This window comes from Herbaspirillum sp. GW822-FHT03A08, from assembly GCF_058801885.1.
Genome location: NZ_JBXANR010000005.1, coordinates 227713 through 453798 on the forward strand (window position 1 = coordinate 227713; position 226086 = coordinate 453798).

General features: G+C 59.1%; 225 protein-coding genes and 1 riboswitch (2 of these 226 cut by a window edge). Of the genes, 143 read left to right on the plus strand and 82 right to left on the minus strand.

Annotated features, from left to right (window positions below; translation table 11 throughout):
• Window positions 1-426 carry the 5' portion of an HlyD family secretion protein gene (locus AC1RN6_RS17145; protein WP_493006648.1) on the minus strand. Its footprint begins 777 nt before the window's first position, so only the first 426 of its 1203 coding nucleotides appear in the window; it begins with the start codon at window positions 424-426; its stop codon lies off the left edge, out of view.
• Window positions 427-536: 110 nt separating this feature from the next.
• Complete coding sequence (locus tag AC1RN6_RS17150; RefSeq protein ID WP_493006649.1) at window positions 537-2045, minus strand: efflux transporter outer membrane subunit; 1509 nt, start codon at window positions 2043-2045, stop codon at window positions 537-539.
• Between the two features lie 219 nt (window positions 2046-2264).
• On the opposite strand from AC1RN6_RS17150, the gene AC1RN6_RS17155 reads away from it, so the two are divergent.
• From AC1RN6_RS17155 to AC1RN6_RS17190, 8 genes are all read left to right on the plus strand, one after another.
• The gene (locus tag AC1RN6_RS17155; protein ID WP_493006650.1) at window positions 2265-2891 is read left to right on the plus strand and encodes a TetR/AcrR family transcriptional regulator; all 627 of its coding nucleotides are present in this window, start codon (window positions 2265-2267) and stop codon (window positions 2889-2891) included.
• Window positions 2892-3013: 122 nt separating this feature from the next.
• On the plus strand, window positions 3014-3631 hold the full coding sequence (locus tag AC1RN6_RS17160; protein WP_493006651.1) for a methylamine utilization protein: 618 nt from the start codon (window positions 3014-3016) through the stop codon (window positions 3629-3631).
• 39 nt (window positions 3632-3670) lie between these two features.
• Window positions 3671-6055 carry a putative bifunctional diguanylate cyclase/phosphodiesterase gene (locus tag AC1RN6_RS17165; protein WP_493006652.1) on the plus strand — a complete coding sequence of 795 codons (2385 nt, stop codon included), beginning with the start codon at window positions 3671-3673 and terminating at the stop codon, window positions 6053-6055.
• A 112-nt stretch (window positions 6056-6167) separates the two neighbouring features.
• Window positions 6168-7022 carry a DUF3034 family protein gene (locus AC1RN6_RS17170; RefSeq protein ID WP_493006930.1) on the plus strand — a complete coding sequence of 285 codons (855 nt, stop codon included), beginning with the start codon at window positions 6168-6170 and terminating at the stop codon, window positions 7020-7022.
• Window positions 7022-7465, plus strand: a complete 444-nt coding sequence (locus AC1RN6_RS17175; protein ID WP_493006653.1) for a group I truncated hemoglobin — start codon at window positions 7022-7024, stop codon at window positions 7463-7465. The genes AC1RN6_RS17170 and AC1RN6_RS17175 overlap by 1 nt, the downstream gene beginning before the upstream one ends.
• Window positions 7466-7576: 111 nt before the next feature.
• Window positions 7577-7945, plus strand: coding sequence for a COG4315 family predicted lipoprotein (locus tag AC1RN6_RS17180; protein ID WP_493006654.1), 369 nt, complete (start codon window positions 7577-7579; stop codon window positions 7943-7945).
• A 33-nt stretch (window positions 7946-7978) separates the two neighbouring features.
• Window positions 7979-8479, plus strand: a complete 501-nt coding sequence (locus tag AC1RN6_RS17185; RefSeq protein WP_493006655.1) for an RNA polymerase sigma factor — start codon at window positions 7979-7981, stop codon at window positions 8477-8479.
• Window positions 8476-9282: an anti-sigma factor family protein gene (locus AC1RN6_RS17190; protein WP_493006656.1), complete on the plus strand. Its 807-nt coding sequence runs from the start codon at window positions 8476-8478 to the stop codon at window positions 9280-9282. Before AC1RN6_RS17185 ends, AC1RN6_RS17190 begins: the two co-directional genes overlap by 4 nt.
• 18 nt (window positions 9283-9300) lie before the next feature.
• On the opposite strand, the gene AC1RN6_RS17195 is transcribed toward AC1RN6_RS17190, so the two are convergent.
• Window positions 9301-11346, minus strand: coding sequence for a site-specific recombinase (locus AC1RN6_RS17195; RefSeq protein ID WP_493006657.1), 2046 nt, complete (start codon window positions 11344-11346; stop codon window positions 9301-9303).
• A gap of 476 nt (window positions 11347-11822) precedes the next feature.
• Between AC1RN6_RS17195 and AC1RN6_RS17200 the strand changes: the two genes are divergently transcribed.
• The 5 genes from AC1RN6_RS17200 (at window position 11823) to AC1RN6_RS17220 (ending at window position 15115) form a co-directional block, all read left to right on the plus strand.
• Window positions 11823-12005 (plus strand): hypothetical protein, encoded by a 183-nt coding sequence (locus AC1RN6_RS17200; RefSeq protein ID WP_493006658.1) that lies wholly within the window; start codon window positions 11823-11825, stop codon window positions 12003-12005.
• Between the two features lie 129 nt (window positions 12006-12134).
• Window positions 12135-12389, plus strand: a complete 255-nt coding sequence (locus tag AC1RN6_RS17205) for a YjfB family protein (protein WP_493006659.1) — start codon at window positions 12135-12137, stop codon at window positions 12387-12389.
• A gap of 208 nt (window positions 12390-12597) precedes the next feature.
• Window positions 12598-12888 carry a helix-turn-helix transcriptional regulator gene (locus AC1RN6_RS17210; RefSeq protein ID WP_493006660.1) on the plus strand — a complete coding sequence of 97 codons (291 nt, stop codon included), beginning with the start codon at window positions 12598-12600 and terminating at the stop codon, window positions 12886-12888.
• Window positions 12885-14210 (plus strand): type II toxin-antitoxin system HipA family toxin, encoded by a 1326-nt coding sequence (locus AC1RN6_RS17215; RefSeq protein WP_493006661.1) that lies wholly within the window; start codon window positions 12885-12887, stop codon window positions 14208-14210. Before AC1RN6_RS17210 ends, AC1RN6_RS17215 begins: the two co-directional genes overlap by 4 nt.
• Complete coding sequence (locus AC1RN6_RS17220) at window positions 14207-15115, plus strand: pseudouridine synthase (protein WP_493006662.1); 909 nt, start codon at window positions 14207-14209, stop codon at window positions 15113-15115. The genes AC1RN6_RS17215 and AC1RN6_RS17220 overlap by 4 nt, the downstream gene beginning before the upstream one ends.
• 25 nt (window positions 15116-15140) lie before the next feature.
• Here the strand turns inward: AC1RN6_RS17220 and AC1RN6_RS17225 are convergent, their stop codons facing one another.
• Together AC1RN6_RS17225 and AC1RN6_RS17230 are read right to left on the minus strand one after the other, a co-directional pair.
• Window positions 15141-16202, minus strand: coding sequence for a M29 family metallopeptidase (locus AC1RN6_RS17225; RefSeq protein ID WP_493006663.1), 1062 nt, complete (start codon window positions 16200-16202; stop codon window positions 15141-15143).
• Between the two features lie 180 nt (window positions 16203-16382).
• The gene (locus tag AC1RN6_RS17230; protein WP_493006664.1) at window positions 16383-17180 is read right to left on the minus strand and encodes an SDR family NAD(P)-dependent oxidoreductase; all 798 of its coding nucleotides are present in this window, start codon (window positions 17178-17180) and stop codon (window positions 16383-16385) included.
• A 144-nt stretch (window positions 17181-17324) separates the two neighbouring features.
• Between AC1RN6_RS17230 and AC1RN6_RS17235 the strand changes: the two genes are divergently transcribed.
• Window positions 17325-17819, plus strand: a complete 495-nt coding sequence (locus tag AC1RN6_RS17235) for a MarR family winged helix-turn-helix transcriptional regulator (protein ID WP_493006665.1) — start codon at window positions 17325-17327, stop codon at window positions 17817-17819.
• 90 nt (window positions 17820-17909) lie between these two features.
• On the plus strand, window positions 17910-18812 hold the full coding sequence (locus AC1RN6_RS17240) for a cupin-like domain-containing protein (protein WP_493006931.1): 903 nt from the start codon (window positions 17910-17912) through the stop codon (window positions 18810-18812).
• A 20-nt stretch (window positions 18813-18832) separates the two neighbouring features.
• Here AC1RN6_RS17240 and AC1RN6_RS17245 read toward each other — a convergent pair whose 3' ends face one another.
• Complete coding sequence (locus AC1RN6_RS17245; RefSeq protein ID WP_493006666.1) at window positions 18833-19522, minus strand: GNAT family N-acetyltransferase; 690 nt, start codon at window positions 19520-19522, stop codon at window positions 18833-18835.
• A gap of 264 nt (window positions 19523-19786) precedes the next feature.
• Between AC1RN6_RS17245 and AC1RN6_RS17250 the strand changes: the two genes are divergently transcribed.
• From AC1RN6_RS17250 to AC1RN6_RS17260, 3 genes are all read left to right on the plus strand, one after another.
• On the plus strand, window positions 19787-20974 hold the full coding sequence (locus tag AC1RN6_RS17250) for a glycerophosphodiester phosphodiesterase family protein (RefSeq protein ID WP_493006667.1): 1188 nt from the start codon (window positions 19787-19789) through the stop codon (window positions 20972-20974).
• Window positions 20975-21139: 165 nt separating this feature from the next.
• Window positions 21140-21484 carry an ArsR/SmtB family transcription factor gene (locus AC1RN6_RS17255; RefSeq protein WP_493006668.1) on the plus strand — a complete coding sequence of 115 codons (345 nt, stop codon included), beginning with the start codon at window positions 21140-21142 and terminating at the stop codon, window positions 21482-21484.
• Window positions 21474-21974, plus strand: coding sequence for an SRPBCC family protein (locus AC1RN6_RS17260; RefSeq protein WP_493006669.1), 501 nt, complete (start codon window positions 21474-21476; stop codon window positions 21972-21974). The genes AC1RN6_RS17255 and AC1RN6_RS17260 overlap by 11 nt, the downstream gene beginning before the upstream one ends.
• A gap of 32 nt (window positions 21975-22006) precedes the next feature.
• Here AC1RN6_RS17260 and map read toward each other — a convergent pair whose 3' ends face one another.
• From map to argC, 3 genes are all read right to left on the minus strand, one after another.
• Window positions 22007-22804 carry a type I methionyl aminopeptidase gene (map, locus tag AC1RN6_RS17265; protein WP_493006670.1) on the minus strand — a complete coding sequence of 266 codons (798 nt, stop codon included), beginning with the start codon at window positions 22802-22804 and terminating at the stop codon, window positions 22007-22009.
• Between the two features lie 5 nt (window positions 22805-22809).
• Entirely contained in the window at window positions 22810-23037 is a 228-nt protein-coding gene (locus AC1RN6_RS17270; RefSeq protein WP_493006671.1) for a ParD-like family protein, read from the minus strand.
• Window positions 23038-23191: 154 nt separating this feature from the next.
• A complete protein-coding gene (gene argC / locus AC1RN6_RS17275) occupies window positions 23192-24121 on the minus strand; it encodes an N-acetyl-gamma-glutamyl-phosphate reductase (RefSeq protein WP_493006672.1) in 930 nt (309 codons plus the stop codon).
• Between the two features lie 155 nt (window positions 24122-24276).
• On the opposite strand from argC, the gene AC1RN6_RS17280 reads away from it, so the two are divergent.
• The gene (locus AC1RN6_RS17280) at window positions 24277-25161 is read left to right on the plus strand and encodes a LysR family transcriptional regulator (RefSeq protein ID WP_493006673.1); all 885 of its coding nucleotides are present in this window, start codon (window positions 24277-24279) and stop codon (window positions 25159-25161) included.
• Window positions 25162-25175: 14 nt separating this feature from the next.
• Here AC1RN6_RS17280 and AC1RN6_RS17285 read toward each other — a convergent pair whose 3' ends face one another.
• Complete coding sequence (locus AC1RN6_RS17285) at window positions 25176-25880, minus strand: GntR family transcriptional regulator (RefSeq protein ID WP_493006674.1); 705 nt, start codon at window positions 25878-25880, stop codon at window positions 25176-25178.
• A 287-nt stretch (window positions 25881-26167) separates the two neighbouring features.
• Here AC1RN6_RS17285 and dctP point away from each other — a divergent pair, with 287 nt between their 5' ends.
• The 14 genes from dctP (at window position 26168) to AC1RN6_RS17355 (ending at window position 40204) form a co-directional block, all read left to right on the plus strand.
• Window positions 26168-27190, plus strand: a complete 1023-nt coding sequence (gene dctP, locus AC1RN6_RS17290; protein ID WP_493006675.1) for a TRAP transporter substrate-binding protein DctP — start codon at window positions 26168-26170, stop codon at window positions 27188-27190.
• Window positions 27187-27762, plus strand: a complete 576-nt coding sequence (locus tag AC1RN6_RS17295; protein WP_493006676.1) for a TRAP transporter small permease — start codon at window positions 27187-27189, stop codon at window positions 27760-27762. Before dctP ends, AC1RN6_RS17295 begins: the two co-directional genes overlap by 4 nt.
• Window positions 27759-29108 (plus strand): TRAP transporter large permease, encoded by a 1350-nt coding sequence (locus tag AC1RN6_RS17300; RefSeq protein ID WP_493006677.1) that lies wholly within the window; start codon window positions 27759-27761, stop codon window positions 29106-29108. The genes AC1RN6_RS17295 and AC1RN6_RS17300 overlap by 4 nt, the downstream gene beginning before the upstream one ends.
• On the plus strand, window positions 29109-30785 hold the full coding sequence (gene mdcA, locus AC1RN6_RS17305; protein ID WP_493006678.1) for a malonate decarboxylase subunit alpha: 1677 nt from the start codon (window positions 29109-29111) through the stop codon (window positions 30783-30785).
• 1 nt (window position 30786) lies between these two features.
• The gene (gene mdcC, locus AC1RN6_RS17310) at window positions 30787-31098 is read left to right on the plus strand and encodes a malonate decarboxylase acyl carrier protein (RefSeq protein WP_493006679.1); all 312 of its coding nucleotides are present in this window, start codon (window positions 30787-30789) and stop codon (window positions 31096-31098) included.
• Window positions 31095-32015 (plus strand): biotin-independent malonate decarboxylase subunit beta, encoded by a 921-nt coding sequence (locus tag AC1RN6_RS17315; protein WP_493006681.1) that lies wholly within the window; start codon window positions 31095-31097, stop codon window positions 32013-32015. Before mdcC ends, AC1RN6_RS17315 begins: the two co-directional genes overlap by 4 nt.
• A complete protein-coding gene (gene mdcE, locus AC1RN6_RS17320; RefSeq protein WP_493006682.1) occupies window positions 32012-32728 on the plus strand; it encodes a biotin-independent malonate decarboxylase subunit gamma in 717 nt (238 codons plus the stop codon). The genes AC1RN6_RS17315 and mdcE overlap by 4 nt, the downstream gene beginning before the upstream one ends.
• Entirely contained in the window at window positions 32712-33413 is a 702-nt protein-coding gene (gene mdcG, locus AC1RN6_RS17325; protein ID WP_493006684.1) for a malonate decarboxylase holo-[acyl-carrier-protein] synthase, read from the plus strand. The genes mdcE and mdcG overlap by 17 nt, the downstream gene beginning before the upstream one ends.
• Window positions 33401-34360 (plus strand): triphosphoribosyl-dephospho-CoA synthase MdcB, encoded by a 960-nt coding sequence (gene mdcB / locus AC1RN6_RS17330; RefSeq protein ID WP_493006685.1) that lies wholly within the window; start codon window positions 33401-33403, stop codon window positions 34358-34360. The genes mdcG and mdcB overlap by 13 nt, the downstream gene beginning before the upstream one ends.
• Window positions 34357-35289, plus strand: a complete 933-nt coding sequence (locus AC1RN6_RS17335; protein WP_493006686.1) for an ACP S-malonyltransferase — start codon at window positions 34357-34359, stop codon at window positions 35287-35289. Before mdcB ends, AC1RN6_RS17335 begins: the two co-directional genes overlap by 4 nt.
• A 323-nt stretch (window positions 35290-35612) precedes the next feature.
• Window positions 35613-36941, plus strand: a complete 1329-nt coding sequence (locus AC1RN6_RS17340; protein WP_493006687.1) for a sensor histidine kinase — start codon at window positions 35613-35615, stop codon at window positions 36939-36941.
• 16 nt (window positions 36942-36957) lie between these two features.
• Window positions 36958-37404 (plus strand): response regulator, encoded by a 447-nt coding sequence (locus tag AC1RN6_RS17345; RefSeq protein ID WP_493006688.1) that lies wholly within the window; start codon window positions 36958-36960, stop codon window positions 37402-37404.
• Between the two features lie 15 nt (window positions 37405-37419).
• Window positions 37420-39522 (plus strand): putative bifunctional diguanylate cyclase/phosphodiesterase, encoded by a 2103-nt coding sequence (locus AC1RN6_RS17350; RefSeq protein ID WP_493006689.1) that lies wholly within the window; start codon window positions 37420-37422, stop codon window positions 39520-39522.
• 64 nt (window positions 39523-39586) lie between these two features.
• Window positions 39587-40204, plus strand: a complete 618-nt coding sequence (locus AC1RN6_RS17355) for a nucleotidyltransferase family protein (RefSeq protein WP_493006690.1) — start codon at window positions 39587-39589, stop codon at window positions 40202-40204.
• Window positions 40205-40222: 18 nt separating this feature from the next.
• On the opposite strand, the gene AC1RN6_RS17360 is transcribed toward AC1RN6_RS17355, so the two are convergent.
• The 4 genes from AC1RN6_RS17360 to AC1RN6_RS17375 all read right to left on the minus strand — a co-directional run bounded on the left by AC1RN6_RS17360 (window position 40223) and on the right by AC1RN6_RS17375 (window position 45195).
• Window positions 40223-41251, minus strand: a complete 1029-nt coding sequence (locus tag AC1RN6_RS17360; protein ID WP_493006691.1) for an XdhC family protein — start codon at window positions 41249-41251, stop codon at window positions 40223-40225.
• A gap of 63 nt (window positions 41252-41314) precedes the next feature.
• A complete protein-coding gene (locus tag AC1RN6_RS17365) occupies window positions 41315-43624 on the minus strand; it encodes a xanthine dehydrogenase family protein molybdopterin-binding subunit (RefSeq protein ID WP_493006692.1) in 2310 nt (769 codons plus the stop codon).
• An 8-nt stretch (window positions 43625-43632) separates the two neighbouring features.
• The gene (locus tag AC1RN6_RS17370) at window positions 43633-44100 is read right to left on the minus strand and encodes a (2Fe-2S)-binding protein (RefSeq protein WP_493006693.1); all 468 of its coding nucleotides are present in this window, start codon (window positions 44098-44100) and stop codon (window positions 43633-43635) included.
• Between the two features lie 171 nt (window positions 44101-44271).
• Window positions 44272-45195 carry a LysR family transcriptional regulator gene (locus AC1RN6_RS17375; protein WP_493006932.1) on the minus strand — a complete coding sequence of 308 codons (924 nt, stop codon included), beginning with the start codon at window positions 45193-45195 and terminating at the stop codon, window positions 44272-44274.
• 329 nt (window positions 45196-45524) lie between these two features.
• On the opposite strand from AC1RN6_RS17375, the gene AC1RN6_RS17380 reads away from it, so the two are divergent.
• Together AC1RN6_RS17380 and AC1RN6_RS17385 are read left to right on the plus strand one after the other, a co-directional pair.
• Window positions 45525-45779 carry a DUF6139 family protein gene (locus AC1RN6_RS17380; protein WP_493006694.1) on the plus strand — a complete coding sequence of 85 codons (255 nt, stop codon included), beginning with the start codon at window positions 45525-45527 and terminating at the stop codon, window positions 45777-45779.
• Between the two features lie 113 nt (window positions 45780-45892).
• Window positions 45893-46126 (plus strand): hypothetical protein, encoded by a 234-nt coding sequence (locus AC1RN6_RS17385; RefSeq protein ID WP_493006695.1) that lies wholly within the window; start codon window positions 45893-45895, stop codon window positions 46124-46126.
• A gap of 36 nt (window positions 46127-46162) precedes the next feature.
• Here AC1RN6_RS17385 and AC1RN6_RS17390 read toward each other — a convergent pair whose 3' ends face one another.
• From AC1RN6_RS17390 to AC1RN6_RS17400, 3 genes are all read right to left on the minus strand, one after another.
• Entirely contained in the window at window positions 46163-47728 is a 1566-nt protein-coding gene (locus tag AC1RN6_RS17390) for a sensor domain-containing diguanylate cyclase (protein ID WP_493006696.1), read from the minus strand.
• Window positions 47729-47992: 264 nt separating this feature from the next.
• A complete protein-coding gene (locus tag AC1RN6_RS17395; RefSeq protein WP_493006697.1) occupies window positions 47993-48349 on the minus strand; it encodes a hypothetical protein in 357 nt (118 codons plus the stop codon).
• Between the two features lie 116 nt (window positions 48350-48465).
• A complete protein-coding gene (locus AC1RN6_RS17400) occupies window positions 48466-49170 on the minus strand; it encodes an MgtC/SapB family protein (protein WP_493006698.1) in 705 nt (234 codons plus the stop codon).
• 442 nt (window positions 49171-49612) lie between these two features.
• On the opposite strand from AC1RN6_RS17400, the gene AC1RN6_RS17405 reads away from it, so the two are divergent.
• The 4 genes from AC1RN6_RS17405 (at window position 49613) to AC1RN6_RS17420 (ending at window position 52413) form a co-directional block, all read left to right on the plus strand.
• Window positions 49613-50530, plus strand: a complete 918-nt coding sequence (locus tag AC1RN6_RS17405; RefSeq protein WP_493006699.1) for a 2-hydroxyacid dehydrogenase — start codon at window positions 49613-49615, stop codon at window positions 50528-50530.
• A 234-nt stretch (window positions 50531-50764) separates the two neighbouring features.
• A complete protein-coding gene (locus tag AC1RN6_RS17410; protein WP_094564019.1) occupies window positions 50765-51244 on the plus strand; it encodes an acyl-CoA thioesterase in 480 nt (159 codons plus the stop codon).
• Window positions 51245-51272: 28 nt separating this feature from the next.
• Window positions 51273-51680, plus strand: a complete 408-nt coding sequence (locus AC1RN6_RS17415; RefSeq protein ID WP_493006700.1) for a CidA/LrgA family protein — start codon at window positions 51273-51275, stop codon at window positions 51678-51680.
• Window positions 51673-52413 (plus strand): LrgB family protein, encoded by a 741-nt coding sequence (locus tag AC1RN6_RS17420; protein WP_493006701.1) that lies wholly within the window; start codon window positions 51673-51675, stop codon window positions 52411-52413. The genes AC1RN6_RS17415 and AC1RN6_RS17420 overlap by 8 nt, the downstream gene beginning before the upstream one ends.
• On the opposite strand, the gene AC1RN6_RS17425 is transcribed toward AC1RN6_RS17420, so the two are convergent.
• Together AC1RN6_RS17425 and pdxR (AC1RN6_RS17430) are read right to left on the minus strand one after the other, a co-directional pair.
• Window positions 52410-53156: a sulfite exporter TauE/SafE family protein gene (locus tag AC1RN6_RS17425; RefSeq protein WP_493006702.1), complete on the minus strand. Its 747-nt coding sequence runs from the start codon at window positions 53154-53156 to the stop codon at window positions 52410-52412. The genes AC1RN6_RS17420 and AC1RN6_RS17425 overlap by 4 nt on opposite strands.
• A 48-nt stretch (window positions 53157-53204) precedes the next feature.
• The gene (gene pdxR / locus AC1RN6_RS17430; RefSeq protein WP_493006703.1) at window positions 53205-54698 is read right to left on the minus strand and encodes a MocR-like pyridoxine biosynthesis transcription factor PdxR; all 1494 of its coding nucleotides are present in this window, start codon (window positions 54696-54698) and stop codon (window positions 53205-53207) included.
• A 140-nt stretch (window positions 54699-54838) separates the two neighbouring features.
• Here pdxR (AC1RN6_RS17430) and AC1RN6_RS17435 point away from each other — a divergent pair, with 140 nt between their 5' ends.
• The gene (locus AC1RN6_RS17435; RefSeq protein ID WP_493006704.1) at window positions 54839-55603 is read left to right on the plus strand and encodes a GNAT family N-acetyltransferase; all 765 of its coding nucleotides are present in this window, start codon (window positions 54839-54841) and stop codon (window positions 55601-55603) included.
• A gap of 41 nt (window positions 55604-55644) precedes the next feature.
• Window positions 55645-56556: a DMT family transporter gene (locus AC1RN6_RS17440; protein WP_493006705.1), complete on the plus strand. Its 912-nt coding sequence runs from the start codon at window positions 55645-55647 to the stop codon at window positions 56554-56556.
• Here AC1RN6_RS17440 and AC1RN6_RS17445 read toward each other — a convergent pair.
• Complete coding sequence (locus AC1RN6_RS17445; RefSeq protein WP_493006706.1) at window positions 56553-57557, minus strand: alpha/beta hydrolase family protein; 1005 nt, start codon at window positions 57555-57557, stop codon at window positions 56553-56555. The genes AC1RN6_RS17440 and AC1RN6_RS17445 overlap by 4 nt on opposite strands.
• Before the next feature lie 62 nt (window positions 57558-57619).
• Here AC1RN6_RS17445 and AC1RN6_RS17450 point away from each other — a divergent pair, with 62 nt between their 5' ends.
• On the plus strand, window positions 57620-58540 hold the full coding sequence (locus AC1RN6_RS17450) for a LysR family transcriptional regulator (protein ID WP_493006707.1): 921 nt from the start codon (window positions 57620-57622) through the stop codon (window positions 58538-58540).
• A gap of 152 nt (window positions 58541-58692) precedes the next feature.
• Window positions 58693-59979 (plus strand): alanine transaminase, encoded by a 1287-nt coding sequence (gene alaC, locus AC1RN6_RS17455; protein WP_493006708.1) that lies wholly within the window; start codon window positions 58693-58695, stop codon window positions 59977-59979.
• Here alaC and AC1RN6_RS17460 read toward each other — a convergent pair.
• Complete coding sequence (locus AC1RN6_RS17460) at window positions 59942-60391, minus strand: CopD family protein (RefSeq protein ID WP_493006933.1); 450 nt, start codon at window positions 60389-60391, stop codon at window positions 59942-59944. The two genes, alaC and AC1RN6_RS17460, sit on opposite strands and share 38 nt — an antisense overlap.
• Before the next feature lie 234 nt (window positions 60392-60625).
• Between AC1RN6_RS17460 and AC1RN6_RS17465 the strand changes: the two genes are divergently transcribed.
• The 3 genes from AC1RN6_RS17465 to AC1RN6_RS17475 all read left to right on the plus strand — a co-directional run bounded on the left by AC1RN6_RS17465 (window position 60626) and on the right by AC1RN6_RS17475 (window position 63227).
• Complete coding sequence (locus AC1RN6_RS17465) at window positions 60626-61483, plus strand: MOSC domain-containing protein (RefSeq protein ID WP_493006709.1); 858 nt, start codon at window positions 60626-60628, stop codon at window positions 61481-61483.
• 204 nt (window positions 61484-61687) lie between these two features.
• A complete protein-coding gene (locus AC1RN6_RS17470; protein ID WP_493006710.1) occupies window positions 61688-62833 on the plus strand; it encodes a branched-chain amino acid ABC transporter substrate-binding protein in 1146 nt (381 codons plus the stop codon).
• A gap of 82 nt (window positions 62834-62915) precedes the next feature.
• Window positions 62916-63227: a hypothetical protein gene (locus AC1RN6_RS17475; RefSeq protein ID WP_493006711.1), complete on the plus strand. Its 312-nt coding sequence runs from the start codon at window positions 62916-62918 to the stop codon at window positions 63225-63227.
• Window positions 63228-63477: 250 nt separating this feature from the next.
• Here AC1RN6_RS17475 and AC1RN6_RS17480 read toward each other — a convergent pair whose 3' ends face one another.
• From AC1RN6_RS17480 to AC1RN6_RS17500, 5 genes are all read right to left on the minus strand, one after another.
• Window positions 63478-63987, minus strand: a complete 510-nt coding sequence (locus AC1RN6_RS17480; protein WP_493006712.1) for a hypothetical protein — start codon at window positions 63985-63987, stop codon at window positions 63478-63480.
• Window positions 63988-64142: 155 nt separating this feature from the next.
• Window positions 64143-64904 carry an alpha/beta fold hydrolase gene (locus tag AC1RN6_RS17485; RefSeq protein ID WP_493006713.1) on the minus strand — a complete coding sequence of 254 codons (762 nt, stop codon included), beginning with the start codon at window positions 64902-64904 and terminating at the stop codon, window positions 64143-64145.
• The gene (locus tag AC1RN6_RS17490) at window positions 64901-65896 is read right to left on the minus strand and encodes a M14 family zinc carboxypeptidase (RefSeq protein ID WP_493006714.1); all 996 of its coding nucleotides are present in this window, start codon (window positions 65894-65896) and stop codon (window positions 64901-64903) included. The genes AC1RN6_RS17485 and AC1RN6_RS17490 overlap by 4 nt, the downstream gene beginning before the upstream one ends.
• Before the next feature lie 337 nt (window positions 65897-66233).
• Window positions 66234-67181, minus strand: a complete 948-nt coding sequence (gene galU, locus AC1RN6_RS17495; protein WP_493006715.1) for a UTP--glucose-1-phosphate uridylyltransferase GalU — start codon at window positions 67179-67181, stop codon at window positions 66234-66236.
• A 107-nt stretch (window positions 67182-67288) separates the two neighbouring features.
• Window positions 67289-67489, minus strand: a complete 201-nt coding sequence (locus AC1RN6_RS17500; RefSeq protein ID WP_493006716.1) for a hypothetical protein — start codon at window positions 67487-67489, stop codon at window positions 67289-67291.
• A 257-nt stretch (window positions 67490-67746) separates the two neighbouring features.
• On the opposite strand from AC1RN6_RS17500, the gene AC1RN6_RS17505 reads away from it, so the two are divergent.
• From AC1RN6_RS17505 to AC1RN6_RS17645, 29 genes are all read left to right on the plus strand, one after another.
• On the plus strand, window positions 67747-67998 hold the full coding sequence (locus AC1RN6_RS17505) for a GlsB/YeaQ/YmgE family stress response membrane protein (protein WP_493006717.1): 252 nt from the start codon (window positions 67747-67749) through the stop codon (window positions 67996-67998).
• Between the two features lie 27 nt (window positions 67999-68025).
• Window positions 68026-68589 (plus strand): hypothetical protein, encoded by a 564-nt coding sequence (locus AC1RN6_RS17510; protein WP_493006719.1) that lies wholly within the window; start codon window positions 68026-68028, stop codon window positions 68587-68589.
• 199 nt (window positions 68590-68788) lie between these two features.
• Window positions 68789-70444, plus strand: a complete 1656-nt coding sequence (gene pgm / locus AC1RN6_RS17515; RefSeq protein WP_493006720.1) for a phosphoglucomutase (alpha-D-glucose-1,6-bisphosphate-dependent) — start codon at window positions 68789-68791, stop codon at window positions 70442-70444.
• A 188-nt stretch (window positions 70445-70632) separates the two neighbouring features.
• Window positions 70633-70809: a hypothetical protein gene (locus AC1RN6_RS17520; RefSeq protein ID WP_493006722.1), complete on the plus strand. Its 177-nt coding sequence runs from the start codon at window positions 70633-70635 to the stop codon at window positions 70807-70809.
• Window positions 70810-70837: 28 nt separating this feature from the next.
• Window positions 70838-71452, plus strand: coding sequence for a hypothetical protein (locus AC1RN6_RS17525; protein ID WP_493006723.1), 615 nt, complete (start codon window positions 70838-70840; stop codon window positions 71450-71452).
• Window positions 71453-71530: 78 nt separating this feature from the next.
• The gene (locus tag AC1RN6_RS17530; protein WP_493006724.1) at window positions 71531-72961 is read left to right on the plus strand and encodes a cation:proton antiporter; all 1431 of its coding nucleotides are present in this window, start codon (window positions 71531-71533) and stop codon (window positions 72959-72961) included.
• 217 nt (window positions 72962-73178) lie between these two features.
• A complete protein-coding gene (locus tag AC1RN6_RS17535; protein WP_493006725.1) occupies window positions 73179-74849 on the plus strand; it encodes a methyl-accepting chemotaxis protein in 1671 nt (556 codons plus the stop codon).
• A gap of 316 nt (window positions 74850-75165) precedes the next feature.
• Window positions 75166-75327, plus strand: a complete 162-nt coding sequence (locus AC1RN6_RS17540) for a hypothetical protein (RefSeq protein WP_493006726.1) — start codon at window positions 75166-75168, stop codon at window positions 75325-75327.
• A 64-nt stretch (window positions 75328-75391) separates the two neighbouring features.
• A complete protein-coding gene (locus AC1RN6_RS17545) occupies window positions 75392-75829 on the plus strand; it encodes a hypothetical protein (protein WP_493006727.1) in 438 nt (145 codons plus the stop codon).
• A gap of 200 nt (window positions 75830-76029) precedes the next feature.
• Window positions 76030-76296: riboswitch (cobalamin riboswitch) on the plus strand.
• A gap of 176 nt (window positions 76297-76472) precedes the next feature.
• Window positions 76473-76682, plus strand: a complete 210-nt coding sequence (locus tag AC1RN6_RS17550) for a CbtB domain-containing protein (protein ID WP_493006728.1) — start codon at window positions 76473-76475, stop codon at window positions 76680-76682.
• Window positions 76683-76710: 28 nt separating this feature from the next.
• On the plus strand, window positions 76711-77451 hold the full coding sequence (locus AC1RN6_RS17555) for a CbtA family protein (protein WP_493006934.1): 741 nt from the start codon (window positions 76711-76713) through the stop codon (window positions 77449-77451).
• Window positions 77452-77526: 75 nt separating this feature from the next.
• On the plus strand, window positions 77527-77865 hold the full coding sequence (locus AC1RN6_RS17560) for a (2Fe-2S) ferredoxin domain-containing protein (RefSeq protein WP_493006729.1): 339 nt from the start codon (window positions 77527-77529) through the stop codon (window positions 77863-77865).
• The gene (locus AC1RN6_RS17565) at window positions 77858-82027 is read left to right on the plus strand and encodes a cobaltochelatase subunit CobN (protein WP_493006730.1); all 4170 of its coding nucleotides are present in this window, start codon (window positions 77858-77860) and stop codon (window positions 82025-82027) included. Before AC1RN6_RS17560 ends, AC1RN6_RS17565 begins: the two co-directional genes overlap by 8 nt.
• Window position 82028: 1 nt before the next feature.
• Window positions 82029-83975 (plus strand): putative cobaltochelatase, encoded by a 1947-nt coding sequence (locus AC1RN6_RS17570; protein WP_493006731.1) that lies wholly within the window; start codon window positions 82029-82031, stop codon window positions 83973-83975.
• 30 nt (window positions 83976-84005) lie between these two features.
• The gene (locus AC1RN6_RS17575; RefSeq protein WP_493006732.1) at window positions 84006-84722 is read left to right on the plus strand and encodes a cobalt-precorrin-7 (C(5))-methyltransferase; all 717 of its coding nucleotides are present in this window, start codon (window positions 84006-84008) and stop codon (window positions 84720-84722) included.
• On the plus strand, window positions 84719-86362 hold the full coding sequence (locus AC1RN6_RS17580) for a precorrin-8X methylmutase (RefSeq protein ID WP_493006733.1): 1644 nt from the start codon (window positions 84719-84721) through the stop codon (window positions 86360-86362). The genes AC1RN6_RS17575 and AC1RN6_RS17580 overlap by 4 nt, the downstream gene beginning before the upstream one ends.
• On the plus strand, window positions 86349-87539 hold the full coding sequence (gene cbiD / locus AC1RN6_RS17585) for a cobalt-precorrin-5B (C(1))-methyltransferase CbiD (RefSeq protein WP_493006734.1): 1191 nt from the start codon (window positions 86349-86351) through the stop codon (window positions 87537-87539). Before AC1RN6_RS17580 ends, cbiD begins: the two co-directional genes overlap by 14 nt.
• Entirely contained in the window at window positions 87536-88282 is a 747-nt protein-coding gene (cobI, locus tag AC1RN6_RS17590; protein WP_493006735.1) for a precorrin-2 C(20)-methyltransferase, read from the plus strand. The genes cbiD and cobI overlap by 4 nt, the downstream gene beginning before the upstream one ends.
• Before the next feature lie 10 nt (window positions 88283-88292).
• Window positions 88293-89114 (plus strand): precorrin-4 C(11)-methyltransferase, encoded by an 822-nt coding sequence (gene cobM, locus AC1RN6_RS17595; protein WP_493006736.1) that lies wholly within the window; start codon window positions 88293-88295, stop codon window positions 89112-89114.
• 2 nt (window positions 89115-89116) lie between these two features.
• Window positions 89117-89926: a cobalamin biosynthesis protein gene (locus tag AC1RN6_RS17600; protein ID WP_493006737.1), complete on the plus strand. Its 810-nt coding sequence runs from the start codon at window positions 89117-89119 to the stop codon at window positions 89924-89926.
• Between the two features lie 73 nt (window positions 89927-89999).
• A complete protein-coding gene (gene cobJ, locus AC1RN6_RS17605) occupies window positions 90000-91577 on the plus strand; it encodes a precorrin-3B C(17)-methyltransferase (RefSeq protein WP_493006738.1) in 1578 nt (525 codons plus the stop codon).
• The gene (locus tag AC1RN6_RS17610; RefSeq protein WP_493006739.1) at window positions 91574-92713 is read left to right on the plus strand and encodes a CobW family GTP-binding protein; all 1140 of its coding nucleotides are present in this window, start codon (window positions 91574-91576) and stop codon (window positions 92711-92713) included. The genes cobJ and AC1RN6_RS17610 overlap by 4 nt, the downstream gene beginning before the upstream one ends.
• Before the next feature lie 20 nt (window positions 92714-92733).
• Window positions 92734-93336 carry a cob(I)yrinic acid a,c-diamide adenosyltransferase gene (gene cobO / locus AC1RN6_RS17615; protein WP_493006740.1) on the plus strand — a complete coding sequence of 201 codons (603 nt, stop codon included), beginning with the start codon at window positions 92734-92736 and terminating at the stop codon, window positions 93334-93336.
• A 2-nt stretch (window positions 93337-93338) separates the two neighbouring features.
• A complete protein-coding gene (locus AC1RN6_RS17620; RefSeq protein ID WP_493006741.1) occupies window positions 93339-94703 on the plus strand; it encodes a cobyrinic acid a,c-diamide synthase CobB in 1365 nt (454 codons plus the stop codon).
• Complete coding sequence (gene bluB, locus AC1RN6_RS17625) at window positions 94700-95353, plus strand: 5,6-dimethylbenzimidazole synthase (protein WP_493006742.1); 654 nt, start codon at window positions 94700-94702, stop codon at window positions 95351-95353. Before AC1RN6_RS17620 ends, bluB begins: the two co-directional genes overlap by 4 nt.
• Window positions 95353-95922 carry a bifunctional adenosylcobinamide kinase/adenosylcobinamide-phosphate guanylyltransferase gene (gene cobU / locus AC1RN6_RS17630; protein ID WP_493006743.1) on the plus strand — a complete coding sequence of 190 codons (570 nt, stop codon included), beginning with the start codon at window positions 95353-95355 and terminating at the stop codon, window positions 95920-95922. The genes bluB and cobU overlap by 1 nt, the downstream gene beginning before the upstream one ends.
• Window positions 95919-96905, plus strand: coding sequence for an adenosylcobinamide-phosphate synthase CbiB (gene cbiB / locus AC1RN6_RS17635; RefSeq protein ID WP_493006744.1), 987 nt, complete (start codon window positions 95919-95921; stop codon window positions 96903-96905). The genes cobU and cbiB overlap by 4 nt, the downstream gene beginning before the upstream one ends.
• Window positions 96898-97920 (plus strand): threonine-phosphate decarboxylase CobD, encoded by a 1023-nt coding sequence (gene cobD / locus AC1RN6_RS17640; protein ID WP_493006745.1) that lies wholly within the window; start codon window positions 96898-96900, stop codon window positions 97918-97920. Before cbiB ends, cobD begins: the two co-directional genes overlap by 8 nt.
• Entirely contained in the window at window positions 97917-99386 is a 1470-nt protein-coding gene (locus tag AC1RN6_RS17645) for a cobyric acid synthase (protein ID WP_493006746.1), read from the plus strand. The genes cobD and AC1RN6_RS17645 overlap by 4 nt, the downstream gene beginning before the upstream one ends.
• Here the strand turns inward: AC1RN6_RS17645 and AC1RN6_RS17650 are convergent.
• The 7 genes from AC1RN6_RS17650 to phnD all read right to left on the minus strand — a co-directional run bounded on the left by AC1RN6_RS17650 (window position 99383) and on the right by phnD (window position 104925).
• On the minus strand, window positions 99383-99772 hold the full coding sequence (locus AC1RN6_RS17650) for a hypothetical protein (RefSeq protein ID WP_493006747.1): 390 nt from the start codon (window positions 99770-99772) through the stop codon (window positions 99383-99385). The genes AC1RN6_RS17645 and AC1RN6_RS17650 overlap by 4 nt on opposite strands.
• Window positions 99773-99939: 167 nt before the next feature.
• A complete protein-coding gene (locus AC1RN6_RS17655; RefSeq protein ID WP_493006936.1) occupies window positions 99940-100140 on the minus strand; it encodes a hypothetical protein in 201 nt (66 codons plus the stop codon).
• 108 nt (window positions 100141-100248) lie between these two features.
• Window positions 100249-101076, minus strand: coding sequence for a phosphonoacetaldehyde hydrolase (phnX, locus tag AC1RN6_RS17660; RefSeq protein WP_493006748.1), 828 nt, complete (start codon window positions 101074-101076; stop codon window positions 100249-100251).
• 148 nt (window positions 101077-101224) lie between these two features.
• Complete coding sequence (gene psrA / locus AC1RN6_RS17665; protein ID WP_493006750.1) at window positions 101225-102337, minus strand: iron-containing alcohol dehydrogenase PsrA; 1113 nt, start codon at window positions 102335-102337, stop codon at window positions 101225-101227.
• A gap of 49 nt (window positions 102338-102386) precedes the next feature.
• Window positions 102387-103238: a phosphonate ABC transporter, permease protein PhnE gene (phnE, locus tag AC1RN6_RS17670; RefSeq protein WP_493006751.1), complete on the minus strand. Its 852-nt coding sequence runs from the start codon at window positions 103236-103238 to the stop codon at window positions 102387-102389.
• Window positions 103235-104056: a phosphonate ABC transporter ATP-binding protein gene (phnC, locus tag AC1RN6_RS17675; RefSeq protein ID WP_493006752.1), complete on the minus strand. Its 822-nt coding sequence runs from the start codon at window positions 104054-104056 to the stop codon at window positions 103235-103237. The genes phnE and phnC overlap by 4 nt, the downstream gene beginning before the upstream one ends.
• Window positions 104053-104925: a phosphonate ABC transporter substrate-binding protein gene (gene phnD / locus AC1RN6_RS17680; RefSeq protein ID WP_493006753.1), complete on the minus strand. Its 873-nt coding sequence runs from the start codon at window positions 104923-104925 to the stop codon at window positions 104053-104055. The genes phnC and phnD overlap by 4 nt, the downstream gene beginning before the upstream one ends.
• 155 nt (window positions 104926-105080) lie before the next feature.
• On the opposite strand from phnD, the gene AC1RN6_RS17685 reads away from it, so the two are divergent.
• The gene (locus AC1RN6_RS17685) at window positions 105081-105953 is read left to right on the plus strand and encodes a LysR substrate-binding domain-containing protein (protein ID WP_493006754.1); all 873 of its coding nucleotides are present in this window, start codon (window positions 105081-105083) and stop codon (window positions 105951-105953) included.
• On the opposite strand, the gene AC1RN6_RS17690 is transcribed toward AC1RN6_RS17685, so the two are convergent.
• The gene (locus tag AC1RN6_RS17690; RefSeq protein WP_493006755.1) at window positions 105934-106713 is read right to left on the minus strand and encodes an alpha/beta fold hydrolase; all 780 of its coding nucleotides are present in this window, start codon (window positions 106711-106713) and stop codon (window positions 105934-105936) included. The two genes, AC1RN6_RS17685 and AC1RN6_RS17690, sit on opposite strands and share 20 nt — an antisense overlap.
• Before the next feature lie 167 nt (window positions 106714-106880).
• Here AC1RN6_RS17690 and AC1RN6_RS17695 point away from each other — a divergent pair, with 167 nt between their 5' ends.
• Complete coding sequence (locus AC1RN6_RS17695) at window positions 106881-107087, plus strand: hypothetical protein (protein WP_050478113.1); 207 nt, start codon at window positions 106881-106883, stop codon at window positions 107085-107087.
• Window positions 107088-107183: 96 nt separating this feature from the next.
• On the opposite strand, the gene AC1RN6_RS17700 is transcribed toward AC1RN6_RS17695, so the two are convergent.
• A complete protein-coding gene (locus AC1RN6_RS17700; RefSeq protein ID WP_493006756.1) occupies window positions 107184-107717 on the minus strand; it encodes a hypothetical protein in 534 nt (177 codons plus the stop codon).
• A gap of 172 nt (window positions 107718-107889) precedes the next feature.
• On the opposite strand from AC1RN6_RS17700, the gene AC1RN6_RS17705 reads away from it, so the two are divergent.
• Together AC1RN6_RS17705 and AC1RN6_RS17710 are read left to right on the plus strand one after the other, a co-directional pair.
• Window positions 107890-108528, plus strand: coding sequence for a CYTH domain-containing protein (locus tag AC1RN6_RS17705; protein ID WP_493006757.1), 639 nt, complete (start codon window positions 107890-107892; stop codon window positions 108526-108528).
• A gap of 147 nt (window positions 108529-108675) precedes the next feature.
• Window positions 108676-110007: an MFS transporter gene (locus tag AC1RN6_RS17710; RefSeq protein WP_493006758.1), complete on the plus strand. Its 1332-nt coding sequence runs from the start codon at window positions 108676-108678 to the stop codon at window positions 110005-110007.
• Window positions 110008-110135: 128 nt separating this feature from the next.
• On the opposite strand, the gene AC1RN6_RS17715 is transcribed toward AC1RN6_RS17710, so the two are convergent.
• The 3 genes from AC1RN6_RS17715 to AC1RN6_RS17725 form a co-directional block, all read right to left on the minus strand.
• Window positions 110136-112997, minus strand: coding sequence for a DNA translocase FtsK (locus AC1RN6_RS17715; protein WP_493006759.1), 2862 nt, complete (start codon window positions 112995-112997; stop codon window positions 110136-110138).
• Between the two features lie 153 nt (window positions 112998-113150).
• Window positions 113151-113582 carry a cupin domain-containing protein gene (locus tag AC1RN6_RS17720; RefSeq protein ID WP_493006760.1) on the minus strand — a complete coding sequence of 144 codons (432 nt, stop codon included), beginning with the start codon at window positions 113580-113582 and terminating at the stop codon, window positions 113151-113153.
• 25 nt (window positions 113583-113607) lie between these two features.
• Window positions 113608-114048 carry a carboxymuconolactone decarboxylase family protein gene (locus tag AC1RN6_RS17725; RefSeq protein ID WP_493006761.1) on the minus strand — a complete coding sequence of 147 codons (441 nt, stop codon included), beginning with the start codon at window positions 114046-114048 and terminating at the stop codon, window positions 113608-113610.
• 222 nt (window positions 114049-114270) lie between these two features.
• Between AC1RN6_RS17725 and pdxR (AC1RN6_RS17730) the strand changes: the two genes are divergently transcribed.
• Window positions 114271-115719: a MocR-like pyridoxine biosynthesis transcription factor PdxR gene (pdxR, locus tag AC1RN6_RS17730; protein WP_493006762.1), complete on the plus strand. Its 1449-nt coding sequence runs from the start codon at window positions 114271-114273 to the stop codon at window positions 115717-115719.
• 31 nt (window positions 115720-115750) lie between these two features.
• Here the strand turns inward: pdxR (AC1RN6_RS17730) and AC1RN6_RS17735 are convergent, their stop codons facing one another.
• Window positions 115751-116161, minus strand: a complete 411-nt coding sequence (locus AC1RN6_RS17735) for a hemerythrin domain-containing protein (protein ID WP_493006763.1) — start codon at window positions 116159-116161, stop codon at window positions 115751-115753.
• Between the two features lie 151 nt (window positions 116162-116312).
• Window positions 116313-117494, minus strand: a complete 1182-nt coding sequence (gene hmpA, locus AC1RN6_RS17740; RefSeq protein ID WP_493006764.1) for an NO-inducible flavohemoprotein — start codon at window positions 117492-117494, stop codon at window positions 116313-116315.
• Window positions 117495-117683: 189 nt separating this feature from the next.
• On the opposite strand from hmpA, the gene norR reads away from it, so the two are divergent.
• Entirely contained in the window at window positions 117684-119243 is a 1560-nt protein-coding gene (norR, locus tag AC1RN6_RS17745; protein ID WP_493006765.1) for a nitric oxide reductase transcriptional regulator NorR, read from the plus strand.
• A 114-nt stretch (window positions 119244-119357) separates the two neighbouring features.
• Here norR and AC1RN6_RS17750 read toward each other — a convergent pair whose 3' ends face one another.
• The gene (locus AC1RN6_RS17750; RefSeq protein WP_493006766.1) at window positions 119358-121091 is read right to left on the minus strand and encodes a methyl-accepting chemotaxis protein; all 1734 of its coding nucleotides are present in this window, start codon (window positions 121089-121091) and stop codon (window positions 119358-119360) included.
• 224 nt (window positions 121092-121315) lie between these two features.
• Between AC1RN6_RS17750 and AC1RN6_RS17755 the strand changes: the two genes are divergently transcribed.
• Window positions 121316-121831 carry a nucleoside deaminase gene (locus AC1RN6_RS17755; protein WP_493006767.1) on the plus strand — a complete coding sequence of 172 codons (516 nt, stop codon included), beginning with the start codon at window positions 121316-121318 and terminating at the stop codon, window positions 121829-121831.
• A 16-nt stretch (window positions 121832-121847) separates the two neighbouring features.
• On the opposite strand, the gene AC1RN6_RS17760 is transcribed toward AC1RN6_RS17755, so the two are convergent.
• Window positions 121848-122603 carry a DeoR/GlpR family DNA-binding transcription regulator gene (locus AC1RN6_RS17760; protein WP_493006768.1) on the minus strand — a complete coding sequence of 252 codons (756 nt, stop codon included), beginning with the start codon at window positions 122601-122603 and terminating at the stop codon, window positions 121848-121850.
• 231 nt (window positions 122604-122834) lie between these two features.
• On the opposite strand from AC1RN6_RS17760, the gene AC1RN6_RS17765 reads away from it, so the two are divergent.
• Window positions 122835-123425: an NUDIX domain-containing protein gene (locus tag AC1RN6_RS17765; protein WP_493006769.1), complete on the plus strand. Its 591-nt coding sequence runs from the start codon at window positions 122835-122837 to the stop codon at window positions 123423-123425.
• An 11-nt stretch (window positions 123426-123436) separates the two neighbouring features.
• Here AC1RN6_RS17765 and AC1RN6_RS17770 read toward each other — a convergent pair whose 3' ends face one another.
• Window positions 123437-123613 carry a hypothetical protein gene (locus AC1RN6_RS17770; RefSeq protein ID WP_493006771.1) on the minus strand — a complete coding sequence of 59 codons (177 nt, stop codon included), beginning with the start codon at window positions 123611-123613 and terminating at the stop codon, window positions 123437-123439.
• On the minus strand, window positions 123610-124767 hold the full coding sequence (locus AC1RN6_RS17775) for a PepSY-associated TM helix domain-containing protein (protein ID WP_493006772.1): 1158 nt from the start codon (window positions 124765-124767) through the stop codon (window positions 123610-123612). The genes AC1RN6_RS17770 and AC1RN6_RS17775 overlap by 4 nt, the downstream gene beginning before the upstream one ends.
• Window positions 124768-125241: 474 nt before the next feature.
• Between AC1RN6_RS17775 and AC1RN6_RS17780 the strand changes: the two genes are divergently transcribed.
• Both AC1RN6_RS17780 and AC1RN6_RS17785 read left to right on the plus strand, forming a co-directional pair.
• Window positions 125242-125724, plus strand: coding sequence for a sigma-70 family RNA polymerase sigma factor (locus tag AC1RN6_RS17780; RefSeq protein ID WP_493006773.1), 483 nt, complete (start codon window positions 125242-125244; stop codon window positions 125722-125724).
• Complete coding sequence (locus tag AC1RN6_RS17785) at window positions 125721-126878, plus strand: FecR family protein (protein ID WP_493006774.1); 1158 nt, start codon at window positions 125721-125723, stop codon at window positions 126876-126878. Before AC1RN6_RS17780 ends, AC1RN6_RS17785 begins: the two co-directional genes overlap by 4 nt.
• A 71-nt stretch (window positions 126879-126949) precedes the next feature.
• On the opposite strand, the gene AC1RN6_RS17790 is transcribed toward AC1RN6_RS17785, so the two are convergent.
• Window positions 126950-127138, minus strand: a complete 189-nt coding sequence (locus tag AC1RN6_RS17790) for a hypothetical protein (RefSeq protein WP_493006775.1) — start codon at window positions 127136-127138, stop codon at window positions 126950-126952.
• Here AC1RN6_RS17790 and AC1RN6_RS17795 point away from each other — a divergent pair.
• Together AC1RN6_RS17795 and AC1RN6_RS17800 are read left to right on the plus strand one after the other, a co-directional pair.
• Window positions 127128-129443 carry a TonB-dependent siderophore receptor gene (locus tag AC1RN6_RS17795; RefSeq protein ID WP_493006777.1) on the plus strand — a complete coding sequence of 772 codons (2316 nt, stop codon included), beginning with the start codon at window positions 127128-127130 and terminating at the stop codon, window positions 129441-129443. The genes AC1RN6_RS17790 and AC1RN6_RS17795 overlap by 11 nt on opposite strands.
• Window positions 129444-129567: 124 nt before the next feature.
• Window positions 129568-130884 (plus strand): PepSY-associated TM helix domain-containing protein, encoded by a 1317-nt coding sequence (locus tag AC1RN6_RS17800; protein ID WP_493006778.1) that lies wholly within the window; start codon window positions 129568-129570, stop codon window positions 130882-130884.
• A 92-nt stretch (window positions 130885-130976) separates the two neighbouring features.
• On the opposite strand, the gene AC1RN6_RS17805 is transcribed toward AC1RN6_RS17800, so the two are convergent.
• From AC1RN6_RS17805 to AC1RN6_RS17820, 4 genes are all read right to left on the minus strand, one after another.
• Window positions 130977-131405: a response regulator gene (locus tag AC1RN6_RS17805; protein ID WP_493006779.1), complete on the minus strand. Its 429-nt coding sequence runs from the start codon at window positions 131403-131405 to the stop codon at window positions 130977-130979.
• Between the two features lie 213 nt (window positions 131406-131618).
• Window positions 131619-132425 (minus strand): transglutaminase-like domain-containing protein, encoded by an 807-nt coding sequence (locus AC1RN6_RS17810; RefSeq protein WP_493006780.1) that lies wholly within the window; start codon window positions 132423-132425, stop codon window positions 131619-131621.
• A 103-nt stretch (window positions 132426-132528) separates the two neighbouring features.
• Entirely contained in the window at window positions 132529-133236 is a 708-nt protein-coding gene (locus tag AC1RN6_RS17815; protein ID WP_493006937.1) for an N-formylglutamate amidohydrolase, read from the minus strand.
• Between the two features lie 220 nt (window positions 133237-133456).
• Window positions 133457-134317, minus strand: a complete 861-nt coding sequence (locus AC1RN6_RS17820) for an HDOD domain-containing protein (protein ID WP_493006781.1) — start codon at window positions 134315-134317, stop codon at window positions 133457-133459.
• 187 nt (window positions 134318-134504) lie between these two features.
• Between AC1RN6_RS17820 and AC1RN6_RS17825 the strand changes: the two genes are divergently transcribed.
• Entirely contained in the window at window positions 134505-136940 is a 2436-nt protein-coding gene (locus AC1RN6_RS17825) for a DUF3141 domain-containing protein (protein WP_493006782.1), read from the plus strand.
• Between the two features lie 43 nt (window positions 136941-136983).
• Here the strand turns inward: AC1RN6_RS17825 and AC1RN6_RS17830 are convergent, their stop codons facing one another.
• Together AC1RN6_RS17830 and AC1RN6_RS17835 are read right to left on the minus strand one after the other, a co-directional pair.
• A complete protein-coding gene (locus AC1RN6_RS17830; RefSeq protein ID WP_493006783.1) occupies window positions 136984-138039 on the minus strand; it encodes a fatty acid desaturase in 1056 nt (351 codons plus the stop codon).
• 312 nt (window positions 138040-138351) lie between these two features.
• Complete coding sequence (locus AC1RN6_RS17835) at window positions 138352-138966, minus strand: OmpW/AlkL family protein (RefSeq protein ID WP_493006784.1); 615 nt, start codon at window positions 138964-138966, stop codon at window positions 138352-138354.
• A gap of 330 nt (window positions 138967-139296) precedes the next feature.
• Here AC1RN6_RS17835 and hemN point away from each other — a divergent pair, with 330 nt between their 5' ends.
• Window positions 139297-140727 carry an oxygen-independent coproporphyrinogen III oxidase gene (gene hemN / locus AC1RN6_RS17840; protein WP_493006785.1) on the plus strand — a complete coding sequence of 477 codons (1431 nt, stop codon included), beginning with the start codon at window positions 139297-139299 and terminating at the stop codon, window positions 140725-140727.
• A 115-nt stretch (window positions 140728-140842) separates the two neighbouring features.
• Here hemN and fnr read toward each other — a convergent pair whose 3' ends face one another.
• A complete protein-coding gene (gene fnr / locus AC1RN6_RS17845; RefSeq protein ID WP_493006786.1) occupies window positions 140843-141601 on the minus strand; it encodes a fumarate/nitrate reduction transcriptional regulator Fnr in 759 nt (252 codons plus the stop codon).
• 277 nt (window positions 141602-141878) lie between these two features.
• Between fnr and AC1RN6_RS17850 the strand changes: the two genes are divergently transcribed.
• The gene (locus AC1RN6_RS17850; RefSeq protein WP_493006787.1) at window positions 141879-143471 is read left to right on the plus strand and encodes a hypothetical protein; all 1593 of its coding nucleotides are present in this window, start codon (window positions 141879-141881) and stop codon (window positions 143469-143471) included.
• Between the two features lie 4 nt (window positions 143472-143475).
• On the opposite strand, the gene AC1RN6_RS17855 is transcribed toward AC1RN6_RS17850, so the two are convergent.
• Window positions 143476-144441, minus strand: coding sequence for an AraC family transcriptional regulator (locus AC1RN6_RS17855; RefSeq protein ID WP_493006788.1), 966 nt, complete (start codon window positions 144439-144441; stop codon window positions 143476-143478).
• A gap of 163 nt (window positions 144442-144604) precedes the next feature.
• Here AC1RN6_RS17855 and AC1RN6_RS17860 point away from each other — a divergent pair, with 163 nt between their 5' ends.
• Window positions 144605-144973: a hypothetical protein gene (locus tag AC1RN6_RS17860; RefSeq protein WP_493006789.1), complete on the plus strand. Its 369-nt coding sequence runs from the start codon at window positions 144605-144607 to the stop codon at window positions 144971-144973.
• 83 nt (window positions 144974-145056) lie between these two features.
• On the opposite strand, the gene AC1RN6_RS17865 is transcribed toward AC1RN6_RS17860, so the two are convergent.
• On the minus strand, window positions 145057-145515 hold the full coding sequence (locus AC1RN6_RS17865; protein WP_493006790.1) for a nuclear transport factor 2 family protein: 459 nt from the start codon (window positions 145513-145515) through the stop codon (window positions 145057-145059).
• A gap of 56 nt (window positions 145516-145571) precedes the next feature.
• Window positions 145572-146483 carry a 5-dehydro-4-deoxyglucarate dehydratase gene (kdgD, locus tag AC1RN6_RS17870; protein ID WP_493006791.1) on the minus strand — a complete coding sequence of 304 codons (912 nt, stop codon included), beginning with the start codon at window positions 146481-146483 and terminating at the stop codon, window positions 145572-145574.
• Window positions 146484-147047: 564 nt separating this feature from the next.
• Between kdgD and AC1RN6_RS17875 the strand changes: the two genes are divergently transcribed.
• From AC1RN6_RS17875 to AC1RN6_RS17900, 6 genes are all read left to right on the plus strand, one after another.
• Window positions 147048-147917: an NAD-dependent epimerase/dehydratase family protein gene (locus tag AC1RN6_RS17875; protein ID WP_493006792.1), complete on the plus strand. Its 870-nt coding sequence runs from the start codon at window positions 147048-147050 to the stop codon at window positions 147915-147917.
• Between the two features lie 467 nt (window positions 147918-148384).
• On the plus strand, window positions 148385-149188 hold the full coding sequence (locus tag AC1RN6_RS17880; protein WP_493006793.1) for an amino acid ABC transporter permease: 804 nt from the start codon (window positions 148385-148387) through the stop codon (window positions 149186-149188).
• Window positions 149185-149838 carry an amino acid ABC transporter permease gene (locus tag AC1RN6_RS17885; RefSeq protein ID WP_050478149.1) on the plus strand — a complete coding sequence of 218 codons (654 nt, stop codon included), beginning with the start codon at window positions 149185-149187 and terminating at the stop codon, window positions 149836-149838. Before AC1RN6_RS17880 ends, AC1RN6_RS17885 begins: the two co-directional genes overlap by 4 nt.
• Window positions 149822-150583 (plus strand): amino acid ABC transporter ATP-binding protein, encoded by a 762-nt coding sequence (locus AC1RN6_RS17890; RefSeq protein WP_408168654.1) that lies wholly within the window; start codon window positions 149822-149824, stop codon window positions 150581-150583. Before AC1RN6_RS17885 ends, AC1RN6_RS17890 begins: the two co-directional genes overlap by 17 nt.
• Window positions 150584-150640: 57 nt before the next feature.
• On the plus strand, window positions 150641-151435 hold the full coding sequence (locus AC1RN6_RS17895) for a transporter substrate-binding domain-containing protein (protein ID WP_493006794.1): 795 nt from the start codon (window positions 150641-150643) through the stop codon (window positions 151433-151435).
• A gap of 71 nt (window positions 151436-151506) precedes the next feature.
• Window positions 151507-151707, plus strand: a complete 201-nt coding sequence (locus tag AC1RN6_RS17900) for a hypothetical protein (RefSeq protein WP_493006795.1) — start codon at window positions 151507-151509, stop codon at window positions 151705-151707.
• A 101-nt stretch (window positions 151708-151808) separates the two neighbouring features.
• Here AC1RN6_RS17900 and AC1RN6_RS17905 read toward each other — a convergent pair whose 3' ends face one another.
• A complete protein-coding gene (locus AC1RN6_RS17905; RefSeq protein WP_493006796.1) occupies window positions 151809-153065 on the minus strand; it encodes an NRAMP family divalent metal transporter in 1257 nt (418 codons plus the stop codon).
• A 222-nt stretch (window positions 153066-153287) separates the two neighbouring features.
• Here AC1RN6_RS17905 and AC1RN6_RS17910 point away from each other — a divergent pair, with 222 nt between their 5' ends.
• The 9 genes from AC1RN6_RS17910 (at window position 153288) to AC1RN6_RS17950 (ending at window position 163406) form a co-directional block, all read left to right on the plus strand.
• The gene (locus AC1RN6_RS17910; protein WP_493006797.1) at window positions 153288-153734 is read left to right on the plus strand and encodes a DUF4186 domain-containing protein; all 447 of its coding nucleotides are present in this window, start codon (window positions 153288-153290) and stop codon (window positions 153732-153734) included.
• A 216-nt stretch (window positions 153735-153950) separates the two neighbouring features.
• Window positions 153951-156365 carry a catalase gene (locus tag AC1RN6_RS17915; protein WP_493006798.1) on the plus strand — a complete coding sequence of 805 codons (2415 nt, stop codon included), beginning with the start codon at window positions 153951-153953 and terminating at the stop codon, window positions 156363-156365.
• On the plus strand, window positions 156365-157420 hold the full coding sequence (locus AC1RN6_RS17920; RefSeq protein WP_493006799.1) for an acyl-CoA dehydrogenase family protein: 1056 nt from the start codon (window positions 156365-156367) through the stop codon (window positions 157418-157420). The genes AC1RN6_RS17915 and AC1RN6_RS17920 overlap by 1 nt, the downstream gene beginning before the upstream one ends.
• Window positions 157408-158199 carry a PIG-L deacetylase family protein gene (locus AC1RN6_RS17925; RefSeq protein ID WP_493006800.1) on the plus strand — a complete coding sequence of 264 codons (792 nt, stop codon included), beginning with the start codon at window positions 157408-157410 and terminating at the stop codon, window positions 158197-158199. The genes AC1RN6_RS17920 and AC1RN6_RS17925 overlap by 13 nt, the downstream gene beginning before the upstream one ends.
• 27 nt (window positions 158200-158226) lie before the next feature.
• Complete coding sequence (locus AC1RN6_RS17930; RefSeq protein WP_493006801.1) at window positions 158227-158892, plus strand: SAM-dependent methyltransferase; 666 nt, start codon at window positions 158227-158229, stop codon at window positions 158890-158892.
• Window positions 158889-159551 (plus strand): glycosyltransferase family 2 protein, encoded by a 663-nt coding sequence (locus AC1RN6_RS17935; RefSeq protein WP_493006802.1) that lies wholly within the window; start codon window positions 158889-158891, stop codon window positions 159549-159551. The genes AC1RN6_RS17930 and AC1RN6_RS17935 overlap by 4 nt, the downstream gene beginning before the upstream one ends.
• Window positions 159552-159670: 119 nt before the next feature.
• A complete protein-coding gene (gene ku / locus AC1RN6_RS17940; RefSeq protein ID WP_493006803.1) occupies window positions 159671-160582 on the plus strand; it encodes a non-homologous end joining protein Ku in 912 nt (303 codons plus the stop codon).
• Window positions 160579-163155 carry a DNA ligase D gene (gene ligD, locus AC1RN6_RS17945; protein WP_493006804.1) on the plus strand — a complete coding sequence of 859 codons (2577 nt, stop codon included), beginning with the start codon at window positions 160579-160581 and terminating at the stop codon, window positions 163153-163155. The genes ku and ligD overlap by 4 nt, the downstream gene beginning before the upstream one ends.
• Window positions 163152-163406 carry a hypothetical protein gene (locus tag AC1RN6_RS17950; protein WP_493006805.1) on the plus strand — a complete coding sequence of 85 codons (255 nt, stop codon included), beginning with the start codon at window positions 163152-163154 and terminating at the stop codon, window positions 163404-163406. Before ligD ends, AC1RN6_RS17950 begins: the two co-directional genes overlap by 4 nt.
• A gap of 3 nt (window positions 163407-163409) precedes the next feature.
• Here AC1RN6_RS17950 and AC1RN6_RS17955 read toward each other — a convergent pair whose 3' ends face one another.
• The gene (locus AC1RN6_RS17955; RefSeq protein WP_493006806.1) at window positions 163410-167300 is read right to left on the minus strand and encodes an ATP-binding protein; all 3891 of its coding nucleotides are present in this window, start codon (window positions 167298-167300) and stop codon (window positions 163410-163412) included.
• Between the two features lie 71 nt (window positions 167301-167371).
• On the opposite strand from AC1RN6_RS17955, the gene AC1RN6_RS17960 reads away from it, so the two are divergent.
• Window positions 167372-167599, plus strand: a complete 228-nt coding sequence (locus AC1RN6_RS17960) for a hypothetical protein (protein WP_493006807.1) — start codon at window positions 167372-167374, stop codon at window positions 167597-167599.
• Window positions 167600-167611: 12 nt separating this feature from the next.
• On the opposite strand, the gene AC1RN6_RS17965 is transcribed toward AC1RN6_RS17960, so the two are convergent.
• Window positions 167612-169774: an EAL domain-containing protein gene (locus AC1RN6_RS17965; protein ID WP_493006808.1), complete on the minus strand. Its 2163-nt coding sequence runs from the start codon at window positions 169772-169774 to the stop codon at window positions 167612-167614.
• A gap of 308 nt (window positions 169775-170082) precedes the next feature.
• On the opposite strand from AC1RN6_RS17965, the gene AC1RN6_RS17970 reads away from it, so the two are divergent.
• The 7 genes from AC1RN6_RS17970 (at window position 170083) to AC1RN6_RS18000 (ending at window position 179228) form a co-directional block, all read left to right on the plus strand.
• Entirely contained in the window at window positions 170083-171048 is a 966-nt protein-coding gene (locus AC1RN6_RS17970; RefSeq protein ID WP_493006809.1) for a threo-3-hydroxy-L-aspartate ammonia-lyase, read from the plus strand.
• Between the two features lie 51 nt (window positions 171049-171099).
• Window positions 171100-172077: a prolyl aminopeptidase gene (pip, locus tag AC1RN6_RS17975; protein ID WP_493006810.1), complete on the plus strand. Its 978-nt coding sequence runs from the start codon at window positions 171100-171102 to the stop codon at window positions 172075-172077.
• Window positions 172078-172084: 7 nt separating this feature from the next.
• Window positions 172085-173002: a serine hydrolase domain-containing protein gene (locus tag AC1RN6_RS17980; protein WP_493006811.1), complete on the plus strand. Its 918-nt coding sequence runs from the start codon at window positions 172085-172087 to the stop codon at window positions 173000-173002.
• 77 nt (window positions 173003-173079) lie between these two features.
• Window positions 173080-173991, plus strand: coding sequence for an NAD-dependent epimerase/dehydratase family protein (locus AC1RN6_RS17985; protein WP_493006812.1), 912 nt, complete (start codon window positions 173080-173082; stop codon window positions 173989-173991).
• 336 nt (window positions 173992-174327) lie between these two features.
• Window positions 174328-176289, plus strand: a complete 1962-nt coding sequence (locus tag AC1RN6_RS17990; RefSeq protein WP_493006813.1) for an autotransporter domain-containing protein — start codon at window positions 174328-174330, stop codon at window positions 176287-176289.
• Window positions 176290-176725: 436 nt separating this feature from the next.
• A complete protein-coding gene (locus AC1RN6_RS17995) occupies window positions 176726-178168 on the plus strand; it encodes a PDZ domain-containing protein (protein WP_493006814.1) in 1443 nt (480 codons plus the stop codon).
• A gap of 37 nt (window positions 178169-178205) precedes the next feature.
• A complete protein-coding gene (locus AC1RN6_RS18000) occupies window positions 178206-179228 on the plus strand; it encodes a S1C family serine protease (protein WP_493006815.1) in 1023 nt (340 codons plus the stop codon).
• A gap of 86 nt (window positions 179229-179314) precedes the next feature.
• Here the strand turns inward: AC1RN6_RS18000 and AC1RN6_RS18005 are convergent, their stop codons facing one another.
• From AC1RN6_RS18005 to AC1RN6_RS18025, 5 genes are all read right to left on the minus strand, one after another.
• Entirely contained in the window at window positions 179315-180100 is a 786-nt protein-coding gene (locus AC1RN6_RS18005) for a molybdate ABC transporter substrate-binding protein (RefSeq protein WP_493006816.1), read from the minus strand.
• A 159-nt stretch (window positions 180101-180259) separates the two neighbouring features.
• Window positions 180260-181171 (minus strand): alpha/beta fold hydrolase, encoded by a 912-nt coding sequence (locus AC1RN6_RS18010; protein WP_493006817.1) that lies wholly within the window; start codon window positions 181169-181171, stop codon window positions 180260-180262.
• A gap of 215 nt (window positions 181172-181386) precedes the next feature.
• On the minus strand, window positions 181387-182178 hold the full coding sequence (locus AC1RN6_RS18015) for an alpha/beta fold hydrolase (protein ID WP_493006818.1): 792 nt from the start codon (window positions 182176-182178) through the stop codon (window positions 181387-181389).
• A 181-nt stretch (window positions 182179-182359) separates the two neighbouring features.
• Window positions 182360-183127 carry an anti-sigma factor family protein gene (locus AC1RN6_RS18020; RefSeq protein ID WP_493006819.1) on the minus strand — a complete coding sequence of 256 codons (768 nt, stop codon included), beginning with the start codon at window positions 183125-183127 and terminating at the stop codon, window positions 182360-182362.
• Entirely contained in the window at window positions 183124-183636 is a 513-nt protein-coding gene (locus tag AC1RN6_RS18025) for a sigma-70 family RNA polymerase sigma factor (RefSeq protein WP_493006820.1), read from the minus strand. The genes AC1RN6_RS18020 and AC1RN6_RS18025 overlap by 4 nt, the downstream gene beginning before the upstream one ends.
• 188 nt (window positions 183637-183824) lie before the next feature.
• Here AC1RN6_RS18025 and AC1RN6_RS18030 point away from each other — a divergent pair, with 188 nt between their 5' ends.
• Together AC1RN6_RS18030 and AC1RN6_RS18035 are read left to right on the plus strand one after the other, a co-directional pair.
• On the plus strand, window positions 183825-184469 hold the full coding sequence (locus AC1RN6_RS18030; protein ID WP_493006821.1) for a DNA-3-methyladenine glycosylase I: 645 nt from the start codon (window positions 183825-183827) through the stop codon (window positions 184467-184469).
• A 66-nt stretch (window positions 184470-184535) separates the two neighbouring features.
• Entirely contained in the window at window positions 184536-184973 is a 438-nt protein-coding gene (locus tag AC1RN6_RS18035; RefSeq protein WP_493006823.1) for a DUF2000 domain-containing protein, read from the plus strand.
• Window positions 184974-184982: 9 nt separating this feature from the next.
• Here the strand turns inward: AC1RN6_RS18035 and AC1RN6_RS18040 are convergent, their stop codons facing one another.
• The gene (locus AC1RN6_RS18040; RefSeq protein WP_493006824.1) at window positions 184983-185819 is read right to left on the minus strand and encodes an AraC family transcriptional regulator; all 837 of its coding nucleotides are present in this window, start codon (window positions 185817-185819) and stop codon (window positions 184983-184985) included.
• A 124-nt stretch (window positions 185820-185943) separates the two neighbouring features.
• The gene (gabD, locus tag AC1RN6_RS18045; protein ID WP_493006825.1) at window positions 185944-187407 is read right to left on the minus strand and encodes an NADP-dependent succinate-semialdehyde dehydrogenase; all 1464 of its coding nucleotides are present in this window, start codon (window positions 187405-187407) and stop codon (window positions 185944-185946) included.
• Between the two features lie 518 nt (window positions 187408-187925).
• On the opposite strand from gabD, the gene aspT reads away from it, so the two are divergent.
• From aspT to AC1RN6_RS18065, 4 genes are all read left to right on the plus strand, one after another.
• The gene (aspT, locus tag AC1RN6_RS18050) at window positions 187926-189614 is read left to right on the plus strand and encodes an aspartate-alanine antiporter (RefSeq protein WP_493006826.1); all 1689 of its coding nucleotides are present in this window, start codon (window positions 187926-187928) and stop codon (window positions 189612-189614) included.
• 88 nt (window positions 189615-189702) lie between these two features.
• Window positions 189703-191349 (plus strand): bifunctional aspartate transaminase/aspartate 4-decarboxylase, encoded by a 1647-nt coding sequence (locus AC1RN6_RS18055; RefSeq protein WP_493006827.1) that lies wholly within the window; start codon window positions 189703-189705, stop codon window positions 191347-191349.
• Between the two features lie 190 nt (window positions 191350-191539).
• Window positions 191540-191731 (plus strand): hypothetical protein, encoded by a 192-nt coding sequence (locus AC1RN6_RS18060; RefSeq protein WP_493006828.1) that lies wholly within the window; start codon window positions 191540-191542, stop codon window positions 191729-191731.
• A 76-nt stretch (window positions 191732-191807) separates the two neighbouring features.
• A complete protein-coding gene (locus AC1RN6_RS18065) occupies window positions 191808-193538 on the plus strand; it encodes an EAL domain-containing protein (protein WP_493006829.1) in 1731 nt (576 codons plus the stop codon).
• A gap of 60 nt (window positions 193539-193598) precedes the next feature.
• On the opposite strand, the gene AC1RN6_RS18070 is transcribed toward AC1RN6_RS18065, so the two are convergent.
• Window positions 193599-194396 (minus strand): VOC family protein, encoded by a 798-nt coding sequence (locus AC1RN6_RS18070; protein ID WP_493006830.1) that lies wholly within the window; start codon window positions 194394-194396, stop codon window positions 193599-193601.
• A gap of 52 nt (window positions 194397-194448) precedes the next feature.
• A complete protein-coding gene (locus AC1RN6_RS18075; RefSeq protein ID WP_493006831.1) occupies window positions 194449-195387 on the minus strand; it encodes a helix-turn-helix transcriptional regulator in 939 nt (312 codons plus the stop codon).
• A 96-nt stretch (window positions 195388-195483) separates the two neighbouring features.
• On the opposite strand from AC1RN6_RS18075, the gene AC1RN6_RS18080 reads away from it, so the two are divergent.
• The gene (locus tag AC1RN6_RS18080; protein ID WP_493006832.1) at window positions 195484-196233 is read left to right on the plus strand and encodes an SDR family oxidoreductase; all 750 of its coding nucleotides are present in this window, start codon (window positions 195484-195486) and stop codon (window positions 196231-196233) included.
• A gap of 185 nt (window positions 196234-196418) precedes the next feature.
• On the opposite strand, the gene AC1RN6_RS18085 is transcribed toward AC1RN6_RS18080, so the two are convergent.
• Together AC1RN6_RS18085 and AC1RN6_RS18090 are read right to left on the minus strand one after the other, a co-directional pair.
• Window positions 196419-197048, minus strand: a complete 630-nt coding sequence (locus tag AC1RN6_RS18085; RefSeq protein WP_493006834.1) for a carbonic anhydrase — start codon at window positions 197046-197048, stop codon at window positions 196419-196421.
• 139 nt (window positions 197049-197187) lie between these two features.
• Complete coding sequence (locus AC1RN6_RS18090; RefSeq protein ID WP_493006835.1) at window positions 197188-197499, minus strand: helix-turn-helix domain-containing protein; 312 nt, start codon at window positions 197497-197499, stop codon at window positions 197188-197190.
• A 240-nt stretch (window positions 197500-197739) separates the two neighbouring features.
• On the opposite strand from AC1RN6_RS18090, the gene AC1RN6_RS18095 reads away from it, so the two are divergent.
• The 19 genes from AC1RN6_RS18095 (at window position 197740) to AC1RN6_RS18185 (ending at window position 207133) form a co-directional block, all read left to right on the plus strand.
• Complete coding sequence (locus AC1RN6_RS18095; protein WP_493006836.1) at window positions 197740-197973, plus strand: hypothetical protein; 234 nt, start codon at window positions 197740-197742, stop codon at window positions 197971-197973.
• A gap of 97 nt (window positions 197974-198070) precedes the next feature.
• Entirely contained in the window at window positions 198071-198289 is a 219-nt protein-coding gene (locus AC1RN6_RS18100; protein WP_493006837.1) for a hypothetical protein, read from the plus strand.
• Window positions 198289-200079, plus strand: a complete 1791-nt coding sequence (locus tag AC1RN6_RS18105) for a replication endonuclease (protein ID WP_493006839.1) — start codon at window positions 198289-198291, stop codon at window positions 200077-200079. The genes AC1RN6_RS18100 and AC1RN6_RS18105 overlap by 1 nt, the downstream gene beginning before the upstream one ends.
• Window positions 200072-200221, plus strand: a complete 150-nt coding sequence (locus AC1RN6_RS18110) for a hypothetical protein (protein ID WP_493006840.1) — start codon at window positions 200072-200074, stop codon at window positions 200219-200221. The genes AC1RN6_RS18105 and AC1RN6_RS18110 overlap by 8 nt, the downstream gene beginning before the upstream one ends.
• Before the next feature lie 4 nt (window positions 200222-200225).
• On the plus strand, window positions 200226-200510 hold the full coding sequence (locus tag AC1RN6_RS18115) for a hypothetical protein (protein ID WP_493006841.1): 285 nt from the start codon (window positions 200226-200228) through the stop codon (window positions 200508-200510).
• Window positions 200511-200601: 91 nt separating this feature from the next.
• The gene (locus AC1RN6_RS18120) at window positions 200602-200973 is read left to right on the plus strand and encodes a hypothetical protein (protein ID WP_493006842.1); all 372 of its coding nucleotides are present in this window, start codon (window positions 200602-200604) and stop codon (window positions 200971-200973) included.
• Window positions 200970-201440, plus strand: coding sequence for a hypothetical protein (locus tag AC1RN6_RS18125; protein WP_493006843.1), 471 nt, complete (start codon window positions 200970-200972; stop codon window positions 201438-201440). Before AC1RN6_RS18120 ends, AC1RN6_RS18125 begins: the two co-directional genes overlap by 4 nt.
• Window positions 201424-202044 (plus strand): P-loop NTPase family protein, encoded by a 621-nt coding sequence (locus AC1RN6_RS18130; protein ID WP_493006844.1) that lies wholly within the window; start codon window positions 201424-201426, stop codon window positions 202042-202044. The genes AC1RN6_RS18125 and AC1RN6_RS18130 overlap by 17 nt, the downstream gene beginning before the upstream one ends.
• Before the next feature lie 575 nt (window positions 202045-202619).
• A complete protein-coding gene (locus AC1RN6_RS18135) occupies window positions 202620-203468 on the plus strand; it encodes a major capsid protein P2 (protein ID WP_493006845.1) in 849 nt (282 codons plus the stop codon).
• Window positions 203469-203477: 9 nt separating this feature from the next.
• Complete coding sequence (locus tag AC1RN6_RS18140; protein ID WP_493006846.1) at window positions 203478-203744, plus strand: hypothetical protein; 267 nt, start codon at window positions 203478-203480, stop codon at window positions 203742-203744.
• Window positions 203745-203747: 3 nt separating this feature from the next.
• Entirely contained in the window at window positions 203748-204017 is a 270-nt protein-coding gene (locus AC1RN6_RS18145) for a hypothetical protein (RefSeq protein WP_493006847.1), read from the plus strand.
• Between the two features lie 35 nt (window positions 204018-204052).
• Window positions 204053-204394 (plus strand): hypothetical protein, encoded by a 342-nt coding sequence (locus tag AC1RN6_RS18150; RefSeq protein WP_493006848.1) that lies wholly within the window; start codon window positions 204053-204055, stop codon window positions 204392-204394.
• Window positions 204385-204867, plus strand: coding sequence for a hypothetical protein (locus AC1RN6_RS18155; protein WP_493006849.1), 483 nt, complete (start codon window positions 204385-204387; stop codon window positions 204865-204867). The genes AC1RN6_RS18150 and AC1RN6_RS18155 overlap by 10 nt, the downstream gene beginning before the upstream one ends.
• Window positions 204864-205604, plus strand: coding sequence for a hypothetical protein (locus AC1RN6_RS18160; RefSeq protein WP_493006850.1), 741 nt, complete (start codon window positions 204864-204866; stop codon window positions 205602-205604). The genes AC1RN6_RS18155 and AC1RN6_RS18160 overlap by 4 nt, the downstream gene beginning before the upstream one ends.
• Entirely contained in the window at window positions 205604-206206 is a 603-nt protein-coding gene (locus tag AC1RN6_RS18165) for a lytic transglycosylase domain-containing protein (RefSeq protein WP_493006851.1), read from the plus strand. The genes AC1RN6_RS18160 and AC1RN6_RS18165 overlap by 1 nt, the downstream gene beginning before the upstream one ends.
• Window positions 206203-206532 carry a hypothetical protein gene (locus tag AC1RN6_RS18170; protein WP_493006852.1) on the plus strand — a complete coding sequence of 110 codons (330 nt, stop codon included), beginning with the start codon at window positions 206203-206205 and terminating at the stop codon, window positions 206530-206532. Before AC1RN6_RS18165 ends, AC1RN6_RS18170 begins: the two co-directional genes overlap by 4 nt.
• Window positions 206525-206812 (plus strand): hypothetical protein, encoded by a 288-nt coding sequence (locus AC1RN6_RS18175; protein ID WP_493006854.1) that lies wholly within the window; start codon window positions 206525-206527, stop codon window positions 206810-206812. The genes AC1RN6_RS18170 and AC1RN6_RS18175 overlap by 8 nt, the downstream gene beginning before the upstream one ends.
• Before the next feature lie 10 nt (window positions 206813-206822).
• Entirely contained in the window at window positions 206823-206990 is a 168-nt protein-coding gene (locus tag AC1RN6_RS18180) for a hypothetical protein (protein ID WP_493006855.1), read from the plus strand.
• A 2-nt stretch (window positions 206991-206992) separates the two neighbouring features.
• A complete protein-coding gene (locus AC1RN6_RS18185; protein ID WP_493006856.1) occupies window positions 206993-207133 on the plus strand; it encodes a hypothetical protein in 141 nt (46 codons plus the stop codon).
• A gap of 552 nt (window positions 207134-207685) precedes the next feature.
• On the opposite strand, the gene AC1RN6_RS18190 is transcribed toward AC1RN6_RS18185, so the two are convergent.
• From AC1RN6_RS18190 to AC1RN6_RS18215, 6 genes are all read right to left on the minus strand, one after another.
• Entirely contained in the window at window positions 207686-208039 is a 354-nt protein-coding gene (locus AC1RN6_RS18190) for a hypothetical protein (protein WP_493006857.1), read from the minus strand.
• Window positions 207972-208211 carry a hypothetical protein gene (locus tag AC1RN6_RS18195; protein WP_493006858.1) on the minus strand — a complete coding sequence of 80 codons (240 nt, stop codon included), beginning with the start codon at window positions 208209-208211 and terminating at the stop codon, window positions 207972-207974. The genes AC1RN6_RS18190 and AC1RN6_RS18195 overlap by 68 nt, the downstream gene beginning before the upstream one ends.
• Window positions 208212-208639: 428 nt before the next feature.
• A complete protein-coding gene (locus tag AC1RN6_RS18200) occupies window positions 208640-209068 on the minus strand; it encodes a DUF6941 family protein (protein WP_493006859.1) in 429 nt (142 codons plus the stop codon).
• 28 nt (window positions 209069-209096) lie between these two features.
• Window positions 209097-209558: a hypothetical protein gene (locus tag AC1RN6_RS18205; protein ID WP_493006860.1), complete on the minus strand. Its 462-nt coding sequence runs from the start codon at window positions 209556-209558 to the stop codon at window positions 209097-209099.
• A 1-nt stretch (window position 209559) separates the two neighbouring features.
• Window positions 209560-209985 (minus strand): hypothetical protein, encoded by a 426-nt coding sequence (locus tag AC1RN6_RS18210; protein WP_493006861.1) that lies wholly within the window; start codon window positions 209983-209985, stop codon window positions 209560-209562.
• A gap of 507 nt (window positions 209986-210492) precedes the next feature.
• The gene (locus AC1RN6_RS18215; protein ID WP_493006862.1) at window positions 210493-211416 is read right to left on the minus strand and encodes a homoserine O-succinyltransferase; all 924 of its coding nucleotides are present in this window, start codon (window positions 211414-211416) and stop codon (window positions 210493-210495) included.
• A gap of 144 nt (window positions 211417-211560) precedes the next feature.
• On the opposite strand from AC1RN6_RS18215, the gene AC1RN6_RS18220 reads away from it, so the two are divergent.
• From AC1RN6_RS18220 to AC1RN6_RS18230, 3 genes are all read left to right on the plus strand, one after another.
• Window positions 211561-212370, plus strand: coding sequence for a 4'-phosphopantetheinyl transferase family protein (locus AC1RN6_RS18220; RefSeq protein ID WP_493006863.1), 810 nt, complete (start codon window positions 211561-211563; stop codon window positions 212368-212370).
• A 223-nt stretch (window positions 212371-212593) separates the two neighbouring features.
• Window positions 212594-212974: a hypothetical protein gene (locus AC1RN6_RS18225; protein ID WP_493006864.1), complete on the plus strand. Its 381-nt coding sequence runs from the start codon at window positions 212594-212596 to the stop codon at window positions 212972-212974.
• Window positions 212971-213423, plus strand: coding sequence for a DUF697 domain-containing protein (locus AC1RN6_RS18230; RefSeq protein WP_493006865.1), 453 nt, complete (start codon window positions 212971-212973; stop codon window positions 213421-213423). The genes AC1RN6_RS18225 and AC1RN6_RS18230 overlap by 4 nt, the downstream gene beginning before the upstream one ends.
• An 18-nt stretch (window positions 213424-213441) precedes the next feature.
• Here AC1RN6_RS18230 and AC1RN6_RS18235 read toward each other — a convergent pair whose 3' ends face one another.
• The 7 genes from AC1RN6_RS18235 to AC1RN6_RS18265 all read right to left on the minus strand — a co-directional run.
• On the minus strand, window positions 213442-214704 hold the full coding sequence (locus tag AC1RN6_RS18235; RefSeq protein ID WP_493006866.1) for a prohibitin family protein: 1263 nt from the start codon (window positions 214702-214704) through the stop codon (window positions 213442-213444).
• The gene (locus AC1RN6_RS18240) at window positions 214701-216356 is read right to left on the minus strand and encodes a cyclic peptide export ABC transporter (RefSeq protein WP_493006867.1); all 1656 of its coding nucleotides are present in this window, start codon (window positions 216354-216356) and stop codon (window positions 214701-214703) included. Before AC1RN6_RS18240 ends, AC1RN6_RS18235 begins: the two co-directional genes overlap by 4 nt.
• Before the next feature lie 4 nt (window positions 216357-216360).
• Entirely contained in the window at window positions 216361-216558 is a 198-nt protein-coding gene (locus tag AC1RN6_RS18245) for a hypothetical protein (RefSeq protein ID WP_493006868.1), read from the minus strand.
• A 14-nt stretch (window positions 216559-216572) separates the two neighbouring features.
• Entirely contained in the window at window positions 216573-217136 is a 564-nt protein-coding gene (locus AC1RN6_RS18250; RefSeq protein WP_493006869.1) for a hypothetical protein, read from the minus strand.
• Window positions 217137-217149: 13 nt separating this feature from the next.
• Window positions 217150-217950 (minus strand): thioesterase II family protein, encoded by an 801-nt coding sequence (locus AC1RN6_RS18255; RefSeq protein ID WP_493006870.1) that lies wholly within the window; start codon window positions 217948-217950, stop codon window positions 217150-217152.
• A 122-nt stretch (window positions 217951-218072) separates the two neighbouring features.
• Complete coding sequence (locus AC1RN6_RS18260; protein WP_493006871.1) at window positions 218073-218621, minus strand: YcjF family protein; 549 nt, start codon at window positions 218619-218621, stop codon at window positions 218073-218075.
• Window positions 218622-218969: 348 nt separating this feature from the next.
• A protein-coding gene (locus AC1RN6_RS18265; RefSeq protein ID WP_493006873.1) for an amino acid adenylation domain-containing protein crosses the window boundary here: on the minus strand, window positions 218970-226086 show its 3' portion. 3491 nt of this gene lie beyond the right edge of the window; 7117 of the gene's 10608 nt are visible here — the last part of the coding sequence; its start codon lies off the right edge, out of view — the gene reads right to left on this strand; the stop codon is at window positions 218970-218972.

Genomic DNA, 226086 nt, shown 5'->3' on the forward strand with positions numbered 1-226086 from the left:
GCGTTGCAGGTCATCACGGGTACGGCCCAGATTGGTTTCTGCCGCGGTGACGTTGGCCGCCAAGGTGTCGTTGTTCAGGAAAGTCTGGCGAGTCTGACGTACGGCCTGCGCCAAGGCTGCCTCGGCTTGTGCCAGTGCAAGTTTGGTGTCGGCGGCGTCAAGCGCGACCAGTTGCTGGCCGGCTTTGACGATCTGGGTGTCGTCCGCCTTGATGGCGGTGACGGTGCCGCCGACCTGGGCGGAAATCTGGATGACGTTGCCGCCGACATAAGCGTCGTCGGTTTCTTCATAGAAGCGGGCGACCAGGAACCAGTACAGGCCGAACGCGATGGCAACCAGAATAATGACCAGCGTCAACAGGAGCAACTGGCGCTTGCGTTTGCCATTACCGTTGCTGTTGCCGTTTTGTGGAAGGGCTTCACTCATGAATTACTCCGTGTATTTCTTGATTTTGTCTGGGAGGAGCAATCGGCTATATCGATCGGTCTCGATCTGAAGGCCGGCTGCTCCACGCTTGGAACAATTTTGTTAATAATTTATTGGGGCTTGACGGCGCCGGCATCCGGCGGTGCGACAGCCAGTCCGGCTTGCTGTGCATTGAATCCGCCGCCGAGCGCCTTGAACAAACCGATCTGCTGGTTGCGGCGACTGGCTTCCAGGTTGATCAATGCCTGTTGCTGGCCGAGCAGGGCGGTTTCCGCATTGAGTACAACCAGTTGCGACGTCAGGCCGATGCGATAGCGTTCCCTGGCGAGGTCGTAAGCGCGCTGCGTCGATGCCAGTGCTTCGCGGCGGATCGGCAACTGCCGGTCGATGGAGCGGATGCCGGTGATCTGCTTGGCGACATCGCCATAAGCATCGTTCAAGGTCTGGTTATACGACGCTACCGCCATGTCGTAGGACGCGTAGGAGCCTTTGAGATTGGCGCGCAATGCGCCGCCTTCAAAGATCGGCAGGCTGATGGCCGGGCCGTAGGCGATGCTCTTGCTGGCCGCCGTGAACGGATTGGCGTTGAGCAGCGAATCGAAACCGATCATTGCCGACAGGTTGATGTCGGGGTAGAAGCGCGCCTTGGCAACATCGACGTCCTTGCTGGCGGCTTCCACTTGCCAGCGTGCAGCGACGATGTCAGGGCGGCGTCCCAGCAGATTCAGCGGCAGGGCCGACGGCAATGCGGGTGTAGTCAGCGTGGTCATGCGCGGTGCGGCGACCTGCAGACCGCGGTCGGGGCCTTTGCCCATCAATACGCCGAGCTGCTGGCGGGTGAGGGTGATCTGGCCTTCGCTTTGCACCAGTTGGGCGCGGGCGTCAGCACTGCTGCCTTGCGACTGGTTACGTTCGATCTGCGTATCGAGACCGGTCTTGACGCGGTCAGCGGTAATTCTTTGCAAAGATTCGCGCTGCGTAACGGTACGCTGCAAAATGTCATGCAGGGCGTACTCGGTGGCGAGCTGGTTGTAAGCTGATGCGATCGAGCTGGTGATGACGAGACGGGTTTCCTGCGCGCTGGCTTCGGCAGCCTTTTTCTGTGAGACGGCCTGTTCAAGCGCGGCGTGGTTCTTGCCCCAGACATCCAGTTCGTAACCCAGGCTCAGGAAAGCCTTCTTTTCGTTGTACCAGCTGCCGCCGTAAGGGGCTGGGTAAATCGTGGTTTCCGGGAACAGGTTGCGGGTGAACGACGCTTCGGCGTCAACCGTCGGCAGCAATGGTGCGCCTTTGCTTTCCGCCAGTGCGCTGGCGGAGGCGATGCGGGCCTGAGCTTGCTGCAGGCTCGGGTTGTTTTCCATGGCCTCGGCAATCAGTGCGGTCAGTTGCGGATCTCCGAATTGATCAACCCAGTTGGCGGCGGGCCATTGTCCTTGGCTCGTCTGGCTTCCCTGGGCGGCCAGGCTGCGCTCGACGGCGTAGTCGCCGGGTTGCGCCATGTGTTTGTCGCTGTTGATACCGCTGAAACTGGCGCAGCCGGACAAGCCCAGCATGCCGATCGTCAGGGTACACAAAGCGATCACCCGCAAACGCAGTGCAGGCGATGAGGCGGATTTCATGTAATTCTCCAAGGTGGTTTTTTTGTTGCAGTATCCGGGTGAGAACAAGTGATGCGTCTGTTGAATTTGTCGCCGACGTCATTGCCGCGCGCCGATGTATTGGGCAGGTCTCTGAAGGCATCTCGCCGAAGCATTTGCGAGCTGGCGAGTAAAAACTCATCTTTTGTATTATACTCGGATATACGAACATTAGCTCATGTTGTAAATTGGAATAAAAAAATGAAACTGCAGCCCAGGAAAGAACCACGCCAGGCACGCTCCAAAGCCATGGTCGACACCATTCTCGACGCTATGGCGCGAGTGCTGGTCGAGCGCGGCTACGCCAAGACCAACACCAACCTTGTGGCGGAAGCCGCGGGCATCAGCGTTGGCTCCTTGTATCAATATTTCCCGAACAAGGATGCGCTCATTTTTGCGCTGCGCGAGCGCCATGTGGCCCGCATGCTGCATCTGTTTGAAGAGGTGGTCGCCACGATGGACGAGTCAGGCAGCCTGGAAAGCGATTTTGAGGCGCTGATCGAGGCACTGGTGACCGCCCATCTGGTCGAACCTGAGCTCAATCGCATTCTGGAAGAAGAATTTCCTTCTTTTCACCTGCCGGTTTCCAACCATGTACGCCAGCGTTTTTTCGAGGCGATCAAGGGTGTGTTGACCAAGCATCGCAAGACCATCACCTCGCCGGATGTTGATGTGGCGGCCTTTGTGGTGCAGCGCATGCTCAAGGCGCTGGTCAATGCGGTCGTGTTGATCGCACCGCCGGGACTCAACGCCGCCCACGTTCGATCGGAAATTGTTCCTGCTGTTGTTGGTTATTTAACTGCGCAAAGATCGAATTTAATTGCATAATGACCCTCGCTCAATGCGGGTTCATCAAAAATCCGGAGTGAGCGGGTCGGCAGAAGCTTCTGCCTAATTTTCGATTCATTCCGATCATGCGTTTATCGTTCGTTCAAAAGCATGCATGCCGCATGCTGAAGGGGACTGTCGTGCTGATGGCATCGGCGGTGGCCATGCATGCTGCGCCTGCGGCAGCGGCGGCCGTCACCGTACAGGTGCTTGATGTGGCTGGTACGCCGGTGCCTAATGCCGTGGTGTATGCCGAGCCGACTGGCGGCCAGACGGTGCCGAAGTCGCTCAAACAAGCTGAAATTGAGCAAAAAGACATCAAATTCTTCCCCTTGGTCAGCGTGGTACAGGTAGGCACACCCGTGCTGTTCCCGAATCACGACAAGGTGCGCCACCACGTTTATTCGTTTTCCCCCGCCAAGACGTTCGAGTTGAAGCTGTATTCCGGCGTTCCGACCAGTCCCATCGTTTTTGATAAAGTTGGTACAGTTGTCCTTGGCTGCAATATCCATGATCAGATGGTGGCCTACCTGCAGGTGGTGAATACACCGTATTTTGCCAAGACCGACATGTCGGGCCACGCCAGGCTGGACGGACTGGCCAACGGTAAATACGCCTTGAAAGCCTGGTATTTCAAGATGGCGCCCAACGAAGCGGCAGCGGAGCAGCCGCTCAACTATCAGGGCGCGGACGTGGCGGCATCGGTAAAGCTGGCCGTCAAGGCCGTGCCGGTACAATAAGCAAGCACAGACACAGAATAACGAGGGGACACATTCAAAGTGCGCTGGCATCGTCTAGAAAACCGCATCGTCGCGCTGTTCATCGTCCTGATCCTGCTGGTGCAACTGGCGGGTTTTGTCGCCATTCGCAAAGCCATCGATGAAAACGCTCGAGCTTCCATCCGAGATGAACTGATCATCGGCGAGCGCGTGTTCCTGCGCCTGCTGCAGCAGAATGCCGATACGCTGACGCAAGGCGCTCGCCTGCTGGCGTCGGATTTCGGCTTCCGCCAAGCAATCGGCACCGATGACCGGGGCACGATCACCTCCGTCCTGGAAAATCACGGCGCCCGCATTGGTTCGACCTTGTCGATGCTGATCGGCACCGACCAGCAAATCAAGGCCTCTACGCAAGCCTATCCCAGCGCCGATCTGCAGCGCAATGCGCTGGAGCTGGTGGCCAAGGCGGCCGAGGCCAACGGCGCATCGGATACGGTGATTGTCGATGACAGCCTGTTCCAGATCGTTGCGGTGCCGGTACGTGCGCCTGTCATTATCGGCTGGGTCGTGATGGGCTTCCCCGTGGATCAAAAACTTATTTCCGACATGCGCGCCTTGTCGTCGCTGCAGGTCAGCGTCATGGTCAGCACGCGTGGCGGCCAATGGCAGCAGGATGTGTCAACTTTGCCGAAAGAAGAGTCCGGCATGCTGATGCATCAGCTGCCGCAGAAACCAGACTCCAGCTCCTTCATCCCGCAGCTCACGATCGGCGACAACGATTACAGCGCGCGCCTGCTGGTGCTGGCCAAAGGATCCTCTAATCAAAGCGCCGTAGCGGTATTGCAGCGGTCGATCAGCGAAGCCGTCGCGCCATACCGGCGCCTGCAACTGATTCTGCTGACCATCAGCGTGATTGGCGTGGTGATGGCGATCTTTGCCAGTGCTTTCGTGGCGCGGCGTATCACCAGTCCCTTGCGTTCGCTGGCCGACATCGCCAAGCGTCTGGGCGCCGGCGACTATCGCGCCCGCATCGACATCAAAGGCGGCGATGAAATCGGCAAGCTTGCCGAAGCCTTTGAGAGCATGCGCACCGGCATCGCCAACCGCGAACTTGAAATCCGGCGCCTGGCGTATTGGGATCCGTTGACGGATCTGCCGAACCGGGTCCAGTTTGCGACCTTGCTCAATGCAGCCATTGAACGCGCCAAGGCCAGCCATGGGCAGTGCCACATCCTGATGATGGACCTGGACCGCTTCCAGCATGTTAATGACGTGCTGGGCCATAGTTTTGGCGACAGCCTGCTGCGTGAAGTCGGCCGTCGCCTCGAGCAGCAGCTGGAGCGTGAAAACGACAAGGTCGCCCGTCTCGGCGGCGACGAGTATGCCATCCTCTTGCCGGCCACCGATGCCACTGAAGCGATCCGCCAGGCCAAGCGCATCCTGCATTCGCTGGAAATGCCGATTTCAATAGGCGATCAGACGGTCGATCTGGGCGCCGGGATCGGCATTTCCGGTTATCCGGAGAACGGCCAGAACAGCGACACGCTGCTCAGCAGCGCCGAAGTGGCGATGTATGTCGCCAAGCGTCGCGGCAGCGGCTTCACGGTCTACGATCCGTCGATCGACAAGAGCAGCCAGGAAAGCCTGAGCCTGCTGAGCGAATTGCGCCGCGCGCTCGACCGCAACGAATTCCTGCTTTATGCGCAGCCCAAAGTCGAGCTGGCCACGGGCAAGGTGGTCGGCGCCGAAGCGCTGGTGCGCTGGGTGCATCCGGAAAAGGGTTTCATCGGTCCGGACAACTTTATTCCCTTTGCTGAAACCACCGGTTTCATTCGCATGCTGACCTCGTGGATGCTGAACAAGACGGCTGTGCTGTGCGCCGAGCTGCAGAAGAAGGGCATCACGCTGAAATTCTCGGTCAATCTGTCGACCCGCGATTTGCTCGATCAGGATTTGCCGACGCATTTCGCCGACATCCTGGCGCGCAATCACTTGCCGCCGTCGTCAATGTGTCTGGAAATCACCGAGAGCGCGATCATGGACGATCCCATACGCGCGCAGCTGACGCTGGAGCGTTTGCACGGCATGGGCGTGGAACTGGCAATTGACGACTTCGGCACCGGTTATTCGTCGCTGGCGTACCTGAAGCGCCTGCCGGTGGATGAACTGAAAATCGACAAGTCCTTTGTCATGAATATGGAGCATGACGCCGACGACGCCAAGATCGTCAAATCTACCATCGACCTCGGCCATAATCTTGGCCTGCGCGTCGTAGCGGAAGGGCTGGAGACGCTCGCGGTCTGGCATCTGCTCAAACAGATGGGCTGCGATCAGGCGCAGGGTTATTACATGAGCAAGCCGATGCCGGGAGATCGCTTGATCGAATGGCTGGAGCAATGGAAAGCTCCGGAAATGCCAAGCCAGTCGGAAAATATGGCAATATGATTTTCCGGATAGCAAGGTCATGCCGCCAGGGGGGAACATGACAGACAAGCAAGCCAATAAAAAATCCATTTCATTCAAACCGCTGATCGCCCTATCGGCGTGTGCACTGACAATGGCTTCGGCCTCGGCAATCGCAGAAACCACAGGCAGCATGACTCCCGACATGGGCAAGCTGATGGCCACGGCCGGCGTGATTCAGGTCGAAGGCGCGGGCGGCGGCGGGCTGGTGCCGTGGGCGACCATCACCGGTTACGGTACGCGCGACAGTTACGGCGCCAATGCGCACTACACCTATGTCGGCACCCAGGATTACACGCTCGCCTCGTATGGCGTTGCTGTCGGCATCGCCGATCGGGTAGAACTGTCGGTCGCCAGGCAGCGTTTTACCGGTAGCCAGGCGCCGCTCAACAATCTGCGCATCGATCAGGACATCTACGGCATCAAGGTCAAGCTGGCCGGCGACATCGTCTACGACCAGGATACCTGGATGCCGCAGATCGCCGCCGGCATGATGGTCAAGCGCAATAACGGCATCGGCGGGCTGGGTGCGGTCAATAACGTCAAGATGCTGGGCGCCAAGGACGATTCCGGCATTGATTATTATCTGGCGGCGACCAAGCTGTTTCTTGATCAAAGCCTGCTGGTCAACGCCACGGTGCGCGCCACCAAGGCCAATCAGATGGGCATCCTCGGTTTTGGCGGCGACAAGGGCGACCGCTATCAGGCCATGCTGGAAGGATCGGTCGCGTATCTGCTCAACCGCAAATGGGTGGTCGGCGCCGAATACCGCATGAAGCCACGCAATCTTGCCGCCGACAACGAAAAGGATTACTACGACGCCTTCGTTGCCTGGTTCCCGAGCAAGAACCTGTCGCTGACCCTGGCCTATGTGTCGCTCGGCGACATCACTATCTATAACCCCAAGCGCCAGGAAGGCGTGTATCTCTCCGTGCAGGCGGGCTTTTGATGAAAACTCCGACAAATAAATTCGGCTGGCTGGCTGCGGTAGTGTTCGTTCTGGTCACGACCTTGCCTGCACAGGCGCAACCGGGCGATGACAGCCTCTATCGCGACCTCGGCGGGCTGGAAGTGCTGACCAGGGTTGTCGACGATACATTGGCGCTGGCGCTGGCCGATGCGCGCATCAAGGACACCTTCAAGGATACTGACATGAAGCGTCTCGCCAAGCTGATCACGGAACAGTTCTGCGAACTCAGCGGCGGCCCGTGCAAATACAGCGGAGACCCGATGAAGGAAGTCCATCAGGGGCTGGCGCTGAACAACATGCAATTCAATGCCCTGGTGGAAGATTTACAGGCGTCGATGGACAAGTCGGATATTCCATCGCGCACGCAAAACAAGCTGCTGGCCTTGCTGGCGCCGATGCAGCGCACGGTGGTCACCAAGTAGCAGGGCAGAGAAAAATATTTTCAGTTGCGTGGAATAAAGCCGTCGTGTGCCACGTATACCGGGTCATGGGTAAGGCAAACCGCGTAACCCTGACTCAAAAGGAATACTGAAATGAAACTGCTCCCACTTTCCCTGCTGACATTGTCCTTGCTGTCCTCCGTAGCTCCTGCTGCCTTTGCCGAAGACATGGCCGTCAAGAAAACGGACGACATTCTGGTCACCACCAGCGGCATGACCGTCTATACCTTCGATAACGACACCGCCGGCAAGAGCGTCTGCAACGGCCCATGTGCGGCCAACTGGCCACCGGTTGCGCCAACCGGCACACCGAGCGCACCGTTTTCCGTGATCAAGCGCGATGATGGCAGCCCGCAACTGGCCGTCAATGGCAAACCGCTGTACACCTTCGCTGCCGACAAGAAAGCAGGCGACCGCAACGGCGACAACTTCAAGAACATCTGGCACGTTATCAAGAACTGATTAGCCAATTCGCCGCGCTCACATCGCAAATCTATGTCCGACGAAAGTCATTTGCTAGCCTGCATTCCACGCCTGCGCCGTTATGCGCGGGCGCTGGTGGGCGATCGCGCCGGTGCGGACGACCTCGTGCAGGATACGATGGAACGCGCCTGGCAAAAGCTGTCGAGCTGGCGCAAGGGTGGCGACATGCGGCCGTGGCTATTCAGCATCATGCACAACCTGCATGTCGATCAGCGCCGCAAGCCGGTAATCCCGACCGTGACGCTGGATGATGAAGATGCGCTGGCAACACCCGCCTACGCGCCGGACCGGCTGGTCGGTTACGACCTGGAGTCGGCTTTGCGTCTGCTGGCCGCAGAGCAAAGAGAGATTTTGTTGTTGGTGGTGCTGGAAGAAATGACGTATGAAGAAGTCGCCGCGACACTGAGTATCCCCATCGGGACCGTCATGTCGCGCCTGTCGCGCGCCCGTGAGCGCTTGCGCACGCTGGTCGAGGGGCGGCCCCAGCATTCGCCGTTGAAGGTGGTCAAATGAAACCGATGCCGATTACCGAAGCCGACTTGCAAGCTTATGTCGACGGCCTGCTGCCCGAAGAACGGCTGGAAGAGGTCGCCGCCTATCTGGAAATCAATCCGGACGAAGCCGAACGCCTGCGCACTTATCGCCATCAGAATCAGGCCCTGCACCTCCTGTTCGATCCAGTGCTGGATGAGCCTGTACCGGCACGGTTGTCGGCGCGTCCCAGCAGCAACTGGGAATTGCTGCAACGTTATGCCGCAATCCTGATCGTGGCCGTATTCGCCGGCGCCGGCGGCTGGTATTTGCATGGTGCGGCGCAATCGTCGTCGGTGACCTGGATTGCCAGTGCCGCCGGATCGGTGACGCGCGTAGATGCGCCGTTGATGATGGCACGCCGCGCCGCTGTGGCGCACGCCGTCTATACGCCGGATCCTCGCCGCCCGGTGGAGGTTGGCGCCGATCAGGAAGAAGCTCTGGTGCGCTGGCTGTCCAAGCGTATCGGTGCGGACGTCCGCGCACCCAAGCTGGCGCCGCTGGGCTATGAACTCATCGGCGGCCGCTTGCTGCCGGGGCAGAGCGGACCGGTGGCGCAATTCATGTACCACGACGGCGCCGGCCAGCGCTTGACCTTGTACGTCTCCACCGACCAGGTTCAGAACAAGGACACCGGTTTCCGTTTTGCACAGGAAGGTACGGTCAATGTGTTCTACTGGATCGACGGCAAGTTCGGCTATGCCTTGTCCGGCAGTATCGACCGCGGCGAACTGGCGCGGATTGCCAATACGGTCTACGAGCAGTTGGACAAACCGGCGAAATAAAACTTCAGGGCGAAAGCTTCAGGACGGCCCGATGCCGTTCTGCTGCGCCGGCAATGGCGCTGGCTTGGGCGGAATGAAGAAGTCCACCGGCTTTTTCAGGAAGCGCCGGCACAGCGACTTCAGCAATGGCCAGCTGTGGCGGAACTTCACCTGGCGCGAACGCAAGGCCACAAACAGCGCCAGCGAAAAACTCACCCACAGGTTGACGGTGCCGATCGCCAGCACGCCGAAGGTCGACACCGCAATTACATGCCAGCTCACAGCGTGGTCGAGCGCGACCAGCGCGATGGCAAAGTTGGTTGCCGAAAAGGTAATGTGACGGATGTCGATCGGCAGGCCGATCATGAAGCCGATAGTGCCGATGGTGCCTAGCAAAATACCAAAGTAAAAATTCCCCATCAGGCCGCCCAGGCCGGTTTCCAGGTAATCACCCAGACGCGCGGTGCGCGCTTTACCAAGCAAACCGTTGAGCCAGCGTGCACGCGCCACGCGTTGCGACATGCGGGTGTAGAGCGCCTTGTTGTCGTAATAACCCGATATCAATCCTGCCAGGAACAGGCAGACGCCGGCGATGGCCGCATGGAACAAGGCAAGGCTGGAGAACGGATCGATGTCGTGCAGCAGATGTTGCGCCTTGTCAGGCGTGACGAAGTGATGCCCGGTCACGAGGAAGTAAATGTAGACCAGCAAATAAGCTACCGGAAAGGCAATCGTCAGGTTGCCCAGCACGGCGACGAACTGGGTACGGATCACCTTGACGATCAGTTCCGTCAGGCTGTCGAGATCGATATTGCGGCCATCGCGGCTATGCAGGCCCGCCGCGATGCGCGAAGCGGTCATGGCAGGTTGTTTGGTCGCCACCGTGAAATGCAGCACATGAATGAACATGAAACCCAGCGAATAGTTCATGCTGAACAAAAAGGCTTCCACCAGCGGCGCCGCGCGTAGATACGAAAACAGGATCTTGATCAGCGACATGAAACCGATGATGAAGCCCGCGCCCGCTGCCGAGCGGTACATGGCGGCGTATTCGCGGCGGTCTTCGGCGATGTAGTGCTCGCCGGTGCGGCTGGCGTTTTCGGTGATGTTGCGCGCCAGCAGGTTGATGTTGGCGGCGAACAGATCGCGCACGGTGTATTTGCGGTTGTGCGCTTCGATCAGTTCCAGGCCCAGTTCCAGGCCGATGCTGCGTTTTCCGGCGGCGACGGCGGCGGACGTGTCGGCGGTGCCGACGTCGACCAGCGACAGCAACTTGTGCAGACGATCCAGATGCTGATCCAGACGCACCAGGCGATACGTGACGGAGATGCTGGTGCCAAGACGCAGGGTGCTGTTGCGGATCTTTTTCACGACGTCCTGGCATTGCTCCAGCATTACGAGGACGTGGCTGGCGTCTTCGACCGGCGTCGGATCGCCATTAAGATGGCGCATATAGCCTTCGAGATAGCGGTGCAGCTCTACGTTTTGCATCAGGAAAGGCGACTCGAAAGCCTTGATGTCGCTGTAGATGCGGATCAGTTCCGGCTCGATGCCGATGGCGCTGATCCGATAGGACAGCACTTGAATGGCCAGCAGGATTTCGGTCAGTGTCTTTTGCTCGTCGATCTGTTCGAGATCCGGCAATTCGATCTCCGCCTTGCTCAGCACGTCAAACAGCGCCGCCCAGTCCGCCTGCGGGACGGCTTGCATCCACAGGTAATCGGTATTGAAGGGGAAAATCTTTTCCAGGCAATCCGGCAGGTAGCGGTCGTCCAGAGCCGGCGGCAGGATGCGGTAAGCGATGCGGCGATGCAACTCCGAAAAGAACCCGTCATTGGAGAGAATGCCGATATCGGTATAGAGACTGGTCTGGCGCCGTACCGACAGCAGATGCAGCAGGTAGTGGCGCAGTGTTGCGGCGTAGTGCGGATGTTGTTGCAGCAAGTGCGTCAGGGTGCGCACATTGGTGATGGCCAGTTCCGGCGCCTCGCTTTTTTTAGGGCGAATAGCTTTTATCAATTCGATCAGAAGATCGAGTTCGGCATTGATGGGGGACGTGCTGATTTTTTCTAATGTATGGAGCATGGGGAAAACGGAGGATGGGGAAAACGGAGGATGGGGAAAACGGAGGATGGGGCTTGAAGCGATCTTAATCGATCGGATAGCGCGAGTGTAAGGCTTGCGTGGCGCGAAATCTTAACCTGTGTAAAACAAAGATAAGGACATGTGTAATTCGTAAAGACTTGTCAGATTGTGTCGCTAACGGGAAGTTGCACTTGAACTCATTTCATCTATAGGCACGGGATGCGTTCTTCCCAGAAAGGGCACTGGCAAGGCGCGTGACGCGTCGCGTGGCGGTGCCACGCGCCGGGAGCGTAACGCGGCCAGCTCCCTTTCTGGGAAGAATCCGGAGGGAGCGATCTGTTTGGGCGAATTGCTGCGTTACGAATCAGGGGCAAGACGCCCGGTCTTGCCCCTGATTCGCGCCTTGCACTTCATCGCAAGCAGGGCAAGCTCGCACTCGTGCCTATAGATGAAATGAGTTCTAGAAAGGAGTCATCATGGAGATCGCATCTCTGGCAACTGGTGTCGCAACCGCTTGGCTGGCGAAAAAAGCCGTAGAAGGAATCGGACTGGATCTGACAAAAGTGGCCAATCATGTTGTTGATGATGTCGTCGCTCTCGTCAGCCCAGCCTTGCCAGCCAATCCAAATATAGGCCGTCTCGTTAACACCAAGGCCTGAGGGGGAAACCCGGCGCATCAGGGTTCATTTTTTGAAATCGCATCCTCGTGATGCGATTTTTTTTGCCTGCATATTTCGCTAACTATTTGTTTTATTGGCAATAATTAGAAAGTATTTTTGTAAAAAATCTTGATTGGCGTAAAGAAATACGGAAATATGTCGTTAAGAAATGCAGTCATTCAAGGAGTCGTCATGGATATTGGAAACATTCCCGCCGTTGCATCGGCATTGTCCGCTGCTGAAACTGCCGATGCAGTCAGCATGACCATGTTGAAAAAAGCATTGGATACGCAAGCTTCTGCGGCTATCGGCGTGTTGCAAGCATTGCCGCCGCCACTGCCGGCCAATCCGAATATTGGCCGCAACGTTAATACTGTGGCCTGATCGACGATCACCACGATATCGGCTGATTGGTTTTACTAAAATCGCTCCTTGTGGGCGATTTTTTGTTTTGTGCCTTCAGGGATTGAAGGAGATTTATTTTGCATAATAAATTAGTCATTTAATATAATTGACTAATTAAATATGTATTTCCTTGATTTTTTCAAAATGCATAATAAAATGGTCTTTAAGATCATCTGTACAATTTATTATGCATTCTATTCAAGGCCTTGGCGCACGCATCCGCGAAGTACGCAAATCTCAGAAGCTCAGTTCGGCCAATCTGGCCGAGCGTAGCGGTATACACCGCAATACGCTGCAAGCGCTGGAAACCGGCAAAGGCAACATCGAACTCAGCAAGCTGCTTTCAATCTGCAGCGAGCTTGGTCTGGAGCTGTTGCTGGTGCCGCAGGAAGTCTCCGCACAACGCGCCGCCGAAGGCGAAGGCGCGCGTACCGAGCTGTCCGAACGCTTGCATCAATTGATGAGGAGCGCGCCATGAGCATGTTGCGTTCACTGCGAATCCGCCTGGGGGTGACCGAAGTCGGTTCCTTGTTTGCCTTGGACGATGGCCGCGTTTATTTCCGTTTCGACGATGCGTATGCGGTCGATGCGCAGCGGCCGGTGCTGTCGCAGTTGTACCGCGCATCGAGCGAAGACCGTACCGTGGCGCAGTTGCTCAATCCCGCTCTGGACGTCAATCGCGGAGACGGCAAGGGCGGTTTGCCGCCGTTCTTCCAGAACCTGCTGCCCGAAGGCCAACTGCGCAAGCATCTGATCGAACGCGCGGGTTTGGCTCCTGATGATGAATTCGGTTTGCTGGCCTTTTGCGGCAAGGATTTGCCTGGCGACGTCTCCGCGCTGTCGGAAAACCTCGACGACGCGCATCTCGGCCGCCTGATCGGGCAGGGCCGCGATAGCTATGAAATGAGTGCAGGGCAGTTGCCGACGCCGGACGGAGAGTCGATTTCCGGCGTGCAGCCCAAGATCGGTCTGGTGCGCGCTTCAGGCGGGCGCTATGTGATGCGCTCCAAGGATGCGCAGGGCGCGCACTTCATCGGCAAGCTGCCGGCGTCCGATTATCCGCACATGCCGGAGGTGGAGTTCTCGTCGCTGGCGCTGGCGCGCGCGGCCGGCGTGCAAGTCTGCGACCACGAGCTGGTGCCGCTGACGGCGATTGCCGACCGCCTGCCGTTCGGCTTGCGCAGCGATGCTGAAAACTTCCTGCTGATCCACAGATTCGACCGCGATGCAGGCACGCCGACCGGGCGTCTGCACATGGAAGACTTCGCCCAGATCACCGGCACGCCGGCAGCAGCCAAATATGCCGGGACGTACGCGGCGCTGGGCGTGGTGTTGCTGGAGCGCAGCGTTAAAGGGGAGGACGATCTTTTTGAACTGCTGCGCCGGATCAAGGTGAACGAGTTGCTCGGTAATTTCGATGCGCACCTGAAGAATTTCAGCATGTTGTACCGCACGTCGCAGGCAGCGGAGCTATCGCCTGCCTACGATATCGTCGCGTATTCCGCCTATCTGGCCGGGCACGGTCACGCACTGGCGTTTGCGCCGGGAGAAAAGGCGCGGCAGCTGCTCACGCCCGCGGTTCTGCGTGAACTGGCCAATATCTGGAGCATCCCGGAACCGAAGCTGCAAATGGTTCTGGTCGACACGGTCGAACGCGCCATGCAAAGCTGGCCCGAACTGCTGCGCACATTGCCGCTCACCGACACCCAGCGCGCGCGCATCAAAGCGCATCTGGACACCAATCCCAGCGTCATCGCATGGCAACGCCGTGCCGCGCGCAAGCTCACCGGCAAGGCATGAAACCGAAAGCACCTCTGCCGTTGAAAGACGGCGTTGCGCCGAGTTATCTGTGGCTGCAGCAAGACCCGGGTTTGTGGGACGGTATCGGCATGCTGGCGTTTTTGCGCGAGCGCTTCCCTGCGATTAGCGAGGAAGCCTGGCGCCAGCGTATGGCGCGTGGCGAAGTCATGAACCAGCGAGGTGAAATTCTCACGCCAATGTCGCCTTACCGGCGCGGCGACTGCATCTTTTATTACCGCGACCTGGACGGCAGCGAAGAGGCGATTCCCTTCGAAGAGGCCATCCTGCATCAGGACGAGCATCTGCTGGTAGTCGACAAACCGCATTTCGTGCCGGTGACCCCGACCGGGCGCTTCCTGCACGAGAGTCTGCTGGTGCGTCTTAAGAAGAAAACCGGACTGGCCGATCTCACGCCAATCCACCGGCTCGATCGCGAGACCGCCGGCGTCATCATCTTTTCGCACAATCCGGACAGCCGCGGCGCGTATCAGTCGATGTTCCAGCAGCGAACTATGGACAAGACTTACGAGGCGCTGGCAGGTCTCCTTGAGGGGCGGGACTTCCCGTTTGTTTATCGCAGCCGTCTGGTTGATGCAGACAAGTTCTTCCTGATGCGCGAAGAGGCCGGCGAACCGAATTCAGAAACCCATATCGATCTGATCGAGCGGCAAGGCGGCCAGGCGCTATACAGGCTCAATCCTGTGACCGGGCGCAAGCATCAGCTGCGCGTGCACATGGCCGCGCTTGGGATTCCCATCCTCAACGACAATTTTTATCCGCATACTGTGCCTGCGGGCGTGGAGGACAATTACGACATGCCGCTGAAACTGCTGGCGCGTTCAATCGCCTTTACCGATCCCTTGAGCGGGGATGTGCGCTATTTTGAGAGTCTGAGAAAACTTTGATGACAATTTTTACCGATTTGAAAGATCAGACCTGCCAGGCCCCATCCCGATACACCAGCTCATCATCAAGGTACACCGCCTCCGTCACTGCAAACACGTCGATGTGATAGCGCGCCGTGGTACGCCTGATATTAGGCTTGCTGTAGACCCCGTGTTTGGCGCCGAGTGACAGATGGATACCGCACATCCGCTCGTAAGTGCCAATGTCGTCGACCATGCGTTCCCGTGAAAATGCGCGGTTCATGCCAAAGCCAAGTTCACGCAGCCATACCTCGCCCTCATCAGCCCGAATCTTCTCCAGCACCTGATCGAAATCCGGCGTGGAGTCGATCACTTCGCTCACGCGGCCTTTGGTAATCACCAATGTGATGGCTTGCTCCGGCTTGTTCACCCGGAATGAGGTGTCGCCAAAAACAAAAATGCGTACGCGTCCGTTCACTGCTTCCAGATCTTGAGATTCAGTAAACACCTCGCCGATGGGGAACTGGCCGCCGACGTTGTTCATCTCGCTGTAGTCGCCGATGTTCAGTTTTGCCGGCTCAAACGGCGCAGCGAAGACCAGACGCTCACCACCGCTGTCAACTATGCCGCCACATGCACGATCAATGCGGGCTTTCAGGGCGTAGCCGACATCACGGTAATACGCCGGGTCGTAGGCCAGCGACGCGATATAGTAGTCGGCTTGCAGGCCGGGCATGCGCGACAAGTGGGGATGTTCGATCACCTTGAGCGAACGTTTGAAGAGTTCGACGCGCAGGCGGAAAGCCTCAAGACGAAAATTGGTGGATTGAATCAGTATCACCAGATCGTCAGGAGCAAGCAGGGCAAAGGCGGCCAGGACTGCGTCAGGTGCAACCGTATCAAAATTGATGAAGCGCGCAGTCGGCAGGCAACGCCGATAGGCTTCGGTCAAAGCGGCGGCGAGATCGCAGCGGGTATCGAATACCACCACTGCGGCATGCGTGAGTCCATGCCCGATCGCAATGCTGAGGATATCGCTCAGATGTTCTTGCGCAGTATCAACCGACTCCCTGGCGATGGCGCCGAAGGAGGGCGTGGCTGATTCTTGGTTGTCTAATGGGAGCATCGTCAATGTATTGCGTCAGGAAGTCAGGGAGAGGTCATTTAAGTGGCGACCTTCACAAGGGCGCACTATTTCCTGCCAGGCCTGCATTTTAATCGACATTGGATGGCGTCTATCACACCGGGACTATAGAGGAGCGGCGCATTTCGCCAAACAAAAGGTGGAAATCGCCGCTCATCCTGACTACGCCTTGTAGCGCGGCGCCGGCGTACCGACCTGGGTGGCGGCGAACAGGGTAGCGCGCGCGGTGTCAAAAGCGGTCCACAAGGAGCCGTCGGCGACTGAAGGCCACGTTACGGGTTCATTCATGTCAAGACCTTTGAGTGCAGCGTCAACGCAATCTTCTGCGCTCATCACACTATCCTGGTTCAGGGCTGAAAGAGGAATGCCGGAGACGCCTTCCGTCCAGATCTCCGTTGCTGTTGATGCAGGCAGCACGACCTGAACCTTCACGCCGGTATTGGCTAACTCACCTTGGAGTCCGCGACTAAACGCCAATACATAAGCCTTGGTTCCGCTATAGACAGAACTGATTGGGAGCGAATGAACAGCCAGCACTGAAGCAATGTTGACGATGACGCCATCGTTGCGCGAGATAAATCCAGGAAGCACGGCCTGGGTAAGGCGCGTTAACGCAGTGATGTTCAGGGAAAGTTGCGAATCGGTATCCGAAGAAGAACTTTGAGCAAATGGACGCAATCTTGCCAAGCCTGCATTGTTCACCAGCATGTGCACACTGCCATTGTTGCGCAATGCACTTTCGACTCTGGCCAGATCGGTTTCTTTTTCGAGATCGGCGGCAAGGACTTGCACGGTTATTCCGTACGTGCCGGACAGTTTTTCTGACAGTGCGGCCAGACGATCAGCACGGCGCGCCACCAGAATGAGATCGTAACCTCGTGCTGCCAGGCGATCGGCATATACGGCGCCGAGGCCTGACGATGCGCCTGTGACTACAGCGCTCTTTTTGGAAGCAGACATATATTCTCCATTGATTAACTTGAGTGCTCAATTATTTAATTGAGGGCTCAAGTATATAATCAAGCGAATAGTACTTGTCAATAGTCTTGTACTCAACCATTCTTGCGATATTGAAAAAACTTTGAAATGAAGGCTGTGAGCAACATGCGCAAAGCGAAAAGCGAAGCGAAAAATGTCTTTGAAGTCCTGGCTTGCACCAATACCGCAATGAGGCGTGCAGCCAGAAGGCTTGGAAACCTGTATGACGATGCACTTGCTCCATTGGGATTGAAGGCGACCCAGGTAAGTTTATTGTCGGAAATAGAGCGGTTGGCGGCAGCAAACGAAGGCAAGGCTCCCTCTTTGCAAGATCTCGCGACAAAACTCTCGATTCAGATTTCTGCTGTTACGCATGCATTAAAACCACTTATCAGAGACGGACTCGTCGAGTTGCAGCCTGACGAGGTGGACAGGAGAACTAAACGGGGAGTTCTGACGCCTGCCGGTGCTGGTCGCCTGCAAGAAGCCCTCACGTACTGGGCCAAGGCGAATCAACGGGTCGAGGATGTACTGGGTGCGGATTCCGCAGCGGCATTGCGGAATCTCGCGGATCATGTGGCATCAGACGAATTCCTTGAGCAATTCCATCAAGGCAGATAAAACAGGAATTGATTTGAAGACGCAACCTGCACCCGCCAGATGAAGTACGACAATCCAGCAGACGATAAGCAAGAGCAACGAGGCATCGGGATGCGCCAATCGTCGCGACAACTGCCGCCCCGGCCATCGCCGACAGGTTTGTCGGCCGAAGATGCCATTGCAAGAAAACACGCACAGGAGCAGCGGGACGCACGGGTTCGCGGTGTCACTTCCATAGATGAAATGCGCGAATCAATCAAGCGCGCTAGTCGCAATCTGCAACGCATTTCGGAAGTGCCTCGGGTGGGACGGCTCGACGCGGCAGCATTTCAGCAGCGTGCAAAGGACGGACTGCCATTCGTTGTCACCGGGATTGTCGGTAAATGGCCTTTGTCCACGCTGACGCCGCAGACCTTGCGCGATCGCTTTGGCGGAGTGCACGTGCGGGCGAGGGTGGGGGACTATGTCAATACTGCTTTTGCGTCTGACCGGGCAATGCAGGACATGTCTTTGCTTGCCTACCTTGATCTCGTCGCGAACGACACGCACGACCTGCCGCCCTATGTGGGCAATCTGGCGCTCCGTGAATTGAACAGCTTGTGCCACTGGCCGGCTTATTTCAAGAAAATGGGACCGCCGCGATTCTGGCTTGGTCCTTCAGGAACGGTGACGCCGCTGCATTGCGACTATGACGACAATATCTTTGCGCAGATATGGGGTAGCAAGCGTATCTTCCTGTCGCCGCCGCATCACGATCAATTCCTCTATCCGCGCGAGGCAAACGCCATTTTGTTCGGTTCGCCGTTCGATCCCGAGGCGCCGGACTTTGAGAAGTTTCCGCTTGCGCGTCAGGCGGCGATGATCGAATGCATCATGCAACCGGGCGAACTTCTCTATGTGCCGGCGGGGTGGTATCACCAGGTACGCTCGCTGACTTTTTCGTTGTCGGCAAATCGATGGGCCAGGGCGCTGCCGTTGGCGCTGGATGGTGATGAGTCGCTGAAGATCGGTTGACGGACCGATTGCTCAGGGAATCATTTCGGTGTGAGTCGATAGAGCTGGAAGTGTTGCCGCACCTCGAAACCGAGTTTTTCGTACAAGGAGATGGCGTCTGGGTTGTGTGCAAACACGTGCAGGAAGGGCGTGTCGCCTCGTGACTGGATTTCTCCACGCAGGATGTTGATCAATCTGCCGGCCAGGCCTTTGCCGCGATGTTCGTCATCCACGCAAACGGCGCTGATTTCGGTATGTCCATCCACGCGCATGCGTTCTCCGGCCATCGCGATGAGTTGTCCTTCGTGACGCACGCCAATGTAGCTGCCCATTTCGCATGTTCGCTTACCGAATGGCCCTGGTTTAGTCTTCTCGGTCAAGGCGATCATGTCCGGTACATCCTTTTCTTCCAGCCGAATGACATCGGTGCTTGTGCCGCCGCTTGGCGAGCCCACGTCGATCATCTGAAGAAGGGTGCCAGGCGACTCCATCATCAGGCCGTCGATCTCAGGCAGAGAAACAAGCGAGGGGAACACGACGAATCCACTCGATCTTGTCAGCGTCACCAGTTCGCGGATGGACTCTTCGGTAAGTGTTTCTACTGCTGCAAACGGTGCTACGTCGGTACGATAGCGAAACGCGTGACGGGCGCCTTCGCGCAAGTCTGCTTGTCTGGTGGTGAGCGCTGCCCAGGTGGCGTTATCGAGAGTGTGTGGGTTCTGTTTGTTCATGGTGAAGTCGGCGCCGGTCTGGTCGTGGTCTGAGAGGATAGCGAAAATCTATAGGCAGCATGATTCTAGATCGTTTCAGGCAGCGGCGTTGTTGAGGCGGCAAGCAATGACCGCGACCTGCGCCGAAGTCATATCAAGGTCACATAAATACGGTCTACTTTTCGCGCAGACCTGATCCGCAGGAAAGCCGCTGTTAAGGTGATTTCTGCTTAAGGTGCTTTTCATTTATCGCAGGCGAGACCAACCGTTAAGAAAAGAGAACTCATGATCCGCAAGTCGACTGTATTTTCACTTTCATTCATTGCCGCGGCAGCCCTGATCGCCGGATGCGCCGGCCCGCAGGGAGCAACCGCAGATATCAAGACCCTGGATGGCAAAGCGCCATTGGTCATCGGCCACCGTGGTTTGCCAGGCTTGTATCCGGAAGAAATCATCGCAGGTTATCAGGCTGCCATTGCCGCCGGCACCGATGCATTGGAAATGGACCTGATGTCATCCAGCGACGGTGTGCTGTTCGTTTGCCATAACCCTTTCCTGAGCGATACCACCGATGTGGCCGATCATCCCGAATTCGCATCGCGCAAGAAAGCGCGCACCGTGGACGGCGTGGCGGTTCCTCCGGACTGGTACATCAGTGATTTCACGGCGGCCGAGTTGAAGACCTTGCGCGTCAAGCAACCGGTCGCCGTTCGCAGCCATCAATACGACGGCAAGTACCCATTGGCGACCTTCCAGGAGGTTATCGACCTTGCCAAAGCGACACGCGCCGCAAATCCGTCCAGCAAGCTGCTGGTCTACCCGGAAACCAAGAACCCGATCTTCCAGCGTTTGCTGGGCGTGCCGCTGGAAGAAAAGCTGCTGGCCATGATCGACAAAGAAGGCTGGAACAGCTTCGATGCGCCGATCATCGTGCAGTCGTTCGAACCGGAAAGCCTGAAGATGATGCGCCGCCTTGGCCTGAAAACGCGCGCCGTGCAACTGATGGACGGCGACGGCATCAACTTCAAGAACGGCACATTGACCTACAATTCGCCTGACACGGCCAAGCCATATTCGTGGCTGCAGCATGGCGATCCGCGGACATTCGCGGCAATGGCGACACCGGAAGGACTGGCTGAAATCAAGACCTATGCCGACGGTATCGGCCCGTGGAAGGTATACATCATTTCGGCGCAGGGAGTGGATGCTGCAGGCAATCCGGTCAAGTCACTGAGCCAGGCATCGAACATGGCGCCGACTTCACTGGTTGCCGATGCGCATCGACTGGGGCTGTTCGTGCATCCTTTCACATTCCGTGACGAAGCTACGCGTCTGACCGATACCTACAAGGGTGATCCGAAGGCGGAATACAAAGCTTTTTTTGATGCCGGCGTGGATGGCGTGTTTACCGACTTCAGCGGTACCGGCAGGGCGGCGCTGAATGAATGGCTGGCGGCGAAGAAATCCAGGTAAGCCTGATCAGCAATCAGCGATGTAAAAAAGCCCGCCTGCGCGGGCTTTTTTGCGGACGGGCCGCTACGCCATAAAGCACGCCTACGAGATCCAGGGAAAAACACCAAGGCAAAATCTTCATTAAATAGTTTGCCAAATGGAGAAGTATTTATTATAGTTCTCCATATGGAAAACTATTCTTCATCACTCAACGACGTATTCCACGCATTGGCCGACCCTACCAGGCGATCGGTGATTGCGAGGCTCGGTAACGGCTCGGCTTCCATCAAAGAGCTTGCGGAGCCCTACGGATTGGGGCTGCCTTCCTTCCTGAAGCACATCAAGGTCCTGGAAAGCAGCGGCCTCATTGCGTCAGAGAAAGTAGGGCGGGTGCGAACCTGCAAGTTGAAACGCGGGACGTTGACCGCCGCTCAGAAATGGTTTGATGAGCAGCGCGCGGTCTGGGAAAGCCGATACGACAATCTCGATAATTTATTAATGACCCTGAAAGGCGAAAACGATGAAAGCTGATCTTCAATTTGACTTCCTTGTCGACAAAGTGAAAAACACCATCACGGTCAAAAGAGAGTTTGCAGCCAAGCGACAACTGGTGTGGGACTGCTATACGAAAAGCGAACTTCTGGATCGGTGGTTTGCGCCCAAGCCTTTGACCACGAAAACCAAGTCCATGGATTTCAGCGAAGGCGGGCACTGGCACTACGCGATGGTCGAACCCAATGGACAGGAGTACTGGGGCCGCATGGACTATCAGACCATCCGACCGATCGACGGCTATACATCGCTTGACGGCTTTTCCGACGAGACCGGCGCAGTGAATCCGAACCTGCCGAGGTCTACATGGAATATCAGCTTCTCGGATGCGGCCACACATACGCTGGTGGAGACGGTCGTTTCCTACGCGTCGCCGCAGGCACTCCAGCAAGTTATCGACATGGGGTTGCAGGCAGGCTTGACCTCGACGCTGGAACGACTGGACGAGCTTCTGCTGGTTCTGAACTGAAGAGTGAACTGAGTACGGAAAGACACTCCGGATTACAAATTGGGGATGGGTATCGGAGAGTAGTCTCCATATCCATCCGGCCACGGCGTCAGCACTTCAAAGCCGCTTTCCGTGACGGCAACCATATGTTCCCATTGCGCGGATAAAGAGTGGTCCTTGGTCACGACGGTCCAGCCGTCCGGCAGTTCTTTGGTATGCCGCTTGCCGGCGTTGATCATGGGTTCAATCGTGAACACCATCCCCGTCTGAAGCTTCAGGCCTTCGCCCGGTCGGCCGTAGTGCAGCACCTGCAGATCTTCATGATAGATCTTGCCGATGCCGTGACCGCAATACTCGCGGACCACGCTGAAACCTTCCTTGTGCGCCACCGATTGGATGGCGTAACCCACATCACCCAGGGTTGCACCCGGCCGCACGGCAAGTATCCCTGCGCGCATCGCTTCGTAAGTCGTATTGACCAGACGCCTGGACAAGATGCCGGGTTCACCCACAAAATACATGCGGCTGGTATCGCCATGCCATCCATCTTTGGTCAGGGCCACGTCGATATTGACGATGTCGCCGTTCTTCAAGGCCTTGTCGGAAGGTATGCCGTGGCAGATCACGTGATTGACCGAAGTACAAATCGTTTTGGGATAGCCGCGATAGCCCACATTGATGGGTACCGCCTGCAGAACATTGACGATGTAGTCGTGACATAGCCGGTCCAGCTCGTTGGTCGTGACGCCGGGACGAACGTGTTCGGCAATCATGCTCAGGACTTGCGCCGCCAATGCGCCGGACTTGCGCAGCATCGCAATGTCGGATGGCGATTTGATGATGACTTGCATGGCCGTCAGGCTTTCTCAAGCGACAGGGTGATTTCCTGGGGCGATTCCCCGGCCTGCTTCTCGGCTTCGATGAGTTTCTGGCAGATCTCGCTATAGCAAAGACCTGGATTCAGTTCGGCCATCATGCCGACGCGCAGCCAGTGCTCGGCCTGCGAATTGATCGAGCGGCTCATTGCGCCGCTGGTAAGGCGCAGATTCGTATGCATCTGCTCAGTGATTTTAACGATTCCCATAAGATGCCTGTTTATATGAGTTGTATATAAAGCGTATATGAATCGTATATTATCACGGCGATGCCGAGTGTGCAGGCAGGCGCCGGCAACACAATGAAAAAGCCCCACAATAGCAGGGCTTTTTACTGAAGCTGAAACGAAATACCGTTATCGATCAGCCGTGTGCCAGCATCAGATCCAGATTCTGCACCGCCGCACCGGATGCGCCTTTGCCGAGATTGTCGAACACCGCCGACAGCAGCACATGTCCGTGCTCTTCATTGATGAACGCCGCCAATTCCATGTTGTTGGTGTTGTTCAGCGCCTGTGGATTGAGCTGGGTCAGCGTTTTGCTTTCTTCCAGTGAAATCACGCGTACGTATTGGGAGTTCGCGTAATGGCTGTTCAATGCGGCGTGCAGCTGCTCGCCTGTTACGCCAGACGCCAGCAGACGCAGTTCCAGCGGCACGGTCAGGACGATGCCCTGGCGGAAGGCGCCATAGGCCGGTACGAAGATCGGACGGTGATCCAGTCCCGTGTAGCGTTGCATCTCGGGCGGGTGTTTGTGCGCGAGGGCGGTGCCATAGACCTGAAAGGCGGGAGCCTGCGCAGCCGATGGCCCTTCGTACTGTTCGACGGAAGGGCGGCCGCCACCCGAATAGCCTGATACCGCGTGTACGCTGATCGGATAGTCGCGCGGCAGCAAGCCCGCTTGTATCAAGGGACGCAGCAGGCCGATTGCGCCGGTCGGGTAGCAGCCGGGATTGGTGACACGTTTGGCGGCGGCGATCAGTTGCGCTTGTCCGGCATCCAGTTCAGGGAATCCATACACCCAGCCCTCGGTGGTGCGATGGGCGGAGCTGGCGTCGATCACGCGCACGGACGGATTTTCGATGGTTGCGACGGCTTCCTTCGCTGCGGCGTCGGGCAGGCAGAGGATCGCAATATCGGCTGCATTGATCGCTTCGGCGCGGCGTAACGGATCTTTGCGTTCTGCTGCGGGCAGCGTGACCAGTTGGATGTCGCTGCGGTTGCGCAGGCGTTCGTGGATTTGCAGGCCGGTAGTGCCCTGGTCGCCGTCGATGAAAACAAGAGGAGAAGCCATGATCGAGATCCTTTGGTTAACAACAAACACAAAAAAGTACAAAAGAAAGAAGCTGAGCCTGATCTTGCGCGCATTGATAGAATAGGAAAAGTTGAATTTAATAATGATAATGTTCAGTTTTTCTGATCTTTGAAAGATCCGAGAGGAAAACACCAATGCGGGAAATCAATCTTGACCGTCTGCGCACCCTGGTCGCCATTGCCGATCTCGGCTCTTTCGCCGAAGCCGCACGCGTGCTGCATCTGGCGCCACCGACCATCAGCCTGCATATTGCCGATCTGGAAGAGCGCATCGGCGCCGCGCTGCTGTCGCGCAAGCGTGGACAGGTGCGTCCCACCACGATAGGCGAGACGCTGATCGAACGCGCGCGGCGTTTGCTGGCCGATGCCGAGCAGGCGCTGCAGGATGTGCAGCGGCAAGTGCAGGGGCTGGCGGGGCGCGTACGCCTGGGAGCTTCCACCGGGGCGATCGCGCATCTGCTGCCGCAAGCTTTGGAAGTGCTGGGACAGGATCATCCCGGTATCGATGTGCAGGTCGAAGTGCTGACCTCGCAAGAGACGCTGACCCGTTTGAATGAGGGAACGCTGGATGTCGGCCTGGTCGCCTTGCCGCAGTCGCCGATGGCGCGGCTATCGGTCCAGCCGTGGCGGCGCGACCCGGTGATGGCCTTCTTGCCGGCGGACTGGCGCTGCCCCGCGCGCGTCACGCCGGAATGGCTGGCGGCGCAAAAGCTGATTCTGAACGACTCGGGTACACGGCTTTCGCATCTGACGCAGGAATGGTTTGCCACCGGCGGACAACGGCCGGTGCCGCGCATTCAGCTCAATTACAACGATGCGATCAAGAGTCTGGTGGCGGCAGGCTATGGCGCTACCTTGCTGCCGCATGAGGAGGGCGCCTCGCTGCCGGATGCACGGATCCAGATGCGCCCCCTGAAGCCGACGCTATGGCGTCAGCTCGGCATTGCGCACCGCGCTGAAAATATCGAACGGCCGACGCAACATGTGCTTGATGTCTTGTGGGGATTCAGTCTGGATTAAGGCGCAGCCAGGCATCACGCCAGCGCATCGCTAAGCGACGGCTTCTCGCTATCCGGCGTCGACTTCAACTGGTGCAGCGATGCTACCAGGTCGGCAAAGCGTTGCCCCTGGACCATCACGTGCTGGCGCAGCAGTTCCACCGTGCGCTCGCTGTCGCCCGAGATGATGGCGTTGACCACGCCTTCGTGTTCGTCGTAAGACCTTTTCAGACGATCGCGCACGCGCAGCTGCAGACGGCGGTAGGGGCGCAGGCGGCGCTGCAGGACGCGCGCCTGCTCTTCGAGGAAGGCGTTGTGGCTGCCGGCGTAAATCTGGCCGTGAAAGTCTTCATTCTTGTAGAAATAGGTATCCGGATCGGCGGCGTCGCGTGCATCCTTGCAGGCCTGATGCGCTGCCATCAGCGCCGCGTGTTCGGCGGCCGACATGCGGCGTGCCGCCAGACGGCCGCACATGGCTTCCAGTTCCGCCATCACTTCAAACATTTCGATCAATTGCTGCGGGCCGATCTCGGCCACGATGGCCCCGCGCCGCGGCCGCATCACGATGATGCCCATCGACGCCAGCTGAATCAGCGCTTCGCGGATCGGCGTACGGGAGACGCCGAATTGCTCGGCCAGGACGGTTTCGTCCAGATGTTGGCCGGGCGTCAGCTTGCCGACGGCGATCAGCTCTTCAATCGATTCGCGCAGCGTCTCGGAACGCTTCTTTGGGGTATCCATAAGTGATATCAAGTATGCAATGAATCCATTCTAAATCATCTCAGGTGCTTGACAATGTATTTGTTTTGTAAGAACGTGTATACAAGAAAGATACATAAAAAAGCAAAGATAACAAAGCAAGTGCAGAGACAGCGTCGCAAGGCAGCTACAGACACCGTAGATGCGTAGCCTGGCGACGTCATGGCAAGAACAAGCCGGACCTCCATATATTGGTCCGGCAAGCATCAGCAACAGCCGGCACCAGATAACTAAAAGCAGTATTTCTTTCACCTTAAGGAGGAGCAGCAATGACTTCGCAAACCCGTAGAAGCATTATCGGAGCGCTGGCCACAGCGCCGTTGTGGACAGCCGGTACGTCGGTATGGGCACAGACCACCTCGCTGAAGATTTCCCATCAGTTTCCCGGCGGTACGATCAACGAAGGGGACTTCCGCGATCGCCTGACCCGCATGTTCGCCGAAGAAGTGACCAAGCGCACCAAGGGCAGTCTCAAGTTCGAGATCTATCCCGGTTCCTCCCTGATGAAGGTCAATTCGCAGTTTTCCGCCATGCGCAAAGGCGCGCTCGACTTGTCGCTGGTGCCGCTCAATTACGCCGGCGGTGAAGTTCCGGAAACCAATATCGGTCTGATGCCTGGTCTGGTGACCTCGTATGCACAAGGCTCGGCCTGGAAGAACGCCGAAGTCGGCAAGGAACTGGCGCGCATCCTGGCGGAGAAGGGCATCCTGATCGTGAGCTGGATCTGGCAAGCCGGCGGCGTTGCTTCGCGCGGCAAACCTATCGTCGAGCCGGAAGACGCCAAGGGCATGAAAGTGCGCGGCGGTTCGCGCGAAATGGACTTGATCCTCAAAGAAGCGGGCGCTGCCGTCGTCACGCTGCCGTCCAACGAAATCTATGCCGCCATGCAGACCGGCGCGATGGATGCGGCGATGACTTCGTCGACGTCCTTCATGTCCTTCCGCCTGGAAGAAGTCGCCAAGGCGCTGACCACCGGCCGTGACAAGGCCTACTGGTACATGTTTGAGCCGCTGATGATTTCCAAGTCCGTGTTCGAAAAACTGAGCAAGGACCAGCAAGCCGCCATCATGGCCGTTGGCGCCGAGATGGAACAGTTCGCGCTGAAAGCCGCGCAGACCGATGACGTCGCCGTCGCCGCCGTGTATCAGAAGGCCGGCGCCAAGGTGGTGGACCTGAACGCCGCCACCGTCAAGAAATGGCAGGACATCGCCCGCGCCACCGCGTGGAAAGACTTCGCCGCTCGCAATGCCAACTGTGCCAACCTGTTGAAACTGGCGGAGAAGCTTCTATGAGTCACGGCTTCGAGATGCAGCCGCAGGCCAAGCCTGCGGTGCCGGCCAACGCCGTGCTGGCCGGGCTGCACCACGGGCTTGAGAAATACAACAAGCTCGCGGTGTTCCTGGCGATGATTGCACTGATGCTGACGTCGATCATCCTGACGTACTCGGTGGTGGTGCGTTATTTCTTTCATCAGCCGACCGACTGGCAGGATGAAGCATCGGTGTTCATGCTGGTCGGCGTGATCTTCCTGTGCTCGGCCTACGTACAATCCTTGCGCGGCCACATCGGCATCGAGGCGCTGGCCGGCTTTCTGTCGCCGACCGCGAACAAGATCCGCATGTTCATCGTCGATCTGATCTCTTTCGTCTTTTGCGCGTTCTTCGCCTGGAAATCGTGGACGCTGTTTCATGAAGCCTGGGTGGACGGACAAACCACTTCGTCGACGTTCGCGCCGCCGTTGTGGATTCCGTATTCCATGATGGCGCTCGGCATGACCATGCTCACGCTGCAATTGCTGGTGCAGGTGCTGACCCGCATTACCGGCACCGTCCCTGCATCTGCGGCGGCGAAGGAGGCAGCATGACGCCATTGGTTCTTGGTTCCCTGTATGGGATCGTCACCATCCTCGTAATGTGTTCCGGCATGCCGATCGCTTTTGCGCTCGGCGTGGTGGCAACGTCGTTCATGTATTTCTTCATGCCGGGATCGTCGCTGGATACCGTGACGCAAAACGTCTACGAAGAGATCGCGTCGATCACCTTGCTGTCAATTCCGCTGTTCATTCTCAAAGGCGCCGCCATCGGCAAATCGCCGGCCGGTAAGGACTTGTACTCTGCCATCCACGCCTGGCTGAATCGCGTGCCCGGCGGCCTGGGCATCGCCAACGTGTTCGCCTGCGCCTTGTTTGCAGCGATGGCGGGTTCATCGCCGGCGACTTGCTCGGCAATCGGTTCTGCTGGCATTCCGGAAATGCGCCGTCGTGGTTATTCGCCCGGTTTTGCGGCAGGCATCATCGCTGCGGGCGGCACGCTGGGCATCCTGTTGCCGCCGTCGATCACCATGATCTTGTACGCGGTGGCGGCGGAACAATCGCTGGGACGCTTGTTCCTCGCGGGTATCGGGCCCGGCGTGTTGCTGGTGATTCTGTTCGCCGGTTATGCCGTGTTCCGCGCACGCAAGGAATACAAGATGGCGCATGCCATCTATACCGGTGGCGGCGCCAAATCGGCTTACCTCGACGACGAGCATTTCACGCTGGCGCAAAAGGTGGAGATGCTGCCACGCGTGCTGCCTTTCCTGATCTTGCTGATCGGTGTGATGGTGGCCTTGTATGGCGGTTTCGCGACACCGTCGGAAACAGCCGGTCTGGGCGCTTTGCTGGCCATCGTGCTGATCGCTGTCGTCTACCGCATCTACAAGCCGCGCGAGCTGGTGCCTTTCCTCAACTCGACCATCAAGGAATCGGGCATGCTGCTGCTGATCATCGGCATGTCGCTGCTGTATTCCTATGTGATGAGCTACCTGCACATCAGCCAGTCGGCGGCGCAGTGGGTGGTGGACATGCATCTGTCGAAATGGCTGCTGCTGGCGGTGATTTTGCTGATGGTGATCGTGCTCGGCTTCTTCCTGCCGCCGGTATCGATCATTCTGATGACGGCGCCGATTATCCTGCCGCCGTTGCGTGAGGCCGGGTTTGATCTGATCTGGTTCGGCATCGTCATGACCGTGGTGATGGAAATGGGCCTGATCCATCCGCCTGTCGGGTTGAATTTATTTGTCATCAAGAACATCGCACCCGACATTCCGCTGTCGGAAGTCATCAAGGGTACGATCCCTTTTCTGGCGCTGATGTTCCTGGCCGTGATTCTGTTATGTTTCTTTCCGGGTATTGCCACCGGCTTGCCCAATATCCTCATGGGAGTGAAGTAAATGCGTGCCAGCACCCCCACCGGCCACGTCTGGAATCGTCGGCAAACAAATCGCAATGAACGTCTGGCGCGCGCAAGCAGCGCGCTGGGCAATTCGCTCGAAGGCAAGCTCTTGCCCTCGGCGCGCATTGCCGATTTGCTGTACGCCGTCATCGAATCGGGCGATCGCGTCTGCCTCGAAGGCAACAACCAGAAGCAGGCCGACTTCCTGTCGAAGGCGCTGGCCGGGCTTGATCCGGCGCGCGTGCATGACCTGCACATGCTGTTTTCCGTGCTGGCTCTGCCGGAGCATCTGGACGTCTTCGAAAAAGGCATCGCCTCGAAACTGGACTTTTCCTTCTCCGGTCCCCAGGCCGGTCGGTTGGCCAAGCTGGCGTCAGCAGGTAAACTCAATATCGGCGCGATCCACACCTATCTGGAATTGTTCGGCCGCTATTTCGTCGACCTGACGCCGCGTGTTGCGCTGGTGGCGGCGCAGGCGGCGGATCGCCACGGCAATCTCTACACCGGTCCCAATACCGAGGATACGCCGGCGATTGTCGAAGCCACCGCCTTCAGCAGCGGCATCGTGATCGCACAAGTCAATGAAATCGTCGACGTGTTGCCGCGCATCGACATCCCGGCCGACTGGATCAGCTTCGTCACCAAGGCGCCGACACCGCATTACATCGAACCGCTGTTCACGCGCGACCCGGCGCAAATCTCTGAGATTCAGGTGCTCATGGCGATGATGGCCATCAAGGGCATCTATGCGGAGTACGAAGTGCAGCGTCTTAACCACGGCATCGGTTTCGACACTGCCGCCATTGAGCTGATCCTGCCGACTTATGCGGAATCGCTCGGCCTGCGCGGCAAGATCTGCAAGCACTGGGCCCTGAATCCGCATCCGGCCTTGATCCCGGCGATTGAAGCGGGTTTCGTCGAGTCGGTGCATTCCTTCGGTTCAGAATTGGGCATGGAGGATTACATTCGCGCGCGCCCCGATATTTTCTTCGTCGGCCCGGACGGCTCCATGCGCAGCAACCGGGCGTTCTCGCAAACGGCCGGTCATTACGCCTGCGACATGTTCATCGGATCGACCTTGCAGATCGATTTGCAGGGCAACTCGTCTACTGCAACCCTGGGACGCATTGCCGGTTTTGGCGGAGCCCCCAATATGGGCGCCGACGCACGCGGCCGCCGTCACGCCAGTCCGGCATGGCTCAAGGCCGGCCAGCAGGCGCGGGCAGGCAAGAACACCATTCCACGCGGTCAAAAACTGGTGGTGCAGACCGTGGAAACTTTCCGCGAGCACATGCAGCCGGCTTTTGTAGAAAAGCTCGATGCCTGGCAACTGGCTGAACAGGCGAAGATGCCGATTCCACCGGTGATGATTTACGGCGACGATGTCACGCACATCCTGACCGAAGAAGGTATCGCGAACCTGCTGCTGTGTCGCACCGAAGAAGAGCGCGAGCAAGCCATTCGCGGCGTGGCCGGTTATACGCCGGTCGGTCTGGCGCGCGACAAGCGCATGGTCGAGAACCTGCGCGACCGCGGCATCATCCGCCGCGCCGAAGACATGGGCATCGACAAGCGCCTCGCCACGCGCGATCTGCTGGCGGCCAAGAACATGAAGGATCTGGTGCGCGCCTCCGGCGGCCTGTATAACCCGCCCAAACGTTTCAGGAACTGGTGATATGGAAACCTTGAACTATCGTTTTGAAAACGGCACCCGCAAGCTCTCCGCCAAGGCCGAACTGGTCGGCGTGGTCAGCTCCGGCAATCTGGAAGTACTGATTGAACCGGCCGATCTGCAAGGCGGCTGCTCCGTTGAAATCAAAACCGCAGCACGCGGCTTCGGCGCCATCTGGGAAGCCGTCATCGGAGACTTCAACAAGCGCTGGCAACTCGCTGACACACGCATCTCGATCAACGACATGGGCGCAACACCGGCCGTGGTCAGCCTGCGTCTTGATCAGGCGGTGGAAGCTATGGTGGAGGAAAAATGATGGCGACCAAAAGTGCAAGCTATCTGGAAGCCAACGCGCGCGAACGCATTGCGCTGGTGCTCGACGCCGGCAGCTTTGACGAATTCCTGCCGCCGGCCAAACGCATCGTCAGTCCGCATCTGGGGCAACTGGATGCGCCGGTGTCGTTCGACGACGGCGTGGTAATCGGTCGCGGCAGCCTGAACGGTGCGAAGGTATTTGCAGCAGCGCAGGAAGGCGGTTTCATGGGCGGCGCAGTCGGCGAAGTCCATGGCGCCAAGCTGGTCGGCCTACTCAAGCGTGCCGTGCAAGAGCAAGCCGAAGGCGTGATCCTGCTGCTGGAAACCGGCGGCGTGCGCTTGCACGAAGCCAACGCCGGCCTGATCGCCGTGTCCGAAGTGATGCGTGCCGTGCTGGATACGCGCGCGGCTGGCATCCCCGTGATAGTGCTGGTGGGCGGCTCCAACGGCTGCTTCGGCGGCATGGGCATTGTGGCCCGTTGCGCCAACGCCATCATCATGTCGGAAGAAGGGCGTTTGGCGATGTCGGGCCCGGAAGTCATCGAAACCGCCAACGGCGTTGAAGAGTTCGACTCGCGCGACCGTGCGCTGGTCTGGCGCACCACCGGCGGCAAGCATCGTTATCTTCTGGGCGATTGCCAGGGCATCGTGGCGGATGACGCCGACGCGTTTCGGGCGGCGGCATCGCAGACTTTGCAGGGATTCAAAGGTAACCCGGCGGCATTGACCTTGCAGGCATTGGAAACGGAACAAGCCATGCTCGAACAACGCATCGCGCGCTTTGGCGATGCGGCCGATCCACAGGAGATCTGGGAGCGATTGGGCATGACACAAATGCAGGCGCAGCAGCTTCCGATGCTGGAAGCCGGGCCGTTCACCGCACTGGCCGAAGCGCATCGCGTGAAAGGAACACCATGAGCTGGCAAACATTGGCGGACGAACTGTTCCCGCAAGGCCATAGCATTACCGAGAAGGCCGAGTTCTTGTCCGGCACGGCACAGGTCGATGGCGAGATCGTGACTGTCGTCGGCACCACCGGCCATACGCCGATCGGCATCGAGATCGCGCTGTCGCAGGCGCAGGCAATCCTGCACACCGTACGTGAGCATCCGGGGCGTTCCATCGTCATCCTGGTCGATACGCAAGGCCAGCGTCTGCGCCATCGCGACGAAATGCTCGGCATCAACAGCTACATGGCGCATCTGGGAAAATGCATCGACCTGGCGCGCCGTCAGGGGCACAAGATCATCGGGCTGGTGTATGACCAGGCCTTGTCGGGCGGCTTCATCACCAGCGGTCTCATGGCCGACGCCTGCTATGCCTTGCCGAATGCGACCATCCGCGTGATGGGCTTGCCCGCCATGGCGCGCATCACCAAGGTGCCGGAAGAGCGTTTGGTCGAACTGGCCAAGAGCAATCCGGTGTTTGCACCGGGTCCGGAAAACTATCGCCGCATGGGTGGTGTCGCTGAAATATGGAGAGGCGATCTGGCCGCGCAATTGAAGCAGGCAGTAGCCGATGCCGACAACAAGGACGGACGCGCCGCCCTCGGTCAGGAACGCGGCGGACGTAACTGGTCGCAACGTGTTGTGAATGCCATCGTCAGCGGCAGCGATGTCCAGGCCGTATAAGCGACACGGTCTGGTCTGGCTCAGTGAACGCGGCTGGCAAGATGCCGCGTTGATGCTGCCGGAGGAGCATCGTCACCATGTACGCCAGTGGCAGTTGCACGACTGGCCGGCGGTCGTACGCCGCCAGGATGCCGATTGCCCGGCAGATGCCGTCTGCCTGGGCGTCGCGCTGCCACCGGATGCGGAAGGCAACAAGCTGCGCCTGCCTTTGCGCGTGGCAAAAGACTGTGTGCGATTGGTGCGAGATCCGCTGGAGATCCCCGACGTGACTGGGCATGTGGCACCGTCGTGGCGCGACGCGTTGCAACAGCTGAATAGCGATGTCTCATCACGAGGATTCTCCGTAAGAGTCTATGGTTCGCTGGCATTGCAGGCGCTGACAGATCAGGCGTATCTGCGCGCTTCTTCCGATATCGACCTGCTGTTCCGTCCGTCGAGCCAAGCGCAGTTGACAGAGGGCATCGGTTTGCTTGAGCACCATGCGAAAACCTTGCCGCTGGATGGCGAAGTCGTTTTCCCCGATGATGCCGCGGTGTCCTGGAAAGAATGGGCGCAAGCCTGCCCGCATCCGGACAATCGTGTGTTGCTCAAGCGCAGCCGCGACGTCGCCTTGACGCGTGTTGGCGACTTGCAGGCGATGTTGAACAATAGCGAAACACAGGAGCGGCCGACATGTCCGGCCTGAATTCTCTCGCCAATCAGCCTGCGATGCGTCTGGCGACCGTGCCGCACTATACCGAGCGGCGACGCCGGCAACGCAGCCTGCGCGACTTTTGCCGCATGCTGGGGCGCGAGGCAGTGCGCAGTCTGTATCAGGAGCTGGTGCTGTATCCCAAGCCGGGGCTGGTTTCGCTGGTCGACAACGGCAGTCACGACGACATGGATGCGTCGACCTTCATGCGTAGTTTGTTTTCCTTGCGGCATTACTTTATCGATATCGCGGAGGCCGGCACGCGCGGGGCGCCATTCAGCGAACTCAAGCAACTCGGCATCAAGGCGGAGCAGCGCATGCTGCGCGCCACCGCCGGTATCAACACCCATCGCGGGGCGATCTTCGGTCTCGGTATGCTGTGCGCCACACTGGCTTCATGCCGGGCGCAAGGCATGACTCTGTCTCCACCAGCAGTGCGCGCCGCCTTACTGATTCAATGGGGCGACGCATTGACCGCGCATACCAGTGCCGGTGAGGCCTGCAGCAACGGCTTGCGGGTTGCTGCGCATCACGCGGTCGGCGGCGCGCGCGAAGAAGGCGCGTTGGGTTTTCCCTCCGTCTTTGACATCGCCTTGCCGCAATTGCAGGCGACGCTGGACGCCGGGCGCGGCTGGCAATGCGCCAAAGTCGACGCCTTGTTCGCGTTGATGGCGCACGTCAGCGACACCAACATCTATCATCGCGGCGGCAGCGCCGGAGCGGCCATAGTGCAAGAGCGCAGCCGGGCTTTTATGGCAGAGGGCGGTACCGGCAATGCCGGCTGGCAAGCGGCTGCGGAAGCATGCCATCGAGAATTTGTGCGGCATCGCCTGTCGCCGGGCGGTGCCGCGGATCTGCTGGCGGCGGCCTGCTTGCTGCATGCGGTGTGTTTCAGCAAGAGCGCTGACCGCACTAACGCCAATATTATTCAACCGGCATGACCGAACGTTTTGCCATCCTCTGTCCCGGACAAGGCGGCCAGCATGCCGCCATGTTCGACTTGCTGCGCAATGACGCGCGCGGCGCCGAAGTTTTGCAGAGCTATGCGCTTGACCGGCAGCTGGGACAACCTCTCTACACCGTTTTACAAGACAACAGCCTGTTATTCGCCAACCGCCAGGCACAACCGCTGGTGGTCGCCGCCGGTCTGGCGGCATGGCAAGTATTGCGCGATGAATTGCCGATGCCGGATTTGGCGGCCGGATACAGCATTGGCGAATTGACGGCATATGGCGTTGCCGGATCGCTTTCGGCGACGGTCGCGATCGCTCTTGCAACCGCGCGCGCCGGCTATATGGATGCATGTCTGCACGATGAGCCGCAGCAAGGCCTGATGTCAGTCAGTGGCTTGCCGGTTGAAGAAGCGACTGCGATTTTGCAGCAGCATCATGCCTATGTGGCGATCCGGACGGGCTTCGATACGCTTATTGCCGGCGGCCGCAGCACAGACTTGCAAACAGCCGGACGGCAATGTGAGGCGCAAGGCGGCAGAACGAGTGTGTTGCCGGTTGGCATCGCATCGCATACGCCGCTGATGGCTTCGGCCGTGACGCCATTCTCCATGGCACTCGATGCAGTCGATTTTCGCGACCCCGCAGTTCCGGTCTTGGCTGGTATTTCGGCTCAGGAAGTCCGAAGCAAAGATGTGGCGAAAGAGTGTCTGGTGCAGCAACTCACGGCCACCATCCACTGGTCCGCATGCATGGATGCCTGCGCAGAACGCGGCATCACTCTCGCACTCGAGCTCGGTCCGGGCTCGGCGTTGTCACGCATGCTGCGCGAGCGTCAGCCGCACATTGAATGCCGTTCCCTCTCTGATTTTCGCAGCCTTGCGGGTGCGTCAAAGTGGCTGCAAAGCCGCATCGCCTGAGGTTTTTGCAACCTACGGGGGAGTTCTTTGTTGACTAATAATCAAGCTTTGCACACGCATCTTCAAAACCCGTCATGTACGCTTGAAATGTAACTATCAATTAGGTACATTGGACTCGTCATTCAGGTTTCATAAAAATATAAACAAACCATCAACCTTGCTCCACTGACAGAGTTTTTGAGTGCTCCCGCAGCACCCAATGATGAGACAAGAAACTAGGCAGCAATCAAGTAGAAAATAAAGTTCGCCCTGATATAACAGAGCAATGGCAGGCAATTCGTACTCGACTTACTTACGGCTCTCACAAGATACGGACATAAGCGATGACTTCACAAGTCTCCGAAACGGAGATTGCAGATTTTCGGATGCTATTTGAATCGGTGCCGGGATTGTTTCTTGTCCTGCTGCCCGATTTCACCATTACCGCAGTCAGTGATGCTTACCTGCAGGCAACGTTGACGCGGCGTGAGCAGATCGTCGGGCGTCACCTGTTCGAGGTGTTTCCCGACAATCCGGACGATCCTGACGCCGACGGCGTGGCCAATCTGCGCCGCTCGCTGGAGCGCGTGCTCCAGACCAGAATGCCGGACGCCATGGCGATGCAGAAATACGATGTGCCGCGGCCGGACGGCAAGGGTTTTGAAGAGCGCTATTGGAGTCCGTCGAACTTTCCGGTGATGGATGCCGATCGCAACATTCTCTATATCATGCATCGCGCGGAAGACGTCACGTCCTATGTCCAGCTCAAGAAAAATCGCGACGAGCTGGGACGTCTGCATGACGAGCTGCAAAAAATGGTGTGTGCCAATGAGCTGGAGCTGCCGGAGCTGACGGAAGACATCAGTGCCGACAACCAGCATCTGCACGCGCTCAACCGGGCGCTCAAGCTGGAGATCCTGGCGCGCAACAAGCTGGAAGAAACCAATCGCGAACTGAACCGCGAGCTCCAGAGCAACAACGAAAAGCTGGAGGCCAGCAACAAGGAACTGGAAAGTTTCAGCTATTCGGTCTCGCATGACTTGCGCGCACCGCTGCGTGCCATCGACGGTTTTGCGCGCATGCTGGAAGAAGATATCGCCGACCAGCTGGACGAAGAAGGGAAGCGCAAGCTGGAAGTCATCCGCAACAACACCCGCAACATGGGGCGGTTGATTGACGAGTTGCTGGAATTTTCGCGATTGGGCCGCAAGGAACTCAACTTCGGTCATCTCGACATGTCAGCGCTGGCGCAGGCAGCCTTCAATGATGCCGCCAGCGTTGTCGTCAACGATACGACGCTGTCGCTGGGTGAATTGCCCGCCGCGCGGGGCGACATTACGCTGATCAAACAGGTCTGGTTCAACCTCATGTCCAACGCCTGCAAGTTCAGCGCCAAGCGCGAGCAGGCGCATATCACAATCAAGGGCACTGTCGCGGACGGCGTATTGACGTATACGGTCAGCGACAACGGCGCCGGCTTCGATATGCGCTATTACAACAAGCTGTTCGGCGTGTTCCAGCGTCTGCATCGGGTCAGCGAGTTTGAGGGGACCGGCGTCGGCCTGGCGATCGTACACCGTATCGTGACACGTCATGGCGGACGAATCTGGGCCGAAGGCGTGGTTGGCGAGGGCGCCACGTTTTATTTCACGCTCCCCGTGGTAGCGCAATAAGCGCAAAAGGATGGCAATGAACAACTTTGAAAAGATCGACATTCTCCTGGTGGAGGACAATCCTTACGATGCCGAGTTGTCGATGCGCGCGCTGCAAAAGAAGAAGCTTGCCAACAAGGTCGAATGGGTGCAGGACGGCGCTGATGCGTTGGATTTCATTTTTTCCAAAGGCATCTATGCGCATCGCGAGCAGGATGAACCGCTCAAGCTGATCCTGCTGGATATCAAGCTGCCCAAGGTCAGCGGTATTGACGTGCTGCGCAAGATCAAGGCCGATCCCGTCACGAGATCAATCCCGGTGGTTATGCTGACGTCTTCCGCCGAAGGGCAGGATCTGAGCGAGTGTTATCAACTTGGCGTCAATAGTTATATCGTCAAACCGGTGGAGTTTGAAAGCTTTCAGGAAGAGGTCGAGAAAGCCGGCTTCTACTGGATGCTTGTCAACCGCGTACCAGCATCATAAAAACAGGGCATGGGGATGAGAAGAGGAACACTCAAGATTCTGATGGTGGAGGATGATCCGGGCGATGTGGAATTGTCGCGCTATGAACTGGTGCGCGCAGGCATCGCCTGCGACATCCATCAGGTGGAGACCGAAGATGCCTTCCTCGATGCGCTGAGCCGCTATCAGCCGGATATCGTTCTGGGCGATTTTTCCTTGCCCAATTTCGATGGCATGTCAGCGCTGCAAATCGTGCAGCAGATCACGCCAAGCACGCCGTTCCTGTTTGTTTCCGGCACCATGGGCGAAGAACGCGCGATCAAGGCGCTCAAGCAGGGCGCCTACGACTACGTCCTCAAATCCAACCTGGCGCGCTTGCCCTCGGCGGTGGAGCGCGCCTTGCAGGAGGCGCACCAGAACCAGATCCGTCACAAGATGGAACAGGCGTTGCAGGCCGAACGCAATCTCTTGTCCGCCATCTTCGACACTACGGGCGCCTTGGGCATGATGCTGGACAAGGACGGCCGCATCATGCGCTTCAACCAGGCAGCCGAGCGCACGACTGGCTATACCTTCTCGCAGGTCCAGGGCAAGCAATTCTGGGATGTGTTCTTCCCGCCGGAAGAGATGGAGCCGGTCCGCAATCATTTTCTGCATTGGCATCTGCAGTCGCAACCGCTGCAATACCAGAGCCGCTGGCTGACCACCGGCGGTGAACGGCGCGAGATCCTGTGGCTGACCACTTTTCTGCAGGACGACAGCGGGTTGGCGCTCAATTTCATTTGCAGCGGCATCGATATCACGCAGTGGCGTCAGGCGGAAGATCGTGTTCATCGCCTGAGCAATTACGATGTCCTCACCGGCTTGCCCAACCGCAGTCTGTTGCGTGACCGCCTGGAGCAAGGCATCACGCGGGTGGAGCGCGAGCAGCGGCCCGGCCTGATTGCGGTCATCCTGATCGGCGTGCGCGGCGCCATTGCCGTGCGCGAGAGCCTGGGCTTGCAACTGAGCGAGGATGCGCTGGTGGAAGCCAGCCGCCGCTTGTCCGGATTGATGCAGCATGATGCGACGCTGGCGCGCTTTGGCGACACCAGCTTTGCCATGGTGCTGCATGTTCACGCACAGGACCAGATCGCGATGGTGGTGCAGGAGATTATCGACGTGCTCGATCAGCCGTACCACGTTGACGGCCATGAAGGCGTCTATCTGGAGTCCGGCATCGGCGCGACCGTCTATCCCAACGACGGCGATAGTGGCGATGCCTTGCTGCAAGCGGCTGAGGTTGCCATGCATCGCGCCATGGATAACGTGCTGGAACGCTTTCAGTTCTATACGCCGAGCCTGAACAACCAGGTCAGCCACCGGTTGCAGATGGCATCGCAATTGCGCCAGGCGGTGCAAAAGCATGAACTGATCCTGCACTATCAGCCGCAAGTGTCGCTGGACAGCGGCAAGATCGTCGGCGTCGAAGCTTTGCTGCGCTGGCAGCATCCGGAGAAGGGCATGATCTCGCCGCTGCAATTCATTCCGCTGGCGGAAGAAACCGGCCTGATCGTGCCGATCGGGGAATGGGTCTTGCGCACTGCCTGCGAACAAGGCAAGCGTTGGCATGACCTGGGCATACACGGACTGACGATGGCAATCAATTTGTCAGCCAAACAGTTCGCGCTGAACAATCTGGCCAGCGTGGTGCGCCATGCGCTGGACGACAGCGGTTTCGATTCACATTGCCTGGAACTGGAACTGACCGAAAGTGCTTCGATGGAAACACCGGAAAAAAGCATCGAGGTCATGCAACTGCTCAAAGCCATGGGCGTGCGCCTGTCGATCGACGACTTCGGCACGGGTTATTCCAACCTCAATTACCTCAAGCGCTTTCCGGTGGATCAGTTGAAGATCGATCGTTCCTTCGTGCAGGATGTCACCACCGATGCGGACGACCTCGCCATCGCCAAAGCCGTCATCGCGCTGGCGCGCAGCCTGCATCTGGAAGTGCTGGCCGAGGGGGTGGAAGACCAGGGGCAGTACGATGTGATGAAGCAGAACGGTTGCGATAAAGTGCAGGGCTACTACTTCAGCAAACCGTTGCCTGTGGTCGAATGTACCCGGTTTTTGCTGGAACATGGCAAGGGCAGCTGACAATGCGCTGACGCCTGCTGCATGGTCATTGCACGGATGCGATTTTGATGGATAATCGGCGTCCATGACCTCTGCAACTTCTCTTCCTTCCTCTTCACTATTTCACGGCATTTTGCTGGCTGCGGGAAAAGGCTCCCGCTTCGATCCCAGCGGCGCCGACAACAAGCTGCTGGCGTCGTTGCCGGACACGGACGACTGCGTGGTGGTCGCTGCTGCGCGCAAACTACTGGCCGCATTGCCGGTGGTTGCCGTGGTCAATTCCGTGCAAGGCGAAGTGGCCCGGCGTCTTTTGGCGATCGGTTGCGAGCTGGTGGAATGTACCGATGCCGGTGAGGGGATGAGCGCTTCGCTGATGTGCGGTGTTAACCATACGAAGGACGCAGCCGGCTGGATCATTGCCCTGGGCGACATGCCGCATGTGCAGACGTCAACGCATGGCGGTCTGCTGGCAGCGCTTAAGGATGGCGTTGAGATTGCCGTGCCGGTTTATCTGGGGCAGCGCGGCAACCCTGTTGCCTTCGGCCGCAGGCACCTGGATGGCTTGCTGCAGTTGAGCGGCGATCGTGGTGCGAGGGAGTTGCTGAAGACTTTCCCGGTCAACGAGGTTCCTGTCAACGATCCGGGCATTCACCGCGACATCGATACACGTGCAGATCTTGCGGTCTCCGGCAAGATCGTCTGACGGCAAACAACCCGTTTCTTATTTGCTGAATTCACCGACCCTGCAACTACCGCCTCCCTCAGTGCCGGGCAGGGGATCGGTGCGTGCCGCATGGGTCTGCGAGATGGACACGCCGTTGCGGATGGCTGTCATTTCGGCAAGGACGGCGATGGCAATTTCCGGCGGTGTACGCGCTCCGAGGAACAAGCCGACAGGGCCGTGCAGCTTGTCGATCTCAGCGCTGCTGATGTCGAACAAGGCCAAGCGTTCACGGCGCTTGATGTTGTTGGTGCGTGAGCCGATGGCGCCGATATAGAAAGCCGGAGACTTGAGCGCTTCGATCAGCGCCATGTCGTCCAGTTTTGGATCATGTGTGAGTGTCACGACCGCACTGTTGGCATCCAGCTGCAGGCGCAGCAGCAGATCGTCGGGCATTTCATCGGAGAGCTCGACGCCGGCAATATCCCATTCCTTCAGGTACTCTTCACGCGGATCGCAGACGATCACCTGGTAATCCAGCGCCAGTGCAAACTGCGCGACATAACGCGACATTTGCGCCGCGCCGATGATGATCAGGCGATAGCGCGGGCCGAAGGGCGCGATCAGCTGGCGGCCCTGCACCAGTGTCTGCCGCGCGTCGCTGTCGGTGGACAGCGTTGCCGCACCGGTATCGAGGTCCAGTGTACGCGTCACGCGCAGGCCCTGGCGCACGGCGGCCAGCAACTCCGTAATGCGCGACGCAGCGGAGACCGGCTCCATCATGATTTCCAGCGTGCCGCCGCAGGGCAGGCCGAAGCGATGCGCCTCGTCGGCGGTGAGGCCGTATTTCAATTCGAACGGCAAGGCGTCGCGCAGTTCTCCATCCTGAATGCGGCGGATCAGGTCATCCTCCACGCACCCGCCGGAAACGGAACCACGGACATGGCCATCGCCACGAATCGCCATCATGGAACCGACCGGGCGCGGCGCCGATCCCCAGGTATGGGTCACGGTGCCGAGCAGGACGCGGTGTCCCTGCTCGTGCCAGGCGAGGGCGGTATTGAGGACGTCGAAGTCGATGGATTCCATGGGTTCTCCGTGTTAACTACATGCGGACCTACGTGCAAACCGCCGCTTTGCTGGTTTCAGTCATCACGCTTTTTCAGGCTTCTTCAACTGCTCGCGAATCGGCAACTGGCGGATACGCTTGCCGGTTGCCGCAAAGATCGCATTGCAGAGCGCCGGCGCGATAGTCGGCGTGGCCGGTTCACCGACGCCGCCCAGCGGCACATCCAGCGTATGCGGCACGATGTGCACCTGAATCTGGCCGGGTGCGGCGAAGGCGCGCAAGACTTCGTAGTCGTGGAAATTGCTTTGCTCCACGGCGCCGTTCTTGAACGAGATCTCGCCTGTCATTGCCAGGCTGATGCCCATGATGCAAGCGCCTTCGACTTGCGAGCGGATGCGGTCCGGGTTAATCGATGGGCCGCAATCGACTGCGATGTCGACACGCGGAATCGATACTTCACCTTCATCGTTGACTGCCACTTCAACCACTGCCGCGATATACGTCACGAAGCTGTAGCACACTGCCAGACCCAGCCCGCGGCCCTTGGGCAGCTTGCGTCCCCAGCCGGCCTTCGCCGTTGCCAGTTCGATCACGCCGCGCATGCGGCCTGTATCGAGCGGATAACGTTCAGGCGACTCGCCGTAGTTCCAGCCGTCGGACATCTCTGACGGACTGATCTTACGCGCCGGGCCGATCAGCTCCAGCAGGTAGTCGCGATGATCGCGCCTGGCTGCTGCAGCCAGTTCGGCGCTGAACGATTGGACAGCAAAAGCATGTGGAATGTTCGATACCGAGCGGAACCAGCCGATGCGCGTGTGTGCTTCGACTTCCGGCGCTTCCACGCGGAAATTCGGTATCGCGTAAGGGATGTTGATCGCCGACATGCCCAGCTCGAACGGCGCTTCGCCTTTGGCGCCGGCGACGAAGATGGATGCAATGGTGGGCGCGACCGTGCGATGCAGCCAGGCGTTGACCTTGCCGTTGGCGTCGAGCGAAGCTTCCAGATGTTCGACCGAAACGGTATGCAGGTAATCGTGGTGAATGTCGTCTTCCCGCGTCCAGGTAACCTTGACCGGTGCGCCATTCATGGCCTTGGACAACAGTGCTGCTTCAGCGGCGAAGTCCGGCTTGGACTTGCGGCCGAAACCGCCGCCCAGCAAGGTCACGTTGACGGTGACTTCTTCCGGTTTCAGGCCGAGATGACCGGCGACGGTCTCGCGCGTAGCTTGCGGCGCCTGAACGCAGGCCCAGACTTCGCATTTGCCATTGACGATGCGGGCAACCGCAGCCGGCGGCTCCATGGTCGCGTGGGCAACGTGAGGCAGATAGTATTCTGCTTCGATACGGCGTGTGGAGCCGGACAGCGCAGCCATGGTGTCGCCGTTATTGCGCACGGCCTTGCCTGGTTTGCGTGCAGCGGCTTCCATGGTCTTGCGATATTCTGCTGAATCGTAGGCGCCGTTGGGACCGTTGTCCCAGGTTAGCTTGAGCGCTTCGCGGCCCTTGATCGCAGCCCAGGTATTGCGCGCAATCACAGCAACGCCGCCCAGCGGATTGAACAGCGCCGGCGGCGGGCTGCCTTTGAGTTCGACCACGCGGATCACGCCGGGGACTTTCAGCGCTTCACTGCTGTCGACGCTGGCCAGTTTGCCGCCGAATACCGGTGGGCGGGCGATGACGGCGTAGACCATGCCTTCAAGACGGGTGTCGATGCCGTATTGCGTGTTGCCGGTGACGATGTCGTGCAAGTCGATGCCGCGCGTGCTGTCCTTGCCGATGTAGCGGAATTGCTGAGGCGTCTTGAGACGAATCGCTTCGCGCGCCGGCAGCGGCAGTTTGGCCGCATCTGCTGCCACATCGCCGAAGCCGAATTTGCGGCCGCTGGGCTTATGGATGACTTCGTGATTTTTGGTTTCGACTTCGGCGACCGGGACTTTCCAGCGTGCCGCAGCAGCGGTTTCCAGCATCAGGCGGGCGGTGGCGCCGACCTGGCGCATGGGGCCGAAAGAGTGGCGCATGCTGCGCGAGCCGTCGGTATTCTGGTTGCCGTATTTTTCCTGATCGCCTTGCGCTTGCACTACGCGCACGCGGCTCCAGTCGGCTTCCAGTTCATCGGCTACCACCATCGGCAGGCTGGTGCGCACACCCTGGCCCATTTCCGAGCGGTGGGCGACGATGGTGACGACGCCGTCGGCGCCGATGGAAACGAACAGCAGCGCGCTGTCCTTGAGTCCGCCTGGCATACCGTCGCCGCCGAATTTAGGAGCGTCGGCTGCTGTGACGATGCCGTTGATACCAACCGTCAGCGCCAGACCGGTGAAGGCGCCGATGCCCTTGAGCAGGCTGCGGCGGCTCAGTTGTACTTGGCCGAGCTCATCGACGAGTGTACTCATGCCTGCGCTCATTTGGCGCCTCCGTTTTGTCCTGCAGCTTGCTTGATGGCAGCCTTGATGCGCGTGTACGTACCGCAGCGGCAGATGTTGCCGCTCATGGCGTCATCGATGTCTTTGTCGGTCGGATTCGGCGTGGTCTTCAGCAACGCTGTGGCGGACATGATCTGGCCGGCCTGGCAGTAGCCGCACTGCGGCACGCCGAGCGCCATCCAGGCGTCTTGCACCGACTTGCCGATTTTGTCTTCAGCAACCGCTTCAATGGTTGTGATCTGCTTGCCGGCAGCGGCGGAAATCGGGGTAATGCAGGAGCGGATCGGCTGGCCGTCCAGATGGACCGTACAGGCCCCGCACAAAGCCATGCCGCAACCGAACTTGGTGCCGGTCATGCCAAGCTGATCGCGCAGGGTCCAGAGGATGGGCGTGTCGTCGGGCAAATCGACGTTGTGCTGTTTGCCGTTGATGGTGAGCGTGGGCATTTTTTCTTATACCTTTCCGACTTGGGGGTGACCTAGTGAAGGAATATTTCGCTGCCATAGGCAATGTAGCAGCAAATCCATAGCGCTGGAGTATCGCAATGATTGCCGCCTGTTGAAATGGCATGCTTGGGAATTCACGATTCCCGATTGAGGAATAATCGGACGATTGCCTTATAGGGCCGATTTCGAGTCGACAGGAAAATCGCCGGAAGCCGACAGCGCATCAACCAATGCATCAAACACCAGCCGTACGCGCGCCGGCACCGGCCCGCGCTGAGGGCGGTATACATAGAGGTCCCAAGGCGTCGGCTCCAGCTCCGGCAGCACCGTGACCAGTTCGCCGCTGCGGATATGTGGCATGGCCATGAAAGCGGTCAGCTGGCCGAAGGCCACGCCGTCAAGCACCGAGCGCCGCTCGGTGTCGGGATCGTCGGTAATGAAGGCCGGCAGGCGCGGGCCGACCTGCTGGCCGTCCGCGAAATACCAGGGCCAGATGCGGCCGGTGTTGCGGTCGACGATGGCGCTCATCGGACGCTCCACCAGTTGTTCCAGCGTGGTCGGGACGCCGCAGCGCGCAATCAGCGCCGGGCTGGCGCAGACAAAGAACGCCACCTTGGCGACGGCGCGCGCGACATAGCGGCTGTCGCGCAGGAAGCCGACGCGGATGCCGATGTCGATCTTGTCGTCGACCGCATCGGTGATGACTTCCGACAGACGCAGATCCAGTGTGATGTTGGGGTGGTCGAGCGCAATCTTGTTAAGCAGCGGCAGCAGATAGGTGCGTGTCAGCGTGCTGGGTGCGGTGATGCGGACGAGTCCGCGCAGCTCGTTGTCGTTGCGATGATTGTTGTCGAGAAACAAATCATCGAGCGCATTGATTGACATGCGGGCGCGATGCATGAGGCGCTCGCCGAAGGCGGTGATGCGCACCTGGCGGGTATTGCGATGGAACAGCAGTTCGCCGAAAGCCGCCTCCAGCTCTTTAACGGCGCGCGTGACCACTTGCGGCGAGATGCCCATGCGCACGGCGGCCTCGCGAAAGTTGGCACTTTCTGCGGCCATGCAAAAAATCCGTAATTGCTCAATGCGGTTCAGCTCGCTCTCCCTGTTGCTGCGTTTTCTATGCCCGTTTGAGGGAGCATTTTTGCGCTTCCGGCATTATTCCATAAACAGGAATTTTGGATGCAAGCGAGGCAATTCCTGCAATTCGCCGCGAATGTTCTATGGTGAAGAGAGAAGCCGGAAGAACAGTTGGGCATACCGAAAACAAGGTAAAAGCGGGCCTCAAAGGCAGCCTTGGAATGCGGCGGAAATCCGGTTGAACTAATGATTTTTACCCTAGTCCCACTTGAAGATCATGCTGAAAAGCACGTATTTCCGATCGTGATAATCGTTGTAATGATTGACAAACCGGCAAGGGAGAAATGATGAAAGTGGATGTGTACAAAAGGTCTGAAGACAGCAATCTCTGTTCTTATCTCGTTGTTCCGACCGAAAAACCTTTGCCTCAGGAGGTCGCCAGCACCGACTGGCTGGTGCATGAATTGAACGTGGATTTTGAGCGCGACGGCAAGAAGCACTTCACGCTCAACCCTGATGACGCTTTTCATCAGATCGGCGAAAAGGGCTACGCGATCAGCCATCTGGGCGACCGCACCACCGATACCGAGGCACATTGATCAGTGGCGCGGATCTAAGCCGGGTCTGCGCAGGAATCTGGAAAAGGAAAAAGGAAAAGAGCGTAGTGTAAGGACGCAAGAGGAAAACCGCACACAAACGAGGAGACATCATCATGCCGATAGAACAGGTGGGCGACTACGAAATCGAGTATTCGGCCGTGAAGCTGGTTTCGGATAGTAATAACTGGACGGCCACGGTCGCAATTTTCGGCCCGTCGACCAATCCCATGCATCGCAACGCCATTTTTCCATCGCAGCGGGTCTTGCTGGATACGACCTTCGACGATGAAAAATCGGCTGAGCAGGAAGCCCGGAAGGCAGCGATAGAGATGCTGCCGCATCACTAAGAGTCAGATGGAAGGTCATCGCAGGGCGATGCGCGATCAGGGGCCGCAGGCCGGAGGGATTTCATCGTCACTGCTGCACACCTGATCGCGTCCGCGCGCCTTGGCGGTGTAGAGTGCCTTGTCGGATGCGCTGACGAGGTCCATCAGGTTGCAGTTCTTGTTCGGGACGATCGACTGCACGCCGACGCTGATGGTCACGATCCCGGTCGGGTTCTTGCCGTGCGGAATATTCAGATTGCGCACGTCGGTGCAGATTTTTTCCGCAACATTGATGGCGCCTTTGAGATCGGTATTAGGCAGCAGGATGGCGAACTCTTCGCCGCCGTAACGGGCCGACAGATCGCCCGGCCGGTTCATCTGGATCACCTTGCCGATTTTTTGCAGGCATACGTCGCCGGCAGGGTGGCCGTAGGTATCGTTGTATTTCTTGAAGTGATCGACATCGATCATCAGCAGCGCCAGCGGCTGGCTTTCGCGTTTGGCGCGGTTGAATTCATTGGCCAGGGTGACATCGAACTGGCGGCGGTTGGCGACGCCGGTGAGGCTGTCTTCCAGCGCCATCTTCTGCAAGGCCTTGTTCATTTCCACCAGTTTTTCTCGTGCGGACAGCAGTTTTTGCTGGGCCTGGGCGCGCAGTTTGATCTGATCGACCAGGCGTTTTCCCAGCCAGGCCAGCATCGCCACCAGAATCAGCACGCCGATCGATTGCAGCAGCGTTTCCGTGCGCCAGCCGGCGAGTACTTCGTCGTAGGACACACCGGCAGTGACAAACAGCGGATATTTCTCCAGGCGTTTATAGCTATAGATGCGCAGCAAGCCGTCGCGCGGTGATTTGATCTGGGCAACGCCGCGCTTGTTGCGGCGGGCATGTTCGCTGACCAGATTGCCGCTGCTGATATTTTTGCCGATGGAATCCGCTTGCAGCGGATGCTCGGCCAGGAGAATGCCGGCTTGCGTCGCCAGCAGGATCTCGCCTTTTTTGCCGGTATCCAGGCTGGTGTAGAACTTCAGGAAATATTCCACAGGTACAGTGGCCAGCGCGACGCCGGCGAAACTGCCGTCGGGGCGGTTGATGCGGCGTGACACCGGGATGACCCAGTCGCCGGTAGAGCGGCTTTTGACCGGCACACCAATGTGCGCGTTGCGGTCGGTGTGGGTCATGTGAAAGATGAAATACTCGCGGTCGGAGTTATTCAGCATCCAGGGTGCGTCGTCGAGAGAGTTGACCAGCCATTTGCCGGTCTGGTCGTAAATGAACAGGCCCTGCAGCTGCGGCAACTCTTTGACGTAGGATGCCAGCAGCGGATACAGGCGCGCCAGCGCTTCACGGTCATTGCCTTCCACTTCCAGCCGCTGCACGATGCCGAACAGCACCGAATCGGCCGAGGTCAGCGTCGCTTCAGCATGTTCGGCCAGTGCCCGCGACAGGTTGGCGGTCGCGACCTGAGCGTCGTCGACATCCTTGTTGCGAACACTCCAGGAAAAGAAGATGTGCAGTGCAAGGATGGAAATGCAGACCAGTCCGACGAAGACGGTAGCAAAAATGCGGATGTTGACGCGCTTGGCGCTGGAGGAGGCCGGGGCCTCTTCAGGGGTAGTCATCTATATCGATTCCATTTTCGTTCTGTGAACGGATATCGGTGAAACATAACTACGGGCTATAACTAAGAGTTTTTGCTGCCGACGCAATCTACTTGTTTTAGCGGCATTGAAAATAGCAACGAAGTATTTACACGATAGCAGCAATGAGAAGGAATGTGCGCAAAGAGAAGACGAATTAATCCAGCTCATTTCTCTCGCTTATAAACAGGCATCCGCTGCTTGCCGGTGACTTGCGGCCCAGACCGCAGCGGCTCGCCGCAAGGCTCAGCCGCGCGCGCCGGGCACGCTTTGCCAGCGCACGCTGCGCACGCATTTCTCCAGCCCCAGACGGCTGACCAGACGCACCAAAGCCGCGCGTTCAGCCGTGGTGCAGGTCAGGGAGATGGTGTAGTCCACCCGTTGCTGATGGGCGCGCGGTTTGATTTCCAGTTCGTAACCCTGATCGAAGCCTTCCTGCAATTGCAACAGGATCAGCTCTTCGATCTGCTGCGCCCCGTCACAGCGGCACGAAGCGATCACTTCGTAAGGAAGGCGTTGCAGCGATGTTGGCGACGTATTGTTCAGGAAATAGTTGCCGTTGAAAAAGGTATCGAGTTTGGTTTCCAGTTTGGTGATGCGCATGGCTTTACTCCTTTCCCCGGGGAGATTCCGCGTTGCCGTTTGGGCGCGGAATGTCCCTTTTATATGTGACTTTTGTGTAACTGCTGTACTGCTGTTTTTGCTATAACGTCCGGCGTTTATACTTCGACGACATTGAGCACGGCCCAACGTGCGGCGCTGACGCCTTTTTCCAGGCTGACCCGGCTGACGATCTGTTCCAGCTGCAAATGATTGCTGGGCGAAGTGATCAGATCGGCGCGCACTTCCAGCTGATTGCCGGAAGGCAGGTCTTCACTGTGCAGCGACTGTACGATCAGATGCGGCATGCCGTTGAGCATATGCAGCATCAGCGTGCGGACCTGGACTTCATCGTCGGGGCGACAGACGATCGAGAGGCGGTAGACCTGCTCGACTTCGGTTGCGCGTTGCAGGTCCTGCTTGTTGATCAGGTGGGCGAGGCTGCGCAACAGTACGTTGGCGCCCAGGATGGCGCCGGCGCCGATGCTGGCTTCCAGCGGGTGGCCGAGTCCTGACAGCACGCCGATGGCGGCAGAGCACCACAAGGTGGCGGCGGTATTGAGGCCTCGTACGTTGGCGCCCTCGCGCATGATCACGCCGGCGCCGAGGAAACCGATACCGGATACGACGTAAGAGGCAATGCGCGTGGCGCCTTGCGGGTCGGTCTCAAACGCCGAGACCATGACAAACAGCGCTGCACCGGTAGCCACCAGCGCATTGGTACGCAAGCCGGCCATGCGCTGACGCATTTGCCGTTCGGCGCCGATGATGGAACCGAGAACCAGCGCCAGCAAAATCCGTAGTGCGAAAACGTGTGCATCCATGGGCAAAATCCTTCCACATCCGGATGCGCGCGCCGCATGACCTGTATGGCCATAGGCGTGCACATCGTTCTTGCCGGCGCGAACAATAGCGCACCTGCGCAAGCATTAAAAATGAAAAGACGGGAAGAAAAGAGAAGGGTGAGAATTCACCGCGACACTGCAGCCGGAAACAACTTCGGCTGCAGCAATGATGGTGCTGCGAGAGGAAGCGTGTCCGGGTTATCGACCCGTCTGCGTTAAATAGCTAGAGCAACTGTCCACTTCGTGTTATCACCAAAAAATTAAGATGGGCGGAATATAAAGGATGAGAAATAACGCGTCAAGCGCAAGCGCCGATGGTGTTGCTTTCAGGGCACCGGAGAGCTGTCGCACGTCGTAACGCAATTCGCCATAAAATTACCTATCTGCAGATTACGCTTTTCTCTTCCATTTCAATCCGACAATGAAACCTCAACTCCTGGTCCTTATCCATCTTTCCGAACAAAGCAAGGCAACAATCGGCGTCGCTTTCGACATTCTCTACGCCCCCGACCGGCAGACCCGCGATGCGGCCATTCCGGGCGTCGCCAAAGACGTCAAAGTGGTGCTGACCAACGGTTCCACCGGACTGACTGCGGCCGAGATGGATACCTTGAGCAAGCTGGAGCTGGTGTGCGCGCTCGGCGCCGGTTTCGAGAATATCGATAGTGCGCATGCCGAGAAGCGCGGCATCAAGATCGCCACCGGCGCGGGCACCAACGACGATTGCGTTGCCGATCATGCGATGGGGCTGGTGTTAGCGGTGATGCGCAATATTCCGCAGCTCGATATCGCCTGCCGAAGCGGCATCTGGCGCGACACGCTGGTCTTGCCGCCGCAACTGGCCGGCAAACGTCTCGGTGTAGTCGGTCTGGGCACCATCGGCAAAAAGATCGCGCGCCGCGCTGCCGCCTTCGACATGGAAATCGGCTATTTCAACCGCTCGCGCCGCGACGACGTCGACTACCAATACTTCGAAAGCGTGCCGCAACTGGCAAGCTGGTGCGACGTGGTCGTGATGGCCACTCCCGGCGGTGCCGCCACGCGGCATCTGATTGGTACGCGTGAATTGCAGGCACTCGGTCCCAAGGGTTTTCTGGTCAATATTTCACGTGGCAGCGTGGTCGATACCGCTGCGCTGGCCGAGGCCTTGCACAAGGGTGAAGTGGGCGGCGCCGGTCTGGATGTTTATGAAAGCGAACCGAATCCGCCGCTGGAATTGCTGGAATTCAAGAATGTGGTGTTGACGCCGCATATGGCAGGCTGGTCGCCGGAAGCCATCACGGCATCGGTCGACAAGTTTTTGCGCAATGCCGATGCGCATTTCTCGAAAGCGGCCTGAACACCGGGCTGACGGGGGCTGATGCGGTTGGTTGGGCAGGAAACTTGCTTAGCTTTTGACTTGCCTGGCAGGATGATTCCAGTTAGGCTTGCCGCTTTGTTGCGCTGCCTCGGCATCTGGCTGATGAAGCATGGGGAACCCGCTCTTTCGTCGGGACTGCTTCAAGTTAGCCGGCCGCGCGACGTAAATAAAGCATACAACTTGAATTCATCAAAAAAGAGAAAGCCGCGCACCATGGACATGCCATCTCACCAACTCACCATGACCGTCCTGATGACGCCTGACATGGCCAATTTTTCCGGCAACGTGCACGGCGGCACCATTCTCAAATTCCTCGATCAGGTCGCTTACGCATGCGCCAGCCGGTATGCGGGCCAATACGTGGTGACGCTGAGCGTGGACCAGGTGATGTTCCGCCAGCCTATCCATGTCGGCGAACTGGTGAGCTTTCTGGCCAGCGTCAATCACACCGGCACCTCGTCGATGGAAGTCGGCATCAAGGTGGTGGCTGAGAATATCCGCACCCAGGAAGTGCGCCACGTGAACAGCTGCTTTTTCACGATGGTGGCCGTCGACGGCGAGCGCAAGCCGGTGGCGGTGCCGTCGCTGCGTCCATTCACCGCCGAAGAAAAGCGCCGCTTTGAAGCCGCCAAGCTGCGCAAAAAACTGCGCGCAGAACTGTCGCAACGCTTTGAAGAAGCCAAACTGTCCTGATTGTTGACATCTAGCAAAGGGGAGTGAAATGCTTGCCAGTTTCGCGACCCTGCTGGTCTTTCAGTGTCTCGGCGAAGGCATTACCTTCGCCCTGAAACTCCCGATTCCCGGTCCCGTTGTCGGCATGCTGCTGCTGTTCTTCAGCCTGGTGGCGTATCCGCCTTTGCTGGAAAAAGTCGAAGCAACCGCTTCCGAGCTGCTGCGGCATTTGTCGCTGCTGTTCGTGCCGGCGGGCGTCGGCATCGTCGCTGCTGCAGGGCAGGTCAAAGGACACTGGATGACAGTTGTCCTGGCGGTCGCGGTCAGCACCTTGCTGACGCTGGCCGTCACAGCCACCGTTACGCGCGCGGTCATGAATTGGCAAAAACGGCGCGAAGCCAGTCTCGGTAAACCGGATAAGGGCAAGAAAGACGGCAAGGAGGACGGCCATGCGTGAGTTGCCGCCGTTCGGCCTGATCTGGGTCTATCTATCGGCTTCGCCGCTGCTGGGCCTGACGCTGACCTTGTGCGCCTACGTGGCCGCCTACTGGATCTATGGCCGCTGCAAATTTTCGCCGCTGGCCAATCCGGTGGCGATCGCCATCGCGCTGGTCAGTACGGTGCTGCTGGTGACCGGCATGCCGTACAGCGAATACTTTGCCGGCGCGCAGTTCGTCCACTTTTTGCTGGGGCCGGCAACGGTGGCGCTGGCGATTCCGTTGGCGCGCCAGCTGCCGCGTTTGCGCAGTTCCTTTTTGCCTTTGCTGTGCGGTTTGCTGGCCGGTTCGGCCACGGCGATCGTCTCTGCGGTGACCTTGACCGTACTGCTCGGCGGATCCTATCAACTGGCGGTATCGATCGGCCCGAAGTCAGCGACTACGCCAATCGCCATGGGTGTGGCGGAGAAGCTCGGCGGTTTGCCTGCCTTGACGGCGGTGCTGGTGATCAGCACCGGCATTTTCGGCGCAATTGCGGCGCGTTTTCTGTTCAACCGCATGCGTATCGATTCGGCTGAAGTGCGTGGTTTTGCGCTCGGCGTCACCTCGCACGGCATCGGCACGGCGCGCGCCTTTCAGGTCAGTCCGGAGATGGGCGCTTTCGCCGGCCTCGGGATGGGGCTTAACGGCGTGCTGACGGCTTTTCTGGCGCCGTGGCTGATTCCGGTCTTTGCCGGCTTGTTGGCGCGTTAGCCCAGCAGCTTCGGCAGTGACGAGGCAATCAGGGCGATCCCCGACAAGGTCAGAAGACCCAGTACGATCTTGCGAAACGTCGCTTCACTAATGCCCAGGTAGAGGCGAGTTCCCAGCAGCGTCGGGATCAGCATTGCGGGCGCGACGATCCCGAACATCGGCAACATCTTGCGTGTGACGATTCCGCTGAAGATATAAATCGCCAGCGTCACTACCTGCATGCTCAGGTTGAAATTCTGGATCACCGAGCGCTGTTCATCCTTGTCGAGGCGGCGCAAGTTGCACCATAGCGTTGGAATCACGCCGCTGAAGCCGCCGATTCCGCCCATGATGCCACCCATTATTCCGACCACGCCGTCTGCTGTCCGTCCTCCGAACTTGAGCGGCGGCAGGCTGGGCGTAAGCAGCATCATCGGGCACCAGAGCGTCAGGAAGATGCCGAGGGATACTTTGAACACGTTGGCATTGAGCATCGGCAGAATGCACACGCCGATGGGAATGCCGACAAGTCCGCCGATCACGAACGGCAGCAGCCGCTGCAGCCTGAAGCCTCGCCGCACGGAAAGTACTGCCAGCAATTGGCCGAGCAGGGAGCCGAACACGACCAGCGCAGCTGCCACCATCGGATCGATGGTCCACACCCAGAACGACATCGCCACCAGGCCGAAGGCGAATCCCGATAACCCTTGCACGAAACCGGCAACCATCGCGCCGACGGCGATGATCAGAACGCTTGAATCCATATGTTTTCCCAGTTTTTGTTTTTGTGCTGCCCGCTCACTTTGGTATCTCTAGCGCCACGCTTTTGCGAGCGCCTTGATCGCCGCTGTAATGGTCGTTTCGTCGGCGCCGCCGAATCCCATGACCAGGCCGCCGCCATTGTCGTGCTTGCCGTTGTTGACGGCGTCCGGCAGCCAGAAACGGGTGAGCCCATCGATCTCGACACCGATATCCTCGGCTTTTCGGATCATTTCTTCCTGCTGCCTGACTGTCGGCAGCCTCACGGTGCAATGCAGCCCTGCATCGATTTGCGGTAAAACGATGCCGCCTGGACGGATGCGATCCCACACCTTGGTCATGGTGTCGCGGCGCGCGCGGCTGGCGCGGCGCATCCGGCGTACATGGCGTTGAAAATGTCCCTGCGCGATGAATTCCGCCATCACAGCCTGTTCCGATACCGATGAGTGGCGGTCGTACTGCATGCGCAGATTGATCAGCGTGTTGGCCAATGCCGGTGGCGCGACGATATACCCCAGGCGCAGTCCGGGAAAGGCGATCTTGGAAAACGTACCCATGTACAGCACGCGTCCGCTGCGGTCGAGCGACGCCAGCAAGGCCAGCGGCGTGCCGCTGTAGCGGTATTCACCGTCGTAATCATCTTCGAGGATGTAGGCCTGATTGGTTTCGGCCCAGGCCAGTAACTCCAGCCGGCGCGCCAGCGACAGCGTGACGCCGCTGGGATATTGATGCGAGGGCGTGACATAGGCCAGGCGGATGTCGCGATGTGCGTGCAGCTCCTGCGCGATCAGTCCTTCGCCGTCGACGCCAATGCCGACGACCTTACCGCCGGTCAGCGTCAACGCCGACGCCGCGCGCGGATAGCCGGGGTTTTCCATGGCGGCCAGATCGCCGGGATTGAGCAGCAATTGCGCGCACATGAACAATGCCTGCTGGGTGCCGGCGGTGATGATGATCTGGTCCGGATCGCACACCAGGCCGCGCGCATTGCGCAGATAGCCTGCAAGCATCTCGCGCAATTGCGGGTCGCCGGCCGGATCGCTGTAGCCGATGTAATTCTCAGGCGCACGCCGCCAGAAGTCCGCCTGCAGCCGCGCCCACACGTCGCCAGGAAACAAGTCCAATGCCGGCACGCCGAGACGGAACGCACGTGGCTTGCCGGGCTGCGGCATGAGCTTGGCATGTGTGGCGACGCGTTGCCCGAGTGCCGACAGGCGCGGCTTGGCAACGGCCCTGGACGGCGAAGGTGCTTTTGAAATATCGCTGGCCGGCGCCGAAACATAGGTGCCGTCGCCGACGCGCGCGCTGATGTAGCCCTCGGCATACAACTGGTCGTAGGCGCGGACCACGGTCGTGCGCGAAACCTTGAGCGCCTGCGCCAGCTCACGCGTGGTCGGCAGTTTGACCTGGCGATCGATCTGGCCTCCGAGGATGCGGTCGCGCAGGCTTTGGTACAGCTGCACCGCGAGTCCTTTGCCGGGCGCCAGATGCATTCCTGTCAGATCGAAAGGAAACGGAGAGGGGGAGGCATTCAGGCTGTTTTGCATTGGTTTGGTGAAAATACTGAATATTGGCTCTTTTGAAGGACCAAATTTATCATTAATCTGTGTCCCATGGCACGGATTCGTGCAGACTCTTTCAACAATTCGATTGTTCACTTTGTCCTTTATTATTTTCCTTATCTGCCATGACAACATCTGCCGTTCTGCACGCTCATAACGAACTTGGCCAACCGATAGGTCCGGCGCTGGCCGACTGGACGCCGCGCCAGTTGCCGCCGCCCGTCGCCATGTACGGCCGTTATTGCCGGGTCGAACCGATCAAGGCCGAGTTGCATGCGGAACAGTTATTCGACGCCAATGGCGACGACGCCGAGGGCCGCAATTTCACCTACTTGTTTGTGAACCCGCCGGCCAGCTTTGCCGAATACCGCGAGTGGGTCGAGAAGATGAGCGTCAGCAAGGATCCGATGATGCATGCCATCGTCGATCTGGAAAGCGATCGCGCCGTTGGTGTGGCGTCGTTCATGCGCATGGATCCGAACTTCGGCGCCATCGAGGTGGGCAATATCAATTTCTCGCCGCGCCTGCAGCGCACGCGCGCCTCCACTGAGGCGATGTTCCTGATGATGCGCCGCGCCTTCGACGAGCTGGGCTATCGCCGCTATGAGTGGAAGTGCGACAGCCTCAATGCGCCTTCACGCGCCGCGGCGCTACGCTACGGTTTCACCTTTGAAGGCATCTTCCGCAAGGCCGTGGTGTACAAGAACCGCAGCCGCGATACAGCGTGGTTTTCGATCACCGACAGCGAATGGCCGCAGATCAAGAGCGCATTCGAACACTGGCTCGATCCGGATAACTTCGACGCGCAAGGCCGTCAGCGCGACAGCCTTGGCACCTTGATGGTGCGTTATCGCCAAGTCGAAACACCCGCTGAAAAAGACGCTGCATAATTGCGCCTCCGGTCATCCCACAACGAAATAACAAAGAGAATATGCGCGAATCGAGCTTGTCCTCCCGGCAGGCAATCATGCTGCTGGGCGTGGTCGTCATCATCTGGGGCACCACCTGGCCCGTCAACAAGGCCATCCTGCATTACATGTCGCCGATCTGGTCGACGGCAATCCGCTCCTGCATCGGTACGCTGGTATTGCTGGTCATCTGCTTGGCGCGCGGTCGCCTGATCATCCCGCAGCGCGGCGATCTGCCGGTGGTGTTCAGCGTCGGTCTGCTGCACATGACGGCGTATTCCATCCTCGGCAATGTCGGCATGCAGCACGTCGCCGCCGGCCGTTCCGTGGTGCTGGCGTACACCACGCCGATGTGGGTGGCGCCTTGTGCACGACTGTTTCTTGGCGAGGCATTTACCGTACGGCGCGCCATCGGGACGGTGTTCGGCCTGCTGGGGTTGATACTGATCTTCAATCCGCTGGCGTTTGACTGGGGCAACCACGCCTCCGTGCTCGGCAACGGACTGATTTTGCTGGGCGCCATGTTCTGGGCTGCGAGCATCCTGTACGTGCGCGGTCACCGCTGGATCGCTGAGCCGTTTGATTTGCTGGTCTGGCAAGCGTTGGTGGCAAGTTGCGTACTGGTGCCATGCGCCTGGCTGTTCGAAGGTCCGCCGCAGCTGGACCTGGATGCCAAAGTGATTGGTCTGCAGCTTTACAGCGCCACTTTTGGTATTGCGATTGCCTATTGGGCGATCAACAAGGTGAATCAGGCCTTGCCGGCGATGACCACTTCGCTCGGTCTGCTGGGTGTGCCGGTGTTCGGCATCGTATGTTCTTCGCTGGCCTTGGGCGAACCGCTGGAGTTCAGCCTGGTAGCCTCGATGACGCTGATCATTATCGGCATCGCCATCGGCGCCTTGCCGGAGCGCCGCGCAGCAGCGACGACAAGCTAGGCTGCATCCTCCAGATACTCGGCTTGTTCCGTCGCGACGCGTGCAGAAGGCCATTCGCCAAGTACGCGGCGGCCATGCATGCCGGTAGTCAGCCATTGCAGCGTCTCCGCCCAGAGCGTGTCGCGGAAGCGGTCGTGGAAGAAGGCGAAATGGCCGATCTGTTTCAGATGCAGATCATGCGGCGTCAGACTGACCAGCGTGCGCTCGCTGTTGACGTAGTAGTCCAACAGGCGTGTTACGGCCGCCGGCGTGCCGAAGGGATCGTCACTGATGGTGTAAGCCAGCGTGGGACAGCCGAGCAGGGGGAAATGATCGGTGCGGGCAGGTTCAGGCTGCTCCAGCCGGGCGTGGCGGAATGCCCATTCGCAGGCGACGCCCGCCGGCAGATCCTCCAGCCATCCCAGCGCGCGGCCGGGGAAATAGCCAAGCAGTTTGCTCAGCAGCGGCATTGCCACATGCCATTTCAGGAACATGCGCCGCCGCACAGCTTGCGCGTAATCGCGCCAGTAAGCGTATTGCGCGCCGACTAGCAGCAGCCGGTCGATGCGCCAGTTCGAGGCGGCGTAACCCGGCATGACGCCGCCGATGCTATGGCCGACGACGTGGATTTCACTGTCAGGAAAATTGTTGGCAGCCCATTGCAGGACGCCTTCGAAGTCCTTGCGGCCCCAGTCGAATTTGCTTGCCTTGAACCCTCGCAGTGAGCCCTGACGTGACGCGCCGATACCGCGATAGTCCCAGGTCAGTGCGAGATAGCCGTGGTCAGCCAGAAAACGTGCATACCGGGCGTAATAGGCTGCCTTGACGCCGGTGGCGCAGTTGATGAGAGCCAACCGCTCCGGATGCGGCGAGTCGTCGGCGTAGAACAGGTTCGCACCGAGTTGATAACCATCGGTGGCGTTGATCTGAATGGAGGATTCGATGTGCATGAGGTGCGGGAAGGCGTTGGGATGCCGGAAATTTGTCTTGTCCTCATTGTAGGAAGCGAAATTGTTTCGCATAAGCTATGCTGACTTCATCAGTTTGTTGATTTTTATTCACCAATATATAAGCAGGCGCCGCCATGAATCTCGATGCGAATTCCCTGATCATCTTTTGCCACGTCGCCAAGGCCGGCAGTCTGAGCAAGGCCGCCAAGGCGCTGGACTTGTCGCGTTCGGCGCTGAGCCACCGCATCAAGGCGATAGAGACCCGGCTGGGTTGCCAGTTGCTCATGCGCACCACGCGCCGGGTCGGCCTGACTGAAGCAGGTTATCGACTGGCAGCGCACGCTGATCGCATGGCCGACATCCTCAAGGACGCCAACATGCTGGCGCATGGACTCAACGAAGACACGACGGGACTAGTGCGCATCTCAGCGCCGCTGGCGCTGGGCGCGGTCTGGCTCAAGCCTTTGCTGATGTCCTACATGAAGGCCAATCCGCGTGTACAGGTCGATTTGCGTTTCAGCGAACAGGCGGTGGATATCACCAGCGATCCGGTCGATCTGGCGATCCGCGTAGCGTCGCAGTTGCCGGAGAATGTCGTGGCGCGCAAGCTGTTCGGGATTTCGTGGCGGCTGTGCGCCAGTCCGGATCTGGCAGGGCGTTACGCCGCCGAGCTGGCGAGTGGCGATCTGCTGGCAATTCCGCTGGCCGGATTTGCGCGCAGCAGGCAATTCGTGCAGCCGCTGATCCAGCAAGCCGGCAAGAAGCTGCAATGTCCTGCGGAACCCGTGTTGCTGTCGAACGATCTCGACGTCGTGCGAGAGTCGGCGCGGAGTTCGCTGTGCATGGCGGTGATGCCAGATTATTTCGTCAACGAAGATATTGCCGCTGGGCGTCTGGTGGATCTTTACCCCGAGGCGCGCGTCGATGTCGGCTTCGGTGAACAGGTCTATGCCTTGCATTTGCCGGGGCGTTTGCTGCCGGCGCGGGTGCGCAGTCTGCTTACCTTTCTGGTGCGGGAAAGTGCAGAAGGTGCAAAGCAAGAATTACAGATGTAATCCGATTGTTGAAGTTTACTGGACGATGTGCGCCGCAGGCTTTTTAGCAAAAAGCACTTCACAAGCACAAAAGAATTGGCGTAGTATCGTTGGCGGATCCCATTGATCCAGCGTCGCTCGGACGGTTCCGGGCGCTCACGTGAAAGTACAACATGACTCAATCCCGCAGTCCGCGCAGCTTTGCGCGCATCGATCGTCTTCCTCCCTACGTTTTCAATATTACAGCCGAACTGAAGATGGCTGCGCGCCGCCGTGGCGAAGACATCATCGACATGTCGATGGGCAATCCTGATGGCGCCACGCCGAAACACATCGTCGAGAAACTCGTCGAAGTGGCGCAGCGTCCCGATACGCATGGCTATTCGGCATCCAAAGGCATTCCGCGTCTGCGCCGGGCGATCACGCACTGGTACAAGAGCCGCTATGACGTTGACTTCAATCCCGACAGCGAAGCCATCGTCACCATCGGTTCCAAGGAGGGCCTCGCGCATCTGATGCTGGCGACGCTGGACAAGGGCGATACCGTGCTGGTGCCGAATCCGAGTTACCCGATTCATATCTACGGCGCCGTGATTGCGGGCGCCGATATCCGTTCGGTGCGCATGAGTCCCGATGTCGATTTCTTCTCTGAGCTGGAGCGCGCGATTCGCGAGAGCTATCCCAAGCCGAAGATGATGGTGCTGGGCTTTCCGTCCAATCCGACGGCGCAGTGCGTGGAGCTGGAATTCTTTGAGCGCGTGGTCAGGCTGGCGCGCGAACACAACATCCTCGTCGTGCATGACCTGGCTTATGCAGACATCACCTTCGATGGCTGGAAAGCGCCGTCGATCATGCAGGTGGAAGGCGCGCGCGACGTCGCGGTGGAGTTCTTCACCTTATCGAAGAGCTACAACATGGCCGGCTGGCGTATCGGCTTCATGGTTGGCAACAAGGAGCTGGTGGCGGCGCTGGCGCGCATCAAGAGCTATCACGATTACGGCAGTTTTACGCCGGTACAGGTGGCTGCGATTGCAGCGCTGGAAGGCGACCAGAGCTGCGTGGAAGAGATTCGCGCCAATTATGAAAGCCGCCGCAACGTGCTGGTGAAAGGCTTGCACGAAGCCGGCTGGATGGTGGACGTGCCGAAGGCGTCGATGTATATCTGGGCGCGTATTCCCGAGGCGTACCGACACCTCGGCTCGCTGGAGTTTTCGCGTCAGCTGCTTGAAAAAGCCAAGGTCTGCGTATCGCCGGGCATTGGCTTCGGCGAGTACGGCGACGAATATGTGCGCTTTGCCCTGATCGAAAACGAATCACGCATCCGTCAGGCCATCCGCGGCATCAAGGCTATGCTGCGCGGTGAAAAGATGGAGAAGGCGGACAAGACCGACGCGGAAGAAAAATCCACGCCGGCCGTGACCGTCAAGCCAAAAAGACCGGGCCCAGCGCACCAAGGGTAATCACCAGCAGGCCGAGGATCAGGTTGATGCCGACGATGCGGCGGATTTGCGCGAGCGCCGCACCACCGGCGCTCCAGTCCTCTGCTGCAACGGCGCGTTTGAGGCGCTTGAACGGCGCGAAGAACACGTGTGCGAAGATCAGCATCATCAGGATACCGAGGCCGGACATGGCTGAGACATACAGCGGCGGTTTTCCCATCTGCGCCATCATATGCAGGCCGCTCGCCAGGATCAGCAGTATGGACAGCCATACCCAGGTGAAAAACTTCGCGAATACGCCTGCCCACAGCGTCAGCCGCTGCGGCGGTTGCAACACGCTGCCGGCGACAGGACGCAGACACTGGTAGGCGAAAAACATGCCGCCGACCCAGACCGTGAAACCGAGGATGTGCAAGTACTTGGCAAAGAGCATCATGGCAGAGAGAATAAAAGAGTAAGAGAAGAACGGTGGATAGCAGGAGGCGTTTTGTCGACGTTGTCAAAGCGCTTCGTTCTTGTTTCATTGCGCTTTCTCCGTACCTTCATCGCACCGGCGAACCCGGATTGTCGCATGTCCGGAGCGGTACGACGCGCTGGCATCTTTTCAGCGGGAAAAAGTAAGAACAGTAAGGATCGCATTTTCACGTCCACCTCATGACGACATTACATGACGACACTAAGCGCTCTGCATATTTATCCCATCAAGTCCTGCGGCGGCATCGATCTGGCTGAAGCGAACATCAGCGAACTGGGGCTGTCCATGGACCGGCGCTGGATGCTGATCGACCGCGACGGACGATTCTTGTCGCAGCGCGAACATCCCCTGATGGCGGCCGTGAAGACGGCATTGACTGACGAAGCCCTGATCGTGCGCGCACCCGGCATGCCGGAACTCAGCTTGCCGCTGGAACCCGGGGACTCCGCAGGCATCTTGTCTGCCAGTATCTGGGACTACGCCGTGCAACCGCTGGATTGCGGCGAGCGGGCGCATGAGTGGTTTTCCTCCTATTTCGGCGCCGATGCCCGGCTGGTGCAATTCAATCCGGCGGAGCAGCGCATCTGCAGCCAGAAGTGGACCGGCGATGCGCTTGCCACGACGCAGTTTTCCGATGGCTTTCCGCTGCTGGTGGTCAATGAAGCCTCGCTTGACGATCTCAATCAGCGCTTGAAAAAAAAGGGCGCACCGGTGATCCCGATGAATCGTTTCCGCCCCAACGTGGTGTTGTCGGGGCTGGATGCCTATGAAGAAGATTATGTCGACACACTGACGCTAGGCGAGCCGGGCCGTGAAATCGTTCTCAGGATGGTCAAGCCTTGTGCACGTTGCCCCATGCCGGGGATCGATCAGGAGACGGGCCGGGGCAGCGCCCAATGGCCCAATGAGCCGCTCGATACCCTGGCGACCTACCGCGCCAACGATCGCGTCGACGGCGGAGTGACATTCGGGCAGAACGCCATTGTTATCCAGGGGCAAGGAAATCTGCTGCGGGTCGGGCAGGAAGCGCACATCGAATTGAATTTCTGACAGGCGTCTTGCATTCTTGTCTCAGAGGTCATTTGTAATGATCCTGAAACATTCTCGCCGTTCTCATTTTTGCTTCTTTCATGTACATTCTTTATCGCTGTCTGTGACAGCGCAGGCATGGAACTTGCGACGTTTTGTCTGACGGTCGGTTCGCCCGATCGGTATGCAGACAAGACTATGGTTAAGAATCTGGGGAATGCAAGAATGAAACTACTGGATTCTTTGAAGTTGCTCGGCCTCGGTGCGGCGATGCTGTTGGCGTCGCAGGCGATGGCTGCAGACAGAACAGTATTGATCGGTTACGCCGCGCCACTGACCGGCGCGTCAGGCTCCATCGGAGCCAGCCTTGTACATGCGGCGGAAATCGCGGTCGACGACGCCAACCGGCAAGCCATTCACATCGATGGCGACAAGCTGGTGTTCAAATTGCTGACGCAGGATGACCGCTCGGATCCGCGCACCGGTTTGCTGGTTGCAGAATACTTCGTCAAGAGCAGTGTAGTCGGCGTCATCGGCCATTGGAATTCAGGAGTCGGCATTCCGGCATCGCAGATCTACAAGAATGCCGACATCGTGCAGATCGCGCAGGCGACCACGGCGCATGCTTATACGGAACAATCTTTCCCGACCACCTTCCGCATCGTTCCCCATGATGATGAAGGCGCCAGCTACACCGCGGAATATGTCGTTCGCCAGATGAAGTCGCAACGCATTGCGATCATCGATGACCAGACGCCGTTCGGCGCGGGGTATGCCAGGCACTTTGCGCAAATGGTGACGTCGCTCAAAGGCAATATCGTCAGCCAGTTCGGCGTGAGCAGCCGCACCTCGGATTTCAATGCGGTGCTGCGCAATGTTCAGAAGCAGAGTCCCGACGTCGTTTTCTTCGGTGGACTCGATGCGCAGGCGGGCCAACTGGCGAAAGAGCTGAAGCGTTTCGGCATCAACGCACCGCTGGTCAGCGTCGGCGGCACGGTCGGAGCGCAATACCTGAAGATCGCCGGCGAAGCGGGCAATGGCACCATCGCACTGGAGCCGGGGCAACCATCCTATAAGGGGGCGCCGTGGCAGCAGTTTGAGAAGGCTTACAAGAGCAGGTTCGGCAGCGACATGGGTTTATATGCACCGTTCTCTTATGATGCAGTGCAGGTACTGGTGGCCGCCATCAAGCAAGCCAATTCACTCGATCGTCAGCGCATCATTGTTGCGATGCATCAGCTGCATCACAACGGATTGACCGGCACCATCTCTTTCGATGCGGAAGGCAATCTTGCCAATCCGGTCTTCACGATCTTCCAGGTCAAGGATCAGAAATGGGTACCGCTTAAAGTCATCGGCGGGAAAAAATGACATATAAATGAAGCATCCAACATACCGCGCCGGAAAGATACGGTGACATAATTGGGGTTCCATTTATTGCTTGTCTGAACCCATGCCCATCATCCGCGTCATCACCGCCGTCAACTACAACAAACAAGGCCAAGTGCAATACGTGCGCTGGGGATTGGCAAACACGGACACCAATCGCTGGAAGGTCGCGCCGAGCGAAAGCCATGTGATTCACGTACTCGAAGCGCTCAAATACGGTGAAGAAGTCTGGACTGTATTTGCGGATGGCGACAAGATCGAGCCGGGACCGCGTGTGCAGACCGTCAAAATCCAGCCGGGGTTGAAAACCATCGCACTGATGCATGCGGAAGGCGAAGAGCCGACGCATACCTTGGAACGCATGGCGGTATTCTAACGTCAGCCGGTATCATTTCTCGTTATTCAACATCCAGTTCGATATTCGTTTCGCCAGCGGTGAGCGCACTCAAATGCAAAGAATTGCGTTGCAGGATGCCGTCTGACGTTAATCCATCCCGCTTAAAAGGTACGGTGGGATTTGGGTAGTACGAGGAGGGCGGTAAAGCGAAGGGGGCGGCGGGGAGGTGTGTGGTGCAGAGATCGCCTCCGAAAACGCTCACGGCCTCTTCGGAGGGATGGGGGAAGAATTATTTCTTCGGACGGCCGACCTTCAATGGCGTCAGGCCAGCCAGCAGCGTCTTCAGCTTGCCGGTTTCCAGATTCTTGATCAGCGATACGCCGATGCGCAGCAGATCGCTCTTCTTGATTTCAAAGCCTGCCTTCAGGCATGCCTTCTTCACCTGGCTCAGAACTTCGTATTCGGTTTCCGGCATGGTGAAACTGTCACGGACTTGCTTGATTTTCTTGATCTTGATTTCAGCTTTCTTCTCAGTCTTGGCAACGGCCTTGATTGCAGCTTTTGCTACTGGGACGAGTGGCTTCTTCAGCGCTGGAGCGATGGCTTTGGTGGCTGCTTTAACGGCAGGCTTTTTGACGATCTTTGCTTTCGCAGCTGCTACGGGTTTCTTCACAGCGGCTTTTGCTGCTGGTTTTACAGGGGGCTTCGCAGCGGCGACAGCCGGCTTGACTGCTGGCTTAGCTGCCTTCGCTGGTGTTGCGCGCACAGCTGTTTTTGCTTGAGGTTTTTGTGTTGCCATGGTTGCTCCTGAATAAATAATATAAACAATATATATTCTTTTGTGATATTTCGCAATCGCAAAAGATACTACAGGCTTGATTTCAAAGAGATTTCCGATTTTTCTTTCAAATGAAAATAAATGTAATCGTTACCATCGTCATATGAACATGTGCGTCATGCCTCACTCTTTGCTGCAAGTGCCCATGCGTGAATTTGCTGCGCGACCCACGCCGGTTCGTCGAGCGTCAGGTCGTGTCCAGCGGTGTCATGCACGCGTAAAGGGGCTTGCCAGCGGGCCGCCAGCGTCGTGGAGCAGCGTGCATTGACTAGCCTGTCTCTTTTGGCGGACAGGATCAGAACCGGCGATCGGGGAGCTTGCTGTGGTGCGTGATACCGCATTGCCGCAACCAGCTGACGCAACGCATTCTCCCGTGTCACGGGATGCTCGCGCGAGTAGCGCATCCATTCACTGAGCAGGCTGGCCGCCGTGTGGCGATTGCTGGTGAGCCGGAGTATCGTGCGTTCGCGCGCCGCCGCATCGGGATTGCCGAGCGCCAGCTTCAGCAGCGCCGGGTAATTGCGCGGGCGCAGGCGCTGATAGAACGGGCTGAAAGGCCGCAGGCTGGTATTAATCAGCACCGCCTTGTCGATCTCTTCCGGATAGCGCGTGCTCCAGTCGCAGGCGACCATGGCGCCCAATGACAACGCCAGCAGATTGAATGGTGGCGCGATGCCGCGCCCGGCCAGTTGGCGGCGGCAGGTCTCCGTCATTTCCTGCACATACGAAGGGCTGCGCTGGCGATGCAGGCTGCCGTTGCCGGGCAGGTCCAGCATGACGATATCGGCGCCGGGAAAGCGTTCCGAGAAAGTCTGCGGAAACTCGCCCCAGTGACGGGTCTCACGCATCAGACCGCGTAACAGAATCCACGGACTCATGCGCTCGTCACCCTGACCGGCGTGCTGCCGTCTTCGCTGGGGAGCCAATGCTGGTGCGCACACGCTGCGCGGGTCAAAAAATCGAACCAGACCAGATGGCTGCGCTGTACGCGCTGCAAGCGATGCGGCGCGTTGGGGTTAAACATGCCGGTGCGCGAAAACAATTGGCGCGGATTCTTCTTCACCCAGCGCCACGATCCCATCTCCAGGGTCAGCGGCAGGAAGACGTTATCGGTTTCGGCAGCCGTCTGCATGTACAGGTAATCCCACAGATCGCCGTGGGTCAGGTATTGCAGGCTTTGCGGTTCGAACAGGTAATTGTGGTCGGCATAGGTCTGGCTGAACAGATCCTTGAGCGCTTCGATCTGCGGCATGTGGCGTATCGGTTTGGAGCTGTGCGCGAACGGAAACCAGATCCGATCCTGCAAGCCGAATCCGGAATGGCAGTCCAGCGCGACGCTGAACGGACGGCTGCTGAGTTCTTCACGGACGATATCGCACAGTGCCTGCGCCTCCGCTTCCATCGGTGCATCGGCGGCGCCGCGATACCAGGGCAGGCGGGCGCTGAAGCGCTGGCCGCCGAGCAAAAAGGGGACTTTTTCAAGAGAATCGACCGGCGCATTGCGCATCAGGTCGACGCCGCTGGTGTTACAGCGGGTGTTATTCCACATGCCCGCCGGATTGACCAGCGGCATGAAGATCAGGCGTACCGATTCAAGCTGATGATGCAGGACCTTGTCCCATTTGAGGCGGCCGATCAGGCTGCGCAGGAAAGCCAGCAGGATGGCGGTGCCGATGCGTTCCAGCCCGTGCACGCCGCCGAAGAAGCCGACCGCCGGCGCGGCGGGATCCTTGCTGCCGACGCTCAGTACATAGACCGGGAAATGCCGTCCCTGAAATTCGACGTTGCAGGCGGAGCGCGCCTCCAGCCACGGCGAGCCAGCCTGAATGATGCGTTCCAGTTCGGTCAGTTCGGGTAGCTTCAGATCCATGCGGCTTGCCGGCTCCATACGCAACGAGATGCAGCCTATTCTTGCACAGAATTGCCGCAGCAAAATGACAGTATTGTTTTATTTGCCAGTGGAGAGGGTATTGAGGACTGAAGGCGTGGAAGGCGGCGCCGGCGATGACGGAAAAAAGGAACCTGTCCCCGTCACTTGCAGTGACGGCGGACAGGCCAAGAGGGGGAAGGTGAAATGAAAAAACTACAACTGCACGGGGACTGCACTACACAACACTAGCTAAATCTGTAAAGAGACAGGACATGGCGAGGCGAATTCAGGGCTGCAAATTCACCAACGAGCTTTACTCGGCGTGGTCCACTCGACGTCAGGCAATCTTGGCCAGGCGAACCGGCATTTGCACAGGCTCTTGCGCCGCTTCTTCATCGGCAGCATGCACTTCGCGCAGGTATTCGGAGAATTCTTCTCCGACCTCAGGATGCTTGGCGCCCATGGCAACCGTGGCCTTGAGGTAACCCAGCTTGGAACCGCAGTCGTAGCGTTGGCCGTCGTAGCGATAGGCGAGCACGGTTTCGTTTTGCATCAGGTCGGCAATGCCGTCAGTCAGCTGGATTTCGCCGCCGGCGCCTTTGCCGATGGTTTCCAGATGTTCGAAGATTGCCGGTGTCAGCACGTAGCGGCCGACCACGGCCAGCGTGGACGGTGCGACGTCCGGAGCCGGCTTCTCGACGATGCCGCTGATGACGTCGAGGCGGTCGCTGTGCGGGCTGTCGGCGTCGGTGCTGACGATGCCGTATTGTTTGGTGTCGCTGCGCGGTACGTCCTGTACGGCGAGCAGGCTTTTCTGTTCCTGCTCGAAGACATCGATCATTTGTCCAAGCACGTTCTTGCCGTTCTCCGGCGCATCCATGAAGTCGTCGGCGAGTACCACCGCAAACGGTTCATCGCCGACCAGCGATTTCGCGCATAGCACGGCATGGCCCAGACCCAGCGGCGAGGACTGGCGGATGTAGACGCAATTGATGTGCTTCGGAATGACGTTGCGGGCAAATTCCAACAGCTTGGTTTTGCCGGCGGCTTCCAGTTCGGTTTCCAGCTCGTAGGCTTTATCGAAATGGTCTTCAATGGCGCGCTTGTTGCGACCGGTGATGAAGATCATTTCGGTAATGCCGGCCTCGACGGCTTCTTCTACAGCGTATTGAATCAGCGGCTTGTCAACGATGGGCAGCATCTCTTTGGGCTGCGCTTTGGTCGCCGGCAAAAAGCGGCTGCCAAGGCCCGCGACGGGGAAGACGGCTTTGGTGATTTTTTTCATGATGTTTGTTCCTTGGTAAATACCGGATCAGACCGGGAGAAAAATCGGCGTCGCTCAGTTGTCTTTCGGTGTGTCCGACGACCCTGCGATACCTGTATTCATTTTCGTTATTCGGCGTTGGCAGAATTCTTGCCGTGACGCGACTTGCGCAACGACACCAGCATCGCGCAAGAATGAAACAACGGCGCCGCACTGGGGCAGGCCTGACTGAGAAAGCCGGCAGCAAGCAGCGGCCAGGATGCGCTTTTGTCGACGTTGTCGCCGACAGTGTGCGTTCGTCCTTGAATCCGTTCGTTTTGCTCTTGCATGTTGTTTCCCCCAGTCAGATTAGTTGCTGCCAGCTTAAAAAAATCAGCGGGTCTTTGGCTATAGGAAACATTCCTTTTGATTTGTAGGAATCGGAGAAGAGTCGGGCAAGTCGCAAAGGCGCATGAGCGCTCGGCTTGCCGCTTGTCCTACAAGGGAATTGGCCGCTGTCCGATATGTCGGACCGGCGGCGCCCAATAAGATTCTTCCAACCGCGCAATCCGGCGGCGTTCGAAAAAAATAAACTGAAAGGAACAACATGTCTCACGGAATCATTGTCTGGTTGATCATCGGCGCCATCGCAGGCTGGCTGGCAGGCGTACTCGTCAAGGGCGGCGGCTTCGGGCTGCTGGTCGACATTCTGGTCGGCATCGTCGGTGCATTTATCGGCGGCTGGCTGGCAGGTCTGCTCGGTATCGGTGTCGGCGGCGGTATTGCGGCGTCCATCGTTACTGCGACGATCGGCGCAGTCGTACTGCTCCTGATCTTGCGTCTCATCCGGCGAGCGTAAGCGCGTAAATATAAGCACGCAAATGAAGTGCGGGCAGGCGACCGTTTCCTGACGGCCATCTGCCCCTCTTTAAAAAAATCCATTGCGCTACCACACTTTAAAAAGCACGTACAGCAAACGAAAAACGAACGTTGTCACTCATCTATCGTTCGTTTTCACGATCTCGTGTACATTTGGATTTATGCAGAAGATTCCTTCATTGCGGGAGTGAAGATCATGCAGACCACAGCACATACCGACAGATCCAGGTCTGTCCATTCCTCCGGTATATCGGCTCAGTCGATAGATTCGGCACAAGCTGCGCAGACTGCGCGCGCTGCAAGCAGCGTGCCACAGCCCTATCAGCCAAGTCAGCCGCATGTATTGACGGATGATCTCAAAGCACAACTGGCGGCAGAGAACCAGCGCCGTCGCGCCAATCTTTATCCCAGGCTGGCTCAGACGCTGGCGACCATTGAACCGAGCAGCGTGCCTCAAAGCTATTCGGAACAGCGCGCCATGTCCTTGCAGGAGCTCGCCGCCGCCAACAAGGCGAGACGCAACAGATTGCGTGAAGCCGGTTATGCGGTATCTGCGCCGGAGATGGCATAGCCTTTATTGCCTCTCACGCTACAATACCGGGCGTGAGGACATCGGTTACCGATGGCGGCACGATGGTGCGTAATGCGTGCGCAATATGTGCGCAATGTGCGCAACGCGACATTGCATTCGCAATGTATGCATACTGTCGCGCCATCTCCTTATCTTTTATACCCAAGCAACTCCAGAAACAGCAGGCAAACGATAAAACATGAGCAGCATCAGTCCTCTGGCCGGCCAACGCGCCGACACTTCTTCCCTGGTTAATCTGCCTGTGCTGGTCAGTAGCTATTACAGCCTGCATCCCGATGCCGGTATCGCTGCGCATCAGGTGGCCTTCGGCACCTCGGGCCATCGCGGCAGTTCGCTGACGTGCAGCTTCAATGAATGGCACGTGCTGGCGATCACGCAAGCCATCTGCGACTACCGTGCTGAGAACGGCATTACGGGGCCTTTGTTTCTGGGTATAGATACCCATGCCTTGTCCGCGCCGGCGTTCTCCAGCGCGCTCGAAGTGCTTGCTGCCAACGGGGTGCAGACCATGATTGCACGCGGCTCGCCGTACACGCCGACACCGGCGGTGTCGCATGCAATTCTGATGCACAACCGCGCTCATCCCTCAGCGCTGGCGGATGGCATCGTAATTACACCGTCGCACAATCCGCCGGATAATGGCGGCTTCAAATACAACACGCCCAACGGCGGTCCGGCCGATACCAACGTCACCAGCTGGATCGAGAAACGAGCAAATGTTTTCCTGCGGGATGTGGCGCGCAGCGTCAAACACATTCCGTTTGATCGCGCCTTGCGCGCATCGAGCACGCACCAGTACGACTATCTGGAAACCTACATCGACGATTTGCCCAGCATCATTGATCTTGCCGTGATTCGCGACTCGGGCATCAGCATGGGCGTGGATCCGCTCGGCGGCGCAGGCGTGCATTACTGGGGCGCGATTGCAGATCGCTACGATCTCAAGCTGGAAGTCGTCAATCGCGAAGTCGATCCGACTTTCCGTTTCGTGCCGCTCGACTGGGATGCGCAGATCCGCATGGATCCATCTTCGCAATATGCGATGCGCGAGCTGATTTTGCTCAAGGACAAATTCGATATCGCCTTTGCGTGCGATACCGACCATGATCGCCACGGCATCGTCACCAAGAGCGTCGGCCTGATGCCGTCGAATAATTATCTCTCGGCAGCGGTTTCTTATCTGTTTCAGCACCGTCCGGAATGGCGTGCGGAAACCGGCGTCGGTAAAACGCTGGTGAGCAGCCAGATGATCGATCGCGTCGCTGCACAGTTGCAACGGCCTCTGCAGGAAATGCCGATCGGCTTCAAATGGTTCGTCGCCGGCTTGCAGGATGGCAGCCTCGGTTTCGGTTGCGAAGAAAGCGCCGGCGCGTCGTTCCTGCGCTTTGACGGCACGCCGTGGAGCACTGATAAGGATGGCATTACCGCCGCGTTGCTGGCAGCCGAAATGACGGCGCGCACCGGCCGTGATCCCGGTGAGATTTATCACACCCTGACGGAACAGCTGGGTCTGCCGTGCAACGGACGCATCGAAGCTGCCGCGACACCGGAGCAGAAAAAATTATTGTCGGGTCTGTCGTCCGACAATGTACGCTCGACCGAGCTGGCAGGCGAGAAAATCCGCAAGATCCTCACGACCGCGCCGGCCAACGACAAGGCTTTCGGCGGCGTCAAGATCATCAGCGATAACGGCTGGTTTGCAGCGCGTCCGTCCGGTACGGAAAACATTTACAAGATCTATGCGGAGAGCTTCCGCGACGAGTCGCATCTCGACAGCATTTTTGCCGAAGCGCAGCAGATCGTCTCTGACGCGCTGGCGGACGGATCTGCCTGATCCAATCTGATGATCTGCCGGTATCGGCAGACTTGCGCGGCGGCACGAGACTTCATTGTCCTTGCCGCCGTTTTTCATTCCTGTTCCTCCTACAGCTGAATAAGTGCCTGTCCTGCTGGCATAAGGGACCGGCTTGCCTAAGATGAAGCTGTGCTTTGTTTTTCAGGCAAATTTCACAGGAGAGCGTCATGCCAAGAGGCGATAAATCTTCCTACACCGACAAGCAGAAGCGTCAGGTGGCTCATATCGAAGAGGGCTATGAAAAGCGCGGCGTCAGCCATAAGGAGGCAGAGCGCCGCGCCTGGGCTACGGAAAACAAAACCTCCGGAGGCGGCCGCAAATCCGGCTCGGGTCGCAAGCACTGAGCTGCTGACATATTTAAAGGCGACGCCTATGTTTGCCGACAGCATGATCTTGCACGCCATGGCAGAGGCGCAGAGCGAACAATCCGGGACCGTCAGGGGCCCGGCACCGACGTCGACGTCCGACGGCGAGAACCCAGACAAGGAAATCAACATGTCTACGCAAAAGCAAATGCAGCAAGAGATGTCGCAAAGCCAGCAACAAGGGCAGGGGCAGCAAGCCTCTCACGTGCAGAAAGATGTGCAGGAAACCGCACCCGCCAAACCCTATACTGATCCGCTCGGGCGTCCGCTGTACCAGGGCACGCCGCGCTTCACCGATCAGCAGGCAGGAGGTGATCTGACCGGGGACGAATCCGACGCGCGCGATGACAATTACGTCGAAACAGGCAGCGGTCAGAATACGCGCGACGTTTCTGCGCATGCCGATAGATTGCCGGCAGCGTCCCAGGAATTGCTGCGGTCGGTCGCGGCTCCCCCGGCATCCTCTGCAGTCAAAGAAAAGAGCGACTTGCCTGCGGTTGCGCAGCAAGCCGCAACTGCTCCACAAGCGCCGGAGCCTGACGGCACTGAAGATCCCGGCGCCAACGCCGACGATGGACTGATGCCGAGTAAGAAAGACGGCAGCGCCTCCGAGCAGCACTGAGCATGGCTCGCCGCAGCGTCACGTCATTCCGCCAGAATTCTTTCCTTGATGGCTGACATGATTTGACGCCCTCGTTACATGCCATTCCGGCAGCTGATACCCGTACGTGTCAGCTGCCGTTTTGCTTTTGGTTTCGATTTCCGACGTCCGCGCCGCATTGTCCTTCTGCCGGAGACCCTCATCGACATTCCTACCGTCTATTTTCTGATCGCCGGCGTATTGCTGACTTTCATGGTGTTTCTTGAATCGGTACTGGAAAAATTGCCGTTCAACGCTGCCATGCTGTACCTGCCGATAGGCTGGTTGCTGGGTCCTGCCGGCACCGGTCTGATCCATATCGACCTGCGCGCGCATGCTGACATCCTGACGGTGATCACGCGTGTGGCGCTGTTGCTGTCCTTGTTTACGGTCGGACTGAAACTGCGCGTGGCGTTTCGCGGCGATGGCAGCCGGCTATGGTGGTTGCCCTTGCGTCTGGGTGTTCTGTCCATGCTGATCACGGTGCCGTTGCTTGCCCTCGGCATTACCTTCCTGTTTGACTTGCCGTTTGCGGTGGCGATGCTGCTGAGCGCCATTCTTGCGCCGACCGATCCCGTGCTGGCGTCCGATGTGCAGATAAAAAATGTCGACGATCCTGACCAGCTGCGCTTCAGTTTGAGCGGCGAGGGTGGCCTGAATGACGGTAGTGCTTTTCCGTTCGTCATCCTTGCCTTGATTTTGCTCGGCGTGACCGATGAGATCGCGCAAGTCAATCATTTCGGCTGGTTCGTTGCCTGGGGCGTTGCTGCAGGCATCGGATGCGGCGCGCTGTTCGGCTGGGCGATGTCGCGCCTGGTGCTGGTTGCGCGGCAGCGCTTTGGTCTGGCGTTGGGCATGGAAGAGTTCATGGCCATCGGCATCATCATGCTGTCCTATGGCGTGGCCGAGCTGGTGCACGGCATCGGTTTTCTGTCGGTGTTTGCCGCCGGCCTGGCGATGCGCCAGGTGGAGTCTGCCAGCAGCGGCAACAAACCTGCCGGAGAGTTGATCGCGGCAGCGGAGGACAGCGGCAAGTCAGCCGCCGCCGTTCACCCCGAACAGGCGCCGGTCTATCTGACCGAGACGGTCCTCGGCTTCAACCAGCAACTCGAGCATTTTGCGGAATTCTTCATGGTGCTGTTGATGGGGATCCTGCTGTCAGAATTCGGCATCTCAGGCGAGGGCGTCCTGATCGCAGGATTGCTGTTCTTCGTGATCAGACCGATCGCCGTCGGGCTTGGCTTGCTGGGCTCTGATACCGAAACCTCGCACCGCTGGCTGATCGCCTGGTTCGGCATCCGCGGCGTAGGTTCGTTGTATTACCTGTGCTTTGTTCTGCAGTTCTGGCACGACAAGCTCAATGTGCGCATCGCGCAAGACGTGCTGACGGTACTGGCTTTGTCGGTGCTGCTCCATGGCATTTCCTCGGCGCCGCTGATGCATTTGTACTGGCGTAAACGAGTGGAATCCGGTGCCGAGCCCAAATCTTGAAGTAATAAAACTACATTTACTACATCGACATTTTTTACTTTGTATCGGCCGCCCTCTCGATAAAAATCAAGTATTCCGCCTGAAAAAGCTAGAAGCAAATCCATCTCTGTGCCAGAATAATTAAAAAATATAGTAAAACTACATAAAATCAGTCTCGTCGAATTGTCTTTGGCGCAATTTCATGCAATCGGCGACGCTGCACAGAACAGGAGACTTCATGAATTTTTCCCGCCTTCGGATCGGGCAGCGCTTGTCGCTGTGCTTTGGCGTCATATTGCTATTGATGGCGGCGGTGACCGCATTGGCAGGCTTCTCCGCGCATCGTGCTCAGCAACAGCTGGCGGCCGCGCTCAGCCATACCAACGGCAAATCCGAGATTGCGGCGCTGATGCGGCAGAGCCTGTTCCGTCAGGGACAAGCCGCGCGCAATGTGGCGACGCTGACGGACCTCAATGCCATGCAAAAAGAGATGGCGCGCATCGGAGTGGAGCGCAAGACCTATCGCGTCAATCAGGCCGCCTTGCTTAAAAGCGGCGTGAGTGCGGAAGAGCAGGCCATCATCAACGACATGGATGGTCTTGATCGCCGCAGCGAACCGTTCATCAAGCAGGCGGAGGAATTCGTTGCCGGCTTTAATGCCGGGCAGGCGACCAAATTGCTCAATGCCGAAGTTGCGCCGCTGCAAAATCAGTGGCTGGAAGCCATCGACAAATTGGTCAAGCTGGAGCAGAGCCAGATTCAGAGCGATCTGGATGACTTCGCTGCCAGCGGCAGGCAGACCACCATGGCGACCATTGTGATTTGCGGCGTCGCCATGCTGTTGGCCGTGCTGGTGGCGTGGCGTCTTAACCGCAGCATCACGCGTCCGCTGAATGATGCCGTGGATCTCGCCAGCCGCGTTGCAGCGGGCGATCTCACTGCCCATATCGCCGAAGGCGGCCGGGACGAAACAGGACAGTTGCTTGCTGCTTTGGGCCGCATGAATCAGAGTCTGCTGCAAACCGTCAGCGAAGTGCGCAACGGCACGCAAAGCATCTTCCGCGTCTCGCAGCAAAACGCCGCCGGCAATACTGATCTGGCGGCACGTACCGAAGCGCAGGCCGGTTCGCTGCAGCAAACCGCCGGCGCCATGGCGGAACTGACCGGCATCGTCAGTCGCAACGCATTGCAGATCGGCGAAGCCAATCGTCTCGCGCAATCGGCTGCCGGCGTGGCTTCGCGCGGCGGCGACATCGTGTCGTCCGTGGTCGGCACCATGACCGCGATCAAGGATAGCTCGCGCAAGGTGGTGGACATCATTTCCGTGATCGACGGCATCGCTTTCCAGACCAATATCCTGGCGCTGAATGCAGCGGTGGAAGCGGCGAGGGCGGGCGAGACAGGGCGCGGTTTTGCCGTGGTGGCGACAGAGGTTCGCCATCTTGCCATGCGCAGCGCCGCTGCCGCCAAGGAAATCAAAGTGCTGATCGGCGACTCTGTCGAGCGCATCGATGCCGGCAGCCGCCAGGTCGACGACGCCGGCCAGACCATGCGCGAGATCGTTGACTCGGTTGAGCACGTGGTCGGCATCATGGATGAAATTGCCGCCGCCAGCGACGCGCAGAGTCACGGCATCGCCGATCTCAATCAGGCCATTACGCAAATCGATGCCGTCACGCGCACCAACGCAACGCTGGTGGCGCAGGCGGCGGTGGCGACAGCCGATATGCAGGAACAGGCGCACAAGCTGTGGGATGCCGTCAGTGCCTTCCGGGTTGGCGAAGAGCCGGCTGATCTGCATGAGAATTTGCATGGCATGCCAACTGAGTTGAACGCTTTGCCGGCGGCCGGCGCCGTATCGGCTTTGCACAGCAGGGAGATACCGATGATAGCGCCCGCTCTTGCCTGATCGATCTCCTCGGCATCCCCTTGTCACCCTTACGCCGGATCAACCCGCTGCCTACGCGTAAGAGTTGATGAAGCCCGAAAAAGTGTTTGTCCTATACGCAGCACGTGCCTGAGCGCGTAGCCTGATGTTGTGTCGCCGCTCGTCGACGGTTCGTCGGCGTTGTTCGTGCTTCATTACGTTACTGTACGCATCGCTGCATCAGAAAGGACATAACATGCATAAGCCACAAGATATCCCACCCGTTGAAGTGCCGCCGCTCGATCCGACGCCGCAGCAGGATCCGATTCCCCACCAGAATCCGCTGTGAGGAGCGCGCATGCATACACCGCAAGACATCCCGCCGACCGCGCCACCGCCGCCGAAGGATATTCCGCCGGATGAATACAACCCGGTGCAGGATCCGCCGCTCAATCCGAGCGAACCGGGCATTCCCGACACGGATCCCGCCGAGCCGCCGTTGAAGATGTCCGGTGGGTGATTCCGGAACTGGTTTCACCCCTGTTTTACCCGCGTAGTTTTACCCGATTTAACGAGGAATAATCATGGCTACCAGCACACTCGATCTTGACGTATTGCCGATCTCGGATCGCGAGCTCAGCAAAGGTCACGACAACCACGCACTAGGCCCCAGCGACACATCCGACAGCGGCAGCGACATGACGAATATCGCCACCGAAGGAGACAGCGATTCCACCGGCACCGGCGAACGCGCCTCGGTTGAGCGTGGCAGCCGCGACCGCGCACCTGAAACGCCCGAGTCGGTCGAGCAGGTGGCGAGCGACAATGAAGGCGGCGAGGATATCGTCGCTGCGGACGAGCGCGAGCTTGAAAAGCAGACGGATAGTGTCAAAGACGCCAAAAAGGTCAAGCGCGACCGTGATCTGGACGATGCGCTGGAAGATACTTTTCCGGCCAGCGACCCGATCAATCTGACGCCGGAGCCGCCTAAAAAGGTCGCAAAAGGCCCTAATTCCAACTAATCGCCCGGCTAAATCCATAGCTCATTGCTATTTGATCGCCAGCGAATCCTCTGGGACTGCGCATTGACCCCGTCGCGGGTCTTGCGCATCCCGTCCCCGAAGCCTGGTTTTATGCCGATTCCAAGCCGGCTGCAGGCTGGTTTAGACATTGTTTCAGCGCCTCTTCCGGTTGCCAGAATCCCTCCACACACCTATACTGCCGGGGTAGCATTGCCTTGGGTATCCGGCGTATTTTCTTTCGCCGGATTTAATCGGGAAGCCGGTGCGTTCATCCAGATCATCTCTCTGGAAACCATTCCGGCGCTGCCCCCGCAACGGTAAGCGAATCAGCGAATCTGCATCCAGCCACTGTGCATGAAGTGTTTTATCGACACGGCATGGGAAGGCGCAAATTCCGGTTCCGGTCAGATCATTCTCGCCGCGAACCCTTCGCAAGCCCGGAGACCGGCCCTCGGTATACGACTTGTTTTGCATCGCGGAGGGCGATCGACGGACTGCTTCCCGGATTGCGTGATTTTTCTGCACCCCGCGTCGTTTCCTCATTTTCCTTCGTGACGTTTCCGTTATTTCCGTTATGTGCGCTGTTGCAGTCTTGTCAGCGCCATTACCGGTTTGGCTTCAACGCTTATTCGAAGGAAAACACATGGCTCTCACCACCGGCGCATCCGCCAACGACACCAGCACCATCGATTCCTCCACCGGTTCCAGCGTATGGCGCGATCGCATTTTGCCGGGCATTGCCGCGCTAGTGCTGGGTGCAGGCCTGATCTACGCCGCCGGTTTTGCTTCGGCGGTGGAACTGCACAACGCCGCGCATGACGGCCGCCATTCGGCAGGTTTTCCTTGCCACTAAGAAGAATATTCCGCGGAACAATTGAATGATGAATCTCGCAGTATTGCGGCGGATTGCCTCCACCGTCCTCTTGGCTGGCGCTTGTGCCGGCGTCTTGCTGACTGGTGTGCAGCAGTTGCAAGTCTCCAAAATCATCCTCCAGGCGGAGGTCTACGAAGAAGCGGCTGCGGCCAAGGCTCATGAACAGGCGCACGAGCAAGCCCATGCCGCGGCAACGCCTGCCGCCGGTGCACCTGCAGAAGCGCACGAGCACGAACATGAAGGTGAAGAGTGGGAGCCGGCCAACGGTTTCGAACGCACCGCCTATACCGTGCTGGCCAATATCAGCATGGCAATTGGTTTCGGCCTGTTCCTCGCCGCCGCGATCGTGATGACTGGCAAGCAGGTGACATGGCGTTCCGGTTTGGTGTGGGGCGTGGCAGGTTATCTGGTGTTCTTCGTGGCGCCGTCGCTGGGACTGCCGCCTGAAGTTCCGGGCACCGTGGCTGCGCCGCTGCATGCGCGTCAATTGTGGTGGGTCATGACAGCTGGCATGACCGCAGCCGGACTGGGACTTGGTGTGTATGCGCGTCACTGGGCGCTGAAGTTGCTGGGCGTGGCGCTGCTGATCGTGCCGCATCTCATCGGTGCGCCGCATCCGGCCGTGCATGGCAGCGCCGCGCCGGAAGAACTGGCGCAGGCATTCATCCACGCGACAGCCTTGGCCAATGGCTTGTTCTGGCTGACGCTGGGTGGGCTGACCGGTTACTTTTATAAAAAATTCGCCTGAGTTCCGGGCTGGAATTGTTAATGCCGATCCGGCCCTTGCGGGCCGGATCGGCATTTTAGCCAGTAAAGAAATGCTATGAGAACCCACCACCGGCACGTCCTGATGTGCACCGGCCCACGCTGCACCGAAAACGGCGTGCTGGCCGAAGCCATGTTCGCCGTCCTCGGCGAGCAGATCGATGCGCGTCCAGAACTGCGCGTCAAGCGCACCCGCACGCATTGCATGGTGGCCTGCAAGGCGCAGGCGCCGGTAGTGGTGGTGTATCCCGAAGGCGTCTGGTACCGCTGCGAGGATGCAGCCGCGATTGAACGCGTGGTGGCCGAGCATCTCGAAGGCGGCCAGGAAGTCACTGATCTGATTTTTCACCGCCTCGGCAGCGGCGACGTCAATCCCGAGGAGCCGGAAAATGTCTGACCAGGCAACACAATCCGTCGCCACACCATTCGCGCCATCTGCACGGATTGCGGTGCTGACGCATGCCTCCACCGATCTCGCCATTCTTCATCACGCGTTGACGCAATTGCCGGAAGACTTTCCAGCGACGATAGGTGTCAATCTGCAAGGCGTGGAAAACGAAACACGCATGAGCGAGTTGTTGCAGAACGAGCTGGCGGACGCCGACATCATCGTGCTGCGCATCCTTGGCCGTCTCGGCAGCGTCGCCGGTTTTGCCGACCTGCTGCGCCATGCGCAAAGCCAGGGACGCCATCTGATCGCGCTGAGCGGCACCGGAGAACCAGATGCGGAGCTGGCGGCGGTGTCGACCGTACCGGCCGATGTGCTGCGCGAGGCGCTGGCGTATTTTCATGGCGGCGGCAGCGTCAATCTGGCGCAGTTTTTACGTTTCGTATCGGACCGCTTGCTGCTCACCGGATTTGCTTACGACCCGGCAGTGGCTTTGCCCGATCACGGCATCTATCATCCGGATCTGGAACAGGATGCCGGCATCTCGGATTGGCTTCGCTTGCGTATCGACGTCGCAGGCCGCCGCAAACCTGCCGTCGGCATCATCTTCTATCGCGCGCACTGGATGAGCGGCAACACGCGCTTCGTCGATGCACTGGTGACGGCGCTGGAGCAGCGCGGCATGGACGTACTGCCGATTTTCACTGCGTCGCTGCGCACCTCGGCGGCGGATTCCGATCTGCCGGCCGCGCTGAGCTATTTCTCGGGAGAGCAGGGCGCACATGTGGACGTCCTGATCAACACCACCTCCTTCGCCATGGGCGAAATCACGCCGGGCGGCCCGACGCCTGCCGGCTGGTCGGTGTCCGTGCTGGAGAAGCTCAACGTCCCCGTGCTGCAAGCCATGACCAGCGGCATGACGCAGGATCAGTGGGAAGTCTCCACGCGCGGCATGAACCCGCTGGACGCCGCCATGAACGTGGTGCTGCCGGAATTCGACGGCCGCATCATCAGCGTACCGCTGTCGTTCAAGGCACAGGCAACGGGCTTGTCGGGCGACGTGGTGGAGTTCCATCCGGTGGCCGACCGCGTCGAACGCATCGCCGGGCTGGCGGCGCGTTTTGCGCGTCTGCGCGCACTCGGCAATGGCGACAAGCGCATCGCCTTCATCTTTACCAACTCCAACAGCAAGGCCTCGCAGATCGGCAACGCCGTCGGCCTCGATGCGCCGGCCTCGTTGATGCGCATTCTGGAATCGATGCGTGACGCCGGTTACGCCGTCGGCGATCTGCCCGAGAGCGGCAGTGCGCTGATCCATACGCTGGTCGATCGCTGCTCCTACGACAACACCTATCTGACCAGTGAGCAATTGCAGCACGCCGTCGGCCGTGTGTCGGCGGAACGCTACGCCGAATGGTTCGCCGAGCTGCCGCACGTCTTGCAGCAAAAGATGGAAGCGCAATGGGGCGCTGCGCCCGGCGTCGCTTACGTCCATGACAACCATCTGGCCTTCGCCGGCGTCGAACTGGGCAATGCCTTTGTCGCCTTGCAGCCGCCGCGCGGTTACGGCATGGATCCGGATGCGATCTACCATCAACCCGATCTGCCGCCGACGCATCATTACTACGGGCTATATCGCTGGCTCAGCGACGAGTGGGGCGCCGACGCCATCGTCCACGTCGGCAAGCACGGCACGCTGGAATGGTTGCCGGGCAAGGGCGTCGGCCTGTCGGAGAACTGCTTCCCCGATGCACTGCTGGGCGACATGCCGCTGTTCTATCCCTTCATCATCAACGATCCGGGCGAAGGCTCGCAGGCCAAACGGCGCGGCCACGCGGTCGTGGTCGATCACCTGACGCCGCCGATGACCACCGCCGACAGCTACGGCGCACTGGCGCAATTGACGCAGCTGGTCGACGAGTATTACCAGGTTGAAGTGCTGGATCCCTCCAAGCTGCCGCTGCTGCAGCAGCAGATCTGGGAGTTGGTCAAACAGACCAATCTCGACAGCGATCTGCAGATGAAGCTGCTCCATCATGATCACGATCATGATGATGAACATGGGCATCATCACGGACATGCCCACGGACACGATCATGCACATGAGCACGCGCATGGACACCACCACGATCACGACCATCCGCACGACCACAGCCACGACGGTGAATTGCCCGAAGCGCTGAGCGGCATGGGCGGCTCCGACGTCGCCCATCTGATCGAAGACCTCGATGGCTATCTGTGCGAACTCGGGGCAGCGCAGATCCGCGACGGCCTGCATATTCTTGGCCGCGCACCGGATGAGGCACAGATGCCCGACATGCTGGTCTCACTGACGCGTCTGCCGAATCAGGACATCCCCGGTTTGCAGGAAGAAATGGCGCGCCTGTTCGGACTCAGGCTCGACATGCTGCTGGAGAACAAGGGGCAGCGTCTCAATGTCGACAGCGCCCTGGCGCGCATCGCCGATCGAGCTGTCGTCACGCGTGCCGACGCTATCGAAGCCATCGACACGTTGTGCGTTCGTCTGATGCAGGCGCTGCAGGACAAGGGCTACAAAGCCGACGCCGTCGACGGCATCCTGCATTCCCTGTTCGGTGATCTGAGCATCGACAAGCCGCGTTTGCAAACCGCTTCCATGCGGCAGCCCGGCAGTATGCTGGGGCAGATGAAGATGCAGGTGCGCGCCAGACCGCTACCACTGGCTGTAGCTACAGCTGCAACTGCGCCCGTCGTGAAGGCCTCTGTTGCAGAGTCCCCGACGGACAAATTCGCAGCCTTGCGCCGCGTCCTCGATTTCACATGCCGGCAGTTGCTGCCCAATCTGCATCGCGCCGGCGACGAGATCGGCAATCTGCTGCTCGGCCTGGAAGGCGGCTACGTGCCTGCCGGCCCCAGCGGCTCACCGACGCGCGGCATGGCGCACATCCTGCCGACCGGGCGCAATTTTTATTCGGTCGATCCGCGCAGCGTGCCGTCGCAATCGGCGTGGCGCGTTGGCCAGCAACTGGCGCGCGAAGTGCTGGAGCGCCATGTGCGCGAAACCGGCGCTTATCCGGAGAGCGTCGCCATCAGCATCTGGGGCACCAGCGCCATGCGCACGCACGGCGACGACGTTGCACAGATCCTGTGCCTGCTCGGCGTGCGTCCGGTCTGGCGTCCCGGCAATCGTCAGGTTTCCGGCATCGAAGTGGTGTCGCTGCAAGAGCTGCAACGTCCGCGCATCGACGTCACCACACGCATCAGCGGATTCTTCCGCGATGCATTCCCGCAACTGATCGACCTGATCGACGACGCGGTCAATGCCGTCATCGCATTGGACGAGCCGCCCGATCAGAACTTCGTGCGCAAGCATTACCTGCAGGAACTGGGCGAGTGGATCGGTAAAGGTCTGGACAAGGGCGAAGCGGAAGAGCGCGCCGCCTATCGCATCTTCGGAGCAAAGCCGGGCAGCTACGGCGCCGGCATCCTGCCGCTGATCCAGGAAAAAAACTGGCAGGCCGATGCTGATTTCGCCGAAGCCTACATCAACTGGGGCGGCTACGCCTATGCGCGCAAGCTCGGCGACAAGCAGGGCAGCGATCAGCGCGACGCTTTCCGCACCCGGTTGTCGGGCGTGCAGGTGGCCTTGCACAATCAGGACAACCGCGAACATGACATCTTCGACAGCGACGATTACCTGCAATATCACGGCGGCATGATTGCGACCATTCGCGCATTGACCGGCCAGCAGCCGCGCCATTATTTCGGCGACAGCCACGACCCGGCACGCGCGCAGGTCCGCGATCTAAAGCAGGAAACCTTGCGCGTGTTCCGCTCGCGCGTGGTCAATCCGAAGTGGCTGGACAGCATCCAGCGCCATGGTTATAAGGGCGGGCTGGAGTTGACGGCGACTGTCGACTATCTGTTCGGTTACGACGCCACGGCGCAAGTCATGGACGACTGGATGTACGAGCAGCTGGCCCAGACTTACGCCTTCGATCCCGGCATGCAGCGCTTTCTTGAAGAAGCTAATCCGTGGGCGCAGAACGCCATTGCCGAACGCCTGCTGGAAGCCGCCAGCCGCGGCATGTGGGCCGAGCCGCAGGCGCAGACGCTGGAAGATTTACGCCAGCTTTATCTCAAGAGCGAAACTTTGCTGGAGGCGCGTGGCGAAACCCCGCGCGGAGTCTGATATGAGTCTTCCCGTGTTTCCGCCGTTATTTCCCTTCTCCGCCATCGTCGGCCAGCCGCAACTGAAGAACGCTTTGCTGCTGTGCGCAGTCGATACCACGCTGGGCGGCGTCCTGATCCGTGGCGACAAAGGCACGGCCAAGAGTACCGCTGCACGCGCGCTGACGGCCGTGCTGCCGCCGGTCGAACGTGTCGCAGGCTGCGCCTTCAATTGCCTGCCGGGCCAGCCTGCGGAGCAATGTGCGGTTTGCCAGGGTGACGCCAGGACAATCTCCGCAAGCGTACCTTTCGTCACCTTGCCCTTGGGCGCGACAGAGGACCGCGTGCTCGGCACGCTCGATCTGCAACGCGCATTGAAGGGCGAGAAGAACGCCTTGCAACCGGGCCTGCTCGCTGCTGCGCATCGCGGCATTCTGTACATCGACGAAGTCAATCTCTTGCCGGACCATCTGGTCGACGTGCTGCTCGATGTCGCGGCGATGGGCGTCAATTCGGTCCAGCGCGAAGGCCTGTCGGTGTCGCATCCGGCGCGCTTCACGCTGATCGGCACGATGAATCTGGAAGAGGGCGACTTGCGTCCGCAACTGCTCGATCGTTTCGGCCTCATGGTGGAAGTCGTTGCGCCGCGCGACAAGACTTTGCGTGCCGACGTCGTGCGCCGCCGTCTTGCCTACGAATCCGATCCGCTTGCCTACGCCGCGCAATGGAATGACGAGCAGGAGGTCTTGCGCGCACGTATCGCCGCTGCGCAGGCTTTGCTGCCGCAAGTCGTCTTGAGTGACGCCTTGCTCGATCTGATCAGCCATCTGTGCTGCGAATTCGAAGTCGCCAGCCTGCGCGCCGACATCGTCATGCACAAGACGGCGCGTGCGTTTGCAGCGTTGGACGGACGTCTGCAGGTCACTCCCGGCGACGTGCGTGCCGCGGCTGAACTGGTATTGCCGCATCGCCGCCGCCGCAAGCCGTTTGAGCAGCCCGGTCTGGATCAGGACAAGCTTGATGATCTGATGCAGCAAGCAATGCCGCCGGAACGGCAAGAAAGTAATGCTCAGGATCAATCGGATTCTCCTTCCGATAGTAGCGATCAATCGGAGACTCAAACCGACGGCGGCGACAGCCAGCAGGTATTTGCTGCCGCAGCCGTCGGCAATACACGCCAGCTTAAAGTCGAGGCGCCGGTCAACAATGTCGCCACGCTCGCCGGTCGCCGCAGCGATTCCGCGGATGCAACGCGCGGCCGCATGATCCGTGCCGTGCCGGACAGCAATCCTGCCAGTCTTGCGGTCGGTGCAACGTTGCGTTCAGCGGTCTTGCGCAGCGCCGCCGAAGGACAAGAGGGTGTGCTGCAATTGCAGAAGAGCGATCTGCACGGCAAGGTCAAGGCCGGCAAGAACGCCAATCTGATTCTGTTCGTGGTCGATGCTTCCGGTTCGATGGCCGCGCAACGGCGCATGGAAGCGGTGAAGGGCGCCGTGCTGGCGCTGTTGACGGATGTCTATCAGCGTCGCGATCAGGTTGCGGTGATCGGCTTCCGTGGCGACAAAGCTTCGGTGTTGCTGGCGCCGACACGCAGTGTCGATCTCGCCGAACAAGGTCTGCGTGAACTGCCGACCGGCGGCCGTACGCCACTGCCGCACGCCTTGCAACTGGCCTTGCAGACGCTGGAACAATCCAGCGGCACAGCACCACCATTGCTGGTGTTGCTGAGCGACGGCAAGGGCAACGTCGCGCTGGAAAACGGCGGCGATCCCTGGCGCGAGACGCTGGCGCTGGCCGAGCAACTGGCAGCACGCGGCACACCTGCACTGGTGCTCGATACCGAAACCGGCTACGTCCGTCTGGGCCGTGCTGCGCAACTGGCACAGGCGCTCGGCGCGGAATGCATGACGCTGGAAGAACTGACGGCTGACAATCTGGCACTGACGATTCGCGCCCGCATGACGCAATAAATATCAAAGAATCAACCAAGGAACAAGAACATGATTATCTGCATAGGCGCAGGTCCCGGCGACATCGGCTACCTCACCCAGCGCGGCGCCGAGCTGATTCGCAATGCCGACGTGGTGGCGGGTTTCGATGCTGTCGTCAATGTCGTGCAAAGCATCATTCCGCCGACGGCGGAAGTCATTCTCATGGGCTATCGCGATCAGGTCGCCCAGCTCGATCTGGTTGCCGCAGCGCATCACGCTGGCAAGCGCTGTGTGGTGGTGTTCATGGGAGACATCCATTTCAGCGGCTTCCAGTATCTGGAACGCGTCGAGCGCGCCTGCGGCCATCCGGTCGAGACCTTGCCCGGCATTTCCTCAGCACAAATTCTGGCCTCGCGCGCCAAGGTTTGTTTCGACGAAACAACTTTCATCACCTTCCACCGCCGCGGCGACCTGACGCCGTTCAAGCGCCATCTTGTGCATGTGCTCAATGACGGCCGCAATGCGATTGTGATACCGTGTCCGTGGGATGCGGCGCGCTCCTTCATGCCGCGCCATATCGCGGCCTACCTGCTGGAGAACGGCGTGCGGCCCGATCATCCGACTGAAGTCTGGGAAAACCTCACGCGCGGCGACGCCGAGTGGCATGGCTCGCTGGCCGAATGCGTGGACAAGGAGTTCACCGACATGAGCATCATGCTGATTCGTACCCATACGCCCATGGACAGCCAGATCGAGCCGCCGCCGGCAAAGTCGGAGGCGGCATGAGCGCAGTGCCAGCCGATGTCGTCAGCGGTACAGTCAACGCTGTTGAGAGTGTTGACAGTGCGGCAAGCTACGGCATCGTGATCGCCGGGCACGGCAGCCGCGATGCCGACGCCGTGCGCGAATTCGAAGCGCTGGTCGGGATCGTGCGCGCCCGTGCGCCAGGCCGCGTGGTGACTCACGGTTATCTCGAATTCGCCAGCCCGACCATCAGCGAAGCGGTGGAGGCCAATCTCGCCGCCGGCAGCAAACAGGTGGCGGTAGTGCCCGGCGTACTGCTGGCGGCACGCCACGCCAAGAACGACATGCCGACCGAAGTCTTGGAACTGGCGCGCAAGCATCCCGGTATCGATTTTCACTTCGGCGCGGCGATGAATCTGCATCCGCAATTGCTGCAACTGGCGCAGGAGCGCGTGCTCTCCGCTGAAGCGCAATCCGCACAAACCATCCGCCGCGACGATACCTGCCTGGTGCTGGTCGGACGCGGCACCACCGATCCCGACGCCAATGGCGAAGTGTCAAAACTGGCACGCATGCTGGAAGAAGGCATGGGCTTCGGCGGCGTCTACGTCTGCTATTCCGGCACGGCAAAGCCGCTGGTTGCCGACGGCTTGCGTGCAGCGGCCTTGCTCGGTTTTGCGCGCATCATCGTGTTGCCGTTCTTCCTGTTCGATGGCGTGCTGGTCAAACGCATCTATGCCGCCGCCGACGACTTGCAGCAGCGCGAGCCGGGTCTGGAAGTATTGAAGGCCGGCTATCTCGGCGTGCATCAGCATGTCGCCGACGTCATGCTGGAACGCGCACGCGAAGCGGTCGAAGGGCGTGCCGCCATGAATTGCAGCCTGTGCAAATACCGCGTGCAGATCGTGGGCTTTGAAGAGCAGATCGGCGAGCCGCAGCGCGCGCATCATTTGCAGGTGCGTGGTTTGCTCAATCGCGAGACGCTGGCCGCTGAACCGCAGACAGATTTCCCACCGTATGTGCCGCACCCGATCGAAAAGGAAAGCTTCGACATCATCGCCGCCGGCCGCGACTGGTCGATGTTCCCGCCGGCGCATCTGACGGCGCTGCAGCGGCTGGTGCATACCAGCGGCGACTTCAATGCGGTCGACGACATCTATTTTTCCGCCGGCGCAATCGAGGCGGGGATTCGCGCCATCCTGCGCTGCAAGCGCGTGGTGACCGACGTGACGATGGTGCAGAGCGGCCTCAAGCGGGCACTGGTCGAACAGCTCGGCGTTGAAACCTGGTGCGGCGTGCACGACCGCGAAACGCATCTGATGGCGCAGGCGCAGGGCATCACCCGCTCGGCAGCAGGCATACGCCGCGCATGGGAAAAATTCGGCAACGACATCATCCTCGCCATCGGCGATGCGCCGACTGCGATTGTCGAAACCACGCGCCTGATCCGCGAGCACGGCTGGCGGCCGCAACTGGTGATCGGCTTGCCGGTCGGTTTTGTCGGCACGCGTGAGAGCAAGGACGAGCTGCGCCGTTGCCTGCAAGTACCGCGTATCACCAACAGCGGCACGCGCGGCGGATCGCCGTGGGCGGCGACAGTGATCAACGCCTTGATGATCGACGCGATCGGGCAAGTCATCGCTGCACAGGAAGCGGAGCTGCAAGTAAATGCAGGAGCTTGAACGCGCCGAATTCGACCTGACCGTGCTGGCCCCGAACGGCTTGCGGCGCGGCAGGACGACCGGCAGCTGCGCTACCGCGGCGGTGAAAGCCGCGTTGACGATGCTGTTGCGCGACGAAATGATCGACAAGGCGGAAGTCAGCCTGCCGGACGGCAAGCACTATCTGCTGGTGCCGATACAGGACGTGCGGAAGATTGATGGATCCGACGGCAGGCGCGTGCGTGCCGAAGTCCTGAAAGACGGCGGCGACGATCCCGACAACACGCATGGCGCGACGATTTTTGCCGAAGTGGCGCGCAACGATATCGGCGAGATTCGCTTCCTGGCGGCGACCGGCGTCGGTACCGCGACGCAGCCCGGTTTACGCGTGGCGGTCGGCGAGCCGGCCATCAATCCGGTGCCGCGCCAGATGATGCGGCTGGCGGTGAAGGAAGTACTGGAAGAACTGGGCATGCAAGGCAGGATAGGCTCTGGTTTCGATCTCGCCATCGGTTGTGAGGACGGCCAGAAGATTGCACAGAAGACCTTCAATCCGCGTCTGGGGATCATCGGCGGCATCTCGATTCTCGGGACGTCCGGCATTGTGGAGCCGATGTCGCTGGCGTCGTGGATCGCTTCGATCGAAGTGTATATCCGCGTGGCCTTGGCGGATGAAAGCAGACCGAATGGCGTGGCTGCCTGCGTGGCGTATCTGCCCGGCAAGATCGGCCGGACCTTTGCGCGTGACGCGCTGGGCCTGCCGGAAGCGCGCTCCGTGCAGATCGCCAACTTCCTTGGCGACGCGCTGGATTTCACGCAGACGGCCCTGGCTGAGCAAGGCGAAGAGTTGGACGTATTGTGGCTGGCGGGTCATCCCGGCAAGCTGGCCAAAGTACTCGACGGCGTATGGGATACGCATTCGAGCAAGAGCAACATGGCGATGGGCGGTGTCGCCCGGGTAGCGTCGGAACTGGCGACGACGCTGGGATTTTCCGCGGCGCTGATCGCCGAAATAGAAAGTGCAAATACAGTGGAAGCAGCAATCGAACGTTTGAAAGAAGAGCCGGGCTCGGCGCCTTTGTGGCGCGACATCGAGGCGCGCATCGCCGCGCTGGCGCAGGTGCGCGTGCCGTCGGTGAAACGCGTCGAGGTGCGTCTGTTCGATCTCGACGGCAATTTGCTGGGAGGTCATCCATGAGTCCGGGCATGTTCTGGGGCATCGGCGTCGGCCCCGGTCCGGCAGGCTATCTGCCGCTGGCGGCGATGCAGGCCTTGCAGCAGGCCGACCTGATCTACGTGCCGCGCGCCCGAAGCGCCGATACCTCGGTCGCGCTGCAATGCCTGGAAGGCGTAGCGGTCGCGCCGGAGCGGCTACGCGAAGTCGAGTTCAACATGGACCCCGACCGCAACGTGCTGCGCGAACACTACGCACAACTGGCGCAGGATATCGCCGCCGAATTGCAGGCCGGGCGCAGCGTTGCCTATCTGACCATCGGCGACACGCTGACGTATTCGACCTACGGTTACATCCTGGCGGCGCTGAAGGATTTGCTGCCGGATTTTCCGCACCGGACGTTTCCCGGCATCACCAGTTACGCGTCGGCTGCCGCCGCGCTGGACTGGCCGCTGGGCGTGGGCAAGGAGCGCACCCTGATCCTGCCGTGCCCGGACGATCCGGCGACATTGCAGCAGGAGATTGAGACACACGACATCGTGGTCCTGATGAAAGTCGGCGCGCGCCTGCCATGGGTGCTGGATTTGCTCAAGGAAATGGGCATCGCCGAACACTGCGCCTTTGCCCGCCGTATCGGGCTGGACGGTGAAGTATTGGCAAACGATTTGCGTGAACTGGAAGCGGGCGATCGGGATCATGCCGTGAGCGGCTATCTGGCGACCATGCTTATTCGCAAGACCGCATTGGAAAAGAGGCATCAGGCATGAAGGTGAATTTATGAAAGTCTACTTTGTAGGCGCCGGGCCCGGCGCTCCCGATCTGATCACCCTGCGCGGCGCCAGGCTGCTGGGCAGCGTGCAGATGGTGTTGTATGCCGGTTCGCTGGTGCCGACCGAAATGCTCCAGCATTGCCGCGCCGACGCCGAACTGATCGACACGGCGCAGCTCGATCTGGAGCAGCAGCAAGCCTGCTACGAGCGCGCGAAGGAACAGGGCATTGATGTGGTTCGCCTGCACTCCGGCGACCCGGCCATTTACGGTGCGACTGCCGAGCAGATGCGCCGGCTGGAAGCATTGGGCATCGCCTATGAAGTCGTGCCGGGCGTCTCCTCCTTCACGGCCGCCGCCTCGGCAGTGACGGCCGAGCTGACCAAGCCGGAGGTGTCGCAGACCGTTATTCTGACGCGTGTTTCAGGGCGCGCCTCGGCGGTGCCGGAACTGGAGTCGATTGCGCGTCTGGCCGAGCACAAGGCGACCATGTGCATTTTCCTGTCCGGTCCGCATCTGAAAAAAATCGTCACCGACCTGCGCCTGCACTATCCCGATACCACGCCGGTGACACTGGTCTATCGTGCCACCTGGCCCGATCAGCGCGTCTATCAGGGCACGCTGGCGACGGTGCTGGAAGAAACCAAGCGCGGCGCCTGGAACCTGACCACCATGATGCTGGTCGGCGCAGCGCTGGACAAAGGCCGGCAAGTCGAATCGAGTTTGTATTCCAAGGATTTCACGCATCTGTTCCGCGTCGTCAAAAAGAATAAAAAAGACAATGACGCCACCGACGCCGTGGAAATTGTTACCACCGGAGACGAGGTCTGATCATGAGCACTCCCTTGCAAGGCACTCAGGCAAATACACTTGGCATCTGGCTGGTGCGAGCGGAGAGCGAAGCGCTGGCGGCGCGTTTGCAGGGACAACTGGGCGGCACGCTGTATCGGCCATGGCTGAATGCAGGGATTCCGCAAAAGCAGCAATTTCGCGCTTCCTACCGTAACCAGGGGCAATGGGTGATGCTGGCGGCAAGCGGCGTTGCGGTGCGTTTTCTGGAAGGTTTGCCGCAAGACAAGCTGACCGATCCGGCGGTGGTGCTGCTCGATGAGGCAGGACGTTTTGCCGTGTCGCTGCTCGGCGGCCATGAAGGCGGCGGCAATCGTCTGGCCTATCGCGTCGCCAATGTGGTCGGCGCCGTGCCGGTGGTGACGACCGCAACGGAAGCCCTTAAACCGCTGGTGCTCGGCATCGGTTGCCGCAAGAACGTGCCGGTGGAAAAAATCTCCGCCGCCGTCACGCGTGCGCTGGCGCTGCTGGGACGTCCGCTAAGCGACGTGCGCGAAGTGGCGACGATAGATCTGAAAGCTGAAGAGCCCGGCTTGCTGACCTTTTGCGCCGCCAATGAATTGCCCTTGCGCGTCATCGCGGCGTCGGACGTCGCCGCGCGCGGCTGGGTGACGGCGCCGTCGGAATGGGTGCAAAAGAATGTCGGTGTCGATGGCGTCTGCGAACCCTGCGCACTGATCGCCAGTCCGCGCGGTGTGCTGGCCTTGCCGAAGACGGCGCTCGACGGCGTCACCGTGGCGGTGGTGGAAGATATCGGTTTGCCGGATACGGATGCTCCGATCAGCATTGAATAAACAATGCAAGACAATGCAAGACAATGCAGAACAACGTAAGTAGATAACCAAGAATCAAAGAGAAAGCAGTTTTATGAGTGGAGTTTTAAACCTGGTATCGGTCGGTCCCGGCTTTGGCGATCTGATCGTGCCGCGCGCCATTGCCGCCTTGCGCGACAGCAACGTCATCGTGGCCTACGAGTTGTATCTGCGCTGGATCGCCTCGCATATCGAAGGCAAGCAGATCTTCACACCGCCGCTGACGCAAGAGCGTGAGCGCGCCTTGCTGGCGATCGACAAAGCCCGCAGCGGCGAGAAGGTCGCGCTGATTTCCAGCGGCGATATCGGCATCTATGCCATGGCGGCGCTGGCCTTCGATGAAATGAAAGAAGACGACGACTATCAGGTCAACGTCATCCCCGGCGTGACTTCGGCCAACGCTTGCGCATCCTTGCTGGGATCGCCGCTGTCGCACGATTTCGCTACGCTGAGCCTTTCGAATCTGCTGTGCCCGTGGGAGTGGATCGAAAGCCGCGCGCGCCATATCGCCCAGGCCGATCTGGCCTGCGTGCTGTACAACGTGCAAAGCGCCGGCCGCCAGGAAGGCGTCTATCGCATCCTCAAACTGATGCTGGAATCGAAGGCGCCGCATACGCTGTGCGGCGTGGTGAAAAACGCTTATCGTCCCGGCCAGGAAGTCAGCATCCATCGTCTCGATGAGTTGCCGTCGCTGCAATTCGACATGCTCACCAGCATCGTCATCGGCAATCGTTTCACCCAGCGCAAGCGCGGCTACATGTTCACGCCGCGCGGCTACAACGACTGGCATGACGAATCGGCAGTCGCGGCAGAAGAACCGGCATTGCCGTCACAGGCGGTGTGGGTCTTTGCCGGCACCAGCGATGGCAACGCACTGGCCAGACAACTGGCTGGACAAGGCCATCAGGTAGTCGTCTCGACCGCCACCGAATACGGCGGCGAGCTGGCCTTGCAGGATTGCCCGGGCGTCACGGTCTGGGCCGGCCGCCAGGGCGTGGAAGCGCGCAAGCAAGCCTTGCTGCGCCACGAAGCGCGCGTGCTGGTCGATGCCACGCATCCGTATGCGACGCTGATGTCGCAGCAATTGATGAGCTTGTCGCAGAGCCTGGGCGTTCCTTATCTGCGTTATGAACGTCCGAGCAGCATCGTCGACGCTGCTGGGGACGCGCTTGTCTGTGACTCGATGGAGCAGGCGGCAGAACAGGCGATGGCAAAGGGTGAGCGCATCTTCCTCGCCACTGGTTCGAAAGATATCGCAGTCTTCCTGCAAGCACCCGGAGCGGACAAGAAACAATGGTTCGTGCGCGTCACGGCCGAACCGGAATTCATCCAGCGCGCCATCGATGTCGGTATCCCGCGCAGCCGTATCTGCGCCATGCAGGGACCGTTTTCGCAGGGCTTCAATCAGGCTTTGTGGAACGACTGGAACATCGATTGCGTGGTGACCAAGGACTCCGGCGATGCCGGCGGTTATCGCGCCAAGGCGGATGCGGCGAAGGCCTTGAATATTCCATTGCTGACAGTACGCCGTCCGGCCTTGGATTATCCGGTGCAGGCGGGTAGTCTGGAGCAGGCCTTGGAGCAGGTGCAGGCGTTGTTGCGTGGGCAGCAGCAAGAAAGCAAACACGCATGACGCAAGCGCAGCCTATCCCCGTCACCATCGTCACCGGCTTCCTCGGCGCCGGCAAGACGACTTTGCTGCGCAGTCTGGTGCAACGTCGCCAGACGCGTCGGCTGGCATTGCTGATCAATGAGTTCGGCGAAGCGACGATCGATGGCGACCTGATGCGGGCGGTAAGCAACGGCGATGACGACGTGGAGCAGGTGCGCATCCATGATTTCTCTTACGGCCTGATCGCTTACGGCGACGATGATCGTTTTGTGCCGACCATGCTGGCGTTGGCCGCGCGTCGCGCTCAAGTCGATCATGTGCTGATCGAAACTTCCGGCCTGGCCTTGCCCACAGCGGTGATGGAAAGCCTGCAGACGCCTGAGCTGGCGGCGCATTTCATCCTCGATGCCACGCTGGCGGTGGTGGATACGCCTTTGCTGCTGGACGGCAGGTTCGCACAAGGAAGCAACACGGACAACGCCATTGCCGACATGTTCGGACGGCAACTGGAATATGCCGACGTCGTGGTGCTCAACAAGATCGACGACCTGGGCGAAGAACAATTGCTGGATGCCGAGCAGCGGGTACGTTCGTGCGCGCCCAATGTGCGCTTCCTTGAACTGGCTTACAAGGCGCAGCTCGACATCCGCCTGGCGCTGGGCTTGCGGCTGCATCAGCCGACTTTGCAGGCGCATCAGCACACCTACACGCATGTGCGCATGCCCGGCGTTGACGCCAGCGTGCTGGCAGATCAGGCGCGGCTTAACGGCCATGCGCATTCCGGTCTGGGTGCGCACAGTCACGGGCTGGCGACGCACAAGCATTTTCACGAACAGGATCCGGGCTGGCTGTCGTTTACGCTGCGCAGCCAGTCGCCGCAGCCGGCGGACAAACTGAAGCAGGCGATTGCCGCGGCTGCGAAATCGGAGCCCATCCTGCGCACCAAAGGTTTCGTCCGCACGCTCGAAGGCAAACGGCCGCAACTGGTGCAAGGCGTGCGCACGCGTGTGACGATTAATACGGATACGGCTGCAAATGAAACTGCTCATGCAGCAGCTCAAACCGATAAATCCGAGCTGGTCTTCATCGGCTATCACCCAAGCCGCAGCAAGGTCGCAGCCTTGCTTTCCGAGCTGACTGGTACACACTGGAAGTAAAACAGAGAGACAAGAATTCTATGAAAACCGATCCCGAATCGCATAAGCGCATGACCCAGCGTCACAAGGAAGGCTTCGAGAAAAAGAAGGCTGCCGCGCAAAAGGAAAAAGGCTTGCTGATCGTCAATACCGGCACCGGCAAGGGCAAGTCCAGCGCGGCCTTCGGCATGGGCATGCGTATCCTCGGCCATGGCATGAAGCTGGGCGTAGTGCAGTTCATCAAGGGCGCCTTGTACAGCGCCGAGCGCGATTTTCTCGGCGGCCACGCCAATTGCGATTTCCATGTGGTCGGTTCCGGCTACACCTGGGATACGCAAGACCGCGACGCCGACATGAAGACCGCCGCCCACGGCTGGGCCGAAGCAGTGCGCATGATCAAGGATCCGTCTTACGACATGGTGATCCTCGACGAGATGAACATCGTACTCAAGTATCAATACCTCGATCTGCAGGAAGTACTCGATGTGTTCGCCGCGCGCCGCGAGATGCTGCACATCGTCGTTACCGGCCGCCACGCGCCCGATGCGCTGATCGAGCAGGCCGATCTGGTGAGCGAAATGCGGCCGCTCAAGCATCCCTACAAGGAACAAGGCATCAAGGCGCAAAAGGGCGTGGAGTTCTGATCATGTCCGCCTTGCCTTCCGTCAACTGCCCGGCGTTGTTCATCAGCGCACCCGGCTCCAATCACGGCAAGACCACCGTGACGGCCGCGCTGGCGCGCTGGCATCGCGATCAGGGACGCAAGGTGAGGGTGTTCAAGACCGGGCCGGATTTCCTTGATCCGACCATCCTTGAACGCGCCAGCGGCAACACCGTGTACCAGCTTGATCTGTGGCTGATGGGCGCTGTTGAATGCCGGCGTCTGCTGCACGAAGCGGCGCAGGATGCCGACCTGATCCTGATCGAAGGCGTGATGGGCTTGTTCGATGGAGAACCGTGCAGCGCCGATCTGGCGGAGCTGTTCAAACTGCCGGTAGTTGCTGTGGTCGATGTCGCCGGGGTAGCGCAGACTCTGGGGGCCATTGCCTATGGTCTGGCGCATTACCGGCCCGGTTTTCCCCTGATCGGCGTGCTGGCGAATGGCGTTGCCAGCCCTCGCCATGAAGAAATGCTGCGCCAGGGTATGCCGCACGGCGTCGACTATCTCGGCAGCATGCCGCGCAATCTGCAATTCAAATTGCCGGAACGTCACCTCGGCCTGGTGCCGGCGGCGGAAGTCGCTGATCTTGATCAGCGTATCGCCGCTGCGGCAGCGGCCATCGGCCTGACTGAATTGTCTGAACTATCGCGCTTGCCCGCGCCGGTGGAGTTTGCCGCCATTGATCCGCAAGACCATCCGCCGGCGCCGCCATTGTTGCAAGGGCAGCGCATTGCGATTGCACGGGATGCGGCATTCTCTTTCATCTATCCCGGCAATCTGGATCTGCTGCGGCAACTGGGCGCTCAACTGACTTACTTTTCGCCGCTGCGCGATGCGCGCCTGCCGCCAGCGGACAGCGTCTATCTGCCGGGCGGCTATCCGGAATTGCACCTGCAGGAATTGCAAAACAACGCCGCCATGAAGCAGGCCTTGCACGATCATTGCGCCGCCGGCAAGCCTTTGTATGCGGAATGCGGCGGCCTGCTGTACCTGCTCGAAAGCCTGACCGACAAGAACGGCGCCCGCGCGCGCATGCTGGGCATCCTGCCCGGACGCGCGGTCATGCAGCGCCGCTTGCAGGGCTTGGGTTATCAGACTATTCCATTTGCTGAAGGCGCCTTGCGCTGCCATACCTTTCACTATTCGACCACCGTGACGGCAATGGCGGCAGCCTTTACCGGCGAGCGCCTGTACGACACATCGGCAGGAGAGCGGGTGTATCGTCTGCACGGGGTGACGGCGACTTATCTGCACGCTTGCTTTGCCTCGTCGCCACAAGCAACGGCGGCGCTGTTTACCGGAAAAATCGCGATGCCGGAGCCAGCGGGTGATGAGGACGCGCCGGCATGAGCCATCGCTACAGCCAGAGCGACATCGACGCCGTCTATCGCGTCATCGCCGAGCGGCGCGACATCCGGCATTTCTTGCCCGATCCGGTGGATGCGGACTTGTTGCAACGCCTGCTGCAGGCGGCGCATCTCGGCCCTAGCGTCGGTTTCATGCAGCCGTGGCGCTTCATCCGTGTCGCAGATCGCAGCAGGCGGGACGCGATTCATGCGCTGGTGGAGCAGGAACGCATCCTGACGGCGCAGGCGCTGGACGAGCGCGAAGACGAATTCATGCGCCTGAAAGTGGAAGGCATCCGCGAGTGCGGCGAAGTGCTGGTGGCGGCCTTGATGGAAGGTCGCGAGCGCCATGTATTCGGCCGCCGCACCTTGCCGGAGATGGACCTGGCGTCGGTCGCCTGCGCTATCCAGAACATGTGGCTGGCGGCGCGCGCTGAAGGCATCGGCATGGGCTGGGTGTCGCTGTTCGATGCGGACAAGCTGGCGGCCTTGCTGGAGATGCCCGAAGGCGCGAAGCCGGTGGCGGTGATCTGCCTCGGCCATGTCAAAGAATTTTATGCGCGTCCGATGCTGGAGCAGGAAGGCTGGGCGGCGCGCCAGTCGCTGGACGATCTGGTTTATCGCGATGCCTGGGGAATCAAGGAAGAAAAATAATGAATCAGCGTACTTTGGTATTCGGCGGCGCGCGCTCGGGTAAAAGCGCGCAGGCGGAACGGCTGGCGGCGGCTAGCAGCAAACCGGTCATCTACGTCGCCACGGCTGCCGTCGGCGACGACGAGATGGCGGCGCGCATTGCCTTGCACCGGCAGCAGCGCAGCGCGCAATACGCACATTGGGATACCGTAGAGGAACAGCGCGCACTAGGCGATGCTATCGCGCGCCACAGCATGCCGGACAACGTAGTGCTGGTCGATTGCCTGACGGTGTGGCTGTCCAATCTGCTATTCAGCGAGCACAAGGAATATCCCGAGATCGGCCGGATTGAAGCGCCGGCGCTTTTTGCTGCCGAACGTGAACGTTTCCTGTCGGCCCTGTCGCAGGCCAAAGGCGAGGTCGTGCTGGTGTCCAACGAAGTCGGCATGGGCATCGTGCCGCAGGGGGCCATCTCGCGCTGGTTCGTGGATGAAGCAGGGCGATTGAATCAGGCCGTCGCGGCGATCTGTGAACGCGTGCAGTTTGTCGCCGCCGGGTTGCCGCTGGAACTCAAGGGGCACGGGGCATGATCGGTTTCGACATGACGCTGCTGGCATTGCTGATGGTGGCCGGGGTGGCGCTGGACTGGCTGCTCGGCGAAATATCGCGCTGGCATCCGCTGGTCGGCTTCGGACGCTATGTGCAATGGCTGGAGCGTCGCATGAATCGCCGGCCGGGAAGCTATGCCCGTGGCGCGCTGGCGTGGTCATTGGCGGTGTTGCCGCTGGTGGCGTTGTCGGTCTGGATCACGATCTTGCTGGCGCGGCAAGCTTTCTGGCTGGCTGCGGTGTGGCATGTGGTGCTGCTGTATTTTTGCATCGGATTGCGCAGCCTGCGCGATCACGTGATGCCGATTGCGCAGGCCCTGAAAAACGGAGACCTGACTGCAGCGCGCAACCTGACCGGGCGCATCGTCAGTCGCGATACCACGCAATCGCAGGAAACCGATCTGGCCAAGGCCGCAGTCGAGTCATTGCTGGAAAACGGCAACGACGCCGTGTTCGGCACCTTGTTCTGGTTTGCCATGGCCGGCGGTCCGGGCGCCTTGCTGTTTCGCCTGGCTAATACGCTGGATGCCATGTGGGGCTATCGCACTTCGCGCTTTCTCGCTTTCGGCTGCGTTGCCGCGCGTATCGATGACGGCCTGAACTGGATTCCGGCGCGGCTGACCGCGTGGTCGTATGCACTACTGGGCAACTGGCGGCAGGCGCGGACATGCTGGCGCACGCAGGCTCCGGCATGGAGCAGTCCAAATGCCGGGCCTGTCATGTCGTCCGGCGCAGGAGCATTGGGATTGGCTTTAGGCGGTGCGGCGATCTATGACGGCGAAGTGGAGCAGCGTCCGCCGCTGGGCATGGGGCGCGACGCTGTCGCCGATGACATCGTACGTGCGTGGAAGCTGGTGTCGCGCACGGCACTGCTGTGGCTGACTGTGATGTTGACGATATCGATGCTGATGACGATGTTCTATACGGCTTATGCCAGTTTGACGATGGGAGGTACCCATGCTTGAGCATGGCGGCAACCTCAATGATGCAGTGGTGCGCTATGGCATCGCGCGTGCCGGCTGGCTGGATCTGTCCACCGGCATCAATCCGAATGGTTATCCGGCGCCCGTGCTGCGCGCCGATGCCTGGCATCGCCTGCCGGAATCCAGCGATGCGCTGGTCGCGGCGGCATGTGCTTACTACGGCGCACCGCGCATGCTGGCGGCGGCCGGTACACAGGCGGCGATACAGGCTTTGCCGCAGCTCAGGTTGCGTGAAAAGGGCGTGTCGCGCGTGGTCGTGGCTGCGCCGGCATATGCCGAGCATGCGCATCGCTGGCAGCAAGCCGGGCATGCCATGCGTGAAGTCGACTATGGGGACTTGCCGGCGGCGCTGGATGCCTGCGACGTGATGGTGGTCTGCAATCCGAATAACCCGACCGGTGCGCGCGTCGCGCCGGACATCTTGCTAGGCTGGGCACAGCAACTGGCGTCACGCGGCGGCTGGCTAGTGGTCGACGAAGCCTTCGGCGACACCACGCCGGACCTGAGCGTAGCCGGACAAACGGGCGTGCAGCCTGGACTGATCGTGTTGCGTTCAGTCGGAAAATTTTTTGGTCTCGCAGGTGTGCGACTCGGTTTTGTCGCTGCACAAGATGCAGTGCTGGAGCGTTTGCAGGAATGGCTGGGACCATGGGCCGTCAGCGGCCCGGCGCAAGAGATCGGTATCGCGGCGCTGTGCGACCGCGATTGGCAACGCGCCACCCGGGCACGCCTTGTGGCGGATGGCGAGCGCTTGCACAAGCTGCTGGCCGACATCGGCATACAATCCGGCGGCAGCGCAATGTATCAGTGGTGGGCAGAGCAAGACGCGGCCGGATTTCACTACTGGATGGCGCGGCAGGGGATCTGGGTCCGTTTGTTCACACGCGGCGCCGGCGGCATAAGGCTGGGCCTGCCGCCGGACGAAGCCGGCTGGCGGCGTTTGCAGACGGCATTGCAAGGCTGGAGCCAATACAAAAACTCGGAGCGTGCCGCATGAGCCGGCTTCCTGTCCTTCCTTTCCATACATTGATGGTGCAGGGAACCACCTCGGACGCCGGCAAGAGCACGGTGGTCGCTGCCCTGTGCCGACTGCTGGTGCGCCAGGGCGTCAAGGTCGCCCCGTTCAAACCGCAGAACATGGCGCTTAACAGCGCCGTCACCAGCGACGGCGGCGAGATCGGCCGGGCCCAGGCTTTGCAGGCGCAGGCCGCGCGCATCGCGCCGCACACCGACATGAACCCGGTACTGCTGAAGCCGTCGAGCGATACCGGTGCGCAAGTGATCGTGCACGGCAAGGTACGCGCCGACATGAACGCACGCGACTACCACCGCTACAAGACCAGCGCCATGGCAGCCGTGCTGGAGTCCTACCACCGGCTGCGCGGGCAATACGACGCCGTGCTGGTGGAAGGCGCCGGCAGCCCGGCGGAAATCAACCTGCGCGCACGCGATATCGCCAACATGGGTTTTGCCGAAGCCGTCGATTGCCCGGTGATTCTGGTGGCCGACATCGACCGCGGCGGCGTGTTTGCGCATCTGGTAGGCACGCTCGATTGCTTGTCCGAGAGCGAGCGCAAGCGCATCGTCGGCTTCGTCATCAATCGTTTTCGCGGCGACATCAGTCTGTTGCAGCCTGGACTGGACTGGCTGGAAGAACGCACCGGCAAACCGGTGCTGGCGGTACTGCCTTATCTGCACGGCTTGCATCTGGATGCCGAGGACGCCGTTGCGTCAACCCAGAGCGCCAGAGGAAAATTTCGCGTGGTGGTGCCGGTCTTGCCGCGTATCAGCAACCACACCGACTTCGACGCCTTGCGCGCGCATCCGGATGTGGACCTCCAATTTATCGGGCCGGGCCAGCCGATTCCCCCCGCCGATCTGGTCATCCTGCCGGGCAGCAAGAATACGCGCAACGACCTCGCCTGGCTCAAACAGCAAGGCTGGCCGGACGCGATCAGGAAGCACCTGCGCTACGGCGGCAAGCTGATCGGCATTTGCGGCGGCTTTCAGATGCTGGGCAAGAGTGTGGACGATCCGCATGGCGTGGAAGGCGCGCCGGGCAGCATGGACGGGTTGGATCTGCTGGCGATGCGTACCGAGCTGACGCAGCAGAAACAGTTGCTGCAAGTCTCAGGCCGATGCGCGTTCAGTGAAGAGGCGGCCGGCGTCACCGGTTACGAAATTCACATGGGCGTGTCGGCGGGTGATGCCATGCAGCATCCTGCGTTCCATATCGATGGCCGTCCTGAAGGCGCACGGTCGGAGGACGATCAGATTCTGGGAAGTTATCTGCATGGCATGTTCGACACGCCGCAGGCATTTTCAGCCTTGCTGGCGTGGGCCGGTCTGGGCGGCGCCGATGCGATCGATCTGGATCAGTTGCGCGAACAAAGTCTGGAACGCGTTGCCGACGCTACGCAGCCTCTGTTTGATGCTTTGCTGAAAGTCGACTACCGCGCTTAGCGGAAAGCGCCGAGGACGTCGTAACCGATATTGCTGTTGGCGGCGTCGGTTTGTTTCTTTGCGGATTTCCCCGCAGCGGCATCGTCGCGCCATATACCGGGATGGAAGTGCCAGCCATCGGCATAGTGTTCCCAGCCTGGCGCAACATAGCTCTGGCCGGGGCGGGACAGCTCCCAATGTCCGGCGCACCAGACAAACCAGTTGTTGACGAATTTCCAGTAGCCTGGACTCCAGATGACGCCGTCGCGTTCGCTCGGCGCGGCCTCTTGCTTCGCCGGGGGCGGAGGCATGGTGGCGATGAGTGTGGAATCCTGGGATGGGTCGGGGATGGCGGCCGGTTTTTTGCCGGCCAGGATGGCGGAGACGCAGAGACGGAAAGTCAGCATGATGGTCTTTCAGAGCTTTGGGCAGGACGATGATGCACTGTAGTCCCATCGCCGCCGAAAGCCATCCGCCGAATTCATTTGTTACACCTGTCCTACAGTTCATTACTTGCCGGACAAATTTTGTTACAGCACCGGCGTGCTTTCAGCAAAAGTTGCTTCGCTGTTATTCAGTTGAGCGCCTCCTTGGCGGCTTCTTCCGGTGTCAGGCCGTCGTAGAACAGATCGGTAAACCATTCCACTTCTTCTTCGATGTGTTCTTGTGCCTGCTCCAGCGTGGCACCGCCTTTGACCAGAAATTTTTCCACTTCGGTGCACCATTGGATCAGGGCTTCGGTTTCCGGATCCAGCTTCTCTTCTTTCTTGGGCATGATTGTTTCCTTGTTCATGTGACGAGTTCGTGCTGGCAGCATAAGCGAAAAATGCCGGGCCTGCTTGCTTAGCCGTCTTAGCCGCCTGCACTTACCTGATCTACATGCTCAAGGACGTTCGCCGGCCTTCAGGCGTTCTGCAATCAGTTCCACCACGCCAGGCAGATCGGCGACGGAGTCAATCACGTAATGTGCGCCGGCGTCGCGCAGGCGCATTTCCGCCAGCGTCTTGAGAGCCGTGATTTCTTCCGGCGACAGTTGCGCCAGTTCAGCCTTGGTGCAGCCGACTTCATTGCCGGACAAGGACAGGCCGACAGTCCACATGCCGGCATTGATGCCTTCTTCGATGCCGGGCGTGGTGTCGTCGACCTTGATGCAGGCGGCGACGTTGCTGATCTTTAACGCCAGCATGTTGGCCAACGCCATGTATGGGCCCGGGCGTCCACCTGCGGGCAACTCATCGCCGGCGATGACGTGGTCGGGCGTGATGCCTTCGGCTGCGGCCAGCGGCAGCAGCACGTCGAGCACCTGACGCGGATAGCCGGAGCACGAGCCGATCTTCAGACCTTGCTGGCGCAGCCACGCGAGTGTCTGTTGCACGCCGTCGATCGGTTGCGAGTACTCACCGACCTTGGCGATCTGCATGGGCATGAAGCGTGCATAGATAGCGTCGACGTCGGCATCGCTCGGCAGGCTGCCGTGACGTTCTTTCCATTGCCGCGCGATCTCCGCATTGTCAAGCAGGGTGCGGATGTGCTGCCACTTGGACAGGCCCATCGGACCTCGCGCCTGCTTGAGCGAGATGTTTATGTCGAAGCTCTTGAAGGCATCGACGAAAATCTGCGTCGGCGCCAGCGAGCCGAAGTCGACCAGCGTGCCGGCCCAGTCGAAGATGACGGCCTGGAGCTCTCTGGGAGCAGTGCTTGTACGAGGCATGGATATTCCTTTCTGATTGACGGGTAAGCGGCGCTTCTCAACTGTCGTCGTCCTGACGAAAGTCAGGACCCAGCGCCGTATTGGGGTTGTCACGACACTGGCTCCCAGCGTGCGCTGGGACGACGATGAAACTGAACGGACAGAGGACTTAACTGGACGGCATGAGGACGGTCCTCGCGGTGTTTGCGGCGATGAAATTGCGTCCGCGCGGACCTTGCAACGCGCGTTGCACCAGCGCATCCCAGGCGTCGGCAACGCCGTAATGCGCCGGGTCGGTGCTGACACCCAGGCGTTCAAGGAAGCGGGACAGATTGTTGACCGCTTGCTGCGCATCGGCGGCATCGAAAATCTGCAGCAGCAGCGCATCGACATCGGCCGCGTTGCCGAAGGCCAGCGCCATGACGTGCGGCAGCGAGAACGAGCAGGCGATGCCGTGGGTGACGCCGTGATGCAGCGTGATGTCGTAAGACAGCGAATGCGCCAGCGCGGTCTTGGTGTTGGAAAACGCCAGACCTGCTTGCAGCGCGGCAATTGCCATGCGCTCGCGCAGCTGCAGGTCACGCGGATGTTGCAGCAGCGCGGGAAGCGTGTCGACGATGCTGCGTGCAGCCGTGGCGGCCAGGCTGGCGGAGACCGGATTGCGATTCACGTTCCAGATCGATTCCAGTGCATGCGAAAGCGCGTCGAGTCCGCTGGCCAGCGTCATGTCCTGCGGCAGGCTCAGCATCAGTTGCGGATCGATGATGGCAGCTTGCGGCCAGGTCCAGTCCTGATGCAGGGAATATTTATTGCCTGCGGCGGCGTCCCAGATGGTGGCCCATGGCGTGACTTCGCTGCCGGTGCCGGCGGTAGTCGGAATGGCGATCAATGTCTTGGCGCCGTCGCCGGACAGCGTCGTACCGTCACGTAGGTGCGAGAGCAATTCATCGAAGCAGCCGGAAGGCGTCTTGCTCAGCATGGCCTTGGCGCAGTCGATCACGCTGCCGCCGCCGAAGGCGACGATGCAGTCGACGTCGGCGTATTCGCGCCACACGCGCTCATACATGGCGGCGAGCCAGCTGACGTCGGGGTTCGGTTGCACGGCGTTTTCGATGCCGGCCAGTTGTGTGCCGAGCAATTCGGCGATGCGTGTTTCCATCCCGAGCGCGGCGGCCTGGGGGAAGGTGATCAGCAGGGCGCGCCTGCCGTTCAACAATTTCGGCAATTGTGCAATGCTGCCGCTACCGGCTTGTACTGCAACCGGGTTGTGATAATTCCACATGAAATTCTTTACTAAAAATGTGACTAAATAAAAGATGAATGCGGCTGAATTAATGCACCTTGCCGTCCTGGATCATCTGGCGCAGGCGGCTGGAGATGGTGTCGGCGACCACTACCATCAGCGTGACGACCACGATGCAGGTTGCGGTGTCCTGATACTTGAACAGCTTCAGGCTGTTGACCAGTTCGAAACCGAGGCCGCCGGCGCCGACCATGCCGAGCACGGTGGCCTGGCGCAGGTTGACTTCAAAGCGGTACAGCACGGTGGCGATCCAGGCCGTAATGACTTGCGGCAAGACGCCGAAGACGATCACCTGCAGCGGACGGGCGCCGGTAGCGCGCAGGGCTTCCAGCGGACCGTCGTCGATTTCTTCTATGCTTTCGGCGAAGAACTTGCCGACCATGCCGACACCATGCAGCGCCAGCGCCAGCACGCCGGGGAACGGGCCCAGACCGACGGCGGAGACGAACACCAGCGCCAGGATCAGTTCATTAATGCTGCGCGTGACATTGAGCATCTGGCGCACGGCCTGATAGACGACACGGTTGCGATTAAGGTTGCGCGCCGCGAGGAAGGATACGGGAATGGCGACGATGACGCCGAGCAGCGTGCCCCAGATGGCGATCTGCACGGTCTCGATGGCAGGACCGACGAGGTTGCCGAGGATCTTCCAGTTGGGAGGGAATGAGCGGCTGAGGAAGTCGCCGATTTGCGGCAGGCCGTTGGCCAGTTCGCTCCAGCTCAATTGGGTGCCTTGTGCGCTCCACGCCAGAACGAAAGCAACTGCGGCGACGGCCGCAATACACAGCAGCCAGGAGCGCAATGTCAACGGACGGGCGCCGGTCCAGACATAGTCGTGGTAGCTGGCGCGGTCCATTTCGGTTTGCATGGGCATGCTCATGACAGGGCTCCTTCCAGCACCATTTCATTGGTTTGGTTTGCGGGGCGAATCGGATTGTGCAATTCGTCCTGCGCCTTGACCTGGTCGAGGCCGGAGTAAATCAGATTGAGGTGCGAATCGCGCAGTTCGTCGCCGCGGCCATCGAACACCAGCTTGCCGCCCGACAAACCGACGATGCGATCGCCGAATTCACGGGCGTAGTCCACCTGATGCAGGTTGCAGACCACGGTGATGCCGAGTTCGCGGCAGGCGGCGCGCAGGTATTGCAGCACCAGGCGCGAGGTTTTCGGATCGAGACTGGCGACCGGTTCGTCGGCCAGGATGACTTGCGGACGCTGTGCCAGAGCGCGGGCAATGCCCACGCGCTGACGCTGGCCGCCGGAGAGCGCATCGGTGCGCTGTTCCGCCTTGTGTTCCAGCTCGACGCGGCGCAGGCAATCCATCGCCAGCGCGATGTCCTGACGGCTGAACAATTGCAGCACCGAGCTGAGCGTCGAGGTCTGGCCGAGCCGGCCGGTCAGTACGTTTTTCAATACCGACAGGCGCGGCACGACATTGTGATGCTGAAAAATCATGGCCACTTGCTGGCGCAACTTGCGGACGTTGCCGTTGCGCGCATCGGTGGCATCGAATCCGGCCGCCACCAACTCGCCGGAAGTCGGTGTCGCCAAACCGTTGATACAGCGCAGCAAGGTCGACTTGCCGGCGCCGGACGGTCCCAGCACGACCAGGAATTCTCCGGGAGCGACATCGAGGTCGATGCCGCGCAGCACGGCGTTGCTGCCGTATTGCTTGGTGAGCGAACGGATCTTGATCATTTCATTGCCTTGAGGTCGAGATTGAGGATCTTGGCGGTGTCGCGCACGACGTTGTAGGCAGCGTCGTTGGTCGGTACGAAACCGTTCAACACGCCCTGATCGCCCCATTCGACGTTCTTGATGTTGGCGAAAGCGGTGGCGATCTTCTTCTTCAGTTCAGGATCGAGATCCTTGCGCCAGACCATCGGCGACTCAGGGATGTCCGGCGACGTCCAGACGATATTGAAATCGGCTTGCTTGACCACGCCCTTGGCGACGGCGGCAGCGAAAATGCGGTCGGCGACAGCGGCGGCGTCAACCTTCTTGTTGGCCACGGCCAGGATGCTGGCGTCGTGCGAGCCGGAGAAGATCACGCGCGAGAAATACTTGCTTGGCTCGATGCCTTGCTTTTGCAGGCCGGCGGTCGGGAACAGATGGCCTGATGCCGACGACGGATCGACAAAAGCCATGGTGTGGCCCTTGAGTTGCGGCACGGTTTCGATGCCGCTGTCCTTGCGTACGATGATCAGGCTCTTGTAGGAGCTTTTGCCGGTCTTCTTGGTTTCCGCCACGGAGAAGGCTTCGACGTTGGCGATCGAGGTTGCCAGCACATAGGAAAACGGGCCGAGGTAGGCGACGTCCAGCTTCTTCGAGCGCAGTGCTTCGATGATGCCGTTGTAGTCGGTAGCAATGAATGGCTTGACTGGCATGCCTAGCTGTTCTTGCAGGCTGTCGATGACCTTCTTGCTGTTTTCCAGCATGGCTTGAGAATCTTCAGCCGGGATCAGGCCGACGGTTAATGGCTGAGGCTGGGCAGCAAATGCGGAACTTGCGGAAATCAGGCTAAGGCACAAGGCCAAAGGGCGGAAAAGGGCGGAGAGACGTTTCATGATGCTCCTGGCGGTGGTGAGTGAGGTCCATTCCGCCAAGTAACAAATAGCGGAACGGGCTTGTGTTCATGACCGACAGATTAAGCACCTATTGTGACCGCTTTATTATCGATATAATCAGGAGATTGACGATTACCTATTGATGGAATCTATAGATGACGCCTTCGCAACTCCGCGCTTTCCTCGCCGTCGCCCGTAATCGCGGCTTCAGCGCCGCTGCCCGCACGCTGGGCGTGAGCCAACCGACGCTGACTTCGCAGGTGCAGGCGCTTGAGCGGCAGCACAATGTCGAGCTGTTTTACCGCCGCGGCCGCCGTCTCGACCTGACTGATACTGGTCAGCGCCTCTTGCCGATCGCACAAAAAATCGCCGAGCTGGAGCTGGATGCCTACAACCTGCTGTACAACTCGGGTGTGCTCAATGTCGGCCATCTGAAGATCGGTGCGGTGGGGCCTTTCCACGTGATCGAGATGGTGGACGCTTATCGCCGCAAATTTCCCAATGTGGAATTGTCGATCCGCATGGGCAATTCGGCGGAGACCATGGCCGATCTGGAGAATTACGTCACCGACGTTGCCGTACTGGCCAGCTTCAACGACGATCCGCGTTTTATCGCGGTGCCGTATGCCGATCACGCGATCGTGGTGTTTGCCCATGTGGACCATCCGTTTGCCAAACGCGATTCGATCAGTTTGCAGGACCTGCACGGGCAGCCGATGGTGATGCGCGAACAGGGATCAACCACGCGGCTGGCGCTGGAGAAGGTCTTGAAGGAAGCCGATGTCATGCCGCGCGTGGTGATGGAAATCGGTAGCCGCGAAGCTTTACGTGAAGCCGTGGCGCGAGGGATCGGTTTGGGGGCGGTGTCGGAGGCGGAGTTTGTGCCCGATCCTCGTTTCAAATTGCTGCCGATTGAGGGAAATCCGGTCAGCACGCATACCTACATTTACTGCCTGGCGGATCGCAAGGATAGCCGGCTGGTGGCGTCGTTCCTGCAGCAGGTTTCTGCTATGCCAGCGACTGAATAAAGGTATTCATCAATTCCAGGACGGTCGCCGTTTGTTCCTGATGCGGCGTATGGCCGCATTGTTCCAGTAATTGCATGCGAGCGCGGGGAGTAGCTGCGACGATGGCATCGACCTGGCGACGCGTGCCGTACTGGTCGTCGATGCCTTGCAATATCAGCGCAGGGCAGGCGATGGACGGCAACTCATCTTCGATATTCCACTTTGCAAAATCCGGCGTGAGCCAGGTGTCCGACCATGCCTTGAATATCTGCTCGGTCTTGCCGCCGTGATATTTGCTCAGGCCGCGCAGCTTGCCGTCGGCATAGGCCTGCCCGGCGACGCGGATGCCGTCGAGAGTGATGGTTTCGACAAAGACATGCGCCGCTTCAGTGATGATGCCGAGCAAGCCCGCCGGTTGTTGTGCTGCGTGCAACAAAGCAATGCTGCCGCCGTCGGAATGGCCGACGAGAATGTACGGCTGATGTGCAGGCAAGGCCTGCGCGAGAACCTGAGGCAATTCGTCGAGTGCATAACGATGCAAATAATCTGTTGCACGCTCATGCTGCAATGCATCGGAAAGGCCGTAGCCGAGGCGGTCATACAGCAGTCCGGGGCAACCCGTCATCTCGCACAAACGGCGCGGAAAATCCTTCCACATTGCAGCGCAACCTAAACCTTCGTGCAGGAAGACCAGGCAGGGCTTTTGAGCTTGTCCCTCGATCAATTCGTAGTAGATATTCTGTTGTCCGCCAACGGCAAGATCGATGCTGAAAAGGGGCATGGAAGAAAGTGGCATCTGTGATGAGATGCGCTAGTTTTCCACGTTTTCATGCTTCCGTGCGAGGCCGCGCGCAAAAGAAAGTGAAACAAGCCGAAATCTTTGTCCCGCTCAAAAATAAATCTGCTATCTTTATATCCGGTACTGACCTGAACACAAAGGAGACACGTATGGATTTGGTTGAGAAATTCGACGCTAAAGGCAAGACAGGAGCCGCCTACCACGTAGAGGTGTATCAGACGCCCATTGAAGAGGCGGACAAGTCTGCACCGGAAGGTCTCAAGACCTACAAACTGAACGATGGCCGGGCGCTCGATCCTTTATCGGACGCCAAATTCAAGATCGTCCAGACCGGAGAAAAAATCTATCGCGTGTGATGCGGTGTCGTCAGACATAACGTCAGAAGCGCACAAACTTAAACGGCAGACATCGCGTCTGCCGTTTTTATTTATAGCATTTCAACCGGTGACTGATTAGCCGCCGCTGGCCGGCTTGCGATAGCCGCCTTCCACCCAGCGTTCGGCGCTGGCCGCACTCAGTTTGAAATTCGGCGCAACCTGCACCTTGGCCAGCAATTCGCCGGCTTCGTCCCATGCTTTCAGATCGGCATAAGGAAAATCATCGTCGGGCACGATATCCAGCGTTACCTTGATGCTGCCTTCGGCGCTGTCAACGGTGATGTTCTTGTGCAATTGTGAGTGGAGTTGCTGCTCGCTGCGGCGGCGGAATTCCGATGCGGTTTTGACCAGCGTGTTGAAGGCCGGCTTGTCCATCGGCTTGGGATTCTTCTTGTCGCGCCCCATGGTCCAGGGGCCGATCAGTGTCGGTTCGCGTTCGCCTTCGCGCGTCATCTCAACCGCCCAGCCGTCATCGTCGTCGTTCTTGATGATGCGCGCGGTCCAGCCTTCGTCACGCCACAGGCGTGGTTCATGGATGACGTCGGAAGCGTCGGTGGTCAGATCGTCGGCGTCGGAGGTATCTGGTGTATCGGGGGAGATGTCGGACATGGATTGCAATAAAGGTGGAACAAGGTCCGCCATGATAGTGGAATATGCCCCCCAGCGCTCATTCGCGGCTCGCTCAGCGTTCATGCGGCATGATGCAGAACGATACAAAATTGTCATCCATGTAACAGGCGTGTCATGAAATCCGGTCGCAATTGCGGTTAAACTCGCGGCCATGGAAATCGAACTCAAACTATCCATCGCCCCAGGCGATGTCGACGCCTTTCACCAATTACCGCTGCTGAAAGAATATTCCTCCGGCACTCCTAAAGTGCAGGAGTTGTTCAGCATCTATGTCGATACGCCGGGACTGCACCTGAAGCAGCATCGTTCGGCCTTGCGCGTGCGCAAAGTCGGCGATAGCTGGCTGCAGACCTACAAGGGCGGTGGCCGCGTTGAGGCGGGACTGCATCAGCGCCATGAATGGGAGTGCGAGGTTTCCGGCCCGGAAATCAACCTGGACGACCTGCTGCCGCTGGTCGATAACCCGTCCGCACGCGAAGCGCTGGAAATCTCGGGTCTGGCGGAGCAATTGCGGGAAGTCTTCACCACCAGCTTCCAGCGCACCATCTGGATGTTGCATCTGCCGCAGGATACGGTTGTCGAACTGGCGCTGGATCAAGGTTTCGTGGCGGCGGGCGACGATTGCGTGCCGCTGAGCGAGATCGAGCTGGAGCTCAAATCCGGACAGACCGATGTCCTGCTGGCGTTTTCGCAGACGCTGAGACAGGCAATCAAGCTCGAGCCCAGCAACATCAGCAAGGCGCAGCGGGGTTTTGCACTGCGCTTTCCCGAGGCCGACAGTTCGTTGTAACGTTTTCGCTCAACAATCCTTCCCGACATTTGCTTGATGTCTTTTCCGGCAGTGGCATGGATGCTGCTTGCCGGAAGAGGACAGCCATGCGTGCACCGGTCTGGTGCGTAGCGGTCTTGTCAGCATTAATTCCGTCTGGGGGGAAACATGAATACCATTGCAGCAACCGCGCCGATCCCGGCCGCCGGCAGCGTCGAAGAACGCGACGTCACATTTCGCCGCATCGTCTGGCGCATCATTCCTTTTGTTACCCTGATCTGGTTCCTGGCCTGGGTTGACCGCGTCAACGTCGGTTTCGCCAAACTGACCATGATGAGCGACCTGGCCTGGTCCGACGCCGTTTATGGCGCCGGTGCGGGAATCTTCTTCATCGGCTATTTCATCTTTGAAGTGCCGAGCAATCTGGCGCTGCAAAAGTTCGGCGCACGCAAAACCATCATGCGCATCACCATCGGCTGGGGTATCACCTGCGTCCTGATGGCCTGGGTGCAGACGTCCACACAGTTCTACATCCTGCGTTTTCTGATGGGCGCTTTCGAAGCCGGTCTGCAACCCGGCGTGATTCTGTATCTGACCTACTGGCTGCCGACGCATCGGCGCGGCAAGGCGCTGGGCATATTCGTCTCGGCCTCGGCGGTATCGCTGGTGCTGGGTAGCCCGCTGGCGGCGTACATCATGGAGCTGTCGCAAGGCCTCGGCGGTTTCAAGGGCTGGCAGTGGCTGTTCATCATCGAGGGGATCCCATCGATCGTGGCCGGGCTGGCAGCGTACTTTTTACTGACTGACCGTCCACGTGACGCCAAATGGCTCAGCGACCGCGAAAAGGCACATGTCGAAACCGAGTTGTCCGCCGAAGACCAGGCGCTGGGGCCGCGTGAACACAGCTTCTTCGCCTCGCTGCGCAGCGCGCGCATGTGGGCATTGATTGCGGTGTTTTTCTGCATTATTGCCGGCAACGCGACGCTGGTCTATTACGGACCGAGTCTGGTGAAGGAAGTAGGCTTTACCGACATCAAGACTCTGGGCTGGGTCATGGGCGGGATTTATTGCTGCGGATGGTTCGGCATGCTGCTCAACGGCTACCTGTCGGATCGCAACAAGGAGGTGCGCATTCATACCGCCGTCGCTGCGGCCATCGGCGCGACCGGCTTGTTGCTGGCAGCTTATTTTCTGGGGCAGAAGAGCGCGGGTGGCGTCGTCTTTGCGCTGGCGCTGTCGTCGGCCGGCACCATGGGTGCGATTCCGGTGTTCTGGCAGTTGCCCGGGCGCTTCCTGTCCGGTACGGCAATCGTGGTGGGGCTGGCGGTGATCAATTCAGTGGCGAATCTGTCGGGCTACTTTTCGCCGCAATTGCTGGGTTACCTGAAGACCACCACCGGGCAATACGGGAAGGGCCTGACCACCATCGCCATTGTTGAATTCATGGCGACGGTGATGATCTTTGCGTTTATCAGCAAGACATCTAAAGTGGAAAAATAAGACTGCAAAAATAAGACTGCCTGAGCGTTTTGCTGTCATCCCAGCGAACCCTGGGACCCCGTGTCGTGACAAACGTCGGTATGACGCTGGGTCCTGACTTTCGTCAGGACGACGGCAATGCAGGCCGTTTATAAATCAGGAGGCGGCGGCGCCAACACATCTCGGCTGCCGCTCTTGGACATGGAAGACAGGATGCCTGCCGCTTCCATCTGCTCCACCAGCCGCGCGGCGCGGTTGTAGCCGATGCGGAACTGGCGCTGCACCGACGAGATCGAGGCGCGGCGGCTGCGGGTGACGTAGGCCACGGCTTCATCGTACAGCGGATCGCTTTCGTCGCCCGGTTCGCCGAACATATCACCTTGCTGGGGCTCTTCGGAGGCCGGACCGGCCAGGATCGCTTCTTCGTATTGCGGCTCGCCGTGAGCCTTCAGATGTTCCACCACGCGGTGTACTTCCTCATCCGACACAAAAGCGCCGTGCACACGTTGCGGATAGCCCGAGCCCGGCGGCAGGAACAGCATGTCGCCGTGGCCGAGCAAGGTTTCCGCACCCATCTGGTCCAGCACTGTGCGCGAGTCGATCTTGGATGACACCTGGAAAGCCACGCGCGTCGGGATATTGGCCTTGATCAGGCCGGTGATCACGTCGACTGACGGCCGCTGCGTTGCCAGAATCAGGTGAATGCCGGCGGCGCGCGCTTTCTGCGCCAGGCGGGCGATGAGTTCTTCGATCTTCTTGCCCGCGACCATCATCAGGTCGGCCAGCTCGTCGATAACCACGACGATCATCGGCAGGCGATCCAGCGGCTCCGGCGCATCCGGCGTCAGCGAGAACGGATTCTTGACGTATTTCTCGGCGGCGACGCCATCCGCAATCTTCTGGTTGTAGCCGGCGAGGTTGCGTACGCCCAGCGCCGACATCAGGCGATAGCGTTTGTCCATCTCCGCCACACACCACGACAGCGCATGCGCTGCCAGCTTCATGTCCGTGACGACCGGCGCCAGCAGGTGAGGGATGCCGTCATAGACCGACAATTCCAGCATCTTGGGGTCGATCATGATCAGCCGCACTTCGTCCGGCGTGGCCTTATAGAGCAGCGACAGAATCATGGCGTTGATGGCTACCGACTTGCCTGAACCGGTCGTCCCCGCCACCAGCATATGGGGCGCACGCGCCAGATCGGTCGCCACCGGCACGCCGGTGATGTCCTTGCCCATGGCCAGGGTCAGGTGCGAGGCCGAGCGCGCATAGGCTTCAGACTGGATGATTTCCGCCAGGCGGATCATTTGCCGCTTGGGATTGGGCAGTTCCAGACCCATGCAGGTTTTGCCGGGAATGGTCTCCACCACGCGAATCGAAGTCAGTCCGAGCGCACGCGCCAGATCCTTCATCAGATTGACGATCTGCGCGCCACGCACGCCCAGCGCCGGTTCGATCTCGAAACGGGTGATCACGGGCCCGGCGTAAGCGCCCAGCACGGTGACGGGGACTTTGAACTCTTTCAGACGCTGCTCGATCAACTGGCCGATTTCCACCAGCTGCGCTTCATCCATTTCCACCGGCATGTCGCTGCCCTGATCGAGCAGGTCGATGCCGGGCAGAGCGATGTCAGTCGGCCGATAAGGCGTGAATGTCTCTGCGGCCGTGATTGCCGATATCGCCGGCTGAGGCGTGGCAGCAGGCGCTTGCGTCCAGGTGCGGATCTGCATGGGCGCGGTGGGAACAGATTCAGCCGAAGTTACGGATGGCGCAATGTAAGGCTCTTCGGGTGCGTCGAACAGGAGCGGGGTTTCAATCGCAGGGGCAGGGGCGACTGCAGGCGAAGGGGGAGTCGCAACCGCAACCGGTTCCCAAACCGGCTCAACCCGCGTGTCGATGATGCTGAAAGGCTCAGGAGTGATGACGGCTTCCGGTTCCGGCAGATCAAATGGCAGCGGCGCAGGAATGGTTTCTACCGGGGCTTGCTGTGCCGCGGCGGACGAGGTCACTGCCGGCGGCGGAGCTGGCACCGCAGGGGTGAAGGAAGGCGTAACGGCGGGCGCCGACGGCGGAGCCATTGCCTGCGCCAGTTGCGGAACCGCTGGCGCAGCCCCATGAGAAGGCAGGCGCGCCGCCAGGGTAGCACTCAGCGAAGTCGGAATCGACTGGCTTCGGTCGCTGGCGGTGCTGATGCGCACCTTGGTGCTGCTGCCGGGAATCGGCGTAATCCGGGGTTTACTGATGATGCTGTTGGCAAGCGAAGGTTTTGGCGCAGCCTGATGAGCGGGCGCCGGGGCCGGTTCGGACGCTTGCGTCGCGGTGGAGCGCGCCAGCATGGCTTGCGTCGGGCGCAGCGCTTCAAACGGCGCCCATTCGGAGGCGGGGCGCGCCGGTCGCTTGAGCGGCTCGCTTGAACGCGGTGTGCTCGGCCAGTTGCCGGCCGGTGTCTGCGATGGATTGGCGCTGCGCGGCATTTCATTGGGCAGCGGCCAGGGATCGCGTTTGCGGGTAAGGGGGCCGAACGGCTGCGATGTTTGTGTTGCGGCTTGCGACTTGATGGCTTTGGGCGCCTGCCCGGCAGGCAGGTTGCGTACTGTCGGCGGGATGTTGGCTTGCGTGCGGCGCGGCACCGACGCTTGTGCGGGTAGACCGGCGGTATCGGACTCGTCGTCTACGACCACTTTGCGGCTGCGTCCGAACAACCAGAACAGCCCCAGCAATCCGCTTGCCAATAAAGCAAGTACGCCGATGAGTTTGCCGACGCTGGCGGAGACGCCGCGCGCCAACGCCTGACCGAAGAAATCGCTTTCCAGCGCGACATCGCCCTGGCTTCTCAACATGGATTCGATGGCGCTGCTGGCGCACAGGAGGATCAGCGTGCCCAGCCAGATGCGGATGGAGCCGCGTCCGCGCAGGCCTTTGCCGGACAGCAACGACACCAGTACTCTGCCGAGCAGGGGCAGTATCCACAAAAACGACCAGCCGAACCAATCAAGTAAAAATAAGCGCATCCGCTAAGTTTACAGGAAGCCGGGCCGCAAACTGAAATTTCCAACCGGAAAAAACAAAAAATTGGAGAGCACCAGGCAGAAAAAAGCCCGCTTCCCAAGATGCAAAGGCATCCGTCGGGGGGAAGCGGGCTGGGGGAGACGTGTTTTCGCTACCTACTTTTCCAGCGGCACGGTTAGTGGCTGACCGTCCTGCACCAGCGACCAGACCAGCAATTTTGCCGGGTTGGTGCTGCTGGCGTTGCGCGACACCAGATGTGGCGTATTCGGCGCTTCGTACCAGGACTCGCCGGCCTTGTAAGTCACAGTCGCGCCGCCTTGCAGCTGCGACACGACTTCGCCTTCAAGCACATAGGCGAAGATCGAGCCGGGATGGCGGTGTGCGGTCGAACTTTCGCCCGGGCCGTAGGCCACTACGGCCATGACGCCGCTTTTGCCGGGTGCATCCGGCAGGGCTTGATGCTGCAATGGCGTGACGACTTCGCGGCCTTGCTCATCCTTGTGTTTGCCGTCGTGGGCGCCGGCGTTCGCGGCCAAGGCCAGAAAACTCGCCAGCAGCGCGCTTCTGGCAGTAGAAATGAATCGCATGTCAGGCTCCTTGTCCCTTGCCGGCTCAGGCAACAGGCATCTTGCGGAAGCCGATGGCAAAACGGTTCCAGGCGTTGATGGTGTTGATGGCCAGCGTCAGGTTGACCAGTTCGGCATCGGTGAATTGTGCGCGCACCAGAGCGTAGTCTTCGTCAGGCGCACCGGTTTGCGAGATCAGGGTCAGCGATTCGCTCCAGGCCAGGGCGGCGCGTTCGCGTTCGGTGAAGAACGGGGTTTCGCGCCAGACCGGCACGGCGTAGAGGCGGCGTTCAGTTTCGCCGGCCTTGCGAGCGTCGGCGGTGTGCATGTCGACGCAGAAGGCGCAGCCGTTGATCAGCGAGACGCGCAGGCGGACCAGTTCCAGCAGGGAGGTTTCGAGGCCGAGTTTGCCGACCACGTTTTCGAGAGCGATCATGCCCTTCAGGACTTCAGGGGAAGCTTTGTAGAAATCGACGCGTTGTTCCATGGTAATGCTCCTTGAGAGTGAGTAAAAATCTGAAAAAAGTCGTTTGGCGTCTGCCAGGCTTCGGTATCCGGTTGCCGTTGTTGCTTAGCCAGTGACGTCATCTTAAGGAGTCCAATACCGCGCACGGATAACCAATTTTCTGAAAAATGAGGAGACCACTTCCGGCGCTGCCGCTAAAATCACCGGTGACAAGAACAACTACGACATGCATCCGGAGCGCTCATGGAGCTACACATCGTTATCGAGGGATCCAAAGACCTGGCCGGACAGGTCTATCGCCAGATGCGCGACGCCATTCTGACCGGGCGGCTGATGCCGGGCGAACAAGTGCCGCCGTCGCGCCTGTTGGCGACGCAACTGGGCTTGTCGCGCAAAACGGTGTCCGAAGCCTACAGCCGCCTGACGCTGGATAAATTGCTCGTCGGCCAGATCGGCAGCGGCACGTTCGTCAATGCGCCGCCCGAGGCAAGGCCGAAACCGAAGCGCTTTGAAAGCGGAGACCTCGCAGCGGGAAATCTGATTGAACACTGGCTGAATCAGTCTTTCCCCTTGTCGATGCGGCACGTCGGGCCGGAAAGCCGTTCGCTATACGATTTTCAGGGAGGCATCCCGGTACGCCGGCAGTTTCCGCAGGAAGAATGGCGACAGTGCGTCCTGTATGGTTTGCGCCAGAGCAGCAATTCAAGCGGCTTTTATGCGGAGACTGAAGGCTTGCCGGCGTTGCGGGAAGCGATAGCGCGTCACGTGTCGTTCTCACGCGGCGTGCAATGCACGGCTGCGGATGTGCTCGTGACCAACGGCGCGCAACAGGCGCTGGACCTGATTGCGCGCGTGCTGGTGGAGCCGGGCAGCATGGTGGCGGTGGAGGATCCCGGCTATCCGCCGGCGCGCATGCTGTTTTCCGCGCAGGGCGCTACGGTGGCCGGTATTCCGGTCGACAACGAAGGTATGCAAGTTGATCGCATTCCGGATGGCACGCGCCTGATCTACGTGACGCCGGCGCACCAGTTCCCGCTCGGCATGCCGATGAGCCAGGCGCGGCGGGATGCCTTGCTGGAACGCGCGCGCGAACTGCGAGCAATCGTCATTGAAGACGATTACGACAGCGAGTTTCGCTACGAAGGGCGTCCGCTGGACTCCCTGCAAAGCCGGGATCAGGACGGTCTGGTGGCCTTCGTCGGCACCTTTTCAAAGACGATCAATCCGGAGCTGCGGGTGGGCTACGTGATTGCGCCTCCGGCAATCCGGCGCGCGATGACGGTCGTCAAGGGACTGTCGGACTGGCATACGCCGACCATGACGCAATGGGCCATGGCCAAATTCATCGACGACGGCTATCTCCAGAAGCACATCCGGCGCTGCCACGGCATCTACGTCGCCCGGCGCGAGAAGCTTCAGGCCGCTTTCAACGGCGATCTCAAGCCCTGGATGCGCGCCGTGCCGACCAATGCAGGCTTTCACCTGGCGGCAGAGATGACGGCCGAGGTCGACATGACGCAACTGGTCAGGCTGGCGCGCCGCGTGGATGTGGCGCTGTACACGCTGGACGAGTTTTACTATCAGGCCCCACCGCAGCCGGCCTTGTTCTTCGGCTATGGCGCGATCGAGTCGCTCGATATTGAAGTGGCGCTGGGACGGGTGAAGACGATCCTGACTGAGCTGACGTCGTAGCGCGCGGGGTGCATCAAACGGCTTAAACCGATTACGCAACCTCGATCATCGGGTAAAAGTCGCGATCTTCACGCTGCATGCGTTCGAACAGGATTTTCAGTACGCGGTTCGCCTCGGCCCGGAAACCTTCCGGATCGGCCATCAGATGTCCCGCATCATTCCATTTGCGAGCAAATTCGCCGTACGTCTCTGCGATGTGCGTCATTTCGTGCTGATACTGCTTGCCCAGCATCGCCAGGCGCGGGTTATTGGCCTCTTGCAAGGCCGGGTAGAGGAATTTGTCCTCAATGGACAAGTGCAGCTTGATGACTGAACTCATTTTGATCACCAGCGCGGCGATATCGGCGGCGTTCTGGGGGATGCCTTCATGAGACAGCTCCTTGAGCTTGCGGATGCTGTTGAAGATGGCAACGTGCTGATGTTTGTATTTGTCGATGTTCATGAGGTGGCTCGCTTGCCCTGTTTTTCTGTATCGGGCCTGAAGTAAAAATGGGTGAGAGAAAAAAACGCCGGACCATGCTCATGCACGATGTCGCCCGATCCGGCGCAAACCTCACAACGCTGTTAAACCTTGTTTTCGCAGTGTTTCAGTATCAATCCAGCGATGACGCCGGGCCGAAGAACTCGTAACGGCTTTGCGCTGCCGGCACGCCGAGGTCGCTCAGATGGCGCTTGACGGCTTTCATGAAGGACTTGGGACCGACGAAATAGGCGTCCACATCCATCGACGCAGGCAGCCAGTTGCCCAGCTTGTCGCGGTCGAGGTAGCCGATCGCGTGTGGCGCCTGGTCCTGTTCGCGTTGCTGCTCGTAGCAGAAGTAGTGCTGCAGTTGCGGATGCTCTTGCGCCAGATCCGCAATTTTCTTGCCGAAGGCATGTACGCCGCCGTGACGCGCCGCGTGAATGAATACCACCGGGCGCCTGGTCGGCAGCACCGCATCCAGCATCGCCAGCATGGGTGTGATGCCGACGCCGCCACTGATCAGCACCAGCGGCTTCTCGCCGGCGGTCAGCGTGAATTCGCCGGATGGCGGCATCAGGTCGATGGTCTTGCCGACCGTCATATGGTCGTGCAGATAGTTCGATACCTTGCCGTTCGGCTCGCGCTTGACGCTGATGCGGTACATCTTGCCGTTGGGCGCGGCCGACAGGGAGTATTGACGACGCATTTCTTCGCCGTCGACATCGACACGCAGACCGATATACTGGCCCGGCTGGAACGCCAGAATGGCCTTGCCGTCTTCCGGCGCGAAGTAGAAGGAGGTGATTTCGTCGCTTTCGTCGACCCGGCGCACCACCACGAACTTGCGCACGCCGCGCCAGCCGCCGTCGGCGGTTTCTTTGGCGGTATAAATGCCTTCTTCAGCGCCGATCAGGATGTCGGCCAGTTGTCCATAGGCAGCGCCCCAGGCCTCGATCACCTGGTCGGTGGCGATCTCGGCGCCCAGCACTTCACGGATCGCGCGCAGCAGGCAGTCGCCGACCATCGGGTAATGTTCCGGCAGGATCTGCAGGGCGACGTGTTTGTTGACGATGGTGCTGACCAGGCCGCCGAGCTGTTCCAGTTGATCAATGTGGCGCGCATACATCAGCACGCCGTTGGCCAGTGCGCGCTGCTGATCGCCGCTGCCCTGATGCGCTTTGTTGAAGTAGGGGATGACCTGCGGATAATCGCGCATCAGCATTTTGTAGAAATGCGTGGTCAGCGCTTCGCCGCCGCTTTCCAGCAGAGGAACGGTGGATTTGACGATGGCACGGTGAGCATCGGATAGCATGAAGAGCCTCTTTTTGTCTGGGTGAACCGGGAAAAACCGGCAAAAACATCGAAATGTCGCTGTAAAAAATCATTTCGTCCCTGTTCTCTATACAATCTCCATGCCAGAAGAAAAATCCTTTACAATCAGTTGCTTAGAAATTTGACGAGTCAAATTGACCCGAGTCAAATCGACACGAAAAGAGTAAAAATGACTCCAAAGCTCTTGCTGGACGCGCTGATTCCCCTGATGGCCGACCTGTCGCGCGAGATGCACGACAGCGAACGCTACCGTCGCCTGCTCGATACCTTGCGCATGATGTTTCCTTGTGACGCTGCCGCTTTGTTGCGGCTCGATGGCGAGGTCTTGGTCCCGCTGGCGATTAACGGCTTGAGCAGCGACACTCTCGGTCGCCGCTTTCGCGTAAGCGAGCATCCGCGCTTTCGCATCCTGTTATCCAACGTGCCGCCGACACGCTTTCCAGCGAATTCGTCGCTGCCCGATCCTTATGACGGATTGGTGGAGGCGCATTCAGGCGAATTGCATGTGCACGATTGCATGGGATGCCAGATCACGATGAATGGACGGCCCTGGGGTTTGCTGACGCTGGATGCCTTGGGCCCGGGACGCTTCGACTCGGTCGATACGGCGTCCTTGCAGGCCTTCGCCAGTCTGGCGGCGGCGACGGTCAACGTTGCTGAGCGCATCCACGATCTGGCTACCACCAGCGAGCAGGAGCGCCAGCGCGCCGAAGCCTACCGGCTGGCGGCCAACCAGAGCCGGCGCGAGCTGATCGGCCAGAGTCCGGCGCACAAGAAAATGATGAAAGAAATCCGCCTGGCCGGGCCGAGCAACATGACGGTGCTGATCACCGGTGAGACCGGCGTCGGCAAGGAACTCGTCGCCAACGCCATTCACGCCGCCTCGCCGCGCGCGCGCAAACCCATCATCAGCCTCAACTGCGCCGCGTTGCCGGAAACTCTGGTCGAGAGCGAATTATTCGGTCACGTGCGCGGCGCGTTTTCCGGGGCTGTCAGTGATCGGCGCGGCAAGTTCGAGCTGGCCGACGGCGGCACCTTGTTTCTCGATGAAGTCGGAGAATTGTCGCTGGCGGTGCAGGCCAAGTTGCTGCGTGTGTTGCAAAGCGGCCAGATCCAGCGCGTCGGGTCGGACGAAGAGCACAAGGTCGACGTGCGGGTGATCGCCGCCACCAACCGCAATCTGGAAGAGGAAGTGCGCCAGGGCCGCTATCGCTCCGACTTCTATCATCGGCTGAGCGTCTACCCGTTGGTGGCGCCGCCGTTGCGCGAGCGCGGGCACGATATTCTGCTGATCAGCGGATTTTTCCTGGAAGAAAACCGTTTCCGGCTGGGTTTGCTGAGCCTGCGTCTGGCCACCGATGCGCAGGAAGTACTGCTCGGCTATCGCTGGCCGGGCAACGTGCGCGAGCTGGAACACGTAATCGCCCGCACTGCGCTCAAGGCACTGGCGAAACATCCGGAACGCCCGCGCATCCTGACGCTGGAGGCGGAGGATTTTGATCTGGTCAATGAATTCAAGCCCTTGATATCGGAGCAGGAAGAGCAGATCCAGACTGAGCTGGACCTGCAAAACGGCAGCAGTCTGCGCGATGCCGTCAGCGCCTACGAGCGCCGTCTGATCAGCGCCAGCCTGGCGCGCAACGGCGGCAATGTCGCATCCACTGCGCGCGAGCTGGGGATTGATCGCGCCAATCTCAACCGCATGGCAAAACGGTTGGGGCTGAAATAACGCTCTGAATCGTCATCGTCGTCCCAGCGCACGCTGGGACCCCGTGTCGTTACGACCGTCTTTACGACGCTGGGTCCCGACTTTCGTCAGGACGACAGCTTCGGTTTCTTCGACTTAAAACTGCTCCCACGAGCCGCTGTCATCAGTAGCCGGGGCGGTAGTTGCAATCACTTTCCTGGCCGATGAAGCCGCCGGGGCTGTAGATTTGGCGGGTAACGGCGCCGGTTTCGGCGTGATGTTGACGGTGCGTTTTGTTGCTGCGGCGACATGCGCATGGTTTTGTGGCTGCACCATCGCATTGCGATCCAGCTTGAAGACGCTGACCGTCTGCGACAGGTTGCTGGCCTGTTCCTGCAGAGATTGTGCTGCTGCGGCGGCTTCTTCCACCAGTGCGGCGTTCTGCTGCGTCACTTCATCCATCTGGGTAATCGCGCGATTGATTTCATCGAGGCCGACGCTTTGTTCCTGGCTGGCGGCAGTGATTTCTCCGACGATGTCGGTGACACGCTTGACGCTGCTCACCACCTCATCCATGGTGGTGCCGGCCTGTTCCACCAGCTTGCTGCCGACGTCGACCTTGGCGACGGAATCGTCGATCAAGGTCTTGATTTCCTTGGCCGCGGCGGAAGAGCGCTGCGCCAGACTGCGTACTTCCGACGCCACGACGGCAAAGCCGCGCCCCTGTTCGCCGGCGCGTGCAGCTTCGACAGCGGCATTCAGCGCCAGGATATTGGTCTGGAAGGCGATGCCGTCAATCACGCTGATGATGTCGACGATTTTGCGCGACGACTCATTGATCGAGCCCATGGTGTTGACCACCTGTTCGACCACGTTGCCGCCCTGGACTGCCACTTCCGAGGCCGAGACGGCCAACTGATTGGCTTGACGGGCATTGTCGGCGTTCTGCTTGACGGTCGAGGTCAGTTCTTCCATTGCCGACGCCGTTTCTTCCAGCGATCCGGCCTGTTGCTCGGTGCGCGATGACAGATCCATGTTGCCGGTGGCGATTTCGCTCGAGGCGGTGGAGATAGTGTCGGTGCCGCTGCGTACGCTGGTGACAATGCGCAGCAGATTGTCGTTCATCAGTTTGAGCGCGCCCAGCAACTGGCCGGTTTCGTCGTTGCTGTCTTGCCGGATATCCGCAGTCAGATCGCCATCAGCCACCTGGCGCGCCACCTTGACGGCTTCGCCCAGCGGATGCGAGATCAGACGGGCGATCCAGATCGCCAGCGCCAGTGCTGCGACGACACATACTGCCAGCATGCCGATGATCCACATGCGCGAACTGGCGTAGGTTTCGTCCGCCGTCTGGCTGGAAATTTCGGAGCCGTGATCGTTGACTTCGACCAGTTTGTCGATCATGTCGATCATCTGGCGGTAGTTTTTGGTGGAGTCACCCTTGAGCAAGGTGCGTGCTTCTTCGTTCTTGTTCTGGCGGGACAGGGCGATGATCTTCGGATGCTCGCCGACAAAAATATCGATGGCCCTGGATACATCCGGGAAAGCCGCCCGTTCGGCCGGTTCGGTCATCTGACCTTCATATTTCTTGCGCAAGGCAAGCAAGGTCTCGATTTGTTTGTTGACGGACTGCTCGATCTCGTCGAATTCTTTGGGATCGGATGCGAGGATGTGCTGTTGTTCGAAACTGCGGACGCGGGCAGCGGTAAACTTGAGTTGGGCCAGCGTGCGTATGGTTGGCAGCCAATTGGTCGAGATGTCTGTGGAAGCCGTGTTGACCTTGTCCAGCTGAACAATGGCGAAGATGCCCAGACAGATGACAAGCACGATTATCGACAAAAAGGTCGCGATCAGTTTGGTAGCGATTTTTAAGTTATAAAACCATTTCATTATTGTCTCCTCGCTGTGTTGAGCGCAGATGCACATCGCATTCCCGCAGGAATGTGTGTTTGTAGAATTGCATATAAATTAACTTTGTTCAAACAAATGCGAATATTTTTTATATCTTTTTGACTAATTTGCATCTTGCAATTTCGCATCGTTTTGCAGGTGGCATGGCAGTTGCTTCGCATCAATGAAGCGTTATTCAAAGACACGAAAAAAGGAACAATGTCATGCAGCAAGTATCGGATTTCCCGCCCCAAGGGCTGAGCCCGACTCAGGATCAGATCCGCCGCCATTTGCATCGCTCGAACGAGGTGGCCAAACGCGCCGTGAGCATCGGCCACCATCCGTTCGGCGCGATCCTGGTAGGTCCCGATCAGGAGACGGTACTGATGGAGCAATGCAATGTGGATACCGTCAATCACGCCGAAGCCGTGCTGGCGCGCACGGCGGCGCTGAACTATTCGCCGGAGTTTCTCTGGAGCTGCACCTTGTACACTTCGGTGGAGCCATGCTGCATGTGCGCCGGCACCGCGTACTGGGCCAACATCGGACGGGTGGTGTATGGCATGACCGAGCGTCAGTTGCTCGACGTGACTGGCGCGCATAAAGAGAATCCGACCATGAGCGTGGATTCCCGCTACGTATTTGATCATTGCCAGAAGCCGGTCGAGCTGATCGGACCGATGCCGGATATGGTCGATGAGATTGTGGAGTTGCAGCGCAGCTTTTGGGCGTCCCGCTAAAAACCGTCAAGCGGGCTTAAGCCAGCGTAATCTCGATGCCTTGCGCCTGATATGGCGCGATCAGTTCGGGCGCCGTATCGCGGTTGACGACGATGCGGCCGACTTCGGCCAGCGGTACGATTTCGAAGGGGGAAGTCGTTTCCAGCTTGTCCGGTGACGCCAGCACGACGGTTTCCGCCGCAGCACGGCTGAAGGCGCGCTTGATTGCGGCTTCTTCAAAATCCAGCGAAGTGATGCCGGTACGCGGATGGAGGCTGCATACGCCCATGAAATATTGATCGGCGCGCACCCTGGCGATGTCGTCGATAGTGCTGCTGCCCATCGCCACCACCGAATGCTTGAACAACTTGCCGCCGATGATAATGACGTCGATGTGAGCGTGCGTGGACAGCTCCACCGCGATCGAAGGACTGTGCGTGACTACGGTCGCATGCAGATCAGGTGCAAGATGGCGCGCCAGTTGCACGCAGGTTGTACCTCCATCGATGAATACCACCTGGCCCGGTTGCACCAACGCGGCAGCAGCACGGCCGATGTCGGTTTTGGCCCCGGGTTCAATGCCCTGGCGGTTGGCGAACATCACCATCGGTGGCGTGATCGGCAACGCGCCGCCATGCACGCGCCGCAATAAACCTTCCTTCGCCAACTCACGCAAATCTCGCCTGATGGTGTCTTCGGACACTTCCAGTTGCTCGCTCACGGGCTTGGCGACAATGCGGCCATCCTGGCTCAGCAGGTCGAGCAAATGTTTTTTTCGTTGGCTGGTCAGCATGGATTTTCCCGTTTTATGTCACTTTGTTTTCGATTGGAACCGGCGTCAGTGTACAAGATAACGTGCAAATTCGTGCAGTATCGTGAATATTTTCATTGATTATTGCACGAATATTCTTGATATTTCGCGATGTTGCATGATAATTTAAATAAAGCAGGCATGTTCACGCATGCATCGGTACATGCGAAAAACAGGCCTGCATTCATGTATTCACTGCACAGGAGCAAACAGATGGAAAACGAGCGCGTCCGCATCCGCAATGTCGAGGTCTTGTCCGACGATTGGTATCTGCTGAAGAAAACCACCTTCGACTATCGCCGCGCCGACGGCGTCTGGCAGACCCTCAACCGCGAAACCTACGACCGCGGCAACGGCGCCACTATCTTGCTGTACAACCGGCAAAAGCGTACCGTGATCCTGATCCGGCAATTCCGTTTTCCGACGTATCGCGACGGCCATGATGGTTTTCTGGTGGAGACGCCGGCCGGACTGCTGGACAATGCCAGCCCGGAACAGCGCATTCGTGAAGAGGTGGAAGAAGAAACCGGCTATCGCGTCGGCGACGTACGCAAGGTGTTTGAAGTGTTCATGAGCCCCGGTTCAGTGACCGAAAAGCTGCATTTTTTTGTCGGTGAATACGCCAGCGACGAACGTGCAGGCGAGGGCGGCGGCAATGTCGCCGAAGGGGAGGACATCGAGGTCATGGAAGTGCCGATTCAGCAAGCGCTGATGATGATCGCCGAGGGCGAAATCGCCGACGGCAAGACCATCATGCTGTTGCAGTACGCACAATTGCACCTGTTCGGCGCAGGGCCGAACTAGGAAAACTTTCATCAGGCGGCTTTGACCGCGCGCCACTGACACCAGATGTGGCGCGTAACAACGATTACCGGCACGCCGAGACCGATCCAGCACAGCCAGTCCCAGATGCCGTCGCCAAAAATGCCGGCCGCCAGTCCCGCCAGCGATAACACGCCGAGCAGAATGGGCATACCCCAGGTTCCCTTCATATTCTTTCTCCAGTCAATTCCAGTGATGCGGATTCCGCGGTGGAGGCAGATGCCGGCGCATGGTGGCCGCGGCGATGGCGCTTGAGCCAGACCACGAAGCCGGTCACGGTCGCACCTGCCGTCATGATAGTCAATAGGGCCCACAGGATTTGCAAAGGCCGTCCGGCATAGTTGCCGAAATGGAATGGGCCTGACAACAGCAGCACCTGCAAATACCACGGCATGCCGCGTACCGCCGACACATCGGCGTTCTGCGCATCGACCATGGCGATGGTGAAGACGCGCTTTTCCAGCTCGCTATGTCCGCGCAAGACGACGCCGTAATGGCGACCGGTCGAGTATTCCGTGCCTGGATAAAACACATAGGCGATGTCCTTGCCGGGTACGGTGGTCTTCGCTGCGTCAATGGCCTTGTCCACCGCCACCAGATGAGACGGCGCAGGGCCGGGCAGGGTGTCGATCAGGTGCTGCAGCTCAGTCTTTTGCCACAGGCCCAGAATCAGCGGCGAGAATGACAGGAAGGTACCGGTCAGGCCCACTACCAGCGCCCACACCATCACCACGATGCCGAACAGGTTATGGAAGTCGGCATTGACCACGCGCGTGGTCTTGCCGAAACGCAGCAGGCCGAAAGCCAGCTTGCGCATGAAGGGCGCGTACAGGATCAACCCGCTGACCAGGCTCAGCACAAAGATGATGCCCATCACACCCATGAACAACTGTCCCGGCAGACCGAGGAACAGATTGACGTGTAGCTTGAGGAGAAAACCGCTCACGGTTTCGCCGGGAACGGTATTGCTGCGCTCGCCGGTGGCGCCATTGAACTGCACGCTCTTGCCGACGGCCAGTTTGGGTTCGCCGGGAGGACCGATGCGTACATTGACGAAATTGTCGTCACCGAAAAAGATCGATTTCGGCGCTTGCCCGACATGCATCGCCTGTGCCACGTCGATCAGCGATTGCACCGACGGTCTGGCTTTTTCTGCGGCTTGCGACAGAGCGGGTTCGGGATGTCCCTGGCCGAGCAGATCGTCGATGTCTTCGTGAAAAATCAGCAGCAGGCCGGTCAGGCACAGCACCAGCAGATTGAGTGTGCAGATCAGGCTGGTCCAGCGATGGATGGCATACCAGGTCCGCAGGGTGGACGCTTTCATAATGGCTTCCGTAGTCTTTCTTATTTGATGAAAACTGTCCGGCGCCGCGCTTGCTGCGGTGTGCTGGTCTCCGGTACATGGATGACGGCGATCGGCTTCGATTCGCGTCGGGTGACATGGCTGCCGAGTCGGAAGACTTCGGGCGCTGGCTTTGCCGGGGAGAATTATAAATGAAAATAATTCGCATCGACGCCAAAAAAGAATTGTGCCGCAGCAAATTGATTAAATCGAAGAAGATGCGGATGGATTGCTGATGAAAGAACGACGTAGCCGCAAGAGTTTTATTTGCAGCAATTGACGGTCTGGCAACCAAATCGCTGGAATAGCCCGGAAACTGGCTCTGGTGGCGGCCCTTTACATCCAGAAGGATTGTGCGGCCGGCCTTATGTGAATTAAAATGATAAGCATTCTTATCTGAGTTCTGGTCCTTTTTTTAAAGTCGCCATCGTGGCCCAATCCGCGCTCCAGCACGACATGCACGCCCTCTACAGCAGCCATCACGGCTGGCTGTTCGGCTGGCTGCGTAAAAAGCTGGGTTGCGCCCACAATGCTGCGGATGTGGCGCAGGACACGTTTTTGCGCATCATCGCGTCGCGTGACGCGCTGATCGGCATACAGGAGCCGCGCGCCTACCTCACCACTACGGCAAAACGTCTGATGCTGGACCGGGCGCGCCGGCAATTGATCGAGCAGGCCTATCTTGCCGAGCTCGGCATCGCGGCCGAAACCATCGCCAGCTATCCCGACCCGCAAGAAATTTTGCTCGCCGTCGAAGCGCTGGAACAGATCAGCAGCGCCTTGCAGACTGTTTCGGACAAGGCGCGCAATGCTTTCCTGCTGCACTACCTCGAAGGGCTGACCCATGCCGAAGTCGCCGAGCAGCTTGGCGTATCGACGCGCATGGTGCAAAAGTATCTGGTGCAGGCGCTGGTCAAATGCCAGCTGGCGCAAGCATGAAGCTGCGTTCCGCCTCTGCCGGCATTGCGTCCTCCGCCACATCAGCGGCGGCAGATCAGGTGCAGGCGTCGGATTCATTTGCAAGTACCGACAGCATCATCGAACAAGCGGCGCAATGGATCGTGCAACTGAGCGCCGATGACGCCGGCGAGCGTGAAGCCGCGCAGCGTGGTTTTGATGCGTGGAAGAAGGCCGATGCACGCCATGCCGCCATGGCTGATCGGTTGCAAGACTTCATCGGCAAAGTCCGGCACATGCGCGGCGGCGACACTGCACAGGGCAACCAGAACCATGCGCGGCCTGCCCACGCAACGCATGCTGCACGTGCAGCGCTGGACGCCGTCTTCTTCGACCGTTCTCAGGACAAGCAACCTACACGCCGCAGCCGCCCCAAACGCGCTAAGCGCGTTATCGCGACCATGATGGTTGCACTTTGCGTCGCGGCGCCGGCGTGGGTGGCGACGAAAATTTATCCGCCTCGCTATCTGGCGGCCGATGTCCGCGCCGCCACCGGCAAGTGGGAAACACGCGTGCTGGAAGACGGCACGCGTATTACGCTCAACAGCGCCAGTGCGGTGAACCTGCACTACGACACCAGGCGGCGCGCATTGGAACTGGTGCAAGGCGAGATCCTGGTCGACGTCGCCAAAGATCCCGGCCGGCCGTTTGTCGTGGAAACCGCCCAAGGCAGTATCCGCGCCCTGGGTACGCGCTTCGTGGTCGGCCGTGACCGTGATGCGGACGCCACCGTCCTCAGCATGCTGGAGTCGCGCGTGGAGGTTCGTTCGGCGACCCGGACGGGAGACGATGACGCCGCTGTGATCTTGAGCGCCGGCCAGCGCGTGCGCATGACGGCCGCTGGCGTAGGCGCCATCGAGCAAATCGATGCCCGCAGCATCGCCGACGCCTGGAAATTCCATCAATTGGTGGTGCAGGAGCAAAGCTTGCCCGACGTACTCGATGAACTGGATCGCTATCGCCCCGGCGCGATCAGCTACGACCGCGCTGCGCTGGAGAGCATTAAGGTCTCGGCCGTGCTGCCGCTGGACGACACCGGCCGCGCCTTGCAGTTGCTCGGCAACAGCTTCCCGGCGTTGCGCATCCGCATGCTGTCGCCATATCTGGTGCGCGTCGATGCGCCGGCACAGCCGTAGTCCGCATTGGGATGCGCACCATGCCGCAAAAATATTTTCAAAAACAGGTTCCGCTTTTCGTCAGTCGTGCGTCAAGGGAGTATGACCAACGAAAAGAGAGTCTCCATCATGCAGTCCCGACGTTTCACGCATTCCACTTCGACCACTTCTGCTCCTGCTCCTGCTCCTGCTTCTGCTTCTGCTTCTGCTTCCAGGCTGAACTTGAAGCCGCTGGCATTTGCCGTCCGGCTGGCGCTGTCCGCAGCCTTGATGAGCAGCATCGGCAGTCAGGCTTATGCCCAAGTCGCTGCGCAGGCTGTCGCTTACGATATTCCCGCGGGCCCGCTGGGAGAGGCGCTGAACCGCTATGCCCAGCAGTCGGGTATTTCCATCGCGATCGATGCGAACAAGGTGCAGGGCAAGCGTACGCAAGGTCTGCAGGGCGCATACAGCGTGGACGAGGGTTTCCGCGTGCTGTTGCGCGATACGGGATTCGACATGCGCAAGACTGACGCCGGCTATGTGCTCGTCGCGCCTGACCAGCAAGACAGCCGCAACGGTGCGAGCACCTTGCCCGCGGTGAGCGTCACGGCCGCCGCCGACAACACATTGCACCTGAACGAACGCGTCACCAGCGGCGCGCTGGGCACCCGTTCGCAGCTGGATACGCCGTTTTCAATGGCGGTCATCAAATCCGAAGATCTGGCTGAGCGCCAGGTCACGAAACTCGGTGACGTGTTCGCCCTCGATGCCTCGGTTACCGACAACAGCGGCGGCTACAGCAGCTGGGCCAGCTATGTCACCGTGCGCGGCCTGGCGCTGGACTGGCAGAACGCCTACCGCATCGACGGCAAGCCTTTTCTGACCTATGCCATCACCTTGCCGTATGAGCACTTCGAACAGATCGAGTTGCTGAAGGGATCTTCCGGCTACATGTACGGTTTCGGCTCGCCGGGCGGCCTGATCAACTACGTCACCAAACGCCCGACTGAAGAACCGGTGCGCAGCATCGAAGTCGGCTACAAGTCCAACAACATCTGGAGCGAACACGTCGATCTGGGCGGACGTTTCGGCAATGACAAGATGTTCGGCTACCGCCTGAACGCTACGCACGAACAAGGCCAGACCTTCAACGACGGCCATATCACGCGGGACTCCCTTTCGCTGGCGCTGGATGCGCGTCTGACGCGTGATCTGACCTGGGATTTCCAGGCTTTCTACCAGAACCGCAAGTCCGAGAACCAGACGCCTTCGATCTATGCCGGCAGCTACACACTGTCGCAATTGCCGCGCGTGCCCGGCAGCGACGATCAGAAGCTGCTGGGACAAGGCCAGCACCTGAACACCAACTTCCAGATGTATTCCACCGGGCTGAACTACGCCATCAATCCGGACTGGAAGGCGAGCGTCTATTACAGCCACAGCACCTCCAAGCGCAGCCGCAACGAGTCCTCGCTGTACCTGAGCAATCTGGCGGGAGACTACGCTAACGATTACCGTTCGGATACGCGTGAAGGCCACACCTTCGACCAATGGCAAGCCATGGTGGAAGGCAAGGCGAAGACCGGTTTCATCGGACACCAACTGGTGTTCGGCGCTTCCTGGCAAAAGCAGGTCAACGATTACAGCGTCGCGAGCTTTTACCAGTCGCTGGGCAGCGGCAATCTTTATCAGCAAAATCCGAATAACTACTACAGCGCAAGCTACCTGAACACTTATCACGCCGGCGACATCACGCAGCAGGCGCTGTTTGCCAGCGACACGCTGCAGTTCTCGGACCAATGGTCGTTGCTGGCGGGGGCCCGTTACACCAACTTTGAGCAAAACAGTTACAGCACCACCGGCCTGCGCACCGCGCAATACAAGAAAGACGGCGTGATCACGCCGACCGTGGCGCTGATGTTCAAGCCGGAGCCTGGCACCACCATCTACACCAGCTACGTCGAGTCATTGGAGCAGGGCGGTGCGCCGACCATCACCAACTCCAACTATGGTTCCACGCTCAACCCGCTGACCAGCAAGCAATACGAGTTCGGCGTCAAAACCGACCAGCAGCGCTGGAGCGCCACCGCCGCCTTGTTCCGCATCGAGCGCGCATCGGAATACACCAACACGACGACTCAGGCGCTGGTGCAGGACGGCCGTTCCACCTATCAGGGGCTGGAGCTGGGTGCGGCTGCCAAACTCGGACAAGACTGGCAGGTATCGAGCAATCTGATGTTCCTTGATAGCAAATACAGTAAAGGACTCACTTATAATGGCAACCGTGTTGCCGGCGCGCCCGACTTTGTCGCCGCCGGTCAGGTGACGTACCAGGTGCCTCAGCTGAGCGGACTGAAGCTCGCGGCCGACACCAAGTACACCGGCACGACCATGCTGCGCGCCGCCAACGACATCAAGCTGGCCGGTTACACGCTGTTCAACGTCGGCGCTAATTACACGACCCGCATCGGCAAGTACGATACGACTTTCCGCGCGGCCATCAATAACCTGACAGACAAACATTACTGGGAATACCAGTATGAAAACTGGATCAAGCCCGGCGATCCGCGTACTTTCAGCCTCAGCGCCAAAGTCGATTTCTGATCGCTTCGAATTTGAGCTGCATTTGCGCTGAATTTGGTTTGAATTGCTCACGATGAGCTGAACCTGCCGGCGGTCTTGCCTCCATGACGGGCAAGGCCGCTTCGGCGTTTTTTGAAATGACTTTATGCGTGCAGTTCTCGTCCTCTTACATCGTTGGTTCGGCCTTGGCGTCGCGGTGTTCCTGTTTATCTCAGGCGCTACCGGCGCGATCATTTCCTGGGATCACGAGCTTGACGCCATGCTCAATCCGACGCTGTTTCACGCCAACAGCGCAGAGCAAGGCGTCGTCGGCGCATCTCAGCCGATCGCGAAGCCCGGCCTTGAACTGGCCAACCTGGTCGAAGCCCAAGAGCCGAAACTGCGCGTCACCTACGTCCTGACCGAAAGCGAAGCCGGTCACACCATCCCCATGATGATCGAGCCGCGCCTCGATCCGGCGACCGGCAAGCCATACACTCTCGATTACAACCAGATCGCCGTCGATCCCATCACGGCCGAAATCCAGGGGCGGCGCATGTGGGGTGCGATCTCGGTCAGCCGCGAGAACCTGCTGCCGTTCCTCTACAAACTGCACTACACCATGCATTTGCCCGACGTCGGCGGCATTGAAACCGGCATCTGGCTGATGGGCATCATCGGCATCGTCTGGGCGCTGGATTGCTTCATCGCGCTATGGCTGTCTTTCCCCAACTGGAAGAGCTGGCGCAAGTCCTTTGCCTTCCGCTGGAAAGACGGCGGGCACAAGCTCAACTTCGACCTCCACCGTTCCGGCGGCGTCTGGGTATGGGGTCTGCTGCTGGTGCTGGCAGTGACGTCTGTTTCCATGAACCTCAATGTGCAGGTGATGCAGCCGATCATCAAATTGTTCTCGACCGTTACGCCGACCGCCTTCGAGACGCGCACGCCGGTCGCGCCGGACAAAGTCGTGGAACCGAAAATCACCCGCGAGCAAGTCACTCAGCTGGCGATGGAAGAGGGCAAACGCCGGGGCTTCGACGTACCGGCCGGCGGGGTGTTCTATTCCTCGATGTTCGGCTTGTACGGTGTTGGTTTCTTCGTTCCAGGTAACGATCACGGCGATGTCGGCCTGGGCAACGCCTGGCTGTATTTCGACGCTGCTACCGGCAAGCCGGAAGGCGCGCGTGTCCCCGGGACGGGTAGCGCCGGCGACCTGTTTATCCAGGCCCAATTCCCGTTGCATTCCGGTCGCATTCTCGGTTTGCCGGGGCGCATCCTGATCTCCTTCATGGGAGCCTTGGTCGCGATGCTCAGCGTCACCGGCGTGATCATCTGGTTCCGCAAGCGCCAGGCGCGCGTGCGTCAGAAGATCAAGGCGAAAGAGTTGGAAGCAACATCCGGCAATGGCCCCTCCGGCGTCAAACCAGTCACAGCCAAATCAGGTGCGGGGGTCGAGGGCAGGGAAAGCGCTTCACTGTCATAAACACAGGGCAAGCTGATGAAAAAAGAGCCGCGTCAACCTGGTTGAGCGGCTCTTTCTGTTTGCGTAATCGACTCTCATGAGAACGTTTTCATCTAGCGCACAGGCAGATTGCGCGTAGTCCAATACGACACCGCATCGGTGACCGTATCCATCATCGTGCGCGCATCGGCCGACTTCACCAGATAGCCATTGGCCCCCAGCTCGTAGCTCTTGCGGATGTCCTCGCGGTCGGTCGAGGTGGAGAACATCACCACCGGAATATGCGAGGTCGCCTTGTTTCCCTTCAGCATGCGCAGCAAATCATGGCCGCTCAGGCGCGGCATGTGCAGGTCCAGCAGGATAAGGAAAGGGTGCAGATCGCGCCGCGCCGTGTATTCGTGGTGAAACAGCACATCAGAGGCATGTTCGGCGTCGCTGAACCATTCCCACTTTTCAGTGAGTTTCTTGCGCAGAATCGCAAACTTGGTCAGTTCAGCCACTTCCGAGCTGTCGTCTACCAGCAGGATATCGGATTGTTGCATGCTCATCGCCTTCACAAAAATAGGGCCCGCATAACGAGCCCGATCTTGTGGATGAGCCCATGAACGCTCCGACAACACAACACGGTCCGAATATTGCGTTTCGCTTACCGAGTGTTCATGAGTTCATTTTGGCACGCTCGTACATAAAGACTATCGGGGGATTCCTGAATAAATACTAGTCGGTAGGTTTTTGAAGGTTCGCCTCAGTGCGCGCTAAGCGACTTCATCTGTCCACACCTTGAATTTGCTCAGCGTATTGGGACCGAAGGTGTTGTTAAGTGCCACGTCAGCAGCGTCGCGGCCGCGGGCGATCAGGACGCGGCCTATGCGCGGCGTATTGTTGCGGGCGTCAAAGGTATGCCAGCTTCCATCTAGAAAAACTTCAAACCAGGCTGCAAAATCCATGGTCCCGTACGGCGGCGGGGTGCCGATGTCACCCAGATAGCCGGTGCAGTATCGTGCCGGGATATTCATGCATCGGCAAAAGGCGACTGCCAGGTGGGCGTAATCGCGGCAGACGCCGACTTTCTCCTGAAACGCTTCCAGCGCTGTACGCGTCATGCGCGCATTTTCATAGCCGAAGGTGATGTGACGATGGACGTAGTCGCAGATAGCCTGCACACGGCCCCAGCCGGTGGGCGCGTGTTCGAAGAGCTGCCATGCTGTCTCCGACAAACGATCGGTTTCGCAATAGCGGCTACCCAGCAAGAACAGCAAAGGCTCTTCAGGCAGGTCTTGTACGGCCAACTGTTGCGCCTGCGGCGAGAGCACGTCGGGGATGCCGCTGTCGTTGATGATGGCGTCGGCGGAAATGCGGATGCGCCCTTGCGGCGCGACGATGCGGGTACACCAGTTGCCGAAGCTGTCGCGGTAGGCCATTCTCGGCACCGGCGGATCGAACATCAGATCGTCACGGCTGACCAGATCCGATACCCGCGTGAAGTGGACGTTGAGGTTGAAAATCATGGGAGTTGGTTTCGGGCAATCGTAGATCATTTCAAAACCGATATGGATTTTCATGGCGGGTTCCGGTGTTCAGCGCTCTTGCACGTGTGACGGACAAGACAAGACTGAGGTTAAGCTGCTGTAGGTAACAAGATTTTTGCAGTGAAGGGGGGATGCATCACGAAACAGCCATGGCGCATGCCGTGCGCAAGCTGTCAGGCAGCAACGTGCCCAGCGCCGCCCACCGCGCGGCTTCCGTCTGCACTATATGTTGATTGACCTCCAGTTCGATACCAATATATGCGGATGATGGGAAGCGCAGGCGCAGGTAGGCGGTCAGACCGTCGCCTTTACCCGCATAAGGGTAATTTCGACGCACTCGCAATGACGGCGCAAGTACTGCCAGATTCGCCTGCCAGCGTGCGCATAGTTCGGCTTCGCCATCTCGTGCCGGGTGATAGAGCAAGCCAACATCGGCGTGCCGCACTTTGCCCTCGAGCTCCGGCGTAAAACTGTGCGAAGAGATGTGAATTACGCACTTGCCCTCTGACACGGCCTGCCCGACCAGCGCTTCGACCTGCTCGCGATAGGGGCGATAGTATTGAGTCAGAATCTCTTCTCGCATCATTTGCGATAAACGGCGCGTTGTCGCCGAGAAGAGCCGCGGATGGCCAATCGAACGATTGAGATCGACCAGCAAACGGCTCACGGTGGCAGTCACCAGCGCGCCGTCGAAGGCCGTCGCCAGTTTTTGTGCCATCAGCAGCGCACCGGCATCGTAACCACGGTGAGAGTCGAGCAAGATCTGCTCGTCGCGAAACAGGACGTCGTAGGGCGCGGGGATGCAATTGCCCCCGTGTTCACAGGTGATGATGAAAGAATAAATGGAGACCCTTTCGCACTATGTGTTCAGATACATGACGGAACACCGCTGCTGCACCGTGCTGGCAAGGGTAGTAGGTTTGCCGCTTTAGAGCTGTTTTGCAAAGACGCCAATGCGCATGAGCACACAGTAACACGTATGCGTAGAGAGGCGTCTATCAGTGATTCTGCTGTTTGCCCAAGAGAGCGGGGATTGCTATCGAACTGAGATGCTCCGGCCCGATTTACTCCAGCATCGCATCCAAGCCCTCAGTCAATTCCTTCAACGCAGGCATTGCGCGATCCGCGCTATCCTTCGCATGCGCCACTAATGCCGGAACCCAGCTGGCATCGACACCCAGTTTCCTGGCGATGGCGGTCGGGTAGCTTTCCACCAGGTCTTCATCGCTCAGGTCCAGCACTTCGGCGCGGGCGCGCCAGGCGCCGAGGTGGACCCAGGCGGCGGATTTGCTGAAGGGGGACGAACTCAAGGGATCGGGGATGTCTTGCAGGGCGCTGCTTAAGGTTTCGGGGAAGTTCCAGATCTTGGCAAGTTCGGCAGAGACATCGCCGTAGTGGAAGCTGAGCTTTTCCTTTTCCAATGCCGCGCGGCCGGCGTCGAGGACGTTCAGTTGTTTGTCCAGCGGCGCCATTTCAGCCGGTGCAACAGCGTGCATCTGCAACTGGCCGATGCCATGCATCATGCCCAGCGTGAATACGGCATCGCCGTTGTCGCCACCTTTGTGCGCCAGCCAGCGCGCGGCGCAGGCGGTGTAGAGGTTGTAGCGCCAGAACTGTTGCAGATCCATGCCCTTGGTATTCTTGAAGGCGGCGACCATGCCGTTGCCCAGCACCAGGTTGCGCACCATCACAAAACCCAGCATGCGCAGCGCGTCGTCGACGGTGCCGACCGTGCGCGAAACATGGAAGTAGGCGGAATTGGCCAGGCGCAATAATTTAGCGCTCAAGGCCGGGTCGCTGGCGATGAGATGGGCGATTTCGTTGGCGGAGATGTCTTCGGAATTGAAGCTCTCAATGAGCTGCTGTACGACTTTGGGGACGGTAGGCAGCTTGTTGGGCTGGTCGACGAGGCTCTTCAGTTCCATGCGGTGTTCCCTTTGTGTCAACTGTGCATCAATCCGGTAACTCTGACTTCACAAATTTTGCGTACACTCAATTCAACGAATTGCGGTTTTATTGTCGCAGAGATCAGAGAATTTGATTACGTCTTTCTCGGTATGATGTTCGAGATCGTTGTATAAATCGTCACACCATCATCGAAGGAGTGGATCCATGGCAACGCGTAAGAAACCTGGTCAAACCGAGGAAAGCGCGCCACAAGCCGCTCCAGCTTCCGGTTTCCCGCAACTGGGCGACGTCAATGCCTACCTGACGGACGCCATGCAGCGTACCTATCTGTTTCTCGATACCTTGCTCGACCGCGGCAACAATTATCTGGAGCATCTCGACCAGGGCACGCCGCCGCTGTTGAAGTTCGAGCACGAGGTGGTGATGGATGGCCACGATCTGCCCAACCCTTGCAATTACGCCTTGCTGCGCCTGCAGCCGCCGGCCAGCATGCCGGTCAAGCCGGATGCGCGTCCGGTGATGGTGGTCGATCCGCGCGCCGGACACGGTCCGGGCATCGGCGGCTTCAAGTTCGATTCGGAAGTCGGCATGGCCATGCGCGCCGGACACACGGTGTATTTTGTGACCTTCCGACCTGAGCCGGAAGACGGCCAGACCTTGCTGACCGTCATGGATACGGAAGCGTTGTTCCTCGAAGAAGTCATCAAGCGTCATCCGCAATGCACGGCCAAGCCCGTAGTGATCGGCAATTGCCAGGCTGGCTGGGCCATGATGGCCCTGAATGCGCGCCGTCCGGATTTGTTCGGCCCGCTGATGATCGTCGGGGCGCCGGTGTCGTACTGGGCCGGCAGCTCGACACTCAATCCCATGCGTTACAGCGGCGCGTCGCTGGGCGGTTCGTGGCTGGCGTCAATGACCAGCGATCTGGGGGCGGATCGTTTTGACGGCGCTTATCTGGTCGAGAATTTTGAGAAGCTCAATCCTGCCAACACGCTGTGGAGCAAGTATTACAACCTCTGGTCCAACGTCGATACCGAAGCCGAGCGCTTCCTCGAGTTCGAGCGCTGGTGGGGCGGCTATTTCCGCATGACCGGCAGCGAGATCGAGTCCATCGTCGAGAACCTGTTCGTCGGCAACAAACTCGCGCGGGGCACCATGATGGCCGGCGACAAGCCGATCGACCTGCGCAATATCACTTCACCGATCGTGGTGTTTGCCTCCTGGGGCGACAATATTACGCCGCCGCCGCAGGCGCTGAACTGGATCATCGATACCTGGGGCGACGAGCGCGCGATTACCGCCGCGGGCCGCACCATCATTTACGTGCTGCATGAAAGCGTCGGCCACCTCGGCATCTTTGTCGGCGGCTCCATTGCGCTGAAGGAACATGACCAGCTGGTGACTTCGCTGGACGTCATCGAGAGCCTGCCGCCCGGATTGTATGAGATGAAGCTGGAAGCCAAAGCCGGCAAGGAAGAACAACGCTGGGACGAGCTGGAGCCGGGCGACTATACGGTGCACTACGAACACCGCACCATGGAAGACATCCGCAAGATCAATCCGGAAGGCCGTGAGGAAGAGGCGATATTTTCCACCATCGCGCAATGGTCGGAATTCAACGCCAACCTCTACAAGACCTATGTGCGCCCCTGGGTGAAGATGACCGCTACGCGCGAAGTCGCCAACACCATGGTCAAGCTCAATCCTTTGCGCATGCAGCGGCAGATGTTTTCGGACAGCTTCATGCTGGCGCCTTTCATCCGGCAGAAAGCGGCTGAGGCGCGCGCCAATCGCATCACGGTCGACAAGGATCATCCGCTCAAGCAGTTCGAAAAGAAAATGGCGGAACAGATCACCGACGAGCTCAACGCCTACCGCGATCGCCGCGATGCGCGCACGGTCAAGACCACGCGCCAGGTATTCGGCCCCGAAGGCCTGGGCGCCTGGCTCAAACCGCAGGAACCGGATGCGTACGTCGCGCATGCACGCGCCTTGCGCGAGCTGGACGACTATCGCGAACGGGCGCTGGAGCATATCGCGGAAGGCGGCTTTGCTGAAGCCGTGTGCCGCATCGTGGTTGCGGGGATGATTTCCATCGGTGCCTTTGAACGCCGCAGCCTGCGCCTGGCGCGCCTGCTGGCGCAACTGCCGAGCATGCATGCCAGTGTGTCGGCCAAAACCAACTGGGTGCAGTTGCTGAAGGAGCAGGCACGCATCACGGCGGTGGCGCCGATTGAAGCCTTGAACGCGCTGGAGCAATTGCTGCCGGATACAGAAACCCGTGAACGCGCCTTGGCGGTGTCGGCAGCAGTGATGATGATCGAGCCGACGCTGGCCAATCCGCGTTCGGAAATCATCGAATTCCTGATCGGCACGCTCGGTGTCGATCCGCAACGGGTGATCGGTCTGGCGCGCAAGCTGACCGATGCATTGGAGAAGCCGGAGCCGAAGGCGGTGAAGGTTGCTGCCAAACCAGCAGCGAAGCCAGTTGCCAAAGTCGGGGCCAAAGCAGTAACCAAGACGGCTACAAAACCAGCGGTCAAAAAGCCTGCTGCGGCAAAAGCAAAACCGGCAGCGGTAAAAAAAGCTGCCGCCAAGCCCCGTACAACAAGGAGCAAGGCGGCAGCAAAGGCGGCTTAGGCCTTTGGTTGCCAGGTCAGTTCGCGTATGGGACGAACTGACCCTAAGCCGCTTCCACAACTACTCGCAAAGGGGTACTGGTGGGGCGGCCCTTGAAGTCCGTCCAGCACAGGCGTTCAAAGTCATACAGCTTGCAGCGCCGCGCCGTGTCGAAATACCAGCGCCAGGAAAACTTCTGGATCACGATGCGGCCGGGCAGCATGGTTTCCAGCATCTTCTGCGCCTTTTTCAGGCGGTATAGCGGCACGCTCATGTCGACGTGATGGGCGGTGTGCTCCATGATGTGATGCAAGGCCGCGCCGACGCCGTGGCGGAAGGTCAGATGCACGGTGGTCGAGACAAACGGCTGTGCAGCCGCCCATTCCGATTTGTCCTTGTACCAGGCGACTTCGACATGCGTGTGATGCACGTAGACGACGAAGCCGATCATGGCTTTCCAGAACAACACAGGAACTACAAAGGCCGTCAGCAGCAAGGTCCAGAACGACTGGCCCGAAGCCTGCGCTGCCCATCCCAGTCCCGCAATCCAGATCGCCGCTGCGGCGCTGACCAGAACACCATCCCAGACAAACTCGGCGCGGCGCGTCGGCATCTGCTTGCGCGAGGGGAAGTACATCTTCTTCCACCACATATCAACGGTGTAGTACAGCCACGGCGCCCAGCCGCTGCGGTAGAGGCGTTCCAGCTTCTGACGCCAGCGCGGCAATGCCCGGAACTCTTGCAGCGAATGCGGCTGCCAGACGAAGTCGAATCCCTTGAGGTTGGTGTAGCCGTGATGCACCACGTTATGGCCGACCGCCCACAGGCTGTACGGCGTCAGCGACGGCATGAAGACCAGCCGGCCGAGCCAGGTATTGAGGCGGCGATTGGCGGTGAAGCTCTGGTGGCAGGCGTCATGCCCGAGAATGAACAGGCGGCCGATGATGAAACCGGTCAGCATGCCGAGCAGCACTTTGGCGATCAGCTTGGACATCCATACCGTCGCCGCCAGCGACAAGCCGAACAGGCAGAAATCCAGGACCACCAGCGCAATGGCCAGCGGCGTACTGCGCGCGACAATGGGTTCCAGCCAGGAGCGGATGATTTTCCGGTGCGGCATGGGGGCATGCGGAGGAACCGGAGCAAGCGGCGTCAATTTGGAAGCAAGATGCGGCATGGGATAAAACCTTAAAACATTGTGGTGGTGTTATTTTTTATTAAGTTGCGCGTGTGTACGACACTGGGTCCCAGCGTGCGCTGGGACGACGGTTATGTCTTTGACGTCGCCAGGGCGATCGAATAAAGAATTGAATAAGGCGCGTAAGACGTTGCTGGCAGTTATTCATCCGGATAACGAAAAAATTTCCCTTGTCGTCCCCGCGCACGCTGGGACCCAGTGACGTCAAACGCACCTCAATTGCCTGCGCACAAATCAAAAACGATAACCCACGCCGACACCGATCAGCCAGGGATCAATTTTCACCGTACTCAGCTTGCTGCCGTTGGCTGCCAGCACATCGCTGCGGATCTGCACTTTCTTCACGTCGAAGTTGATCAGCCAGCGGCTGTCCAGCTTGAAGTCGACACCTGCCTGCAAGGCGCCGCCGATGCTGTGGTTCTCCAGACGCGCGCCGCCATTGAGCAGGTTGACGTCGGAAATGCGCGTGTAGTTGATGCCGGCGCCGACGTATGGGCTGACGGTCGAGGAGGGCGTGAAGTGGTACTGCGCCAGCAAGGTCGGCGGCAGGTGCTTGAAGCTGCCGATGTTCTGGCCGTCCAGACGCACATCATGTTTTTGCGGATAGGTCAGCACCAGCTCGGCAGCCCAGTTGGGCGTGAAGAAGTAACTGATGTCGATTTCGGGAATGGTCTTCGAGCTGACGCTCAGGCGATCCGGGGCGCCGACGCCGCCGATGGGATCGGACTTGTTGTCCGGGCTGATGTTGACGGCGCGCACGCGCACCAGCCAGGGGCTTTCTTGTGCAGCGGCAAAGGAAGAGGCGGTCATGGCGCCGGTCAGGGCCAACAGCATTGCGATCTTTTTCATGATAATTTCCCCGCGCTTCCTTTCAATGAAAGCGCCTTGTAGTGAATAAATTTTGCAACTGAAGTTTGCGATGCAGCGAAATGTACGCGTGATGCCGCCGGGGAGATTTGATGTCGATCAAAAAAGAAAAAGAAGCTCGCCGCAACGGCGCAAAGAAGTCCGCACCAAGCCGCGCCGGATGGCTATTTCAGCCGCGTTTGCGGGCCTTTTGATATAGGTCAACATTGGCAACGGCCGACCTGATTAGACTTGCCGTGATCGGGCCGCTCGCCGTGTCACCTCGACGCGGCAACCCAGCAATATTTTGCGGTCGCCTCAGGAGCTAAAAACATGGTGGTATCCGCAATGCCGATGGTCGCCGAACCATCTGTCGAATTCGATGCGCAACTGGTGCGCAAGCTCAGCCAGCCGGGACCGAGATACACGTCCTATCCGACCTCGGACCGCTTCAGCGACGCCTTCGGCTATCGCGATTATCTACAGGCAGTGTCAGGCATGCGCACGCGCGGCAGCCGTAATCCCTTGTCGCTGTATGTGCATATCCCGTTCTGTGAAAACATCTGCTACTACTGCGCCTGCAACAAGATCATCACCAGGAACCGTGACAAGGCGGCGACCTATCTGAGCTATCTCAAACACGAGATTGAAATGCAGGGCCGGCTGTTCGACGGCATGAACCAGGTCGAACAACTGCATCTGGGCGGCGGCACGCCGACGTATATCTCCGACGCGCAGATGGCGGACCTGATGGCGCATGTGCAGCGCTGGTTCCGTTTTGCCGATGACGAGTCGGGTGAATATTCCATCGAGGTCGATCCGCGCACCGTATCCGCCGAGCGCGTCGCCAGCCTGCGCAAGCAGGGCTTTAACCGGCTCAGCCTGGGCGTGCAGGATTTCGACACAGTAGTGCAGAAGGCCGTCAATCGCCTCCAGCCGGAACACCTGACGCTGGACATCATCCGCGCCGCGCGTCAATCCGGTTACCGCTCCATCAGCATCGACCTGATCTACGGCCTGCCGGGGCAGAACGTCATCAGCATGGCGCAGACGCTGAACAAGGTGATCCGCGCCGCGCCTGACCGCATTTCGCTCTACAGCTATGCGCATCTTCCGCATCTGTTCAAGCCGCAACGCCGCATCGATCCGGAGGAATTGCCGGGGGCAGAGGCCAGGCTGGATATGCTGGCGCTGGGCATCCGCCGCCTGACTGACGCCGGTTACGTCTACATCGGCATGGATCATTTCGCACTGCCGACGGACGACCTGGCCATTGCGCAACAGCAGGGACGCTTGCACCGCAACTTCCAGGGTTATTCCACCCATGCGGAATCCGACATGGTGGCCTGCGGCGTTTCGGCCATCAGCGCGGTCGCGTCGACCTACAGCCAGAACGTCAAGACACTGGACGAGTACTACGACGCCATCGACAAGAACGAGCTGCCCATCGTGCGCGGCATCCGCCTGAACATGGACGATGTGTTGCGCCGGCTGATCATCCAGCGGCTGATGTGCAATTTCGAACTGTCGATCGCTTCCATCGAGACGGCTTATCCGATCACCTTCGGCAATTATTTCGGTAGCGAGCTGGAAAGTTTGCGCCGGCTGGAGGAGGATGGTCTGGTCATGATCGACGGCGAATGGATCACTGTCACGACCAAGGGACGCCTGCTGATCCGCAATATCTGCATGGTATTCGACCGCCACTTGCAGAGCGCACTGCAGCAGCAGGTTCAGCCGCAGCGGTATTCGCGCACGATCTGATGCAGTGATTCTTGTCCTATCGCCGTCTTCCCGGTGAACGCCGGGGTCCAGCGTCGTGACCACGGTTGATACGACGCTGGGTCCTGACTTTCGTCAGGACGACAGTCATTTGCGGTCAGGCCATGGGGCAGGTTTCCGCGCCGGCCGCCAGCGCCTTCAGCCGGTCCGGATCCAGCAACCGGATCTCGCGCTTGTCGACGCCGAGCCAGCCCAGCTTGCGGAAGCGCGACACCAGGCGGCTGATGCTCTCTATCGTCAGGCCGAGGTAGTTGCCGATTTCCTCGCGTGACATGCGCAGCTGAAAGCAGGTCGGCGAATAACCTCGCGCCGCATAGCGTGAGGACAGATTGACAAGAAAGGCAGCAAACCGTTGTTCCGCGCGCATGTTGCCGAGCAGGAGCATGGCGTTTTGTTCGCGCGTGATTTCCTGGCTCATGATGCGGTGGAAGTGGCGCAGCAGCGTCGGGATGATGCCGAATAATTCTTCCAGCCGGTGAAACGGAATCTCGCACACCTCGCTGTCTTCCAGCGCGGCGACGTTACAGTGATGCTTGTCGGTGCTGATGGCATCCATGCCCATCAGCTCGCCGGCCATCTGAAACCCTGTGATCTGCTGCTCGCCGGCAGGATTCAACTGATACGTCTTGAAATGGCCGAGACGGATCGCGTACAGACTGCCGAACGGATCGTCCATGCGATACAAGGTGTCACCGCGCGCCACGCGGCGCCGGCGGCCGATGATCTGGTCGAGCCGATCCATATCGGCATTGTCGAGTCCCATCGGCAGACACAACTGGTGCATGCTGCAGTTGGCGCAACTGGTTTTCATGGGAAGGAAACCGGCGGATCGCTGGATCAGTTGGGAATTGCTCATGGCGTGGAGACGTACGAATACCCGCACGGATGGTTGTTTTATCCAATATAGCGCAGGGAGAAGGTCGGCAGAGTACGCGGAGCAGGGTATCTGGCGGTCTCTTGATCTGGATCAAGAGACGACGTTTCATTCAGACGAAATTTGCCTTTTGTGTGCGTTCCGGTAAAAAGACGGTGGTAATCATTAACCGAAAAGAATTGTAAAGATTCTCCGTGGATGGCCGTAAAGCACCTATCGAGGAGTGAGGTGCTCTTCGTCCGCACATTAGATTGCCACTATGACAAACGTGTCTTCGCTAGGGGTGCCGAGCCCCGCCGTATCGTCTTCGGTACCGACAGCCAAAGCAGCAACGCCGTCCAGCAGTTCTTCCGCTCAGAACTCCGCACAGTCCTTCACCACAGTGACGCTCGGCCAGTCCGGCGGCAGCGCACAGGTTTATACCTTGCCGACCGCCAAACCGCCCGAGCCGCCGGTCTGGGAGAACGCGTCCGGCGATGCCGTCAGCAAGCTGATGGGGGCGAACAACAACGCCTCCACGCTGGGGCTGCGATTCAAGGACCTCGGCGCCGCTTTGCTGGGCCGTTTTGATACCGGCTCGACCGGATTCTCGCAATCGGTGATGCAGTTTGCATCCGGCATGGCGCCGGGCAATGTGCTGGAAACGACGATGCAGTCGCAGTTGCACAAGACTCCGGACAATCAGATCAGCCTGAGCATCCAGACCGTCGGCGGAGCGCAGGTGGAATTGACGCTGGGCAGCACCGACACCGGCCTGGCCGTCGACGTAAAAGTCACCAAGGGCACCTTGAGCGATAGTGACCGCGAGGCCTTGTCCAAGCTTTCCGGCGCTTTTCAGAAGGCCATCGACGGATTGACGGCCAATCCTCCGCACATGGATCTGACGGGGCTGACCCAGTTCGATACCACGGTGCTGGCATCGGTCGACCTGCACGCGAGTGTAAAGGTGAACGGCGATAACCAGATCATCGATTTCCATGCCGACAGCAAGGCGCGCTCGGTCAATTCCAGCGGTCCGCTGGGCGCAATGAAGGTTGCCGTCGACCTGACCAATCCCGCCATCATCGGCACCGCCAAACAACAGGCGCAGGCCATCGCCGGCTACCTCAAGCAATTCGACTACGAACAGACGCGCGGCCATGGCGATGCGTCGCTGATGGGGATGTTCAAGGATGCGTTTTCGCAGATGAACAGCAACTATCCGGCGTCGCAACAGCAAGCCGGCATGCCCGGAGTCTTCAAGCTGAATGCGGAAGACCACAGCCTGCTCACCGGGTTGGCCGATTTCACGGCGTCGGTCACGCAAAACAGCCAGTTCAGCAATCCCATGCATTCGAATGAATCGGACAGCTTCGCCTACGATGTTTCGCAAAGCAGCAGCGTCAAAGGAAACGGACAACTGAACCGCGCCATCACGCAACGCCAGCAATCGCACCTGACCGCCAGCTACCACGAACCGCTGACGCCGGGACTGCAATTGAAGTTGACGACCGACAAGAATTCGCAGAACTACTATTACACTCAGATCGACGACCGCGCGAGCAGCCAAGCCAGTATTGCCTACGATCTCGGGACACTGACCAAGGCCTCGCTGACTCAGTCGGCCAGCCAGTCCAAGCGCGTCCAGAAATATGTGATGGGCAATCTGGAATCGGACGTGACGACGCCATCGTCGTCGTCATGGGTGATGGATTACCTGACCCAATTCAAGGCGGCGCAGTCCGCCAACAATAATCGTACGTCGCAAGACAGTTACAGCTGGGAACAGACACTGGCGTCGATCAACAGCATGGCAGTCTTCCAGGCGGATCCGGCGCAGCTGAGCGGCCGGACATCCAAGTCCTTGCATTGATCTCTCATGCGGCTTGTTCAGCTGGTTCGCCGGTGATGTCCTTCGCCTGACGGCGATAGGCGCCCGGCGCGATGCCGCTCCAGCGTTTGAAGGCTTTGTTGAACGCGGCTTCCGATTTATAGCCGACGTTTTCTGCAATCGCCGCCAGCGCCCGGTCTGAATGCAGCAGCATGTCGCCTGCGCGAAACATGCGCCAGTGCGCCAGATAATTCAGCGGCGGCCGTCCGAGCTTTTCCTTGAAACGCTGAGCAAACGCCGAACGGGACATGCCGGCGGCAACCGCCAGCGCATCGACCGTCCATGCCGCCGCGACATCGCGGTGCAGCGCGCGTAGCGCTTGTCCGATGCGGCGGTCGGACAGGGCGGCCAGCCAGCCGACTTCTGTTTCCGGATCCAATGTATGCATGTAGGCGCGAACCGCCTGGGCAAAGATGATGTCGGCGAGGCGACTGATGATCAGGCCGGAGCCCAGATCACGCTCCGCCGTCTCCATCGCCAGCAGTTGCAATGAGGCTTGCAGGACCTGCGTACGCGCATCATTCATGCGTATGAGCAAAATCGGCGGCAGGGTGTCGAGCAACGGCCTGGCGCCGCGCTCATTGAAGTGGAACCAGCCGCTGACAATCGCTGCCGTTGAGACGCCGTCATCTCCTGCTGTGCCTAGCGTCACCAATCCATCCACGCTGTTGCGTACAACGTCGATGCAATTCTCCAGCGGCGAATCGGGCGCATCCTGCAATTGGTAAGCCGCGCCATGCGGGATGAAAAAACAATCTCCTGCAACCAGTTCGATGGGAGCTGCTGCCTTGTTATCCATGGTCAGCAAGGCTCGTCCGCGCACCATCAGGCCGAAGCGGGTCGTACCGTCAAGGCGCCGGGTATTGAGTCCCCACGGGGCGTTTGCTTCGAGTCGGGCGTAGAGTGCGCGCTCCATGCGCATGGCTGCGAGCGCTTCGTCGAGAGGATCCATGGTGAAAGAATGGACGATAGGACAATAAATGTAGCGTACTGAGCATGGATCGTCCAATCATCTATTACTACACTGGCGGCTTAGGTATGCGTCAATCAGAGCAAGGCACATCCGACGCCTTTGCTGATTGTCGCCATTCATCTCAACCAGACAGGACACGACTATGACACTTCAGGCACAAACATTGGCGGACCGCTACGTATCGGTGTGGAATCAACCGGACAACGCAGTAAGGCGCGAACACATCCAGGCGCTCTGGGCCGTCGATGGCGCACATTATGTGAAAACCCGCGAAGCACGCGGTTATCGCGAGCTGGAAGAACGGATTGCAGGCTCTTTTGAAAAGAACGTCGAGATCAACGGCAATCTGTTTCGCGCCGTCCCTAATGCGCAGTTGCTGCGCGACGTTGTTATCTTCAATTGGCAAATGATCCAGCCGGCGACAGGTGATGTGTTGGCAACCGGATTGGAAGTCTTGCATGTCGATCCGTCGGGAAAGATTCTGATCGACTATCAGTTCATTGTGAGCTGATTTTTCGCTGCGCCGTGATCTGACGGCCATAAAAAAACCGAAGCCGCAGCTTCGGTTTTTTGTTTTCCGACAGCAAACCTGAATCAGGTCGGCGCCGCAAAACGTACTGCCTGGCGCGCCAGCAGATGCCAGTGGCCGCCGGTCTTCTTCCAGACCATCAGGATCTTCAACGAGACATTGCCCGGCTTGCCGGAGTCATTGGTCGCTGCTGTCAGGGTGTGACGCACGACGGCCACGTCTTGCTGCACGTTGACGGTCTGGTCGGACAGGGTGATGGTGACGAAGGTCGATTCGCCGCTGACCAGTTGGCCGATGAACTCTGCCTTGGTTTGCACGACGCCGTTCGAGTGGCCGTAGCTCAGATGGTTGTCGACCAGTTGTTCCAGCGAAGCGCGGTCGATCGGGGAAGTCATGGCGGCACGCAGTTTTTCAACGGCGGTCGCAACGGCTTGTTCGTCGGCTGTCGGTGCTGCGGCAGCGCCTTGTGCAATGACCATCGAGCATGCCATGGCGCTGCAGAGGTACATCCATTTCTTGAACATCTAGTCTCCTTGGGTTTTAGTGAGGTACGGCGGTAATCTCTGTTGTTCTTATGTACTTATTGCGGCCCCATCTTGGCGATCAACGCCGCCAGCGCTTCGCACTCGGCGCTGTTCAGATCGGTCAGCGGCGGACGCACCGGACCGGCGTCGTGGCCGACCAGGCGGGCGCCTGCCTTGACGATGCTGACCGCATAGCCCTGCATGCGGTTGCGGATTTCCAGGTAGGGCATGAAGAACTCGCGCAGCAGGCGGTGCTGGGTTGCCATGTCGTCGTTGGCGACGGCGTGATAGAACTCCATCGCGGTTTTCGGGATGAAGTTGAACACTGCGGAGGAATACACCGGCGTGCCCAGCGCCTTGTAGGCGGCTGCATAGACTTCCGCAGTCGGCAGGCCGCCGAGATAGGCAAAGCGGTCGCCCATCTTCATGTAGATCGAGGACATCAGTTCGATGTCGCCGATGCCGTCCTTGAAGCCGACCAGGTTGGGGCAGCGCTCAGCCAGACGCGCCAGGGTGGCCGGCGTCAGGCGGCACTGGCCGCGGTTGTAGACGATCACACCGAACTTGACGCTCTTGCAGACGGCTTCCACGTGCGCCGCCAGACCGTCCTGGCCGGCTTCGGTCAGGTAGTGGGGCAGCAGCAGGATGCCGTGCGCGCCGGCTTTTTCAGCGGCCTGGGCGCATTCGATGGCGTAGCGGGTCGGGCCGCCGGCGCCGGCGATGATCGGCACTTTGCCGCGGCAGGTTTCGACCGCGGTCTGGATGATGGTCGGATATTCCTGGCCCGTCAGCGAGAAGAACTCGCCGGTGCCGCCTGCGGCAAACAGGGCGCTTGCGCCGTAAGGGGCCAGCCATTCCAGACGCTCGATATAGCCACGGCGATTGAAATCGCCATTTGCGTCGAAGTCGGTCAGGGGAAACGAAAGCAGGCCGGAGCCCATGATGGATTTAAGTTCTTGTGGCGTCATGATGGCATTGATGAGTGGCAGGAGTGGCTGAAGAATGTCTCGATTTGGATTGGAATTATTTGTTATCAGTCATCATACAATGTGATTTCTGAATTTGCCAATGGCAATGGAAGACTTTTTATGGGTCTCAATGGAAGAGGACAGGTTGGAGTGGGAAGTTTGGTGCAGTGCGCAGACAAGTCAATTTGCGAGTAAATTCAATGATCAGTATTTGCTTTAACTATCAATCTTAATTGATTGAATTTATTCAAATTATTTAAAAATAAATATTTAAAGTGATTTCTCATTTGCGCAAATGGAAGTAAGTGTGAAAAACAAGAAATTTGATGCGCTGCAATGCAAGAATATTTTATTTTTACCTCGGACTTTGTTTGACAAGGAATTGAGGCGAGGCCGATAATCCTTGCTCGCGTTATAAGACAACGTATCACGCGAAAGTCCGGGCAAATAGGTCGCGCGCCAGTGATCCAAAGCGGAAAAGACCTCCGGCAGTTATATAAAGCAAGTGCTAAAGCAAGTGCAAGCAGCTCCCCGAATACCCTACCGATACTGGAAACACTGAACATGGCCGACCAAGCAACAACCTCAAACACGGCAGCATCCGATTCGCATTCATCCCAAGTTGGTCAGAAGTTTGGCCGCCTGTTGCTGACCGGCGCCGGCGGCGGTCTGGGCAAAGTCCTGCGCCCGCGGCTGGCGGCATTTGCCGAGGTGTTGCGTGTGTCCGATCTGGCCGCCGCTTTGCCCGGCGAGGCTGCGCCGCATGAAGAAGTGGTTCCCTGCAACCTGGCCGACCGTGCAGCAATGGATGCACTGATCGCCGGTTGCGACGCCATCGTGCATCTGGGCGGCGTCTCGGTCGAGCGTCCTTTTGAAGAAATTCTGGAAGCCAATATCAAAGGCATCTTCCATGTCTACGAAGCGGCACGCCGCCATGGCGTCAAGCGCGTGATTTTCGCCAGCTCCAACCATGTCACCGGTTTTTACCGCCAGGATGAAAAGATCGATGCCCGGGATCTGCGCCGTCCGGACGGCTATTACGGCTTGTCCAAGTCCTATGGCGAAGACATGGCGCAGTTCAACTTTGACCGCTACGGCATCGAGACCGTCAGCATCCGCATCGGCTGGTCCTTCCCGGAACCGAAGGACCGCCGCTCGCTGGCCAGCTGGCTGAGCTACGACGATCTGACCGAACTGCTGCGCTGCTGCCTGTTTACACCGAACGTCGGCCATACCGTGGTCTATGGGATGTCCGACAATCCATCGACCTGGTGGGACAATCGCTACGCGGCGCATCTGGGCTTTAAGGCGCGCGACACGTCGGACATTTATCGTGCCAGGATCGAAGCGCAGCCGATGCCGGCAGCGGACGATCCGGTGCGTGTCTATCAGGGCGGCATTTTTACTGCCACCGGGCCTTTCGATCCGAAATAATCACATCGGAGAAGTGCACCTGTTGCCGCCAAATAAACCCTTTGATGGCAATAGGTGAATGCGCACATTTTTTAATTGTATGTTATCGTACATCTATGCTATCTTTGCTCCGCTTGAGGCAAAAGCAGCAAGCAAGGGTGGATAGCAAGATAGTTAACCTGGTTCATCATCCGGCAGGAGACAGCGCAATGTTGCCGGTCATGAGCGAGGAGTAGCGAGACGGTAGTAGTGACGGTGAGCGACAGTAACCAATAACAATAACGCCCACACCGTATGCACGCGACGCAATCGGAGGGGAGCTGCACAAATCCCGCTGATGACGCCGCAAGCTCAGGGAAATCGATCGTTTTTTCGATCTGTATCATTCACGGCGGTTCGCCTTTTTTTGTTGGCGGTTTCCTCGTGTCCTCCACTGTCATTACATCGCCGAGCAGAGTAGAACGCCACGTATAAAGGGCATCATCGGCATGGGTTTTTCACTTAATTTTGGTCCTCTTGCGCCGTACTGGCCGGTCTTCCTGACCGGTGCATGGCTGACGCTGAAGATGACCACAGTCGCAATCGTGGTCGGGGTCTCAATCGGCACGCTGATCGCATTTCTCAAGCGCGGCAGCAACCGCTTCGTTTCCAAAGCTTGTTCCGCCTATATTGAGGCGGTACGCAATACGCCTTTCCTGGTGCAGATTTTCTTGCTGTACTTCGGGCTGGCCAGCCTTGGCATTCACATGCCGACGTTTGCCGCTGCCGTATTGGCGATGATCATCAATATCGCCGCCTATGCGGCGGAAATCATTCGCGCCGGCCTGGAATCGGTACCAAAGGGACAGATCGAAGCGGCCGAATGCCTCGGCCTGTCGCGCTGGCGCATCGCGTGGCACGTCATGTTGCAACCATCCATCGAACGCGTCTATCCGGCGCTGACCAGCCAGTTCCTGCTGATGATGCAAGCTTCGGCAATGGCGTCGCAGATTTCGGCGGAAGAGCTGACCGCGATCGCCAACACCGTGCAGTCGGATACCTTCCGCTCGCTGGAAACCTACATCGTGGTCGCCTTCATGTATCTGGCGCTGTCGATTCTGGTCAAGCTGCTGGCATGGGGTTTCGGTGAATACCTGTTCAAGCGCCGCCGCGTCATCCGTCGCGCCGCGCTGGAAATGGCGCGCCGCCGTCCGCCTGCCATCCCGCCATTTCAGGCAAATGTTGCAGCAGCGGCTGCAGGCGCAGCCGCCACAACAACAACACCTTCGAACACCAACGGGAGCGCATCATGATCGGCAGTTTCTCCTGGGGACATTTCCTTTATCTGGTGCAGTCGATCTGGTGGACGCTGGTGTTGTCCGGTCTGGCCTTTATCCTGGGCAGCATCGGCGGTTTTGCCGTGATGCTGGCGCGCATTTCGCCGCGCCGCTGGCTGTGGATGCCGACGCTGGTGTACATCGAGTGCATTCAGGGCATTCCGCTGCTGATCCTGCTGTTCATTGTCTACTTCGGCCTGTCGGTGTACGGCTTTGCCTTGCCGGCACTGGTGGCCGCCGGTCTGGCGATGATGGTCTATACCAGCGCCTACTTGGGCGACATCTGGCGCGGTTGTGTGGAAGCGATGCCGCGTCCGCAATGGGAAGCTGCTGAGTGCCTGTCGCTGACGCGCTGGCAGACGCTGCGCCTGGTGATCATTCCGCAGGCGTTCCGCCTGTCGCTGCCGCCGACCGTGGGCTTCCTGGTGCAAGTCATCAAGATGACTTCGCTGGCGTCCGTGATCGGATTTATCGAACTGACCCGCGCCGGTCAGATTATCAACAACTCAATTTTTCAGCCTTTCCTGATTTTCAGTCTGGTAGGGGTGTTCTATTTTGTACTGTGCTACCCGCTCTCGCGCTGGAGTGAATCGATGGAGAATAAGCTCAATGTCAGCAACCGTTAATACCCCTGTTGGCCAGGCAGGCCCTATCGTCAAGGTCGACCAGATCTATAAGAGCTTTGGCTCCAATCAGGTACTGAAGGGTGTTTCCTTCGAAGTACAAAAGGGCGAGATGATCGCCATCATCGGCGCCAGCGGCTCCGGCAAGAGCACCGCCCTGCGCTGTATCGATCGCCTGGAAAAAGTCGACTCCGGCACCATCGACGTGTGCGGCATGCGTGTCGACGATCCGCATATCGACCTGCACAAGCTGCGTCAGGAAGTCGGCATCGTATTTCAAAGCTACAACCTGTTCCCGCACCTGACCGTGCAGGAAAACATCATGCTGGCGCTGCGCCACGTCAAGCAGCAGCCGAAAGCGCAAGCCCTGACCGTGTCGATGGCGGCACTGGAGCAAGTCGGCCTGGGCAACAAGGCCGACGCTTATCCCGAACAACTGTCGGGCGGCCAGCAACAGCGCGTGGCGATTGCCCGTTCGCTGGCGATGGCGCCGAAGGTCATGCTGTTCGACGAAGTCACCTCGGCGCTCGATCCGCAACTGACCGGCGAAGTGCTGCGCGTGATGGAAGATCTGGCGGCGGGCGGCATGACCATGCTGCTGGTGACGCATGAAATGGCCTTCGCCAAGCGCGTGGCCGATCGCATCATTTATATGCACCAGGGCACCGTATGGGAAGTCGGCCCGGGTGAAATGCTGGACAACCCCAAGACGCCGGAACTGCGAGCCTTCCTGAACAACGGCCTGTAATCCGACATTCTGATTTTTATTTTTTCATTGCAACACAATCAAACCAAGGAGACCTGCATGAAACTGAATCAACTCTTCGCCCGCACCTGTATCGCTGCACTGCTGACCGCCGGTCTGGCGCACGTCGCCATGGCTGACCAGCTCGACGACATCAAGAAGGCCGGCAAGGTCCGCGTGGCGATCGCCATGGGCACGCCGCTGTTCAGCTTTGCCGACGCCAACCTGCAACCAGCCGGTTCCGACGTCGAAACCGCCGAGCAATTCGCCAAAGATCTGGGCGTGAAGCTGGAAATCGTGCCGGTCACCAACGCTGCACGTATCCCGACACTGCAAGCCAACCGTGCCGACGTCGTCATCGCCGACTTGTCGATCACGCCTGAGCGCTCCAAGGTCGTTGACTTCTCCGTGCCTTACGCTGTCATCACCATCATCGTCGGCGGTCCGAAGAGCATGCAGATCAAGGACTACAACGACCTCAACGGCAAACGTATCGGCCTGACACGCGCCACCGTCAACGACACGCTGACAACGGCACAAGCCAAGGGCGCCGAAATCGTGCGCTATGAAGACGACGCCACCCTGATCACATCGATGGTGACCGGTCAGGTCGAGATTTTCTCGAGCACACCGTCCAACCTCGGCGAAATGATCAAGCGCGCACCAGGCAAGAATCTGGAATTGAAGTTTGCGCAAAAAGACTTCGACCTGGGCATTGCGTTCAACCAGAACCAACCGCGTCTGAAGGAGTGGATCAACAACTGGGTCCTGACCAATCACCGCAACGGCAAGCTGGATGCAATCTACGTGAAATTCCATGGTCGTCATCTGCCTGCATCTGTCGCCAAACAATAATCCGGCATAACCAACAAAAACAGCTTGTGTATCGTCCCTGCTTTGGTGGGGACGAACTGAAAGCCGCTCTGATGAGCGGCTTTTTTATTGGCGGAGATGGCTACCGTCGCTGGCGTCAAAAAAGTGAGACGGTCATTGAAGATCTTGCAGAGGCGCCGAAAGATTGCCAAAGTGACGGCGCCATGATGATCATTCCCGGAAAATGCACGACGAAAGCGGAGGAGGAAGAACTTCCGCCGCACGGCTTTCCCGGAAATGAGTCACCATGGTAGGCGCTGAGAAAGCCCATGCCTATGTGCCTGGGACCGATTCGGGCGTAAGAGTATGTTGTCGGACCTGACAGAGAGAGACTACAGGCGGACAGCGTAAAACGTCACAGCATGGTGGCAGCCATCCCCAGCACGGAGGCCAGCATCGCCGCGGTTGCGCACCAGCCGAGAATGCGCATCTTGATGCCGATCACGAATCGGCCCATGATGCGCGGGTTGACCGCCATGAGCATCATGATCACCATTACCGGCACGGCGATGACGCCATTGATCACCGCACTCCAGAACAGCGCCTGGATGGGATTGACCTTGCTGAATGCCATGCCGACGCCGAGCAGGGTTGCCACAGCGATGACGCTATAGAAGCGTTTGGCCTTCTGCGGTTTGTCTTCAAGACTGTTTTTCCAGTTGAAGGCGCCGGCCATGGCGTACGCTGCCGATCCCGCCAGTACGGGGATGGCCAGCATGCCGCAGCCGATGATGCCGACGCTGAACAAGGCAAACGCCCATTCACCCGCCACCGGTTTCAGGGCAGCCGCAGCTTGCGTGCTGCTCTCGATGAGATGGCCACCATGCTGATGCAAGGTGACGGCGGTGGTCAGCATGATGAAAAACGCCACGGCATTGGATACGCCCATGCCGACGCAAGTGTCGAATTTCATCCGGGAGACGCCCTCAGCAGCTTCGTCCGGGCGACGTTTGAGCGCGTCTGCTCTTGGTGCGCGATGTTGTTCCTCGACCTCTTGCGATGCCTGCCAGAAGAACAAGTAGGGGCTGATGGTGGTGCCGAAGATCGCCACGATCATCGTCAGATAGTCGCTGTTGAAGGAAAGATGTGGAATAAAAGTGCGCGTCCATACCTCCGCCCAGTCGATATGCAAGGCAAAGATCGTTCCGACGTACGCAAACAGCGACAGCGTCAGCCACTTCAGGACATTGACGTAGCGTTGATAGGGGACCATTACCTGCAAGATGATGGAGATTACACCCAGCGCCAGCGCGTAAATATGATGCGGACCGCCGATCACCAGCGTAACGGCGTCGCCCATGGCGACCAGATCGGCGGCGATGTTGATGACATTGGCAATGAGCAGCAGCGCTACGATGAGGTAAAGCAGCCAGCGCGGGAAGTAGCGCCCGATGTTGGTCGCCAGCCCATGCCCGCTGAACGCGCCGATGCGTGCGCTGACGATTTGTATGCCGACCATCAAGGGATAGGTCAGCAGAACCGTCCATAAGGTATTGAATCCGAATTGCGCACCGGCTTGCGAATAGGTGGCGATCCCGCTGGGATCGTCGTCGGCAGCGCCGGTGATCAGGCCGGGGCCCAGCCTTTTTAGCCACGAAACGGATTTTGTCATTGTTATTCACGGAGCAAGCCGGGTTGTTACGGGACTTTCCTTGTCTGGCACGATAACCACGGGACGAAGAAATCGATGTCGGCGCACATCCTCTTGTGGCGTAGGAAGGCGGCTCGAGAAGGTAATGGTGAGGCGAAATCCGACAGCGCAATCAGCGTATGCCTACTGCATCCCGGCAGCGAGGGCGCTATGATAAATTCGTCGCCACTCCATACGGACGCCATGTTTCCACCAGACCTGATTGTTGACCGGCTGCAGCATTCGGCCTTTCGTCGCCGCTTCACCCTCAAGGCACGCGAATATAGCTACTTGCAGGAGCACGGGCTGGAAGAGGTATTGCAGCATGCCGAAAGCTTCATCGCCACGCGACTGGCGCCGGCGCAGCCGGAGAAGGACGGCAAGCAGACCCCGTTTCGCGGCCATCCGGTCTTTGTCGCACAGCATGCAACGGCGACATGCTGCCGCTCCTGCCTGGAGAAATGGCACGGCATCGGCATGGGCACCGCCCTGACTACGCGCGAGACACAGCATGTGATCGACATGCTGGCGCATTGGCTGCAACATCAGGAAGCGCCATCTGAAGCCGCGCGTCCGACAAAGAAGAAAGCCGCAAAATCTCCCGCTCGCCAAAACGCCGCCGTCGACCAACGTCAAGGCGTGCTGTTCTGATTCCCTCGCCCGGTCTGTTTGCACACGCACTCCCGCCGCGCCCGCTTCAAAAAATATTCAACGGGCCGGGTTCAGCAAGTCTGACATTCAAACAAGACATCCGCTTATGTTGTCCGCCGTGCTTTGCTTCTACGCTAGCTTCGAGTCGGCGTGGCGCGTGATTCTTTGCTCGCGCATGCGTTGTCATTCATGCGCACAAACGAAGAGGCAAACATCATGGCAGTAAAGAAAAGCGGCAACGGCAGCAGCAGCGAAGGCGCCGGTTCGGTGCTCGGCACCATGTCCGGCGCGGCCGAAGTCAACACAAACGCAGGCAAGAAAACCATTCCGCCCGACTTGCTGAAAAAAGTCACAGGAACGGCCGCCTTGTCGGCAGGCATTCCCAGCAACGCAAGCAAGCCGGACAAGATGATCAGCAATCGCGACAATCCCGCGATCGCCTCCGCCGGCATCACTGCCAAACCGTCCGGACCACAGGTCACCGGCAGCAGCATCAGTGAAACCGTGGCGTCGCCCAAGACCGGCGCCGGCAAGCCGGTGCCAGGCAACAACGCGGTTAGCGGCGATCTGGATCGCGTCCGCGTCGACTCCGGCGCGCAGGCGCTGACCACCAATCAGGGCGTGCCGGTTGCAGACAACCAGAATTCTCTCAAGGCCGGCGTCCGTGGACCGACCGCGCTGGAAGATTTCATCCTGCGCGAAAAGATCACGCATTTCGACCACGAACGCATTCCTGAGCGTGTGGTACATGCGCGCGGATCGGCGGCGCATGGCTACTTCGAAGCCTATGAAGACCTCAGTGAGCTTACCCGTGCCGCGCCCTTTGCGGCCGCGGGCAAGCGTACCCCCGTGTTTACCCGCTTCTCGACGGTGGCCGGCGGCGCAGGTTCTGCCGACACTGTGCGCGACGTGCGCGGTTTCGCGGTGAAGTTTTATACCGACGAGGGCAACTGGGATCTGGTCGGCAACAACATTCCGGTGTTTTTCATTCAGGATGCGATGAAGTTTCCTGATCTGGTCCATGCGCTCAAGCCGGAACCGCATTTCGGTATGCCCCAGGCATCCAGCGCACACGACACATTCTGGGACTTCGTATCGCTGATGCCCGAGTCCACGCACATGCTGCTGTGGCAGATGTCGGACCGCGCCATCCCTCGCAGCTACCGCATGATGCAAGGTTTCGGCGTGCACACCTTCCGTCTGGTCAACGCCGAAGGCAAATCCGTCTTTTGCAAATTTCACTGGACGCCGCTGGCTGGCACGCATTCTCTGGCCTGGGATGAGGCGGTCAAGATCGGTGGCGCGGACCCGGACTTCCACCGCCGCGATTTGTGGGAAGCGATCGAATCGGGTCATCCGGCAGAATGGGAAATGAGCCTGCAAATCTTCACTGAAGAAGAAGCCGAGAGCTTTGACTTCGACGTGCTGGATCCGACCAAGATCGTGCCAGAAGAGTTGGTGCCGCTGAGGCCGGTCGGAAAAATGTTGCTCGATCGCAATCCGGATAATTTTTTCGCCGAAACCGAGCAGGTCGCCTTTTGTACGGCCCATATCGTGCCGGGCATCGATTTCAGCAACGATCCCTTGCTGCAAGGACGCATCCATTCGTATCTGGATACGCAGATCAGCCGGCTGGGCGGCGTCAATTTTCACGAGTTGCCGATCAATGCGCCGCTGGCGCCGGTCCATAACAATCAACGCGATGGCATGCATCGCCAGGCGATTCACCGCGGCCGCGTGTCGTACGAGCCGAATTCTCTTGGCGGCGGCTGTCCGTTTCAGGCCGGCGCCGCCGGGTTCAGCAGTTTTCTTCAACCGGTGGAAGGCGACAAGGTCCGCGCCAAACCGGAAAAATTCGCCGATCACTACTCCCAGGCCAAACTGTTCTGGAACAGCCAGTCTCCTGAAGAACAACGCCACATCATCAAGGCTTTCCGCTTCGAACTGACGCGCGTACAGACGCCGGCAATCCGCCAGCGCGTCGTTTCCCTGCTGGCTAATGTCGACGATCTGCTCGCCGGCGGCGTGGCCGAAGGCCTGGGTTTCGCAGTTCCCGATCCTGCACCCGGTGCGGGAAACAGCGATACCGTCTATGAGCCGTCGCCGGCGTTGTCGCTGACGTTCTATCCGGGCAACGTTGGCATTGCCACGCGTCGCGTCGCGATCCTTGCTGCCGACGGCGCCGATACCCAGACCATCGGCAGGATCTGCGACGTGTTGCTGGAGCAGGGCGCGGTGCCGCGATTGCTAGCCCCCAGACTGGGACTGATCGCCGGCCTGGACAATGTTCCACGCCAGGCCGACATCACCATCGACGCCGCGCCGTCAGCGCTGTACGATGGACTGATCATTGCTCCCGGCGAGGCCAGTGTCATCAGCCTGTGCGAGAACGGACTGGCGATCGAATTTCTCAAGGATCAATACCGGCATTGCAAGCCCATACTCGCCCTCGGCGCTGCCGCCAACATGATCGACCGCGCCGGGCTTCCTGCAGCATTGCCGACCGGCGATCAGGATTTTTCTCTTATCAATGCGGCGCCGGATCAACTTGACGAAGCGCTGGCGCAGTTCATCCAGGCACTGGCCGGTCCGCGTGAACTCGGGCGTGAAACCGACCCGCCGGTGATCTGATGGCGACCTCATCCAATAAGGATGCCGGCACCGCCAAAGTGGAGGCGCTGGTCGAGTTCCTCGCGACCCCGGAGGCGCAATCGGATGCGGGCCAGCTGCTGTGCGCCCTGATCGATGGCGGACTGGACAGTCTTCCCTTGCCGGGGGCCGGACAAACCTTGCAGCGCTGGCGCGCCTTGGCGGTGGTGGCGGCGCACGACCTGAGCCTGGTCAAGCTGTATGAAGGACACACCGATGCGCTGGCGATTCTGGCGGAAGCCGGAATGGATTTCGCACCGCCTCTGAGCGTCTGGGGAACGTGGTGCGCGGAACCTCCGCAGGCCCGTTTGCAGATTCATCCTGCGGCCGCGGAAGAAAGCGGACTGGTTGTGATCGACGGCGTCAAGGCGTGGTGCTCGGGCGCTGCGGTGCTCACACATGCCATTGTCAGCGGTTGGAATGCCGAAGGACAGCAGTGCCTCGCTGCAGTCGATCTGGACCAGCCCGGCGTCACGACTGCCGACGAAGGATGGCATGCCGTCGGCATGGCGCAGACCAGAAGCGTACAGGTTCGTTTCGACAAAGCGCGCGGCACGGCCGTAGGTGCGCCGGGATTCTATACCGGCCGCTCCGGCTTCTGGCACGGAGGCGTAGGGATCGCTGCCTGCTGGCATGGCGCTGCCGCAGCGTTGGCCGGCTATCTGCGCCGGCATCTGCAGGGCAGGGACGATCCGCACGCCCTGGCGCATCTGGGACGCGCGGACGTGGCCTTGAGCGCTGCTGCAGCGAGCTTGCGCGCAGCCGCACAATTCATTGACGACGCGCCGGCAGCAGACTGTTACCGCACTGCCATGCGCGCGCGTCTGGCCGTTGAGCAGGCGGCCAATACGGTGATCTATACCGCCGGTCGCGCCCTCGGGGCCGCGCCGCTCTGTCAGGATCCATGGTTCGCCCGCATGATGGCCGACTTGCCGGTGTTCCTGCGCCAGAGCCATGCGGAACGGGATCTTGCTGCGCTGGCGCAATCGGACGTTCAGCATGGCGAAATTGCGGGAGTAGACGAATGGCAACTCTGACGCAGACAACATCCGCGCCACCTGATGCCGAGGTGGCATATCCGGCAGACAGGGCCACCCTGGAACGCCTGTGGCGCGATGACCCGCATCTCGCCGAAGTTCCGGAGGTGCGTCCGGAGACGCTGGTATCGCCGGGCTCACGCGCCGTCGTCGTAGCGCCGCATCCTGACGATGAAGTGCTGGGCTGCGCCGGCCTGCTGATGCAACTGGCGCAGACAGGCAGCGCCATCCTGCTCATTGCCGTCTCGGACGGCGAAAAAAGCCACGGCGACGAATCGGTGTTCAGCGCCGGCTTGCTCTCGCACGTGCGTCCGGCGGAAACGGCGCAAGCCATGGCGCGGCTGGGCATCGCCAATATCGACATCATGCGGGCGCACCTGCCCGATGGCCGCATCACTGAATTCCGCACCAAACTGGAGGATCTGCTGAGCGCTTATCTGCAAGCGTCCGACACCGTTCTTTCCACCTGGCACCTTGACGGCCACCCGGACCACGAGGGCGTCGGCCGGGCCAGCATGGCCGCATCCCGTGCCGCCGGCTGCCGCCATATTGAAATCCCGATCTGGGCCTGGCACTGGCGTACGCCGGACAACCCCGGCATTCCCTGGTCGCGCGCGCGCAAACTGCCGCTCGACCGGGAAATGCAGGCGCGCAAAAAGGCCGCGCTGGAGAGTTATCGCAGCCAGCTGGAACCGGATTTGTCCCTCGGCAGCGCCGCGATCCTGCCGCCGGAAGTGCTGGCGCATTTCACGCGTCCTTATGAGATTTACTTTGTCTGAATATTCTGAAAGCCGGGGGGAGAAAGCATGGACGCGAAAGTCACTCACGCCACCGTAGCGAAGACAGCAACCAGCCGCGATTATTTTGATGCGCTCTATGACAAGAGCGATGATCCCTGGAGGATCGCCGGCAACTGGTACGAACAGCGCAAGCGCAGCCTGGTGATGGCAGTCTTGCCGCGGCAGCGTTTTCGTCACGCCTTTGAACCCGGTTGCGGCAGCGGTGAGCTGACGCTGGCGCTCGGCCGCCGCTGCGACCGCCTGCTTGCTGCAGATTTTTCGCCGGCTGCGGTGGAAATATCGCGCGAGCGCTGGACGCAAGCCGCCATGGTTCGCCGTACGAATTGCGCGGCGCGTTTTGCCTGCATGTCGGTTCCGCGCGAATGGCCGGAACGGCTTGGCGATTGTTTCGACCTCATCGTAATCAGTGAATTTGCCTACTATCTGGATCCGTCGGATTTGCAGCAGTTGCCGCAAATGGTCGATGCCTCGCTCGCACCGGAGGGCGTACTGGTGGCTTGTCACTGGAAGCGGCGGTTCGATCAGCGGCTGCACGCCACCGATGCGGTGCATGCCGGCTTTGATCGCCTGGACAACCTGCAACATGCGGGACGCTACGAGGATAGCGATTTTCTGCTGGATGTCTGGAGTCGGGAGACCCGGTCGGTGGCGCAACTCGAGGAGCTTGCATGATCGGCGTCGTCATTCCCGCCCACAACGAAGAGGACTATCTGCGCGCCTGCCTGCTGTCAGTACAGATGGCGGCGTTGCATCCGGGCCTCACGGAATCGGTTCGCATCGCTGTGGTGCTGGACGCCTGTACCGATCGATCCTGTGAAGTTGCGGCAGATTTCAAACTCGACGTGCTGCGCGTGGAGGCCTGCAATGTCGGTATGGCACGTGCTGCAGGAGCGGCTTTCCTGCTGGAAACCGGTGTGCGCTGGCTGGCATTCACCGATGCCGATACCGTCGTTTCGCACGCCTGGCTGGCGGCACAGCTGGCGCAGGGCAGCGACGCCGTATGCGGCACGGTATCGGTCGATGACTGGACGCCGCACGGCGAGCAGCAGACGGCGTTGCGCAGGCATTTTTCCGATACCTATTGCGACCGTGACGAGCATCGCCACATTCATGGCGCCAATCTGGGCGTCTCGGCATCGGCCTATTGCAAGGCCGGCGGTTTTCCGCCGCTGCCGTGCGGGGAGGATGTCGCCCTGGTGCAGGCGCTGGTCGCATGCGGTGCCCGCATCGCCTGGAGCGCCGCTCCGCGCGTCACAACCAGCAGCCGCATCGCCAGCCACGCGCGCGGCGGTTTCGGCGATACGTTGCACGCCGTGGCGCTGAGGCTGTAGCTGCCGCCATACCGGCAGGCCGTCGCCATACGTCTTACAGCAACATCAGCCGATGGCCGACTGAAGCTTCAGCGTTGCTGCGCGATACTTTCTTCCATGTCATGAAAGGATGGCCCATCATGCGACGAGCCTTGTGGAAGGGAGCGATCAGTTTCGGGCTGATCAACATTCCGGTGGAACTGTTCACCGCCGAGAAGTCCGATGAACTCGACTTCACCATGCTGGACAAGCGCGATCTGTCGCCTGTCGGCTATAAGCGCATCAGCAAGAAAACCGGCAAGGAAGTGGTCTGGGACAACATCGTCAAAGGCTATGAATACGAAGACGGCAAATACGTCCTGCTGTCGGATGAAGACTTGCGTCGCGCCAACGTTGACGCCACCCAGAGCATCGATATCGAATCCTTTGTCGACGCCGTCCAGATTCCCATCACTTATTACGAGCAACCGTATTACCTGGTCCCGCTCAAGAGCGGCGCCAAGGCTTACGCCTTGCTACGCGAAACCTTGCGTAAAAGCGGCAAGGTCGCGCTGGCGCGCATCGTCATTCGCACGCGTCAGCACCTCGCTGCGCTGACGCCTTACGACGACATCATCAATTTGATTACCTTGCGCTATCCCGCCGAGTTGCGCGCACCGGAAGATCTGCCGGTGCCGGAAGGCAATGCAAAGAAAGCGGGATTGACGGCCAAAGAAGTGGAGATGGCGAGGTCGCTGGTCGACAGCATGTCCGGCGACTGGGATCCGGAGTCGTTGCACGACACGTATCGCGATGACGTCATGGCGCTGATCAACAAGAAAATCAAGAGCCGCCAGACCCACGAGATCGCCGAGCCGGATGCCGCAGAAGACACGAAACCGCGCAGCAGTGCCAAGGTGATCGACCTGATGGCCTTGCTTAAGCAGAGCATCGACAAGAAGGACGGCGGCAAGCCCGGCGCCGCCACGGCAGCCCGACGCAAAGCAGCCGGCCATGGCAAGGCAAGCACGGCGACCAAGGCAAGCAAAGCAACGGCGAGGGCGCGGGCATGAGTCTCGCCCGTTACCGCACTAAACGAAACTTCGACATCACGCCGGAGCCGCCGCCGATCGGACGCAAATCGGGCAAGGCGCTGGGATTTTTCATCCAGCGCCATCACGCACGGGCCTTGCACTACGACTTCCGGCTTGAGCTGGACGGCGTGTTGAAGAGCTGGGCCGTGCCCAAAGGACCGAGTCTGGATCCGCACGACAAGCGCCTCGCGGTGCGGGTGGAGGATCATCCCTACGACTACGGGACTTTTGAGGGAACGATTCCCGCGCATCAATACGGCGCCGGCGAAGTGGTTCTGTGGGATCGCGGCGAATGGCTGCCGCTGGGCGATGCAGCGGCGGGACTCAGGAAAGGGCGGCTAGAATTCGAATTGCGCGGCGCCAAGCTCAACGGCCGATGGGTTCTGGTACGCATGGGCAAAGCCGATCCCGACAAGGAAAACTGGCTCCTGATCAAGGAAACTGACGAGGAGGCACGCGAAGGCAAGGCGGCGCGCATCACCGAATTGCGGCCCGAGAGCGTGAAAGTCTCAGGCGGCGCCAGGACGAACAAGCCTGGGACCGCTTCCGCCGCCGGCAGGAAAACGGCAAGCTCACCAAAGCGCCCCGACGCCATGCCCGCCATGGTGGATGCACAACTGGCGACGTTGGCCGAACACGCGCCGGAGGGCGACGAGTGGCTCAGCGAAATGAAATTCGACGGTTATCGCGCCCTGTGCCGCATCGAGAACGGCAAAGCCGGTATCTTTACGCGCGAGCATCTCGACTGGAGCAAGCGCTGGCCGCAGCTGGTCAAGGCGCTGGCGGCGTTGCCGGCAGAGTCCGCCTGGATCGATGGCGAGGTGGTGGCTGTGCTCGACGACGGCACGATCAGCTTCGAAGCATTGCAAGATCAGGCCAATGACGAAGACGTACATCTCTTGCTGTACGCCTTCGACCTGCTTTACCTGAACGGCCGCGACCTGCGCGACACACCGCTCATCGAGCGCAAGCAGCTGTTGCGCGCGCTGGTGCCGGAAGCCGGCGACGAGCATGCCGGCGGCTTGATCCGATTCAGCGAACATGTAGTCGGCAACGCCGATGAGGTTTACCGGCATGCCTGCATGCACGGCGTGGAGGGCACTGTGGTCAAGCGCGCCGATGCCGTCTATTCCGGCCGGCGCGACCGCAACTGGCTCAAGCTCAAATGTACGCAGCGGCAGGAGTTCGTTATCGCCGGCTACACCGATCCGGCAGGCAGCAGGGCCGGATTCGGCGCGCTGCTGATGGGCGTCTACGACGGCAAGAACGGCAGCCTGCGTTATGCCGGCCGGGTCGGGACGGGATTTGACGATCGGCAGCTGGTTTCGCTGCTGAAGAAGTTCAAGCCGCTGCTGCGGGATCAACCGGCCTTCACCAATCCCCCGCGCGGCAGCCTGGCGCGTGGCGTGCATTGGCTGGAGCCCCGGCTGGTGGCGGAAGTAAAGTTCGCGCAATGGACCAGAGCCGGCATTTTGCGGCATGGCGCTTTTGTCGCTTTGCGCGAGGACAAGAAGGCGAGCGGCATCGTGCGGGAACAGCCGCTTCACAAACCGGCGGAAAAATCTTCGGCGACATCCCGCTGCAGTCCTCATCGCAACAGCGACGCTGCTGGCAGCGTCGCCGGCATTCAATTGACGCATCCCGACAAGATATTGTTCGCCGATTCCGATCTGCGCAAGCGTGACCTTGCGCAATACTATGCCGACATCGCCGGCTGGATCCTGCCGCATCTTCAGCAGCGGCCGCTGACGATGGTGCGTTGCCCGGACGGGCGTGCGGGCAAGTGTTTCTTCCAGCGTCATCTGGGCGCCGGCATGCCGGCAACGATTGAAAAAATCGTCGTACCGGAAGGCGAGGGAAGCGCCGACTACATGATGATCAATGACCTTCCGGCATTGGTGTCCACGGTGCAGATGGGCGTGCTGGAGTTGCATACCTGGGGCGCTTCGAAGGGCAAGCTGACGAAACCGGATCGCATCATCTTCGATCTCGATCCTGCGCCCGATGTGGCGTGGAAGCAGGTCGTGGACGGCGCCAATTTGTTGCACGGCCTGCTGCAAGAGGTAGGTCTGGAATGCTTCCTCAAAACCTCCGGCGGCAAAGGATTGCATGTTGTCGTGCCGATCGCCGCCGAGCATGACTGGGATACCGTCAAGCAATGGAGCAGGGAAGTCGCCGAACACATGGCGCAAGTGCTGCCCGATCATTTCACCGCGAAGATGGCGAAGACTGCCCGCACCGGAAAAATTTTCATCGACTACCTGCGCAACGCGGCGGGCGCGACGGCGGTAGCGGCCTATTCGCCGCGCGCTCGCCCGCATGCGCCGGTGTCGACGCCGCTGGAATGGGATGAATTGTCGCCGCGTATTCATGCCGACAGTTTTACCGTCAGCAATATCGGCGACCGCCTCACGGCATTGAAACGCGATCCCTGGCGCGACTACGCGGCAGTGGGAAAACGCCAGCGCCTGAGCAAGAAGCTGCTCGGTCTGTTTTCATCTTCCGTGCCACGCGCAGCATCGGCCTCATCAACCAGAAAGGACCCGGCATGACCATACCTATCGATGTACCCGGCGGTGAATACCTGCCCGAACTAAACAGCCCGTCCATGCAGGCCGGCGTCGAGAAACTGGGGCCGTCCCAGTATCGTGGCGTAGTGTTGATCAATGGCGGGCAGCAGCCCAGCCACGTCTGCAGTGAAATGCGCGCCACCAAGACGGCGGCTATCGGCGACGCCGAGGAATTTATTTCACTGCGGGCTGTAAGCCTGGAGAGTGAACGCCACAAGCAGCGTCACGACTAAATCTCAGCCTGCGCTGCCGTTCTCGCCGACGCCACCCGCATTCGCGGCGGCGGCTGCCAGCATCGCCGCTGGCACTTGCGGGTCGGTCGGACGCGTCGCGAGCGTGGTGCGGATCAACTCTTCCACGACATCGATGTCGACCGGCTTGACCAGATGGTGGTCGAATCCGGCATTGGCCGAGCGCAGGCGATCGCTGGCCTGGCCGTAGCCGGTCAGTGCGATCAGGCCGATGCCTTGCAACTGCGGCAGGGCGCGCAGGTGAGCGGCGACTTCATAACCGTCCATGATGGGCAGGCCGATATCCAGCAAGGCGATGCGCGGCGTGAAATGTTTGACGAGATCCAGTGCGGACGGGCCATCGTAGGCGACGCGGACATCGTGTCCTTGCATGGCCAGCAATTCGGCGAGGATTTGGGCGGCGTCCTGATTATCGTCGACCACCAGAATGGCGCAGCCTTCCGGAGCAGGCGCGAGGTCGATGGCATCTTCCGCCGGCAATGGCAGCAATACCGGTGAAGCCTCGCTCATGACCGCCGGCAGCTTGATGGTGAACACGCTGCCCATGCCTGCGCCCGCGCTGTGCACGTGCACCGATCCGCCATGCAGCTCGGTCAGGCTGCGCACGATGGCCAGCCCCAATCCCAGACCGCCGCCGGCGCGGTCGATCGCCTGCGTCTCCTGGGCAAACATTTCAAAGACGTGCGGCAACATTTCGGCCTTGATGCCAATGCCGTTGTCGCGCACATCAATTACTACCTGGCTGTTGTCCAGCGTGGCGTCAATGCGGATATGGCCGCGATTCTCGGTGTACTTGCCGGCGTTGGTCAGCAGGTTGGCGAGCACCTGTGTCAGCCGTTCCGGATCGGCATGCACCAGCAGGCCTTGCGACGGCACGTTGATGCTCAGCCGATGATGACGTTCTTCCAGCAGCGGGCTGGCGGTTTCGATTGCCTTGGCGATGACGTCGGCAATTTCTATTTTTTTCTTTTGCAAATTGATTTTTCCCTGCGCTACGCGCGATACATCCAATAAATCATCGACTAGCCGCACCAGATGGCGGGCCTGGCGTTCGATGACGCTGCATTCTTTCTCCACGCCGCCACCGCCGCGCAAGCGCATCAGATGCACTGCGGTCAGAATCGGCGTGAGCGGATTTCTCAATTCATGGCCCAGCATGGCCAGGAATTCGTCCTTGGTGCGATTGGCGACTTCCGCAGCCTGGCGCGCCCGGGTCAGTTCGGTCACTTCGAACGCCACGACGGCGATGCCTTCGATGCTGCCGTCAGGCTTGAGCATCGGCTGGTAGACGAAATCGAAAAAGCGCTCTTCGGGCACACTGGTGCCGCCGCGCCGCAGATTGACGCCGAGCGAGCGGCCGATGTACGGTTCGGCGTGGCGATAAACGTTGTCGAGCAGGCCGAGCACGCTCTGGCCTTCCAGCTCCGGCAGCGATTCGCGGATGCTCTTGCCGATGATGGGACGGTTGCCGATCAGCTCCATGTAGGGAGCATTGGCCAGTTCGAAAACGTGATTCGGACCGCGGGTGATGGCGATGGCTACCGGCGCCTGGGCAAAGATTGTGCTCATGCGGTCGGCGTGGCGCTTTTCCATGGCGCGGATCTGCGAGCGCAGCAGCATCGATTCAATACGGGCAATCAGTTCACGGCTGGAAAAAGGCTTGACCAGATAGTCGTCGGCGCCGGCGGCCAGGCCTTCAAGACGGGCTTCTTCACCGGCACGCGCCGACAGCAGGATGAAGGGGATATTGCGGGTGGCGTCATCGGCACGCAATTTGGCCAGCAGGCCGAAACCATCAAGCTGCGGCATCATCACGTCGGACAGAATCAGGTCATGCGGATAGGCGCGTGCGGCGGCCAGCGCGTCGACGCCGTTGGCGACGGTTTCGACCTCCCAGTGCGGTTGCAGCAGATTGCTCAGATAGTCGCGCATGTCGGCGTTATCGTCCGCCACCAGAATGCGCGCGCCCAGGCACAACATGGGGTCGCGCGTCGCGGATGCACTTTGCGGCAGCTGTCGCGCCTCTTCAATTTCGGCGCGGTTGACGGCAATCCAGCGATCGGCTTCGGCCGCGTAAGCACCTGCCAGCGGGCTGAGGGCGGAATTGACCGTCTCTTTGCTATCGATGACGCGGTCGGCGGGCAGGTGCCCCCGCCCGGTTGGAATGGTCAATCGGAATGCAGAGCCGAACTGCGGCGTGCTGTCGACTTCAATCGTGCCGCCTTGCAAGCTCACCAGGTCGCGCACCAGCGCCAGACCAATGCCGGATCCTTCGTGCGTGCGCGCCTGCGCGCCTTCGACGCGGTGGAAGCGTTTGAATACCAGCGGCAATTGGTCTTTGGCGATGCCGACGCCGGTGTCGGTGACGGACAGCGCAACATGGTCGCCGTGACCGCTGAGCTTGAGGGTGATCTTCCCGTCAAGCGTGAACTTGAAGGCATTGGAAAGCAGGTTGAGAACGATCTTTTCCCACATCGTGACGTCGACGTAGGTTTCTTCTTCCAGCCGGGGGCAATCGACTTCAAAAATCAGGCCCGCGCCTTCGATGGTCGAACGGAAGCTGCTCGCCAGATCCGAGGTGAACGCCGCCAGGTCAATCCTGACATACGATGCGTCGGCACGTCCGGCCTGGATGCGGGAAAAGTCGAGCAGGGCGTTGACCAGTTTCTGCAGACGCTGGGTATTCCGGCGCAGCATGCCGGCACGCTGTTGCTGTACCGGCGCCAGTTGATGTTCCTGATCACCCAGCATGTCGTCGAGCGGTCCCATCATCAGTGTCAGCGGAGTGCGGAATTCGTGGCTGACATTACTGAAAAATGCGGTCTTGGCCTGATCCAGTTCCGCCAGCAGATCGGCGCGCTGTTTCTCCGCCTCAGCGGTGCGTGCCTGTTGAATGGCGGCAGCGATCTGCCCGGCCAGGAGATCGAAGAAAGTCTGATAATCCTCATCCAACGGCCGCGTCGGATTGATACCGAAGATCAACACGCCCATAGGACGTTCCTGGCCCGGCGAAGCGAGCGGCAACATGATGGCGTCGCGGATGCGTTGATCCGCCAACCCTAACGGCAGCGTGTCGATATGACGTACGTCCACCAGTTCCTTGGTGACGCCGGACAGCACGCGCGCTACCGGCCAGAGCTGTCCCGGATCATCCGCATCGAGCGCGATCGTGTCCGGTGCAATGCCATTGAGCGGCATCAGGTGGACGGTCTGTTCCAGCACGGCCTGGCGCTGGCTGCAATCCGTCAGATAGAGCAGGGCAAAAGGGATGTCGTCGGGATTCTTCGCCAGAATAGCTGCCGCCGTGGCGGCAGCCGCGCTGGCCGTGCGCTCCATCAGGGCGCCGGAAGCAAGCTCGGACAGGGTGCGCAGGCGACGGGCGTTGAGATGCTTGTCGGTCATCTCGGCGTTCGGACAGAACAAGCCGCCGACTTCTCCGGACTCGTCGCGGATCGGCGAATAGGAGAAAGAAAAATAGTTCTCTTCCGGCCCGCTTTCGCGGCTCATGAACAGACGTACATCATCGACGAAGGTCGCTTCGCCTTTCTGAAACACCTTGTCTGCGAGAGGTCCGCAGATATCCCAGATCTCCGCCCAGACTTCGGCAGCCGGCCGTCCCAGCGCCCATGGGTGCTTGGCCTGGCTAAGTACGTCGATATAGGCGTCGTTGTAGAGAAAGGTAATCTTGTCGCCCCAGCCCAGCCACATCGGCTGACGCGAATTGAGCATCAGGCTGACGGCGGTCTTGAGGCTTTGCGGCCATTGGGTGATCGGTCCCAGCGGCGAGGTCGACCAATCGTGTTCGAAAATCAGCTGGCCAAGCGTTCCCGTACCTTTAAGAAAACCGTATTGAGCCGATGCCGGATCGAGATTCATGGGCAGCCTCTGCATTCACTGGGATGAATCATATTATTAGATTGTGGAGAGTGAATCCTCAGGATGACTCAGTGAGCAAACGTAATACTGAAATGACGGCGAAACGCCACGCCTGCTATCTTACGAAGGAATCAGGAAAAAGTACTGTCCCACTCCTGCGCCGCAGGCTTTCTTACCTGGGAATGAGTGTTTGTCCTACAAATAAAATTGCATTTTTGGCAACTGCTCGGCAACAAAAAACGGGCGCTCCCGGAAATCCAACACCCCGGGAAACGCCCGCAATAATGACCGGTAAATAATGATCGCCTGAATCAGATCCAATCCGGATTGAGATTCCACGCCGCCAGCCACTGGCGCAGCTTCGGTCCCGGCATCGGACGGGAAATCCCGTAGCCCTGCGCCAGCTCGCAGCCGAGTTCCATGAGCTTCTTGCCGTGGGCTTCGCTCTCCACGCCTTCGGCGATGACCTTGCGCTGGAATGCCGTCGCCAGACCGATCACGCCGCACACGATGGCGAGGTCCTCATGGTCGTTCAGCATGTCGCGCACGAAGCTCTGATCGATCTTGAGTGTCTTGGCCGGCAGACGCTTGAGGTAAGTCAGCGACGAGTAACCGGTGCCAAAATCATCGATGGAAAACTGCACGCCCAGACTGCGGCAGGCCTGCATGACGCGCGAGACGGCTTCGATGTCCTGCATGGCGCTGGTTTCCAGCACTTCCAGTTCAAGGTCGGACGGGTCGAGTTCAGGATAGCGGGACAGCATGTTGCCAAGGATGGTCGGGAATAATTCATCCTGCAACTGGTTCGGCGCCAGATTGACGCTGACCGGCATGCGGATACCCTGGCCGCGCCAGGTTTCCATCTGCGCCAGCGCACGGCTGATGACCCAGAGGCCCAGTTCTTCGTTGATCGAATGTCCGTCAATCAGCGGCAGGAAAGCCGATGGCGACAGCAGGCCGCGGTCAGGATGCTGCCAGCGGATCAACGCTTCGACACCGACCACTTCGTTGGTTTTCATATTGATCTTCGGCTGGTAATGCAGCAGCAGCTCGTTGCGTTCCAGCGCTTCGCTCAGGCGGCGCACGTAGACATGGCGGCTCTTGCCTTCGGCTTCGCGGAAGGCGTCGAAAATGTGAAAACGGTTCTTGCCGGATTGCTTGGCCTCGTACATCGCCAGATCGGCATGCCGCATCAACTGGTCTTCATCGGCGTCGTCATGCGGGTAGGTGGTCACGCCGATGCTGGCGGTGACTTCCAGGCGTTTGCCGTCAATCATCACCGGTTCGGCGCAGGCGCACAGGATACGGCCGACGATGCGTTTGAGTTTTTCTGCGTTGTTGACGTCCATCAGTACGGCAACGAATTCATCGCCGCCGATGCGCGCCAGTGTGTCCGCCTCGCGCAGGCTGCCGGCCATGCGGCGGGACAGGGCGATCAGCAATGCGTCGCCGACGTCGTGGCCGTGGGTGTCGTTGATTTGCTTGAATCCATCGAGATCCAGATAAAGCACCGCCAGCTGCTGGCCGCCGCGTTTGCACAGAGCCATGGCCTGACGCAGACGGTCGGTCAGCAACAGGCGGTTGGGCAAGTCGGTCAGGCCGTCGTAATGGGCGATGTGTTCGAGCTTTTCCTGATGGCGGCGCAGCGGCGTGATGTCGCGTGCGATTTTCGAGGCGCCGACCACGTTGCCGTGGCGGTCGCGGATCGGCGAGATTGTCACCGACACATGTATCTGTTTGCCATCCTTGCGGATGCGGATGGTTTCGAAATGGTCGACCTTTTCGCCGGCCAGGATCTTGCCGAGGATAAAAGTTTCTTCCTGAACGCGTTCCTCAGGGAACAGGCGCAGCATCGATTCGCCGATCATTTCCGCTTCGGTGTAGCCGAACATGGTCTGCGCCGCATTGTTCCAGCTGCTGATCTTGCCGTTGATGTCTTTGGTGATGATGGCGTCGTCGGATGAACTCACCAGCGCGCGGAATTGTTCTGCGGCGCTTTCCAGTTCGACCTGGGCGGTGATGTCGCGGGCGATCTTGGAGGCGCCGACGATATTGCCTTCGCTGTCGCGTACCGGTGAGATCGAGACCGATAGGCGAATCGGCTTGCCGCTCTTGTGGATGCGTACGGTTTCAAAATGGGAGACGCGTTCACCCGCGAGGATCTTTTCGAGGATGTAATACTCCTCGTCCTGGCGCTCGATGGGAAACAGCCGCAGCATCGGCTGGCCGATCATTTCTTTTTCGGTATAGCCGAAGATGGCCTCGGCGCCGGGGTTCCAACTGGTGATGATACCGGTCAGCGTCTTGCTGATGATGGCATCGTCGGAAGACTTGACGATGGCTTCGAAGCGGTCGTCGGACACGGTGGCGGTTACCAGCTGCAGCGGTGCAACACGCTGCTTGGGCGGCCGCCGATGCTGCATGCCGCCGAAAGTGCGGGCCGCGGATACGCGTTCACATAAGTTGGTTTTCATGGATTGCTATCCTTTGCATGCAGTCGGGTGGGGGAGCGACGACGATAAAGACGTCTCGGCGCCGGCACTTCCTCATTGCAGCTCAGCGTTAAATCGCTATATCGCCGCATCGGCGCCGGTCGGTGCCATGAAGAAATAATACGTCGCGCTGCGGTGCGTTTGTATCGGGGATTTCCTGAAGGAATCAAGGTGCCGCCGGAGTGCAGCTGCACCTGCATGGGGAAAATAATCTACTATCTGTAGTGCAACTATCCTTGGATAGTAAGGAATCAGCAACGCAACTACAGGGCAACTACAACGGAGAATCCATGCTCACGCTTCCCGACTACAGCGACGTTGTCGCCGCGGCAAAACGTATCGAAGGGCACGCTCACAAGACACCGGTGCGGACTTCGCGCACCGCCAATGAGGAGATCGGTGCAGAAATCTTCTTCAAATGTGAAAACTATCAGCGCATGGGTGCCTTCAAGTTTCGCGGCGCGATGAATGCGCTGGCGCGCTTCACGCCCGAGCAGCACGCCGACGGAGTTGTCACTTTCTCATCGGGCAACCATGCCCAGGCCATCGCGCTGGCGGCCAAGGTGCTCGGCATGCCCGCCACCATCGTCATGCCGGAAGATGCACCGGAAGCCAAAGTTGCTGCCACCAAAGGGTATGGCGGCATGGTGGTGCGCTTTAACCGCTACACCGAAAATCGCGAAGAGATCTGCGCCAGCCTGGCGGAAAAGCACGGTCTCACCATGATCCCGCCCTACGATCACCCGGACGTGATCAGCGGGCAGGGCACCGCCGTCAAGGAATTGCTGGAAGAAACCGGCCCGCTGGACGCCTTGTTCGTCTGCCTCGGCGGCGGCGGCTTGTTGTCCGGCTCGCTGCTGTCGGCCAAGGCGCTCGCGCCGGATTGCAAAACCTACGGCGTCGAGCCGGAAGCCGGTAATGACGCCCAGCAATCGCTGCGCGCCGGCAAGATCATCCACATCGACACGCCGCGCACCATCGCCGACGGTGCCCAGACCCAGCATCTCGGGCATTACACCTTCGAGATCATTAAGCGCGGCGTGGAAGACATCCTCACCGTCACCGACGATGAACTGATCGCCTGCATGCGTTTTTATGCCGAACGCATGAAGATGATCGTCGAGCCGACAGGTTGCCTGAGCTACGCCGCCGTGCGCAAGATGAAAGATCAGCTCAAGGGCAAACGTGTCGGCGTTGTCGTCAGCGGCGGCAATGTCGATCTGGCTAAACTGGCCGGCTATTTTGCCGACGCATGAAATTACCCTGCAAAAACGTAGTGCAAGTATGAAACATAAGGAAACGCATCAATGACAAGTCCGACCACAACCGTTCCTCCGACACTGCGCAAGCTCTATCCGCCGGTCAACCCGTATGACAGCGGCATGCTGGATGTCGGCGACGGCCATCAGGTGTATTGGGAGGTCTGCGGCAATCCCGGGGGCAAGCCGGTGGTGTTCCTGCATGGCGGCCCGGGCGGCGGCTGCGGCCCCTCGCACCGTCAATTGTTCAATCCGGAGAAGTACCGCATCGTCCTGTTCGACCAGCGCGGTTGCGGCCGCTCGTTACCGCATGCCAATCTCGAGGCCAACACCACCTGGGATCTGGTGGCCGACATCGAACGCCTGCGCGTCATGCTCGGCATCGACAAATGGCAAGTCTTCGGCGGATCGTGGGGCAGCACGCTGGCCATCGCCTACGCCGAAACGCATCCCGAACGCGTCACCGAAATCATCTTGCGCGGCATCTTCCTGCTGCGTCAGCGCGAGCTCGACTGGTACTACCAGGAAGGCGCATCGTGGCTGAGTCCCGATCGCTGGGAAGAATTCCTCGCGCCGATTCCGGAGGCTGAACGCGGCGACCTCATGAGCGCCTATCACAAGCGCCTGACCGGCAGCGATGAGGCCGCCCAGCTCGAAGCGGCGCGCGCCTGGAGCCAATGGGAGGCGAGCACCATCACCTTGCTGCCCAACCAGGGCATGATCAACCAGTTCGGCGACGCGCATTTTGCCTTGGCCTTTGCGCGCATCGAGAACCACTATTTTGTGCACAAAGGCTTCATGGAAGAAGGGCAGTTGCTGGCTAACGTCGGACGCCTGAAAGCCATCCCCGGCGTCATCGTGCAAGGACGCTACGATCTCGCCACTCCGGCAAGATCGGCCTGGGAATTGCACAAGGCCTGGCCGAATGCGCAATTTCATCTGGTAGAGGCGGCGGGCCATGCTTATAACGAGCCGGGCATACTCGACAAGCTGATCGCTGCGACCGACTCCTTTGCAGACCGCTAGGCATCGCATGGCGCCATCGGCAAATGCCAGCGACGCCACTGCATCCGATGTAGTCACAGCGGTCGTCGCCCATGGCGATGTGCTTGTCGGCTCGCTGCAGTCGCGTCCGGTGTTGTGGTGGAGTTTCACCAAGACCGTCCTCGCCGCTGCGGCATTGGTGCTGGTGCGCGACGGCAGACTGGCCTTGGATGTCGCCGTGAAGGACAAGGCCTACACACTGCGACAATTGCTCTGCCATACCGCCGGCGTACCCAGCTATTCCGACCTGAAGGAATATGCAGACGCAGTCGGTCGCAATGACTTGCCGTGGTCGGCCGACGAGATGCTGGAGCGCGTACAGAGCGGCAAACTGGCGTTCGCGCCGGGTGAAGGCTGGCGTTACTCCAACACCGGCTATCTGCTGGTTCGCCGAATGATAGAGGCTGCCGTCGGTGAGGATCTTCAAGAGTCGCTGAGAAAACTGGTGCTGTCGCCGTTGGATATCGAGGGCGTATCCGTCGCCAGTCTTCCGGAGGATCTCGACGAGACGGAATGGGGCAATCCCGGCAGATATCATCCGGGATGGGTCTATCATGGCCTGCTGAGCGGATCGCCGGCGTCGGCGGCCTTGTTACTGGACAAGCTGCTGACAGGCGATTTCTTGCCTGCATCATTGCTGGCGGAAATGACCAGGATGATTCCCCTGGGCGAACAATTGCCTGGGCGGCCCGGTTCGGACTTCGGTTACGGTATGGGATTGATGATCGCCCGCGGCGGACCCGCAGGCGCATCGCTGGGGCATACGGGAGCAGGGCCGCTGAGTGTCGCGGCGATATATCGCTTTCCTGAACCCGGATGCACGGTCGCCAGCTTCGCACCAGTCCGGGACCAGGCCGCCGCGGAATGGGTTGCACATCATGCGGCTGCCGAGCGCAACGCGCGCTGAAATTGATCGCTATTGTCCACCTGCAATCTGTCAGCCATCAACGATAAACCACAAACAAGATCGTACACGGAGAAACAATGAACATCTTCATCACCGGCGCCAGCGGTTACATCGGCGGCTCGATTGCCCTGCATCTGATGAAATCCGGCCACCATATCCGGGGCCTGGTACGCGATGCGGCAAAAGCAGAGCGCTTGCGCGAACTTGGAATCGAGCCAGTTCTCGGCAATCTCGACGACAACGAACTGTTGATCAGCGAAGCCCGCAAGGCCGATGCCGTCATCAACTGCGCTAGCAGCGATCACCGTCCAGCCATTGAAGCACTGCTGAATGGACTCGCAGGCAGCGGCAAAGCTTTGCTGCACACCAGCGGATCAAGCACTGTCGGCGATGCCGTCGCCGGCCAAACACTGAGCGACAATATCTTCGACGAAGACACGCCGCTAATCGTCGCCGAGGGCAAACAAGCCCGCTACGAGCTCGACCGCCGCATCATTGATGCCGGCAACACCATGGACATCCGCACGGTCATCATTTGCAACACGCTGATCTACGGCACCGGCAAAGGCCTGCACCCGGACAGCGTACAAATTCCTGCCCTGGTGGACCATGCACGCGCCTGCGGAACTGTCCAGATCGTCGGACCCGGCCTCAACCGCTGGGCGACGGTGTACATCGACGATGTCTGCGCGCTGTATCAACTGGCCTTGGAAAAAGCACCGGCAGGATCTTTCTATTTTGCAGAAAATGGCGAAGCATCCCTGGCGGATATTGCCAAAGCAATCAGCAAACGTCTTGGCATCGCCAAAATCGAAAGTCTGACCGAAGAAGAGGCCATCGCCATCTGGGGACTCGGACGTGCACGCTATTCTCTCGGCTCCAACAGCCGCATTCGCGCCGTTCGCGCAAGGAAGGAATTAGGCTGGCAGCCGATACACACCTCCGCGATTACCTGGATTGAGCAAGAAATGGATGCTGAAAAACGCTGAGAATGTCTCTTTTTCGCGGTAAATTCTTTCCCTGTGCCGACGTGCTTTGATCTTTGTCCCTTCCGGCGCATACTGAGTAAGCGTGTGCGCAGAGGGCGCGTCTTCTTTTGACCCTTTCTCTTCGCCTGGACTGAGCGATGCCGGATGTGATTCGGTATCGCGTCCTTCTTGATCAGAAGAATAATTAATCAATTTCTATAAAAAATAGCGCAATAAAACATCAAGAGTATTGAGAGGGGGGGAAGTGCGATGCCTTTGCCTGTTTCTTTCAAGAAAAAGATCCTTGCGTCAAGATGCATGTTTAAGCCGAGGCTTTTGGTACGCTTGATGTGCGGCATGCTCCTGTCCAATTGGGTCGTAATTGCGCATGCCAGCGACTTCACTGATGTAGGTGTATTTCCAGGGCAATTTCAATCCGCCGCCTATGCCATCAATGCCGCCGGGGACGTTGTCGTCGGTGTTGCCGATCTTGGCGCCTATCGCTGGACACGAGCGACAGGACTGGTCGATCTCGGAGGCTTAAATGGTGGAACCGGCGGGAATGCCTTTGGCATCAATGCCTCAGGAGACGTCATTGTAGGTCAGGCCACCGATGGTATTTCGTTTCAGACGGAAGCCTTTCGCTGGACGCAACTAACGGGGATGGTCGGCATCGGCTATCTTGCCGGCGACGATTTTTCATCTGCGCAAGGCGTCAATGCTGCAGGTGATGTCGTGGCGGGATATTCCAGCAACACGGGCTTAGGGACGACGCGCGCTTTCCGCTGGACACTGCTGACCGGTATAGTTGACTTGGGCACCATCAATGGCGGCATCTATGCCAAAGCCTATGGCGTGAACGCTGCAGGCGACGTGGTTGTCGGAGAGGCGGAGGACGGCGCGGTTGCAGGGACGCCAATGCGCGCCTTTCGCTGGACTCAAGCCACCGGCATGGTGAGTCTGGGCGTACTCGGCGGCGGCACCGTATCCACTGCTACGGCCGTCAATGCCGGGGGCAATGTCATCGTGGGATGGGGCAGCATTGCCGGGGGAAATAACCGCGCGTTTCGCTGGACCCAGGCAACAGGCCTGGTGAATCTCGGTACGCTCAATGGCGGAAACGACTCCATTGCGTACGGTGTCAACGCAGCCGGAGATGTGGTTGTTGGCTACGCGGCTGATGGAAACACCGGCATGGCCATTCGTGCGTTTCGCTGGACGCAGGCGACAGGCCTGCAAAGCATCGAACAATGGCTGGCGTCGAATGGTGTGAATGTGACAGGAGTTGATACGGCACAAGCCAACGGTGTCAACGCAGCAGGAAACATCGTTGTCGGCGAATTGAGAAACGGTCATGGTTTCGTCGCCCGAGTTTCTTCCATCGGCAGCGGCCTGATTGACGTTTCCGATTTTAACCAGACGGTGAGCGGCACCGTCTTCTCGCAATCCCGCATTACCGATTTTACGCTGAACAATCTGCAGGGTTGCCGCGACAGCATGTCGCTGGCGGTGGGGAAAAATTGCTCCTGGGTCAGCGGCGACTGGGGCCGTTTGAGCCATCGCGGCGACAATGGCCACGTTGGCGCAGGCGAAGTCGGTATGTCGTACCGGCTCACAGAGAATGTCGAACTGCGGGCGTCGATCGGCCAGGTTTATACCCGCAATGACATGCTTTATGGCGGCAAGACCTCGCTCAACAACACTTTCATTGCCCCAAGCATCGCTTACCGAATGCCTGACAACAAACTGCAAGTACGTCTCACCGCTTACTACGACAACGGCCGGGCCGATGTCGCCCGTGGTTATCTCAACGCAGGTACGCCGGTAATTTCGCGTGGCGACGCCAGCACTTCCTCGCTCGCGGTCAACCTGCGCGTCGACTGGGTGGACGCAACGATTGCCGGCCCCGTAGCACTGACGCCTTATACCAGCCTGACCTGGGCTAAAAGCAAGATCGGTGCTTACACCGAAAGCGGCGGCGGCTTTCCCGTGCAATGGAATGCCCGTACCGAAACCACCCGGGTCGCCCGCCTGGGCATGCATACGGTCCTCAATATCAACGAAAATGCGAACGCCACTGCGCGTCTGGAATATGCACATCGCCTCCATTCCGCCGGCAACTCCGCCAGCGGCAATATCATCGGATTGAACGGCTTCAGTCTGGACAGCCAGACCTTTCAGAAAAACTGGTTGCGCGCCAGCTTGGGTGGCGAATACAAAATCAGTAAAGCCTCCACGCTCGTCGCCTCGGTCAATAGCACCACGCAATCGGATTCGCCGGGCGTCTGGCTCAACATGTCGTATCAGAAGAAATTCTGATGACGAGATCTTTGCCTTTCCCGCAAGTCATGCGGGCCGATTGATCGGATTGCCGGGCAGAGATTGAGCGAGTCCGCAAATTTCTTCAATCGATCAGGCGTATGCATCATCAGCCGAAAGCGAAGCTCCCTGTTCAGCAACACAATATCCCACATACAACAGAATAATCCGATGATTTTTAAACATGCGATAGGCACCGTGTTTGCGCAGTGCTAAGATCGTCGCAAGAATAAAAATAATAGCAAGGGGAGTGTGTCCGTGCTGCAATACACAGCGTTGGCATGCGTGAAAATGTCCGCAGATTTCCGTAGAGAAATGCGCGGCACGAACATGATCTGGGCCGATATCCCGATGCGTTGAATCGCGACGCCATCGTTTCGGAAGCCCTCCCTCTTGCCCTTATTTTTTTAAAAATCAAATAATGACAGGGGTGAACATGGGTGATTTCTTGAAGGGGGCGGCTTGCGTCGTCGTAGTGTCGTTGCTCTCAGGTTGCGGGGCGCTTGATCCGGTCAATATGATTTTGTCCGCCCGGGCATCTTCCTACGACATGGTCGCGGAAATGACCTCGCCCGAAATGCGCAACATCACACTGAACTCCTTGCGCACGGCGGATTGCACCACCTTGAACGGCTTGATTCCGCTCTATCAGAAAGAGTTGGACCAGGCCACGGCAAAGGCCGACCGCGTGGACATTGCCGTGGCCGAGATGAATATCTCCGTCGTGAAGCAAATACAGCGGGAGAAATCGTGTCCGGTCACTGCGCCGTTGCGGGCCAAGGGCTCACCATCTGCACCGGCTCCGGCAGTCGCTTCGGCTTCCTCCTCGTCTCCGGCCGTCAAAACCGCGCAAGGCTCCCTGGACATCACTGTCGACAGCGTCTCGCCCTCATTGTCGAAATCGCTGGGCCTGGCCGATCAGAAAGGGGCCCTGGTCGTCGATACAAAAAAAGGCAGCGCTGCGGACAAGGCCGGCATCAAGCCGCTTGACGTGATCCTGGAAGTCAATGGCCAGCCCGTATCCACACCGGCGGAGTTCGACAATATCGTCAGCCGCATGCGCCCCGGTTATAAAGCGCCTTTGCGCGTTTTCCGCTCCGGCAAGACGCGCAGCGTCACCGTGGTTGTCAGCAAGGATGATCGCGCTGTGTCGCCGCCGGTTGCAGCTGCTGTCGCCGCTGTTCCGGAGCAGGACACCGCGCCGTCGATGGCCAGCCCGCTCCTGCCGGCGCATGGATGGCTGGGAATGCAGTACGTGATGGGCGCGGCTGGATTGTATGACGATGTTCCGCAACCGATAGCGACCGCGCTCGGCCTTTCGCAGACACGCGGCGTACTGATGGGCGGTTCCGTGCCGAATGGCGCCGCCGACAGAGCAGGCATGAAGACGCTCGATGTGATCGTCTCTCTGAATGGCCGGCCTATCGAGAACAGAAAGCAACTGACAGAACTACTGGGGCGTCTGCCCGGCGGCGCATCGGTCAAGCTGGGGATCTGGCGCAACCGCAAGCTGGAGTTTGCGCAGGTGACCCTGGGTTCGGAAGCATTGCAAGTGACGCTGCCTACGGGCGCAGAGGGATACTGTTTTGCCTGGGTCAACGCGAACGCAGCAGCAAGAAACGGCGCAATCAGCTATGAATTCGTGGTGCCGGCCGCGGACGCCGTCGAAGACATCAATCCGACGATAGGTGCGCAGTTCCGCGCCTATATGGTCGAACGCGGCCTGGGCTCGGAGTTCGGCACAGCGCCCGGATACGCAGTCTGCCGCAAAACGCGGGAGGCCATCGTCAAGGCGCGGGAGGACGCGACAACTGCTTTGAGGCAGAGCTTCGCGGCGACGGGGAAAGATACGCTTTCCATGTACTGGGTGCCGCGCTGAATAGCGCAAACAGACCTTCGACCTCCCGGGAACTCTTATGACTATCCATTCCAAGCTTCTCGCATGGACCGTAGCAGCCTGCGCCGCGATCGCTTTATCAGGCTGCATGGCGGTACATTCGGTGGTCTCGCCGATGATGCAGTCGGCAATGAAAAATAGCGTTGAATCCAACGCTACGCCCGAAAGCATGGGCATATCGACGTCGAGTTATCGCGGCAAGGATTGCGCCTCCCTGGCTGCGCTGGCCAAGGAATTCGCCAAGTCGCAGACGGATCCCTCGATGGATCCGTTCACAAAGAAAACGCAGGGCTGGAATCTCGACGCCATCAATCAGGTGCGGTCCGAACAGGGATGTACCGGCGCCGGCGGCACGGCGAAAGTACCTGCATCCGGTGAAGTGCCGATGTATGGTTTTTGCTGGTACGCAGAGCCCGGCGGCACCGGCACCACCTATGTGTCCACCGTGTTTGCCTATGTAGACTGGTATGCGGATTATGGTCAGCATGAGCAAAAGGAATTCGAATCCTATCTGAAGAGCCGCTATGCGCCGGCAGCCGCGACGGCGATTTGCCAGGGGGAAGACACACGGCCGCGCGCCGATGCCGCACGCGAAAAACTGTGGGGCCAGATGTTTGGCAACCTGAGTTCACGGCGGGTTGCAGTGACCTGGACGCCGGTCAGCAAGCCGCCGCCGCGCAGGTCTGCTGCGAAGAGTTCCGCCATGACGGTGCAGCCTGCTGCGCCACTTCCATCATCGTCCGGCAGCGGTAAAGTCATTGGCCTGCAACTGAGTAATATCGATGAGGCAACAGCCAGAAAACTGGGATTGAATCCTGCGCAAGGAGCGCTGATCAATGACGTCGCCAAGGGTGGGACGGCGGCAAAAGCCGGATTGCGCCAGAGCGATGTGATCGTTGAAATCGGTGGCCAGGATGTACGTACCTCGGAAGACGCACAAGCCATTCTCAGCGCCATGCGTCCCGGCTTCAATGCGCCGCTGCGCGTGTGGCGCGCACGAAAAATGCTTGATCTGACACTCGAGGTAGCAGCGACACCCTGAGATGTTTACACGGTATCCGCGATAAAGCAGAAGCGGCGATTACTCGTGCGTTCCTGCTCCTTTGAGGCCGCCGCAGGGAATAAAGCTCAGCCGCCTTCGGGCGACAGGCCGTGTTCTTTCATTGCCTGACGCGCAGTTGCGGCGGCAAACATCGTCAGGAAGGCGCGTACCGTCGCGGATGATGAGGCGTGCGAAGAAACCGCGCCGGCGTACACCGTATAGTTCTGTATAGCCGCCGGCAGTGGCCCCACCAGGCGTGCGCCTTTTACTTGCAGGATTTCGCTTTGCTGATGCAATGCCAATGCAGCTGAGCCATCGACCAGTTTCTCCGCCACCAGACCGCCGGAGACCAGCACCTCCTTGGCGTGCATCTCTGCCGCGATGCCCAGCTTGTCAAATAGTTTCTCCAGATAGATACCGCTGGATCCGCCAGCCTTAGGATCGATCAGCGCCACCGACGGCGCATCCAGCAAGGCCTTTCTGAACTGCGCCACAGTGGCAATGGCCGGCGCCGGCGCACCTTGCCTGACTGCGACAGCGATGCCAACGCGTGCAATCCCGCGGGCGCTTGTGGCATCCACATAGGCGTCCTTGCTGAGACCGCTCAAGACGCCGTCCGGCACAACCGCGACGTCAAAGGCGGCGCCTGAACGAACGCGTTTGTCCATCACGCCGGCAGTGGCGTTTTCGACCGTCACATGGATGCCGCTGTGCTGTTCGAAGTCGGCGGCGACGGTACGCACGACGGGAGCAATGGCGCCGGCAGCGAACACCTTCAGTTCATCAGCGCAAGCAGGCGCAGATGCACCAGTCAGGACAGCAAAGGAAGTGACGGCGAAAAAATGCAGAGAGGGCAAAGACAGCAGACGCACGATTTTTCTCCTGAACACGCAAGCGATGAATTGACAAGTAAGAAGCGGGAAATGCGGCTTGGATTATACGATGTGCTCCGGCGCTGCATTTTCCGGCGAGACAAAGCAAAACGGCTTGCAACGCTGCAAGCCGTTTTGTCTGAAAGACGCAGCTCCGGTTTATTGAAGGAAGTCCGCAATGACAGCAACCGTCGCCTGCGGCTGTTCTTCCATCAGCCAGTGGCCGGCGTTGGGGATCACTGCGCCGCGCACGTTGGCAGCGGCAAAACGTGCTACGGCTTCCATGGTCGTACCAAAGGACTTCTCGCCGCCAATGGCCAGCACAGGCATCTGCAACAGTCCCTTGGCGATATAGGCCTTGTTGTCGATGGCATCCTGGTCGAAGGCATGGAACTGTTCAAAGCCTGAATGCATTGCGCCCGGCAGCGCATAGAACCTGGCATAGTGACGACGCGAGGCTTCGTCAAAATTCTTGGGATCTGCGGAGAACTCATTCCAGAAACGATCAAGGTAAATGCGCTCGCGGCCTTTCACCAGGCGCTCCATGTCCGGACCGCCGAAGCGGAAATGCCAGAGCAGGGGATTCTTCAGAATCTCTTCCCATGGACCGACACCCGGCAGCGGCGCATCCATCAGCACCAGCCTGGTGACACGCTCCGGCTGTTCCGCGGTGAAGGCATAGGCGACCATATTGCCGATGTCATGCGCAACCACATCGACCTTGCCGATCTTGAGCGCGTCCAGCACGCCGGCGATATCGCGCGCCTGGTTTTTCTTGTCGTAGCCGGTTGCAGGATGATCCGATAATCCCATGCCGCGCAGATCCGGCACAACGACTGTATGCGTGGCCGCAAGTTTGGCCGCCAGCGGCGCCCACATGTCGCCGGTCTCGCCATAGCCGTGCAGCATCACGACGGCAGGTCCCTGGCCGCCGACCCGGACATGGATGCGCGCACCGTTAGTGGCGATCGTCTGTGTCTTGAATCCAGCTGGGAAAGAGAAGCCGGCAGCCAGAGCCGGGAAAGAATGTAGTGAAGCAAGTACGAGTAGCAGCGCTAGTATTTTTCGCATTTTTTGAACCCCCGTTCGTTGTTCAGGCCGGTTGGCCTGAGACGGATACTGTCACACATCACGCAGTCTGGAGAATGTATTTTCAAGACTGCGTTACCAGGCCGGCGAATGCGATATAAAAAGCTTAATATTTTGCCGCGGGAAGACATCAGGAGTGATCAGAAGAGCAATATTTTCTGATCGGCTCAGGATGTCATCAAAACGTTTTCAGGACATCAGTGCGTTTGTCCCGCAGCCTCCAGAATCAGATCGGCGATTTCATCCGGGTGCGACAGCATCGACAGATGGCTGGAAGCGATCTCGATGGTCCTGGCCTTCATGCGTTGTGCGAGGAAGCGTTCCAGTTGCGGCGACGTGGTGCGGTCGTTGGTGGAAACCGCATACCAGGTCGGCTTGTTGCGCCATGCGGCCTGGGTCGTGCGCGAAGCGAACAGCGTGTCGGAAATACGGCCTTGTTCCGCGTACATCACCTTGGCCTTGACCGGATTGATGTCGCCTGCAAAGTCACGCAGGAAAGCCTCTTCGCTCAACTGTGCAAAGCCGCCGGATTTGACCAGCCCGGCGCTTGCCGGCGGCGTCGGAAATTTTCCCGCCAACGCACCGTAATCCTCACCGGCATCCGGTGCGCGGGCAGCGACATAGACCAGACCTGCCACCTTGGGATCGGTACCGGCTTCGCTGATGACGGTGCCTGCCCACGAATGACCGACGAGGATGGTCGGGCCGTCCTGCAACGCCAGGATGCGGCGGGTTGCTTCGACATCATCGGCCAGCGAGGACAGCGGGTTTTGCACGGCGGTCACATGCAGACCGGCCTTTTGCAGGCGTTCGATCACTTCCGACCAGCAGGAGCCGTCGGCGTAGGCGCCGTGCACCAGCACCACGTTCCTGACGGGCGCGGTCTTTGCGGCGTCTTCGGCGAAAGCCGCATGGGTCAGGAGCAGGGCGGCGACGCCTGCAATCGTGGATTTCACGGCGGACTTCATGAATGAGCGTTTGTTGAGCATGGCGATAATTCCTTGTGTGAGTGAAGCAATAAATCAGTGAATAAAAAAGGGAAATGCAGCGATCGGCGAATTCATGCAGATACAAATGCGCAGAACGCACGACTCCATCCGCTCCGATCAGCGGTGGTTTTTTTACAGGGGAGAAAAGGCCGGAGTTACATCCGGCTACATCCGGGCTACATCAGGACTGCGGCCGGCCGGGCTCGATGGCCCGTTGCACGGGCAGCGTCGACGGCGTGTCGGATGGGCTGACGACGGCGTAGAAGTAGCGTCCCTGCCGCCAGTACTGCGTCAGCAGATTGCCGTCCTGGCGATTGCCGGCGCCGAAGTTGAACAGCTCGCCCGGCGGCCGGACGTAGTACACGATGGCTTGTCCGGCATCGTTCTGATACAGCACCATCGCCGCGGCGCCTTTGTCGCTGGCCATCAGGCGGCCGCCGACCGGTTTGAAACCGTAGGCGCTGAAATCCGGCATCGGCGCAGCCTGGACGAAATGCTGGTTGAGCCAGCCTTGTAGCCGATCCGGTTCGCTGGTCTTCATATCGACCTTCTGCGCCATGTCGCTGGTCGCAAACATGCGGTAAGCCTGCGTCGCGTCGGCCATCGGCAGATAGGTCTTGCGCATCGACATGTCGCGCAATTGCCAGCCGCCCAGCGTGCCAAGGCTCAGCGTCAGCACCAGCGAAGCGGCAATCGCCATGCGGCGCTGCGAGCGCGCGCGCAATTCGCGGCGGATTCGGAAGGGATCCAGACGCGGCGGAATCGGCGCAGCAGGCATGTTTTCCAGCGAAGCGCGCAGGCGCTGATTGTCCAGCCTCAATTGCTCCACTTCACGGGCAGCCTCGGGATGGCTCGCCAGATAAGCCTCGATCTGGCGGCGCATGGTTTCGTCCAGCTGGCCGTCGACGTAGGCGTGCAGGTCTTGTTCGGAGGGAGAGAAAGTGTTCATTTGAGAATCCGCAAAGAAGGATTGGCCTGACCGTCATTGAGCGCACGCAATGCCTTGCGGGCACGCGACAGGCGCGACATCACGGTGCCGATGGGGATGTCCATGGTATCTGCGGCTTCCTGATAACTGAGACCTTCGACCGAGATCAGCAGCAGCAAGGCACGTTGTTCCGCCGGCAGTTTGCTGAAGTCCTGCAAGGCCGAGCGCGACATGGCGATGTCTTCAGCCGAGGGCGCGAGGTTTTCTTCGGTACGGCTGAACAGCGACAGCAAGCCGGCATAGCGCTTGGCGCGACGCTGGCCATCGAGGAACTGGCGATACATGATCTGAAACAGCCAGGCGCGCAGATCGCCATCGTCGCGGCGGCGGTCGGCGCGTGACAGCGCTCGTTCCAGGCAGGATTGCACCAGATCGTCGGCGCTGTTTTCATGGCGCGTCAACGACAGCGCAAAGCGCCGCAGCCGGGGCAGCAGTTCGCGCAATTCGTCATCGCTGAAATCTTTACTCATGGCAATCAGTCGTCCCGGTGGTGATATCGTTCATGCACAGTAAGACGAACGGCCCCGGGGCTTATTCCCGCCGGATGCAATTATTTTTCAGGAATACGAAAGCAAGATCCGGCAAGCACGCCGACTTGCTTTGACGCATCATAACGGGTTGCGCAACGAGCATCACCAATGCCTTCTCCATTGCCATCATGACAAAACAAGACACTGACAACATTCCCGGCCTGACAGCTATCGACGACGGTACCGTCTACTGCGCCTGGCACGCCGCCATGCCTGAATATCACGGCAGCGAGTGGGGCCGGCCGGTGGCGGACGACATCCGTTTGTTCGAAAAAATCTGCCTGGAAGGATTTCAGTCCGGCATGGCCTGGATCACCATCCTGCGCAAACGCGAAAACTTCCGCGCCGCTTTCGATGGTTTCGATTTCCGTCGCGTGGCGCGATACGGCGACGAGGATATCGCACGCCTGATGGCCGATGCCGGCATCGTGCGCAACCGGGCCAAGATCGTATCCACCATCAACAACGCGCAGCGCGCGCTGGAACTGATAGACGAAGCCGGCTCGCTGGCAGCCTGGTTCTGGCAATTCGAGCCCTCCGCCCAAGAACGTCCGCAGGTCGTAACGCTCGACTACTGGGCGGCTAATCCGACGTCGGAAGCCTCCACCAATCTGTCCAGGGCGCTCAAGAAGCGCGGCTGGACTTACGTCGGCCCGACCACCATCTACGCCTTCATGCAAGCCATGGGGCTGGTCAACGACCATCTCACCGGCTGCGCCTGCCGTGACCGCGTGGAAGCGGAACGCAAGGCTTTCAAGCGCCCCGTGCAATAGCGTTCAAGACTTCCCGTCGGCCTTGCCCGAACATGCAGCTTCTTCATCATCAACAAGGACCTGCACGTGACTGACACCGCAATCGATCTCCCCAAAACCATTCCGCAACGCTGCGTCATCATCGTCGATGCTGCATTGCCGGTCGGCAAAGCAGCCAACGCCGCCGCGGTCATCGCGCTGACCATTGGCCAACGTCATCCCCAACTGGTCGGGCCGGCGCTGATTGACGCGGATGGTTGCTCCCATCCCGGCCTGATCCCCATCGGCATCGCCGTGCTGGCAGCCGGCCGGGAGGAATTGGCGAACATCCGCGCCAAAGGGGTGGAAGTCGGCTGCGACGTGGTGGATTTTCCCGTGCAAGGGCAGGAGACGACCGACTATCAGGCCTTTTGTGATGCCGTCGGTAAAGTGGCGACCAGCGATCTCAGTTATCTCGGGGTTGCCCTGATCGGCGAGAAAAAACCAATTAGCCGCATCGTCGCCAATATCGGTTTGCTGAAATAGGCGACAGTCTTATCGGGCAACCATGGCGTTACGGTAGGCGCCGGGTGTGACGCCCATGATGCGGCGGAACCAGCGCGTCAAGTGCGCCTGATCCGAAAATCCGGTCGCGGCACTGACGTCCGCCAGCGAATGATTGAGACGGATCAGGCTCTTGGCAACGCGTACGCGGGCCTGGCGCTGATAGGCATGCGGCGTCATGCCGGTGGCGCGCTCAAAGGCGCGAAATAACTGAAACGCAGGCAAACCTGCCACTGCAGCAATGTCTTGCAGATGGACCTGCTGGCCAAGGTGCTGATCCAGATATTCCTGCGCCAGCTGAATCGCACGACTTTCCTTGCCGGCCACGGCGGGGGCATCGGCATCGCGCACATGGCGATCGAACAGGCGCGCGGCAAATTTCAGATAGATCTCTTCGCAATACAGCGCCGAAGCCGCATCCGATGTCTGCAGCTGGGAACAGTTGTGCATTTCGTAAAACAATTGCGCCAATATCTTGTCGCGAATCAGCGGACCGGCGACCGAGACGCTGCGCATCACATCCTCATCGCGCACCAGTGAGCGCAAATAATTCAGGTCGACATACAAGGTGCGCTGTTGCCAGCCATCGCTATCGACCGGCCAGCCGGCATGCGGTTGATCGGCATCGATGGCGTACAGGTCGCCGGCGCGCGCGATGAATTCCGTACCGCGCATGCGGATGCGGATCGCGCCACGCGTCAGCAGGGCAAAACAGGCCGTGTCATGGGTATGGACGTCATAGGAGAAATCGACGAAGCGTGCGCGCAGCAATTCCGCCTGCAAATTGGGCGCGTGCCACAGCGTGATGTCGGGAGCGTCGTTGCGCATGACAGAGTCGAGGTATCGGCGAAGAACATAAAAAATCGGGTATGCCAGAAAGCATACCCGAAATGTATTCGCCTTATCCGGCGGCCCGAATAACCGGGCAGCCGGGCAGTTGGGCCGCAGCAGCCTAGATGCCGCCCATGCAGAGATACTTGATGACAAGGTAGTCGTCGATCCCGTAATGCGAACCTTCGCGTCCCATGCCCGATTGCTTGACGCCCCCGAACGGTGCGACTTCGTTGGAAATCAGCCCGGTATTGATGCCGACCATGCCGCTTTCGAGACCCTCGGCGACGCGCCAGATGCGGCCGATGTCGCGTGAATAAAAATAGGCGGCCAGGCCGAACTCGGTATCGTTGGCCATCGCAATGGCGTCTTCATCCTTGGTGAAACGGAACAGCGGCGCCATCGGTCCGAAGGTTTCTTCTTTCGCGACGATCATCTGCGAGGTCACGTCTACGATCACGGTCGGTTCGAAGAAGCTGTGACCAAGCGCATGACGCTTGCCGCCAGTCAGGACGCGACCGCCTTTTTCACGGGCATCGGCGATGTGCTGCTCGACTTTTCTGACGGCTTTTTCATCGATCAGCGGGCCTTGCGTGACGCCGTTTTCGAGGCCGTTGCCAACCTTCAGCTTGCCGACTGCAACCACCAGTTTTTCGGCAAAGGCGTCGTACACGCCATCCTGCACGTAGATGCGATTGGCGCAGACGCAGGTCTGGCCTGCGTTACGGAATTTGGAAGCGATAGCGCCTTCAACGGCGGCATCCAGATCGGCGTCGTCAAACACGATGAAGGGCGCATTGCCGCCCAGTTCGAGCGAGAGTTTCTTGACGCTGGAGGCGCATTGTTCCATCAACAGTTTGCCGGTCGCCGTGGAACCTGTGAAGCTCAGTTTGCGCACCAGAGGATTGCTGGTCATTTCGCCGCCGATGATCTTCGCGGAACCGGTGACAACGCTGAACACGCCGGCCGGCACACCTGCACGCTCCGCCAGGACCGCCAATGCCAGCGCAGAGAACGGCGTCGCCTCAGCTGGTTTGAGCACCATCGGGCAACCTGCCGCCAACGCCGGTCCTGCCTTGCGTGTGATCATCGCCGCCGGAAAATTCCACGGCGTGATCGCCGCACAGACGCCGATCGGCTCCTTGATGACAACGATGCGGTTGCCTGGCGATGGCGAGGGAATGGTGTCGCCGTAAGTGCGTTTGGCTTCTTCGCCGAACCATTCGATGAAGGACGCGGCATAGGTGATTTCACCCTTGGATTCGGCCAGCGGCTTACCTTGCTCGGTAGTCATGATCAGCGCCAGGTCGTCGGCGTTGGCCAGCATGAGATCGTTCCATTTGCGCAGGATGACACTGCGTTCCCTCGCGGTTTTCTTGCGCCATCCGGCCCAGGCGGCTTGTGCAGCTTCGATGGCGCGGCGTGTTTCGGCGGCGCCCATGTCGGGAATGGTGCCGATCTTGTCGCCGGTGGCAGGGTTGTGCACGTCATGCGTGCCGCTGCCGTCGGCATTGCACCATGCGCCGTTGATGTAGGCCTGCTGGCGGAAGAGGGTTGGGTCTTTGAGGTGTTCAGAAAGCAGCATGAATCTCTCCAATTCTTTAATCTGTAAGTCGGTCTGCATGGGTGGCATGCCGCTACCCGATACTCGGTGTGATGTTGCCGGACGCCTTAAGTTTCATGATCAAATGACAAGGCCCGGTGCGCCATCGCATTTTCAGTTTCATGATCTGGCGCATTGACGGCCTCATTTTTATCGCGCATCCTAGCGACTCCGAATAGCCATGCGGCAATAAACGATCGCGTATCGATTTACTGCCCTAGCAAATACGCACACATCGTCACCGCAAGTGGAAGCATCGATACCGGCCACGGCCGCCGATGCAGTCAAGGTCTTGTCATGGGTCGCTTATGCTGATTGCTTTGCCGGGTTCTTCACGCTGTTTCTTGCTATTTCTTTCTACGTCCGGTCCCGCCGGCCACCCGGAAATTTCCGGCTCCTCACCAGACAACATCCCATACACATTCGTCCCGGCAGGTTCCTGCCAGGCATCGCTACCTCCTTATTGCTTAACAATTTCTTTGTACTGAAAGGTAGTAATCATGGAATGGCTACACCATCTGTTTGCGCGATCTCCTGAAATTGCGCTGTTTCTCTCCCTTGCCGTCGGCTACTACATCGGCAAGATCCAGTTCGGTAAATTTCAGCTCGGCGGCGTGGCCGGTTCGCTGCTGGTGGCTGTGCTGGTCAGTCAAGTGGGCGTGAGCGTCGATCCCGGCGTGAAGTCGGTGCTGTTTGCGCTTTTCATCTATGCCGTCGGCTACGAGAGCGGGCCGCAATTCTTTAACTCGCTGGGCAAGCAATCGATACGTGAAATCATCCTTGCTGCCGTGCTGGCCATCACCGGCCTCGCGACGGTAGTAGTGATGGCTAAACTGTTCGGCCTCGACAAGGGCCTGGCTGCCGGCGTCGCCGCCGGCGGCCTGACGCAATCGGCGATCATCGGCACCGCCGGTGACGCCATCACCAAACTGGGTCTGGCCGCAGAAGAAGTCAAGCGCCTGCAAGGCAACGTCGCCGTCGGCTACGCGGTGACCTATGTATTCGGTTCGTTCGGCGCGATTCTGGTATGCGTTAACTTACTGCCCAGACTGATGGGCCGCAGCATCAAGGAAGACGCGGTACGTGCCGAAGCCGCCATGCAAGGAGGCGTGCAAGTCCTCGCGCCCGGCCAGCAAGCCGCTGCGCCGGATCTGGTCGGACGGATCTATCAGATAGGCGAGCACACCAGCCTCAGCATCGGGCAACTCGAAAAAGAACACGCCGCCCACGGCATCACCATCGAGCGCCTCAAGCGCGACGGCAAGATCATCGAAGTCGCACCGGAGCTGGCATTGGAAGCCGGCGACATCGTACTCGCCGTCGGCCGCAGACAGGCGATGATCAACGTGGTGCCGATTTTCAGCAAGGAGCTGTATGGCGTCGAAGGCATGGAACTGACCATGGAACGCCGCGATGTCGTGCTCTCCAACAAGGAGTATCACAACCGTACAGTCGGCGATATCCGCACCAACACCGCGCTGCAGGTACGGCATGGCATCTATGTCGTGCAGCTCATGCGCATGGGTAAGGTGCTGCCGTTGCAGGAAAAAACCATCGTCCAGACCGGCGACGTGGTGTCGGTGTTCGGTTCCGAACAGGACGTCAAACGTGTGTCGTCGTTGATCGGCTACGTCATCGTCCCCAGCGCAAAAACCGACTTCGTCTATCTCGGCGCCGGCCTGGTGGTGGGCTTGCTGGTCGGTTTGCTGACCGCGCGCATCGGCTCGATTCCGTTGACGCTCGGCAGTGGCGGCGGGGCGCTGTTATCCGGTTTGCTGTTCGGCTGGCTGCGCGCAAAACGCCAGACCTTCGGCTCGATGCCCAGCGGCGCCGTGCAGATCCTGAAGGATCTCGGCCTGGCCGGCTTTGTCGTCGTGGTCGGTTTGTCGTCCGGCCTGCAAGCGGTGCAGACCGTCAAGGAGCAGGGACTGACGCTGTTCGGTGTCGGCGTGGTCGTCACCATCTTGCCGCTCATCCTGACTATGCTGATCGGCCGCTACATCCTGCGCTACGACAACACGGCGGTGTTCGCCGGCGCGCTGAGCGGTTCGCGCAGCGCCAACCCGGCCTTCGGCGAAGTGCTGGACAAGGCCGAGAATGCCATCCCCACGGTTCCTTTCGCCATCACCTACGCTCTGGCCAACGTCTTCCTGACCTTGCTGGGGCCGCTGATTGTGGCGCTGGTGTAGGCAACCCGATCTACCGTTTTTACATTGCGATTTCACGCCTGTTTTTCGCCGCTGACACAGGGCATCGTTTTCAAAAAGGAGCAGCACCATGGATTTTAGCGACCCAGCAAAGCTTTCCCTGTTGAGCCCATTCGAACTCAAGGACGCGTTGATACAGACCGCGCTCCAAAGCAACAAACTCATGCTCAATGCCGGCCGCGGCAATCCCAATTTCCTCGCCACTACGCCGCGCCATGGCTTCTTCCAGTTCGGCCTGTTCGCCATGTCGGAGGCCGAGCGCTCCTATATCTACATGGATGGCGTCGGCGGCTTTCCCAAGCGCGACGGCATCGAGGCGCGCTTCGAACTGTTCGCCAAGAACCACGCCGGCGTACCCGGCATTCGCTTCATCGAGGCCGCCGTGTCCTACGTGCGCGACCAGCTAGGCATGTCGGCGGGCGACTTCATCTACGAGATGTGCGAAGCCATCCTCGGCTGCAACTATCCCGTGCCGGACCGCATGCTGCGCATGACTGAACGCATCGTCGGCAATTACTTGCACAAGGAAATGATCGGGACGCATCCCTTCGTCGGCCATTTCGACATGTATGCGGTGGAGGGCGGTACTGCGGCGATGACGTATCTGTTCGCCAGCCTCAAGGCCAATCATGTCATCAAGGAAGGCGACACGATTGCGCTGGGCATGCCGATCTTCACGCCCTATATCGAGATCCCGCACCTGTCCGAATTCAATCTGGTCGAGCTGGTCATCGACGCGCCGCAGTCCAACAACTGGCAATACACCAGAAAAGAACTCGACAAACTGCTCGATCCCAAGGTCAAGGCCTTCTTCCTGGTTAATCCGAGCAATCCGCCCTCGGTCAAGATCGACGACAAGACGCTGGCCTACATCGCCGAAATCGTCAAAAAACGTCCGGACCTGATCATCCTCACAGACGACGTATACGCCACCTTTGCCGACAACTTCACCTCGCTGTTTGCGATCTGCCCGTACAACACCATCCTGGTGTATTCCTTCTCCAAATACTTCGGCGCGACCGGCTGGCGCATGGGCGTGGTCGCCACGCACAAGCACAACGTCATCGACGAACTGATCTCCAAACTGCCGGAGAAAACCGCACTGCAGCTCGACGAACGCTACAGCTCCATCACCACTGCGCCGCGCACGATCAAGTTCATCGACCGCCTGGTCGCCGACAGCCGCACCGTCGCCCTCAATCACACCGCAGGCCTGTCGACGCCGGTGCAGGCGCAGATGAGCCTGTTCTCGCTGTTCTCTCTGATGGACGAAGCCGGCAATTACAAGGCCGAAATGAAGCGCATCGTCTTGCGCCGCAAGGAAGCCCTGTACCGCGAACTCGGCCTGCCCATGCCGTACGACGCCAACTCGGTGCGCTACTACCATCTGCTCGACATGGAGCTGCTGGCCGCGCAGATGCACGGCGAAGAGTTTTCAAAATGGTTGCTCAAACGCATGAAACCTAACGAAGCCTTGTTCCGCCTGGCCGAAGAAACCGGCGTCATCTTGCTTCCCGGCAAAGGCTTCGGCGCGACACATCCCTCCGGCCGTGTCTCGCTGGCCAATCTCAACGAATACGACTACGCCAACATCGGCCGCGCGATCAGAAAGATGGCATCGGAGTATTTCGCCTTATTTGAGAAAGAGAAGGGTGGCGGGAAGGGCAAAGCAGGCAAAGTGGTGAAAGCAGCCAAGTCGGCAAAAGCCAGGAAATAAAATCATCCTGGCGTCCCAGGAAGTACAGCAAGCCCGGTTCGCGCCGGGCTTTTTCGTTCTGCCCGGCAACGTTGCGCAGATGGGCATATTGCGGCTATAAACGTCCTTGGGCAGCGCAATGTAGTATGTTCAGAAGGCGTAGAATCCAGCCGCCGCCATAATATGCAATGTCTGAAAACCGAGGTGCAAAGTGAGTGAGAGACGTGTAACGCCGATTCGCGCCGTGGAAGGTGTGAATGCAGTTGAACCGACCAGCTTCAGGAAGACGTATTTCGAGCAGCTCTATTACTGGCAATCCATGTCCGAGCAATATGCTCGCCAACGAAAAACCAGAGAAGCCACAGCGACCTTCAAAGAAGAGCAAGACAAAGTAAGAAAATAAGTTCGGACTACCAACATCAAAGACCCGGTTGATCGCTTCCAGTCGACATCCGGAACCTGAGCAAGCGGGGAAAGCAATGATCGGCAGAAGAAAGTTTGTTCCTCGTTTCACGGAAGGGATCGGCGCTTATCTATTGGCCGGCCTGATCATTCTGGCCTGCGTCGCTGCAGCAATCCGCATGAGCTACGTCCAGGCGGAACGCGATCTTTTTGCCCAGACGGCATTCGTCGCCGAAGAGGTATTGCAGCGCAGTGAAATGGTGGGCGACCAGATGCAGCAGGCGATCGATAAACTCGAAGCGCGCAAAGATCCCGATCCCTGCAGTGCCGCCAACATCGACCTCATGCGGCGTGAAAATATCAGCTCAAGCTATTTGCAGCTGATCGGATATACGCGCGGAAATCGTCTGATGTGTTCTTCTTATGGTGACCATGGGGAAGGAATCGACCTTGGCCCTGCAACATTTGTCACCGACAAGAACAATGCTGTCCGCAGCAAGGTAAAACTGACGCTGGACGAAGTGGGCATCTACGTCGGCGTCACACATGTCTCTACCGGATACACCGCGTTCGCGCTGCCGAATCTGGCTCTGGACGTTGCAAAATCGGATCAAAAACTGGCATTGGGAACCTACGGGGCGGCGAGCGGAATTCCCATTCTCGGCCGAGGAGAATCGCAAGAAAAATGGTTTCGTACCGACCTGAAAAAAGGAGAGCGCCGCCGTTTAGTTACGTCATCAAGCGTCATTGCATTGGTGAGCTCAGAACACTATCTGTTTGTCAGCTACTGCGCATTTCCGGTTGCACAGCTCTACGCCGCATGGCGTAGTTATGCCTATTTCTTTGTCCCGTTAGGAATTATGGCCGGCGTGTGTCTGGCAGGATTGGCAATTCTGTTTGCCCGCCGGCACCTCGGCTTGCGTTCTCAGTTGCGAGACGCTATCAGGAGTGAAACCCAGCTCTACATGCTGTACCAGCCTATCGTCGAACTTGAATCCGGGCGCTGGGTCGGCGCCGAATCGCTGGTACGCTGGCGCCAAAGCAGCGGACAAGTCATCACGCCGGATGTCTTTATCCCGATCGCGGAAATCACCGGCCTGATGTCGCGGCTCACTGCCCGGGTAATCGAGATGGTCGTGAAGGATATTGCGAAATTCCTCAGACGCTATCCGGATTTCCCCATTAACGTTAATTTCGCGGCCTCGGATCTGGAGACTACCGTATCACTTGACCGTCTGCGCAGCCAACTTGCCACTTTCGGTATCGATGAAAGCAGGGTGACAGTGGAAGTGACCGAGGGATCGCTGCTGAAAATCGAATATGCCAGACGTAACATCGGTCTCATGCGCGAAGGTGGCCTGCGCATCGCCATCGACGATTTCGGCACCGGCTATTGCGGTCTTTCCTATCTGGTTTCTCTCGACCTTGATTTTCTCAAAATCGACAAATCCTTCGTCGACACCATCGGCACCGATGCCGCGACGCGCAGCGTGGTCCCGCACATCGTGCAAATGGCAAAGACACTCGGGCTGGAAGTCATCGCAGAGGGCGTCGAACGGCAGGAACAAGTCGATTATCTGCGTCAGCAGGGCGTCAGATACGGTCAAGGCTGGCTATATTCCAAGCCCATGCCGATTGCCGAACTCACGCAAAAGCTCGCCGACTCCCGCAGCGAAAACGGACCGCACGCCTACCGCCAGAGAAGCAAGCTGCCGGTGAACGAGGAGGGCGATGCTATCGGTATCAAGAAGCCGGATGCGCGCGCGCAGTTGCAAGACCGTCCTTTGACCAGCTCCCTGGATACTTGAGGTTGTGATTGCCCGATGCAGAATCACCACATCGAAGGGGCGAATTTCTTCGCCGGATAGTTATCCGACAAACTCAAGCAAAACCTGAAACGCCGGCAACGCCAGCACAAGCCTGCCGGTATTTTCCCGCATCGGCAAACCAAGCAACCGCGCCCGGTCAGCAATATCCTTGCGATCGCCACCTCGGAAGCAAATCGCCGCAAAGAATGCATCGCGCTGCGGCGCATACCCTGCGAGTTCACCGAACCGCGCCGGCAAGCTGCCGGCATCCGCAAATTCCAATGCGAACTCCGTACCCCAACGCCCCATACGGCCATAGTCCGCCGCAGCCTGCGCAGGATCCTTATCCACCACCAGCATGCTAGCAATGCCGCTCACGCCATTGGGATGCGCCATCCATTCCGGCCGCCAGACCAGCTCGGGAGTGAGATGCCGGCAAGCATAAACACGGCCTGCCGCAAACTGTCCGGGCAATAGCCGGACCGTGGAAAACCGCGCATCAATCGCCTTGTCATCCACTTCAACGGGCCGCGAAAAATGCTGAACCGGCTGCGCCTTCAACCCCATCGCAATCCAGTCGTCGTGGCAGGCTTGCACGTCCTCCACGGCATAGACCAGACCGTCGATGCCGACCGGGCTATCGAGAATTTCCTGGCGAACCTTGTCGCTGTCGCGCGGCTGGCCGATCAGTTCCAGATAGCCGCCGGCCAGCACGATCAGATGATTGACTGATCCCAGGGTGTGATAGCCGCGTGGGGTGATGGTGAAGCCCAGTCCTTCCAATAAGGTCTGGGCGGCATCGATGTCGTAATGGGTGTTGATGACCAGGTGGTCGAGTGAGGCAGTTTTTTGGGTCATGATGATCGAGACTGGAGGTGAAATGTCGATGGTGCCTGGCCGGGAGTGAAACTCACGACATTGCAGGTGCCTTGGCGATATTTTCTGCAGCCGTATTTTGCTGCAATCTGGAATATTGGCCTGGCGGCATACCGGTATGGCGCGTAAAGGCGACCGTAAAAGTGCTGGATGAACTGTATCCGACCAGTGCTGCCACCTCGGTGATGGCTTTTTTTCGTTGAAGAAAATTCTTTGCCAGGGCCATCCGCCACGACAGCAGGTAGTCCATCGGCGTGACGCCCAAAGCTGCGCTGAATCGCTCAAAAAAAGCGGAACGGGACAGCGCCGATTCTTTCGCCAGCAGCGCAACGGTCCAGGGTTCCTCAGGACTTTCATGGATGCGCCGGATCGCCCCCGCCAGGCGGATATCCGAGAGACCGCGCAACAGGCCGGGCGACATCACGGCATTGTTGGATGAGCGCAATGCCTCAATCAGCAAAACCTCCAGCAGGCGTTCGAGCACCACGTCCCGGGCAGACCGCTGCGAACGGGCTTCATCGATGACGAGCTGAACCAGCGCCGACAAGCGGAGATCGCCGCGAATGTGTACCAGCTTCGGCAGCAGCGTCAAAAGCAACGTGGCGTCCGGTGAAGTCAGGTGACAGAAGCCCACCAGCGATCGCACATCCGCATCGGCTGCGACGGAGCCATTGCGATGCTCGCCGTTTTCCAACACCACAGGTTCGGACTGCCATTCATGCTCCAAAGGGATGTCGAAGCTGCTCGCCGAAAATGTCGACATGGATGGAATCAGCAAGAAATCCCCGGTTTCAGCGACCAGTTGCAACTCATCGACCGTATAGCGGATTTTTCCTTCCAGCACGACGCAGCAGCACAAGGGCGCTTCTTCAAGTTTGCCGCGCACACCCCAGCGTCCCGCCCCGGTTACGATTTTCGTATAGGACATCTTCGGCTGGAGAAGCGTGACAACGGATGTCAGGGGGTCAATCATGCCGGACTCTCGCAAACAAATTCAGGACTTTTGATTGTAGATGGTTTTGCCCATGCCAGCTATTGTTCTGCTTTCTCTGAAGATAAAAGGATTTACATGAAAACCGTTTTGATCACTGGCTGTTCTTCCGGATTCGGTCTGGAAATCGCGAAATATTTTTTAAGCAAAAACTGGAAAGTCATCGCCACCATGCGTGCACCGAGTGACGATGTCTTGCCGAAATCCGAGCATTTGCGCATCCTGCAGCTGGACGTCACTGATGCAGAAAGCATCCGTCGCACAGTCGCAGAAGCCGGGCCGGTCGATGCCCTGGTCAACAACGCAGGCATCGGCATGCTGGGACCGTTCGAAAGCACGTCGATGGATGCAGTACGCGATGTGTTTGAAACCAACACCTTCGGCACGATGGCCATGACGCAGGCATTTTTACCCCAGTTCAGGGCCCGCGGAACGGGCGCTGTCGTCAATGTGGCTTCGTCCGTGACACTGAAATCCTTGCCCTTGCTCCCCGTCTATACTGCCAGCAAAGCAGCGGTTGTCGCATTCACCCAGTCCCTGGCCCTGGAGCTGAAGGAATTCAATATCCGGGTTGGCGTAGTGCTGCCTGGAATGGCGCCGGAAACAGCGTTCGCCACCAACGCATCCGGGAGGATTGCGCAAACATTCCCTGAGGACTACTCGGCCACGATGAATGCGGTGATGTCGGGATTTCAAAATTACGTTGGCCCGGTGACGCATGCGATCGATGTTGCGGAAGTAGTCTGGCAGGTGGTGCAAGACGGTTCAACGGCATTCCGCGTCCCGGCCGGCGCGGATGCGGTCGAGTGGTTTAACGAAGTTACTTAGGGCGAGATGCAGGACGCTGGGACGGGATGAGCGTTTGCGGTTCGGGTAAGCCAGGCTCCGCAGAAAGCGTGTAGGCCCACAAGTTGATACGCGGCGTAGCCGATCAACTCATGGATATGCGCGTCTGCCATAGCGGAGCTTCGAGTTCCGCCGGCACAACTGTCCCCAGTTGCGGGGACAGCTTTTCAAAGCTGAGTTGCGGGATGTTCGGCCAAAGGTACGAACGTATTGGTCTTGTCAAGCGCGTCTATCGAGCCACTCTCGATATCGTAGACCCATCCGTGGAGTGTCAACCGACCTTGGGCGAGAGCCAAAGCGACCGACGGATGCGTGCGGATGTTGTTCAACTGTGCAATCACATTCTCCCGGACCATGCCGTCTATTCGGTCATTCTCGTTCGCGTGATTCTTGGACTCGTTGATCATCCGGGCGGCGTCTGCATAATGCAGCCAGTGTTTTACCGCCGGCATGTGATCCAGGCACGCGCATGTGGCAACGGCTTTCATTGCGCCGCAATCAGAGTGACCGCAGATCACGATATCCGTTACTCTCAATTGCGCGACTGCATATTCAACTGTTGCGCTGACACCTCCAGGTTCGGGGCCGAACGAGGGTACGATGTTTCCTGCATTGCGAATGACGAACAGCTCGCCAGGCTCTCTCTGTGTTACAAGCTCCGGCACCATGCGGCTGTCGGAGCAAGAAATGAATAACGCTTTAGGAGTTTGGCCAGTCGCAAGCGTCTTGAATAACTCTTTACGTGCTGGAAAGATATCCTGCTGGAAACGTAGAAAACCATTGATGATGTCGCGCATATTCAATTTAGAACAGATTCGGGGTCGTCATTATGGCTTGAATTTTCACTGGCCGTCATCTATGGCAGGTTAATTCATAACTTCGCATAATTTACAGAATTTACAATGCCACCTTTACCTCATATCACCACTCGCACAATCAAGCTGCGAGCGGGTTGGCGCGTGATATGAGGGAATTAAAAGACGCGGAAAATTTTTCCATCATGCCCAGCCATGCGGCACGCACTTCTGGCGCTTTCGAGCGCTCCATGTGAACGTCAATGAGAACGCGGCCAGCAGGCAATCCTAAAATTTCCGCTGCTCTCACGGCAGTTTCGTCACTCATAGCCGTTTTCCCGGATTGCAATAAGCTGATTGCACTGCGGCTGACTCCGAGCGACTTTGCTAACGCATAGTCGGATGGCAGGCTCAATTTCCTCTTCACCAATTCAAGATATTCAGGGGTCTTCATGTGGCTCTCCTAGGGCTAGGGCCGCCTAGACGTAGGCGGGCATAGCCGTATGATAGGCAAGTACGACTAAACGTTCAACGATAATTGACGCTTGACGTTGAGAATTGCTTGACACGTTGAGAATGACTCAACTATATTTCGGCAACGGCGGGGAATTCTCATTTGCTCCCTAGGCACCGGCCCCTCAAGGCCTCCCCGCCGTGTTTCGTCTGGGGCGCAAAAGACCTAGGGAGTCTTGCCATGTTGTCAGAATCGCAAAACAATAGACCGCGCATTCACAAAACGATCACAAGCAACACCTTCACACAAGCCAAAATTGCCATAGTGGAACGTCACTTTAGCGCCCAGTGCAGCTACAAGTGCGCGGTTGCCGCCCACGATGAAGGCCATCCCTACGCCATTTTCTGGAAGCGCGAAATAGAGCGCATGGACGAAGCCCTTGCCGAACTGGAATGCGGCGGGGTAGTGGCATGAAAAAAGCCGCCATCCTCTTCCTGCAAGGCGTGTTCTGCGGCTGCATCATCGGCGCGCCTGTCCTATTGTCCGCATTCGGCATCATAAAGGGGTGACCATGGCAGTCGTCCATCATCACGTCATTGCCGACGCAAACAAGGTGCTGAACCTGACCAACTCAATTTCGGAGCGGCTAGGGCAGGCATATCTGCTATTGAAAAATACCGGCGTCAGCATCGATCAAAAGCCGTTCATGATCATTGATGAAGTGCTTTCGGACGTGCGCGACGAGGCGCACAAGGCCATCTTAGCGGCCATTGACGAGGGCGCACTCTGATGCCGGTCATCCAGCAAGAAAAGGGCATACGCACCATCAAGGGCCTGCCGCCTCGTTGGGGCCGCAAGGCATACCGCGAACTGACGCAGGCACGCGGCGGCGTCATCGTCGGCGAACTGCCGGAGCGTTATAAGCGCCTGTCCTCTCTGCTGGATGAAGTCACTACCGCACCAATCCCCCTTAATGCCACGGATGCGGAATTATGCATAGCGGCGCTGCATCGTGCGAGCGATTGTCAGCGCCTGGACGAACGTGTGAAGGACAAGGCTGTAGTCCGTGAACGCCTGACGTTGCTGTGCGCTCGCAATGGCGTATCCGCGCCTGCCGTCGAAGACGATCGGCAATTCATCGCACGTTGCGCAGATGCCTCATGGTGGCGTCGTCAATTCCGCAAAATATTTGGAAGGATTTTCGAGCATGCTGCTATTCGTCTTGGCTTTGTTTCCGTTCGTGCTGGTGCTTATGCCAGCGATGAGACAGTTCTTCGGCGCATCGCGCAGAACCGTCGCAATGAAAAAATCCTTGCCTCGGTCAAACTGGAAAACGATCTGGGACAGGAACACGCATTGGCTGATCTGGTTTCAAAAAGCGTTGCAAACAAAAAGGTACGCCGGGGCGAGCTGATGCTCAGAATGCGCGGCTGCGAGGAAATAGCCAATGAACTCGGCCATGTGGGGGTGTTCGTCACACAGACGGCACCCTCAAAATTCCACGCCATTCTTGCCAAGACCGGAACGCCGAACCCGAACTATAACGACGCTACGCCACGCGTTGCGCAGGCGTATTTGCAAGACGTTTGGAAGTGTGAGCGATCAGCGTTCCACCGCGAGGGCATCGCCCCTTACGGCTTCCGCATCGCTGAACCGCACCACGACGGTTGCCCGCACTGGCACATGCTGCTTTTCGTCAAGGCAGAACACGCCGAACGCATGATCGAAATCATGCAGGACTATGCACTGGCCGAAGACGGCGACGAACCGGGCGCAAAGCGTAACCGGGTGAAGATCGTACGTATCGAGGCAGGGAAGGGGACCGCTGCGGGCTACATCGCCAAGTATGTCGGCAAGAACATTGACGACGAGCATGTGCCGGAACACAAGGCGCAAGACGGCAGTGTGATTCAAAAGGATCTGATCGGCGATGAAGTGATTCGGCCATGCCAGCGCGTAGAGGCGTGGGCAGCGAATTGGAGCATTCGCCAGTTTCAGGCCATTGGCCAGCCGCCTGTCACGGTATGGCGCGAACTGCGCCGCGTGACTGCGGACAAGGTGGCCGGAGCGCCGGAGCATATCCAGCAGGCGCACGCCGCCGTCAACAAGACCGAGGATAGTGCTGCCGATTTCGCCGCCTATATCCGGGCGCAAGGCGGCGTCAACATGGGCCGCTCATATCGCATCGGTGTGAAGTTGGTAGAAAAGAAGGTAGAGGGGAAATACGGGATGACAGAGGGCATGAAACCAATCGGCGTTTTCGATAGGTGGAGCGATTCCGAGGTCATCTATGCATCAAAGCGGTATGAGTGGCGCGTGGTCGGAAAAAATCGCGCCGTTGACGTTCCTTGGACTCGTGTCAATAACTGTACGCCGCCCGATTGGGTGGCTTATGCCAAAAATGACACGATATCTATCGAAGAGGTCGATTTTTCGGACTGGTTCGACAGTGAGGCATTCCGAAAAATCGAGGTAGGCGAAAGCCGACGCCTTGACATGCTCGATGCGGCCTATCAGGCGGCAATCGAAACTAGAAAACGCACTGTTTGGACAGTGCCTATGCGGAGAAATCATGCTTGAAAAAGTCAACCGGCTGTTGCTGGTGTATGGCGCGCTGCTGCCGGGCGGCGTGCGTGAAGTTTTGAAGGAATTTGCGACGGAGATAGACCGCCTCCGTAGTGAACTGAACGAACTGCGGTCACAAACCGACGATGGGAAATAACGACATGAACGCAATAACCGAAACAAAAAACCGCCTGCGCCTGCTGGTGGCCGCACTGCAAGGCATTTCCGATAACTACGGCATCACGAGCGCGCAGGCAACGAATTTCAGCGTGCAGATGCAGGAGCTTCAGGACATCATCGACAACATCGACATCGCGCCGCCTGCTGCGCCGGTGACCGTCGATGACGTAATTGCCGCGATCAGTGCCAAATTCACCGGCGTGCAAACGGCGGTTGAAGAATTGATCACGCTGGCGAATCACGCCGGAGAACCGGCAGCAGCGTAACACCTTTCAAACTGACGCGACCGGCTCACAAGGCTGGAAGTGTCGCCAACTGGCAGCGCCTTACCGGGCGCTGCAAAAGGGGATTCAAACCATGGCAAGCAAGCTCGTCGGGCGCACCGTATGCCCTGAATGCGGAAATCAAAAAGCACACGTCAAAATCATGGCCGGAGCGGACGGCACGCCGGTAGCAGGCAAGCGCCATTACCGGCACTGCCCGGATGGTGACTGCGGTGCGCAATACTTCCCCCGCAATGATCGTCAGGAGGCCGCACTGGTCGCCAAGACGCGCCCTGAAGGTGCGGCGCCGGTTCCTGATCCAGTAGCTGAACCGAAAAAGTTGACGCCTGAAGAGGTCAACGAAATCGCCGAGCGCGAGGCCGCAGCACATAACCGGCAGAGTAACGCACTGCCCGGCGTGGCAACGAAACACAAGATGGTCTTTGGTGTGATGGTGCCAGCATGAGCGCCGAACAAACAATCAGCCAGGAACAGGCCGCGCTACTTTCGAGTGCCGCCGCCGTCGATAGCACCGTCGCACCGGTCATCACACACGATGCGAACGGCAACGAAATCCCGCAAGAGGCAGACCAGCAGAGTCAGCAAGACGCCGCATTCAGCCGCAACCGCGATCTGCTGGCCATGGGAATCACGATGCTGACGCCGATGCTCCCGTTTCTCCCTACCTGCTATCCGCCTGCCACGGTCGAAGCAATTGCGGCCGCATTTACCGCTGTCGAGGTAAAACGCGGCTGGAACATTTCGGAGGCAATGACGCCGGAGGTCATGTTAGCGGTTGTGGCTGTTCCACCGACGCTACAGGCGTTTGTTTTGGGTCGCCAGTACATCGCGACACTGAGAGAGCAAAAAACGGCTCAAAACGCCTCTAATCCGTCCGACAATGAGAAGGTGATCGATGCCGGTAACCAATGACGCGCAGATATGGGCAGTCGTTGGGGCGTCCGGCTGCGGAAAAGGGCTATGGATGAAGGAGCGCATGCGGCGGCTCAAGCCGAAGCGCCTGATCATCCTTGATACGAAAAATGAAAATGCCGAGTTCGCCGAGCTCGCGCCGACGCTGTCCGATGTAGCGCGGGCGTCGTTCCAAAAGCAATTCCGAGTCCGGTATATCCCGCGTGGCCAGACAAAAAAGGCCCGTCAGGACGAATTTGAAACAATCTGCAGGATCGCATCGACGGCGAAAAACTGCATGTTCGTCATTGAAGAGCTTGGACGGTATACATCGCCCAGCTACGCGCCGCCAGCGTGGGCAGACTGCTGCAATGATGGGCGGCATGACGGCTTGCACCTGATCGCCGCCTCGCAGTTCCCGGCGCAGATTGACAAGGCGTTTCTCGGCAACGCTACGGTCATCCATTGCGGCTATCTCGGCGAGGAAAACCACCGCAAGGCAGTGGCGCAAAAGATGGACATTGATCCCCAGCGCATCAAGGACTTGCAAGACCTTGAATTTCTGCATTTCGACCGGCGTAGTCGTCAGGTCACAAAAGGCGTTGTAAAAAAGCCCGGCGCGTAGGAAATCGACGCCCCTATCCCTAGGCGGGGGTAGGGGTAGTCCTAGCGGCTGCGGCCCCTCTATTTTTCTCCCTCGCAAACTGGTTTCATTGAGTCTGATTCAACGAATTTGAAACGGACATGCTTAAGTACTTTCCATCGTGGGAACACATCACACAAGAGGTTATTGCGACTGGTATTGCGGTCGTGTTGGTTGCCTACATCGTGTCGAAGAGTCCGACGCTGAAAGCCTTGGTCAAGTCATACGATTCTTAACCTGAGGGAACTCATGAAAACCTATCTGAAACAAGCCGCCTTTGTGCTGGCCGTCTATGCGATCGCTAAGGCCGTCAACAACAGCGTAACGATCCCGGTCGTTGGCGCGTATCTGCCGAAGTAATCGACGCCATGAAAGACGCCATCAAAACAGCAGTAGTGACGCTGGCGGTCATCTTCGTGTTGAACCGTATCAGTCTCACTCGCCCGCTGGTGCAGACCGCGCTGCAATAAGTAAAACTTGAAAACCATGGCTCACAAGGCTATGTAATTCGTCAACTGGCGGCACCTTACCGGGTGCAGCAAAAGGGAACGCAAAAAATGATTAATTATCCTCTGCAACAACCTGTAGGCGTCGTGCCGGGCGGCATCGCCACCCTGACCATTCCGGCAGGCGCGAAGCAAACGCTGGTCGGCGTCAAGCTGCAATTGAACGGCACCACGTTCGACAAGACCAAGATTCTCAAGGTGAAGGTAAAGATCGGCGCTCGCCTGATCTGGGACTTGACCATGGATCAGCTCAACAAGATCAATGGTTACAAGGGCAATGCGGACAACGCACGCTATGTGTACCTCGATTTCACTGAGCGCGATCAGGCCATTTTCCCGGTCAAGGAAATCGGCGGCATCGACCTGATCGCCGCTATGCCTATCGGCAACGTCATTGTCGAAGTAACGATTGACGCGACAGCCGTTGCACCGTCCATCAACGCAATCGGCTATTTCGAGCCATCGCAGGCGAATCCCTACGTGCTGAAATACCTGAACTATCCGGCATCGTCAGCGGTTGCAGGCAAGTTCACCCTGCCGCTGAATTTCCGTGGTGCGCTGCTGAAACGCACCTGGCATTTCTACGGCGGCGCGAATTTCACGGCGGTGACCGATGGCAACATCAATCGCACCGAAGTGAAGAAAAACGGCGCGGTGATCTTTGACCAGACCTGCCGCGATGCACGTTTCGATCAGGTGCAGCAAAAGAAGACGCCGCAGGCAAATACGTTCGTTGTCGACTACATCATCGACAACAACCACGATGCGCAGCAAACGACCATCAGCAACACGGCAGCGGGCGCAAGTGCGTTCGATACATTCGAAATCAATGCCTACCTGACGGCGGCAGATTCGATTCAGTCCGTGGTCGAGGCCATCGACGTCATCAACAACCTGTAAGGGGTCGCCATGGACAGTGTCGCGCAAGCTGCGTGGCCGAACGGCACCAATTACGGGACCATGACGCCGCAAAGCCTCAACAGTCAGGCGGGCGACTGGTCGGACATCCTCTTTACGGGGCTGGCCGGGGCCGCAGTCAATGCGGCTTATAACCTGTCTGACACGGTCGGCAATCCGCCGCAACCCGGCATCGGTATCAGCATCGGCACCAACGGCAACATCATGCCGCTGATCGTCATCGGTGTGGTTCTGTACGCCTTGTTTTCGAAGGGCTAAACCATGGCAATGCCAATGAGCTTATCGGCGTCGGGCGGTCCGGCGCAATCGGGCTCAAGCTCCAACGCCGGGGTAAGCCTGCCGATCAGCCTGCCGCAAGTTTTTGACGGCAGCGGCTGGGTGGTGAACATCAAGGGAACTGGCAATCAATCGGCTACAGGCTCCAGCGATGCGAATGCGGGTGCAGGCGCATCCAGTTCGCTGACAAGTAAAAACTGGCTCCTGTACGCCGGTGCTGCGGTGGTGATATGGCTGATCGCACGTCGATCGTAAGCATGTGCCAGTGTGAGCCGGAAGAAGTCCGGCCCATGCTGGCGGCAGCTTACAACGCCCGGACGATCACGGACGGCGGCAAGCGTTCGCTGGATGACCTGATGAGTCGGGGAATGTGCTTCAAAGTCATGCAGGACGGCGAAACGGTAGGGGCTTACGTGCTGAAAACGGACGGCCCTGAAATCTGGGTAGCCATGGCAGCAGGGCGCGCATCGGTAGACCTGTCGGCGGCAGGGCTGGCGCTGATCGAGCAGCAATCACAGCAGTTCGACAGCATCGGCTTTCAAACGCGTCGGCGCGGTATGGTGAAAAAGGCGATGAAGGCGGGATACGAAATTCACGGCTACATCATGCGAAAGAAAATTAAATGCGGTTAGCGGAATTCAAACGAAAAGCGACGTGCGCATACCCCGGCTATCGGATGGGCGGGGAGTCAAGTAGCGACTCGTCAACGCGCACAGAATCGACGGTCAACAACACGACCAAATACGCCGATAAGCGCATCGTCGGCGGCGACGGATCGCTGGCGGTGTCCGGCAATGGAAACTCGGTGGTGATGACGGATGCCGGTGCCGTGAATGCGGCAATTGACTTGGCCGGGAAGGTATCGACAAAGGCGCTCGATACTACATCGACCGGTATTACGGGCGTCATCGACGCGCTGAAAACCGTGGCGGCGTCGAACAAAGATACGTTTGAGCAATCGCTGAAACTGATCGGCGATAACGCCGATGCGACAAATGAGGCCTTCAAAAAAGCCAATGAAGAAGTCAACGGAAATCGCGTCCTTGTGGTCGTCGGCATGATCGTCGTGGGCTATGTGGTGGCGACATCGGGGGTATTGAAGTGATCGATTTTCCATTCAAGTTAGCCGTAGGCGAAGCCGTTCAAGCGAATCTGTACGGCAGCATGGTCAAGTATGTGGTTGGCAGTGCTGGCGGCGCTGATTCGTCCATTCGCGTGAAGACGGACGGCGGCGACGAATACGTGCTGTTGCCGGGACAGGGATTTAAGTTCGACAACAAGACATTCACGAAACTGAATATCAGCAACGCGGGCGGCGTGGCGCCGGTCATCGGGCGTTTGCTGCTGGCAGATAGCGAGTTCATCGACAACCGCACATCGGGATCGGTGGAAGTAATCGACGGCGGCAAAAATCGCGTGATGGCAGGCATCGCCTTTGCCGGTCGCGGCTATTCGACACTCAGTGCAACGTTGCTGGCAGCGGTGCAGCTATGGAATCCAGTGGGGTCGGGGAAAAATCTTTTTGTCGAACAAATCAACGTGTTTTCGTCTACTGGCGCGCCGTCAGGTCTGGGCCTGTTTTTCAACACTGCAATGCTGACCGGTAATAACGGATCAGTGGTTTGCAAACGGGCGGGCGGGCCTGCTTCAGTTTCGTCTGTGCACAATGATTTTGTTGCGGTGTCGCAGCCTGGAACAATGATTTCACTCGATCAAACGCAAAAAGGCTACAAGTTCTCGGAACCGCTTTGCCTCCCGCCCGGTAACGGTTTGGTGGCATATAACGCGGCGGTGAATAACGATGTCGGCGGATCGTTTGAGTTCTTCGAAGAGAGCGTTTGATGGATGACGATCTGCTGATTGTGGCGGGGCTGCTGGTGGCGGCTTACATCGTCATGTCGGCGGGTGAGGGCGGTGGTTCGCCGATAAGCGAATTTACCCTGATATCTGATCCGGTGACAGTCGGTGACGAGCAATCGAATTTTATTTATGACGCGGTGGACAACATGGCAAACATGGTAACGGGCTGGCCTTCGGGGTCTGGCCCATATCAACAAACAATCACGAACGCGGCCAGCACCAACGGCGTGCCGGTTTCTATTCTGGCGTGGCTGCTCTGGAAAGAAAGCCGCTACCGCCCGGAAATCATTGATGGCACCGTGCGTAGTGGCGTCGGCGCATTGGGCATCGCACAGTTTATGCCAGCGACGGCGCGTGAAGAACTCGGCAGCGAAGCCGCCGCGCTCGATCCGTCAATCGCTATTCCCGGCGCGGCCCGCTATCTGGTCAAGCTGTACCGTCAGGCTGGCTCATGGGCTGGCGCACTGGCGGCGTACAACTGGGGCATTGGCAACGTGACGCGCAAGGGGCTGGATGCAGCGCCGGCAGAGACGCGAGATTACTACACAACCATTTTGGCGAAGGCCGGAGGTAACTACGCATGAGCAAAGCAATCGGAGGGGGCGGCGGCAGCAGCGATTTAATCCTTGTCGCCGTATTGATCGTCGGCGCGATGATGTACACGCGTTCGCGTGGCGCTATGGCAGCAGTGCCGGGCCGCACCGTCTACGCGCCGGGCAGTGCGCCAGCGTCGAACGGCTACGGTGTGGCGCAAGTGGCATCCGGCATCGTCGGCGGGCTGGCGAACTGGTTTTCCGGTAGCAGCGGTAACGGACTGCCTGACACATACAACGGCACCGACACCACGCTGAACAGCTTCGGCACCTATGGGCCTATCGGCGGTTCTATCGAGGACCCTTGGTTTGGATAAGTCGAATCTGATCATTGCGGGCGTCGTCGTGCTTGGCGTGGTCGGAGCGGCTTACTACGCCAAAAAGAAAATTGGCGGGCTGATCCCGCCAGTAGTGCAGGAGGGCGTTGAGGCGGCGGCGCTGATCGGTTCCAACTTCGGGAACATGATCACAAGCCCGCTGGAAACGTTCGGCATCCGTCAGCCAGTGAATAACACGTGGATTCTCACCCTGCCATGGGAAAACACAAACGACCCGGTTAGCAACAACGATTCGGGCATCAATTTCAATTATTTTTAAGGGGTAAGCAATGAATTTTCTGCAACGTCTGAAAGAGCCGTCCACACATGCGGGTATCGCTAATTTGCTCGGTATCGCCGTACTGTGGGGCGTCCCGACAACCACCATTCAGGCAATCAGCCAAGCCGCCGCGGGCGTGCTGTCGCTGGCGGCGATCTTCACGCCTGAAAATAAATAAGCATGAGTGCGCTCGAATTCTTCCAACTGGCGACAAGCTCAGGTGTGCTGGCTGGCGGGGTTGGCGTGCTGAAGTGGGCTTTCAGCATTGAAAAGCGACTGCTGAAAATAGAGATTCTCAACACTGTGAAAGGTAAAGTATGACGAAGAAACGAAAGCCGCTACGCAAGTCGAACGGCCAATTCAAACGACGTAAAAAAATATAAATTTTCTATCGGTCGTAGCGTAGAAAGTACCAAATATTTAAAAATAATTGAAAAGTGTTAGCCGTCGCTACACTTTCAGTATAATCTCGTAGATGTAACCGGTAAGTTACTTAACAAAAGGCACCGAAACCGCGCCAACGGAATCGGTGCCTGTAAGAGTTAGCTAACGAAATTGAGTGACGAAATTAGTAGTGCAACAGTTACTAAATCCGCATTCAACACCAGTTTGACGCCAGACAACGTCAGAGTTACTTGCAGCATCTTAGTAGCCCTTCCTTTCTGAGGCATACTTGGAAGCAACAAAGGCCCTTCGGAGGGGCCTTTGTTGTTTCTAGCCCCACCTCGTAATGTACTAGGTTTTAGTAGTAGGGCTTGCAGCTTTCTTGTATAAAATTGCTGCGAATTTCGTTTTTCCTACTATTCTTAACCGTTTTAGATATCTTTTCCGCTAACTTCATGTGGAAATGTCAGTTGCGAAAAACCGACAAACTTACGATTCACAAGAAAACGTCAGCGTAACCTCGTAATCGTCGTCGCCGCCAAGACCCGGAACCCATGCGCCCACATAGGATGCAAGATCGCTGGCCTTGTTCAATGCGCGGTTGGTGGACTCGCTCACGACGCCCTTGTATTTGGTCTGTTCGGCGCTGATGACATGACGCTTGTTCGATTTGCTGCAGGTCGACTCTGCGACCTTTAATGCGGCTTTCTGCGCATCGTTTTCGGACTCGCCGAAACCTGTTGTGCGGAACGTGCCACCAGCCAGTGGGACAACGTTAGCCGGTTTGCTGGATGCGCAGGCCGTCACTAAAAGCGCCAGGGTGATCGATGCAAGGTATTTCATTGTCATTTTTTGATTCCTCGATTCTGATAGGTTGTTTTGGTGCGGAAAATTCAATGACATCTGCACCGACGATGCCAAGCTGTTTGCGAACCGGCGTCATGTTCATCTGCCGGGCGCGTTGTTCTGATTCAAACTGCTGTAGGCGTAGAAGCTCTGGAATCCACCACGGCAATTTTTCTTTTCCATCAAGCCAGTTTCTAACTGATCGTTCTGACCGGCGTAGGCGTCTGGCAACGTCCTTGACCGGCACCCCCTGAACGTAATACGCAAATTCGTTCGGGTTCCCATACCGCAAATTTGGATAGCGCATTTTTTAGTTGCTCTTTTGTTAAAAAAAGAGCCGCCCAATTGTAAAGAGGCGGCTCCATTCTTGCAGGTATGCTGTTGAGGTTGGTGGCATCGTAATTTCGCATAATTTACATTATGTAAAATTGTATTCGTAAGTTATGGGGCCTTATCCGGCTTGCGTTTGGCACGAATATACCTCGCAATTACGCCGTTTAATTCCCTGGTCCCAGATAAAAAGCCCCGACACTCGGGGCTTTTTTACTTGCTATAAGAGACGCCGTTCATGAGGAAGACCGCCGCAGATATCCGGGTCTACTTTTTCCCAGGCAGCATTGCTACCTCGAACGTTCTCGTGTACCGGTGACCATCAAGGGACACACTAAATGTATAAGTGCCAGCAGCAGCTACAAGGGGACGCAAGGCAACTACTATGTTCATCGCCCCGTCTGGTGACGGCTTATCTACAGTTTGAGATTGTGGACTTAATAGCTCAACACCGGCTGGAGATAATAGCGACATAACCGATTCAAATTGGCCAATGCCATCGCGGAAAACCATTAACAGCGTCAGCGAACCGACCAACGCCTCCCCCTCGGCCACACCGGGATTCGGCAAAAAACCGACTTTGGTACCCGGTATCATGCCGAGAATGGTTATTTTTCCATCGGACTCTGGCCGCACATCTTCGCATAAGATGAAATAGACATCTCTATCGGACGGGAGCGACTTGACATTCGACATTCGTAATCCTCGTTTTTATTTTAGTAATCTATGCAGGAACAACCGCCCGAGAAGCATTAATTTTGACGGATTGATGCCGCGCCATGCTAGGAGCGGTGGTCTTATAAAAAGACGCTCTTTCAGGGAAAAACTGCGTTTTACTTAATTGCTGGTTGAGCTTCTTATTTAGCTCAACGAAGGCGACAAAATTTGAATACTCGACGACGTTGATACTCGCATCCATAAGCTTACTAAGTTGGCCACCATGGGAATCGACCAAGTTTGGGAATGCCATTTCGATGAAAATATTATTTTGAGGAGTTGGTCCGAGTGGAAGTGACCGAGGCTCTAAGTTAGGATTGCTAACTGTCACAAGCGGTTGGATCAGCGCGACATCACTGAGTTCTTCAGAAAAGAAGATGCCAGCTTTCTCCAATAAATAGAGGCAGGCAAATAACACTGCTGCACAGCCGACAAAAACGCCTGCCGCCATAAAAAGAAAAATAGTCATATCAGCCCTTCCACAAAAATGGCAATAAATGCAATGCAGTGATACCTAGCACAGCGGCCCAGCACCCTACATATGTGGCTTTGACCTTGAACTTTAAACCATTACCTACGATTTTTTTACGAAGTGGATATTTCTTTAACGTGGGCTCTCCTTTTATGACCACGAAGAGCCAAGAAAAAAAAGAAAACAAGAGTAACGTTAAACATATCTGGATAAAAGCTGCGGCAAAATCGGGGCGGACAACGAATTTCTGAAAATCGGACGATGTCCAAATCATTCCTATGTCTAACGCAATAAGACCTAAGAGCCAATCTCCACCCGATGAGATCAACCGATCATCTTTGTTGATACGTACGATAATGTTCATCGCAAGTAGAAGAAATGGAACGCCAGCAACCGCCATCCAGTAAAGAAAATCTTTAAGCATTTTGTTCTCTATTTGTTTTATGTAATAGCTTATTAGATATATTGGCAATAATACACTAGTTAGAGAGGCGACTACTTTCCTGAAAAATCACGCGCATTTCATCTGCACCGATGACTTCGCGCTCGAATAATTCAAGCTGCATCATTTCCCCGTGACCCCTAATTTTTTAGAGTCACTGTAATGCGATATGCAGATGGAAATTTTCAACATTTCTCAAATAGGCGAACTAAGAAGTTTTACAGGCACTGAACCAATAAAATCCGTTCAGTCGATCATGAAACTGCTTCAAATCGTCATAGCCCTTCATCACAAATTCTTGCGCTACCAAGACAATCAAATCGCGTGTCGGCGTATCGATGGCAAACCAGAGCTTGCTTTTTTCGGTTTTGGAATTCCCCTTGACGACCAATAGCTTTTCTTATTGAAGCGCCCTTCTTCCAGATTCTTCGATACGTACTTACTGATGTAGCTGGCGATGCGATGCGCCCAATCACCCCACTCCCAATTTCACCGATCATTACCAATCATGACCGGGTCCGCCGACGTAGTCTGAGAAATCCAGTTGATCCAGTTGCCGAACAACAGATGCGCATGGCCGCGCCACTGGTTTCTGGGACGCTGGGTTTCGCAGTCGCCGGGAAAATAGTTACGAGGAAGACAAATTCCTTTTCCCTCGTGCCGGTCGCGAAAGTATTCGTCGGCAAGCGTCGTCGAGTCGTACTCGATGTGGTTGAAGATGTGAAGCGCGTAATGTCGTGGATCGTCGAGCAGACAAAGCCCCGTCTCGGTCGAATCGATGAGTACCGAAATGCCGCTGTCCGGCGGAATGTCGGCGCGCCGCATTTCCATCCAGCGCGACACCGGAACAGGGAAATCGTCGGGCAAGCCTTTCAGGTACGGCGAGCCGCTGTCCAGTCCGCAGTGACTGAACACGCCAAACGCTTTTTCACTCAGTAAATATCTCGGCATGCGGTGGAAATAATGCATCGCCGCCTGGGCTCCCCAGCAGATGTTGAGGCAACTGTGGACGTTGGTCTGCGTCCAGCGGAAGATCTGCGTGAGCTCGTCCCAGTAAGCAACCTCTTCAAAAGGCATCTTTTCTATCGGCGCACCGGTAATGATGAAGCCGTCGAATTTCTGCTCCTTGATGTCGCTCCAGTCGCTGTAAAACGACGCGAGATGTTCGCCTGATATGCTTCTGGGGACATAACTGGAAGTCTTGATGAGAGTCAGTTCGACCAGCAATGGCGTGGCGCCCAGCAAACGGGCAATTTGGATTTCGGTATTGATCTTGTTGGGCATGAGGTTCAGTAAACCGATGCGCAACGGCCGGTGATCTTGAACTGCCGGGCCCTCCTCGTCCATCACGACGACACCCTCCATTTTGAGCGTGGATAGTGCAGGCAAATCTTTGGGAATTCTGATGGGCATTGGCTTCCGAGTGTTTTTGTCTCTCATGCTATCACCGGTATTTTCAGCGGCTATACCGTGCGTCTCACTTGTTAAAAAAATTTTCCGGCCATCATTTAACGCATACACTACCGGCTGAACTGCATTTGATCACCAACAAGAACGATGGATACCCCCGGGAAGATTGCTGTTTTGCCGCATCGGATTGATCTGTGGTGCTGTTTTAGCGACAGCGTCAGCGATGAGCATTTGCATCTGTACCGGCGATCTCTGCTCAGTCCCGAAGAACGCAAGCGCGAGCTGCGTTTTCATTTCGAGCGTGACCGCAAGCAGTTCGTCATTACCCGAGCCCTGGTGCGCAGCGTGCTCTCGCGCTATGCCGCGCTGGCTCCGGCGGCGTGGGAATTTGCCGCCAGCAGCCACGGCCGCCCGCAGGTCGTGCAGGATGCGGCAAAGCATCTTTGTTTCAATCTATCGCACACTGCCGGACTGGTGGTGATGGCAGTCAGTGCCGCCCAGGAAATGGGCGTGGACGTGGAAAACATCACCCTCCGCTCCGCTCCGCTGGATGTGGCCGACAGTTTTTTTTCCCCTGATGAAGTGGCCGGTCTGAATGCGCTGCCAATTGCTCAGCGTCATCAGCGTTTTTTTGAATACTGGACCTTGAAGGAAGCGTGGATCAAGGCGCGCAGCATGGGACTGTCAATCCCACTGGATCAGTTCAGCATGGATCTGGAAACAGTGGGCCGGGCAAGCTTGCAAACGCAGTTGGTGGCGCAAGCATCGACGTGGCAGTTTTTTCTGCTGTCGGTGGACGACGATCATCTGCTCAGTGTGTGCACCCGCCAAGAGCAGCCCTTGCAATTGCGCGTACACCATTGCCGGCCGCTCCTGGACGAATCCATGTTGCGTCCGACGCTGTTGCGGAAAACGCGGATTGACGCATCCATGTGCCCCGACAGCCCTTTTTCCTGATGCCGTTTGCCTCCCGGACAAAAAGAGAAAGATATTGTCAAGCCAAGTTCCCAAGCCGTATGATGAACTCATTAAAACAGCAATCTCACCGCCATCGATTTCACGCTGAAATTGTCGACACACTGTGTATGGCGTTATGCATCAATCAAATCTGCAGACCAGGATTTATAGGGAAGCGCGATCCGGCGCCGGATTTGATGCGGATAGCGGAATATTTTCGCTCATGCTCCACACCTTCGTCCATCCGGACAAAGACCGGATTGTCTCGGCAGTAGAGAAGCCGTTCAAAGAATACATCAAGAGTTCATTGGACCCGCATCTGGCAGCGGGTCTGGAAAAGGAAACCGCCGGCATGCGGGACGGCCGCGCACTCACCGGCGAGGAAAAAGAGAAAATCATCGACTACGCATTCCAGCGTTATTTCGGGACAGCGGCCATGTTCGGCAATGTCGAACAAGCCAGCACCATCGTCGACAAAGCCATCCAGGCAGGCGTCAACGATATCGCCTGCCTGGTTGACTTCGGCATGGACTACGACACAGTCCGGGATTCCTTGCCGTATCTGCAGCAACTGGTCAAACGGTTTCGACCGGCATCGGCATGAAGGCGCCCGCTCCGCTCACCCGCGCCGCGCTGCGCCGCCTGCATGCGCAGGATGTGATTCTCAGGCATACGTCCCTGGCCGGCGCCAGCATGGTCATTCCCGTGCCTTTGCTGGACATGGCCACGGCGCTCACGGTCCAGGTCCGGATGGCGAAGAAACTCTGCGTGCTGTACGGCGCCGAATTCAACCGTACTGCGGCGCGCGGCATTATCACCGGCGCCCTGGGCGGCTTGTCGCCTGACAGCGTCAGTGCCACGGCGCTGCGCTACCTGTCGTTTGCGAGCTACTTTACCGGCACCCTGCCCTCGGCCGGCCTGAGCGCCGCGTATACCTACGTCCTGGGAGAACTGCTGCTGGAACGGCTGATCGCCGGCGGCCGCATCGACCTGCCTTCGCCACGCGAAAGCAGGTCTTCGGCACCGCCGGCATTGCCTCCGGCAACGGCCTGACTCAATCTCGCAGGCAGCCTAGCGCTGGGGTGGAACAGGCGGAACGGATGGGACAGAAGGAACGGGCGGATGGTCGCGTGAGGCCCGTTGCTCCTTGCGATGTATTTCGCGCGCCTGGAGATCAGCGGCAAGCGCCGCCGGTCTGCCGGCAGTGACGTCAGGTTTTGCAGAAGCCGTTTTCTCTGCTGGCGCTGGAGTTGGAGTTGATGTTGGCGCTGATACTGGTGCCTGCGCCGGCATTGGCCCCGGGGCCACGCTCTTCTTGCCGCGCGTTCCCGATTTCAGCTCCTGGGTTGTATCGCCCCTGCCGATGTCCGCCTGCGCAGCCGCCGCTTTGTCCCTGGCCTCCTTCTTCTCATGCGGCGCGCTGTCGCCGTTGATGGAAATCAACGGCATGCCGCCGGTCTTGTCGCTGCCGATCACCACCACCTTGGCGTTCTCCGAACGGGCCAATTCCAGCGTCGCTTCAATGCCGCGCCAGCGCAGGTAGGCGTCCGACATGCCGCCGCTGATGATTTCCTGGAAGTTGCGGATGCCGAGCGCTTCCACGCGCTTGCGTTCACTCTCTTGCTGTTCCTTCTCGACGATCAGGGCGTATTGTTCCACTTCATGGCGCGCCACGTTCTTGCGCACGATGGCATCCTCCACGCCGTCCGGCAGGACGATGCGCTTCACCAGCACGTCTTCGATCAGGATCCAGTTTTGTCCGGAACGCAGTTCCGTATTGAAGCGATTCTTGATGTCGTAGCGCACCGACTCCGAGATCTGGTTCTGGATTTCCAGGCGATGGCTGGTATAGATATCCTCCGGACGATAAATCGCGATCACATCGCGTGCGCGCGCCCCTACCGACTGCCCCAGCAGCGTCTCGGCATAATCCGGGCCGGCATATTTGTGCAGTTCGCCCAGGTGTTGGGGAATCACCCGGAAGCGCCATGCCAGCGTCACCAGCAGCTTGAGGCCATCGGACGACAACACTTCGAACTCGCGCTCCACGCTCTGAAGGCGGGCGTCGTAGACATAGATCACATCCCAGGGCAGCATCAGATGCGTGCCTTCTGTTTCCACATGGTCGATCACGGTGCCTCCGCCGAAGCGCTTCCACAGCACGCCGAGATGACCGGCCGGGATCGTGACGATCATCGACGGCAGCAGGAACACCAGCATCACCACCAGAACCACGCCCGCGATCATCAGGTCGTTGCTGAAAAACCGCAGACGTCGGCGCAATCGCTCGCCGATGGGTTCGAACGGCGGCTGAAGCTCTTGTGTGGTGCTCATGTTGCTGCTCCCTTGCTGGAGATACTGGTAACGCGGCCATCCTCAAGATGGAGGCGGCGGTCTGCATGATGAAAATATTTATCGTCGTGGGTGATCGCGATGACGGTGATGCCGGCGGCACGCAGACGCGGCAATACCAGCTGGTAGAACTTGGCGCGGAAATGCGGATCCTGATCGGCCGCCCATTCGTCGAGCACCATGATCGGCGGATTCTCCAGTTGCGTCGCTACCAACGCGAGCCGCTTGCGCTGGCCGGTCGACAAATCAACGGTGGAAAAGCGGCGGCCATCGAGATGCGCCTTGTTTTCGACTTCCATTTCGTCGATCAGGCTCGCCGCGCGTTCCCGGTCGATGCGCTCGACGCCGTACAGCGTGGGGAAAAGATGGAAATCGGAAAACACCGCGCCGAATATATTGCGATAACGCTGCATGTCGGCCCTGCCCACCAGCCGGCCGTCGACCAGAATTTCGCCGGAATCCGCCGGGTAGAGTCCGGTCAGCATTTTGACGAAGGTGGTCTTGCCGGAACCGTTGCCGCCGGTGATGAACAAGGTCTCGCCACGCCGTATGCTCAGGTCGATCGGGCCGACGACAAAGCGTTCGCCGCCCTCGCCCCGCGCAAAGATAAGATGGCGCAGATCGATAGTCTCGAAACCGTCAAACGCGGGCGCTGCCGCAGTTGCCATTTCCCGCTGGTCTCCCGTGGCGATGCCTTGCTCAACGTTTTCGTCAAACAGTTGCTCCAGCTTCAGCAGGTTTTCGGCGGCCGCATTGGCCACCGTGATCTGCGGCGCCGCAGAAATCACGCCGGACACCGGGCCCACCAGGAACAGCACCGCCGTCAGCACCTTGACCGTACTGTCGGCGAAGGTGCTGCTCAATGCGGGCAAAATAAAGACCAGCGTGCCAAGCAGGATGAAAATGGCGACTTGCGAAAAGACGAAATTGACGCCCAGCGCGCGCTGCGCCAATGAACGAAAGAACGCCGTCCGTCCGGACACCATGACGGCGTCCTGCAACAACTCGGCGGCACGGCGGCTCGACAGTTTCACTTCCTTGAAACCGGCCAGCAAGCCTTCGACCATTTCGTGCAGTGCGACCACTTCATCGTGCGCGCGCCGCAGGTCGATGCTGGCGCGCTCGCCGCGCATGCGATACAGCCGCGCAGCCACCAGCAGGACCACGATCACCAGCGCCAGCGCCGGGAGCGACAAGGTCGCGATGTAAATGGTGGTCCAGAAAATCATCATCACCGCCTGAACGCCGAGGATCAGGCTGCCGGCAGTCTGCGAGATGGTCTGGGTATCGGTGTTGATGGCGGAAAAAATGGCGCCATGGCCGATTTTTTCGACCCCCAGCAGTTCGCAGTCGGCCAACTTGCGGATCAGGCTGCGGCGACGTTCGTCGACAATCCGCTCGACCTCGTCGGTGGTGGTCTGCAAGACGTAGCGCTGGCTGAAGATATACACCAGCAGCGCCAGGCCGTAGAGCGCGACCGGGATAAGCTGGCTGCCGCCTCCGGCCTGCCTGGTGGCAGCGAAATTGACTACCGCCAATATGCCGGTGCTGGCGCCGCCGGCCAGCAGCGCCATCAGGCCGAGGCGCTGCAAAGAGGTCTGCGTGTCGCGTATAAGAAGTTCGGTCAGGCGCATCAGGTCATCGCTCTGCCGGACCGTTGGAAAAGGTTTTGCTCTTGTCGTCGATGGCGGCAAACAGCAACACATAGATAAATGCCACCAGCGGCGTCAGCAAAAACGCGACCACGAGTGTGCGCAGCCATCCTAGCCTGCTCTTGCGCGCGATGAAGGCTACCAGCAGGCACAGCACGACATAGATTAAAAATGCGATAGACATGATATGGCTCCCTGTTATTTCTTGTCCTGGATTTTCAAAGGCACGGCGCCGTATTCCAAGGCCCGCACGTCCTGCGCACAGCTCTCGCCTGTGTCGTACAGGCATTGGATGACTTCCGCTTCGCCGGTCGTTTCTTCGCAGCTCGGGGTGTCGAGCACACTAGGGAAAAAGTGTACGTCCTGCTTGCCGGTCTTGATCAGATAGAAGCGCGACAAGGTGCTGCCGATGGTCTTGCCGGCCTTCTTGTAGCGGATGCCGACGACCAGTTCTTCGAGCGTCTGGTTAGACGAATTGGTCAACTGGATCTGCGGCGAACAAGTCGGTTTTCTGTTGCCGCCGTCATTCGCAACCATGATCGCCTGCGGCACCGCGAGATAGATCAGGCCTTTAGGACGGCGCTTCTTGAGCAGTTCCTGCAATGGCTGATCGGACACGAAGGCGCCCGCGCCCAGATGATGAGCGGCATCCTGAGCATGAGCCGGCAGCGTGCAGACTAACGCTGCCAGTGCCGTCAACAGCACCCCTGCCCTTTTTGCGTTGCGTCCGACGTCCGGCGGCAATATTCTTTTGTTGTTCATGAGACAGCTCCGCTCAGGCGGAGACAAGTGATGATAAGTCGGCCGACCGCGCAAGCGCGAGGTCGGTGTTCAAGGCCGGGCAAAGATCGATGCCGCGGAGAAAGAAATGATCTCCGGCAAATTCCCTCAGGACGAAACCGGCTGTCGTAAAACGCCGCCAGCCAGCCATGCTTTTCGCATCGGCATGCACATCATGGATGCCGGCATAGGCCGCGATGGGATACGAGGCAGCCGCAGCTGTAGCCGCAACGCCGGCATCCGCGTCGAGGGGTGCGGCCGCGAGCGCAAAATCGGCACGCATGAGCGGCAGCGTCAGATCCCAGAATTCCTGCTCGTCCGATAGCTCCGCCGGAATCCCGCCGTAGCGCAGCAGCAGCGCTTTGAACGCATGGTCATCCAGCCCCGCGGCCTGCAGCGCCGGCGACGGCAAATCCGGAGGCAGGTGCGCCGCGACGATCAGGCGTACCGGCGCCTTGCCGGCAGCAGCCAGTCTGGCTGCCAGGGCAAACGCAAGGCGCGCACCCATGCTGTAGCCGAACAAGGCATAAGGACGATCAAGCAGCGGTGCCAGCGCTGCCTGCAAGGCCGCCAGCATCGCTTCCCATGCGTGCAGCGGCGCTTCGCCAATACGTGTCTCGTGTCCGGGATACTGAACCGGCGCCACGCCTATTCCCGCCTCCGCCAGGCGGGTGCGCCAGGGCAGGAAATTGGATGCCCCTCCGCCAGCGAACGGCAGACAAAACAGGCGTGTGTGGGCGTCTTCCCGGCCCGCACCGAAAGGAAACCATGCACTTGATTCTTGTATGACGGTCATGAGAAGAGATTCATTCCACGGGATGCATGCCCAGCCGGCAGCTGCCGAAACCGGGCGCGTAAAAATACCGGAAGTGCATTCACTTCCGGCATGCAGTTTTCTCCAGGTCGTTCAGCCCGGGATCAGACCGCGTCTGCGTCCTTCTTGCTTCCGGAAGCGTGCTTCTTCAAAAACTCCTTGCCTTCCTGAATCTGCTCCTTCAGCTTTTGCCCCATTTCTTTCGTGTTGACGTCGAGCACGGTGCCGCCCGATTCAAAATGTTGCAGGAACAATTTGCCGACTGCATAGGTTGCTGCGCCCGCCAGTGTGGACTGCGCCAGCACGCCTGCGGCCATACCGACGCCCGGGATGAACTTCAGGACGCTGCTGACCGGACCGGCGATCACCAGCGGCAGATATCCGCTGAGTACCGAAGCCAGCAGTTTCTTGCCGCGCTCATCGGACAGAGTAAAGCCGTAGAGGCCGCCGATCTTGCGCAGCAGGCTCAGTTGCACGCCTGTCAAGGCGATCAGGTCGAGGCCGGGAACCGGCAAGATGCCCACGCCCATCGCGGTGATGGCATGGTTTTTGATGGAATGCAGCGCCTCGTTATTGCGCTCGGCCGGTGTCAGTTCCTCGGCATGCTCTGCTGCCGGTTCTTCTGCTGCGATCGTTTCATCGGTAGTTTTCATTGAAATCTCCTTCGTAAATTAAACACCCTGAAGCGCATGAGATTGTTGATAGCTCAGTAGCTCAGGGCCGGGGGAAAAGACTCTGCTGCACAGGACAACAGAGCACCACTTTCGGGAAAACGGTCGAACACAAGCCTATACACGGACAACGCATGAACAATATACGCAAACCGCGGAAATTATTCGGTATACGGCAAATATATTCAACAAATTCCCAACAAAAAAACTGATTACGGCCTTTATTCATCGCCTATGCCGGCCATCCTTGCTTACCGCCATGGAAGAGGCGCAGTTTTGCGGGTTCCGTCCGGTCCGGAGCCCCTTTCAATGCAGCCTCTACACGTCGCTTCAGACCTGCATTCCTTCCATCAGGACGCCCAGTGGCAAGTCATCCAGAACCTCCAGAAGCAAGGCATAGGATTGCAGCATGGTTTCGGCTTGCACCGGCAATACCAGGCCGGCGTCGTACACCGCGATCAGGTGCAATTGGTCTCCCGGCGTGACCTCCAGATTGAACGGGTAATGCCACTGATCGCAAATGGCGACCTCGCTGACTTGCAGCGCAGCGTTGTCGCTTCCGGCATCGCCCAGCGGATAGTTCTGAATGCGCAGCGCCGTTCCGAACAAGGCGTCGCCGTCCGGCAAGCCGGCGCACTGCGCGATTTCCGACAATGCCAGCGCGGCATGCGCCGTCGCGGAAACGCGCCTGCGCTGCAGTTGCAGACAGGCATCAACGAAGCCGATTGCGGGATCGATCTGGCAGCGTAAGGGCGGCGTGTTGATCAGATTGCCGACGATAGTGTCGATACCCTCTACCTCGGCCGGACGCAATACGGAAGTGACGCCGAAACAGATGTCATCCGCGGCGCGGTGGCGCGCCAGCACCAGTCCCCAGGCCAACATGAAAACACTCGGCGCAGACAGGCGATGCCGGCGTGCAAACGCGTGCAGGCGCGCACCGGTTCCCGCTTGCGGCTGCCACGCGATTTCCGCAAAGCGGCCGCTGCAGGCTGTCCCCTGTTTCGCCGGCCAGCGCGAGGGTCTCATCCCGGCCAACTCGTCGCGCCAGAAGCAGCGCGCAGCCGCGCCGTCCTGGCGTTCCAGCCAGTCCAGGAAAACACGGAAGTCCGGCGCCGGCGCGGCCAACGATTGTTTACCGTAGGCGGCGGCGACCTCGCCGAGCAATACCGGCATCGACCAGCCGTCGATCAACGCATGGTGATAAGTCCATACGAAACGATAACCGGCGCTCGTTTGCAACAGCGCAAAGCGCATCAGCGGCGGCGTGGCGAGATCGAAGCCGCGCTGCCGCTCTTGCCGGCAATAGGCCTCAAAGATGATGTCTGACTCTTGTTCCGACGCGCCGCGACCATCCTCGCGCTGCCAGGCAAGCGCTGAGACTTCGCCGAAACGCTGACGCGTCTTGCCGTTCTCTCCTTCAATGAAGCAGGCGCGCAGCGACAGATGCCGCGACACCACGGTTTGCCAGGCAGCGATGAAGTCCTCCACCCGCAGTTCCGCCGGCAAGCGAGCGGTGAATTGCACCACATAGGCGGACGACTCCGGATACGCAGCGGTATGCTCCACCATGGCAGCTTGTTGCGGCGCCAGGGCGTAAGCCGCTGCGCCTGTATCCATGGCCGCTTGCGATGCAGATGAGGCGATCGCTTCTGGCGGCACCATTTGCCCCGGCGTCTGTCCCGAAGTCTGCACAACCGCCTGCAGCCAGCCGCACATGCCGGCACACAGCCGGTCGGCGAATTCCTGCGCCAGCACGCGCGGATCGAAGTTCAGGTCCAGTTGCAGGCGTCCGCCGGCGATCATGGCGTTGACTTCCAGCACATACGGGCGCGGCGTCGATGGTGCAAAACCGGCGCCATCAGCTTCCGGTGCGGGCCGGACCGGCAGGCTATCCGGCCATGCCGTATCCCATTGGCCGAGGTAATTGAAGGCGATTTCCGGAACCGGCAATGCCGCCAGCGCCTCCCGCACGGCGCTGTCGGGTGACAGGAAACGCAGCACGCCGAAGCTGAAACCATGGCGCGGCATGGCCTTGAGCGCAGCGCGGATCTTGTCGATGCGATGTTCACCGAGCGGCATGGTCCATGGCGCCAGCACCGTAAACCATCCCGGTATGCCGCCAACGGAGATGTCTTCGAGCATGATGTCGCGGCCATGGGATTCGAGCGCAATCCCGATGTTGAGTTTGCCTGCGCCGCCCAGCAATTCGTCCAGCGCAACACTCAAGGCAGCCAGCAAAATCTCTTGCACCTGAGCTCCGTGACTGCGTGGAAGCTCGCGCACCAGCATGCCGGTGACGCCTTCATCCAGCGTAAAACTCCGGGTGTGCGCGGCGCCGGCAGTCGCCGCGATATCGGTGCGCAACACAGGCAGGCGTGCCAGATCATGCGGCTGTTCCAGCCAGTAAGGCAGCTCGCCGAGGGCTTGCGGGGAGACGGCATGGCGCGCTACCGCCGCCGCCCACCGTCCAAAAGACGCGCGTGCGGGAGGCAGGGTGACGGCAGCCGACTTCTGCGCTTGCGCATAGGCGTCGAACAGATCTTCCAGCAACACGCGCCACGACACGGCGTCAATCACCAGGTGATGCGCCACGACATGCAGGCGCGCGGTCGCATGTTCCCCCGCTACCGCCGGCGGCGCATACAGCACCAGCCGCAACAAGGGCCCCTGTTCGATATCCAGGCGCGTCTGATTGGCGGCCGCACCTTGTTCAAGCAAGGCGCGCCATGCATCCATCGCTGCCGGAGGCGGCACCGTTTCCAGCAGCGCCGTTGCCTGTTCCCCGAGATGCTGCTGCCAGACCCCGTCGCTCTGCCTGAAACGCAGCCTCAGCGCATCATGGCGCGCGCAAACCGCATCCAGCGCGCGACGCAAGGCCGGCACATCCAATCCGCTCGGCACCTCCAGCAAAAAGCTTTGATTGTAGTGATGCAGGTCCGGCGGATTCTGCTGTAGAAACCAGTGCTGGATCGGCGTCAGCGGTACGGGACCGGCAACCTGCGCCTGCGCCGGCGCAGAAGCGTGTTCCGCACCCTGGCTCGCATCCACCTGCACCGCCAGCGTTGCCAGCGTCGGCGAATCGGGATCCATGATCTGGTTGAGCGTCAGCGCGATGCCCTGCCGGTTGGCTTTGGACACCACCTGGATTGCGAGAATCGAATCGCCGCCGAGTTCAAAGAAGTTGTGTCCCGGCTGCACTTGCGCCACATTGAGCACCTGCGCCCAGATGCCCGCCAGTTGCCGCTCGGTCTCGCCGGCGTAGTCGCCTTCAGCATGCGCCGGCGGCTGCAGCCGCGGCGTGCTTTCCAGCGTACTTTCCGCCATCGATTCCAGCGCCTTGCGGTCGATCTTGCCGCTGACCGTCAGCGGCATCGATTCCAGCGCGATGAAAGAAGCCGGCAGCATATGCGGCGGCAGCTGTTGGCCGAGGAAATCCCGCAAGAGTGCATGCGTTATCGGGGTATGCGTTTCCAGGTAAGCCGTCAGGCGGCGGTCGCCTTCCCCGTAATGACGCACCAGCACCGCGGCGTGGCGCACCGCGGCATGTTGCATCAACGCCCCCTCGATTTCGCTCAACTCGATACGGAAACCGCGCAGCTTGACCTGGTGATCGTTGCGGCCGACGAATTGCACCCTGCCGTCGGCGAGGCGATAGCCGCGATCCCCGGTTTTATACAAGCGCGCGCCGGGAGGTCCATAAGGATCCGGCAAGAAGCTCGCCGCCGTCAGATCCGCGCGGTTCAGATAGCCGCGCGCCAGCCCTGCCCCGCCAATGTACAGTTCGCCGATGACACCGGGCGGCAGCAGTTGCATGTCGGCATCCAGCACATGCAGCTGCATGTTCGGCAGCGGCCGGCCGATCGGCAGTTGTCCGGCATTGTCGTTGTCGCCGGCCCCGGACCATGCCTCGACGCTGACTGCAACCGATGCTTCGGACGGCCCGTAGCCGTTGTAGAAACGCCGTCCGGGCCCCCAGCGCAGGACCAGTTCGGGTGCGCAGCTTTCGCCCGCGACCACCAGTGTCTGCAAATCCGGCAGGCGGCTTTCGTCCAGCGTCGCCAGCGCAGTCGGCGGCAAGGTCGCCGCGCTGATGCGCTGGTTTCGCATGAATTGTTCCAGTACTTCACCGACGCGGGCGGTATCGGCGCCGGGCACGATCAGCGCGGCGCCGGCGCCGAAGGCCATCGTCATTTCCCAGATCGAAGCATCAAATGACAGCGAAGCAAACTGCAACACGCGCGCCTGCGGCGACAAGCCGAACGCGCCGCGCTGCGCATGCGCCAGCGAACGCAGGCCGGCATGGGTGTTGCCGACGCCCTTGGGCGTACCGGTAGAACCCGAGGTGTAAATCACGTAGGCCAGTGCCTGTGCCTCAGGCGGCGGGAAGTCGCTCTCATCCGGCATATCGCTCAGGACGTTCAGGATGGGCTCAACATCCGATGCTGCAAACAAAATGTCCGGATCCTGCGTGATCGACTCGGCCTGCAATTCTCCCGCGCACGCGCTATCCGCGATCAACAGGCACGCGCCGCTGTCTTCCAGCATGAAGCGCCGGCGAGCTGCCGGATAGGCGGGATCGAGTGGGACAAAGGCCCCGCCGCAGCGCAGAATGCTGATAACCGCAATCACGTAACGCGCGGATCGCGGCAAGCACAACGCGACCTTCTTTTCGCTGCCCACGCCGAGCGTTCGCAGACGCCGCGCCAGCCGCAGCGATTCGATGCGCAATGCGGCATAACTCAGGCTGCCTTCCTGATCGCACAAGGCGATGGTGTCCGGAGAATGTCTTGCCCATTCATCGATTTGCTGCGGCAAATACGCCGGCGCGATCGCTTCGACCGGACCTCTGCCTGCCGCCAATGCCGCCTGCGCATCGAGGTCGTCCAGCGCCAGCAACTGCGCCGCCGGCCGGTCCGGATACGCCGCCATGTTGTCTAGCAAGCGTCCCAGCTGCGCCAGCAAACGTTCGGCCGCCGCAGCGGGAATGCTGCCGTCGCGATGCAAAGCCAGGCGCAGGCTTTCGCCGGGACTGCAGACCAGTGTCAGCGGATAATTGGTGCGTTCCCGTACTTGCACGTCGGCCAGTCTGACTCCGCCGCCAGCCATGGATTGCGCCTTCGGATAGTTCTGCACCAGCAACAGCGTGTGGAACAGCTCCTGATTGCCGGGCAAGGATGCCGCCTGGCGAATCTCGGTCAGCGAGGCGCCGGCATGCTGCTCTCGCTCCAGATGCTGCTCCTGCAATTGCGCCAGCCAGTCCGCCAGAGGTGTGGTGGATGGAATCGTCAGGCGCGCCGGGACAGTGGCGATGAGCATGCCGATCATGTCTTCAATGCCATCGAGTTCCGCTGACCGGCCTGAGACGGTGACGCCGAACACCACGTCGCGGCTGGCGCTGCAACGCGCCAGCAACAATCCCCAGGCCGCCTGCAGCACCGTACCGAGCGTAGTGCGCGCGCGTTGCGCCAGTGTTTGCACAGCCTGCGTGCGCGCGGGCGATAACGCTATCGCATGCACCCCGGACATCGTGTCTTGCACCGACACGGCATCGCCCGCCTGCCTGGCGAACGCCAGAGACGCCGGCTCTTCGACTCCCTGCAATGCGCGCTGCCAGAACAAGACGTCTTCGCTGCGTTCGCGCCCATCGGGCCGCTCATGCCAGCGTACATAATCGGAGAAACGCGGCGCCGCTTTCAGCCGCACCTGCACATCGCCCAAGGCCTGGCGATACAGTGCAAAGATGTCGGCCAGCAACAGCGACACCGACCAGCCGTCCAGCAACAGATGATGCGAACTCCAGACCAGCTCATGGCGCTGCTCCTCGACTTGCAACAACTGCAGTCGCAACAGCGGCGCCTGCTCAAGGTCAAAGCCGCGCGCCAGGTCGGCGCGCATCAACTCGTCCAGCGCCGCCGCGCGCGCAGTTTCATCCAGGCCGCGCCAGTCGGCGAAGCTCCACGGCAACTCAACGGCGGCGTGCACGCGCTGGCGCATGGCCGGCAGGTCGCGCCAGTGAAAGCTGGTGCGCAGCATGCTGTGACGTTGCAGCGCCTGCGTCCATGCACGCCGCAAAGCCTCGGCGTCAAGCGCGCCATCCAGCGTCAGGCAAAGCTGATTGCAGTAGATGTCGGGATCACGCAGACTGTGGAACACCATGCCTTGCTGCAAGGCCGTCAGCGGCAACTCTTCCTCGATCCTGTCCTGCTGCGGGGAAGTCTGGCTCTGTGCAGCAGCGGCGATCGCAGCGATCTCGCGCAGTGCCGCCGTTACTTCGCGCAGCCAGGCATCGATGCGCTCACGCAGCGCCTCGCCTGCCGGAAAACTGACTGCGCCGCAAAGGCAGCCGGCGCGGATGCCGGCGTTGATTTCGATGACGTGACTACGCGCGAATGCATCGCTTTGCGCGGGACCGCTGTCTTCATCGACGGCGCTAAAACCCTCGCTGCCGGGCACACTCACAGCGCCGATGTCGAGCCTGCCGAGATAGTTCAGCAGGATCTCGGCACCCGGCAAGCCCTGCAACGCAGCGCGCTGTCCGGCATCGGCGGACAAATACCGCAGGACTCCCAGCGCCAGCCCCTGGCACGGCGATTCGCGCACGCGCTCGCACACTTGCATCATCAGTTGGGCCGGTGTTGGGGTCGAGTCCGGTTCTGCGTCCGGCCATTGCAGCAGCACCGGCTGCACTGCCGTAAACCAGCCGACGGTACCCGACAGGTCGACGTCGTCAAACAGGTCGGCACGGCCGTTGCGTTCGAGATCGATCTGCAATGCCCCCTTGAGGCCGATGCGGGCGGCGCCGATAAACAATGCCGCAATGAGCAGTTCGTCCACACGCGCCTGGAATACCCCGGGCGCCGCTTGCAGCAAGACTGTCGTGGTTGCGCTGTCGAGCGACAGCGGCAAACTTTCTGCGTCGCCCGCCTTCCCGGCCGGCAATTGCGCCGGCAATACAGTGAGCCCCCGGACTGCGAAGCGCTTCAGAAAATAATCGTGCGCTGACTGCGCCGCCAGCGTGGCGGCCAGTTCGTGCAGCTTGCGCGACCAGGTGCGATAGGAGGTGGTCGGTGCGGGCAACGAGATCTCGCCGCGCAATGCCTGTGCATAGGCCAGGCTCAGGTCATCCAGCAACACCGACCAGGAATAAGCATCGATCGCCAGATGATGCACCGCAATCATCAGGCGCGCGGCCGGTTTAGCCAGCACCGCTTGCAGCACCCGGCCGGTCCGCAAGTCCATGCCCCGCTGCGCTTGCTCATAGGCGGCGGTACGCGCCGGCAATTCGGCATCTGCGCCGTCCAGCACGCGCAAGACGGTCCCCGGCACAGAGGCGGCAACCTGCAAGCGTTCGCCATCGACCTGCAAACGCAGCATCGGATGACGCGCCACCACCGCCTCCAGCGCGCGTTCCAGCATAGCAGCGTCGACATCCGGAGGTGTCTGC

Bases quoted from the DNA above. Each gene is read 5' to 3' on its own strand.
- AC1RN6_RS17935 (WP_493006802.1), top strand. From the start codon at position 158,889: ATGATCGGCGTCGTCATTCCCGCCCACAACGAAGAGGACTATCTGCGC.
- AC1RN6_RS17905 (WP_493006796.1), bottom strand. From the start codon at position 153,065: ATGACAAAATCCGTTTCGTGGCTAAAAAGGCTGGGCCCCGGCCTGATC.
- cobI (WP_493006735.1), top strand. From the start codon at position 87,536: ATGAGTCCGGGCATGTTCTGGGGCATCGGCGTCGGCCCCGGTCCGGCA.
- AC1RN6_RS17555 (WP_493006934.1), top strand. From the start codon at position 76,711: ATGAATCTCGCAGTATTGCGGCGGATTGCCTCCACCGTCCTCTTGGCT.
- AC1RN6_RS17335 (WP_493006686.1), top strand. From the start codon at position 34,357: ATGACCGAACGTTTTGCCATCCTCTGTCCCGGACAAGGCGGCCAGCAT.
- mdcB (WP_493006685.1), top strand. From the start codon at position 33,401: ATGTCCGGCCTGAATTCTCTCGCCAATCAGCCTGCGATGCGTCTGGCG.
- AC1RN6_RS17415 (WP_493006700.1), top strand. From the start codon at position 51,273: ATGCTTGCCAGTTTCGCGACCCTGCTGGTCTTTCAGTGTCTCGGCGAA.
- AC1RN6_RS18250 (WP_493006869.1), bottom strand. From the start codon at position 217,136: ATGAACAACAAAAGAATATTGCCGCCGGACGTCGGACGCAACGCAAAA.
- AC1RN6_RS18205 (WP_493006860.1), bottom strand. From the start codon at position 209,558: ATGACTATTTTTCTTTTTATGGCGGCAGGCGTTTTTGTCGGCTGTGCA.
- norR (WP_493006765.1), top strand. From the start codon at position 117,684: ATGACTCCAAAGCTCTTGCTGGACGCGCTGATTCCCCTGATGGCCGAC.
- AC1RN6_RS18255 (WP_493006870.1), bottom strand. From the start codon at position 217,950: ATGACCGTCATACAAGAATCAAGTGCATGGTTTCCTTTCGGTGCGGGC.
- AC1RN6_RS17690 (WP_493006755.1), bottom strand. From the start codon at position 106,713: ATGCCCCTTTTCAGCATCGATCTTGCCGTTGGCGGACAACAGAATATC.
- AC1RN6_RS17775 (WP_493006772.1), bottom strand. From the start codon at position 124,767: ATGAAAGCGTCCACCCTGCGGACCTGGTATGCCATCCATCGCTGGACC.
- AC1RN6_RS17245 (WP_493006666.1), bottom strand. From the start codon at position 19,522: ATGAACAAACAGAACCCACACACTCTCGATAACGCCACCTGGGCAGCG.
- AC1RN6_RS17255 (WP_493006668.1), top strand. From the start codon at position 21,140: ATGGAAAACTATTCTTCATCACTCAACGACGTATTCCACGCATTGGCC.
- AC1RN6_RS17600 (WP_493006737.1), top strand. From the start codon at position 89,117: ATGAGCACTCCCTTGCAAGGCACTCAGGCAAATACACTTGGCATCTGG.
- AC1RN6_RS17950 (WP_493006805.1), top strand. From the start codon at position 163,152: ATGACCATACCTATCGATGTACCCGGCGGTGAATACCTGCCCGAACTA.
- AC1RN6_RS17465 (WP_493006709.1), top strand. From the start codon at position 60,626: ATGACGACACTAAGCGCTCTGCATATTTATCCCATCAAGTCCTGCGGC.
- AC1RN6_RS17295 (WP_493006676.1), top strand. From the start codon at position 27,187: ATGAGTCACGGCTTCGAGATGCAGCCGCAGGCCAAGCCTGCGGTGCCG.
- AC1RN6_RS17875 (WP_493006792.1), top strand. From the start codon at position 147,048: ATGGCCGACCAAGCAACAACCTCAAACACGGCAGCATCCGATTCGCAT.
- AC1RN6_RS18080 (WP_493006832.1), top strand. From the start codon at position 195,484: ATGAAAACCGTTTTGATCACTGGCTGTTCTTCCGGATTCGGTCTGGAA.
- AC1RN6_RS17345 (WP_493006688.1), top strand. From the start codon at position 36,958: ATGAACAACTTTGAAAAGATCGACATTCTCCTGGTGGAGGACAATCCT.
- AC1RN6_RS17990 (WP_493006813.1), top strand. From the start codon at position 174,328: ATGCTCCTGTCCAATTGGGTCGTAATTGCGCATGCCAGCGACTTCACT.
- AC1RN6_RS17270 (WP_493006671.1), bottom strand. From the start codon at position 23,037: ATGGGAATCGTTAAAATCACTGAGCAGATGCATACGAATCTGCGCCTT.
- AC1RN6_RS17425 (WP_493006702.1), bottom strand. From the start codon at position 53,156: ATGGATTCAAGCGTTCTGATCATCGCCGTCGGCGCGATGGTTGCCGGT.
- AC1RN6_RS17435 (WP_493006704.1), top strand. From the start codon at position 54,839: ATGACAACATCTGCCGTTCTGCACGCTCATAACGAACTTGGCCAACCG.
- AC1RN6_RS17380 (WP_493006694.1), top strand. From the start codon at position 45,525: ATGATGAAAGTGGATGTGTACAAAAGGTCTGAAGACAGCAATCTCTGT.
- AC1RN6_RS17180 (WP_493006654.1), top strand. From the start codon at position 7,577: ATGAAACTGCTCCCACTTTCCCTGCTGACATTGTCCTTGCTGTCCTCC.
- AC1RN6_RS18235 (WP_493006866.1), bottom strand. From the start codon at position 214,704: ATGAGCACCACACAAGAGCTTCAGCCGCCGTTCGAACCCATCGGCGAG.
- AC1RN6_RS17980 (WP_493006811.1), top strand. From the start codon at position 172,085: ATGGCGCCATCGGCAAATGCCAGCGACGCCACTGCATCCGATGTAGTC.
- AC1RN6_RS17805 (WP_493006779.1), bottom strand. From the start codon at position 131,405: ATGCAACAATCCGATATCCTGCTGGTAGACGACAGCTCGGAAGTGGCT.
- AC1RN6_RS18130 (WP_493006844.1), top strand. From the start codon at position 201,424: ATGCCGGTAACCAATGACGCGCAGATATGGGCAGTCGTTGGGGCGTCC.
- AC1RN6_RS17765 (WP_493006769.1), top strand. From the start codon at position 122,835: ATGGAAAACGAGCGCGTCCGCATCCGCAATGTCGAGGTCTTGTCCGAC.
- aspT (WP_493006826.1), top strand. From the start codon at position 187,926: ATGGAATGGCTACACCATCTGTTTGCGCGATCTCCTGAAATTGCGCTG.
- AC1RN6_RS17750 (WP_493006766.1), bottom strand. From the start codon at position 121,091: ATGAAATGGTTTTATAACTTAAAAATCGCTACCAAACTGATCGCGACC.
- AC1RN6_RS18165 (WP_493006851.1), top strand. From the start codon at position 205,604: ATGGATGACGATCTGCTGATTGTGGCGGGGCTGCTGGTGGCGGCTTAC.
- AC1RN6_RS17240 (WP_493006931.1), top strand. From the start codon at position 17,910: ATGCGCCAATCGTCGCGACAACTGCCGCCCCGGCCATCGCCGACAGGT.
- AC1RN6_RS17855 (WP_493006788.1), bottom strand. From the start codon at position 144,441: ATGGATCCTCTCGACGAAGCGCTCGCAGCCATGCGCATGGAGCGCGCA.
- AC1RN6_RS17860 (WP_493006789.1), top strand. From the start codon at position 144,605: ATGACACTTCAGGCACAAACATTGGCGGACCGCTACGTATCGGTGTGG.
- AC1RN6_RS17700 (WP_493006756.1), bottom strand. From the start codon at position 107,717: ATGTCCGACATCTCCCCCGATACACCAGATACCTCCGACGCCGACGAT.
- AC1RN6_RS17195 (WP_493006657.1), bottom strand. From the start codon at position 11,346: ATGCTCCATACATTAGAAAAAATCAGCACGTCCCCCATCAATGCCGAA.
- AC1RN6_RS17895 (WP_493006794.1), top strand. From the start codon at position 150,641: ATGAAACTGAATCAACTCTTCGCCCGCACCTGTATCGCTGCACTGCTG.
- AC1RN6_RS17260 (WP_493006669.1), top strand. From the start codon at position 21,474: ATGAAAGCTGATCTTCAATTTGACTTCCTTGTCGACAAAGTGAAAAAC.
- dctP (WP_493006675.1), top strand. From the start codon at position 26,168: ATGACTTCGCAAACCCGTAGAAGCATTATCGGAGCGCTGGCCACAGCG.
- AC1RN6_RS17480 (WP_493006712.1), bottom strand. From the start codon at position 63,987: ATGGCAACACAAAAACCTCAAGCAAAAACAGCTGTGCGCGCAACACCA.
- AC1RN6_RS17215 (WP_493006661.1), top strand. From the start codon at position 12,885: ATGAGCATGTTGCGTTCACTGCGAATCCGCCTGGGGGTGACCGAAGTC.
- AC1RN6_RS17725 (WP_493006761.1), bottom strand. From the start codon at position 114,048: ATGGAACAACGCGTCGATTTCTACAAAGCTTCCCCTGAAGTCCTGAAG.
- AC1RN6_RS18260 (WP_493006871.1), bottom strand. From the start codon at position 218,621: ATGAAAACTACCGATGAAACGATCGCAGCAGAAGAACCGGCAGCAGAG.
- AC1RN6_RS17560 (WP_493006729.1), top strand. From the start codon at position 77,527: ATGAGAACCCACCACCGGCACGTCCTGATGTGCACCGGCCCACGCTGC.
- AC1RN6_RS17395 (WP_493006697.1), bottom strand. From the start codon at position 48,349: ATGCGCATCACCAAACTGGAAACCAAACTCGATACCTTTTTCAACGGC.
- AC1RN6_RS17900 (WP_493006795.1), top strand. From the start codon at position 151,507: ATGAGCGGCTTTTTTATTGGCGGAGATGGCTACCGTCGCTGGCGTCAA.
- AC1RN6_RS17965 (WP_493006808.1), bottom strand. From the start codon at position 169,774: ATGAAAACCAACTTATGTGAACGCGTATCCGCGGCCCGCACTTTCGGC.
- ligD (WP_493006804.1), top strand. From the start codon at position 160,579: ATGAGTCTCGCCCGTTACCGCACTAAACGAAACTTCGACATCACGCCG.
- AC1RN6_RS18020 (WP_493006819.1), bottom strand. From the start codon at position 183,127: ATGAACACTTTCTCTCCCTCCGAACAAGACCTGCACGCCTACGTCGAC.
- AC1RN6_RS18145 (WP_493006847.1), top strand. From the start codon at position 203,748: ATGGCAATGCCAATGAGCTTATCGGCGTCGGGCGGTCCGGCGCAATCG.
- AC1RN6_RS18000 (WP_493006815.1), top strand. From the start codon at position 178,206: ATGACTATCCATTCCAAGCTTCTCGCATGGACCGTAGCAGCCTGCGCC.
- pdxR (WP_493006762.1), top strand. From the start codon at position 114,271: ATGGAGCTACACATCGTTATCGAGGGATCCAAAGACCTGGCCGGACAG.
- AC1RN6_RS17865 (WP_493006790.1), bottom strand. From the start codon at position 145,515: ATGTTCAAGAAATGGATGTACCTCTGCAGCGCCATGGCATGCTCGATG.
- AC1RN6_RS18210 (WP_493006861.1), bottom strand. From the start codon at position 209,985: ATGCTTAAAGATTTTCTTTACTGGATGGCGGTTGCTGGCGTTCCATTT.
- pgm (WP_493006720.1), top strand. From the start codon at position 68,789: ATGAGCAGCATCAGTCCTCTGGCCGGCCAACGCGCCGACACTTCTTCC.
- AC1RN6_RS18115 (WP_493006841.1), top strand. From the start codon at position 200,226: ATGAACGCAATAACCGAAACAAAAAACCGCCTGCGCCTGCTGGTGGCC.
- AC1RN6_RS18240 (WP_493006867.1), bottom strand. From the start codon at position 216,356: ATGCGCCTGACCGAACTTCTTATACGCGACACGCAGACCTCTTTGCAG.
- AC1RN6_RS17710 (WP_493006758.1), top strand. From the start codon at position 108,676: ATGAATACCATTGCAGCAACCGCGCCGATCCCGGCCGCCGGCAGCGTC.
- AC1RN6_RS17300 (WP_493006677.1), top strand. From the start codon at position 27,759: ATGACGCCATTGGTTCTTGGTTCCCTGTATGGGATCGTCACCATCCTC.
- AC1RN6_RS17705 (WP_493006757.1), top strand. From the start codon at position 107,890: ATGGAAATCGAACTCAAACTATCCATCGCCCCAGGCGATGTCGACGCC.
- AC1RN6_RS18120 (WP_493006842.1), top strand. From the start codon at position 200,602: ATGGCAAGCAAGCTCGTCGGGCGCACCGTATGCCCTGAATGCGGAAAT.
- gabD (WP_493006825.1), bottom strand. From the start codon at position 187,407: ATGCTGCTTTCTGAACACCTCAAAGACCCAACCCTCTTCCGCCAGCAG.
- AC1RN6_RS17350 (WP_493006689.1), top strand. From the start codon at position 37,420: ATGAGAAGAGGAACACTCAAGATTCTGATGGTGGAGGATGATCCGGGC.
- hemN (WP_493006785.1), top strand. From the start codon at position 139,297: ATGGTGGTATCCGCAATGCCGATGGTCGCCGAACCATCTGTCGAATTC.
- AC1RN6_RS17930 (WP_493006801.1), top strand. From the start codon at position 158,227: ATGGACGCGAAAGTCACTCACGCCACCGTAGCGAAGACAGCAACCAGC.
- hmpA (WP_493006764.1), bottom strand. From the start codon at position 117,494: ATGCTATCCGATGCTCACCGTGCCATCGTCAAATCCACCGTTCCTCTG.
- AC1RN6_RS17820 (WP_493006781.1), bottom strand. From the start codon at position 134,317: ATGGAACTGAAGAGCCTCGTCGACCAGCCCAACAAGCTGCCTACCGTC.
- mdcG (WP_493006684.1), top strand. From the start codon at position 32,712: ATGTCCAGGCCGTATAAGCGACACGGTCTGGTCTGGCTCAGTGAACGC.
- AC1RN6_RS17540 (WP_493006726.1), top strand. From the start codon at position 75,166: ATGCATACACCGCAAGACATCCCGCCGACCGCGCCACCGCCGCCGAAG.
- AC1RN6_RS17250 (WP_493006667.1), top strand. From the start codon at position 19,787: ATGATCCGCAAGTCGACTGTATTTTCACTTTCATTCATTGCCGCGGCA.
- AC1RN6_RS17490 (WP_493006714.1), bottom strand. From the start codon at position 65,896: ATGGATCTGAAGCTACCCGAACTGACCGAACTGGAACGCATCATTCAG.
- AC1RN6_RS18170 (WP_493006852.1), top strand. From the start codon at position 206,203: ATGAGCAAAGCAATCGGAGGGGGCGGCGGCAGCAGCGATTTAATCCTT.
- galU (WP_493006715.1), bottom strand. From the start codon at position 67,181: ATGAAAAAAATCACCAAAGCCGTCTTCCCCGTCGCGGGCCTTGGCAGC.
- AC1RN6_RS17795 (WP_493006777.1), top strand. From the start codon at position 127,128: ATGAGCAGCATCGGCAGTCAGGCTTATGCCCAAGTCGCTGCGCAGGCT.
- AC1RN6_RS17790 (WP_493006775.1), bottom strand. From the start codon at position 127,138: ATGCTGCTCATCAAGGCTGCGGACAGCGCCAGCCGGACGGCAAATGCC.
- fnr (WP_493006786.1), bottom strand. From the start codon at position 141,601: ATGAGCAATTCCCAACTGATCCAGCGATCCGCCGGTTTCCTTCCCATG.
- AC1RN6_RS18180 (WP_493006855.1), top strand. From the start codon at position 206,823: ATGAATTTTCTGCAACGTCTGAAAGAGCCGTCCACACATGCGGGTATC.
- AC1RN6_RS17315 (WP_493006681.1), top strand. From the start codon at position 31,095: ATGATGGCGACCAAAAGTGCAAGCTATCTGGAAGCCAACGCGCGCGAA.
- AC1RN6_RS17505 (WP_493006717.1), top strand. From the start codon at position 67,747: ATGTCTCACGGAATCATTGTCTGGTTGATCATCGGCGCCATCGCAGGC.
- AC1RN6_RS17770 (WP_493006771.1), bottom strand. From the start codon at position 123,613: ATGAAGGGAACCTGGGGTATGCCCATTCTGCTCGGCGTGTTATCGCTG.
- AC1RN6_RS18135 (WP_493006845.1), top strand. From the start codon at position 202,620: ATGATTAATTATCCTCTGCAACAACCTGTAGGCGTCGTGCCGGGCGGC.
- AC1RN6_RS18090 (WP_493006835.1), bottom strand. From the start codon at position 197,499: ATGAAGACCCCTGAATATCTTGAATTGGTGAAGAGGAAATTGAGCCTG.
- AC1RN6_RS18070 (WP_493006830.1), bottom strand. From the start codon at position 194,396: ATGACCCAAAAAACTGCCTCACTCGACCACCTGGTCATCAACACCCAT.
- AC1RN6_RS17355 (WP_493006690.1), top strand. From the start codon at position 39,587: ATGACCTCTGCAACTTCTCTTCCTTCCTCTTCACTATTTCACGGCATT.
- mdcC (WP_493006679.1), top strand. From the start codon at position 30,787: ATGGAAACCTTGAACTATCGTTTTGAAAACGGCACCCGCAAGCTCTCC.
- AC1RN6_RS17915 (WP_493006798.1), top strand. From the start codon at position 153,951: ATGGCAGTAAAGAAAAGCGGCAACGGCAGCAGCAGCGAAGGCGCCGGT.
- AC1RN6_RS17880 (WP_493006793.1), top strand. From the start codon at position 148,385: ATGGGTTTTTCACTTAATTTTGGTCCTCTTGCGCCGTACTGGCCGGTC.
- cobJ (WP_493006738.1), top strand. From the start codon at position 90,000: ATGAGTGGAGTTTTAAACCTGGTATCGGTCGGTCCCGGCTTTGGCGAT.
- cobM (WP_493006736.1), top strand. From the start codon at position 88,293: ATGAAAGTCTACTTTGTAGGCGCCGGGCCCGGCGCTCCCGATCTGATC.
- AC1RN6_RS18110 (WP_493006840.1), top strand. From the start codon at position 200,072: ATGCTTGAAAAAGTCAACCGGCTGTTGCTGGTGTATGGCGCGCTGCTG.
- AC1RN6_RS17695 (WP_050478113.1), top strand. From the start codon at position 106,881: ATGGATTTGGTTGAGAAATTCGACGCTAAAGGCAAGACAGGAGCCGCC.
- AC1RN6_RS17810 (WP_493006780.1), bottom strand. From the start codon at position 132,425: ATGAAAATCCATATCGGTTTTGAAATGATCTACGATTGCCCGAAACCA.
- AC1RN6_RS18225 (WP_493006864.1), top strand. From the start codon at position 212,594: ATGCTCCACACCTTCGTCCATCCGGACAAAGACCGGATTGTCTCGGCA.
- AC1RN6_RS18075 (WP_493006831.1), bottom strand. From the start codon at position 195,387: ATGATTGACCCCCTGACATCCGTTGTCACGCTTCTCCAGCCGAAGATG.
- AC1RN6_RS17470 (WP_493006710.1), top strand. From the start codon at position 61,688: ATGAAACTACTGGATTCTTTGAAGTTGCTCGGCCTCGGTGCGGCGATG.
- AC1RN6_RS17835 (WP_493006784.1), bottom strand. From the start codon at position 138,966: ATGAAAAAGATCGCAATGCTGTTGGCCCTGACCGGCGCCATGACCGCC.
- phnD (WP_493006753.1), bottom strand. From the start codon at position 104,925: ATGAAACGTCTCTCCGCCCTTTTCCGCCCTTTGGCCTTGTGCCTTAGC.
- ku (WP_493006803.1), top strand. From the start codon at position 159,671: ATGCGACGAGCCTTGTGGAAGGGAGCGATCAGTTTCGGGCTGATCAAC.
- AC1RN6_RS17285 (WP_493006674.1), bottom strand. From the start codon at position 25,880: ATGGATACCCCAAAGAAGCGTTCCGAGACGCTGCGCGAATCGATTGAA.
- map (WP_493006670.1), bottom strand. From the start codon at position 22,804: ATGCAAGTCATCATCAAATCGCCATCCGACATTGCGATGCTGCGCAAG.
- AC1RN6_RS17230 (WP_493006664.1), bottom strand. From the start codon at position 17,180: ATGTCTGCTTCCAAAAAGAGCGCTGTAGTCACAGGCGCATCGTCAGGC.
- AC1RN6_RS17550 (WP_493006728.1), top strand. From the start codon at position 76,473: ATGGCTCTCACCACCGGCGCATCCGCCAACGACACCAGCACCATCGAT.
- AC1RN6_RS17575 (WP_493006732.1), top strand. From the start codon at position 84,006: ATGATTATCTGCATAGGCGCAGGTCCCGGCGACATCGGCTACCTCACC.
- AC1RN6_RS17785 (WP_493006774.1), top strand. From the start codon at position 125,721: ATGAAGCTGCGTTCCGCCTCTGCCGGCATTGCGTCCTCCGCCACATCA.
- AC1RN6_RS17420 (WP_493006701.1), top strand. From the start codon at position 51,673: ATGCGTGAGTTGCCGCCGTTCGGCCTGATCTGGGTCTATCTATCGGCT.
- AC1RN6_RS17650 (WP_493006747.1), bottom strand. From the start codon at position 99,772: ATGCTGACTTTCCGTCTCTGCGTCTCCGCCATCCTGGCCGGCAAAAAA.
- AC1RN6_RS17715 (WP_493006759.1), bottom strand. From the start codon at position 112,997: ATGCGCTTATTTTTACTTGATTGGTTCGGCTGGTCGTTTTTGTGGATA.
- AC1RN6_RS17475 (WP_493006711.1), top strand. From the start codon at position 62,916: ATGCCCATCATCCGCGTCATCACCGCCGTCAACTACAACAAACAAGGC.
- AC1RN6_RS18105 (WP_493006839.1), top strand. From the start codon at position 198,289: ATGCCGGTCATCCAGCAAGAAAAGGGCATACGCACCATCAAGGGCCTG.
- AC1RN6_RS17390 (WP_493006696.1), bottom strand. From the start codon at position 47,728: ATGACTACCCCTGAAGAGGCCCCGGCCTCCTCCAGCGCCAAGCGCGTC.
- AC1RN6_RS17450 (WP_493006707.1), top strand. From the start codon at position 57,620: ATGAATCTCGATGCGAATTCCCTGATCATCTTTTGCCACGTCGCCAAG.
- AC1RN6_RS17970 (WP_493006809.1), top strand. From the start codon at position 170,083: ATGCTCACGCTTCCCGACTACAGCGACGTTGTCGCCGCGGCAAAACGT.
- AC1RN6_RS18065 (WP_493006829.1), top strand. From the start codon at position 191,808: ATGATCGGCAGAAGAAAGTTTGTTCCTCGTTTCACGGAAGGGATCGGC.
- AC1RN6_RS18040 (WP_493006824.1), bottom strand. From the start codon at position 185,819: ATGCGCAACGACGCTCCCGACATCACGCTGTGGCACGCGCCCAATTTG.
- AC1RN6_RS17365 (WP_493006692.1), bottom strand. From the start codon at position 43,624: ATGAGTACACTCGTCGATGAGCTCGGCCAAGTACAACTGAGCCGCCGC.
- pip (WP_493006810.1), top strand. From the start codon at position 171,100: ATGACAAGTCCGACCACAACCGTTCCTCCGACACTGCGCAAGCTCTAT.
- AC1RN6_RS17925 (WP_493006800.1), top strand. From the start codon at position 157,408: ATGGCAACTCTGACGCAGACAACATCCGCGCCACCTGATGCCGAGGTG.
- AC1RN6_RS17780 (WP_493006773.1), top strand. From the start codon at position 125,242: ATGCACGCCCTCTACAGCAGCCATCACGGCTGGCTGTTCGGCTGGCTG.
- AC1RN6_RS18095 (WP_493006836.1), top strand. From the start codon at position 197,740: ATGTTGTCAGAATCGCAAAACAATAGACCGCGCATTCACAAAACGATC.
- AC1RN6_RS18230 (WP_493006865.1), top strand. From the start codon at position 212,971: ATGAAGGCGCCCGCTCCGCTCACCCGCGCCGCGCTGCGCCGCCTGCAT.
- AC1RN6_RS17235 (WP_493006665.1), top strand. From the start codon at position 17,325: ATGCGCAAAGCGAAAAGCGAAGCGAAAAATGTCTTTGAAGTCCTGGCT.
- phnC (WP_493006752.1), bottom strand. From the start codon at position 104,056: ATGATCAAGATCCGTTCGCTCACCAAGCAATACGGCAGCAACGCCGTG.
- AC1RN6_RS18245 (WP_493006868.1), bottom strand. From the start codon at position 216,558: ATGTCTATCGCATTTTTAATCTATGTCGTGCTGTGCCTGCTGGTAGCC.
- AC1RN6_RS17655 (WP_493006936.1), bottom strand. From the start codon at position 100,140: ATGCCCAAGAAAGAAGAGAAGCTGGATCCGGAAACCGAAGCCCTGATC.
- AC1RN6_RS18185 (WP_493006856.1), top strand. From the start codon at position 206,993: ATGAGTGCGCTCGAATTCTTCCAACTGGCGACAAGCTCAGGTGTGCTG.
- AC1RN6_RS17280 (WP_493006673.1), top strand. From the start codon at position 24,277: ATGCGGGAAATCAATCTTGACCGTCTGCGCACCCTGGTCGCCATTGCC.
- AC1RN6_RS17340 (WP_493006687.1), top strand. From the start codon at position 35,613: ATGACTTCACAAGTCTCCGAAACGGAGATTGCAGATTTTCGGATGCTA.
- mdcA (WP_493006678.1), top strand. From the start codon at position 29,109: ATGCGTGCCAGCACCCCCACCGGCCACGTCTGGAATCGTCGGCAAACA.
- AC1RN6_RS17385 (WP_493006695.1), top strand. From the start codon at position 45,893: ATGCCGATAGAACAGGTGGGCGACTACGAAATCGAGTATTCGGCCGTG.
- AC1RN6_RS17405 (WP_493006699.1), top strand. From the start codon at position 49,613: ATGAAACCTCAACTCCTGGTCCTTATCCATCTTTCCGAACAAAGCAAG.
- AC1RN6_RS18125 (WP_493006843.1), top strand. From the start codon at position 200,970: ATGAGCGCCGAACAAACAATCAGCCAGGAACAGGCCGCGCTACTTTCG.
- AC1RN6_RS18100 (WP_493006837.1), top strand. From the start codon at position 198,071: ATGGCAGTCGTCCATCATCACGTCATTGCCGACGCAAACAAGGTGCTG.
- AC1RN6_RS17210 (WP_493006660.1), top strand. From the start codon at position 12,598: ATGCATTCTATTCAAGGCCTTGGCGCACGCATCCGCGAAGTACGCAAA.
- AC1RN6_RS17200 (WP_493006658.1), top strand. From the start codon at position 11,823: ATGGAGATCGCATCTCTGGCAACTGGTGTCGCAACCGCTTGGCTGGCG.
- AC1RN6_RS18190 (WP_493006857.1), bottom strand. From the start codon at position 208,039: ATGAAATACCTTGCATCGATCACCCTGGCGCTTTTAGTGACGGCCTGC.
- kdgD (WP_493006791.1), bottom strand. From the start codon at position 146,483: ATGACGCCACAAGAACTTAAATCCATCATGGGCTCCGGCCTGCTTTCG.
- bluB (WP_493006742.1), top strand. From the start codon at position 94,700: ATGAGCCATCGCTACAGCCAGAGCGACATCGACGCCGTCTATCGCGTC.
- AC1RN6_RS17800 (WP_493006778.1), top strand. From the start codon at position 129,568: ATGCGTGCAGTTCTCGTCCTCTTACATCGTTGGTTCGGCCTTGGCGTC.
- AC1RN6_RS17225 (WP_493006663.1), bottom strand. From the start codon at position 16,202: ATGCTCCCATTAGACAACCAAGAATCAGCCACGCCCTCCTTCGGCGCC.
- AC1RN6_RS17500 (WP_493006716.1), bottom strand. From the start codon at position 67,489: ATGCAAGAGCAAAACGAACGGATTCAAGGACGAACGCACACTGTCGGC.
- AC1RN6_RS17410 (WP_094564019.1), top strand. From the start codon at position 50,765: ATGGACATGCCATCTCACCAACTCACCATGACCGTCCTGATGACGCCT.
- cbiB (WP_493006744.1), top strand. From the start codon at position 95,919: ATGATCGGTTTCGACATGACGCTGCTGGCATTGCTGATGGTGGCCGGG.
- phnX (WP_493006748.1), bottom strand. From the start codon at position 101,076: ATGCCTCGTACAAGCACTGCTCCCAGAGAGCTCCAGGCCGTCATCTTC.
- AC1RN6_RS18150 (WP_493006848.1), top strand. From the start codon at position 204,053: ATGCTGGCGGCAGCTTACAACGCCCGGACGATCACGGACGGCGGCAAG.
- AC1RN6_RS17535 (WP_493006725.1), top strand. From the start codon at position 73,179: ATGAATTTTTCCCGCCTTCGGATCGGGCAGCGCTTGTCGCTGTGCTTT.
- mdcE (WP_493006682.1), top strand. From the start codon at position 32,012: ATGAGCTGGCAAACATTGGCGGACGAACTGTTCCCGCAAGGCCATAGC.
- cobD (WP_493006745.1), top strand. From the start codon at position 96,898: ATGCTTGAGCATGGCGGCAACCTCAATGATGCAGTGGTGCGCTATGGC.
- cobU (WP_493006743.1), top strand. From the start codon at position 95,353: ATGAATCAGCGTACTTTGGTATTCGGCGGCGCGCGCTCGGGTAAAAGC.
- AC1RN6_RS17685 (WP_493006754.1), top strand. From the start codon at position 105,081: ATGACGCCTTCGCAACTCCGCGCTTTCCTCGCCGTCGCCCGTAATCGC.
- AC1RN6_RS17995 (WP_493006814.1), top strand. From the start codon at position 176,726: ATGGGTGATTTCTTGAAGGGGGCGGCTTGCGTCGTCGTAGTGTCGTTG.
- AC1RN6_RS17525 (WP_493006723.1), top strand. From the start codon at position 70,838: ATGTTTGCCGACAGCATGATCTTGCACGCCATGGCAGAGGCGCAGAGC.
- AC1RN6_RS17190 (WP_493006656.1), top strand. From the start codon at position 8,476: ATGAAACCGATGCCGATTACCGAAGCCGACTTGCAAGCTTATGTCGAC.
- AC1RN6_RS17160 (WP_493006651.1), top strand. From the start codon at position 3,014: ATGCTGAAGGGGACTGTCGTGCTGATGGCATCGGCGGTGGCCATGCAT.
- pdxR (WP_493006703.1), bottom strand. From the start codon at position 54,698: ATGCAAAACAGCCTGAATGCCTCCCCCTCTCCGTTTCCTTTCGATCTG.
- AC1RN6_RS17400 (WP_493006698.1), bottom strand. From the start codon at position 49,170: ATGGATGCACACGTTTTCGCACTACGGATTTTGCTGGCGCTGGTTCTC.
- AC1RN6_RS17570 (WP_493006731.1), top strand. From the start codon at position 82,029: ATGAGTCTTCCCGTGTTTCCGCCGTTATTTCCCTTCTCCGCCATCGTC.
- AC1RN6_RS17910 (WP_493006797.1), top strand. From the start codon at position 153,288: ATGTTTCCACCAGACCTGATTGTTGACCGGCTGCAGCATTCGGCCTTT.
- AC1RN6_RS17530 (WP_493006724.1), top strand. From the start codon at position 71,531: ATGCCATTCCGGCAGCTGATACCCGTACGTGTCAGCTGCCGTTTTGCT.
- AC1RN6_RS17155 (WP_493006650.1), top strand. From the start codon at position 2,265: ATGAAACTGCAGCCCAGGAAAGAACCACGCCAGGCACGCTCCAAAGCC.
- alaC (WP_493006708.1), top strand. From the start codon at position 58,693: ATGACTCAATCCCGCAGTCCGCGCAGCTTTGCGCGCATCGATCGTCTT.
- AC1RN6_RS18220 (WP_493006863.1), top strand. From the start codon at position 211,561: ATGGATACCCCCGGGAAGATTGCTGTTTTGCCGCATCGGATTGATCTG.
- AC1RN6_RS17360 (WP_493006691.1), bottom strand. From the start codon at position 41,251: ATGGAATCCATCGACTTCGACGTCCTCAATACCGCCCTCGCCTGGCAC.
- AC1RN6_RS17620 (WP_493006741.1), top strand. From the start codon at position 93,339: ATGTCCGCCTTGCCTTCCGTCAACTGCCCGGCGTTGTTCATCAGCGCA.
- AC1RN6_RS17850 (WP_493006787.1), top strand. From the start codon at position 141,879: ATGACAAACGTGTCTTCGCTAGGGGTGCCGAGCCCCGCCGTATCGTCT.
- AC1RN6_RS17890 (WP_408168654.1), top strand. From the start codon at position 149,822: ATGTCAGCAACCGTTAATACCCCTGTTGGCCAGGCAGGCCCTATCGTC.
- AC1RN6_RS18200 (WP_493006859.1), bottom strand. From the start codon at position 209,068: ATGTCGAATGTCAAGTCGCTCCCGTCCGATAGAGATGTCTATTTCATC.
- AC1RN6_RS17735 (WP_493006763.1), bottom strand. From the start codon at position 116,161: ATGAACATCGACAAATACAAACATCAGCACGTTGCCATCTTCAACAGC.
- AC1RN6_RS17645 (WP_493006746.1), top strand. From the start codon at position 97,917: ATGAGCCGGCTTCCTGTCCTTCCTTTCCATACATTGATGGTGCAGGGA.
- cobO (WP_493006740.1), top strand. From the start codon at position 92,734: ATGAAAACCGATCCCGAATCGCATAAGCGCATGACCCAGCGTCACAAG.
- AC1RN6_RS17445 (WP_493006706.1), bottom strand. From the start codon at position 57,557: ATGCGAAACAATTTCGCTTCCTACAATGAGGACAAGACAAATTTCCGG.
- AC1RN6_RS17440 (WP_493006705.1), top strand. From the start codon at position 55,645: ATGCGCGAATCGAGCTTGTCCTCCCGGCAGGCAATCATGCTGCTGGGC.
- AC1RN6_RS18025 (WP_493006820.1), bottom strand. From the start codon at position 183,636: ATGAGTAAAGATTTCAGCGATGACGAATTGCGCGAACTGCTGCCCCGG.
- AC1RN6_RS18010 (WP_493006817.1), bottom strand. From the start codon at position 181,171: ATGCGAAAAATACTAGCGCTGCTACTCGTACTTGCTTCACTACATTCT.
- AC1RN6_RS17610 (WP_493006739.1), top strand. From the start codon at position 91,574: ATGACGCAAGCGCAGCCTATCCCCGTCACCATCGTCACCGGCTTCCTC.
- AC1RN6_RS17885 (WP_050478149.1), top strand. From the start codon at position 149,185: ATGATCGGCAGTTTCTCCTGGGGACATTTCCTTTATCTGGTGCAGTCG.
- psrA (WP_493006750.1), bottom strand. From the start codon at position 102,337: ATGTGGAATTATCACAACCCGGTTGCAGTACAAGCCGGTAGCGGCAGC.
- AC1RN6_RS18085 (WP_493006834.1), bottom strand. From the start codon at position 197,048: ATGCGCGACATCATCAATGGTTTTCTACGTTTCCAGCAGGATATCTTT.
- AC1RN6_RS17565 (WP_493006730.1), top strand. From the start codon at position 77,858: ATGTCTGACCAGGCAACACAATCCGTCGCCACACCATTCGCGCCATCT.
- AC1RN6_RS17720 (WP_493006760.1), bottom strand. From the start codon at position 113,582: ATGCGATTCATTTCTACTGCCAGAAGCGCGCTGCTGGCGAGTTTTCTG.
- AC1RN6_RS18055 (WP_493006827.1), top strand. From the start codon at position 189,703: ATGGATTTTAGCGACCCAGCAAAGCTTTCCCTGTTGAGCCCATTCGAA.
- AC1RN6_RS17370 (WP_493006693.1), bottom strand. From the start codon at position 44,100: ATGCCCACGCTCACCATCAACGGCAAACAGCACAACGTCGATTTGCCC.
- AC1RN6_RS17955 (WP_493006806.1), bottom strand. From the start codon at position 167,300: ATGAATCTCGATCCGGCATCGGCTCAATACGGTTTTCTTAAAGGTACG.
- AC1RN6_RS18015 (WP_493006818.1), bottom strand. From the start codon at position 182,178: ATGCTCAACAAACGCTCATTCATGAAGTCCGCCGTGAAATCCACGATT.
- AC1RN6_RS17580 (WP_493006733.1), top strand. From the start codon at position 84,719: ATGAGCGCAGTGCCAGCCGATGTCGTCAGCGGTACAGTCAACGCTGTT.
- argC (WP_493006672.1), bottom strand. From the start codon at position 24,121: ATGGCTTCTCCTCTTGTTTTCATCGACGGCGACCAGGGCACTACCGGC.
- AC1RN6_RS18215 (WP_493006862.1), bottom strand. From the start codon at position 211,416: ATGCCCATCAGAATTCCCAAAGATTTGCCTGCACTATCCACGCTCAAA.
- AC1RN6_RS17175 (WP_493006653.1), top strand. From the start codon at position 7,022: ATGAAAACTCCGACAAATAAATTCGGCTGGCTGGCTGCGGTAGTGTTC.
- AC1RN6_RS17545 (WP_493006727.1), top strand. From the start codon at position 75,392: ATGGCTACCAGCACACTCGATCTTGACGTATTGCCGATCTCGGATCGC.
- AC1RN6_RS17985 (WP_493006812.1), top strand. From the start codon at position 173,080: ATGAACATCTTCATCACCGGCGCCAGCGGTTACATCGGCGGCTCGATT.
- AC1RN6_RS17170 (WP_493006930.1), top strand. From the start codon at position 6,168: ATGGCTTCGGCCTCGGCAATCGCAGAAACCACAGGCAGCATGACTCCC.
- phnE (WP_493006751.1), bottom strand. From the start codon at position 103,238: ATGAGCATGCCCATGCAAACCGAAATGGACCGCGCCAGCTACCACGAC.
- AC1RN6_RS17920 (WP_493006799.1), top strand. From the start codon at position 156,365: ATGGCGACCTCATCCAATAAGGATGCCGGCACCGCCAAAGTGGAGGCG.
- AC1RN6_RS17220 (WP_493006662.1), top strand. From the start codon at position 14,207: ATGAAACCGAAAGCACCTCTGCCGTTGAAAGACGGCGTTGCGCCGAGT.
- AC1RN6_RS17460 (WP_493006933.1), bottom strand. From the start codon at position 60,391: ATGCTCTTTGCCAAGTACTTGCACATCCTCGGTTTCACGGTCTGGGTC.
- AC1RN6_RS17830 (WP_493006783.1), bottom strand. From the start codon at position 138,039: ATGCCGCACCGGAAAATCATCCGCTCCTGGCTGGAACCCATTGTCGCG.
- AC1RN6_RS17485 (WP_493006713.1), bottom strand. From the start codon at position 64,904: ATGAGTCCGTGGATTCTGTTACGCGGTCTGATGCGTGAGACCCGTCAC.
- AC1RN6_RS17520 (WP_493006722.1), top strand. From the start codon at position 70,633: ATGCCAAGAGGCGATAAATCTTCCTACACCGACAAGCAGAAGCGTCAG.
- AC1RN6_RS17185 (WP_493006655.1), top strand. From the start codon at position 7,979: ATGTCCGACGAAAGTCATTTGCTAGCCTGCATTCCACGCCTGCGCCGT.
- AC1RN6_RS17760 (WP_493006768.1), bottom strand. From the start codon at position 122,603: ATGCTGACCAGCCAACGAAAAAAACATTTGCTCGACCTGCTGAGCCAG.
- AC1RN6_RS18155 (WP_493006849.1), top strand. From the start codon at position 204,385: ATGCGGTTAGCGGAATTCAAACGAAAAGCGACGTGCGCATACCCCGGC.
- AC1RN6_RS17755 (WP_493006767.1), top strand. From the start codon at position 121,316: ATGCAGCAAGTATCGGATTTCCCGCCCCAAGGGCTGAGCCCGACTCAG.
- AC1RN6_RS17150 (WP_493006649.1), bottom strand. From the start codon at position 2,045: ATGAAATCCGCCTCATCGCCTGCACTGCGTTTGCGGGTGATCGCTTTG.
- cbiD (WP_493006734.1), top strand. From the start codon at position 86,349: ATGCAGGAGCTTGAACGCGCCGAATTCGACCTGACCGTGCTGGCCCCG.
- AC1RN6_RS18140 (WP_493006846.1), top strand. From the start codon at position 203,478: ATGGACAGTGTCGCGCAAGCTGCGTGGCCGAACGGCACCAATTACGGG.
- AC1RN6_RS18030 (WP_493006821.1), top strand. From the start codon at position 183,825: ATGACAAAACAAGACACTGACAACATTCCCGGCCTGACAGCTATCGAC.
- AC1RN6_RS17825 (WP_493006782.1), top strand. From the start codon at position 134,505: ATGGCAACGCGTAAGAAACCTGGTCAAACCGAGGAAAGCGCGCCACAA.